At 69.3% G+C, this 219,721-nt stretch carries 222 protein-coding genes, 5 tRNA genes, 3 rRNA genes and 1 pseudogene (2 of these 231 running past the window's edge); 125 read left to right on the forward strand and 106 right to left on the reverse strand.

Features of this window, described 5'->3' with window-relative positions; genetic code table 11:
- A protein-coding gene (locus tag ABSL23_RS04015) for a hypothetical protein (RefSeq protein ID WP_353634801.1) crosses the window boundary here: on the reverse strand, window positions 1-814 show its 5' portion. It extends 641 nt beyond the left edge of the window; only the first 814 of its 1,455 coding nucleotides appear in the window; the start codon lies at window positions 812-814; its stop codon lies off the left edge, out of view.
- A gap of 248 nt (window positions 815-1,062) precedes the next feature.
- On the opposite strand from ABSL23_RS04015, the gene rnz reads away from it, so the two are divergent.
- The 3 genes from rnz (at window position 1,063) to ABSL23_RS04030 (ending at window position 4,547) form a co-directional block, all read left to right on the forward strand.
- Window positions 1,063-1,995: a ribonuclease Z gene (rnz, locus tag ABSL23_RS04020; RefSeq protein WP_353634802.1), complete on the forward strand. Its 933-nt coding sequence runs from the start codon at window positions 1,063-1,065 to the stop codon at window positions 1,993-1,995.
- Window positions 1,996-2,161: 166 nt separating this feature from the next.
- Window positions 2,162-2,494 (forward strand): hypothetical protein, encoded by a 333-nt coding sequence (locus tag ABSL23_RS04025; RefSeq protein WP_353634803.1) that lies wholly within the window; start codon window positions 2,162-2,164, stop codon window positions 2,492-2,494.
- A gap of 85 nt (window positions 2,495-2,579) precedes the next feature.
- On the forward strand, window positions 2,580-4,547 hold the full coding sequence (locus ABSL23_RS04030; protein WP_353634804.1) for a DUF460 domain-containing protein: 1,968 nt from the start codon (window positions 2,580-2,582) through the stop codon (window positions 4,545-4,547).
- A gap of 21 nt (window positions 4,548-4,568) precedes the next feature.
- Here ABSL23_RS04030 and ABSL23_RS04035 read toward each other — a convergent pair whose 3' ends face one another.
- Together ABSL23_RS04035 and ABSL23_RS04040 are read right to left on the reverse strand one after the other, a co-directional pair.
- On the reverse strand, window positions 4,569-5,459 hold the full coding sequence (locus ABSL23_RS04035) for a DUF3267 domain-containing protein (RefSeq protein ID WP_353634805.1): 891 nt from the start codon (window positions 5,457-5,459) through the stop codon (window positions 4,569-4,571).
- 89 nt (window positions 5,460-5,548) lie between these two features.
- A complete protein-coding gene (locus ABSL23_RS04040; protein WP_353634806.1) occupies window positions 5,549-7,996 on the reverse strand; it encodes a DEAD/DEAH box helicase in 2,448 nt (815 codons plus the stop codon).
- A 214-nt stretch (window positions 7,997-8,210) separates the two neighbouring features.
- Here ABSL23_RS04040 and ABSL23_RS04045 point away from each other — a divergent pair, with 214 nt between their 5' ends.
- Window positions 8,211-9,500 (forward strand): amidohydrolase, encoded by a 1,290-nt coding sequence (locus ABSL23_RS04045; RefSeq protein ID WP_353634807.1) that lies wholly within the window; start codon window positions 8,211-8,213, stop codon window positions 9,498-9,500.
- Window positions 9,501-9,844: 344 nt separating this feature from the next.
- Window positions 9,845-11,128, forward strand: a complete 1,284-nt coding sequence (locus tag ABSL23_RS04050) for an adenosylhomocysteinase (RefSeq protein WP_353634808.1) — start codon at window positions 9,845-9,847, stop codon at window positions 11,126-11,128.
- A 423-nt stretch (window positions 11,129-11,551) separates the two neighbouring features.
- Here ABSL23_RS04050 and sufU read toward each other — a convergent pair whose 3' ends face one another.
- The 4 genes from sufU to ABSL23_RS04070 all read right to left on the reverse strand — a co-directional run bounded on the left by sufU (window position 11,552) and on the right by ABSL23_RS04070 (window position 14,691).
- On the reverse strand, window positions 11,552-11,971 hold the full coding sequence (gene sufU, locus ABSL23_RS04055) for a Fe-S cluster assembly sulfur transfer protein SufU (protein WP_353634809.1): 420 nt from the start codon (window positions 11,969-11,971) through the stop codon (window positions 11,552-11,554).
- Window positions 11,972-12,309: 338 nt separating this feature from the next.
- Window positions 12,310-13,554 (reverse strand): cysteine desulfurase, encoded by a 1,245-nt coding sequence (locus ABSL23_RS04060; RefSeq protein ID WP_353634810.1) that lies wholly within the window; start codon window positions 13,552-13,554, stop codon window positions 12,310-12,312.
- Window positions 13,555-13,636: 82 nt separating this feature from the next.
- Window positions 13,637-13,927 carry a DUF424 family protein gene (locus ABSL23_RS04065; protein ID WP_353634811.1) on the reverse strand — a complete coding sequence of 97 codons (291 nt, stop codon included), beginning with the start codon at window positions 13,925-13,927 and terminating at the stop codon, window positions 13,637-13,639.
- Window positions 13,927-14,691, reverse strand: coding sequence for a tetratricopeptide repeat protein (locus ABSL23_RS04070; RefSeq protein ID WP_059057929.1), 765 nt, complete (start codon window positions 14,689-14,691; stop codon window positions 13,927-13,929). The genes ABSL23_RS04065 and ABSL23_RS04070 overlap by 1 nt, the downstream gene beginning before the upstream one ends.
- Window positions 14,692-14,745: 54 nt before the next feature.
- Here ABSL23_RS04070 and thpR point away from each other — a divergent pair, with 54 nt between their 5' ends.
- The 6 genes from thpR (at window position 14,746) to ftsY (ending at window position 18,162) form a co-directional block, all read left to right on the forward strand.
- The gene (gene thpR, locus ABSL23_RS04075) at window positions 14,746-15,303 is read left to right on the forward strand and encodes an RNA 2',3'-cyclic phosphodiesterase (RefSeq protein WP_353634812.1); all 558 of its coding nucleotides are present in this window, start codon (window positions 14,746-14,748) and stop codon (window positions 15,301-15,303) included.
- A 64-nt stretch (window positions 15,304-15,367) separates the two neighbouring features.
- Window positions 15,368-15,520, forward strand: a complete 153-nt coding sequence (locus ABSL23_RS04080) for a 50S ribosomal protein L39e (protein WP_059057931.1) — start codon at window positions 15,368-15,370, stop codon at window positions 15,518-15,520.
- Entirely contained in the window at window positions 15,520-15,798 is a 279-nt protein-coding gene (locus ABSL23_RS04085; RefSeq protein WP_059057932.1) for a 50S ribosomal protein L31e, read from the forward strand. Before ABSL23_RS04080 ends, ABSL23_RS04085 begins: the two co-directional genes overlap by 1 nt.
- Window positions 15,799-15,802: 4 nt before the next feature.
- Window positions 15,803-16,468 (forward strand): translation initiation factor IF-6, encoded by a 666-nt coding sequence (locus ABSL23_RS04090; protein ID WP_353634813.1) that lies wholly within the window; start codon window positions 15,803-15,805, stop codon window positions 16,466-16,468.
- Window positions 16,469-16,604: 136 nt separating this feature from the next.
- Window positions 16,605-17,066 carry a prefoldin subunit alpha gene (pfdA, locus tag ABSL23_RS04095; protein WP_353634814.1) on the forward strand — a complete coding sequence of 154 codons (462 nt, stop codon included), beginning with the start codon at window positions 16,605-16,607 and terminating at the stop codon, window positions 17,064-17,066.
- A 4-nt stretch (window positions 17,067-17,070) separates the two neighbouring features.
- Window positions 17,071-18,162, forward strand: coding sequence for a signal recognition particle-docking protein FtsY (gene ftsY / locus ABSL23_RS04100; protein ID WP_353634815.1), 1,092 nt, complete (start codon window positions 17,071-17,073; stop codon window positions 18,160-18,162).
- Between the two features lie 45 nt (window positions 18,163-18,207).
- On the opposite strand, the gene ABSL23_RS04105 is transcribed toward ftsY, so the two are convergent.
- On the reverse strand, window positions 18,208-18,636 hold the full coding sequence (locus ABSL23_RS04105) for a hypothetical protein (protein WP_353634816.1): 429 nt from the start codon (window positions 18,634-18,636) through the stop codon (window positions 18,208-18,210).
- A gap of 181 nt (window positions 18,637-18,817) precedes the next feature.
- On the opposite strand from ABSL23_RS04105, the gene ABSL23_RS04110 reads away from it, so the two are divergent.
- Window positions 18,818-20,206 carry a signal recognition particle protein Srp54 gene (locus ABSL23_RS04110; protein ID WP_059057938.1) on the forward strand — a complete coding sequence of 463 codons (1,389 nt, stop codon included), beginning with the start codon at window positions 18,818-18,820 and terminating at the stop codon, window positions 20,204-20,206.
- 48 nt (window positions 20,207-20,254) lie between these two features.
- Complete coding sequence (locus tag ABSL23_RS04115; RefSeq protein WP_353634817.1) at window positions 20,255-21,178, forward strand: hypothetical protein; 924 nt, start codon at window positions 20,255-20,257, stop codon at window positions 21,176-21,178.
- Here the strand turns inward: ABSL23_RS04115 and ABSL23_RS04120 are convergent.
- Window positions 21,170-21,745 carry an NUDIX domain-containing protein gene (locus ABSL23_RS04120; RefSeq protein ID WP_353634818.1) on the reverse strand — a complete coding sequence of 192 codons (576 nt, stop codon included), beginning with the start codon at window positions 21,743-21,745 and terminating at the stop codon, window positions 21,170-21,172. The two genes, ABSL23_RS04115 and ABSL23_RS04120, sit on opposite strands and share 9 nt — an antisense overlap.
- A 79-nt stretch (window positions 21,746-21,824) precedes the next feature.
- Here ABSL23_RS04120 and ABSL23_RS04125 point away from each other — a divergent pair, with 79 nt between their 5' ends.
- Genes ABSL23_RS04125 through ABSL23_RS04135 form a run of 3 tightly spaced genes read left to right on the forward strand, consistent with a single transcriptional unit; the run spans window position 21,825 to window position 23,960 of the window.
- Window positions 21,825-22,403 (forward strand): magnesium transporter, encoded by a 579-nt coding sequence (locus ABSL23_RS04125; protein WP_353634819.1) that lies wholly within the window; start codon window positions 21,825-21,827, stop codon window positions 22,401-22,403.
- On the forward strand, window positions 22,404-22,961 hold the full coding sequence (locus tag ABSL23_RS04130) for a magnesium transporter (RefSeq protein WP_059057942.1): 558 nt from the start codon (window positions 22,404-22,406) through the stop codon (window positions 22,959-22,961).
- A gap of 45 nt (window positions 22,962-23,006) precedes the next feature.
- The gene (locus ABSL23_RS04135) at window positions 23,007-23,960 is read left to right on the forward strand and encodes a hypothetical protein (protein WP_353634820.1); all 954 of its coding nucleotides are present in this window, start codon (window positions 23,007-23,009) and stop codon (window positions 23,958-23,960) included.
- A gap of 1 nt (window position 23,961) precedes the next feature.
- Here ABSL23_RS04135 and ABSL23_RS04140 read toward each other — a convergent pair whose 3' ends face one another.
- Window positions 23,962-24,393, reverse strand: a complete 432-nt coding sequence (locus ABSL23_RS04140; protein WP_059057944.1) for an RNA-binding domain-containing protein — start codon at window positions 24,391-24,393, stop codon at window positions 23,962-23,964.
- Entirely contained in the window at window positions 24,390-24,974 is a 585-nt protein-coding gene (locus ABSL23_RS04145; protein ID WP_353634821.1) for an AAA family ATPase, read from the reverse strand. The genes ABSL23_RS04140 and ABSL23_RS04145 overlap by 4 nt, the downstream gene beginning before the upstream one ends.
- 92 nt (window positions 24,975-25,066) lie before the next feature.
- On the opposite strand from ABSL23_RS04145, the gene ABSL23_RS04150 reads away from it, so the two are divergent.
- Window positions 25,067-25,141 (forward strand) — tRNA-Arg (locus ABSL23_RS04150).
- A 317-nt stretch (window positions 25,142-25,458) separates the two neighbouring features.
- On the opposite strand, the gene ABSL23_RS04155 is transcribed toward ABSL23_RS04150, so the two are convergent.
- Together ABSL23_RS04155 and ABSL23_RS04160 are read right to left on the reverse strand one after the other, a co-directional pair.
- Window positions 25,459-25,608, reverse strand: coding sequence for a hypothetical protein (locus ABSL23_RS04155; protein WP_157534004.1), 150 nt, complete (start codon window positions 25,606-25,608; stop codon window positions 25,459-25,461).
- A gap of 458 nt (window positions 25,609-26,066) precedes the next feature.
- Window positions 26,067-27,176 (reverse strand): aminopeptidase, encoded by a 1,110-nt coding sequence (locus ABSL23_RS04160; protein WP_353634822.1) that lies wholly within the window; start codon window positions 27,174-27,176, stop codon window positions 26,067-26,069.
- Between the two features lie 94 nt (window positions 27,177-27,270).
- Here ABSL23_RS04160 and ABSL23_RS04165 point away from each other — a divergent pair, with 94 nt between their 5' ends.
- Window positions 27,271-28,287 carry a low specificity L-threonine aldolase gene (locus ABSL23_RS04165; RefSeq protein ID WP_353634823.1) on the forward strand — a complete coding sequence of 339 codons (1,017 nt, stop codon included), beginning with the start codon at window positions 27,271-27,273 and terminating at the stop codon, window positions 28,285-28,287.
- Here the strand turns inward: ABSL23_RS04165 and ABSL23_RS04170 are convergent.
- Entirely contained in the window at window positions 28,284-28,421 is a 138-nt protein-coding gene (locus ABSL23_RS04170) for a hypothetical protein (RefSeq protein WP_169793415.1), read from the reverse strand. The two genes, ABSL23_RS04165 and ABSL23_RS04170, sit on opposite strands and share 4 nt — an antisense overlap.
- Window positions 28,422-28,567: 146 nt before the next feature.
- Here ABSL23_RS04170 and ABSL23_RS04175 point away from each other — a divergent pair, with 146 nt between their 5' ends.
- A complete protein-coding gene (locus ABSL23_RS04175; RefSeq protein WP_353634824.1) occupies window positions 28,568-29,197 on the forward strand; it encodes a helix-turn-helix domain-containing protein in 630 nt (209 codons plus the stop codon).
- A 95-nt stretch (window positions 29,198-29,292) separates the two neighbouring features.
- Here the strand turns inward: ABSL23_RS04175 and ABSL23_RS04180 are convergent, their stop codons facing one another.
- Window positions 29,293-29,805 carry a metallophosphoesterase gene (locus tag ABSL23_RS04180; protein ID WP_353634825.1) on the reverse strand — a complete coding sequence of 171 codons (513 nt, stop codon included), beginning with the start codon at window positions 29,803-29,805 and terminating at the stop codon, window positions 29,293-29,295.
- A gap of 37 nt (window positions 29,806-29,842) precedes the next feature.
- Window positions 29,843-30,229, reverse strand: coding sequence for a hypothetical protein (locus tag ABSL23_RS04185; RefSeq protein WP_353634826.1), 387 nt, complete (start codon window positions 30,227-30,229; stop codon window positions 29,843-29,845).
- Between the two features lie 57 nt (window positions 30,230-30,286).
- Between ABSL23_RS04185 and ABSL23_RS04190 the strand changes: the two genes are divergently transcribed.
- Both ABSL23_RS04190 and dpsA read left to right on the forward strand, forming a co-directional pair.
- The gene (locus ABSL23_RS04190; RefSeq protein ID WP_353634827.1) at window positions 30,287-31,234 is read left to right on the forward strand and encodes a cation diffusion facilitator family transporter; all 948 of its coding nucleotides are present in this window, start codon (window positions 30,287-30,289) and stop codon (window positions 31,232-31,234) included.
- Between the two features lie 96 nt (window positions 31,235-31,330).
- A complete protein-coding gene (gene dpsA, locus ABSL23_RS04195) occupies window positions 31,331-31,870 on the forward strand; it encodes a DNA starvation/stationary phase protection protein DpsA (protein ID WP_353634828.1) in 540 nt (179 codons plus the stop codon).
- Window positions 31,871-31,952: 82 nt separating this feature from the next.
- Here dpsA and ABSL23_RS04200 read toward each other — a convergent pair whose 3' ends face one another.
- Window positions 31,953-32,105: a hypothetical protein gene (locus ABSL23_RS04200; RefSeq protein ID WP_169793416.1), complete on the reverse strand. Its 153-nt coding sequence runs from the start codon at window positions 32,103-32,105 to the stop codon at window positions 31,953-31,955.
- Between the two features lie 173 nt (window positions 32,106-32,278).
- On the opposite strand from ABSL23_RS04200, the gene ABSL23_RS04205 reads away from it, so the two are divergent.
- Window positions 32,279-34,519: an ATP-dependent DNA helicase gene (locus ABSL23_RS04205; protein WP_353635401.1), complete on the forward strand. Its 2,241-nt coding sequence runs from the start codon at window positions 32,279-32,281 to the stop codon at window positions 34,517-34,519.
- Window positions 34,520-34,860: 341 nt separating this feature from the next.
- Here ABSL23_RS04205 and ABSL23_RS04210 read toward each other — a convergent pair whose 3' ends face one another.
- Together ABSL23_RS04210 and ABSL23_RS04215 are read right to left on the reverse strand one after the other, a co-directional pair.
- On the reverse strand, window positions 34,861-35,388 hold the full coding sequence (locus tag ABSL23_RS04210; RefSeq protein ID WP_353634829.1) for a 2'-5' RNA ligase family protein: 528 nt from the start codon (window positions 35,386-35,388) through the stop codon (window positions 34,861-34,863).
- 37 nt (window positions 35,389-35,425) lie between these two features.
- The gene (locus ABSL23_RS04215; RefSeq protein ID WP_353634830.1) at window positions 35,426-35,620 is read right to left on the reverse strand and encodes a hypothetical protein; all 195 of its coding nucleotides are present in this window, start codon (window positions 35,618-35,620) and stop codon (window positions 35,426-35,428) included.
- 310 nt (window positions 35,621-35,930) lie between these two features.
- Between ABSL23_RS04215 and ABSL23_RS04220 the strand changes: the two genes are divergently transcribed.
- The 10 genes from ABSL23_RS04220 (at window position 35,931) to thrC (ending at window position 46,205) form a co-directional block, all read left to right on the forward strand.
- Window positions 35,931-37,163 carry an argininosuccinate synthase gene (locus ABSL23_RS04220; protein ID WP_353634831.1) on the forward strand — a complete coding sequence of 411 codons (1,233 nt, stop codon included), beginning with the start codon at window positions 35,931-35,933 and terminating at the stop codon, window positions 37,161-37,163.
- Window positions 37,160-38,689: an argininosuccinate lyase gene (gene argH / locus ABSL23_RS04225; protein WP_353634832.1), complete on the forward strand. Its 1,530-nt coding sequence runs from the start codon at window positions 37,160-37,162 to the stop codon at window positions 38,687-38,689. Before ABSL23_RS04220 ends, argH begins: the two co-directional genes overlap by 4 nt.
- A gap of 230 nt (window positions 38,690-38,919) precedes the next feature.
- On the forward strand, window positions 38,920-39,084 hold the full coding sequence (gene lysW / locus ABSL23_RS04230; RefSeq protein ID WP_059057957.1) for a lysine biosynthesis protein LysW: 165 nt from the start codon (window positions 38,920-38,922) through the stop codon (window positions 39,082-39,084).
- A gap of 1 nt (window position 39,085) precedes the next feature.
- On the forward strand, window positions 39,086-39,952 hold the full coding sequence (gene lysX, locus ABSL23_RS04235) for a lysine biosynthesis protein LysX (protein ID WP_353634833.1): 867 nt from the start codon (window positions 39,086-39,088) through the stop codon (window positions 39,950-39,952).
- Entirely contained in the window at window positions 39,952-40,992 is a 1,041-nt protein-coding gene (argC, locus tag ABSL23_RS04240) for an N-acetyl-gamma-glutamyl-phosphate reductase (protein WP_353634834.1), read from the forward strand. The genes lysX and argC overlap by 1 nt, the downstream gene beginning before the upstream one ends.
- A 28-nt stretch (window positions 40,993-41,020) precedes the next feature.
- The gene (locus tag ABSL23_RS04245) at window positions 41,021-41,857 is read left to right on the forward strand and encodes an acetylglutamate/acetylaminoadipate kinase (RefSeq protein WP_353634835.1); all 837 of its coding nucleotides are present in this window, start codon (window positions 41,021-41,023) and stop codon (window positions 41,855-41,857) included.
- Window positions 41,854-42,966, forward strand: a complete 1,113-nt coding sequence (locus ABSL23_RS04250) for an aminotransferase class III-fold pyridoxal phosphate-dependent enzyme (protein WP_353634836.1) — start codon at window positions 41,854-41,856, stop codon at window positions 42,964-42,966. The genes ABSL23_RS04245 and ABSL23_RS04250 overlap by 4 nt, the downstream gene beginning before the upstream one ends.
- Window positions 42,963-43,973: a [LysW]-lysine hydrolase gene (locus ABSL23_RS04255; RefSeq protein WP_353634837.1), complete on the forward strand. Its 1,011-nt coding sequence runs from the start codon at window positions 42,963-42,965 to the stop codon at window positions 43,971-43,973. Before ABSL23_RS04250 ends, ABSL23_RS04255 begins: the two co-directional genes overlap by 4 nt.
- Entirely contained in the window at window positions 43,961-44,842 is an 882-nt protein-coding gene (gene argF, locus ABSL23_RS04260) for an ornithine carbamoyltransferase (RefSeq protein WP_353634838.1), read from the forward strand. Before ABSL23_RS04255 ends, argF begins: the two co-directional genes overlap by 13 nt.
- A 115-nt stretch (window positions 44,843-44,957) precedes the next feature.
- A complete protein-coding gene (thrC, locus tag ABSL23_RS04265; protein WP_353634839.1) occupies window positions 44,958-46,205 on the forward strand; it encodes a threonine synthase in 1,248 nt (415 codons plus the stop codon).
- Window positions 46,206-46,211: 6 nt separating this feature from the next.
- On the opposite strand, the gene ABSL23_RS04270 is transcribed toward thrC, so the two are convergent.
- Both ABSL23_RS04270 and serA read right to left on the reverse strand, forming a co-directional pair.
- Entirely contained in the window at window positions 46,212-46,655 is a 444-nt protein-coding gene (locus tag ABSL23_RS04270; protein ID WP_353634840.1) for an acyl-CoA thioesterase, read from the reverse strand.
- Between the two features lie 32 nt (window positions 46,656-46,687).
- The gene (gene serA / locus ABSL23_RS04275) at window positions 46,688-48,271 is read right to left on the reverse strand and encodes a phosphoglycerate dehydrogenase (protein ID WP_353634841.1); all 1,584 of its coding nucleotides are present in this window, start codon (window positions 48,269-48,271) and stop codon (window positions 46,688-46,690) included.
- 209 nt (window positions 48,272-48,480) lie between these two features.
- On the opposite strand from serA, the gene ABSL23_RS04280 reads away from it, so the two are divergent.
- From ABSL23_RS04280 to ABSL23_RS04290, 3 genes are all read left to right on the forward strand, one after another.
- Window positions 48,481-49,272: an aldolase/citrate lyase family protein gene (locus ABSL23_RS04280; RefSeq protein WP_353634842.1), complete on the forward strand. Its 792-nt coding sequence runs from the start codon at window positions 48,481-48,483 to the stop codon at window positions 49,270-49,272.
- Window positions 49,273-49,323: 51 nt separating this feature from the next.
- A complete protein-coding gene (serB, locus tag ABSL23_RS04285) occupies window positions 49,324-49,959 on the forward strand; it encodes a phosphoserine phosphatase SerB (protein WP_353634843.1) in 636 nt (211 codons plus the stop codon).
- A gap of 251 nt (window positions 49,960-50,210) precedes the next feature.
- The gene (locus ABSL23_RS04290; protein WP_353634844.1) at window positions 50,211-50,741 is read left to right on the forward strand and encodes a hypothetical protein; all 531 of its coding nucleotides are present in this window, start codon (window positions 50,211-50,213) and stop codon (window positions 50,739-50,741) included.
- On the opposite strand, the gene ABSL23_RS04295 is transcribed toward ABSL23_RS04290, so the two are convergent.
- The 3 genes from ABSL23_RS04295 to ABSL23_RS04305 all read right to left on the reverse strand — a co-directional run bounded on the left by ABSL23_RS04295 (window position 50,742) and on the right by ABSL23_RS04305 (window position 54,605).
- Window positions 50,742-52,037, reverse strand: coding sequence for an O-acetylhomoserine aminocarboxypropyltransferase/cysteine synthase family protein (locus ABSL23_RS04295; RefSeq protein ID WP_353634845.1), 1,296 nt, complete (start codon window positions 52,035-52,037; stop codon window positions 50,742-50,744).
- A gap of 103 nt (window positions 52,038-52,140) precedes the next feature.
- Window positions 52,141-53,322, reverse strand: coding sequence for a homoserine O-acetyltransferase (gene metX / locus ABSL23_RS04300; RefSeq protein WP_353634846.1), 1,182 nt, complete (start codon window positions 53,320-53,322; stop codon window positions 52,141-52,143).
- The gene (locus ABSL23_RS04305) at window positions 53,322-54,605 is read right to left on the reverse strand and encodes an O-acetylhomoserine aminocarboxypropyltransferase/cysteine synthase family protein (RefSeq protein ID WP_353634847.1); all 1,284 of its coding nucleotides are present in this window, start codon (window positions 54,603-54,605) and stop codon (window positions 53,322-53,324) included. Before ABSL23_RS04305 ends, metX begins: the two co-directional genes overlap by 1 nt.
- A 128-nt stretch (window positions 54,606-54,733) precedes the next feature.
- On the opposite strand from ABSL23_RS04305, the gene ABSL23_RS04310 reads away from it, so the two are divergent.
- Together ABSL23_RS04310 and ligA are read left to right on the forward strand one after the other, a co-directional pair.
- Window positions 54,734-55,888, forward strand: a complete 1,155-nt coding sequence (locus ABSL23_RS04310) for an MFS transporter (protein ID WP_353634848.1) — start codon at window positions 54,734-54,736, stop codon at window positions 55,886-55,888.
- A gap of 40 nt (window positions 55,889-55,928) precedes the next feature.
- Entirely contained in the window at window positions 55,929-58,064 is a 2,136-nt protein-coding gene (gene ligA / locus ABSL23_RS04315) for an NAD-dependent DNA ligase LigA (protein ID WP_353634849.1), read from the forward strand.
- Window positions 58,065-58,142: 78 nt separating this feature from the next.
- Here the strand turns inward: ligA and ABSL23_RS04320 are convergent, their stop codons facing one another.
- Window positions 58,143-58,886, reverse strand: a complete 744-nt coding sequence (locus ABSL23_RS04320) for a DNA polymerase sliding clamp (RefSeq protein ID WP_059057976.1) — start codon at window positions 58,884-58,886, stop codon at window positions 58,143-58,145.
- Between the two features lie 240 nt (window positions 58,887-59,126).
- On the opposite strand from ABSL23_RS04320, the gene ABSL23_RS04325 reads away from it, so the two are divergent.
- Window positions 59,127-60,548, forward strand: coding sequence for a DUF4382 domain-containing protein (locus tag ABSL23_RS04325; RefSeq protein WP_353634850.1), 1,422 nt, complete (start codon window positions 59,127-59,129; stop codon window positions 60,546-60,548).
- Between the two features lie 117 nt (window positions 60,549-60,665).
- Complete coding sequence (locus ABSL23_RS04330; protein ID WP_353634851.1) at window positions 60,666-61,442, forward strand: 23S rRNA (uridine(2552)-2'-O)-methyltransferase; 777 nt, start codon at window positions 60,666-60,668, stop codon at window positions 61,440-61,442.
- Here the strand turns inward: ABSL23_RS04330 and ABSL23_RS04335 are convergent.
- From ABSL23_RS04335 to ABSL23_RS04345, 3 genes are read right to left on the reverse strand one after another with little or no spacing between them, the layout of a single operon-like run.
- Window positions 61,439-62,125, reverse strand: coding sequence for a queuosine precursor transporter (locus ABSL23_RS04335; protein WP_059057979.1), 687 nt, complete (start codon window positions 62,123-62,125; stop codon window positions 61,439-61,441). The two genes, ABSL23_RS04330 and ABSL23_RS04335, sit on opposite strands and share 4 nt — an antisense overlap.
- Window positions 62,115-62,294, reverse strand: a complete 180-nt coding sequence (locus tag ABSL23_RS04340; protein WP_353634852.1) for a type II toxin-antitoxin system ParD family antitoxin — start codon at window positions 62,292-62,294, stop codon at window positions 62,115-62,117. The genes ABSL23_RS04335 and ABSL23_RS04340 overlap by 11 nt, the downstream gene beginning before the upstream one ends.
- Before the next feature lie 25 nt (window positions 62,295-62,319).
- Entirely contained in the window at window positions 62,320-64,506 is a 2,187-nt protein-coding gene (locus ABSL23_RS04345; RefSeq protein WP_353634853.1) for a twin-arginine translocase subunit TatC, read from the reverse strand.
- A 92-nt stretch (window positions 64,507-64,598) separates the two neighbouring features.
- Between ABSL23_RS04345 and ABSL23_RS04350 the strand changes: the two genes are divergently transcribed.
- The 3 genes from ABSL23_RS04350 to ABSL23_RS04360 all read left to right on the forward strand — a co-directional run bounded on the left by ABSL23_RS04350 (window position 64,599) and on the right by ABSL23_RS04360 (window position 69,285).
- Complete coding sequence (locus ABSL23_RS04350) at window positions 64,599-65,753, forward strand: twin-arginine translocase subunit TatC (RefSeq protein WP_353634854.1); 1,155 nt, start codon at window positions 64,599-64,601, stop codon at window positions 65,751-65,753.
- A 322-nt stretch (window positions 65,754-66,075) separates the two neighbouring features.
- Complete coding sequence (locus ABSL23_RS04355) at window positions 66,076-68,073, forward strand: endonuclease MutS2 (protein WP_353634855.1); 1,998 nt, start codon at window positions 66,076-66,078, stop codon at window positions 68,071-68,073.
- 87 nt (window positions 68,074-68,160) lie between these two features.
- Window positions 68,161-69,285 carry an ORC1-type DNA replication protein gene (locus tag ABSL23_RS04360; RefSeq protein ID WP_353634856.1) on the forward strand — a complete coding sequence of 375 codons (1,125 nt, stop codon included), beginning with the start codon at window positions 68,161-68,163 and terminating at the stop codon, window positions 69,283-69,285.
- Between the two features lies 1 nt (window position 69,286).
- On the opposite strand, the gene ABSL23_RS04365 is transcribed toward ABSL23_RS04360, so the two are convergent.
- On the reverse strand, window positions 69,287-69,799 hold the full coding sequence (locus ABSL23_RS04365) for a hypothetical protein (protein WP_353634857.1): 513 nt from the start codon (window positions 69,797-69,799) through the stop codon (window positions 69,287-69,289).
- A 110-nt stretch (window positions 69,800-69,909) separates the two neighbouring features.
- Between ABSL23_RS04365 and rpiA the strand changes: the two genes are divergently transcribed.
- The gene (gene rpiA / locus ABSL23_RS04370) at window positions 69,910-70,584 is read left to right on the forward strand and encodes a ribose-5-phosphate isomerase RpiA (RefSeq protein ID WP_353634858.1); all 675 of its coding nucleotides are present in this window, start codon (window positions 69,910-69,912) and stop codon (window positions 70,582-70,584) included.
- 45 nt (window positions 70,585-70,629) lie between these two features.
- Here the strand turns inward: rpiA and ABSL23_RS04375 are convergent, their stop codons facing one another.
- Window positions 70,630-70,797 (reverse strand): DUF1931 family protein, encoded by a 168-nt coding sequence (locus ABSL23_RS04375; RefSeq protein ID WP_058984427.1) that lies wholly within the window; start codon window positions 70,795-70,797, stop codon window positions 70,630-70,632.
- A gap of 246 nt (window positions 70,798-71,043) precedes the next feature.
- Here ABSL23_RS04375 and ABSL23_RS04380 point away from each other — a divergent pair, with 246 nt between their 5' ends.
- Window positions 71,044-71,193, forward strand: a complete 150-nt coding sequence (locus ABSL23_RS04380; protein WP_169793417.1) for a hypothetical protein — start codon at window positions 71,044-71,046, stop codon at window positions 71,191-71,193.
- A gap of 38 nt (window positions 71,194-71,231) precedes the next feature.
- Entirely contained in the window at window positions 71,232-71,489 is a 258-nt protein-coding gene (locus ABSL23_RS04385) for a GIY-YIG nuclease family protein (protein WP_353634859.1), read from the forward strand.
- On the opposite strand, the gene ABSL23_RS04390 is transcribed toward ABSL23_RS04385, so the two are convergent.
- Complete coding sequence (locus tag ABSL23_RS04390) at window positions 71,490-72,056, reverse strand: NAD(P)H-dependent oxidoreductase (RefSeq protein WP_353634860.1); 567 nt, start codon at window positions 72,054-72,056, stop codon at window positions 71,490-71,492. It abuts the gene before it with no gap.
- Between the two features lie 104 nt (window positions 72,057-72,160).
- On the opposite strand from ABSL23_RS04390, the gene ABSL23_RS04395 reads away from it, so the two are divergent.
- A complete protein-coding gene (locus ABSL23_RS04395) occupies window positions 72,161-73,531 on the forward strand; it encodes a phosphoglucomutase/phosphomannomutase family protein (RefSeq protein ID WP_353634861.1) in 1,371 nt (456 codons plus the stop codon).
- Here the strand turns inward: ABSL23_RS04395 and ABSL23_RS04400 are convergent.
- The 3 genes from ABSL23_RS04400 to ABSL23_RS04410 are packed head-to-tail and all read right to left on the reverse strand — an operon-like array spanning window position 73,523 to window position 75,223.
- Window positions 73,523-73,918, reverse strand: coding sequence for a GNAT family N-acetyltransferase (locus ABSL23_RS04400; protein WP_353634862.1), 396 nt, complete (start codon window positions 73,916-73,918; stop codon window positions 73,523-73,525). The two genes, ABSL23_RS04395 and ABSL23_RS04400, sit on opposite strands and share 9 nt — an antisense overlap.
- Window position 73,919: 1 nt before the next feature.
- Window positions 73,920-74,117 carry a ubiquitin-like small modifier protein 2 gene (locus ABSL23_RS04405; RefSeq protein WP_058984431.1) on the reverse strand — a complete coding sequence of 66 codons (198 nt, stop codon included), beginning with the start codon at window positions 74,115-74,117 and terminating at the stop codon, window positions 73,920-73,922.
- A gap of 47 nt (window positions 74,118-74,164) precedes the next feature.
- Entirely contained in the window at window positions 74,165-75,223 is a 1,059-nt protein-coding gene (locus ABSL23_RS04410; RefSeq protein ID WP_353634863.1) for a polymer-forming cytoskeletal protein, read from the reverse strand.
- Window positions 75,224-75,369: 146 nt separating this feature from the next.
- Between ABSL23_RS04410 and ABSL23_RS04415 the strand changes: the two genes are divergently transcribed.
- The gene (locus ABSL23_RS04415; RefSeq protein WP_353634864.1) at window positions 75,370-76,341 is read left to right on the forward strand and encodes a replication factor C small subunit; all 972 of its coding nucleotides are present in this window, start codon (window positions 75,370-75,372) and stop codon (window positions 76,339-76,341) included.
- A 61-nt stretch (window positions 76,342-76,402) separates the two neighbouring features.
- On the forward strand, window positions 76,403-76,717 hold the full coding sequence (locus tag ABSL23_RS04420; RefSeq protein WP_353634865.1) for a hypothetical protein: 315 nt from the start codon (window positions 76,403-76,405) through the stop codon (window positions 76,715-76,717).
- On the opposite strand, the gene ABSL23_RS04425 is transcribed toward ABSL23_RS04420, so the two are convergent.
- The 3 genes from ABSL23_RS04425 to ABSL23_RS04435 are packed head-to-tail and all read right to left on the reverse strand — an operon-like array spanning window position 76,714 to window position 79,523.
- Complete coding sequence (locus ABSL23_RS04425; RefSeq protein WP_353634866.1) at window positions 76,714-77,193, reverse strand: TspO/MBR family protein; 480 nt, start codon at window positions 77,191-77,193, stop codon at window positions 76,714-76,716. The genes ABSL23_RS04420 and ABSL23_RS04425 overlap by 4 nt on opposite strands.
- A 28-nt stretch (window positions 77,194-77,221) precedes the next feature.
- A complete protein-coding gene (locus tag ABSL23_RS04430) occupies window positions 77,222-78,205 on the reverse strand; it encodes a glutathione S-transferase family protein (protein ID WP_353634867.1) in 984 nt (327 codons plus the stop codon).
- A gap of 58 nt (window positions 78,206-78,263) precedes the next feature.
- Window positions 78,264-79,523, reverse strand: a complete 1,260-nt coding sequence (locus ABSL23_RS04435; RefSeq protein WP_353634868.1) for a PQQ-binding-like beta-propeller repeat protein — start codon at window positions 79,521-79,523, stop codon at window positions 78,264-78,266.
- A 118-nt stretch (window positions 79,524-79,641) separates the two neighbouring features.
- Between ABSL23_RS04435 and alaS the strand changes: the two genes are divergently transcribed.
- Together alaS and cysK are read left to right on the forward strand one after the other, a co-directional pair.
- Complete coding sequence (gene alaS / locus ABSL23_RS04440; RefSeq protein WP_353634869.1) at window positions 79,642-82,425, forward strand: alanine--tRNA ligase; 2,784 nt, start codon at window positions 79,642-79,644, stop codon at window positions 82,423-82,425.
- A 51-nt stretch (window positions 82,426-82,476) separates the two neighbouring features.
- Window positions 82,477-83,409 carry a cysteine synthase A gene (gene cysK, locus ABSL23_RS04445; RefSeq protein ID WP_353634870.1) on the forward strand — a complete coding sequence of 311 codons (933 nt, stop codon included), beginning with the start codon at window positions 82,477-82,479 and terminating at the stop codon, window positions 83,407-83,409.
- Here the strand turns inward: cysK and ABSL23_RS04450 are convergent, their stop codons facing one another.
- A complete protein-coding gene (locus ABSL23_RS04450; RefSeq protein ID WP_353634871.1) occupies window positions 83,410-84,594 on the reverse strand; it encodes an HD domain-containing protein in 1,185 nt (394 codons plus the stop codon).
- A gap of 231 nt (window positions 84,595-84,825) precedes the next feature.
- Here ABSL23_RS04450 and ABSL23_RS04455 point away from each other — a divergent pair, with 231 nt between their 5' ends.
- Window positions 84,826-85,515: a type 1 glutamine amidotransferase gene (locus ABSL23_RS04455; protein WP_353634872.1), complete on the forward strand. Its 690-nt coding sequence runs from the start codon at window positions 84,826-84,828 to the stop codon at window positions 85,513-85,515.
- Here the strand turns inward: ABSL23_RS04455 and ABSL23_RS04460 are convergent, their stop codons facing one another.
- Window positions 85,516-85,887 (reverse strand): DCC1-like thiol-disulfide oxidoreductase family protein, encoded by a 372-nt coding sequence (locus ABSL23_RS04460; protein WP_353634873.1) that lies wholly within the window; start codon window positions 85,885-85,887, stop codon window positions 85,516-85,518.
- A 43-nt stretch (window positions 85,888-85,930) separates the two neighbouring features.
- Window positions 85,931-86,440: a cupin domain-containing protein gene (locus ABSL23_RS04465; protein WP_353634874.1), complete on the reverse strand. Its 510-nt coding sequence runs from the start codon at window positions 86,438-86,440 to the stop codon at window positions 85,931-85,933.
- Between the two features lie 95 nt (window positions 86,441-86,535).
- Between ABSL23_RS04465 and ABSL23_RS04470 the strand changes: the two genes are divergently transcribed.
- A complete protein-coding gene (locus ABSL23_RS04470) occupies window positions 86,536-86,853 on the forward strand; it encodes a ferredoxin family protein (RefSeq protein WP_059058003.1) in 318 nt (105 codons plus the stop codon).
- A 37-nt stretch (window positions 86,854-86,890) separates the two neighbouring features.
- Here the strand turns inward: ABSL23_RS04470 and ABSL23_RS04475 are convergent, their stop codons facing one another.
- Entirely contained in the window at window positions 86,891-87,052 is a 162-nt protein-coding gene (locus ABSL23_RS04475; protein ID WP_169793418.1) for a DUF6757 family protein, read from the reverse strand.
- 61 nt (window positions 87,053-87,113) lie between these two features.
- Complete coding sequence (locus ABSL23_RS04480; protein ID WP_353634875.1) at window positions 87,114-87,914, reverse strand: PHP domain-containing protein; 801 nt, start codon at window positions 87,912-87,914, stop codon at window positions 87,114-87,116.
- A 136-nt stretch (window positions 87,915-88,050) separates the two neighbouring features.
- Here ABSL23_RS04480 and ABSL23_RS04485 point away from each other — a divergent pair, with 136 nt between their 5' ends.
- Window positions 88,051-88,335, forward strand: a complete 285-nt coding sequence (locus ABSL23_RS04485; protein ID WP_059058007.1) for a DUF5789 family protein — start codon at window positions 88,051-88,053, stop codon at window positions 88,333-88,335.
- 65 nt (window positions 88,336-88,400) lie between these two features.
- Complete coding sequence (locus tag ABSL23_RS04490) at window positions 88,401-88,574, forward strand: DUF5786 family protein (RefSeq protein WP_169793419.1); 174 nt, start codon at window positions 88,401-88,403, stop codon at window positions 88,572-88,574.
- Here the strand turns inward: ABSL23_RS04490 and ABSL23_RS04495 are convergent.
- The 3 genes from ABSL23_RS04495 to ABSL23_RS04505 are packed head-to-tail and all read right to left on the reverse strand — an operon-like array spanning window position 88,571 to window position 91,070.
- Entirely contained in the window at window positions 88,571-89,281 is a 711-nt protein-coding gene (locus ABSL23_RS04495) for a hypothetical protein (RefSeq protein WP_353634876.1), read from the reverse strand. The two genes, ABSL23_RS04490 and ABSL23_RS04495, sit on opposite strands and share 4 nt — an antisense overlap.
- The gene (locus ABSL23_RS04500) at window positions 89,274-90,176 is read right to left on the reverse strand and encodes an NAD(P)H-binding protein (RefSeq protein WP_353634877.1); all 903 of its coding nucleotides are present in this window, start codon (window positions 90,174-90,176) and stop codon (window positions 89,274-89,276) included. Before ABSL23_RS04500 ends, ABSL23_RS04495 begins: the two co-directional genes overlap by 8 nt.
- Window positions 90,177-90,200: 24 nt before the next feature.
- A complete protein-coding gene (locus ABSL23_RS04505; RefSeq protein ID WP_353634878.1) occupies window positions 90,201-91,070 on the reverse strand; it encodes a YkgJ family cysteine cluster protein in 870 nt (289 codons plus the stop codon).
- Between the two features lie 58 nt (window positions 91,071-91,128).
- On the opposite strand from ABSL23_RS04505, the gene ABSL23_RS04510 reads away from it, so the two are divergent.
- Window positions 91,129-91,326, forward strand: a complete 198-nt coding sequence (locus ABSL23_RS04510) for a hypothetical protein (RefSeq protein ID WP_353634879.1) — start codon at window positions 91,129-91,131, stop codon at window positions 91,324-91,326.
- On the opposite strand, the gene ABSL23_RS04515 is transcribed toward ABSL23_RS04510, so the two are convergent.
- Both ABSL23_RS04515 and ABSL23_RS04520 read right to left on the reverse strand, forming a co-directional pair.
- Window positions 91,323-91,547 (reverse strand): helix-turn-helix transcriptional regulator, encoded by a 225-nt coding sequence (locus ABSL23_RS04515; protein ID WP_353634880.1) that lies wholly within the window; start codon window positions 91,545-91,547, stop codon window positions 91,323-91,325. The two genes, ABSL23_RS04510 and ABSL23_RS04515, sit on opposite strands and share 4 nt — an antisense overlap.
- Before the next feature lie 5 nt (window positions 91,548-91,552).
- The gene (locus ABSL23_RS04520; protein ID WP_353634881.1) at window positions 91,553-91,945 is read right to left on the reverse strand and encodes a DUF2178 domain-containing protein; all 393 of its coding nucleotides are present in this window, start codon (window positions 91,943-91,945) and stop codon (window positions 91,553-91,555) included.
- Window positions 91,946-92,162: 217 nt separating this feature from the next.
- On the opposite strand from ABSL23_RS04520, the gene ABSL23_RS04525 reads away from it, so the two are divergent.
- Complete coding sequence (locus ABSL23_RS04525; RefSeq protein WP_353634882.1) at window positions 92,163-93,971, forward strand: ATP-dependent DNA helicase; 1,809 nt, start codon at window positions 92,163-92,165, stop codon at window positions 93,969-93,971.
- A 122-nt stretch (window positions 93,972-94,093) separates the two neighbouring features.
- On the opposite strand, the gene ABSL23_RS04530 is transcribed toward ABSL23_RS04525, so the two are convergent.
- Both ABSL23_RS04530 and ABSL23_RS04535 read right to left on the reverse strand, forming a co-directional pair.
- A complete protein-coding gene (locus ABSL23_RS04530) occupies window positions 94,094-95,134 on the reverse strand; it encodes a class I SAM-dependent methyltransferase family protein (RefSeq protein ID WP_353634883.1) in 1,041 nt (346 codons plus the stop codon).
- A complete protein-coding gene (locus ABSL23_RS04535; RefSeq protein ID WP_353634884.1) occupies window positions 95,134-96,234 on the reverse strand; it encodes a 60S ribosomal export protein NMD3 in 1,101 nt (366 codons plus the stop codon). The genes ABSL23_RS04530 and ABSL23_RS04535 overlap by 1 nt, the downstream gene beginning before the upstream one ends.
- Window positions 96,235-96,375: 141 nt before the next feature.
- On the opposite strand from ABSL23_RS04535, the gene radA reads away from it, so the two are divergent.
- Window positions 96,376-97,407, forward strand: coding sequence for a DNA repair and recombination protein RadA (gene radA / locus ABSL23_RS04540; protein ID WP_353634885.1), 1,032 nt, complete (start codon window positions 96,376-96,378; stop codon window positions 97,405-97,407).
- A 390-nt stretch (window positions 97,408-97,797) separates the two neighbouring features.
- Here radA and ABSL23_RS04545 read toward each other — a convergent pair whose 3' ends face one another.
- The gene (locus ABSL23_RS04545) at window positions 97,798-98,073 is read right to left on the reverse strand and encodes a hypothetical protein (RefSeq protein WP_059058100.1); all 276 of its coding nucleotides are present in this window, start codon (window positions 98,071-98,073) and stop codon (window positions 97,798-97,800) included.
- A 70-nt stretch (window positions 98,074-98,143) separates the two neighbouring features.
- Window positions 98,144-99,340, reverse strand: a complete 1,197-nt coding sequence (locus tag ABSL23_RS04550; protein WP_353634886.1) for a PQQ-binding-like beta-propeller repeat protein — start codon at window positions 99,338-99,340, stop codon at window positions 98,144-98,146.
- A 230-nt stretch (window positions 99,341-99,570) separates the two neighbouring features.
- Here ABSL23_RS04550 and uvrB point away from each other — a divergent pair, with 230 nt between their 5' ends.
- Complete coding sequence (gene uvrB, locus ABSL23_RS04555; RefSeq protein WP_353634887.1) at window positions 99,571-101,637, forward strand: excinuclease ABC subunit UvrB; 2,067 nt, start codon at window positions 99,571-99,573, stop codon at window positions 101,635-101,637.
- Between the two features lie 16 nt (window positions 101,638-101,653).
- On the opposite strand, the gene ABSL23_RS04560 is transcribed toward uvrB, so the two are convergent.
- The gene (locus tag ABSL23_RS04560) at window positions 101,654-103,396 is read right to left on the reverse strand and encodes an excinuclease ABC subunit C (RefSeq protein WP_353634888.1); all 1,743 of its coding nucleotides are present in this window, start codon (window positions 103,394-103,396) and stop codon (window positions 101,654-101,656) included.
- A gap of 107 nt (window positions 103,397-103,503) precedes the next feature.
- Here ABSL23_RS04560 and ABSL23_RS04565 point away from each other — a divergent pair, with 107 nt between their 5' ends.
- The 5 genes from ABSL23_RS04565 to ABSL23_RS04585 all read left to right on the forward strand — a co-directional run bounded on the left by ABSL23_RS04565 (window position 103,504) and on the right by ABSL23_RS04585 (window position 107,210).
- A complete protein-coding gene (locus ABSL23_RS04565) occupies window positions 103,504-104,190 on the forward strand; it encodes a DUF5518 domain-containing protein (RefSeq protein WP_353634889.1) in 687 nt (228 codons plus the stop codon).
- A gap of 63 nt (window positions 104,191-104,253) precedes the next feature.
- Window positions 104,254-104,508: a hypothetical protein gene (locus tag ABSL23_RS04570; RefSeq protein WP_059058090.1), complete on the forward strand. Its 255-nt coding sequence runs from the start codon at window positions 104,254-104,256 to the stop codon at window positions 104,506-104,508.
- A gap of 87 nt (window positions 104,509-104,595) precedes the next feature.
- Window positions 104,596-105,372, forward strand: coding sequence for an ABC transporter permease subunit (locus ABSL23_RS04575; RefSeq protein WP_353634890.1), 777 nt, complete (start codon window positions 104,596-104,598; stop codon window positions 105,370-105,372).
- A 72-nt stretch (window positions 105,373-105,444) separates the two neighbouring features.
- Window positions 105,445-106,368, forward strand: coding sequence for an ABC transporter ATP-binding protein (locus ABSL23_RS04580; RefSeq protein WP_353634891.1), 924 nt, complete (start codon window positions 105,445-105,447; stop codon window positions 106,366-106,368).
- The gene (locus tag ABSL23_RS04585) at window positions 106,365-107,210 is read left to right on the forward strand and encodes an ABC transporter permease (RefSeq protein ID WP_059058084.1); all 846 of its coding nucleotides are present in this window, start codon (window positions 106,365-106,367) and stop codon (window positions 107,208-107,210) included. Before ABSL23_RS04580 ends, ABSL23_RS04585 begins: the two co-directional genes overlap by 4 nt.
- On the opposite strand, the gene ABSL23_RS04590 is transcribed toward ABSL23_RS04585, so the two are convergent.
- Window positions 107,211-107,588 carry a hypothetical protein gene (locus tag ABSL23_RS04590; RefSeq protein ID WP_353634892.1) on the reverse strand — a complete coding sequence of 126 codons (378 nt, stop codon included), beginning with the start codon at window positions 107,586-107,588 and terminating at the stop codon, window positions 107,211-107,213.
- A gap of 133 nt (window positions 107,589-107,721) precedes the next feature.
- On the opposite strand from ABSL23_RS04590, the gene ABSL23_RS04595 reads away from it, so the two are divergent.
- A complete protein-coding gene (locus ABSL23_RS04595; RefSeq protein WP_353634893.1) occupies window positions 107,722-108,906 on the forward strand; it encodes an aspartate kinase in 1,185 nt (394 codons plus the stop codon).
- Here the strand turns inward: ABSL23_RS04595 and ABSL23_RS04600 are convergent, their stop codons facing one another.
- Both ABSL23_RS04600 and ABSL23_RS04605 read right to left on the reverse strand, forming a co-directional pair.
- Window positions 108,907-109,566, reverse strand: a complete 660-nt coding sequence (locus ABSL23_RS04600; RefSeq protein ID WP_353634894.1) for a metallophosphoesterase family protein — start codon at window positions 109,564-109,566, stop codon at window positions 108,907-108,909. It abuts the gene before it with no gap.
- 25 nt (window positions 109,567-109,591) lie between these two features.
- The gene (locus ABSL23_RS04605; RefSeq protein ID WP_353634895.1) at window positions 109,592-110,176 is read right to left on the reverse strand and encodes an IMP cyclohydrolase; all 585 of its coding nucleotides are present in this window, start codon (window positions 110,174-110,176) and stop codon (window positions 109,592-109,594) included.
- 137 nt (window positions 110,177-110,313) lie between these two features.
- On the opposite strand from ABSL23_RS04605, the gene ABSL23_RS04610 reads away from it, so the two are divergent.
- The 4 genes from ABSL23_RS04610 (at window position 110,314) to ABSL23_RS04625 (ending at window position 112,726) form a co-directional block, all read left to right on the forward strand.
- A tRNA-Gln gene (locus ABSL23_RS04610) sits at window positions 110,314-110,386 on the forward strand.
- 120 nt (window positions 110,387-110,506) lie between these two features.
- Complete coding sequence (locus ABSL23_RS04615) at window positions 110,507-111,727, forward strand: permease (RefSeq protein ID WP_353634896.1); 1,221 nt, start codon at window positions 110,507-110,509, stop codon at window positions 111,725-111,727.
- A 49-nt stretch (window positions 111,728-111,776) separates the two neighbouring features.
- Window positions 111,777-112,523 carry a Yip1 family protein gene (locus ABSL23_RS04620; protein ID WP_353634897.1) on the forward strand — a complete coding sequence of 249 codons (747 nt, stop codon included), beginning with the start codon at window positions 111,777-111,779 and terminating at the stop codon, window positions 112,521-112,523.
- 65 nt (window positions 112,524-112,588) lie between these two features.
- Window positions 112,589-112,726, forward strand: coding sequence for a hypothetical protein (locus tag ABSL23_RS04625; RefSeq protein ID WP_353634898.1), 138 nt, complete (start codon window positions 112,589-112,591; stop codon window positions 112,724-112,726).
- Between the two features lie 174 nt (window positions 112,727-112,900).
- On the opposite strand, the gene ABSL23_RS04630 is transcribed toward ABSL23_RS04625, so the two are convergent.
- Genes ABSL23_RS04630 through ABSL23_RS04640 form a run of 3 tightly spaced genes read right to left on the reverse strand, consistent with a single transcriptional unit; the run spans window position 112,901 to window position 116,199 of the window.
- Window positions 112,901-113,278 (reverse strand): hypothetical protein, encoded by a 378-nt coding sequence (locus tag ABSL23_RS04630; RefSeq protein WP_353634899.1) that lies wholly within the window; start codon window positions 113,276-113,278, stop codon window positions 112,901-112,903.
- Between the two features lie 42 nt (window positions 113,279-113,320).
- Window positions 113,321-113,830 carry a KEOPS complex subunit Cgi121 gene (gene cgi121 / locus ABSL23_RS04635; protein ID WP_353634900.1) on the reverse strand — a complete coding sequence of 170 codons (510 nt, stop codon included), beginning with the start codon at window positions 113,828-113,830 and terminating at the stop codon, window positions 113,321-113,323.
- Window positions 113,827-116,199, reverse strand: a complete 2,373-nt coding sequence (locus tag ABSL23_RS04640; protein WP_353634901.1) for an ATP-dependent DNA helicase — start codon at window positions 116,197-116,199, stop codon at window positions 113,827-113,829. Before ABSL23_RS04640 ends, cgi121 begins: the two co-directional genes overlap by 4 nt.
- 455 nt (window positions 116,200-116,654) lie before the next feature.
- Between ABSL23_RS04640 and ABSL23_RS04645 the strand changes: the two genes are divergently transcribed.
- Window positions 116,655-116,897 carry a ferredoxin gene (locus ABSL23_RS04645; RefSeq protein ID WP_059058050.1) on the forward strand — a complete coding sequence of 81 codons (243 nt, stop codon included), beginning with the start codon at window positions 116,655-116,657 and terminating at the stop codon, window positions 116,895-116,897.
- A gap of 179 nt (window positions 116,898-117,076) precedes the next feature.
- Here the strand turns inward: ABSL23_RS04645 and mdh are convergent, their stop codons facing one another.
- Window positions 117,077-117,991, reverse strand: coding sequence for a malate dehydrogenase (gene mdh / locus ABSL23_RS04650; RefSeq protein ID WP_059058048.1), 915 nt, complete (start codon window positions 117,989-117,991; stop codon window positions 117,077-117,079).
- A 175-nt stretch (window positions 117,992-118,166) separates the two neighbouring features.
- On the opposite strand from mdh, the gene ABSL23_RS04655 reads away from it, so the two are divergent.
- The 3 genes from ABSL23_RS04655 to ABSL23_RS04665 are packed head-to-tail and all read left to right on the forward strand — an operon-like array spanning window position 118,167 to window position 120,289.
- A complete protein-coding gene (locus tag ABSL23_RS04655; RefSeq protein WP_353634902.1) occupies window positions 118,167-118,829 on the forward strand; it encodes an Sjogren's syndrome/scleroderma autoantigen 1 family protein in 663 nt (220 codons plus the stop codon).
- Window positions 118,830-118,853: 24 nt separating this feature from the next.
- Complete coding sequence (locus ABSL23_RS04660; RefSeq protein WP_059058045.1) at window positions 118,854-119,246, forward strand: universal stress protein; 393 nt, start codon at window positions 118,854-118,856, stop codon at window positions 119,244-119,246.
- A gap of 59 nt (window positions 119,247-119,305) precedes the next feature.
- Complete coding sequence (locus tag ABSL23_RS04665) at window positions 119,306-120,289, forward strand: tyrosine--tRNA ligase (RefSeq protein WP_353634903.1); 984 nt, start codon at window positions 119,306-119,308, stop codon at window positions 120,287-120,289.
- 160 nt (window positions 120,290-120,449) lie between these two features.
- Here the strand turns inward: ABSL23_RS04665 and ABSL23_RS04670 are convergent, their stop codons facing one another.
- The 7 genes from ABSL23_RS04670 to eif1A form a co-directional block, all read right to left on the reverse strand.
- Window positions 120,450-121,436, reverse strand: a complete 987-nt coding sequence (locus tag ABSL23_RS04670) for an ornithine cyclodeaminase family protein (RefSeq protein ID WP_353634904.1) — start codon at window positions 121,434-121,436, stop codon at window positions 120,450-120,452.
- Window positions 121,437-121,708: 272 nt separating this feature from the next.
- Window positions 121,709-123,388: a thermosome subunit alpha gene (thsA, locus tag ABSL23_RS04675; protein WP_353634905.1), complete on the reverse strand. Its 1,680-nt coding sequence runs from the start codon at window positions 123,386-123,388 to the stop codon at window positions 121,709-121,711.
- Window positions 123,389-123,542: 154 nt separating this feature from the next.
- A complete protein-coding gene (locus ABSL23_RS04680; RefSeq protein ID WP_059058039.1) occupies window positions 123,543-123,725 on the reverse strand; it encodes a hypothetical protein in 183 nt (60 codons plus the stop codon).
- Between the two features lie 66 nt (window positions 123,726-123,791).
- The gene (locus ABSL23_RS04685) at window positions 123,792-124,343 is read right to left on the reverse strand and encodes a KH domain-containing protein (protein WP_059058037.1); all 552 of its coding nucleotides are present in this window, start codon (window positions 124,341-124,343) and stop codon (window positions 123,792-123,794) included.
- Window positions 124,344-124,445: 102 nt separating this feature from the next.
- Window positions 124,446-125,606, reverse strand: coding sequence for a tryptophan--tRNA ligase (locus ABSL23_RS04690; protein ID WP_353634906.1), 1,161 nt, complete (start codon window positions 125,604-125,606; stop codon window positions 124,446-124,448).
- Window positions 125,607-125,804: 198 nt separating this feature from the next.
- Window positions 125,805-126,692: a serine/threonine-protein kinase Rio1 gene (rio1, locus tag ABSL23_RS04695; RefSeq protein WP_353635402.1), complete on the reverse strand. Its 888-nt coding sequence runs from the start codon at window positions 126,690-126,692 to the stop codon at window positions 125,805-125,807.
- Between the two features lie 10 nt (window positions 126,693-126,702).
- A complete protein-coding gene (gene eif1A, locus ABSL23_RS04700; protein WP_059058031.1) occupies window positions 126,703-126,990 on the reverse strand; it encodes a translation initiation factor eIF-1A in 288 nt (95 codons plus the stop codon).
- A 105-nt stretch (window positions 126,991-127,095) separates the two neighbouring features.
- Between eif1A and ABSL23_RS04705 the strand changes: the two genes are divergently transcribed.
- The 3 genes from ABSL23_RS04705 (at window position 127,096) to ABSL23_RS04715 (ending at window position 128,313) form a co-directional block, all read left to right on the forward strand.
- Window positions 127,096-127,272, forward strand: a complete 177-nt coding sequence (locus ABSL23_RS04705; protein WP_353634907.1) for a hypothetical protein — start codon at window positions 127,096-127,098, stop codon at window positions 127,270-127,272.
- A gap of 264 nt (window positions 127,273-127,536) precedes the next feature.
- A complete protein-coding gene (gene hjc, locus ABSL23_RS04710) occupies window positions 127,537-128,031 on the forward strand; it encodes a Holliday junction resolvase Hjc (protein WP_353634908.1) in 495 nt (164 codons plus the stop codon).
- Between the two features lie 81 nt (window positions 128,032-128,112).
- A complete protein-coding gene (locus ABSL23_RS04715; RefSeq protein WP_353634909.1) occupies window positions 128,113-128,313 on the forward strand; it encodes a hypothetical protein in 201 nt (66 codons plus the stop codon).
- Here ABSL23_RS04715 and priL read toward each other — a convergent pair whose 3' ends face one another.
- Complete coding sequence (gene priL, locus ABSL23_RS04720) at window positions 128,314-129,399, reverse strand: DNA primase regulatory subunit PriL (RefSeq protein ID WP_353634910.1); 1,086 nt, start codon at window positions 129,397-129,399, stop codon at window positions 128,314-128,316.
- A gap of 97 nt (window positions 129,400-129,496) precedes the next feature.
- Here priL and ABSL23_RS04725 point away from each other — a divergent pair, with 97 nt between their 5' ends.
- On the forward strand, window positions 129,497-130,105 hold the full coding sequence (locus ABSL23_RS04725) for a protein sorting system archaetidylserine decarboxylase (protein ID WP_353634911.1): 609 nt from the start codon (window positions 129,497-129,499) through the stop codon (window positions 130,103-130,105).
- A 351-nt stretch (window positions 130,106-130,456) separates the two neighbouring features.
- Here ABSL23_RS04725 and ABSL23_RS04730 read toward each other — a convergent pair whose 3' ends face one another.
- On the reverse strand, window positions 130,457-131,086 hold the full coding sequence (locus tag ABSL23_RS04730) for a rubrerythrin family protein (RefSeq protein WP_353634912.1): 630 nt from the start codon (window positions 131,084-131,086) through the stop codon (window positions 130,457-130,459).
- Window positions 131,087-131,202: 116 nt separating this feature from the next.
- Window positions 131,203-132,057, reverse strand: coding sequence for a sulfurtransferase (locus ABSL23_RS04735; protein WP_353634913.1), 855 nt, complete (start codon window positions 132,055-132,057; stop codon window positions 131,203-131,205).
- 209 nt (window positions 132,058-132,266) lie between these two features.
- Here ABSL23_RS04735 and ABSL23_RS04740 point away from each other — a divergent pair, with 209 nt between their 5' ends.
- The gene (locus ABSL23_RS04740) at window positions 132,267-133,037 is read left to right on the forward strand and encodes a sulfurtransferase (RefSeq protein WP_353634914.1); all 771 of its coding nucleotides are present in this window, start codon (window positions 132,267-132,269) and stop codon (window positions 133,035-133,037) included.
- A 15-nt stretch (window positions 133,038-133,052) separates the two neighbouring features.
- Here ABSL23_RS04740 and ABSL23_RS04745 read toward each other — a convergent pair whose 3' ends face one another.
- Window positions 133,053-134,069 (reverse strand): AI-2E family transporter, encoded by a 1,017-nt coding sequence (locus tag ABSL23_RS04745; protein WP_353634915.1) that lies wholly within the window; start codon window positions 134,067-134,069, stop codon window positions 133,053-133,055.
- A 150-nt stretch (window positions 134,070-134,219) separates the two neighbouring features.
- On the opposite strand from ABSL23_RS04745, the gene ABSL23_RS04750 reads away from it, so the two are divergent.
- Genes ABSL23_RS04750 through ABSL23_RS04765 form a run of 4 tightly spaced genes read left to right on the forward strand, consistent with a single transcriptional unit; the run spans window position 134,220 to window position 141,645 of the window.
- Window positions 134,220-137,594, forward strand: a complete 3,375-nt coding sequence (locus ABSL23_RS04750; RefSeq protein ID WP_353634916.1) for a PKD domain-containing protein — start codon at window positions 134,220-134,222, stop codon at window positions 137,592-137,594.
- Between the two features lie 57 nt (window positions 137,595-137,651).
- Window positions 137,652-138,776: a thiamine ABC transporter substrate-binding protein gene (locus tag ABSL23_RS04755; protein ID WP_353634917.1), complete on the forward strand. Its 1,125-nt coding sequence runs from the start codon at window positions 137,652-137,654 to the stop codon at window positions 138,774-138,776.
- A complete protein-coding gene (locus tag ABSL23_RS04760) occupies window positions 138,737-140,629 on the forward strand; it encodes an iron ABC transporter permease (RefSeq protein WP_353634918.1) in 1,893 nt (630 codons plus the stop codon). Before ABSL23_RS04755 ends, ABSL23_RS04760 begins: the two co-directional genes overlap by 40 nt.
- Window positions 140,626-141,645 (forward strand): ABC transporter ATP-binding protein, encoded by a 1,020-nt coding sequence (locus ABSL23_RS04765; protein WP_353634919.1) that lies wholly within the window; start codon window positions 140,626-140,628, stop codon window positions 141,643-141,645. Before ABSL23_RS04760 ends, ABSL23_RS04765 begins: the two co-directional genes overlap by 4 nt.
- Window positions 141,646-141,669: 24 nt before the next feature.
- Here ABSL23_RS04765 and ABSL23_RS04770 read toward each other — a convergent pair whose 3' ends face one another.
- Complete coding sequence (locus tag ABSL23_RS04770) at window positions 141,670-142,347, reverse strand: class I SAM-dependent methyltransferase (protein WP_059058114.1); 678 nt, start codon at window positions 142,345-142,347, stop codon at window positions 141,670-141,672.
- 98 nt (window positions 142,348-142,445) lie between these two features.
- On the opposite strand from ABSL23_RS04770, the gene ABSL23_RS04775 reads away from it, so the two are divergent.
- Window positions 142,446-142,883 (forward strand): DUF2391 family protein, encoded by a 438-nt coding sequence (locus ABSL23_RS04775; RefSeq protein ID WP_353634920.1) that lies wholly within the window; start codon window positions 142,446-142,448, stop codon window positions 142,881-142,883.
- 71 nt (window positions 142,884-142,954) lie between these two features.
- A complete protein-coding gene (locus ABSL23_RS04780) occupies window positions 142,955-143,533 on the forward strand; it encodes a hypothetical protein (RefSeq protein WP_353634921.1) in 579 nt (192 codons plus the stop codon).
- Window positions 143,534-143,567: 34 nt separating this feature from the next.
- On the opposite strand, the pseudogene ABSL23_RS04785 reads toward ABSL23_RS04780, so the two are convergent.
- From ABSL23_RS04785 to ABSL23_RS04805, 5 genes and pseudogenes are all read right to left on the reverse strand, one after another.
- Window positions 143,568-144,360 (reverse strand): annotated as a pseudogene (locus ABSL23_RS04785) (hypothetical protein).
- Window positions 144,361-144,503: 143 nt separating this feature from the next.
- The gene (locus ABSL23_RS04790; RefSeq protein ID WP_059058122.1) at window positions 144,504-145,985 is read right to left on the reverse strand and encodes an MATE family efflux transporter; all 1,482 of its coding nucleotides are present in this window, start codon (window positions 145,983-145,985) and stop codon (window positions 144,504-144,506) included.
- A gap of 127 nt (window positions 145,986-146,112) precedes the next feature.
- Window positions 146,113-146,952, reverse strand: coding sequence for a Zn-ribbon containing protein (locus ABSL23_RS04795; protein WP_353634922.1), 840 nt, complete (start codon window positions 146,950-146,952; stop codon window positions 146,113-146,115).
- Entirely contained in the window at window positions 146,952-147,344 is a 393-nt protein-coding gene (locus ABSL23_RS04800) for a DUF2073 domain-containing protein (RefSeq protein WP_059055071.1), read from the reverse strand. The genes ABSL23_RS04795 and ABSL23_RS04800 overlap by 1 nt, the downstream gene beginning before the upstream one ends.
- A gap of 6 nt (window positions 147,345-147,350) precedes the next feature.
- On the reverse strand, window positions 147,351-147,995 hold the full coding sequence (locus ABSL23_RS04805; RefSeq protein WP_059055072.1) for an Era-like GTP-binding protein: 645 nt from the start codon (window positions 147,993-147,995) through the stop codon (window positions 147,351-147,353).
- Between the two features lie 1,158 nt (window positions 147,996-149,153).
- Here ABSL23_RS04805 and ABSL23_RS04810 point away from each other — a divergent pair.
- A complete protein-coding gene (locus ABSL23_RS04810; RefSeq protein ID WP_059055073.1) occupies window positions 149,154-150,650 on the forward strand; it encodes an ORC1-type DNA replication protein in 1,497 nt (498 codons plus the stop codon).
- 156 nt (window positions 150,651-150,806) lie between these two features.
- Here ABSL23_RS04810 and ABSL23_RS04815 read toward each other — a convergent pair whose 3' ends face one another.
- Entirely contained in the window at window positions 150,807-151,112 is a 306-nt protein-coding gene (locus ABSL23_RS04815; RefSeq protein WP_059055074.1) for a hypothetical protein, read from the reverse strand.
- Between the two features lie 13 nt (window positions 151,113-151,125).
- A complete protein-coding gene (locus ABSL23_RS04820; protein ID WP_059058124.1) occupies window positions 151,126-151,647 on the reverse strand; it encodes a DoxX family protein in 522 nt (173 codons plus the stop codon).
- Window positions 151,648-151,801: 154 nt separating this feature from the next.
- On the opposite strand from ABSL23_RS04820, the gene ABSL23_RS04825 reads away from it, so the two are divergent.
- Together ABSL23_RS04825 and ABSL23_RS04830 are read left to right on the forward strand one after the other, a co-directional pair.
- Complete coding sequence (locus ABSL23_RS04825; RefSeq protein ID WP_059055075.1) at window positions 151,802-152,179, forward strand: helix-turn-helix domain-containing protein; 378 nt, start codon at window positions 151,802-151,804, stop codon at window positions 152,177-152,179.
- Window positions 152,176-152,451: a hypothetical protein gene (locus tag ABSL23_RS04830; protein WP_059055076.1), complete on the forward strand. Its 276-nt coding sequence runs from the start codon at window positions 152,176-152,178 to the stop codon at window positions 152,449-152,451. Before ABSL23_RS04825 ends, ABSL23_RS04830 begins: the two co-directional genes overlap by 4 nt.
- Window positions 152,452-152,509: 58 nt before the next feature.
- On the opposite strand, the gene ABSL23_RS04835 is transcribed toward ABSL23_RS04830, so the two are convergent.
- Window positions 152,510-153,295 carry a S26 family signal peptidase gene (locus ABSL23_RS04835; protein ID WP_237582724.1) on the reverse strand — a complete coding sequence of 262 codons (786 nt, stop codon included), beginning with the start codon at window positions 153,293-153,295 and terminating at the stop codon, window positions 152,510-152,512.
- 85 nt (window positions 153,296-153,380) lie between these two features.
- On the opposite strand from ABSL23_RS04835, the gene ABSL23_RS04840 reads away from it, so the two are divergent.
- Complete coding sequence (locus ABSL23_RS04840; protein WP_353634923.1) at window positions 153,381-155,051, forward strand: DNA-directed DNA polymerase II small subunit; 1,671 nt, start codon at window positions 153,381-153,383, stop codon at window positions 155,049-155,051.
- Between the two features lie 230 nt (window positions 155,052-155,281).
- Here the strand turns inward: ABSL23_RS04840 and ABSL23_RS04845 are convergent, their stop codons facing one another.
- Window positions 155,282-155,455, reverse strand: a complete 174-nt coding sequence (locus ABSL23_RS04845; RefSeq protein ID WP_157533960.1) for a hypothetical protein — start codon at window positions 155,453-155,455, stop codon at window positions 155,282-155,284.
- Between the two features lie 50 nt (window positions 155,456-155,505).
- Complete coding sequence (leuS, locus tag ABSL23_RS04850) at window positions 155,506-158,355, reverse strand: leucine--tRNA ligase (RefSeq protein ID WP_353634924.1); 2,850 nt, start codon at window positions 158,353-158,355, stop codon at window positions 155,506-155,508.
- A gap of 130 nt (window positions 158,356-158,485) precedes the next feature.
- On the opposite strand from leuS, the gene ABSL23_RS04855 reads away from it, so the two are divergent.
- Window positions 158,486-158,965, forward strand: a complete 480-nt coding sequence (locus tag ABSL23_RS04855) for a hypothetical protein (RefSeq protein WP_353634925.1) — start codon at window positions 158,486-158,488, stop codon at window positions 158,963-158,965.
- Window positions 158,966-158,978: 13 nt separating this feature from the next.
- Here ABSL23_RS04855 and ABSL23_RS04860 read toward each other — a convergent pair whose 3' ends face one another.
- From ABSL23_RS04860 to lipA, 7 genes are all read right to left on the reverse strand, one after another.
- Complete coding sequence (locus tag ABSL23_RS04860; protein ID WP_059055082.1) at window positions 158,979-159,377, reverse strand: Hsp20/alpha crystallin family protein; 399 nt, start codon at window positions 159,375-159,377, stop codon at window positions 158,979-158,981.
- Between the two features lie 212 nt (window positions 159,378-159,589).
- On the reverse strand, window positions 159,590-160,396 hold the full coding sequence (pheA, locus tag ABSL23_RS04865) for a prephenate dehydratase (RefSeq protein WP_059055084.1): 807 nt from the start codon (window positions 160,394-160,396) through the stop codon (window positions 159,590-159,592).
- 57 nt (window positions 160,397-160,453) lie between these two features.
- Complete coding sequence (gene lpdA, locus ABSL23_RS04870; RefSeq protein WP_059055086.1) at window positions 160,454-161,878, reverse strand: dihydrolipoyl dehydrogenase; 1,425 nt, start codon at window positions 161,876-161,878, stop codon at window positions 160,454-160,456.
- Window positions 161,878-163,344 (reverse strand): 2-oxo acid dehydrogenase subunit E2, encoded by a 1,467-nt coding sequence (locus tag ABSL23_RS04875; protein ID WP_353634926.1) that lies wholly within the window; start codon window positions 163,342-163,344, stop codon window positions 161,878-161,880. The genes lpdA and ABSL23_RS04875 overlap by 1 nt, the downstream gene beginning before the upstream one ends.
- 1 nt (window position 163,345) lies before the next feature.
- A complete protein-coding gene (locus ABSL23_RS04880) occupies window positions 163,346-164,323 on the reverse strand; it encodes an alpha-ketoacid dehydrogenase subunit beta (protein ID WP_353634927.1) in 978 nt (325 codons plus the stop codon).
- A gap of 1 nt (window position 164,324) precedes the next feature.
- Window positions 164,325-165,407 (reverse strand): pyruvate dehydrogenase (acetyl-transferring) E1 component subunit alpha, encoded by a 1,083-nt coding sequence (gene pdhA, locus ABSL23_RS04885; protein ID WP_059058126.1) that lies wholly within the window; start codon window positions 165,405-165,407, stop codon window positions 164,325-164,327.
- Window positions 165,408-165,678: 271 nt separating this feature from the next.
- Window positions 165,679-166,614, reverse strand: coding sequence for a lipoyl synthase (lipA, locus tag ABSL23_RS04890; protein ID WP_059055091.1), 936 nt, complete (start codon window positions 166,612-166,614; stop codon window positions 165,679-165,681).
- Between the two features lie 126 nt (window positions 166,615-166,740).
- Between lipA and ABSL23_RS04895 the strand changes: the two genes are divergently transcribed.
- The 7 genes from ABSL23_RS04895 (at window position 166,741) to pheT (ending at window position 177,632) form a co-directional block, all read left to right on the forward strand.
- Window positions 166,741-168,153, forward strand: coding sequence for an MATE family efflux transporter (locus tag ABSL23_RS04895; protein WP_353634928.1), 1,413 nt, complete (start codon window positions 166,741-166,743; stop codon window positions 168,151-168,153).
- 271 nt (window positions 168,154-168,424) lie between these two features.
- On the forward strand, window positions 168,425-170,761 hold the full coding sequence (locus ABSL23_RS04900) for a DEAD/DEAH box helicase (protein ID WP_059055095.1): 2,337 nt from the start codon (window positions 168,425-168,427) through the stop codon (window positions 170,759-170,761).
- 39 nt (window positions 170,762-170,800) lie between these two features.
- Window positions 170,801-171,553, forward strand: a complete 753-nt coding sequence (locus ABSL23_RS04905; protein ID WP_353634929.1) for a DUF91 domain-containing protein — start codon at window positions 170,801-170,803, stop codon at window positions 171,551-171,553.
- Window positions 171,554-171,578: 25 nt separating this feature from the next.
- Entirely contained in the window at window positions 171,579-172,610 is a 1,032-nt protein-coding gene (endA, locus tag ABSL23_RS04910; protein ID WP_353634930.1) for a tRNA-intron lyase, read from the forward strand.
- 2 nt (window positions 172,611-172,612) lie between these two features.
- Entirely contained in the window at window positions 172,613-174,166 is a 1,554-nt protein-coding gene (locus ABSL23_RS04915) for a tryptophan--tRNA ligase (RefSeq protein ID WP_059055100.1), read from the forward strand.
- Window positions 174,167-174,408: 242 nt separating this feature from the next.
- Window positions 174,409-175,917 (forward strand): phenylalanine--tRNA ligase subunit alpha, encoded by a 1,509-nt coding sequence (locus tag ABSL23_RS04920; protein ID WP_059055102.1) that lies wholly within the window; start codon window positions 174,409-174,411, stop codon window positions 175,915-175,917.
- On the forward strand, window positions 175,917-177,632 hold the full coding sequence (gene pheT / locus ABSL23_RS04925) for a phenylalanine--tRNA ligase subunit beta (RefSeq protein WP_353634931.1): 1,716 nt from the start codon (window positions 175,917-175,919) through the stop codon (window positions 177,630-177,632). The genes ABSL23_RS04920 and pheT overlap by 1 nt, the downstream gene beginning before the upstream one ends.
- 5 nt (window positions 177,633-177,637) lie before the next feature.
- Here the strand turns inward: pheT and ABSL23_RS04930 are convergent, their stop codons facing one another.
- Together ABSL23_RS04930 and ABSL23_RS04935 are read right to left on the reverse strand one after the other, a co-directional pair.
- Entirely contained in the window at window positions 177,638-178,687 is a 1,050-nt protein-coding gene (locus ABSL23_RS04930; protein WP_353634932.1) for a quinone-dependent dihydroorotate dehydrogenase, read from the reverse strand.
- Between the two features lie 4 nt (window positions 178,688-178,691).
- The gene (locus tag ABSL23_RS04935; RefSeq protein WP_058984575.1) at window positions 178,692-178,889 is read right to left on the reverse strand and encodes an AbrB/MazE/SpoVT family DNA-binding domain-containing protein; all 198 of its coding nucleotides are present in this window, start codon (window positions 178,887-178,889) and stop codon (window positions 178,692-178,694) included.
- Window positions 178,890-179,114: 225 nt separating this feature from the next.
- On the opposite strand from ABSL23_RS04935, the gene ABSL23_RS04940 reads away from it, so the two are divergent.
- The 8 genes from ABSL23_RS04940 (at window position 179,115) to ABSL23_RS04975 (ending at window position 186,876) form a co-directional block, all read left to right on the forward strand.
- A complete protein-coding gene (locus ABSL23_RS04940; protein WP_059055106.1) occupies window positions 179,115-179,423 on the forward strand; it encodes a non-histone chromosomal MC1 family protein in 309 nt (102 codons plus the stop codon).
- Between the two features lie 897 nt (window positions 179,424-180,320).
- Window positions 180,321-181,793 (forward strand): 16S ribosomal RNA (locus ABSL23_RS04945).
- Window positions 181,794-181,902: 109 nt separating this feature from the next.
- Window positions 181,903-181,974, forward strand: a tRNA-Ala gene (locus tag ABSL23_RS04950).
- A 368-nt stretch (window positions 181,975-182,342) separates the two neighbouring features.
- Window positions 182,343-185,265, forward strand: a 23S ribosomal RNA gene (locus tag ABSL23_RS04955).
- A gap of 128 nt (window positions 185,266-185,393) precedes the next feature.
- A 5S ribosomal RNA gene (rrf, locus tag ABSL23_RS04960) occupies window positions 185,394-185,515 on the forward strand.
- The 16S, 23S and 5S rRNA genes sit together here with 2 tRNA genes alongside, the layout of an rRNA operon.
- A 124-nt stretch (window positions 185,516-185,639) precedes the next feature.
- Window positions 185,640-185,715: transfer RNA gene (locus ABSL23_RS04965), tRNA-Cys, on the forward strand.
- Between the two features lie 102 nt (window positions 185,716-185,817).
- A complete protein-coding gene (locus ABSL23_RS04970) occupies window positions 185,818-186,618 on the forward strand; it encodes a hypothetical protein (RefSeq protein WP_353634933.1) in 801 nt (266 codons plus the stop codon).
- A 54-nt stretch (window positions 186,619-186,672) separates the two neighbouring features.
- Window positions 186,673-186,876 (forward strand): hypothetical protein, encoded by a 204-nt coding sequence (locus ABSL23_RS04975; protein WP_353634934.1) that lies wholly within the window; start codon window positions 186,673-186,675, stop codon window positions 186,874-186,876.
- Window positions 186,877-187,046: 170 nt separating this feature from the next.
- Here ABSL23_RS04975 and ABSL23_RS04980 read toward each other — a convergent pair.
- Window positions 187,047-187,120, reverse strand: a tRNA-Lys gene (locus ABSL23_RS04980).
- Window positions 187,121-187,201: 81 nt separating this feature from the next.
- Here ABSL23_RS04980 and ABSL23_RS04985 point away from each other — a divergent pair.
- Entirely contained in the window at window positions 187,202-188,431 is a 1,230-nt protein-coding gene (locus ABSL23_RS04985; protein WP_353634935.1) for a M20/M25/M40 family metallo-hydrolase, read from the forward strand.
- Here the strand turns inward: ABSL23_RS04985 and ABSL23_RS04990 are convergent.
- Window positions 188,428-189,084 (reverse strand): hypothetical protein, encoded by a 657-nt coding sequence (locus tag ABSL23_RS04990; protein ID WP_353634936.1) that lies wholly within the window; start codon window positions 189,082-189,084, stop codon window positions 188,428-188,430. The two genes, ABSL23_RS04985 and ABSL23_RS04990, sit on opposite strands and share 4 nt — an antisense overlap.
- Before the next feature lie 32 nt (window positions 189,085-189,116).
- Window positions 189,117-189,266 (reverse strand): hypothetical protein, encoded by a 150-nt coding sequence (locus ABSL23_RS04995; RefSeq protein ID WP_169793375.1) that lies wholly within the window; start codon window positions 189,264-189,266, stop codon window positions 189,117-189,119.
- Window positions 189,267-189,503: 237 nt separating this feature from the next.
- On the opposite strand from ABSL23_RS04995, the gene ABSL23_RS05000 reads away from it, so the two are divergent.
- The 3 genes from ABSL23_RS05000 (at window position 189,504) to ABSL23_RS05010 (ending at window position 191,974) form a co-directional block, all read left to right on the forward strand.
- Window positions 189,504-189,791, forward strand: coding sequence for a hypothetical protein (locus ABSL23_RS05000; protein WP_059055116.1), 288 nt, complete (start codon window positions 189,504-189,506; stop codon window positions 189,789-189,791).
- An 87-nt stretch (window positions 189,792-189,878) separates the two neighbouring features.
- A complete protein-coding gene (locus tag ABSL23_RS05005) occupies window positions 189,879-191,639 on the forward strand; it encodes a ferredoxin--nitrite reductase (protein ID WP_353634937.1) in 1,761 nt (586 codons plus the stop codon).
- A 65-nt stretch (window positions 191,640-191,704) separates the two neighbouring features.
- Window positions 191,705-191,974 carry a DUF6360 family protein gene (locus ABSL23_RS05010; protein WP_059055120.1) on the forward strand — a complete coding sequence of 90 codons (270 nt, stop codon included), beginning with the start codon at window positions 191,705-191,707 and terminating at the stop codon, window positions 191,972-191,974.
- Here ABSL23_RS05010 and ABSL23_RS05015 read toward each other — a convergent pair whose 3' ends face one another.
- The gene (locus tag ABSL23_RS05015) at window positions 191,975-193,225 is read right to left on the reverse strand and encodes an MBL fold metallo-hydrolase (protein ID WP_353634938.1); all 1,251 of its coding nucleotides are present in this window, start codon (window positions 193,223-193,225) and stop codon (window positions 191,975-191,977) included.
- A gap of 203 nt (window positions 193,226-193,428) precedes the next feature.
- On the opposite strand from ABSL23_RS05015, the gene ABSL23_RS05020 reads away from it, so the two are divergent.
- The 6 genes from ABSL23_RS05020 to ABSL23_RS05045 all read left to right on the forward strand — a co-directional run bounded on the left by ABSL23_RS05020 (window position 193,429) and on the right by ABSL23_RS05045 (window position 200,239).
- Window positions 193,429-193,914 carry a plastocyanin/azurin family copper-binding protein gene (locus ABSL23_RS05020; protein ID WP_059055122.1) on the forward strand — a complete coding sequence of 162 codons (486 nt, stop codon included), beginning with the start codon at window positions 193,429-193,431 and terminating at the stop codon, window positions 193,912-193,914.
- A gap of 199 nt (window positions 193,915-194,113) precedes the next feature.
- Window positions 194,114-196,111, forward strand: coding sequence for a TAT-dependent nitrous-oxide reductase (nosZ, locus tag ABSL23_RS05025; protein ID WP_059055123.1), 1,998 nt, complete (start codon window positions 194,114-194,116; stop codon window positions 196,109-196,111).
- Between the two features lie 132 nt (window positions 196,112-196,243).
- Window positions 196,244-196,951, forward strand: a complete 708-nt coding sequence (locus ABSL23_RS05030; protein ID WP_082687128.1) for a hypothetical protein — start codon at window positions 196,244-196,246, stop codon at window positions 196,949-196,951.
- 6 nt (window positions 196,952-196,957) lie between these two features.
- Window positions 196,958-198,349: a nitrous oxide reductase family maturation protein NosD gene (nosD, locus tag ABSL23_RS05035; RefSeq protein WP_059055126.1), complete on the forward strand. Its 1,392-nt coding sequence runs from the start codon at window positions 196,958-196,960 to the stop codon at window positions 198,347-198,349.
- The gene (locus ABSL23_RS05040; protein WP_059055127.1) at window positions 198,342-199,301 is read left to right on the forward strand and encodes an ABC transporter ATP-binding protein; all 960 of its coding nucleotides are present in this window, start codon (window positions 198,342-198,344) and stop codon (window positions 199,299-199,301) included. The genes nosD and ABSL23_RS05040 overlap by 8 nt, the downstream gene beginning before the upstream one ends.
- Window positions 199,298-200,239, forward strand: a complete 942-nt coding sequence (locus ABSL23_RS05045; RefSeq protein ID WP_353634939.1) for an ABC transporter permease — start codon at window positions 199,298-199,300, stop codon at window positions 200,237-200,239. Before ABSL23_RS05040 ends, ABSL23_RS05045 begins: the two co-directional genes overlap by 4 nt.
- Here the strand turns inward: ABSL23_RS05045 and ABSL23_RS05050 are convergent.
- Window positions 200,236-200,517: a hypothetical protein gene (locus ABSL23_RS05050; RefSeq protein WP_353634940.1), complete on the reverse strand. Its 282-nt coding sequence runs from the start codon at window positions 200,515-200,517 to the stop codon at window positions 200,236-200,238. The two genes, ABSL23_RS05045 and ABSL23_RS05050, sit on opposite strands and share 4 nt — an antisense overlap.
- A gap of 145 nt (window positions 200,518-200,662) precedes the next feature.
- Here ABSL23_RS05050 and ABSL23_RS05055 point away from each other — a divergent pair, with 145 nt between their 5' ends.
- Both ABSL23_RS05055 and ABSL23_RS05060 read left to right on the forward strand, forming a co-directional pair.
- On the forward strand, window positions 200,663-201,079 hold the full coding sequence (locus tag ABSL23_RS05055) for a 30S ribosomal protein S6e (RefSeq protein WP_353634941.1): 417 nt from the start codon (window positions 200,663-200,665) through the stop codon (window positions 201,077-201,079).
- A 42-nt stretch (window positions 201,080-201,121) separates the two neighbouring features.
- The gene (locus ABSL23_RS05060; protein ID WP_059055131.1) at window positions 201,122-201,559 is read left to right on the forward strand and encodes a DUF5807 family protein; all 438 of its coding nucleotides are present in this window, start codon (window positions 201,122-201,124) and stop codon (window positions 201,557-201,559) included.
- Here the strand turns inward: ABSL23_RS05060 and ABSL23_RS05065 are convergent, their stop codons facing one another.
- Window positions 201,560-202,645: a recombinase RecJ gene (locus ABSL23_RS05065; RefSeq protein WP_353634942.1), complete on the reverse strand. Its 1,086-nt coding sequence runs from the start codon at window positions 202,643-202,645 to the stop codon at window positions 201,560-201,562.
- A gap of 46 nt (window positions 202,646-202,691) precedes the next feature.
- Window positions 202,692-203,123 (reverse strand): universal stress protein, encoded by a 432-nt coding sequence (locus tag ABSL23_RS05070; protein ID WP_059055134.1) that lies wholly within the window; start codon window positions 203,121-203,123, stop codon window positions 202,692-202,694.
- A 94-nt stretch (window positions 203,124-203,217) separates the two neighbouring features.
- Here ABSL23_RS05070 and ABSL23_RS05075 point away from each other — a divergent pair, with 94 nt between their 5' ends.
- Complete coding sequence (locus ABSL23_RS05075; RefSeq protein WP_059055136.1) at window positions 203,218-203,661, forward strand: universal stress protein; 444 nt, start codon at window positions 203,218-203,220, stop codon at window positions 203,659-203,661.
- On the opposite strand, the gene ABSL23_RS05080 is transcribed toward ABSL23_RS05075, so the two are convergent.
- The 4 genes from ABSL23_RS05080 to ABSL23_RS05095 all read right to left on the reverse strand — a co-directional run bounded on the left by ABSL23_RS05080 (window position 203,653) and on the right by ABSL23_RS05095 (window position 205,306).
- Window positions 203,653-203,907 (reverse strand): hypothetical protein, encoded by a 255-nt coding sequence (locus tag ABSL23_RS05080; protein WP_059055138.1) that lies wholly within the window; start codon window positions 203,905-203,907, stop codon window positions 203,653-203,655. The genes ABSL23_RS05075 and ABSL23_RS05080 overlap by 9 nt on opposite strands.
- Before the next feature lie 45 nt (window positions 203,908-203,952).
- Entirely contained in the window at window positions 203,953-204,501 is a 549-nt protein-coding gene (locus ABSL23_RS05085) for a GNAT family N-acetyltransferase (protein ID WP_059055140.1), read from the reverse strand.
- A gap of 1 nt (window position 204,502) precedes the next feature.
- Window positions 204,503-204,871: a universal stress protein gene (locus ABSL23_RS05090; protein WP_059055142.1), complete on the reverse strand. Its 369-nt coding sequence runs from the start codon at window positions 204,869-204,871 to the stop codon at window positions 204,503-204,505.
- Window positions 204,872-205,090: 219 nt separating this feature from the next.
- Window positions 205,091-205,306: a hypothetical protein gene (locus ABSL23_RS05095; RefSeq protein WP_089649668.1), complete on the reverse strand. Its 216-nt coding sequence runs from the start codon at window positions 205,304-205,306 to the stop codon at window positions 205,091-205,093.
- 241 nt (window positions 205,307-205,547) lie between these two features.
- On the opposite strand from ABSL23_RS05095, the gene ABSL23_RS05100 reads away from it, so the two are divergent.
- Window positions 205,548-206,171, forward strand: a complete 624-nt coding sequence (locus ABSL23_RS05100) for a DUF5806 family protein (protein WP_059055146.1) — start codon at window positions 205,548-205,550, stop codon at window positions 206,169-206,171.
- On the opposite strand, the gene ABSL23_RS05105 is transcribed toward ABSL23_RS05100, so the two are convergent.
- Window positions 206,168-206,581, reverse strand: coding sequence for a hypothetical protein (locus ABSL23_RS05105; protein ID WP_353635354.1), 414 nt, complete (start codon window positions 206,579-206,581; stop codon window positions 206,168-206,170). The two genes, ABSL23_RS05100 and ABSL23_RS05105, sit on opposite strands and share 4 nt — an antisense overlap.
- 157 nt (window positions 206,582-206,738) lie before the next feature.
- On the opposite strand from ABSL23_RS05105, the gene ABSL23_RS05110 reads away from it, so the two are divergent.
- The 5 genes from ABSL23_RS05110 (at window position 206,739) to ABSL23_RS05130 (ending at window position 213,586) form a co-directional block, all read left to right on the forward strand.
- A complete protein-coding gene (locus ABSL23_RS05110; RefSeq protein ID WP_353634943.1) occupies window positions 206,739-209,468 on the forward strand; it encodes an ABC transporter ATP-binding protein in 2,730 nt (909 codons plus the stop codon).
- 148 nt (window positions 209,469-209,616) lie between these two features.
- Window positions 209,617-211,254, forward strand: coding sequence for an ABC transporter substrate-binding protein (locus ABSL23_RS05115; RefSeq protein WP_059055152.1), 1,638 nt, complete (start codon window positions 209,617-209,619; stop codon window positions 211,252-211,254).
- Window positions 211,255-211,303: 49 nt separating this feature from the next.
- The gene (locus tag ABSL23_RS05120; protein ID WP_089649666.1) at window positions 211,304-212,317 is read left to right on the forward strand and encodes an ABC transporter permease; all 1,014 of its coding nucleotides are present in this window, start codon (window positions 211,304-211,306) and stop codon (window positions 212,315-212,317) included.
- A complete protein-coding gene (locus tag ABSL23_RS05125) occupies window positions 212,314-213,231 on the forward strand; it encodes an ABC transporter permease (RefSeq protein WP_059055156.1) in 918 nt (305 codons plus the stop codon). Before ABSL23_RS05120 ends, ABSL23_RS05125 begins: the two co-directional genes overlap by 4 nt.
- Window positions 213,224-213,586 carry a hypothetical protein gene (locus tag ABSL23_RS05130; protein WP_059055157.1) on the forward strand — a complete coding sequence of 121 codons (363 nt, stop codon included), beginning with the start codon at window positions 213,224-213,226 and terminating at the stop codon, window positions 213,584-213,586. Before ABSL23_RS05125 ends, ABSL23_RS05130 begins: the two co-directional genes overlap by 8 nt.
- On the opposite strand, the gene ABSL23_RS05135 is transcribed toward ABSL23_RS05130, so the two are convergent.
- The 3 genes from ABSL23_RS05135 to ABSL23_RS05145 form a co-directional block, all read right to left on the reverse strand.
- On the reverse strand, window positions 213,583-214,494 hold the full coding sequence (locus ABSL23_RS05135; protein WP_059055158.1) for a carbamate kinase: 912 nt from the start codon (window positions 214,492-214,494) through the stop codon (window positions 213,583-213,585). The genes ABSL23_RS05130 and ABSL23_RS05135 overlap by 4 nt on opposite strands.
- Window positions 214,495-214,535: 41 nt before the next feature.
- Complete coding sequence (locus ABSL23_RS05140; protein WP_059055159.1) at window positions 214,536-215,798, reverse strand: dihydroorotase; 1,263 nt, start codon at window positions 215,796-215,798, stop codon at window positions 214,536-214,538.
- Between the two features lie 243 nt (window positions 215,799-216,041).
- Window positions 216,042-216,710 carry a lipoate--protein ligase family protein gene (locus ABSL23_RS05145; protein WP_059055160.1) on the reverse strand — a complete coding sequence of 223 codons (669 nt, stop codon included), beginning with the start codon at window positions 216,708-216,710 and terminating at the stop codon, window positions 216,042-216,044.
- 51 nt (window positions 216,711-216,761) lie between these two features.
- On the opposite strand from ABSL23_RS05145, the gene ABSL23_RS05150 reads away from it, so the two are divergent.
- Window positions 216,762-217,586 carry a hypothetical protein gene (locus ABSL23_RS05150; RefSeq protein WP_059055162.1) on the forward strand — a complete coding sequence of 275 codons (825 nt, stop codon included), beginning with the start codon at window positions 216,762-216,764 and terminating at the stop codon, window positions 217,584-217,586.
- A gap of 59 nt (window positions 217,587-217,645) precedes the next feature.
- Window positions 217,646-218,083, forward strand: coding sequence for a phosphate-starvation-inducible PsiE family protein (locus tag ABSL23_RS05155; protein ID WP_059055164.1), 438 nt, complete (start codon window positions 217,646-217,648; stop codon window positions 218,081-218,083).
- A 3-nt stretch (window positions 218,084-218,086) separates the two neighbouring features.
- Here the strand turns inward: ABSL23_RS05155 and ABSL23_RS05160 are convergent, their stop codons facing one another.
- Complete coding sequence (locus ABSL23_RS05160) at window positions 218,087-218,659, reverse strand: isochorismatase family cysteine hydrolase (RefSeq protein WP_089649665.1); 573 nt, start codon at window positions 218,657-218,659, stop codon at window positions 218,087-218,089.
- A 99-nt stretch (window positions 218,660-218,758) separates the two neighbouring features.
- Here ABSL23_RS05160 and ABSL23_RS05165 point away from each other — a divergent pair, with 99 nt between their 5' ends.
- Window positions 218,759-219,721 carry the 5' portion of an Hvo_1808 family surface protein gene (locus ABSL23_RS05165; protein WP_089649663.1) on the forward strand. The gene runs 468 nt beyond the window's last position, so only the first 963 of its 1,431 coding nucleotides appear in the window; it begins with the start codon at window positions 218,759-218,761; the stop codon falls past the right edge of the window.

Consider the following 219,721-nt stretch of genomic DNA (forward strand, 5'->3'; position numbering starts at 1 on the left):
ACGCGCTGGAGTTGTACGTCGTCACGGCGTGGGCGTACTCGCCCTCGGAGACGCCCGTGGTGTTCACGTCGAAGAAGACGTTCGCCGTCTCGCCCGCGCCGACGGTGACGTTCTGGTGGGCGACGACGTCGAGTCCGCCACCGCCGAGGCGGAACGCGACGTCCTCAGTCCGGTTCTCGTCGGCGGTGTTCTCGACGGTGGCGTTCACCGTCACGGTGGTGTTGGTCGCCGCGTACGCCGGCGCGTCGAGGCTGTCGACGACGACGCCGCGGTCGAGGTCGAAGCTCACGTTACCAGCGTCCACGACGGCGTCGCCGTCAGTCACGTACGCGCCGTCCTGGCTGCCGTTCGACGCGACGAAGTCGTAGGTGGTGTTGTTCGACGTTTCGAGGTGCGGCATCGCGACGAGCGTCTCGGAGGCGTTCGGCGCGCTGGCGTTCGAGAAGTCGGCGCCCGCGACGCCCTCGTACAGCGTCACGGTGACGTTCTCGTGGGTGCCGGCGTCGAGGTACTCGGAGACCCCGACGACGCTCCCGACTGCGTCACCGTCCAAGAGCGTGCTGTCGTGGACGGCGACGTAGCCGCCGTCGGGAACGGTGACGTTCTGCACCGTCACCGTGGCGTCGCTGGTGTTCTGGTCGCCGAACGCGACGCTGGCGTTCTGCGTCTGGTTCTCCTGTACCGCGTCGGCGACCACGCCGTCGACGCGCTCGCCGGGCGTCTGCGTGGCCGGTGCTTGCACGGCTGCCGCTGCGCCGCCCCAGAGGAGGAGCGCGCCAACGACGGCCAGTACCGCGACTGTGTGTCTATGCATTTGTGGTGTTACCCATCCCACCACGACGGGCGAACTGTGCATAAACCGGAGCGATAGTTAGCGCCGATTTACGTACTTAGCGGCCTGCTACCCTCAGAAAAGGGGAGAGTACTACGCGAACGGTGCTGTTACTCTCGTGCAAGCCGACCGTACCCGCGGCAACGTCCGCTTACCCGCCACGGAGAGGGGAGTCGCCGCCCGCTCGGGGTATCGGTGGGGTTTTGCGCGCGGCCCGCCCACGTTCGGGCATGACTCTGCAGGCCACCTTCCTCGGGACGAGTGGCGCCGTCCCCACGACCGAACGCAACCCCAGTTCGGTGTTCGTGCGCCGCGGCGGCGACGCGTTCCTCTTCGACGCGGGCGAAGCCACCCAGCGACAGATGATGCGGTACGGCACCGGCTTCGACGTCTCGGACGTGTTCGTCACGCACGCCCACGGCGACCACGTCTTCGGGCTGCCCGGCCTCGTCCAGACGTGGGACTTCAACGACCGCGAGGACCCCCTGACGATTCACGTCCCCCGGGGCGTCCGCGACCAGATAGAAGCCCTCGTGTTCGCCGTCGGCGGCGACGTCGGCTTCCCCGTCCGCGTCAGCGAAGTGAGCGCGGGCGAGACCGTCCTCGACCGCCCCGAGTACGAGGTCCGCGCGTTCGACACCGCCCACCGAACGACCTCCGTGGGGTACGCGCTCGTCGAGGACGACCGGAAGGGGCGCTTCGACCGCGAGAAGGCCGAGGAACTGGGCGTGCCGGTCGGCCCGAAGTTCTCGCAGCTCCACGACGGCACTGCCGTCGAACTGGAGGACGGCACGGTCGTCCGCCCCGAGCAGGTCGTCGGCGACCCCCGTCCCGGCCGCAAGCTCGTCTACACGGGCGACACGCGCCCCCACGACCCCGTCGTCGCCGCCGCGGACGGCGCCGACCTCCTGATTCACGACGCGACGTTCACCGACGACGCCGCCGACCGCGCCGAAGACACCGGGCACTCCACCGCGGGCGAAGCCGCCGAAATCGCCGCCCGCGCCGACGCCCGCGCGCTGGCGCTCACGCACGTCTCCTCGCGGTACGCCGGCGACGCCCGCGAACTCCGCGAGGACGCCGAGGCCGCCGACTTCGACGGCGAGGTGTTCGTCGCCCACGACGGCATGACCTACGACGTCCCGTTCCCGGACGCCGACTGACGCGCCGACACTCCGCGGCGTCCAGCGCTATCGCTACAGCCCGGGGTCCAGACGCCGGGAAACGCGTTTCTCGTACTGCCACGGCGACGGGAGGACGGCACTGTGACGGTGGCTGCTTGCGAGTGCCGGCCGCACTGCTTTCCGGGTCAGTACCGTATCCGGTGGCATGGCAGACGACAAACAGGGCCGAAACGATCAGGCCGACAACGAGGAGGACCGACAGCAGCAGCGCATGCAGGCGGAGGCCAGGACCCGCGCGGACGAGAAGGAACCGGTGCCCGACGAACCAGACGACCAGCTCGGCGACCTCGGCGACGCCATCGATAGCCACGACTACCCGGCGAAGACGGGGGAACTGGTCGAGGCCTACGGCGACTACGACGTCGAGACTCAGGACGGCGTCGCGCCCTTCGACGCGGTCCTCGACGAGGCCGACGACCGCACGTACGACTCCTCGGACGACCTGCGCGCCCGGATTTTGGGGCTGATACACCGCTGACCGCTCACTCGGTGAGGTGCTCGCGGCGGGTCCATCCTGCTCCCGCCGTGCACTTATTAGCCGTCACGCCCTACATTTCGGCAACGTGAGTACCCGCACGAGCGCCCTCGACGCCCGCGTGTTCGGCGTCGACGTGCAGAGCGGTGACGTGCGCGGGGACGCCCCCTCCTACGCGCTGGTCGTCTTCGACGGCGAAGTCGTCGAGCGCGACGTCGTCACCCGCCGGAAGCTGCTCCGGCGACTGGACGGCGAGGAGCCCGCGATTCTCGCGACCGACAACATGTACGAGCTGGCCGCCGACAAGGACCAGCTCGTGCACTTCCTGCGCGGGCTCCCCGACGAGACGAAGCTCGTGCAGGTCACCGGCGACGAGCGCCCGGAACCGCTCTCCCGCGTCGCGAAACGCCACGGCGTCCCGTACGGCAAGCCCGCGATGGAGGAGGCCGAGGCCGCCGCCCGGCTGGCCGCGCGCAACGTCGGCTACGAGGTGTCGGCGTTCACCGACGAGACCACCGTGAAGGTCGCTCGCGGCCGTTCGACCGGCGGCGGTGGCGGGTGGAGCGAGGACCGCTTCACGCGGCGCATCCACGGCTCCGTGAAGCGCGTCGCCCGCGAGGTCGAGTCCGACCTCGACGACGCCGGCCTCGACTACGAGCGCGAGGTCACCGAGAAGTACGGCGGGTTCGCCAACGCCGTGTTCACCGTGCAGGCGCGCCCCGAGGACATCCCCGTGAGCAGCCGGCGCTCCGGCGACACGCGCGTCGAGGTCGAGCCCGTGCGCCGGGACGGCATCGAGTTCGAGCCGCTCGCGCGGCGCCGCGACCGCGTGTTCGTCGGCATCGACCCCGGAACGACCACGGCGGTCGCGCTGGTCGCGCTCGACGGCCGCGTGCTCGACGTCACGAGCACGCGCACCGCCGACACCGCCGAGGTCATCGAGTGGATCATCGAGCGCGGCCGCCCGGTCGTGGTCGCTGCCGACGTGAATCCGATGCCGGCGACCGTCGAGAAGATTCGCGCGAGCTTCGACGCCGCCGGCTGGGCGCCCGACACCGACCTCCCCGTGGACGAGAAACAGCACCGCACCCGCGAGGAGGGCTACGAGGACGACCACCAGCGCGACGCGATGGCGGCGGCGCTGTTCGCCCGCGACGCCCACGCCGACCAGATTCGGCGCGCCACCGAGGAGACGCCGCCCGAACTCGACCGCGGCGAGGTCGTCGCGCGCGTCGTCGGCGACGACCAACCGCTCACCGCGGTCCTCGAAGACCTCACCGAGACAGACGAGCCCGAGGAGGAGGCCGTCGAGCACGAGCCCCGCGAGCTCACCGACGAGGAGCGCCGGATTCGGGACCTCGAAGCGCAGGTCGCCCGCCTCAAGGACCACGTCGCGGACCTCGAAGCCGAACTCGACGAGAAAGACGAGACCATCGCGGAGTACGAGGAAGAACTCTCCGAGGCGCGCCGCGAGGAGCGACAGGAGGCCCGCGAGCGCCGCGAGGTCACCAAGCTGGAGTGGGAGAACGACCGCCTCGAAACCGAACTCGAGGAGGAGCGCGAGCGCGCCGAGGAACTCGCCGCGAAGCTCGAACGGCTCAAGGACCTCTGGAAGCTCGACCACTCGAATCTGGGGGACGTGGACCACAGCGGCGACCTCGTCGCGGTCAAGCCCGTCGAGCAGTTCACCGTCGACGACATCGAGGCCGCCGACGACGAGTACGGCATCGCCGCCGGCGACGTCGTCTACCTCCGGGACGCCTCCGGCGCGGGCCGCTCGACCGCGGAACTGCTCGCGGAGTTCGACCCCCGGGTCGTGCTCCGGTCGGGCGGCCTCTCGGACGCCGCCGACGAGGTGCTGTTCGACCACGAGATTCCCGTCGGTCCCGCCAGTGAGGTGACCATCCGCGAGGTGGACGAACTCGCCATCGCCAGCGAGCCCGAGGTGGAGGCCGTCATCGCGGACTGGCGCGAGCGGAAGGCCGAACGCGAGCGCGAACAGAAGGAGAGCATGGTCGACTCCATCATCAGCGAGCACCGCGCCGACCGGGACTGACGCCCCGCCGCTCGCTCCGGCTCATTCTTCGCCCGACCGAGCGCGCCGGTAACTCCGCACGAGCGCGTACACCAGTCCGACGACCGCGCCGACGGCGAGCACGCCCGGCCCGACGCTCATCGAAATCTCGGTTGGCGACGACGAGAACGCGAACAGGAACGTGAACGTCTCGGGCGTACCGACCGTCAGGGAGGTGACGCCGAGGACGTCGAGAACGAGCGGGCCGACGACAGCCAGCGCGACGAACACGCCGACGGCAGCGACGGCCGCGCCGGCGAGCGCGTCCCAGACGACCGCCGTCACCGACAGCGAGCGCGGCCGGTCGCGCTCGTCGCCGAGGATGCGGACGCCGTCCGCGTGGTCTTCGAGGCGGACGTCCTCTGGGAACCCCAGCAGCGTCATCGTCATCCAGACGTCCGCGACCGCGCCGGCGGCGTTCGCGGCCAGCGGGACGACCAGCCACCCCCACTCGAAGGCCAACATCAGCGGCACGCCGACGCCGGTCATCACGACCAGCGGCGTCATCAGGACGACGACGAACTGGTTGCGGGTGAACTCGTGGTCGGTCGTGGCGTACGCGTACGGGAGGATGAAGTGCGCGAGGCCGACGCCGTACGTCGCTTCGCCGCCGTAGTACCGGATAGCGAGCCCGTGTAACAGTTCGTGGGGGACGACGAAGACGGTCGCCAGCACCAGAATGACCAGCACGTCCAGCGCGTTCGTCCACCAGCCGACGCCCGCGGGCGCGAACTGGAACGACGCCGGGTGGCCGGTGACGGCCTGGAACAGCGCGCTGAAGCCGGCGGCCGCGACGACGACCCCGAGCGTGCCCAGCGCGGTCATCTGGACGGTGAGCGCGCGGGTCAGTTCGAGGTCGGCGAGCGCCGTCTCGCCGCCGGTGTCGGGAGCCATACCGCCACGTCGCCGCCGCGAACCTTAACTGATTGGACAGGTACGAGGCGCTGCCGTCCCCGTTCAGAACGAAGTCAGGAAACGGGGCGTTACGCGTCGGGCTGGTAGTCGCTACCGACGACCTCGCGGATGCGCTCGGCGGTGACCTGGCCGACGCCGTCCGCCTCCGTGAGGTCGTCCTCGCGGGCGGTCATCACGGCTTCCACGGTCCCGAACTCTTCGAGCAGCGAGCGCGCGGTCACCGGGCCGATGTCCGCGATGGAGGAGACGACGTACTCCTGCTGTTCGCCGAGCGTCTTCGCGGCCTTCTCGCCGTGCGCGCTCACCTCGCGGTCGTTGTCCGTCTGCTCGCGCTCCGCGATGGTCTGAATCAGCTCCGCGGTGTCGTCCTCGCCGCGCGTGTGCACGACGCTGATACCCCAGTCGACGGCCAGCGACGCCAGCGTCGCGCGAATCGCGTTCGGGTGGACGTTGCGCTCCGCGTAGAGGTCGCCGTCCCCCTCCAAGAGGAGGACGGGCCGCGTGTAGTGCCGGGTGAGGTCTTTGGCCTGCTCGAAGATGGAGCGGTCGCCGCCCAGCAACGTGTCGAGAAAGTCCGCGTGGGACTTCCGCTCGACGGCGACGCGGTCCGAGAGCACGTAGTCGCCGACGGACAGCGTCTCCAACCTCGTCTCGACCGCGTCGCGCTTCGAGAGGTCCCGCGCGATGTTCGAGTCGAGTTCGCGCTGGTCGACGACCACCTCGACGGCCTCCTCGTCGCCGCTGTCCGCGCGCGCCGCTACGCCTTCCTCGTCCTCACTCTCCTCGACGTCGTCGGGGTCTGGCGCGTCGAAGTCCGTGAGCCCGGCCTGCCCGTCGCCGTCCGCAGCCGCGCTGCCGCCGTCGGCTTCCGCGGGCTGGGCGCTCTCTGACGTGGCTGCCGCCGTCTCGCTGGCGTCCTCTGTCTCCTCATCGCCGTAGTCGTCGAGCGCGCGCTGGCTCTCGCCGAGGTCGCCCTCGATGTCGTCCGCGAGGTCCTTCAGGTCGCGGAGTTCGTCCTCCATCTCCTGCTCGCGGCGCCGCGAAATCCAGAAGTACGCCTCGTCGCGGGTGTCCTCGGCCATCAACACGACGACTTTCCCCTCGGTCTGCCGGCCCGTCCGGCCCTTCCGCTGGACGGACCGAATCGCCGTCGGCACCGGCTCGAAGAACAGCACGAGGTCGACTTCGGGTACGTCCAGTCCCTCCTCGGCGACGCTCGTGGAGACTAGCACCTCGAACTCGCCGCTCCGGAACTCCTCCAGCGTCTCCCGCTGCTCTTTCTGCGTCATCCCGTCGCTGCCGTCCGCGTCGCCCTGCCCGACGAACCGCCGCGCGTCGAAGTGCTCGCCGAGGAAGTCCGTGAGGGCTTCGGCGGTGTCCCGGGATTCGGTGAACACGATGACGCGCTCCCCTTCCTCGATGCCCAGCGTCTCCGCGAGCAGCATCCGGGCGCGCCGGAACTTCGGGTGGAGCCCGTCGAACTCGTCGGCCTTCCGCATCGCCTCCTTGACCTTGGGCTCGGAGACGAGCCGCTGGCTCGCCTTCGACGCGCCCGAGGAGCGCGCGGCGTTGCGCTGGCGCTCGAAGTACCGCCGGACTGATTCGACGCTCTGGGTCTCGACGAGTTCGACGGCGCGGCGGAGCTTCATCACCTCCGCGTGCACGCTCATCCCCTGATAGCCCTCGCTCTGGTCGTTGTCGATGAGCTCTTGCAGTTTCGCGCGAATCTTGTTCAGGTCCTTCTGGGAGACGTCCGGGCTGGAGACGCGCGTGACGCCAAGCTCGCGGAGCTTCTCCAGGCGGTCCTCGATGACCTCGTTGATGGCGTCCCGGACCTCGACGACCTGCTCGGGGAGTTCGATGCGCTCCCACTGGACGTCCGTGTCGTACGTGTGCTCGCCGACGTCCGCGTCGTCCTCGGTCATCACCTCGACGTTCCGCACGCCGAGGTTCTCGCAGACCGTCCGGATGTCCTCCTCGTTCCCGCCCGGAGAGGCGGACATCGCCGTCACGAGCGGATTCAGCGCGTCCGCGTGGTAGCGCTCCGCGATGTACGTGTACGCGTAGTCGCCGGTCGCGCGGTGGCACTCGTCGAACGTGCAGTGGACGACCTCTTCGAGGCCGACGCGCCCGCCCACGAGGTCGTTCTCCACGACCTGCGGCGTCGCCACGACCACGCGCGCGTCGTTCCACGTCTCCGCGCGGTCGTCGGGACGGGTCTCCCCCGTGAACACGACGACTTCGTCGTCCGGGATCTGGAGCGCTTCCCGGTAGAACGCCGCGTGCTGTTCGACCAGCGGCTTCGTCGGCGCGAGCAGGAGGGACTTCCCGCCCGCGTCGTCGGCCAGCCGGTAGGCCGTCACCAGCAGGCTCACCGTCGTCTTCCCCAGTCCCGTGGGGAGGCAGACGAGCGTGTGGTCTTCGCGGGCGGCCGCCGCGAGCTGCAGCTGGTACTGGCGCGCCTCGATGACGCCCTCGGCCAGCATCGGGTGGTCGACGTACGCGGACTCCGACATTCGGGGAGTCGTACGTCGCTCACGGGGTTAAGGGTTCGCGTAGCGCGGTGAAAGTGGCGAGGGGCGGAAGACTCACTGCGTTCGTCTTCCGGGGCTCGAAGGGGGTCCGAGGCTTGCGGGGAAGTGTCGTCGTGAGAGCGCGCACGCAGTGGCCCCGGCGAATCACGAACGCGAAACCCACAGACACACAAGCCAGTCGGGCGAAACACAGCCCATGACCACGCTACGAATCGCGGGCGGGCGGGTGCTCCACCCGGACCTGTCCGTGTCGGAGGCGGACGTGCTCGTGGACCAGGACAGCGGCGAGATTCTGGACGTTGGGGACGTCGCAGAAGGCGACGAGCGGTTGGACGCCGAAGGGAGCCTCGTGATGCCGGGGCTGGTGAACGCGCACTGCCACGCGGCGATGACGCTGCTGCGGGGGTACGCCGACGACAAACCCCTCGATGCGTGGCTGCAGGAGGACATCTGGCCGGCCGAGGGAGAACTCACGGAGGGCGACGTGCGGGCGGGCGCCGAGCTCGCGCTCGTGGAGATGATTCGGTCGGGGACGACGGCGTTCGCGGACATGTACTTCCACGTGCCCGAAATCGCCGAGGCCGTCGAGGAAGCGGGCGTGCGGGCGCGGCTCGGGCACGGCGTCGTCACGGTCGGGAAGGACGAGGGCGAGGCGTACCGGGACAACGACGAGAGCATCGAAATCGCGCGGGAGCTCGATGGCGCCGCCGGCGGGCGAATCAAGACGGCGTACATGCCCCACAGCCTGACGACCGTCGGCGAGGAGTACCTCCGAGAGTTCGTCGGGAAGGCCCGCGAGCACGACGTGCCCGTGCACTTCCACGCGAACGAGACGACCGACGAGGTGGAGCCAATCGTCGAGGAGGAGGGCGAGCGCCCGCTGGAGTACGCCGACGACCTCGGGATGGTCACGGAGGCGGACTTCCTCGCGCACGGCGTGCACACCGACGAGACCGAGCACGAACTGCTCGCGGAACGCGGCGCGAGCGTCGTCCACTGCCCGGCGTCGAACATGAAGCTCGCGTCCGGGATGGCGCCCGTGCAGGCGATGCGCGAGGCGGGCGTGAACGTCGCGCTCGGGACGGACGGCGCGGCGTCGAACAACGACCTCGACCTCTTCGACGAGCTGCGGGACGCCGCGATGCTCGGCAAACTCGCGGCCGACGACGCCGCCGCAGTCCCCGCGGAGGCCGCCGTCGAGATGGCGACCGCTGGCGGCGCGCGGGCGCTCGGGTTCGACAGCGGGCGCATCGAGGCGGGCGCGAACGCCGACCTCGCGGTCGTGGACTTCTCCGCGCCCCACCTGACGCCCGTCCACGACTACGTCTCCCACCTCGCGTACGCCGCGACCGGCGGCGACGTCCGGCACACGGTCTGCGACGGTACGGTGTTGATGCGGGACCGCGACCTCCAGACGCTCGACGAGGCCGCGATTCGCGAGCACGCCGAGTCGCGGGCGGCCGCCGTCGCCGAGCGCGCCGAGTAGCCGGCGCGAATCGCAGGCGGGCGAGCGAATACCGGCGAAACGGCTGCGAGAGCGGCTCAAAAACCGAATAAGTCAGCTCCCGGCCAACGAGCTTTTTCCTCATCCGGCCGAGGAATCCAGTGCAGGCCAGACGGCCTGCGGCACCCACTGTCGACGGCGTCAGCACCCGCGTCGAGCGGCCGCGAGGTGTGAGTCGAACACGTGGCGCTCCCGGCCGCTCGGCGCGGACTCCCGTCGGGCGTCGGACGGCGACCCCCTCCGCCATCGGGCTACGCGCACGCCGTCCCGCCCGCTTTCTCCGCGGCTTCGGTAGGGTTTTGAATCCAGTCGCCGTGCCTCTCGGTATGACCACAGCGTCGCCGATTAGCGAGCGACTCGACGAGGTCGGGTCCGCTCGCGACGCCGGCCGGAAGAAAATCGACTGGGCGTTCGAACACATGCCGATTCTCTCCTCGCTGCGCGCGGACTTCCAGGAGAACGAACCACTCGAAGGAGAGACCGTCGGGATGGCGCTGCACGTCGAGGCGAAGACCGCGGCGCTCGTCGAGACGATGGCCGACGCCGGCGCGGAAGTCGCGATTACGGGCTGCAACCCGCTGTCCACGCACGACGACGTGAGCGCGGCGCTGGACGCCCACCCCTCGATTACGAGCTACGCCAAACACGGCGTCGGTGACGAGGAGTACTACGAGGCCATCGACGCCGTCCTCGGCCACGAGCCCACGGTCACGGTCGACGACGGCGGCGACCTCGTGTTCCGCGTGCACGAGCACCACCCCGAACTCATCGACACCATCGTCGGCGGCACCGAGGAGACCACCACGGGCGTCCACCGCCTCCGCGCGATGGACGACGACGACGCGCTCGAGTACCCCGTCATCGCGGTCAACGACACGCCGATGAAGCGCCTGTTCGACAACGTCCACGGCACCGGCGAGTCCTCGCTGGCGTCGATCGCGATGACCACGAACCTCTCGTGGGCCGGCAAGGACGTCGTCGTCGCGGGCTACGGGCAGTGCGGCCGCGGCGTCGCGAAGAAGGCCAGCGGGCAGAACGCGAACGTCATCGTCACCGAAATCGACCCGCGGCGCGCGCTCGAAGCCCACATGGAGGGCTACGACGTGATGTCGATGAGCGAGGCCGCCGAGGTCGGCGACGTCTTCATCACCACCACCGGGAACCGCGACGTCATCGTCGAGGACCACTTCGAAAAGATGCAGGACGGCGTCGTCCTCGCGAACGCCGGCCACTTCGACATCGAAATCGACCTCGAAGCGCTCCGCGAGATGGCTGACAGCGAGCAAGAAGTCCGTGACGGCGTCCGCGAGTACGAACTCCCCTCCGGCAAGCGCATCAACGTGCTCGCCGAAGGCCGCCTCGTCAACCTCGCGACCCCAGTCAGCCTCGGCCACCCCGTCGAAGTCATGGACCAGAGCTTCGGCGTGCAGGCCGTCTCCATCCGCGAACTCGTCGAGAACGCCGACGACTACGACGCAGGCGTCCACGAGGTCCCCGACCACCTCGACCGCAAGCTCGCGGAAATCAAGCTCAACGCCGAAGGCGTCGAACTCGACACCCTCAGCGAGGAGCAAGAGGAGTACATGACCTCCTGGCAGCACGGCACATAGGTACCTTTTGCGCTGTCACGGAAAGAGCGCGAAGCGCTCTTTCCAGATGACGAGAGACGCCTCCGCCGTCTCTCGAACCACGCTCGGCGGCTTCGCCGCCTCGTCTGCTCACGGGCGCTACGCGCCCGTTCGCACGGCCAGCGGGACCTTCGGTCCCGCTCGGTTCGGCAAAAACTTGCGGAAAAAGCACTCCTCGTCGTTCGAAAGACGGCGGAGCCGTCTTTCGTGATGACGAAAGGCGCGAAGCGCCTTTCGAACCACTCCAGCGCGCCTTCGGCGCTTAGTCGCTCGTCGGCCTCGCGGCGAAGCCGCGAGTGAACCGCCGCGCTCGGCTCGCGGATGCTCACAGCGATAGCCGAGTCGCAGAACGGGAGCGGGCGCCGTTTTCGCGGGAGAACTGAGCGTGTCGGCGAGTCGCGGGCGTTACTCCTCGGTGGTCGTCTCGTCGACGTCCGCGTCGCCCTCGTAGATTTTCGCGCCGTCCTGCACGACCTTCTCGGAGAGCACCGCGCACTTCACGCGCATCGGCGTCACTTCCACGCCGAGCATGTCGAGGACGTCGTCGGTGTCCAGTTCCTCGACTTCGTCGAGGGTCATCCCCGGGAGCTTCTCCGTGAGCATGCTCGCGGAGGCCTGACTGATGGCGCAGCCGTCGCCGCGGAACGCGACGCGCTCGATTGTCTCCCCGTCGTCCTCGAGCTTCACGTCGAACTCAAGCTCGTCCCCGCACGAGGGGTTGTAGCCGTCGTGGGAGAACGTCGCGTCGCCGAGCTCGCCGTGGTTGCGGGGGTTGCGGTAGTGGTCGAGAATCTGCTGCCGGTACATGTCCGAGCCCATGCTCATATTGGGCGTTCGTAGGGTAGAACGCCGTAAAAACGTTCCGCGGAACGACACACCAGTGAAGGCCGGCATCCGCGAGCGCCGCAGGCGCGAGCGGTTCACTCCACGAGTGAGCGCAGCGAACGAGTGGAGGCCGACGACCGAACGGAGCGAAGCTCTCTCGTGATGACGAGAGACGCCAGCGGCGTCTCTCGGACCATGAGGGAGGAGTGCTTTTTCCGCAAGTTTTTGCCGAGTGGGGCGCGCGGAGCGCGCCCCACGTGGTTCGAGAGACGCCTGCGGCGTCTCTCGTCATCTGGAAAGAGCGCAAAGCGCTCTTTCCGTGACAGCGCAAAAAGTGGCTACGCGAAGATGTCGCGGGCGGCGTCCAGCGACTCCACGAGCTTGTCGACTTCCTCCTTGGTGTTGTAGAGGTAGAAGGAGGCGCGCACGGACGCGGCGATGTCGAGTTTCTGGTGGAGCGGCTGCGTGCAGTGGTCGCCGGCGCGGATGGCGATACCGTAGTCGTTGAGGATGGACGCGAGGTCGTGGGCGTGGATGCCGTCGACGTTGAACGCGACGACGGCGCCGCGGTCGTCGGCGGGCGGGCCGTAGATTTCGACGTCGTCGAACTCGTCGAGGCGCTCGTAGGCGTACTCGGTGACGGCTTCCTCGTGGGCCTGAATCGCCTCCATGCCGACGTCGTCGAGGTAGTCGGCGGCTTCCGCGAGCGCGATGCCCTGCGCGATGAGCGGCGTGCCGGCCTCGTACTTCCACGGGAGGTCGTTCCACGTGGTGTCCTCGAAGGTGACGCGCCGAATCATGTCGCCGCCGTAGAGGAACGGTTCCATGTCCTCCAGAATCTCTTTTTTGCCGTAGAGGCCGCCGATGCCCGTCGGGCCGGCCATCTTGTGCCCGGAGAAGACGTAGAAGTCCACGTCCAGCTCCTTGACGTCCACGGGGCGGTTGGGGACGGACTGGGCGCCGTCGCCGAGAATCAGGGCATCCTGCTCGTGGGCGAGGTCCGCGAGTTCGCGCATCGGGTTGACGGTGCCGAGGACGTTCGAGGCGTGGACCACCGAGACCATCTCGACGTCCTCGTCGATGAGCTCCGCGGCGTGGTCCATGTCGAGGTAGCCGTCCTCGTCCACGCGGATGTAGCGGACTTCGGCGCCGACCTTCTTCGCGATTTCGCGCCACGTCACGAACGACGAGTGATGCTCCATCTCCGAGAGCACGACCGCGTCGCCCTCCGAGAGCTCGTTGAGCCCCCACGCGTACGCCACGAGGTTGATGGACTCGGTGGTGTTCTTCGTGAAGATCATCTCCTCGCGGCCGTCCGCGCCGACGAACTCTGCGAGGCGGTCGTGGGCCTCCTCGTAGGCGATGGAGGCTTCCTGGCTGAGCTGGTGGATGCCGCGGTGGACGTTCGCGTTGTAGCCGCGGTAGTAGTCCGAGAAGACGTCCACGACCCGGTCCGGGGTCTGCGTGGTCGCCGCGTTGTCGAGGTAGACGAGCCGCTGGCCGTCGCTTACCTCCCGGTCGAGAATGGGGAAGTCCGCCCGGATGGCGTCGACGTCGAGGGGGTCCTGCTCGGTGGCTTCCATTACACGCGAGTAGGGGGCGGGGACACTACTGTTCTTCGGTGCCGGGAGCGCTGCCGGTATCGCTGACGCCCGAAAACGGGAATTAGAGGCGTATGAACTGCGCGTGGACGGTGCCGTCGAGGTCGAGGACGTTCGCCTCCTCGACGTGGCCCTCCTCGATGGCGAGGTCGACGACCTCGACGCCGACGAGGTTCGCGACGTTCGCGCGCGCCAGCGACTCGCGGACGGCCTCCGGTTCGACCGTCTCGCCCCCGTAGAACTCCTCGGTGACGGTGAACTCCGTGTCGCCGTTCGCGAACGTCTCCCCGAGGACGTCCGGGTCGCAGGCCGTGACGAGGAGGCCGCGGTCGGTCTGTCGCTCGCTGAGTATCATCACTCGCGCTCGACGAGGTCCCGCTCCTGGGCCTCCCGGATGTCCTCGGCCTGCTCGGCGACCTTCTGTGCTTCCTCGTCGCGGCCGAGCGCTTCGAGGGCGCGCTGTTTCTCCTCGTAGACGTCGGCCTGCTGGAAGCCAAGCCGGATGGCGTTGTTCAGCGCGTCGAGGGCCTGCTCGTGGCGGTCGCGCTCGTTCTCGATGAAGCCGAGGTTGTACCACGCCTGCGGCAGCCGGTCGTTCTCCCGGACGGCCTTCTCCGCGTGGTAGTAGGCCTCCTCGTCCTCGTCGAACTGCCAGAGCGCGTACGCGAGGTTCGTCTGCGCTTCCGCCTCGAAGTCGCCGTCCTCGGCGACGAAGATGGCTTCCCGGTGCGCGCCGACAGCCTCGTCCCACTCCTCCATCTGTCCGTGCGCGATGCCCTTGTTCACCCACGCCTCCTGTTCGAGGTCCTCGTCGTCGGTGAACCGGGCGGCGCGCTCGAAGGCGTCGGCGGCCTGCTCGTGGCGGTTGATGCCGAGGTAGCTGAGGCCGACGTCGATGAGTTCGTCGGCGTCCACGTCGTCGTTCTGGACGACGCGCTCGTCCAGCGAGTCGCTGACGACGCGGCTGTCCACGGGGTCCACGCTGGACGGGTCGTCCACGGAGAGCTCCGGCGGGTCGAAGTCGAACCCCTCGTAGGGCTCGTCGAAGCCCTCCCCCTCGGAGAAGTCGTGGTCCGCGACCGGGTCCTCGGGCGGCTCGGGCTCCTCTCGGTCAGTCATACCCGCGTCTAGCGCGGCCGGGAGGTTAAGGGCAACGCACCGAGAACCGCCGGTATGCGGCTGTTCGTCAGTGTCGACCTCCCCGACCGGCTGGCCGACGACGTGGCGAGCCTGCAAGCGAAGTTCGCCGACGCCGAGGGACTGGACTTCGTGGACCCCGGGCAGGCCCACGTCACGCTGAAGTTCCTCGGCGACGTCGCCGACGACCGCGAAGACGAACTAATCGACGCCCTCGAAAGCGCCGTCGCCGACAGCGGCGTCGAGCAGTTCGACGCGGAACTGGGCGGCCTCGGTGTGTTCCCGAGCCTCGACTACATCTCGGTGGTGTGGCTCGGCGTCGGCGACGGCAGCGCGGAACTCGCCCGGTTGCACGAGGCCATCGAGGCGGAGTTCGTCGAGGAACACGGCTTCGACGCCGAGGACCACGACTTCACGCCCCACGTCACGCTCGCGCGGATGAACCACGCCGGCGGGAAGGAACTCGTGCAAGACCTCGTGCGCGAGCGCCACCCAGAGGTCGGGACGATGCGCGTCTCCGAGGTCCGGCTCACGGAGAGCACGCTCACCCGCGAGGGCCCCGAGTACGAGACTGTCCACGCCGTGGACCTCTAGGGCGGCGTTGCGGCGGCTTCAGAAGAACAAGGTTTTAACGACGGCGGTGGTAGCGACGACCACTATGGGCAAGAAATCGAAGGCGCAGAAGAAGCGACTGGCGAAACTCGAACGCCAGAACAGCCGCGTGCCCGCGTGGGTCATGATGAAGACGAACCGGGACGTCCAGCGCAACCCGAAGCGCCGCAACTGGCGGCGTAACGACACCGACGAATAATGTCCGCCAGCGACTTCGAGGAGCGCATCGTCACCGTCCCGCTTCGGGACGTGACGAAAGTTCCCAACCACGAGCAGGCCGGACAGGCGATGACCATCATCCGCGAACACCTCGCGAAGCACTTCGCGGTCGACGAGGAGGAGGTCCGCCTGGACCCCTCCATCAACGAGGCCATCTGGTCGGAAGGTCAGAAGAACCCGCCGCGGAAGGTCCGCGTGCACGCCGCGCGCTTCGTCGAGGACGGCGAGACCGTCGTCGAAGCCGAATACGAAGAGTAAGAACTTGTTACGCGCTGCCTTCCTCGGGTCCCCGTACGTCGGCGTCTTCGCTCGCGCGACCAACGACTGCGTCGTCGTCCGGCCGGACATCTCCGAGGAACTGACCGACGAACTCGCCGAGGAGCTCGGCGTCCCCGCCGTCCCGACGAACGTCGGCGGCTCGTCGACGGTCGGCTCGCTCGTCGCGGGCAACTCCAACGGCCTGCTCGCGAGCAGCCGCATCCGGCAGCGCGAACGCGACCGCATCGAGGACGCTGCCGACGTCACCGTCGGCGAACTCCCCGGCCGCGTGAACGCCGCCGGCAACGTCGTCGTCGCGAACGACGAGGGCGCGTACGTCCACTCGGAGCTCTCCCGGGAGGCCGTCAAAGCCGTCGAGGACGCCCTCGACGTGCCCGTGACCCGCGGCCGACTCGCAGGCGTGAACACGGTCGGCACGGCCGCCGTCGCGACGAACGACGGCGTGCTCTGCCACCCGAAGTCCACGGACGAGGAACTGGACGCCATCGAGGACGTCCTCGGCGTCCCCGCGGACATCGGGACCGTCAACTACGGCGCGCCGCTGGTCGGCTCCGGGCTCGTCGCCAACGACGAGGGCTACGTCGCCGGCGAGGACACCACCGGCCCCGAACTCGGGCGCATCGACGACGCGCTCGGGTTCATCGACTGACGCCGCTATCGGCTCCGTTCTCGCCACATCTCTATCTCCGCTACGAGCGCTGTCGCCCGCGAGGGCGGGCGTTTCGCCGCCGCGACCGAGTTCCCGAGTAGGAAGATACTTCCCGCTTGCTCCCCGAATTTCGGGTATGAGTCTTGGAGGCGGCGGCGGTCAACAGCAGCTTCAGCAGCTTTCACAGGAAATTCAGGCCCTCGAAGAGGAGAAAGAGGAACTCGAGGAGGAAGTCGAGGAACTCGAGGCCGAGAAGGTCGAGGTCGACGAGGCCCAGGAAGCCCTCGACGTCCTCGAGACCGGCTCGACCGTGCAGGTCCCGCTGGGCGGCGACGCGTACGTCCGCGCGGAAGTGCAGGACATGGACGAGGTCGTCGTCAGCCTCGGCGGCGGCTACGCGGCCGAGCAGGACGCCGACGACGCGGCCGACGTGCTCGACGAGAAGCGCGAGACGCTCGACGAGCGCATCGAGGACGTCCGCTCGGAAATCGCGGAAGTCGAAGAGGAGCAGGAGGCCCTCGAACAGCAGGCACAGCAGGCCCAGCAGCAGATGATGCAACAGCAGATGCAGGCCCAGCAGCAGCAGGACGGCGAGTAAGGGCATGTTCGACGGGCTGAAGGACAAACTCTCGAACTTCCGCGAGGACGCCGAGGAGGTCGCGGAGGAGAACGCCGAAGAACTCGACAGCGACGAGGCCGCCGAAGCCGACGCCGAGGCAGACGCCGCGGAGGCCGACGCGGAATCGGCCGACGTCGAGGACGAGTCGGCGGAATCCGACGCGGAAACCGAGGCGTCCGACAGTTCCAGCGGCGGGTTCGTGAGCAAGGCGTCGTCGCTGGCGCGCGGGCGCGTCGTCATCGACGAGGAGGACCTCGACGGCCCGCTGCGCGAGCTCGAGCTCGCGTTGCTGGAGAGCGACGTGGAGATGAGCGTCGCCGAGGAGATTCTCGACCAGATTCGGGACGACCTCGTCGGCGAGGAGCGCAAGTTCACGGAGAGCACCGGCGCGCTCGTGGAGGACGCGCTCCGCGACGCGCTGTTGTCGGTCATCGACGTGAACGGCTTCGACTTCGAGGAGGCCATCGCCGAGTCGGAGAAGCCGGTGACGGTCGTGTTCACGGGCGTCAACGGCGTCGGGAAGACGACGACCATCGCGAAGCTCGCGAAGCGCCTGGAAGACCAGGGGTACTCGGTCGTGCTGGCGAACGGCGACACCTATCGCGCCGGCGCGAACGAGCAGTTGCAGGAGCACGCCGACAACCTCGGCGTGAAGCTCATCAGCCACGAGCAGGGCGGCGACCCGACCGCGGTCGTCTACGACGCCGTGGAGTACGCCGAAGCCAACGACATCGACGTCGTGCTCGGCGACACGGCCGGCCGGCTGCACACGTCCAGCGACCTGATGACGCAACTGGAGAAGCTCGACCGCGTCGTCGACCCCGACTACACGGTGTTCGTCGACGAAGCGGTCGCGGGTCAGGACGCCGTCAACCGCGCTCGCGAGTTCGACGACGCCGCGAGCATCGACGGCACGATTCTGACGATGGCCGACGCGGACAGTCAGGGCGGCGCCGCCATCTCGGTGTCGCACGTCACCGGGAAGCCGATTCTGTTCCTCGGCACCGGGCAGGGGTACGACGACATCCAGAAGTTCGACCCGGAGGCGCTCGTCGACGACCTGCTCGAAGACTGATGCCCCGGTTCTTCGTTCTTCCACGCCGCCCAGCCGCGGCGCTCGTCAGAGCGGCGTCTCGGGGTCCGGCGTCTCCGCGTCCACGAGCACGAGGTCGAGTCGTTCGTCGTCGCGGTCGTACGCGCGCACGTCGCCAGCATCCCACGGCGGCACCGCCACCAGCACGGTCGCGTGGAGGTCGTCGGTCACCGAGACCGTCGGGTCGCCGTCCGGGTGCGAGACGAACCGGCCCGCCGTCTGCCCGGTCGGCGCCGCGAGGTCCATCCCGAAGACGCCGGACAGCGAACTGCCCGCGTCCGGGAAGTAGAACTCCGAGAGCACCGGCGTCGCCGGGTCCAGTTCCAGCGCGCCGTCCGTCGCGCGGAGGTCGCCCGCGGGCGTCGCGGCGAGCCGCACCGAGATGCTGTCTGGGTCGGCGTCCGCCGCGAGCTCGCAGAGCACGGAGACGAGCGCTCTCGTAGCGTACGTAGGCACGAACAGACGTACGGCGTCGCCGCGGTTGAACGTACCGACTGCTCCGGCGGGCTCCCTGTGGTCAGCCACACTACTCGCGGGTCGCTATCGCTCCCCGCTCGCATTAACGTGCCCTCCCTACGGTCGGGCACGCTTCGCAGAAAAAGGCTCTTACGCCCCCGTCGCCTATCAGTGGGTAATAATGGTACTCGACGACCTCGGGAGTTCCCTGCGGGGGACACTCGACAAGCTCCGTGGGAAGTCCCGCATCTCCGAGGAGGACGTCGACGAAATCGTCAAGGAGATTCAGCGGTCGCTGCTCCAAGCCGACGTCGACGTGAGCCTCGTGATGGAGCTATCGGACTCCATCGAAGAACGCGCGCTGGAGGAGGAGCCGCCGGGCGGAACGTCCGCCCGCGACCACGTCCTCCGCATCGTCTACGAGGAGCTCGTGGACCTCGTCGGCGAGTCCACGGAGATCCCGCTGGAGAACCAGACAATCCTGCTGGCGGGCCTGCAGGGCTCGGGGAAGACGACGACCGCGGCGAAGATGGCGTGGTGGTTCTCGAAGAAGGGGCTGCGCCCCGCGGTCATCCAGACGGACACGTTCCGCCCGGGCGCCTACGACCAGGCCAAGCAGATGACCGAACGCGCGGAGGTCGCGTTCTACGGCGACCCCGACGAGGACGACCCCGTGAAAATCGCCCGCGACGGCCTCGAAGCCACCGAGGACGCGGACGTCCACATCGTGGACACGGCGGGCCGTCACGCGCTCGAAGACGACCTCATCAACGAAATCGAGGACATCGAGTCGGCGGTCGAGCCCGACCGCAGCCTGCTCGTGCTGGACGCCGCAATCGGGCAGGGCGCGAAAGACCAGGCCCGCGAGTTCGACGACTCCATCGGCATCGACGGCGTCGCCATCACGAAGCTCGACGGGACGGCGAAGGGTGGCGGTGCGCTGACGGCCGTCGACGAGACGGGCTCGACCATCGCGTTCCTCGGGAGCGGGGAGACCGTTCAGGACATCGAGCGCTTCGAGCCCGACTCGTTCATCTCGCGGCTGCTCGGGATGGGCGACCTCAAGCAGCTCACCGAGCGCGTCGAGCGCGCGATGGAGGAGACGGGCTTAGAGGAAGACGAGGACTGGGACCCCGAGGACCTGATGAAGGGGGAGTTCACCCTCAAGGACATGCGCAAGCAGATGGAGGCCATGGACAACATGGGCCCCCTCGACCAGGTGATGGACATGATTCCGGGGATGGGCGGCGGCCTGATGGACCAGCTCCCGGACGACGCGATGGACGTCACCCAGGAGCGCATGCGGAACTTCGAGGTCATCATGGACTCGATGACCGAGGAGGAACTGGAGAACCCCCGCTCTATCGGCGCCTCGCAGGTGCGGCGCATCGCGAAAGGCTCCGGGAAGAGTGAGGACACCATCCGGGAGCTGCTCGACCAGCACAAGATGATGTCCCAGACGATGAAGCAGTTCCAGGGGATGGGCGACGGCGACATGCAGCGCATGATGAAGCAGATGCAGCAGGGCGGCGGTGGCGGCGGAGGCGGCGGCTTCGGCGGGATGTTCTGAGGCCGGCGACCAGTACTGTTTTGCCGTGGGGCGCGTACCTCGGTGTGAATGGCGTCACGCCAGTCGTCCCCACGGCACGCGCGCGTCCAGCGAGTGACCCGCGTGCCGGCCGAGGAGGTGCCCGACGCCTACCCCTTCGACGTGGACGCCAGTCACGCGCTCGAACTCGTCGCCGAGCGCGAGGCCGAGTCACCCGAGGACGCGCCCGAGACGGTTCGCGTCTTCGAGGCGTGGCCGAGCGGCGGCCACGCCGGGAGCCGGCTGGCGCGCGTGCTGGACGCGGTCGGCGAGCCGTCCGGCAATCCGGGCGCGCTCGACGGGGCGCGCGTCGCCCTCGAATCGCGGGACGGCGCGTACCGCGTGGACGTGGACGGGACGCAGCGACTCCACCGGCGGGCGACGCCGGCGAGCGTGGACACGCACTCGCTGGCGGCGGTCGCAATCGGCGCGGGCGCGCTCGCCGGCCTGCTCGCGTTCTTCCTCGTCGGGGCAGCCTACGCGTGGGCGGCGACGCCGCTGTTCGTCGCGGCGGCCGTCGCGCTCGCGTGCGCGCTGGGCTACGACGCGTGGCAGACCCACGACGCGACGTGGTCGCCGCGCCCGCTCCCGTGGGCGGCCGGCGGCGCCGTCCCCGTCGTGAACGTCGCCGTCGCCGTGGCGTACCTCGCGCGGAAGGCGGCGGTCGTCGACGCGCCGGCGGACGCCGAGACCGTCTGGCAGGACCTCCTCGCGGGGACGGTCGTCGCGTTCGCGGTGGGGCTGGCGCTCGCGGCGTTCGACCTCACGTTCCCCGTCGGCGCGACCGTGTTCGCGCACGCGTGGGCGCTCGCTCCGGTCGGCGTCTACCTCGACGCGCGCGCTGACCGCCACGGCACCGACCAGCCCAAGCGGGCGCTGTGGCTCGCGGGCGCGGTCGTGTTCGGCGGCGCGGGCGCGCTCGTCTACCTCCTGCGGACAGACGGCTTACAGTAGCTCCAAAATTAGCTCGCGGTCCCGGAAGTCCGCGGGGAGGCTCTCGGCGTCGAACCAGCGGACGTCCTCGATTTCGGGTTCGCCCGAGGAGACGCGCACGAGCGGCGCCGCCCGGCTACCGCCGACGCGTCGCCCCGTGAACACGACCAGTGGCACGTGGACGCGCTCGGGGCCGCCGTAGTCGATGGCGAAGTCCCGCGCGTACAGCACCCCCGTCACCTCCGCTTCGATGTTCGTCTCCTCGCGGGTCTCCCGGACCGCCGTCTCGGCGAGCGACTCGCCGGGGTCCTGAGCGCCGCCCGGGTTCGTCCAGCCGTCCCGGTAGCCCTGCTTGACGCCCAGCACGCGCCCCTCGTCGATAACGACGAGGCCGCCGACGCCGGGCAGCCGGTCGAGTTGTTCCTCGACGGACGACGGGAACGGGTCGTCGGTGGCGTGCGGCGGGGGGTCGATGGGCTGCGGGTCCAGCATCAGGGGGGCGTCGGCGTGTTCGGCGACCGCCCGCTCGCGGAGGCGGCGCGCGCGCTCGCGGAGCCGCTCGGCGACCGTCTCGGGGTCCTCGCTCACGACCACCGGTACGGGCGCGCGCCGCAAAAAGCCACGCCCGCCGGCGGGTTTTTTCCCGGGCGGACGCGTGCACTCGGCCATGCCCATTCGCGCGGTCGCCGAGGACGCCTACCGCGAGGCGTTCGGCATCCTCGTGCTGTCCGCGGTCGCGAGCGTCTTCTCCGGGGTCGTGCTCGGCGGGATGGAGCGCGAACTCACGGTCGTCCCCGGCCTGCTCACCATCGTCCCCGCGCTGCTGGCGACCCGCGGGAGCGTCTACGGGTCGCTGGGCGCGCGACTTGCGACCGGCCTCCATCAGGGGCTGGTCGAACCCGAACTCTCGATTCCGGACGAACGCGTGCGCTCGGCGGTCGCCGCCGCGATGCTCAACGGCGTCGTCATCTCCGCGGTCGCCGCCGTCGTCGGGTACGGCATCCGCCACGCACTCGACTTGCCCGTCGCCCCGCTGGCCGCGCTGCTCGTCGTCGCGCTCGTCGCCGGCGTGCTCTCGGGCGCGGGGCTCACGCTCGTCGTCATCGTTACCGTGTTCGTGGGCTTCCGCCGCGGTCTCAATCCGGACGCGCTGGCGGGTCCGGTCGTCACCACGACCGGCGACGTCATCGGCATCGCGACGATGCTCGCGGGCGCGCGCCTCGCCATCGCCGCCGGGGTGGTGTGAGTGCCCGAGGAGTGGAGCGTCAAGGGAATCGTCGCCGCGACGTTCCCGCTGTTGGCCGTGCTCACCGTGGTCGAACTCTGGGGCGGGCTCGTGCTGGACGGGAGCCGCGCCGTCCTCACGCGGTACCCGTCGCTGCTGACGCTCGTCCCCGGCATCATCGCCGTCGCGGGCAACCTCGGGAGCGTGCTCGCCAGCCGGCTCTCGACGGCGTTCCACCTCGGCACGCTCGCGTTCGCCCCGACCGACGACGAACTCGCCGGGAACGCCGCCGCGACGTTCGCGCTCGCCGCCACGCTGTTCCCCGCGGTCGGCGCGGGCGCGTGGCTCGCCCGCTACGCGCTCGGCGACGCCGCGCTCGCGCTCGGGACGGTCGTCTTCATCGCGGCGGCCTCGGGCCTCCTGCTCGCGGTCGTCGCCGTCGCCATCGCGACCACCGCGACCTACGCCGCCTTCCAGCTCCAACTGGACCCCGACGACGTCGTCGTTCCGGTCGTCACCACGACCTGCGACGTGCTCGGCGTCGTCGTCTTCCTGCTGGTCGTCGGCGCCGTCGTGTAGCCCGAGACCGACACCGGTAATTCGCCCGCGTGCGAACCATCGGACGTGCAACTCGCGGCACTCCTCGGGGACGTCCTCCCGCGCGTCGCGGCGGTCTCGCTGGCCATCGCAGTGGGGCTGACGCTGGCGAACCTCGCGGTCGCGTTCGGCGCCGTGGAGTACGTCGCCCGGTTCGCGAAACCCCTGACCGGTCCCGCGAACCTCCCGGACGAGGTCGGCACGGCAATCCTCGCGACAACAGCGTCGCCGACCGCCGGCTACGGGATGCTCAAGGAGTACCGGGACGCCGGCGTGCTCGACGACCGCGCCACCCTGATTGCGGTGACCATCAACACGTTCTTCGGGTTCGTCCAGCACATCTTCACGTTCTACGCGCCCGTCCTGATTCCGATTCTCGGGCTGGAGGTCGGGCTGACGTACGTCGGCGCGCGGGCGGGCGTCAGCCTCGCCATCACGCTCGTCGGCGTGCTCGCCGGCGCGCTGTTCCTCACGGAGCGCAACGTCGCGCCCGCCACCGACGCGGACGTAGACCTCCCCGGCGACGGCGACCAGACCCGCGGCGAGGCCGTCCGGGACGCGCTCGCGAAGACGAGGGGAAAACTGTTCAGCATCGTGCCGCGGCTCGCAATCGTCTACACCGCGGTCGTCTACCTCACGACCGCCTACGACGTCACCGAGTACACGTCCGCCGCCGCGCCGCTCACCGAGCTAATCGGGTTGCCGTCCGCGAGCGTGCCCGCCATCGCGACGTTCGCCGTGGACACGACGACCGGCGCAATCTTCATCGCGCCACAGGTACCGGGCACGTTCACCGCCCGCGAGGCCGTCGCGACGATGCTCGTCGGCGGCGTCGTCTCGTTCGCCGTCTCGACGTTCAAGCGCTCGATTCCGTTCCAGTACGGCATCTGGGGGGCGCGCTTCGGGTCGAAGGTCATCGCCGTCAACGTCGCCGCAAAAGTCGTCTTCATCGCGGTCGCAATCGCCGTCCTGCTCGCGTAGGCTACTCGTCGATTTCGACGGGTTCGCCGTCCTCGGTCTGGGGGGCGAGGTACGCGATGAAGGATTCCACGTCGGGCTCGTTCACCGTGACCTCGACGTGGAGGTCGCCGAGTTCGTCCGGGCTCCCAACCGAGAAGTTCACCTTCCCGACGTACGCCGCCTGCTTCTTCAGGTCGAAACTGAACCCCGCCTCGGTGCTGTTGCGGAGGAACTCCTTCCGAGCCGTGTCGAGGATGCGCTGCTCGAACAGCTGCTCGCGGAACTGCTCGACGTCGTGGCACTCCGCGGTGACGCTGTCTCCGTGCGTCTCGACCTCCGCGGCCGGGAACAGCCCGGTAATCGTCTCGACGACGCGGTCCGTGACCTCCGTCGGCTTGACGGGCGCGGACAGCTCCACGTCCACGCTGTAGAGGACGCCCTCGTCGTCACTCACGACTCCCCCACCTCCGCTTCCGCGTCCGCCGGCGGGTCTCCGACTTCCTCGGTGAGGAGTTCGGTGACGCGCTCGTGGAACTCCTCGAGGCTCCCCGTGTTCTCCACGCGAACGTCCGCGGCCTCGATGGCCTCGTCCATCCCGAAGCCCTTCTCGCGCTCCTCGCGCGCCGCGAGCGGCTCGCCGTCGACGTCGCCGGGACGGTCCCGGCTCTCGATGCGCTCGCGGCGCAGGTCGTAGGGCGCGTACACTTCCACGAGCGTGAACGCGCCGTCGAACGCCTCGCGGAACTGCTCGACCTCCACGCCCGACCGGATGCCGTCAACGAGCACCACGTCGCTGTCTTCGAGGTGGTCGCGGATAATCGGAAGCGAGCGCTCGGCGATGGCGCCCGGGCCGTTCTCCTCGCGGAGCGCCTGTGCGATGCGCCCGTGGTGCTCCGCCGGGTCGAGGCCGCGGTCCCGGCACTCCTGCCGAATGACGTCGCCCATGATGACGACGGGCACGCCGAGCTCCTCGGCGACGGCGGCGGCCTCGCTCTTGCCGCTGCCCGGCATCCCCACGGTACCGATGACTCTCATTACACCGACGTAGCGGCCGCCCGTACCTGTGTGCTTCGACTCCACGCCGGGAACCCGTCGGTTTTTACTCGCGTCGCCTGTACCTCCCGGCAGGGCACGTAGCTCAGTTCGGACAGAGCGTTCGGCTTCTAACCGAAATGCCGGGGGTTCGAATCCCTCCGTGCCCGCGTACCTTTTTACTTCGTCGGGTCGCCTTCGGCGACCACTCCTCGCAAAAAGCTACGCCGGGAGAGCTTTGCTCTCCCGAGCCCGTCCTCGCTCCGCTCGGAAGCACGCTAAAAACGTCCTGCGCTCACTCGCTTCGCTCGTTCGCGCAGTGAAACGCGCGGCTTCGCCGCGCGTATGCTCTGTACCGAGAGCAACGGAACGAGCGACTAGCGGCCGCTATCGCGAGAATCGGAGTGGTCGTGCCCGCGGCTCGGCAGCGGCACGCGCGGCGGCCCGCCAGCCGGCCGCACGGTTCGCCGAACGCACCGTCGAGGACTCACATCAACTGAGCGACTTCCTCGAAGTCGGCGCGGCAGAACGGGCAGCGGTAGCTCGTCTCGAATCCCGTGGTCTGGGCGACAGTTCGCGTTTCGAGTTCGTGCATCGCGATGCCGCGACCACAGTCAGGGCAGTCGAGCTTTGGCACGTGCCACGTATACACACGCCACTGTCTTAAAACGAGGGTTGGTAAATGATAACACGTCAGCCGCGGAAACTGCTATTAGACGGCGGTAGCGGGCGTTCCGTCGAGCCGGCGACGACACGAACGCGCCATACGCTTTGTGGCATCTCGTTTTCCTCGCGCCGCAAGAATCTATGCCGAGAGAGCGAGCCCTGCCTCACTGCGTTCGGCAGGACGCGAAAAACAGCAGAGTAACCGAGAAGACAACCGCACGACGTGCCTCGCCCTGCAACAGGACCGCGTCCTCGCGGCTCACTCCGTTCGCCGCTCGTCTTTCCCGCGGGCCCTCACGACGTTCGGCCCCGCGCTACTCTTCGAACCCGTCTTCGAATTTGAACGTCCCGTTGCGCTGGACGACTTACACGTACCTTTTTCCGGCGCTCGCTCCGCTCGCGCCGCAAAAATCTACGCTAAAAAGACCGCTATTCCTCGAACCCGTCTTCGAATTTGAACGTCCCGTTGCGCTGGACGATTTCCCCGTCGACCTCGATGTAGGAGTCCTCGCTCATGTCCACGATCATATCGACGTGCTTCGCGGAGTCGTTCTGTTCGACGCCGTCGCCGACCGTCGCGGGGTACGCGCGGCCGAGCGCCATGTGGACGGTGTCGCCCATCTTCTCGTCGAACAGCATGTTGTACGTGAACCGGTCGATGTCTCGGTTCATCCCGATGCCCAGCTCCCCGAGCCGGCGCGCGCCGTCGTCCGTTTCGAGGATGCCTTCGAGGACGTCCTCGTTCTGGTCGGCGCTGAAGTCCACGACCTCGCCGTCCTCGAATTGCAGCCACGCACCCTGAATCTCGCGGGCCTGGTGGTAGACCGGCTTGTCGAAGAGGACTTCGCCCTCGACGGAGTCGGGGACGGGCGCGGTGAACACCTCGCCCGCGGGGAGGTTGTTCGTCCCGCAGTCGTTCAGCGTCACCATATCCTTCACGCTCATCGTGACGTCCGTCGTGTCGCCGGAGACGATGCGGACCTCCTCGGCGGGGTCGAGAATCTCGACCATCTGCTCCTGGTGGGCCTCGACCTCGTCCCAGTCTTTGAGCATCGCGTCGTAGACGAAGTCCTCGTAGGCTTCCGTGGACATCTCCGCGAGCTGGGCGTCGGCGGGCGCGGGGTAGTGCGTGAGACACCACTTCGTGTCGAGGCGGGCGTTCAGCACGTCGCGGTAGGCGGCGGCAAACGCGGAGCCGACCTCCGTGCTGACGTCGCTCTGCTCGCTGACGTTCTCGTGGGGGCGGCCGACGACGGCGGCGTCGGCGTGCTCGAACAGCGACAGGAGGTGTTCGGGCTCGGTGAGGTCGTCGGGGTCGACCTCGCGGAGGTACGCGCGGGCGGCGCGGTCCGTGCCGATGCCGCGGTCGCCGCGCGCGAGCATCACGGGGTTGGCGCCGACCTTCCCGATCTCCTCGTAGAGGGCGACGGCGAGGTCCTCGGCGACCGGCGGCAGGCTCACCACGACGTTCTCCTCGGGCTGGAGGTCGATGGCGCGGTCGACGATGATTTCGGCGTGACGGTGGATGCGGTCGTCCATACGCCACGTTTCGCGCGAACGACCGGAAGGACTTTTCGAATCGAAGCGGTGCCGTGACGCCTGACTTTTGCCGTTGCAGTGCGGACGGACGCACGTGATAGACCTGCGCAGCGACACGGTGACGACGCCGAGCGAGGAGATGCGGGCGGCCGCGGCCGACGCCGAGGTCGGGGACGACGTCTACGGCGAGGACCCGACGGTCAACGAACTGGAGCGGCGCGCGGCCGAGGCGGTCGGCAAGGAGGCCGCGATGTACGTGCCGACGGGGACGATGGGCAACCAGATTGCCGCCCGCGTCCACACCGACCGCGGGCAGGAGGCGCTCGTCGAGGCCGAGAGCCACGTCTACAAGTACGAGCTGGGCGGGTTCGCCCAGCACTCGAACCTGCAGGTGCGGACGTACGACGGCGGCGCGAACGGCGCGCCGACCCCCGAGCAGGTCCGGGACGGCTTCGTCGCGGAGGACCTCCACCGCGCGGGCACGGGACTGCTCTGTCTGGAGAACACGCACAACGTGAAGGGCGGCGTCCCGGTGCCGGCCGACGATGTCGCGGCGGCGGCCGAGGCCGCCCACGACCTCGGCGTGCCGGTCCACGTGGACGGCGCGCGCCTGTTCAACGCCGTGACCGCGCTCGACGCCGACGCCGCCGAGCTACTGGCGCCCGTGGACTCCGTGATGTTCTGCCTCTCGAAGGGGCTGGGCGCGCCCGTGGGGTCGATGCTCGCGGGCAGCGAGGAGTTCGTCGAGGAGGCGCGCCGCGTCCGCAAGCTCATGGGCGGCGGGATGCGGCAGGCCGGCGTCATCGCCGCGCCCGGGCTGGAGGCACTGGCGAACCGCGACCGGCTCCACGTCGACCACGAGCGCGCGAAGGAACTCGCAGCCGGGCTCGACGACCTCGACGGGCTCTCCGTCGCGGAGCCGGACACGAACATCGTGCTCGTGGACACGACCGGGACGGGCGAGACCGCGGCGGCGCTGTTGGAGCGTTGCGAGCAGGAGGGCGTCCGCGGCTCGGAGTTCGGCGAGCACACGATTCGGTTCTGCACGCACCTCGACGTGGACGACGAGGACGTCGCGGCCGCCATCGACGCCGTCGAGCGCGCGCTCTAGCCGTCGCCGCGCTTCCCGCTCTCGAAGCCCTCCTTGAAGCCGGTGAGCGTGCGCCGGAGGAACATGAACAGGAAGAACACGAACAACAGGAACGCGGCGGCGAGGACGTAGAACGCGGGACCGAGTTCCACCATACCTCCGCGTTCGACCCGCGGGCATTAGTCGTTTCCCCCGCGAGCGTGGGTCAGAGGGGAACGGAGCGAACGACTGAGACCCACGGACGCGGCGAGCGGCCGTCGTGTCAGGAAAAACTGATTGGCCTGCGACTCGAAGCGGGGGTATGTCCGGCCTGCTGCCCTCCCGCTCGGAGGCCGACGACCCCGAGGGCGAGCCCCGCGTGGTCGGCGTCGACTCCGAGGACGCCGACCGCCTCCTGTCGGCGCTCTCCTCGGGGACCGCCCGCGACCTCTACGGCGCGCTCCACGACGCGCCGGCGACCCCCTCGGAGCTCGCCGAGGAGTGCGAGACCTCGCTCCAGAACGCCCAGTACCACCTCGGGAAGCTGGAGGACGCCGACCTCGTCGAGGAGTGCGACACCCGCTACTCCGCGAAGGGCCGCGAGATGAGCGTGTACGCGCCCGCCGACGCGCCAGTGGTGTTGTTCGCGGGCGACGAGGAGGAGAGCAAGTCCGTGCGGTCGGCGCTCGCGAACCTGCTCGGCGCGGTCGGCGTGCTGGGCGTCGCGAGCCTGCTCGTCCAGCAGTTCGTCGGCTCCGGACTGCAGGCGCCCGGAACCGCGGGGAGCGGCGGGTCCGGGACGACCGGCGAGATGTCGGCGCTCGTCGCGGAGACCGACCAGCCCGCGGCGGCGGCCGCCGGCGCCGCCGCGTCGCTCCCGCCGGGGGCGGTATTCTTCCTCGGCGGCCTCCTCGTGCTCGCGCTCGTCGGCGTCGCGTACTACGCGCGATAGCCCGATGGTAAAATCGCGTTTTGAGTCTGCGTCGGCTATTTGATACCACCGAGCGTACGACGTGGTACAGGCTCCCCCGGCCTGCCCCGCTGACGCTACTGCCCCTCCACGCGGAACTCCCGGAGGACGCTCCCGTCGCGGTCCCGAATCTCGCCGCGCACGCCCCCGTTGTCGGGGTGCAACTCGGCGTGCGCCGCGGGGTTGCCGCGCGGGTCGGCGTGACTCCCGGGATTCAGCAACGTCACGTCTTCTGTCTCGGTCACCGTCGGCTGGTGGGTGTGTCCCGACACCACGAGGTCCGCGCCGCGCTCCCGCCCGAACATCGCCAAGCCGGTGGTGCCGCCGCGCTGGCGGTGCGTGACCGCGACGCGGAGGCCGCCCGCTTCCAGCGTCCGCGCTTCGGGGAGGCGGTCGCGGACCGCGGGCTCGTCGGCGTTGCCGTGGACCGCGAACAGCTGGTCGGCGGCGTCGTAGAACGCGTCGAGCGCCGTCTCCGTGGTGAAGTCGCCGGCGTGTATCACGAGCTCCGCGTCCCGCACGGCGTCGAGTGCTCGCCCCTGTAAGTCGTGCCCGTCCGTGCTGTGCGTGTCGGACAGAACGGCTATCATGCTCGGTCGTAGCGGCCGCGCGGCCGTGACTGTTTGGTTACGCGAGCGCGCCGGCAGCGAGGTAGAGCGCGAGCGCGCCGACGGTCGCCGCGGCGAGCGCCTTCACGGAGAGGACGATAGCGCGCTTGCGGTCGGCGCGCTGGCCGGCTTCCGGCGCCGGCTGGCGCCGTTCGCCGGAAGCGCTGACGTCGAAGACGCCCGCCATCGCGAAGCCGACGCAGAACCGCGCCCGCGCCTGCAGGACGCCGAGGAAGCCGACGAACAGCGGCGCGACGGCGGCGAGCAGCCACGCGCGGTCGGCGTGGACGGTTGCGACGGCGGCGACGAGCAGCGCGGCGGCGGCGAACCCCGCGACGCCGGTCAGGTAGCGTCTGCGTCGCTCCGCGTGACCGATGTTGCACGCGCCCGGTTGGTACTCTGTCACGCCCGGGCCTTGGGGCCGGGCGAATACCTATGTGTCGGCGGGCTGAATCACGAGGAAATGGCCGGTAGCAAGTCCGTCGTGCTCGCGGCGCTGTTCGCGAACGGCGCGATTGCGGTGTTGAAGTTCCTCGCGTTCCTCGTGACCGGGAGCCCGGCGATGCTCTCGGAGGTGTACCACTCCGTCTCCGACACCGGAAATCAGGTGTTTCTGCTCATCGGCATCCGGTACGGCGCGCGGGAGGCGACGCGCTCGCACCCGTTCGGGTACGGGAAGGCGCAGTTCTTCTACTCGTTCCTCGTGAGCGTGATGCTGTTCGGCATCGCCGGCTGGGAGTCCGCCTCCCACGGCTACGAGGCGCTCACGGGGCACGGGCGCGTGCTCGGCCGGCAGGCCGAACTGCTCGGCTACGAGTTCCCGGGCGTGTGGGCGAGCTACGCGGTGCTGCTCGGCGCCATCGGCTTCGAGATGTACGCGTTCGCGAAGGCGTACAAGGAGATGCAGCGGCAGATCGAGCGCCACGGCTGGAGCGGGTTCCGGGAGGCGTTCCGCCGCACCAGCGACACGACGACGCTGACCGCGCTCACGGAGGACACCGTCGCGTTGCTCGGCCTCGGGCTGGCGCTGGTGGGCATCTTCCTCACCGAGCAGACCGGCAACCACGTCTACGACGCGGCGGCGGCGCTGCTCATCGGCGTCCTGCTGATGGCGTTCGCGGCGGCGCTGGCGTGGGAGAACAAGCGCCTGCTGCTCGGTGAGAGCCTCCCGGCGGCCGACGAGAACGACCTGCGTCGCGTCGTCGAGGAGCGCCCGGAAGTGGAGTCCATCGCGGGCTTCCGGACGGTGTACTTCGGGCCGAACGAGGTGCTGGTGACGGCGGACGTGGCGTTCGACCCCGCGCTGGACACCGAGGAGATAGACGACGCGATAACGAGCCTCGAAGACGCGCTCCGGGAGGCCAATCCGGCAATCTCGAAGGTGTACGTCGAACCCGAGACCGAACGATAGTCGCACGGGATTCGGGAACTCTGTTTTCTCGTCTGCAAAATATATTTCCTCGGTTGGTAAACCTTTAAGTGCGATGGGGGCGAATAGTGGAGTGTAATGAGCACCCAGAAGCACGTGCTGAAGCACGCCGGCGACGTCGAAGGCTCGGAAGGTCTTCGCATCGACGAGGAGAAGGCCGAACAGGTAATCGACGCGCTGAACGCCGACCTCGCGGCGACGTACGTCCTCTACCACCAGCTCCGCAAGCACCACTGGAACGTCGAGGGCGCGGAGTTCCGCGACCTCCACCTGTTCCTCGGCGACGCCGCCGCGAACGCCGAGGAGTTCGCCGACGAGCTCGCCGAGCGCGTGCAGGCGCTTGGCGGCGTCCCGCACGCCAGCCCCGCGACCCTCCAGGAGGAGTCGCCGGTCGAGCCCGAGGACGAGGACGTCTACGACATCCGGACGTCCCTGCAGAACGACCTCGAGATGTACGGCGACATCATCGAGACGCTGCGCGAGCACGTCGATCTCGCGCAGAACCTCGGCGACCACGCCAGCGCGGAAATCGTCCGCGAGAACCTCGTGCAGGTCGAGGAGGACGCCCACCACGTCGAACACTACCTCGAGGACGACACGCTCGTCGTCAACGAGTAACCCCGCCGACGAGAGCTTCGTTTTTCTGCGCGCTACCCGTCGCTAGCAGCGCGTAGCGGCAGCGAGCGGGGAGAAGGGGCGGCTATCGTTCGACGGGGACGGTCTCGTCGGTGGAGATCCAGCCGTCCGGGTTGTCCGACTCGGTGAACACCGTTCGGGTCGGCGAGGACTGGAACGCCGCGACGCCCTCGCCGGCGGCCGGCGTCTCGTCCTCGCGGTCCTGCGTGACTGCCATCACTACCCCGTAGGGACCCACCCACGAATATACGTTTTGGTGTGCCTAAACCCGTCCGGGGTGGCCGCCCCACGGCCGCTACCCCCGCGACTACTTCCGCTGGGAGCCGGACGTTTATACGGCATCGAGCCGAATCGGACCCCAACGTGGCCGCGAGCAACTCCCCGGACTACATGGAGTTCTTCCCGAAGGCGTCGCCGTACGACAACCAGCGGGAGGCGATGGACGGCATCCGCGACGCCCTCGACAGCGGCCGCGACGTCCTCTTCGAGGGCGCCTGCGGCACCGGGAAGACGCTCGCCGCGCTCGCGCCGGCGCTCTCGCACGCCCGCGAGACGAACAAGACGGTGGTCATCACGACGAACGTCCACCAGCAGATGCGCCAGTTCGTCCGCGAGGCGCGCGAGATTCACGACGCCGAGCCGCTGCGCGCGGTCGTCTTCAAGGGGAAGGGGTCGATGTGCCACATCGACGTCGACTACGAGGAGTGTCAGGTCCTCCGCGACAACACCCACGAGCTGGTGGACGCCGAGCGCGACAAACAGCAGTTGGAGGAGCGCCAGCAGGCCCTGTTGGAGGAGAGCCAGGACGGCGACAGCGAGGCCGCCGAGGCGCGCGAGGCGGTATTAGACGAACTGGAGTCCGTGGAGGACGAACTCGAAGACCTCCAGGAGGGGAACGTCTGCGAGCGCTACTACGAGAACCTCGTCGGGGACAACGACGAGTTCTACGAGTGGCTCTACGACGGCGTCCGCACGCCCGAGGACATCTACGAGTACGCCGAGGAGGCGGGCCTCTGCGGGTACGAACTCCTGAAAGACGGCATCGAGGGCGTGGACCTCGCGGTCTGCAACTACCACCACCTGCTGGACCCGGGGATTCGCGCGCAGTTCTTCCGCTGGCTGGGCCGCGACCCCGAGGACGTGGTCGTGGTGTTCGACGAGGCACACAACGTCGAGGACGCCGCGCGCGACCACGCCACGCGGACGCTCACCGAGAACACCCTCGACAGCGCGCTCTCCGAACTGGAGGAAGTCACCGACGACCGCAGCGCGGCCGACCGAAGGGAGGCCGCGGAACGAGCGAGCGGCAGCGCCGCGAGCCAAGGCGCGGCCGCAGAGCGCGTGCTGTCAGCGTTCCGGGACGCGCTCGTGGAGACCTACGAGGGCGCGTTCGGGCCGGGCGGCGACGGACCCGCGCTCGCGCGCTCGGAAGTCGACGGGAACTGGACGGACGTCCCCGTCGCGAACGAGGACAAGCGCGACGACCTCACGCTGGCGTTCCTCCAGCAGTACACCGGCCCCGGCATCCGGGAGGACGTCGACGACGCGCTCGCGCTCGGCGAGTACCTCGACGAGGAGTACGACGAGGCCTACCGGAACGGCGAGACGACCACGCGCCGCGAGTGCTTCGTCCTCGACGCCGCGGAGTTTGTGGAGTCCTACGTCGAGGACAGCGGCGAACTCGGTCAGTATCCGACCGCGGCGGTGCGCCGCGACGAGGGGACGAACGACGTGTACGGCCGCGCGGAACTGTACACCTGCATCCCGCGGGACGTGACGACGGACCTCTTCGACGCCGTGCACGCCAGCGTCCTGATGAGCGCGACGCTGCGGCCGTTCGACGTCACCGCGGACGTGCTCGGCCTGGAGGACCCGGAGACGATGGCGTTCGGCCTCCAGTTCCCCGAGGAGCGCCGGCGCACGTTCGCGGTGGACACGGAGCCGCTGTTCTCCTCGAACCGCGACGACCCCGACACTCAGGAGGAAGTCGCGGGCGCGCTCCGGGACGCCGTGAACTTCACGCCCGGGAACTGCCTGTTTTTCTTCCCGAGCTACGCGGAAGCCGAGCGCTACCACGACTTACTGGGGGACGTGGACGCCGCGCGCTACCTCGACCAGCCGGGCACGAGCGCCGAGGAGCTCCGGCAGACGTTCACGGACGACCGCAACGGCGTCCTGTTCACGTCGCTGTGGGGGACGCTCGCGGAGGGCGTGAGCTTCGACGGCGACGACGCCCGCACCGTCGCGGTCGTCGGCGTCCCCTACCCGCATCTGGACGCGCGCGCCGAAGCCGTCCAGGACGCCTACGGGCGCGTGTTCGGCGACCGCGACGACCGCCGCAACGAGGACGCCGGCTGGCGCTACGCCGTCGAGATTCCCACCGTCCGCAAGACGAGGCAGGCGATGGGCCGCGTCATCCGCTCCCCCGACGACTTCGGCGTGCGGATGCTCGTGGACCGCCGCTACACCAAGGAGAGCCGCACCGCGATGCGCAAGTACAGCGTCAACCCCGCGTTCCCCGCCGAGGAGCGCCGCGAACTCGTCGACATCGACCCCGAGAAACTCCGCGTGTCCATGCTGAACTTCTACACGGACCTCGACGCCTACGACGGTCAGCCTCCGAGTCCGTGAATGTCGTATCGGGAACTAGCTTCTTCGTCAACGCTTCCGACACCTCGAAAGCCCCGAGGCTGTAGACTCGGGAGGCTCGCTGCGCGCCTCGGTCGCTTCGCTCCCTGCGGTGCTTACGTCGCCTGCCTTCGCCTACAGCCTCGCCCCTTTCAATCCCACCGCGCCGGCTGACCAACCGGCTATGGGCGGACTGAAAGGGGCGGCGGGCTACGGGAAGCCCGGCGAAGCAAGCACGCGAGCACTGCGAGCGCGCGCAGCGAGCCGCGCGACCATAGCCCGCTGGGGCTTTCGAGGCGTCGAAGTCGAGGACGGGACCGATACCGATAGCAGAATCTACTAGCTCAAGCAGGAAGCGAGAGCGTGTCGACGCGTTCGCCGCGTTCGGCGTCGTAGAGGTACAGTTCCTCGATGTTCCACGTGACGGGGCCGACCTGTCGGCCGTCGACGTTCTCGACGGCGCGGCGGCCGCGGAAGCCGTCGGCGTCGCGGGCGAGCGTGACGTGGGGGTCGTAGTCGTCGCCGCCTTCCATCACGGGCACGGGGTCGAAGACTTCGCAGAGGCGCTGGTGGATGCCGTGGAGGCCGGGGCTCTCGACGGCGAGGTAGACGACGGGGCTGGAGCCGTTCGGCGGGTTCTCGAACGTGTCGACTTCGGCGACGCGGGCTTCGACGACGGGCGCGCCGGCGAGGGCGTCCTGGGCGGTCTGCCACGCGGTGCGGAGCTGTTTGCGGTCGTCGGCGGGGACGCGCTTGACGAGCAGCGTCTGCTCGCGGCGCTCGCGGATGCGGGCGAACTCCGAGAGCGCCGGGCGGAGGTCCGCGGCGACCTCCTTGACTTCGGCCGGAACCGGAGCGTTCACGCTGTACACGTGCGCTAGTGGGGCGTCGAGCGGGAAAGCGCTGACGTTAGATGCGGTCGAGCAGCCACAGCACGAGCAAGATTAGCACGACGACCGCGATGAGCGGCTGGGCGAGCCCGAGCAGGCCGGCGAGCGCGCCGACAATCTCGCCCAGTATTTCGAGCGCGAGCCAGACGACCACCAGCACGAGCACGATTTTCAGCAGGTCCTCGACGTCGATGCCGCCGCGAGCTGATGTCATGTGGGGTCGCTAGCGGAGCACGCGGATAAGGGTTCAGGCAATCGTGTGGCGTGTTACCGTAGATGGCAAGACCACGGGACGGGAGCAACGTTTAAGCACTCGGGACCGTTCGAGACTGGTAATGACGCAGTCGTCGGCTCACGCCCGCCGCTCGCCCTCGGTGAGCAGCGGGACCGTCGGCTGTCCGGTGTCCTCCCGTCGCGTGCCGCGACGACCGGGGTCCTTCTGACCCCACTACAGCTACATCCCTCGTTTTCGGTCTCGCATCACTTCCCGACTACCGCGGCACACACCACACACGGAACACACAATGACAGGAGGAACGGTCGCGCTCGCCTTCTCCGGCGGGCTCGACACGACGGTCTGCGTACCGCTGCTGAAAGAAGAGTACGGCTACGACGAGGTCATCGGCGTCACAGTCGACGTCGGCCAGCCCGAGTCTGAGTTCGCCGAGGCCCACGAGACGGCCGACGCGCTCGGCGTCGACCACTACGTCGTGGACGCGAAAGCCGAGTTCGCCGACCTCTGCTTCGAGGCGGTGCAGGCGAACGCTAGCTATCAGGGCTACCCGCTGGGCACGGCGCTCGCGCGCCCGGTCATCGCCGAGGCGATTCTCGGCGTCGCCGAGGAACAGGGCTGTGCGGCGCTGGCGCACGGCTGCACGGGGAAGGGCAACGACCAACTGCGCTTCGAGGCCGTCTGGCGCGCCAGCGACCTCGACGTCATCGCGCCCGTGCGTGAACTCGGCCTCACGCGCGAGTGGGAGATCGACTACGCCGACGAGAAGGGCCTGCCGGTCGAGGCGGGCAACGAGGGCGAGTGGAGCATCGACACGAACCTCTGGAGCCGCTCCGTCGAGGGCGGCCAGCTGGAGGACCCCGGCTACGAGCCGCCGGAGGACATCTACGACTGGACGGACGCCCCCAGCGACGAGACCGAGACCATCGACATCGAGTTCGAGGCGGGCGTGCCGGTCGCCGTGGACGGCGACGAGATGGAGCCGGTGCCGCTCATCGAGTACCTCAACGACCTCGCGGGGAGCTACGGCGTCGGCCGCACGGACATGATGGAGGACCGCATGCTCGGCCTGAAGGTGCGCGAGAACTACGAGCACCCGGCCGCGACGACGCTGCTAACGGCGCACGAGGCGCTCGAACAGCTCGTGTTGACGAAAGACGAGCGCGAGTTCAGCCAGCAGGTCAGCCAGCAGTGGTCGGAGAAGGCCTACGAGGGCCTCGTCGACCACCCGCTGATGGACGCGCTGAACGGCTTCTTCGAGGGGACCCAGCAGAAGGTCACGGGCACGGTCACGATCAAGTTCGAGGGCGGGCAGGCCCGCCCGGTCGCCCGCGAGAGCGAGTACGCGGTGTACTCCGCGGACGCCGCGAGCTTCGACACGGAGACGGTCAACGGCATCGAGCAGGGCGACGCCACCGGCGTCGCGAAGTACCACGGCTTCCAGTCCCGCCTCGCGAACGCGAGCAAGCCGGAGCTCAAGCCCGACGGCGGCGCCGCAGGGTCGGCTGACGAGGACGAAGAATGAGCGGAGAGGGCGACGGCACGGTGGTGCGCCGCGACCGCTTCAGCGGCGGCCCCGCGCGGTCGTTCCTCTCCTCGATGGACGCCGACCACCGCATCTTCGCGGCGGACCTCGCTGTCGACCGCGCACACGTGGTGATGCTCGCCGAGCAGGGTATTATTGACGGCGACGAGGCGGCGACGATTCTGTCCGCGCTCGACAGCGTCGAGGACGCCGGCTTCGACGCGCTCCCCGACGGCGAGGACGTCCACGAGGCAATCGAGACGGCGGTGGTGGAGCGCGTCGGCCCGGTCGGCGGGAAGATGCACACGGCGCGCTCGCGCAACGACGAGGTCGCGACCTGCATCCGCGCGCGCCTCCGCGAGGACGTGCTGGCCGCGCTCGACGCGGTGATAGCGCTCCGCGCGGCGCTGGCGGACGTCGCCGAGGCCGAAGCGGACACCGTGATGCCGGGGTACACGCACCTCCAGCCCGCACAGCCGACGACGGTCGCGCACTGGGCGCTCTCCTACGAGGGCACGCTCGCGCGCGACACGAGCCGGCTGCTGGACGCGTTCGGCCGCACGAACCAGTCGCCGCTGGGCGCGGCGGCGTTCGCGGGCACCACGTTCGACGTGGACCGCGAGCGCACCGCCGACCTCCTCGGGTTCGACGGCGTCGTGACGAACTCGATGGACGCGTCGGCGAGCCGCGACTTCCTGCTGGAAACCGTGGCGGCGCTGTCCTCGGTCGCGGTGACCTGTTCGGGACTGGCGGAGGACGTCGTGCTGTTCGCGAACCGCGGGTTCGTGGAGCTCAGCGACGACTACTCCTCGACGTCCTCGATCATGCCCCAGAAGAAGAACCCGGACACGCTGGAGCTGGTGCGCGCGACCGCGGGCGACGCGGTGGGCGCGTACACGAGCCTCGCGACGACGCTGAAGGGGCTGCCGCGGGCGTACAACCGCGACCTCCAGCGCGCGACGCCGCACGCGTGGGACGCCGCCGACGACGTGACCGACGCCGTCGAGGTGGCGGCGGGCGCGGTCGCGACGGCGGAGTGGCCCGCCGAGGAACTGGAGCGCGCGGCCGGTGAGGGGTTCTCGACGGCGACCGGCGTGGCGGACGCGCTGGCGGCGGCGGGGATGCCGTTCCGCACCGCGCACGAAGTCGTCGCGCTCGCGGCCGAACAGAGCGACGCCGCCGACGGGTCGAACGCGCTCCCGGAGAGCCACGCCAGCGACGGCGTCAGCGGCGTCAGCGGTGAGCACAGCGCGGACCTCGTCGCGGTGGACGCGGCGGCCCGCGAGGTGACCGGGAAGCCGCTGTCCGAGCTCGCGGACCCGGAGCTCGTGGCTGCGGCGCTGGACCCCGTGACGAACGTCGCCCAGCGCGACTCGGCGGGCGGCCCCGCGCCCGACGCGGTGCGCGACGCGCTGGACGACGTGGAGGAGTCGCTCGCGGCCGACGAGGCGGAAGTCGCCGACCGCGAGGAGGCGCTGGCGGCGGCGGCCGACGACCTCGCCGCGGAGGTGGCGGCGTATGAGTGAGGCGGACGCCGGCGCGATGCGCCTCGGACACTCCGCTGGGACGCCTGCGGGCCTGCGACGAGAGCGACCGCCCCTCCGTGGGCAAACAGACAACATACTTACTACGTATCTGGTTTCGGTTGGTCGGTCGTTTCGGGCGTTTTCGCGCCGTTAGCTGCTTCTCTCGTTCGTAAAAGAAGTTTGACAAGTCCGATTAGCTTAAGTGCTATCAGTGAGAACGTGGGAGTGCTATGAGCACATGTCCCGAATGCGGGTCCGACGTGGCCCTGCACGACGACCTCGAAGTCGGCGAAATCGTCGACTGCGACACCTGTGGCACCGAACTGGAAGTCGTGGACACCGACCCCGCAGCCCTCGATCGAGCGCCCGAGCTCTCCGAGGACTGGGGGGAGTAAGTTGCGCGTCGGCATCCTCTACTCCCGGATTCGGAAGGACGAGAAACTGCTGCTCGGCGAGCTCCGCGAGCGCGGCCACGACGTCGAGAAGATCGACGTCCGCAAGCACGGCTTCGGCCTCGACGACACCGACGCCGCAATCGCGGACTGCGACCTCGTGGTCGACCGCTGTCTGGCGACCAGCCGCAGCAAGTACGCCACGGAGTTCTGCCGGCACTACGACGTCCCGGTCGTGAACAGCCCCGACACCGCGGCCGTCTGCGCGGACAAAGTGCGGACGAGCCTCGCGCTCGACGACGCGGGACTCCCCACGCCCGACACCACGGTCGCGTTCACCACCGAGAGCGCGCTGGAGGCCGTCGAGTCGTACGGCTACCCCTGCGTGCTGAAGCCCGTCGTGGGCTCGTGGGGGCGCCTGATGGCGAAACTCGACTCGCGGAACGCCGCCGAGGCGGTCCTCGAACACAAGGCGACGCTCGGCCACTACGAACACAAGGTGTTCTACATCCAGGACTTCGTGGAGAAGCCGGGGCGGGACATCCGCGTGCTGGCGACCGACGGCGAGCCCGTCGCCGCGATGACGCGCTCGGGCGACCACTGGCTGACCAACGCCGCGAAGGGCGCGGAGACGAACTCCTTCGAGGTCGACGAGGAGGTCGCCGACCTCGTCGAGACCGCCAGCGACGCGGTCGGCGGCGGCCTGCTCGGCGTAGACCTGATGGAGACCGGCGACGGCTACACCGTCCACGAGGTCAACCACACCGTCGAGTTCAAGGCGCTGAACGACGCCAGCGACGTGGACGTCCCGGCCGCGGTCGTCGACTGGCTGGAGGACCGCGCCGCCGCGGAAGTGGAGGTGACGCCCTGATGGCCGAGAGCACGACCGCCACGGTCGTCGGCGGGAGCGGGTTCGCGGGCGGCGAACTCCTCCGCCTGCTCGCCGGCCACCCCGAGTTCGAGGTGGCGCAGGCGACCAGCCGCGAGTACGCGAACAAGACCGTCGGGAGCGTCCACCCGAACCTCCGCGAGATGGACCTCCGGTTCACACCGCCGACGGACCTCGACTCCGTGGACGTGCTGTTCGCGGCGGCGCCCCACGGCGTCGCGATGGACCACCTCGACGAGTGGCAAGACGCCGCCGACACCGTGGTCGACCTGAGCGCGGACTTCCGTCTCGAAACGGAGGCGCAGTACGAGGAGTGGTACGACGGCCACAGCGCGCCGGAGTACCTCGACGACGCTGTGTACGCGCTCCCGGAACTCTCCCGCGAGGAGCTCTACGGCGCGGACCTGATTGCGGGCGGGGGCTGCAACGCGACCGCGACGATTCTCGGCCTGCTCCCGCTCCAAGAGGCCGGCCTCCTCGACGACGCGCACGTCGTCGTGGACGTGAAAGTCGGCTCCTCGGAGGGCGGCGCGGGCGGCGGCGCCGCCTCCTCGCACCCCGAGCGCTCGGGCGTCGTGCGCCCGTACGCGCCCACGGGCCACCGCCACGAGGCCGAAATCGAGCAGTTCCTCGGGCTCTCGGTCTCCTTCACCGCGCACGCCGTGGACATGGTCCGCGGCGCGAGCGCGACCTGCCACGTGTTCCCCGAGGAGGCGCCCTCGACGGGCGACCTCTGGAGCGCGTACCGCGGGACGTACGAGGACGAGCCGTTCGTGGACATCGTCGCGGGCGGCAGCGGCGTCTACCGCTACCCGGAGCCGAAGGCTGTCGCCGGGACGAACGGCGCGGAGGTCGGCTTCGAGCTGGACGAGGACAACGGCCGCGTCGTGGCGTTCTCGGCCATCGACAACATGATGAAAGGCTCGGCGGGGCAGGCCGTCCACGCGGCGAACGTCGCGCTCAGCTTCGACGAGACCGCGGGCCTCGACCAACTCGGGTTGCACCCGGTGGGAAGCCCATGAGTCACGCTCACCACGCGGGGTGGTTCGCGTGACTGTAGTGGTCAAGATCGGCGGCGCGCGCGCCGTCGACCCGGCGGGCGCGGTGACCGACGTCGCGCACCTCACGGTGAACGACGAGGACGTCGTGGTCGTCCACGGCGGGTCGACGGCGGTCGACGACGCGCTCGACCAGATGGGCAAAGAGCCCGAGTACGTCGAGTCGCCGTCGGGGGTCACCGGCCGGTTCACGGACGCGGAGACGATGGACGTCTTCGAGATGGCGATGGGGAAGGTCAACACCGACCTCGTCGCGGCGTTCGAGAACGCGGGCGTGCCCGCAGTCGGCCTCAACGGCGTCGACGGGAAGCTCCTCACTGGGCCGTGGAAGTCCGCAATCCGGGTCGTCGAGGACGGCAAGAAGAAGATTCGCCGCGGCGAGCACTCCGGCACCATCGAGGCGGTCAACACGGACCTGCTGGAGGCCCAACTCGACGCGGGCTACGTGCCCGTGGTGTCGGTGCCGATGTTCGCCAAGGAGAGCGACGACGAGGAGGAGTGGACGCCCGTGAACGCGGACGCGGACCGCGCGGCCGCCGCGGTGGCGGGCGCGCTCGACGCGACGCTGGTCGTGCTGACCGACGTGGAGGGCGTCTACGAGGACCCCGACGACCCGAGTTCGCTCATCGAGGAAGTGCTGACGCCCGCGGACCTCGACGGCGCGAAGGAGGCCGCGGAGGGGTTCATGACGAAGAAGGTGCTGGCGGCGACCGAAGCACTCGAAGGCGGCGCGGAGTCGGTCGTGGTGTCGGACGCGAACCGCCGCGACCCAATCGTCGCCGCGCTGGAAGGGGCTGGCACGCGCTTCAGCCCGGAGGCCCTCTCATGAGCGGGTTCGTCTTCGGGGAGAAGCCCATCCAAATCGAGTCCGGCGAGGGGCCGTACGTCTACGACGACGGCGGCACCGAGTACCTCGACATGGGCGCGTCCTACGCCTGCGCGCCGGTCGGCCACTGTCACCCCGACGTGGTGGAGGCCGTGGAGTCCCAAGCCAGCGACCTGCTGTTCGTGCAGGGGTCGTACCCCACGGAGACGCGGACCGCGCTGTACGACCGCCTCGGCGACCTCGCGCCCGGCGAGCTGGACAACGTCTGGCTCTGCAACTCCGGGACGGAGGCCAACGAGGCGGCGCTGAAGTTCGCGCGCCACGCGACCGGCCGCGAGAAGGTCGTCGCGGCCAAGCGCGCGTTCCACGGCCGCACGCTCGGCGCGCTGGCGGCGACGTGGAAGCAGAAGTACCGCGAGGGGTTCGCGGTCCCCGACAACGTCGAGTTCGTCGACTACGGGGACAGCGAGGCACTCGCGGACGCCGTGGACGACGAGACGGCGGCAGTCATCCTCGAACCCGTGCAGGGCGAGGGCGGCGTCCACCCCGCGCCGGAGGGCTACCTGCAGGCCGCCCGCGACGCCTGCGACGAGACCGGCGCGGCGCTGGTCTTCGACGAGATTCAGACCGGGCTCGGGCGCACGGGCTCGCTGTGGGCGTGCGAGCAGGCCGGCGTCGCGCCGGACGCGCTCACCGTCGCGAAGGGGCTGGGCAGCGGCCTCCCCATCGGCGCGACGCTGGTCGCGGACTGGCTCGCCGAGGACAGCGGCGACCACGGCTCGACGTTCTCCGGCGGTCCCGTGCCGTGTGCCGCGGCGCTCGCGACGCTCGACGTGCTGGAGGACGACGACCTCGCGGCGAACGCGGCGAGCGTCGGCGACTACCTCCGAGACCAGCTCGCGGAGCTTCCCGTACGGGACGTGCGCGGCGACGGCCTGATGGTCGGCGTCGAGGTGAAACGGGGGGCGAACCGGGCGCTGCGCGCGCTCGCGATGAACCACGGAATCCTCGCGCTCCCCGCGGGGCGCACGGTGGTGCGCCTCTTACCGCCGCTAACTGTCACCGAGTCCCACGCCGACCGCGTGGTCGACGCGCTCGCCGAGGAGCTATGACGCCCCGCGAGCTCCTCCGCGACCTCGTCTCGACCCCCTCCGTTTCGGGTGCGGAGTCCGAGGCGGCCGGCGTGCTCGTGGACTACTTCGAGCGCCACGGCCGCGAGGCGTGGACCGACGACGCCGGCAACGTCCGCGCGCCCGGCGACGACAGCGTGCTCCTCACGAGCCACGTCGACACCGTCCCCGGCTACATCGACGTGCGCGAGGAGAACGGCGAACTCTGGGGTCGGGGCAGCGTGGACGCGACCGGGCCGCTGGCCGCGATGGCCGCGGCGAGCGTCGAAACCGGCGCGTCGTTCGCGGGCGTCGTCCAGGAGGAGACGACCTCCGCGGGCGCGCGCCACCTCGTCGAGGACCGTGCGGAGCCCGACGCCGTCGTGAACGGCGAGCCCTCGGGTTGGGACGCGCTGACGCTGGGCTACCGCGGGCTCGTCGCGGGCACCTACGAGGTCGCCACCGAGAGCGGCCACTCCTCGCGCCCCGAGCCCAACGCGGTCCAGATTGCCACCGCGTGGACCGAGCGCGTGCGCGCGGCGTTCCCGGACGACGACACCGTCTTCGAGTCGGTGACCGTCAAGCCCGTCTCCTTCGACGGCGGGCTCGCCGACGACGGCACCGCCGTCGAGGCGACCGTCGAGATGCAGTTCCGCCTGCCGCCCGGCACCACCGCCGACGACGTCTACGAGACCGTCGCGGACTGCACCGAGCGCGGGTCGGTGACGTGGACGGAGTCGATTCCGCCCGTGATGGCGAGCCCGCGGACGCCCGTCGCGGGCGCGCTCCGAGCGGGCATCCGCGAGGCGGGCGGCGACCCCACGCACCTCCGGAAGACCGGCACGAGCGACGCGAACATCTACGCCGGCGCGTGGGACTGCCCCGTCGCCACCTACGGCCCCGGGGACTCGAATCTGGACCACGCGCCCGACGAACGCATCGACCTCGCCGCGTTCGACCGCGGCGTCGACGTACTCACCACCGCAGCAGACCGCCTATGCACTTCCTGACAATCGACGACCTCACGACCGACGAACTGGCCGGCGTCGTGGACGACGCGGCCGCGCTGAAGCGCGCGCAAGCCGACGGCATGCCCCACGAGGCCCTCCCCGGGCGCTCGCTGGCGATGCTGTTCGAGAAGCCCTCGACGCGAACCCGCGTGAGCTTCGAGGTCGGGATGACCCAGCTCGGCGGCCACGGCGTCTTCCTCGGCGACGACGACATCCAACTGGGACGGGGCGAGCCCGTCGCGGACACCGCTCGCGCGCTCGGCCGGTACGTCGACGCGGTGATGGCGCGCGTCTTCGACCACGGCGACCTCGAAGAGATTGCCGCGCACGCCGACGTCCCGGTCGTGAACGGCCTCACCGACGACGCGCACCCGTGTCAGGCGCTGGCGGACCTCCTGACGCTCCGCGAAGAGGTCGGGGACTCCGGGACGGTGGCGTGGGTCGGCGACGGCAACAACGTCGCCGCGTCGTTCACGATTGGCGCCGCGATGATGGGCTACGACGTCAACGTCGCCACGCCCGAGGGGTACGCGCTGGACGACTCCGTCATCGCGCGTGCCGAGGAGCACGGCGACGTGACCGCGACGACGGACCCCGAGGCCGCCGTCGCGGACGCCGAGGTCGTCTACACGGACGTCTGGGTGAGCATGGGGCAGGAGGACGAGCGCGAGCAGCGCCTCGACGCCTTCGAGGGGTTCCAGGTGGACGACGAGCTGCTCGGGGACGCGGCGTTCATGCACTGCCTGCCCGCGAACCGCGGCGAGGAGGTCACGGCGGACGTCATCGACGGCGAGCAGTCCGTCGTCTGGCAGCAGGCCGAGAACCGCCTGCACGCCCAGAAGGCGCTGCTCGTCGAACTCGTGGACTGAGCGGACGGCTCTCCGTTCTGGCGGCACCGGCGGGACGGCGCGCCACGCCGACCGGCCGCTGGCAAAACACGCGACACCCGCCCCGTATTTGTGTCTCCGCCACCGATACGTGACCATGACTGACCTCTCGCTGGGCGGCCCGACGCCGGACGTCGCCGACGACGGCGTCTGGCTGGCGTGCGTGGAGTGCGGCGACGCCATCGCGCCGTTCGACGACGTGGTGTACGAGTGCCCGGACTGCGGCGGCCTGCTGGAAGCCCGCTACGCCGACTACCCGACGTTCGAGGAGTTCTCGGGGGACGGCGTCTGGCGGTACGCGGCGGCGCTGCCGTTCGACGAGGGCGTCACCATCCGCGAGGGGAACACGCCGCTGTACACCGTCCCCGAAATCGAGGCCGAGGCGGACGTCGCGGACCTCCGCGTGAAACACGAGGGCGCCAACCCCACGGGGAGCTTCAAGGACCGCGGGATGACTGTCGGCGTGAAGGTCGCCGACCGGCTCGGCGTGGACCGGCTCGCCTGCGCCTCCACGGGGAACACGTCCGCGGCGCTGGCGGCGTACGGCGCCCGCGCGAACACGCCCGTGCTCGTGCTCCTCCCCGCCGGCAAGGTCGCCGCGGGGAAGGTCGCGCAGGCGGCGCTGCACGGCGCGCGTATCTGCGAGGTGGACGGCAACTTCGACGACTGCCTCGACGTCGTCGCAGAACTCGCGGACCGCGGGGAGGCGTACCTCCTGAACTCCCTGAACCCGTTCCGCTTGGAGGGGCAGAAGACCATCGGCCTCGAAATCTTAGAGCAGTCCCGCGACGCCCACGGCCACCTCCCGGACCGCATCGTGCTCCCCGTCGGGAACGCGGGGAACACGGCGGCCCTCTACAAGTGCTTCCGCGAACTCGTCGAGGCCGGCGAACTCGACGAGGACGAGGTGCCGAAGCTCACGGGCGTGCAGGCCGAGGGCGCGGCCCCGATGGTCGAGGCCGTCGAGAAGGGGCGCGACTACGTCGAGCGCTGGGACGACGTGGAGACGCGGGCGACCGCCATCCGCATCGGTAACCCCGTGAACGCGCCGAAGGCGCTGCCCGGCATCTACGACACGGGCGGCACCGCGGTCGCCGTCTCGGACGAGAAGATCACCGAGGCTCAGCGCATGCTCGCGGAGGACGGCGTCGGCGTGGAGCCGGCGTCCGCGGCGAGCGTCGCCGGCCTCCTGAAGCTCCGCGAGCGCGGCGACATCGACGCCGACGAGCGCGTCGTCTGCCTCACCACCGGCCACCTCCTGAAGGACCCCGAGGCGGCCGCGGAAGCCGGCGGCGACACGACGCCCGTCCCCGCGGACGCCGACGGCGTGCTGGACGCGCTGTAACTGTTCTCAGTCGGTTCCTTCGCTGGCGAGCGCTTCCTGTTCGAGCCGGCGGTCGCGGTCCGTCTCGACGCTCAGCCCCGGTACTGTCGTCGGCTTCATGTCCTCGTCGACGGCGACGAACACGAAGTGCGAGCTCGTCGTCTGCTCGGTCTCCCCGGTTCGGGGGTCCTCGCGGAACGCCCGCAGGCGGACGCGCACGCTGCTCGTCCCGGCGTCGTAGGCGTACGACTCGATGACGCAGATGTCGCCCTGCGGAATCGGGCGCTCGAAATCCAGGCCGTTGATGCGCGCGGTGACGCAGGTCGCGCCCGCGAGCCGCATCGCGGACATCGCGCCCACCTCGTCCATCCACTTCACGACGTTCCCGCCGTGCGCGGAGGCGTAGTTGTTCGTGTCGTCGGGCTGGACGCGCACGCGGTTCTCGATGTACGTCTCCGAAACTGTCGGCACGACCGAACGCGCGGGCCGACGGGAGAAAAGGGTTACTCGCCGTTGAGCTCGATGTTGTGGACGTCGATGATGCGCTCGTCGGCGAGCAGTTCGTCGAGCGCCGCCTCGGGGACCGTGGAGTCGAGGTTGTAGACCGTGAGCGCCTCGCCGCCGATGGTCTCGCGGGCGTTGAACATCCCCGCGATGTTGACGTCGGCGTCGCCGAGTACGGTGCCGATGAAGCCGATGACGCCGGGCTCGTCCTCGTTGCGCGCGGCGAGCATGTGGCCGTGCGGGACGGCGTCGACGCGGTAGCCGTCGATTTTCACGAGGCGCGGGTCGTCGCCCGCGAACAGCGTCCCGGAGACGGTGAGCTCCTCGTCGCTGTTCCCGACGGTCACGGAGACGAGGCTCTGGAAGTCCTCGCTCTGTCGGGTCTTGGACTCCTTGACGTCGATGCCGCGCTCCTCCGCGACGCGGGGGGCGTTGACGGCGTTGACCTGCCACTCCAGCGGGTCGAAGACGCCCTTCTGCGCGCTCGCGGTGACGAGTTCGAGGTCCTCGGCGGCGATGTCGCCCTCGTAGCTGACCTCGACGCGCTCGATGCGGCCGTCGAACAGTTGGGCGGCGACTTTCCCCGCGGTCTCGGCGAGCCCGATGTACGGCTCGATGCGGCCGAAGGAGCTCTCGTCGACGCTCGGCGCGTTCAGCGCGTTCAACACGGGCTCGTCGTTCAGCGCGGCGACGACCTGGTCGGCCGTCGAGGTGGCGACGTGCTCCTGGGCGGCCTGCGTGGACGCGCCGAGGTGCGGCGTCACGACGATGTCGTCGGCGTCGAGCAGCGGCGAGTCCGCGGGCAGCGGCTCCTCCGCGAACACGTCGAGCGCGGCGCCAGCGAGCACGCCGTCCTCGACGGCGTCCACGAGCGCGTCCTCGTCGACGACGCCGCCGCGCGCGACGTTGACGACGTAGCCGTCCTCGAGTTGGGCGAACTCGTCCTCGCCGAGCAGGCCCTCCGTCTCGTCGGTGAGCGGGACGTGGACGGTGACGAAGTCCGCGCGCTCGATGCACTCGTCGAACTCAACGAGGTCGGCGCCGAGCTGTTCGGCGCGCTCCTCGCCGATGTAGGGGTCGTAGGCGACGAGGTCCATGCCGAGGCCGCCGAGGCGCTTGGCGACCTCCTGGCCGACGCGGCCGAGGCCGACGACGCCCAGCGTCTTCCCGTTGAGTTCCGTGCCGAGGTAGTCGCCTTTCGCCCACTCGCCGTCCTTCAGGCGGCCGTGGGCCTGCGGGATGGAGCGGGCCGCGGCGAACGTCATCGCGACGCTGTGCTCGGCGGCGGCGCGGACGTTCCCCTCGGGGGCGTTGGCGACGATGACGCCGTGGTCGGTGGCGGCGTCGATGTCGATGTTGTCCACGCCGATGCCGGCGCGCCCGACGATGACGAGGTCGTCGGCGGCGTCGAACACTGCTTCAGTGACTTCGGTGCCGGAGCGGACGATGAGGCCGTGGGCGTCGCTGACGGCGTCGAGGAGCGCGTCGCCCTCCACGTCGTAGGCGGTTTCGACGTCGTGACCCGCCTCGCGGAGTCGGTCGAGACCGGCGTCCGCGATGGGGTCCGTGACGAGTACCTTCATGCGAAGTCGGTCGGTTCACTCGCGGATAAGCGTTTCCGCACGCACACGAATTGTCGGTGGTTCACGAACCACCATAATGACCACGTTTGTGTGGTATATAGTCGCGGAGCGTCACGGTTTGCCCACGCCCACGCCCGAATCCGGCGGGGCTTGCCGGACCACGGCGGGCCGCCCCCCGAGACTATACGTCGAGCGCGCGACGGGACCGTGTGCCCAACGCAGAACCGACGAACCAGTTGCGAGAGCGCGTCGAGGACGGCGGCGTCGCCGTCGGCGTGCTCGACTCGACGTACAGCCCGACGCTCGTGGAGTTCTACGGCGACCTCGGCGTGGACTTCGTGTGGCTGGACTTCGAGCACGGCGGCCCCGACCCGTGGGACGGCCCCACCGTCGAGAACCTCCTGCGGGCGGCCGACCGCTCCGACGTCGAACTGCTCGTTCGGCTGCCGGACACCGACCCCACGCTCGTGCGGAAGGCGCTGGACCTCGGCGTCCGCAACGTCTTCCTGCCGCGCGTGGAGACCGCGGCGGAGGTCGAGGCCGCCGTGAAGTCCGCGCGATTCGAGTACGACGGCGACCCCGGGAACCGCGGGCTGGGGTCGCCGCGGGCGCGCCGCTGGGGGCTCCGCGAGAACTACGTCGCCGTCGAGGACCGCGAGACGATGGTCGGCACCACCATCGAGACCCGGGAGGCCGTCGAGAACATCGACGAGATTCTGTCCGTCCCCGAGCTCGGGTTCGTCTTCCTCGGGCCGCTGGACCTCTCGGTGGCGTACGGCCACCCCGGGGAGTTCGACCACCCCGAGGTGCAGGAGGCCGTCGAGACGGTGCGCGCGGCGGCCGTCGACGCCGGCGTCCCGGTCGGCGGGCTCGCGTTCGGGATGGACGACGCCGCCGCGAAGGCCGCCGACGGCTACCAGATACTGAACCTCGGCAGCACCACGGGCGCCCTGAAAGAGGTCGTCACGGGGTGGCTCGACGAGTTCGGCGCCCGCGAGTAACGTCTGCCAGAGCAGCGACGCTTTTCCCTACCCGTCGCCTAGGCGGCGGCAATGACGCTGGTCGCGTTCGACTTCGACGGCACGCTCGCGGACTCGGAGATGATGGACCGCCTCGCCGCCCGCCACGGCGTCGGCGAGGAAGTCGCGGACATCACCGACCGCGCGATGCGCGGAGAGCTCTCCTACGCCGAGAGCCTGCGCGAGCGCGCCGGCCTCGTCGCCGGCCTCCCCGCGGAGGACGCCGCCGACGTGTACAGCGGCGTCCGCCTGCGGGACGGCGCGGGCGAACTGCTCGGGAAGCTCTCCGATGACGGCGTCCGCGTCGTCGTGCTCACCGGCGGGTTCGGGCCCGGCGTGGAGGCCGCCCTCGACGCCGCGGGCGTGACCGTGGACCGCGTCGTCGCCAACAGCCTCCCCGAGGCGGACGGCGAACTCACGGGCGACGTGGAGGGCCCGCTCATCGAGGGGACGAAAGACGACGCGCTCGCGGACGTCTGCGAGGCGTACGGCGTCGACGTCGCGGACTCCGTGGCCGTCGGAGACGGGGCCAACGACGCGCCGATGCTCGACGAGGCCGGCTGCGGCGTCGGCTTCCAGCCGAAGCCGGGGGTCGACGAGCACTGCGACACCGTCGTCGAGTCGATGGCGGAGCTGGAGGCGCTGCTGCGCGAGCGCAACGTGCTCTGAAGGATGGGACTGCCCGCGCCGGCCGCGGGCGAGTTCGGGTACTGAAGCGTGTGACGAGAAACCCGCGACGGGTGGAGCCGCGGGGTTTCCCAGGTCGGGCGGCCAGGGCACACTGAGCGGTACCGACCCGGGCGACTCCTGCTACACCCCTCTAACCCTTGCTTAATTGGTCGTTAAGGTCGCTTTCTTCACGTGATTCGCGGTCGCCGGCAACCGAAAGTTGATTGGTCGAACCGACGAACGTGGGGGTAGTGGCGGACGACTCAGACGGGACGCTGCCCGAGGCGGACATCCACGACGTGCTTCGGAACGACCGGCGCCGCATGGTCATCGAACTGCTCGGCGACGCCGACGAACCGGTGACCGCGCGCGAACTCTCGGAGGCCGTCGCCGCCCGGGAGACCGGCGAGGACCCGCCGCCGCGGGACGTCCGGCAGAGCGTCTACATCTCCCTCCAGCAGACCCACCTGCCGAAGCTCTCGGACCTCGGCATCGTGGAGTACGACGAGCAGACCAAGGAGGTGCGGCCCGCGGAGCACGCGCCCGCGGTCGGCGTCTACATGGAGGTCGTCCCGAAGTACGGGCTCTCGTACGCGGAGTTCTGCGGGTCGCTGGGCGTGCTCGGCGCGCTCCTCGTCGCCGCCGCGGAAGTCGGCGTCCCGGTCGTGAGTGAGGTCTCCGCGAGCGCGTGGGCGGTCGCCGTCTTCGGCGTGCTCGTGGCGTCCGCGGTCTACCGGACGTACAGCCGGCGCAGCACGCTCGTCCACCGGCTGCGGAACTGACTACCGCGAGGCCGCCTCGATGGCGGCTTCGAGGTCCGCGACCACGTCCGCGGGGTCCTCGATGCCGACGCTCAAGCGCACGAGGTCGTCGCGGACGCCCGCGGCTTCCTTCTCCTCGTCGGTGAGCTGCTGGTGGGTGGTGGAGGCGGGGTGGATGATGAGCGTCTTCGCGTCCCCGACGTTCGCCAGCAGGCTCGCGAGGTCGGTGTTCTCGGTGGTCTCCTTGGCGGCCTCGTAGCCGCCCTCCAGCCCGAACGTGATCATGCCGCCGTAGCCGCCGTCCAGATACTTCGTGGCGTTGTCGTGCGTGGGGTGGTCCTCTAATCCGGGGTACGTGACCCACGCGACGTCCTCGTGGTCGACGAGGTACTCGGCGACCTTCTGGGCGTTCTCGCAGTGCTTCTCCATGCGCAGCGGCAGCGACTCCAGCTTCTCTAAGGTCTGCCACGCGTCGAACGGCGACTGCTGGTTGCCGAGGTCGCGCAGGCCGCGCGCGATGGCGGCGTACGTGAACGCCGCGTCCCCGAACGCCTCCGAGAAGTTCACGCCGTGGTACGCGGGGTTCTCCTGCCCGATTTCGGGGTACTTCTCGGCGTGCTCGGCCCAGTCGAAGTCCCCGCCGTCCACGAGCGCGCCGCCGACCGTGGTGCCGGCGCCGTGAATCCACTTCGTGGTGGAGTGCCAGACGATGTCCGCGCCGTGGTCGAGGGGGTTGCAAAGGTACGGCGTCGCGAACGTGTTGTCCACGACGAGCGGGACGCCCGCCTCGTCGGTGATTTCGCCGAGGCGCTCGAAGTCCGGCGTCGTGAGGCTGGGGTTGCCGATGGTCTCGACGAGCACGTACGCGGTGTCCTCGTCGATGGCCTCCTCGTAGGCGTCGTAGTCGAGGGCCTCGACGAACTCCGTCTCGATGCCGCGGCGTTCGACGCTGTGCGTGAGGTACGTGTACGTCCCGCCGTAGAGGTCGCTGGACGCGACGATGTTGTCGCCGGCGCTCGCGAGCACGAACGTCGCGAGGTCCAGACTCGCCATCCCGGAGGCCGTCGCGACCGCGCCGACGCCGCCCTCCAGTGCCGCGAGCCGCTCCTGGAGCGTCTCGACGGTGGGGTTCATCAGCCGCGAGTAGATGTACCCGGGCTTCTCCAGCGCGAACTGCGCGGCGGCGTCGTCGCTGTCCTCGAAGACGTACGACGTCGTCTGGTAGATTGGCGGCGCGCGCGACCCCGTGGCCGGGTCGACTTCCTGGCCCGCGTGGACGCTGTTCGTGTCGAATTCGTAGTCGTCTCCGTCTCCCATACACGGTACTGGTGCGCCGGGGTCGTTAAGCCGGGGGGTCGCCTGCAGTTCCTGCCGCCGGCGGTGACGCTCGCTCAGGCGTAAATTCGGTTCGAGAGGAGGTCTACCCCGAGAAGAGGCTGTTGTGGACGGGGGCGTACAGCGTCCGGCGGTCGTCGTCGTGGTCGACGGTGTCGGTGACGGCGCGGCCGGCGACGCCGTTCGCGAGGAAGTCCCGGACGGGCGGGCCGACGGACTCGGGTTCGACGAGGAACGCGTCGTGGCCGTGGTCGGACTCGACGACGTGGTGCGAGACCGGGACCTCCTGCTCGCGGAACGCCTGCGCGACGCCCTCGCTCTGGTCGACCGTGAAGTGCCAGTCGCCCGTGAACGACACGAGCAGGGCTTCGCCGGCGAACGCGCCGACGGCGCTGGCGTCCGAATCGTAGCCCTCCGCGAGGTCGTAGTCGTCCATCGCCCGCGTGAGGTAGAGGTAGCTGTTGGCGTCGAAGCGGTCGGTGAACTTCTCGGCCTGGTAGTCGAGGTACGACTCGACGTCCCGGTAGGGGAAGAACGCGCCCGCGTCGTCCACCGGAAACGCGTCGCTGCCGGCTTCCCGGCCGGCGGTGCGGCGGCCGAACTTCCGCTCCATGGAGTCCTTCGAGAGATACATCAGGTGGCCGAGCTGGCGCGCGAGCGCGAGTCCCTGCGTCGGGAACTCGCCGTCGTAGTAGTCGCCGCCGTTCCAGTTCGCGTCGCCGCGGATGGCCCGGCGCGCGACCGCGTTCAGCCCAAGACACTGCGCGTCTAGCCGGGGCGCGGCGGCGATGGCGGCGACGCGGCGGGCGTCGTCGGGGAAGCGCCGCGCCCAGTCGAGGGCGTTCATGCCGCCGACGCTACCGCCGAGAACGGCGTGCAGGCGGCCGACGCCGAGGTCGTCGAGCAGGCGGCGCTGGCTGCGCGTCCAGTCGCCGACCGTGACGGGTGGGAAGTCCGTGCCGTAGGGTTCGCCGTCCGGTCCCTCGCTGGCGGGGCCGTCGGTGCCGTAACACGACCCGGGGACGTTCGCGCAGACGACGTAGTACTCGTTCGTGTCGATGGCCTTCCCGGGACCGACGACGTCGTGCCACCAGCCCCGGCCCTGCCCGTCGCCGCGGCCGCGGACGTGCTGGCTACCCGTGAGCGCGTGACAGACGAGGACCGCGTTGTCGCCGGTGAACTCGCCGTACGTCTCGTAGGCGACGGTGAAGTCCTCGATGGTCTGCCCGCTCTCGAACTCGAACTCGTCGAAGGTGGTCGTGGGCATCAGTGCGCCTCCTCCAGCGCGCGGTCGAAGTCCGCGAGCACGTCCGCGGTGTCCTCGATGCCCACGGAGACGCGAATCATGTCGGGGCGGACGCCGGCGGCGCGCTGTTCGTCCTCGGAGAGCTGTGCGTGCGTGGTGCTGGCGGGGTGGATGACGAGCGTCTTCGCGTCCCCGACGTTCGCCGCGAACGACGCCAACTCGACGCCCTCGCAGACGGCCTTCGCGGCGTCGAAGCCGCCCTCGGGGCCGAACGTGAGCATCCCGCCGTACCCACTATCGAGGTACTCGCTGGCCTCGTCGTGCGTGGGGTGGTCGTCGTGGCCGGGGTAGGAGACCCACGCCACGTCGTCGTGGTCCGCGAGGAACTCCGCGAGCGCGGCGGCGTTCTCGCAGTGGCGGTCCATCCGCAGCGGAAGCGTCTCGACGCCCTGCATCGTCTGCCACGCGTCGAACGGCCCCTGTCCGGTGCCGGTAGCTCGCACCGCCCGCTGGCGGACGGCCGCGGCGAGCGCGCGGTCGCCGAAGCGCTCGGTGAAGTCGAAGCCGTACGCGGGGTTCTCGCCGGAGAGCTCGGGGAAGTCGGCGTCGGGGTGGTCCCACGGGAACGTGCCGCCGTCCACGACGACACCCCCCAGCGTCGTGCCCGCGCCGTGGAGCCACTTCGTCGTGGACTCCCAGACGATATCGGCGCCGTGCTCGATGGGGCGGCAGAGGTGCGGCGTGGCGAACGTGTTGTCCACGACGAGCGGGACGGCGTGGTCGTGGGCGATGTCCGCGATGGCCTCGAAGTCGGGCGTGACGAGCGACGGGTTCGCGATGGTCTCGACGTGGACGAACGCGGTGTCCTCGTCGATGGCGTCCTCGACGGCAGCGGGGTCGAGAGCGTCCACGGTCCGGGTGTCGATGCCGCGCTTGCCGGCGATGTGCGAGAAGTACGTGCCGGTGCCGCCGTACATGTCCTCGCTGGCGACGATGTTCCGGCCGGCCTCGGCGAGGACGGTGGTGATGCCGTCGATGGCGCCCATGCCGGCGTTCGTGGCGACGGCGCCGACGCCGCCTTCGAGGCTGGCGAGGCGGGCTTCGAGCGTCGAGACGGTGGGGTTGGAGATGCGCGAGTAGACGTCCGCCTCCGACTCTAAGGCGTACCTGTCGGCGGCGTCGTCGGCGTCGGGGAAGACGTACGACGTGGTCTGGTAGATGGGCGGGGCGCGCGCCCCTGTCTCGTCGGGGTCTTGGCCCGCGTGGACGCTGCGGGTGTGGCGCCCGCCGCTCGCGTCAGTCATGTATCGAAGTAATATAGCTCGAATAGAATATGCGTGGTAGTTACGGCAACGCTTGCCCGTGGTGGGGGAGTTCCAGTCGTCGCAGCCGATTCCGGCGCGTTCTTGGCGACGCAGCCGAAACGCCCGGTATGGTCCGACGCGAACGCGCAGCGCTCGCGGGCGTCGTGTTCGCGGTGCTGTTCGCGCAAGTCCTCCTCTACCCGGGTGCCGCCGACCTCGTCGCCGCGTTCGGCGCCGAGGACCCGGACACCGGGAGCCGGTGGTTCCTCGCCGCGGAGTTCGCCGCGTTCGTCGCGTTCGCCGGCGTCTGGGGCGTCGCCAGCGACCGCGCCGGCCGCCGCGTCCCGTTCATCGCCGCGGGCGCGCTCGGCGGGAGTCTCGGCTACGCCGCGCTCGCCGTCCTCGACGTCGACTTCGGCACCGTACTCGTCCTGCGTGCGGCGCAGGGCGCCGCCACCATCGGCGCGTTCTCGCTGGCGATGACGATGCTGATGGACCTCTCTGACGACCACGGCAAGGACATGGGCGCCGCCGGCATCGCCATCGGCTCCGGCACCGCGCTCGACGCGCCCGTCGGCGGCCGCCTCACCGAACTCGACCCGAAGCTCCCGCTGGTCGTCGGCAGCGTCGCGCTCGCGGTCGCCGGCGTCGCCGCGCTCCGCGTCCCCGACCGCGCGCCCGGCGGCCACGGCGAGTCGCTGCGCGCCGGCCTGCAGGTGCTGCGGAACCGCCCGACGCTGAGCGTCCCGTTCGCGTTCGGGTTCATCGACCGGTTCACCGCCGGCTTCTTCGCGCTCGTCGGGTCGCTGTACTTCCGGCAGGCGTTCGGCCTCGACGCCGGCGCGGTCGGCCTCACGCTCGCGCTGTTCTTCGCGCCGTTCGCGCTCCTCCAGTACCCGTTCGGCCGGCTCTCCGACCGCATCGGCCGCACCGTCCCCATCGCCGCCGGCTCCGCGACCTACGGCCTCGTCGTCGTCGGCATCGGGCTCGCGCCCCACGTCCGGCTCGCGCAGGGCGGGATGGTCGTCGTCGGCGTGCTCGGCGCGCTCATGTCCCCCGCGACGATGGCACTCGTCACCGACCTCGCGGGCGAGGACGAACGCGGCGTCAGCATGGGCGGGTTCAACGTCGCGGGCTCGCTGGGCTTCCTGACGGGGATCGTCGGCGGCGGCTGGGTCGCCGAGCAGTACGACTTCACCACCGCGTTCGTGCTCGCGGGCGGCGCCGAACTCCTGCTGGCGGCGCTCGCGCTCCCCGCGCTGCTGCGACTGGACGAAGCCTGACGCCCCAACTGCTTACACGCGGGGCCGCGTACGCCGCCACATGGCAGACGCGGACGCCCTCGAAGACGCGCCCGAGGACAACCCCTACGTCCGAGACCCCGACACCGACTTCGCGCCCGTCGAGGACCTCGCCGAGGACGACGCCGAAGAGCAAGTACAACTGCTCCGGGAGGCCGTCCGCTACCACGACTACCGCTACTACGTCCAGAACGACCCCGTCATCTCCGATTACGCCTACGACGAGCTGTTCGAGCGGCTCCAGCAGTTAGAGGACGCCTTCGACCTCCAGACCGAGGACAGCCCCACGCAGCGCGTCGGCGGCGAACCCGTCGAGGAACTGGGGACCGTCGAGCACGTCGCGCCGATGCTCTCCATCGACTCCAGCGGCGACGCGGCCGACGTCCGGGAGTTCGCCGCCCGCGTCGAGCGCGAGGTCGGTGAGACGGACTTCGTCTGCGAGCCGAAGTTCGACGGGCTCTCCGTGGAAGTCGTCTACGAGGAGGGACAGTACGTGCGCGCCGCCACGCGCGGCGACGGCAAGACCGGCGAGGACGTCACGGAGAACGTCCGCACCATCGAGAGCGTCCCCCAGCGCCTGCGCGGAGACCCGCCGGACTTCCTCGCAGTGCGCGGCGAGGTGTACATCCCGCGGGAGGCGTTCCAAGAGTACAACGCCGAGCGCGTCGAGCGCGGCGAGGAGCCGTTCGCGAATCCCCGGAACGCCGCCGCCGGGACGCTGCGCCAACTCGACCCGAGCGTCACCGCCGAACGCCCCCTCGACTGCTTCTTCTACGACGTATTGGCTGCGGGAAAGAGCGAGGCAGACGTGGATGCGGACGCCTCGCGCGGCGGCCTCGACGCCGGCTTCGACACGCACTGGGCGGAACACGAGGCGCTCCCCGACTGGGGATTGAAGGTCAACGAGCGCACCGAACTCGCCGACGACGTCGAGGAAGCCATCGCGTTCCGCGACGACCTCGCGGCCGTGCGCGAGGACCTGAACTACGAAATCGACGGCGTCGTGCTCAAAGTCGACGACCGCCGGGCGTGCGTGGACCTCGGGGTCACGTCCCGCCACTACCGATGGGCGTACGCGTACAAGTTCCCACCACGCGCGGAAGTCACGACAATCCGGGACGTCGTCGTGCAGGTCGGCCGGACAGGCCGGCTAACGCCGGTCGCGCTACTCGAACCCGTCGAAGTCGGGGGCGTCACGGTCTCGCGCGCGAGCCTCCACAACCAAGCCGAAATCGCGGAGAAGGGCGTGGGCATCGGCGACGACGTGCGCGTCGAGCGCGCCGGCGACGTGATTCCGTACGTCGACGAAGTGGTCGAATCCCACAGCGAGGGGCACTTCCAGATGCCGGAGGAGTGCCCGCGCTGCGGGAGCGACGTGGAGTACGACGGCCCCATCGCGTACTGCACGGGCGGGCTGGCGTGTCCCGCGCAGTTGGTGCGCGCGGTCGGCTACTTCGCGGACGTCCTCGACGTCGAGGGCATCGGCGAGGCGGCCGCCCAGCAGTTCGTCGAGGAAGGGCTCGTCGAGGACGACGTCGCGGACCTCTACGAGCTCGCGGAGGCGGACCTCGCGGAACTGGAGGGGTGGGGCGAGCGGAGCGCGCAGAACTTGCTCGTGGAGCTGGACGCCGCGCGCCACCCGCCGCTGGGCGAGTTTCTCGCGGCCATCGGCATCCCCGAGGTCGGGCCGACGGTCGCCCGCGCCCTCGCGGAGCACTTCGGGACGCTGGACGCGCTACTTTCCGCCGACGAACGCGACATCCGTGAGGTCGAGGGCGTCGGCGAGGTGGTCGCCGGACACGTCCGGGAGTTCCTCGACAACGAGCGCAACCGCCGCGTCATCGAGCGCCTCCGCGACGAGGACCGCCTCGGCGAACCCGAATCCCCCGAAGAGACCGGCGGCGACGAACTGGAGGGGCTCACCGTCGTCTTCACGGGGAGCGTCGAGGGGTGGACGCGCGACGACCTCCAGGACCTCGTGGTGCGCCACGGCGGCGACGCGCCCTCCTCGGTGTCCGGGAACACCGACTACCTCGTCGTCGGCGAGAACCCCGGCACGAGCAAGCGCGAGAGCGCCGACGAGCACGACGTCCCCGAACTCTCGCCCGGGGAGTTCTTCGAGCTACTGGACGAGCGCGGCGTGGACGCGGACCGATAGGCGTCGCCGTCGAGCGGAGCGTGACCCGCCGCGTCGCGTCGCGGTCGGAGCGCAGAAACGAGTCGTGGGGAACAGACGCTAGTCGCTCTGAATCCGGGGCGCGAGCATGTAGGTGACGTGGCCCTGCGCCTCCGCGATGTCGAAGTGAATCTTGACGGGGTACTCGTCGCCGAGTTCGAGTTCGACCTCCGCGTCCTTCGGGATGGCCTTGTTCATGTCCTTGAGGTAGTCGAGGCTGAACAGGCTGTGGGCGTCGCCCGCTTCGAGGTCGATGAGGTCGTCGCGGGTGAGTTCGAGGTGGACGTCGTCGGTGTCGCCCTCCGCGTCGACGTAGAACAGTTCGTCGGCGGCGTCGACGCCGAGCGCGATGTGGTCCGAGACCATGTCCGCGGCGCGCACCGAGCGGTCGATGTCCGCGCCCTCGATGACGACGTTCGCGGAGAGGTCCAGGTCCGGGATGTCCGGCTCCTGTCGGATGGAGTCGGGGTCGATGAGCGCGAGCGTGTACTCCAGCCCGTCGATCTGGATGTGGAGCTTGCGGGTCTCCTCGTCGAGTTCCAGCTGGACGAGCTGGTCGGTGTCGGCCATCCCGGCGATGTCTTCGAGCCGGGAGAGGTTGACGCCGATGATGCCGCCGTCGGCTTCGTAGGACTCGAACGCGGCCGCCCCGAGGTCGAGGTCGACCATGCCGACGTTCGCGGGGTCGACAGCGCGGATGGAGAGGCCGTCTTCGTCGAGGTGGATCTTGCATTCGTCCACCAGCACGCTCACGGAGTCAAGCGTTTCCCGGAGCGTGTCGGCGCTCACAATCGCCTTGAACATATGCGAACTGCTACGCAATCAGGGACTAAAAAGCCCCACGTTCCGCGTGCGCGCGTGAATCGCGGGACGGCAACGGGGTCGCCGCGAGCCGGCGGCGCTCGGCGGCCGGGTCGCGAGCGCGGCCGGCGCGCCGCGGCGAGCGGCCGTCGTTAACCCGGGTTAATCCGGGTTAATCCGGCGGTTGACCGGGTTCACGGCTTGGTCCCTTTAGGTGCGTGTGGCCCGTGGGGTCGAACGCACATGAGACGCACCGCAGCCAGCCTCCTCGTCGCAGTGCTCGTGGTGCTCGCCGGATGCGCCGGCGGCATCGCGGGCCCGAACGGGGAACAGACGGCCGACAGCGAGAACGGGACCGTCCAGTTCTACGTGAGCGACGAACAGAACGCCATCAGCCAGTTCGAGCACCTGAACGTGACCGTGACGAGCGTCGGGTTCGCGCAGACCGCGGCGGCGAACGCGTCCGGTGACGCCGACGTCGAGTCCGAGAGCGAGAACGGGCTCGCGGTCAGCGTCGTCGGGAACGTGACCGCCGGCGAGAACGCCACCGTGCTCGTGACCTACGACGGCGAGCCCGTCGAGAACGCCACCGTCGAAGTCGGCGACAGCGAGGCGACGGTGACGACCGACGCCAACGGCACCGCGACCGTGCAGGTGCCCGCCGACGCCGAGGAGTTCGGCCCCTCGGTCAGCACCGACGAGGACAGCGAGTACGGCGAAGCCGAAGCCGAACTGGAGATCGAGTTCGACGAGGACGGCGAGGGCGACACCGAGTGGGTCGAGCGGGACGTCGACTCGCGGGTCGTCGACCTGACCGAGTTGCAGGGCGCGAACGCGACCCTACTCGGGAACATAAGCGTCCCCGCGGGCGAGTACGAGAAGGTGTTCGTGCACGTCGGCGAGGTCGAAGGGACGCTGAAGACCGGCGAGCAGGTGAACGTGAAGCTCCCGAGTCAGAAGCTCCATCTCAACGAGGACTTCACCGTGAACGCCAGCGGTGACGTGGAGTTCGTCTTCGACATCACGGTGTTCGAGGCGGGCAACAGCGGGAAGTTCATCTTGAAGCCGGTCGCCAGCGAGTCCGGCACCGACGTCCCCATCGAGCGCGTGGACGACGAGGCCGAACTCGAAGCGAACTTCGTCGGGAACGTGACCGCCGGCGAGAACGCCACCGTGCAGGTCACACAGGACGGCGAGCCCGTCGAGAACGCCACCGTCGAAGCCGGCGACGTGACGGTGACGACCGACGCCAACGGCACCGCCTCGGTGAGCGTGCCCGCGGACGCCGAGGAGTTCGAACTCGAAGCCTCGACGAGCGAGGACAGCGCGTACGGCGAAACCGAGGCTGAACTGGAGTTCGAACTCGGAGAGTCCGAAGGTGACGACGACAGCGACGACGCCGACAGCGAGGTCGAACTCGGCGCGGTCCTCGACGGCAGTCTCGCGCCCGGCGAGAACGCCAGCGTCCTCGTGACCGACGGCGACGGCGACCCCGTCGAGGACGCCGAGGTCGCCGTGGACGGCGAGGTCGTCGGCGAGACGAACGCGGACGGCGAACTGACGTTCGCGGTGCCCGAGGACGCGAGCCTCGACACCGAGGTGACGGTGACCGCGGACGGCGAGACGATTACGCTGGACTCGACGACGGCCGCGTCGGCGAGCTAACGGTCGGCTGCCGCGAGCGACTGCGGGCGGCTCTCCTGCGGTTTTTCGCGCCGACGTCGCGTAGCGTCCACAGCGACGTGGTTTTCAGTCCGGCCGCCCTACTTCTGGTAACTAACCATGGGGAACGGGAAAGACCACTACTACAACAAGTCCAAGCAGGAGGGCTACCGGACGCGGGCGGCGTACAAGCTCCAGCAGATAGACGACGAGTTCGACGTCCTGTTCGGCGGCGCGACGGTCGTGGACCTCGGCGCGGCGCCGGGCGGCTGGCTGCAGGTCGCCGCCGAGGAGACCGGCGCGCGCGGGAAGGTCGTCGGCGTGGACTTCCAGCGCATCGACGAGATAGAGGACGTAGATGCGGGCGTCCAGACCATCAAGGGCGACATGACCGAGGAAGACACCCGCGAGGACATCGAGCGCGCCGCGCCGGGCGGCGTCAACGTCGTCATCTCGGACATGGCGCCGAACATGACCGGCGAGTACAACCTCGACCACGCGCGCTCCGTCCACCTCGCGCGGATGGCCCTCGAGACGGCGAAAGAGCTGCTCAACGACGGCGGGCACTTCGTCGCGAAGGTCTTCGACGGGCAGGACTTCCAGGACTACCTCGCGGACGTCGAGGAGGAGTTCGCGTTCACGCGGACGTACACCCCGGACGCCTCCCGGGACTCCTCCTCGGAGCTGTACGTGGTCGCGAAGAACCGCGTGAACGCGCCAATCGAGAAAGGCGACACCATCGAGGTCGAAATCGTCAACGAGGGCGACGAGGGCGACGGCGTCGCGAAGGTCGAGGGGTACACGCTGTTCGTGTCGGACGCCGGCGAGGGCGAGACTATCGAGGTCGAGGTGACGGACGTGAAGCCGAACTTCGGGTTCGCCGAGCGCCGCGACTAGCGGTCCGCGAGCAACCGCCGGACGCCGTAGACGAACGGCGTGTCCGCGACGGCGATGGCGAGCTTGAGGGCGTACTGGCCGACGATGAGCGAGAGAATCTGTTCCTGCCCGTAGACCGGCCCGACGCCGAGCACCTGCGGCGCCGCCCAGAACGCGACGGTGACGAAGATGACGGTGTCGATGATTTGGCTGGTGGCCGTGGAGCCGACGTTGCGCAGCCAGAGGTAGGCGCCGTCGGTGCGCTCGCGGATGGCGTGGAACGCGAGCACGTCCCAGTTCTGACTGATTACGTACGCCAGCAGGCTGCCCGCGACGACGTTCGCGCTCGACCAGAGGACGCCCGCGAACTCCGACTGGCCGACGCCGGAGAACGGCGCGATGGGCGCCTCGATAGTGGTGTAGACGAGCGCGAGCATCACGAGCGTCATCGCGAACCCGACGTTCACCAGCACCTGCGCCGCGCGGCGGCCGTACAGCTCGGAGTAGCAGTCCGACGCGAAGAAGGTCAGCGCGTACGCCAGCGCCGCCCCCGGCATCACCAGCGACGACCCCGTGACCGGCAGCGAGAACGGAATCTGGAACAACAGCAGCTTCGACGCGGTGAGCTGGGCGGTCACCAGCGCGGTGACGAACAGGCCGACGAGCGCGACCTGCCCGGCGACGAGGCGGTCCTCACTCCGCATCGTCGTCGAGCCTCCCGTGGCGTTCGTCGATTTCGTCGAGGATGTCGAGGTTCTTCCGGACGGACGCGCGGACGGCGTCGCTGCGGTTCACGTACTTGCCGTCGTCGCCGACGTGGTCGTCGAGGTCCGCCAACAGCTCCTCGGGAATCTCGACGCTTATCTTGGGCATACCGCGAGAATACCGCGGGAATATCTTAAGCCGTTCGTGTCGAGGCGCTCCCGCCGCGGCGCCCGCCCAGCGTCACGACGGCGAGGATGGCGAGCCCGACGAGGTACATGACGGCGATGGGCAACGCGACGAGCAGCATCGTGTAGAGGCTGTCGGGCGTGACGAGCGCGCTGAACGCGAACGCGCTGATGACCGGGACGCGCCAGCGCCGCCGCATCGTCTCGTAGGAGACGATGCCGCCGGCGTGGAACAGCACCATCGTCACCGGGATGTCCACGAGGATGCCGATGCCCACGGTCAGCAGGAACACCATCCACGCGAACGTGCTGACGGTGAAGCTGATTATCATCTCGGCTTCGAGCGCGTCGTAGACGAGGAACGAGATGACCTCGGGCGCGACGAACGAGTACCCGAGGTAGCTCCCGACCGCGAGGCCACCGACGATTCCGCCGGCCCAGACGGCGATGACGCGGCGGTCGCCGGTCACCCAGCCGCGGTCCGAGAGCGCGGGCCACACGTAGTAGACGATGACGGGGAGCGTACCGATGGCGGCCAGCACGACGGAAATCTTCACCTGGAAGACGAGCGCCTCGACGGGGTGGAGCGTGATGGGCCACTCGCCGCCGGTCGCCAGCGGCCGGACGTCCGCCGGGATGCGCGCGATGAAGTTGTCCCGGAGCTCCCGGAAGCCGCCGTAGTAGAGCCACCCGAAGATGCCGACCATCAGCGCCATGAACGTCCCGACGATGCGGAACGCCCGCGAGCGCAGGGTGTCGAAGACGAACCGGATGTCGTAGTAGTAGCCGCCGATGTCGTCCTCCGTGGTCTCCTCCTCGGTGAACGCGTCCATCATCCCCGCGGCCGTGCTCTGGACGGTGTTCGATTCCTCCTCCTCGGCGGCCTGCTCCTCGACTGCCTCCTCGTCGAGGTCGGCGTGGACTTCGTCGAAGCGGTCGAGGACCGCCTGGGCCTTCTCGTCGTCGCCGGCTTCGAGCGCGCGGTCGGCCGTCGAGAGCGCCTCGTCCTCGGTCAGCGACGCGAACGCCTCCGGCGGCGCCGCCAGCACGCCATCGGCGTCGAGTTCGTCGAGGTCGATGTCGCCGGGGTTCTCGGGCTGGCCGAGCCGGGACCGGGCGACCTGCTGGGCGGCGCGGTCGATGGCGACGTACGTGTAGTACAGCCCCGCCGCGACGAGCGCGAGAACCGCGAACGCCGCGCCCAACAGCAGGTAGCCGGTCGCGGGGTCGACGCCGAGCGCGTCGCTGACGGTCGGCACGCGCACCTGCGACCCGATGAACTCCAGGAAGCCGTTGAAGGCTGCGACGCCGCCGTACTGGCCAGCCGCGTAGCCCGCGGCGAACCCGAGGACGCCGACGCCGAGCACGCGGTTCCAGCGCTCGCGGAACACGCCCCGGACGTCGACGTGCTCGCGGCCGCGCTTCATCGTCACGACGATCTTCGCGCAGTACAGCGACAGCCCGTACAGCATGATGAGCGGGGACGCCCACAGAATCTGGGTGAACGGGTCCGGCGGCGAGAAGAACGCGCCGAACGCGAAGATGCCGACGACCGCGTACTTCCACTTGTCGCGGAACGTCTCGTAGGGGATGATGCCGGAGTACGAGAACGCCGACACCGCCAGCGGGAGCTGGGCCGCCAGCGCGAACGAGAGCGCGAGGAAGAGGATGAACTCCGTCCACTTCACGATGGAGTACTTCGGCGCCAGGCCCGCGCCGACGGCGTTGCCCGCGAGGAAGTCGAACATCAGCGGGAAGAACAGGAAGTAGGCGTACGCGACGCCCGCGGACGCCAGCCCGATGCAGATGAGGACGACGGCCGCGACGTTGACCCGGGAGACGGAGACGTCGGGGATGATTTCGCGCTCCACGAGCGGGTCGCGGGCGTGGTAGAGGAGAACGGGAATCGCGCACGCGGCCCCGGCGAACAGCCCGATTTTCACCTGCATCAGGATGACGTCGAACGGCGTCTGCGCGATGACGTTCGCGGTGTCCACGAGGAGGTCGTTCTCGAACTTCGGCCAGACGTACAGCCGCATCGCCATGATGCCGCCGACGAGCCCGACAACGAACGCGATGAAGACGTGCTGGAGCTTCGACTGGGCCGTGCGAAGCATCACGCCGAGGGTCTGCCGGCCGGACTCGATGGTGCGGGCCGTACTGGGGTCTATCGGGCCCGAGCCGGAGCTACTCATTGGGTCGGGCTAACCCACTCGTAATTATCAATCTTCCCGTCCGCGCCCAAAAGAAAGCCTATAACGCCCCCGTCGCCAAAGCACGGACACGAATGGCCGAGGAACCGGACGGCGGGCGCGACCGCAACCACGACTGGGAGGGGCTCGCGCCAGCCGTCCGTCCCGCCGACGGCGCGGACCGCGGGCGCGAGTGGGACGACCTCACGCCCGCAGTCCGCCGGGTCGACGACGCCGCCGGCACCGCGGGCCCGCGGGTCACCCGGGACGACGAGTGGCGCGACCTCACGCCCGCCGTCGAGCGCGTCGAGCCCGACGACGGCGACGAGTGGGACTGGGACGAGGACGCCATCGCCGCCGCCGGCGGGAGCGCCGACCCCGCCTCCGGCGGCGAACCCGAACTGCTCGCCGACGAGGAGCACCAGGCCGACGAACCCGACGAGGACGCCGCCCTCGACCCCCGCGAGAACTCCGTCGTCGACGCCGAAGAGAACCCGGCGCCGCCGGACGACGGCATCGGCCTCGACGCGCCCGAGTCCGACGTCGAGGAGCCGCTGGCCGTCCACGTCGAGGAGATGGTCAAGCGGCTCGCCATCGTCATCGCCATCGCCGCGCTCGTCAGCGTCGCCGTCTTCCCGCTCACCGAGGGGCTCATCACCACCATCTGGAACTACGTCCTCCCCGGCGGCGAGGCCGTAGACCCCCGCGTCTACCAGCCCCTCGAACTCGTCATCACGCAAGTGAAAGTCGCGAGCCTCGCGGGCCTGGTCATCGCGTTGCCCGTGTTCGTCTACGAGTCGTACGCGTTCATGCGCCCCGGCCTCTACAAGCACGAGCGCCGCTACTACCTCGCCGCCGTCCCCACCAGCCTCGTCCTCGCCGTGCTCGGCGTCCTGTTCGCGTACCTGCTCGTGCTCCCGTACACGATGGACTACTTCCAGGGCTACACCGAGGGGACGGCGGACGTCGCGTTCGCGCTCGGCTCCACGTTCAACCTCATCCTCATGGTGATGGGCTACCTCGCGGTGGTGTTCCAGATTCCACTCTTTATGATGCTCGCCATCATGCTCGGCGTCACCACCCGCCAGTGGCTCGAAGACCGCCGCCTCCTCTTCTGGGCGGCGTTCGCCGGCATCTCGTTCACGTTCGGCGCCATCGACCCGACTGGTGTCGTCCCCATCATCGTCGCGCTCACCATGATTGCGCTCTTCGAAGGGACGCTCGCGCTGCTGCGGTGGACCGGAAATTAGCACACACTCGCACTTTTTCCAGCGCTCGGCGCGCTTCGCGCGCCGTCGCTTGCAAAAACTTGCGGAAAAAGCACTCCTCCTTCGGTCCGCTTCGCGTCCCTCAGTCGTCGGCCTCCACTCGTTCGCTTCGCTCACTCGTGGAGTGAACCGCTCGCGCCTCGCGGCTCACGGGTCGCTGCGCTCCCCGTTCGCGCTCGGTGAACCGCTCGCCTCGGGTCTTTCAGACCGCTCGGCTCGCGGATGCTGGTCGGCTGTGGTTCCGTTAGGAACATCCGCGATTCGCGTAAGACCTTATTACGTGTGAGCCACGTACCCCACGGCGATGGAGTTAGAGGCGATTCCGGGCGTGGGCGCGAAGACCGCGGAGTCGCTGCGGTCGCTCGACGACCCCGAAGACGCACTACAGCGTGGGGACGTGGCGGCGGTCGCGCGGGCACCGGGGGTCACTGACGGGCGGGCCGCGCGCATCGTCCGCGGCGCGATTCGCGCGCGCCACGACGACCCCGGCGGGTTCCTGGCGACGGACCGCGCCGGCGAGGTGTACGAGCGCGTGCTCGCGCTGCTGCAGGAGCGCGCGGTGACCGACTACGCGAGCCAGCGCCTGCGGACGTTCTACCCGAGCGCCGCCGAGTCCCGCATCGCGGAGGTCAACGAGTTCGCGGAGGCGGCGATGGAACGCGACCCCGACCCCGAAGTGTTGGACGCGCTGGACGGCGTCGCGCCGCTGTCGCGCGCGGAGGGGCTGGCGGTCCGGGACCGGTGTCTCGCGACGACCGACGCGGAGACGTACAGCGCCGCGCAGGACGCGTTCCCCGAGCTGTCCGTGGAGGTCGTCGAGGACGCACGCGGACTCGCGGACCTCGCGCGCGGCTACTCGACGGTCGTGGCGCTCGACGAGGCGTTCACGGGCGTCGAAGTGGACGGCGACGTGCGCGTGGAGCCCGACGCCTTGGAGCGTCCAGAGGAGGTCGTTCCCGAGCGCGTGCTTTCCTTCTTCGCGACGAACCGCGACCGCATCCGCGCCGCGGTCGCCGTCCACGAGGCCGCAGGACTGGAAACGGACGTGGACCTCGACGAGTTGGACGCGGCGCTCGCACAACTGGACTCGGAGGGGTCGGTCGCGGGCGACGACGAACTCGACCGGCTCTCGACGGCGGTGGACGACCTCGACACGGCCGTCTCGACCGCCGAGTCCGTCGCGAACGACCACCTCCGAGAGGTCATCCAGGAGCAGGACGTCACCATCGAGGGGTCGGACCTCCTGAGCCTCGTGGAGCGCGGCGCGGGCGTGGACAGCCTGCTCTCGCGGGAGCTCGCCGACGAGTACGCCGAGGCGGTGGACGCCGCGCGCGACCACCTCGTGGACGCGCTGGCGTTGCGCGACGGGGAAGCCAGCATCGCCGAGCAGGCGTTCGGGGACTCGCCGACGTTCCCCGTCGACCACGACCCGGAGGCGGTCTCGCGACTGCGCGAGGAACTCACCGCGGCGCGGGACCGGCGGAGCGCCGAGCGCAAGCGCGAGCTGGCGGCGACGCTGGCGGACCTCCGGGAGCCGACGCGCGGGCTCGTGGAGCGCGCGCTCGAACTGGACGTGGAGCTGGCGGTCGCGCGGTTCGCCGACGACTTCGACTGCGTGCTCGCCGAGCGCGGCGGCCGCGGGTTCGCCATCGAGGGCGGGCGCTCGCCGATTCTGGACGTCGCCTTCGAGGACGTCGAGCCCGTGGATTACGGCGTGGACGGCGTGGCGCTCCTGTCGGGCGTGAACTCCGGCGGGAAGACGAGCACGCTCGACCTCGTGGCGGTCGTGGTCGTGCTCGCGCACATGGGCCTCCCGGTGCCCGCCGAGTCCGCAAGAGTACCCGAGGTGGAGGAACTGCACTACTACGCGAAGTCACAGGGGACGCTTGACGCGGGCGCGTTCGAGGCGACGCTCCGGGACTTCGCAGGGCTCACCGAGGGCGCGGCGCGCAAGCTCGTGCTCGTGGACGAACTGGAGTCCATCACGGAGCCGGGGGCCTCGGCGAAAATCGTCGCGGGCATCCTCGAAGAACTCCACGAAGCCGGCGCCTCCGGCGTGTTCGTCTCCCACCTTGCGGGCGAGATTCGCGACCAGTGCGGGTTCGACGTGACCGTGGACGGCATCCGCGCGCGGGGGCTGGAGGACGGCGAACTGGTCGTCGAGCGCTCCCCCGTGAAAGACCACCTCGCGCGCTCAACCCCGGAACTCATCGTGGAGAAGTTAGCGACCGAGGGCGACGGGACGGGCGGCGACGGCGCGTCCGCGGGGTCGTTCTACGACCGACTGCTCGGGAAGTTCTGAGCGGAATCCGCTGGTTCGCGGGTTCTCGGCGGCGAACGCCGGTTCTGTGGCGAAGGGTTAAGTGGTTGCCCGAGCGTGGTGAAAGTGATGGACGACGACCCCGAGGAGGGGATGCTGGGGTGGGACGAGTCCGTGTTCCGGGACGAACACGTCCTCGAAATCGACTACGTCCCGGAGGTCTTCCAGCACCGCGAGTCCCAGCTCCAGACGCTGCAGTACGCGCTCCGCCCCGCGGTACGGGGCAACCGCCCGCTGAACGTGATGGTGCGGGGGCCGCCGGGCACCGGGAAGACGACCGCGGTCCAGAAGCTGTTCGGGGAGCTGGGCGGCCAGCACGGCGTCCGCACGGTGCGCGTGAACTGCCAGGTGGACTCCACGCGGTACGCGGTGTTCTCCCGCATCTTCGAGGAGATTTTCGACTACGAGCCGCCCTCCTCGGGGATTTCATTCAAGAAGCTGTTCGGGCAGGTCGCCGAGCGCATCGCCGACGACGAGGAGGTGCTGGTGGTGGCCCTCGACGACGTGAACTACCTCTTCTACGAGGACGAGGCCTCTGACACGCTGTACTCGCTGCTGCGCGCCCACGAGACCCACTCGGGCGCGAAGGTCGGCGTCATCGTGGTGTCCTCGGACCTCGACTTGGACGTCATCGAGAACCTCGACGGCCGCGTGCAGTCGGTGTTCCGGCCGGAGGAGGCGTACTTCGCGTCCTACGACCGCGGCGAAATCACGGACATCCTCCGGGACCGCGTCGAGGTCGGCTTCCGGGAGGACGCGGTGCCGACGACGGTGCTGGACCGCGTCGCCGAACTCACGGACGAGGCCGGCGACCTGCGCGTGGGCATCGACTTGCTGCGGCGCGCGGGCCTGCACGCCGAGTCGCGCGCCAGCACCACCGTCGAACTGGAGGACGTGGAGGCCGTCTCCGAGAAAGCCAAGAACATCCACCTCTCGCGGAGCCTGCGCGCGCTCTCGGAGACGGAGCGGACGCTCGTGGAGACGGTCGCGGACTGCGACGGCGAGCAGGCCGGCGACGTCTACGACGCGTTCAACGACCGCACCGACCTCGGGTACACGCGGTACACGGAGATCGTGAACAAGCTCGACAAGCTCGGGCTCATCGACGCCGAGTACGAGCAGCTCGACGGCCGCGGGCGCTCGCGGACGCTGCGGCTCACCCACGACCCCGAGGCCGTCAAGGAGCGGCTGTAGCTCAGTTCTCGACCGACCGCACGCCGTCGAACAGCCCGGCGAGCCGGTCCAGTTCGCGCTCGTCGTGCGCCGCGGGGTCGGCGTGCACGTGGACGGTGCCGCCGGCGGCGCGCACGCGACCGCACAGCACCTGCAGGAAGCGGTAGGCGCGCTCCGTGTCGGCGTACTGGAGCAGCGTCGTCAGTGAGTCCACGCAGACGGCGGGCTCGGCGTCGTCCGGTAGGTCGCCGAGGCGCTCGGAGACCGCGATGCCGAGGCCAGTGAGGTCACCGGGGTCGGCGACGGCGTTCGCGGCGTCGCCGTTGGGTTCGGCGGTGACGAAGCACGTCGGCGGGAGGGCACCGTCGCGGGCGGCCCGCCAGTCGTCGGGCGGCCGGCGGAGCGAGACGACGAGCGCGGCGTCCGCGGCGGCGACCCGCTGGGTGCAGACGCGCGCGTCGTCCCCGGAGAGCCCCGGTGCGAGCACGAGCATCGCGGGCGCGTCGCGTGAGTCGGCGAGGGTGGCGTCGCTCATGTGCGGTCGTCTCCCCTCGACTCCCGTAGTTATCCGCCGCTTACCGGAGTTCAGGCACCGGTTGCGGTCGGTGCGTGGGTTTTTCCTCGGGGGTGGTCCACGGTACGGGTATGAAGAACTCGGGCGGCGGCGACGCGGCGAAGCGGCGCGCGGGCGAGGCGGCGGCCGACGAGGTCGAGGACGGGATGGTCGTCGGGCTCGGCACCGGGAGCACGGCGGCGCACGCGATTCGCGCTATCGGCGAGCGCGGCCTCGACGTGGCGGGCGTGGCGACGTCCTATCAGTCGCGACAGCTCGCCATCGACGCGGGGATTCCGCTGACGACGCTGGAGGAGGCGTCGGTGGACCTCGCCATCGACGGCGCCGACCAGGTCGCGGGCGCGGACCTCGTGAAGGGCGGCGGCGCGGCGCACGCCCGCGAGAAGTACGTGGACGCCAGCGCGGACCGCTTCGTCGTGGTCGCGGACCCCTCGAAGGAAGTGGACGCGTTGGACTACCCAGTTCCAGTCGAAGTGCTGCCGGACGCGCGACCGGTCGTCGCCGAGCGCGTGCGCGCCCTCGGCGGGGAGCCGGAACTGCGGGCCGCCGAACGCAAGGACGGCCCCGTGGTGACGGACAACGGCAACCTCGTGCTGGACTGCGAGTTCGGCCGACTCGACGACCCCGAGGAGGTGGCGGCGGGGCTGTCGGAACTCCCGGGCGTCGTCGAACACGGGCTGTTCGTCGGGCTGGCCGACGCTGTCTACGTGGGGACCGAGGACGGCGTACGGGTGACGGACGCGTAGCTACGGGGCGTGGCGTCGCAAAAAAACGGAACGGGTCGAACCTCGTTACAGGTCGCGCGGCTGGACGGTCTTGCGACCGTTGGACTCGGCGCGAGCCGCGGCGTCTTCGAGGAGCTCGGAGACTTCTTCGTCGAGCGCCTCGTAGAAGTCGGAGGCAACGTTCTTGTCGTCGAGTTCTTCCTTCACAGCGGCCTTGACGATGAGGTCTGCCATACGACCTGGTTTTTTCTTCGCCTCCTTATAAGGCTTCCCATAATATGCGGCCAGAGCGGCCACTCACGCCTTCCTACAGGGGGCGAGCCCACTGAACGCTGGCCGAACGAGCCTGCGACGGGGCACCCAGCGCGAAGCGCGAACTCTCCTTCGAGTTTGGCGAAATTTTGTTCGAAATTGGGAAAACCCACTTATCGGTGTGCGGCGTACTGACACACACTGGCCGTCGCGCCAGAGACCACGACAATGCCCCGCTGTGACCACTGCGACGCCCACGTCTCCGAGAACTTCGCGCGCGTGTTCGCCGACGAGGACGGCCGCCTCCACGCGTGCCCGAACTGTGCGGCGAACGTCGGCATCGCCGAAGTGTCGAAAGACCGCGCCCGCCGCGCCTGACCGAAACGCAGTCGTTCCCGTGCGCCCTCACTGGGGGCGTGCACTACGTCTACGTGGTGGAGTGCAGCGACGGCACCTACTACACGGGCTACACGACCGACGTCGAGCGCCGCGTCGCCGAGCACGACGCCGGCGACGGCGCGAAGTACACGCGCGGCCGCACCCCCGTCACGCTCCAGTACGTCGAGTCCTTCGAGACGAAGTCCGCGGCGATGAGCCGCGAGTACGAGCTCAAACAGCGCTCGCGCTCGCAGAAAGAGCGACTCGTCGCCCAGCAGGACGACCCGTGGCCGTAGTCAGTTCCGCGGCTCCCGGTCGGCGAGTTCCCAGCGGTACGCGGCGTCCACGACGGCGCTCGCGAGGTCGTCGAGCCGCTGTGCGAGGTCGTCGTCGGTGAGGGCGCCGTCCTCGAAGTACCGCGAGGCGTTCCGTACGCCGACCTGCTCGGCGACCACGTCGGCGTGGACGCCCCGCATCGTGACGCGCAGGTGGTCCAGCGGCGACGCGATGGTGCCGCCGCCCGCCACGACGACGAGGCCGACGGGTGTGTCCTCGTACTCGTCGGAGCCGCAGTAGTCGTGGAAGTTTCGGAACGTCGAGGAGTAGCTGCTGTGGTAGTTCGGCGACCCGACGACGACGGCGTCGGCTTCCCGGACGCGTTCGAGCAGCGCTTCGGCGTCCCCGGCGTCGGCGAGGTCGCGGTCGGGGTCGTACAGCGGCAGGTCGGCGTTCGCGAGGTCGACATGGTCGGTGTCGGCGCCCGCGCGCTCGGCGGCGTCGAGCGCGTGCTCGATTGCCTGCCGCGTGTAGCTGGTGGCGCGTTGGCTGCCGGTGACGCCGACGACCAGCGGTGTGAACTCCATGCGTCCGGGTTCGGCGACCGCCGGTAAAACTCGACGTGGTCGCGCTCGCCGCGCCGACCGCGGGGACCGCAGGGGTTTTGACGCGACGCGGCGACGCTCCGCGCATGGACGCCATCTCCTTCGGGACGGACGGCTGGCGGGCGACGCTGGACGTGTTCACGAGCGGGCGCGTCCGCTCGGTCGCACAGGCTACCGCGGACTACCTCGCCAGCGAGGGCCACACGGGCGAGACGGTCGCGGTCGGCTACGACGCGCGCGAGACGTCGGCGGGGTTCGCGGAGGACGCCGCGGACGTGCTCGCGGCGAACGGCTTCGACGTGCTGCTGCCCGAGCGCGACTGCCCGACGCCGCTGGTCGCGCACGCCATCGTGGAGCGCGACCTCGCGGGCGCGCTGGTCATCACGGCCTCCCACAACCCACCGGAGTACAACGGCGTGAAGTTCATCCCCGAGGACGGCGCGCCCGCGCTCCCGGCGGTCACGGAGGCCATCGAGGCGAACCTCCGCGAGGCAGTCGAGGGCGCGCGGCAGGGCGAGGTCCGCGAGGCCGACCTCGTGACGCCGCACGCCGAGCACTGCCGCGACCTGATAGACGCGGACCTCTCCGGGCTGACCGTGGTGTACGACGCGATGCACGGGAGCGGCCGCGGCGTCACCGACGCCCTGCTGGAGGCCGCCGGCGCGGAGGTGATTCGGGAGCGCTGCGAGCGCGACCCCGAGTTCGGCGGCACGCCCCCGGAGCCCGACGAGGCGAACCTGCAGGGACTCGCGCTCGCCGTCGACGAGCACGACGCGGACTTCGGCGTCGCCAACGACGGGGACGCCGACCGCGTCGCCGTCGTCACGCCCGAGCGCGGCGTCCTCGACGGGAACCGGTTCTACGCGTTCGCGTACGACTACCTCCTCGAAGCCGACACCGGGCCGGCGGTCCGCACGGTCTCGACGACGTTCCTCGTGGACCGCCTCGCCGACGCCCACGACTGCGAGGTCGTGGAGACGCCGGTCGGCTTCAAGTGGGTCGCCGACGCGATGGGCGAGCACGACGCGCTGTTCGGCGGCGAGGAGTCCGGCGGGTACACGATGCGCGGGCACGTCCGCGAGAAGGACGGCGTGCTGATGGCGCTGCTGGCGGCCGCCGCGGCCAGCGAGCGCGACCTCGACGACCGCCTCGACGCCATCGCCGACGAGTTCGGCGACATCCACCAGGACAAGGTGAGCGTGGACTGCCCGGACGACCGCAAGAGCGCGGTGCTGGACGAACTCGAAGACCGCCTGCCCGACGAGGTGGCGGGCGTCCCCGTCGAGCGCGTCAACGACGCGGACGGCTTCAAAATCCTCCTCGAAGACGGCTCGTGGCTGCTCGTCCGGCCCTCCGGCACCGAGCCGAAGATGCGGGTGTACGCGGAAGGCGACAGCCCCGAGCGCGTCGAAGCACTGCTGTCGGCGGGCCGCGACCTCGTCGAACCGCTAGTCTAGAACTCCTCGGTAGCGGTCGCCTCGCTTCTCGCAGTCGAAGCCCAGCGACTCGTAGAACGGCTTCACGCCCGGGTCGAAGTCCGCCGTCAGCGGCGTCCACTCGTCGGCGGCGTGCTCGACGAGCGCGGTGCCGACGCCGTCCGCGCGCCGGCGGCGCCGCACCGCGATTGCTTCGACGTGGGCGCCTGTTTTGCGCTGGTTAGCGACGAGCGCGCCGACGATGCGGTTGTCGTCGTCCGCCACGACGACCGTGCCGGCGTCGATGCGGCGCTGCGCGGTGTCACCGGAGAGTTCGAGGTTCGCGCCGTCGAGCACGCGCATCACGCCGAGGTGGTCGCGGGCCGACGCCCGCCGAACCACGACCCCGCGCGGTCCCGTCGTCGGCACGCTACCCACCCCGGATGAGCCGCAGGACGCGCACGTGCTCGGCGTCGACGGGCTGGTCCTCGGGGACGGGCGTCCCGTCGACCATCACCGAGACCTCGTGGGGGCTCAGCTCGACTGCTTCGAGGAGGTCGGCGTACGTCTCGTCGGTCACGTCGAACTCGTGGGTGTCCTCGCCGACCACCTCGACGGTCACGCGCATGAGCGACAGTAGCCGACGGGCGGCCTTAGGAGCCGCGGTCGCGACGGTCAGGCGGCCGAGTCGTCGTCGCGGCGGCGACGGCGGACGTGCCGGTAGCCGGCGACGGTGAGCCCACCGAGCCCGAACAGGAGGACGACGAACTCGATGAGGGCGCCGAGGAACGGCGCGTAGCTGACGACGTGGACCGCGAGCACGCCGGCGACGAGCGCGAGCCAGCGGCTCTCGCGGTCGGCGAGCCCGAGTAGCCGCGACCCGACGGCGTACGCGCCCCAGACGTACGAGAGCACGAGCACGAGCGCGTAGAGGAACACGCCGACGACGGCGACCGGGATGCCGACGATGGTGAACAACAGCAGGACCAAGGCCAGCGGCGCGCCGACGAGCGCGAGGAAGCCCGCGCCGAGCGTGCGCAGCGGCGCGGTCGCGGTGGCGTCGGCGACGGTCGCGGAGACGCCGGGGAGCGCGACCAGCAAGAGCGCGCCGACGAACAGCGTGACCGCGAGGAAGTACAGCGTCACGAGCCAGCCCGCGACGTCGGGGACGACGGAGTCCTGCATCGAGCCGAGGTCGGGGTCGTGGCGGACCTCGCCGCCGACGGTGGCGCCGTCAGCCCGCGTGAACTCGCCGTCGTAGATGAAGTCGCCGCCGACCGACGCAGTGGAGGCCAGCGTGACGCTGCCCGCGCCGACCCGCACGGACCCGTTGACCGTGCCGGCGTGCGTGAACGAGCCCGCGCCAGCGGTCACGTTCCCGCCGACCACGCCGGTCTCGGTGATGTGGATGCTGCCGGCGGCGGCGTCGACGCCGCCCTCGACGGTGCCGGCGACGCGAATCGACCCGGCGGCGCCGCCGAGGGCGCCGGTGACGGTGCCGGTCTCGGTGACGTCGACGCTGCCGGCGAACGCTTCGAGGTCCCCCTGCACGGTGCCGCGGACGACGACCGTGCCGCCGGTCGCTTGCAGGCCGTCGGTGACGGTCTCGCCTTCCTCGACGACGATGGTGCCGCCGGCCCGGTCGTCGGCGGCGGCGACCCCGGCGAACGTCGAGACGGCGAGGGCCACGACGAGGGCGAACGCGAGCGCGCGGCGGGGGGTGGTGCAGGGCATACGCCTCCTGTCACCCGACACGAACTTAACTCTACTGCGGGTGAGCCGCCGATTCCGGGGGCGTAGCGCGGCTCCGGTGGGGCGCGACGCTCCCAGCCGGTCGCCGTCTCGCGGCCTTTAAGGCCGGGTGGGACCTGCGTGTTCGTATGGCAGACGCCGCCGGCGGTCGGCAGGAAATCTGGGTGGAGAAGTACCGACCACAGCGCCTCGAAGACGTCGTCGGGCACCCCTCGATCACCGAGCGCCTCCAGAGCTACGTCGACCGCGACGACCTCCCGCACCTCCTGTTCGCGGGGCCCGCGGGCACCGGGAAGACCACCGCCAGCATCGCCATCGCCAAGGAGATCTACGGCGACGACTGGCAGGACAACTTCCTCGAACTGAACGCCAGCGACGAGCGCGGCATCGACGTGGTCCGGGACCGCATCAAGGACTTCGCGCGCACGTCGTTCGGCGGCTACGACCACCGCATCATCTTCCTCGACGAGGCGGACGCGCTCACCGACGACGCCCAGTCGGCGCTGCGCCGCACGATGGAGCAGTTCTCCGAGAACACCCGCTTCATCCTCTCCTGTAACTACTCCTCGAAGATCATCGACCCGATTCAGTCCCGGTGTGCGGTGTTCCGGTTCTCGCCCATCGACGACGACGCGGTCGCCGCGCACCTCCGCGACCTCGCGGCCCGCGAGGACCTCGAATACACGGAGGACGGCATCGACGCGCTCGTGTACGCCGCGGACGGCGACATGCGCCGCGCCATCAACGCCCTGCAGGCGGCCTCGGCGACGGGCGACGTGGTGGACGAGGAGACGGTGTTCGCCATCACGGCGACCGCCCGCCCCGAGGAAATCGAGGACATGGTGACGGAGGCCATCGACGGCGACTTCACGGCCGCGCGCTCGACGCTCGACGACCTCATCTCGAACCGCGGGCTCGCCGGCGGCGACATCATCGACCAAGTGCATCGCTCCGTCTGGGAGTTCGACGTCGAGGAGGCGGCCGCGGTCCGGCTGCTGGACCGCCTCGGCGAGGCCGACTACCGCATCGCGGAGGGCGCCAACGAGCGCGTCCAACTGGAGGCGCTGCTCGCTTCAGTCGCGCTGAACGCCGACGAGTAGGACCGCGAGCGCCGGCTCCGGGAACGACAGGGTTCTTCCCGCTGTGCCCGCACGGGCGAGTATGGCGGACCTCACCGAGTACCAAGAGCGGGTCATCAAGACGATTTCGACGCTGGACGACGTGCCGATGGCGCTGTTGTACTACGCGCCCAACGGCCCCGAGATGTTCCTCCAGAACGACCACCGGGACCGCGACGACGTCTCCCCGCACGTCGGCCTGCTGGCGGCGTACGCGATTCAGGTGGCCCAGGACAGCGGCCACGACACCAGCGAGATTCTGCGCGCGGCCGACGACAAGATTCACGAGTGGGCCGAGAAGGGCGTCGCCATCACCGCCGAGGAGCGCGGCGGCCCCGACTTCGACGGCGAGGACTAGTTCAGCGCCCAGAAGCCGTAGTTCAGGTACGCCGCGAACGACACCCACGCGAGGTACGGGACGAGCAGCGCGCCCGCGGCGGGCCGCACCCGGGAGAACGCCGCGAGCGTCGCGACGATACCCACCCAGAGTGCGGCGATGACGGCGAGCCCGCCCGTAATGTTCTGCCCGCCGAAGAAGACCAGCGTCCACGCGACGTTGAGCACGTACTGCGCGACGAACAGCCCGAACGCCAGCGTGCGCCGGCGGCCGCGGCCGTCCCGGAGCACGAGGTAGGCGGCGACGCCGAGCAGCGTGAACAGCGCCGTCCATACCGGCCCGAACACCCAGCCCGGCGGCGCGAGCGCGGGCTGTGCGAGCGTGTCGTACCACGTGCCGCTGCCGGTCGCGGTGACGAGCGCGGGCGAGGCGCCGACGAGGTTGCAGACGACGACGGCGAGCGCGACGCCCGGCAAGTCGTCACGGGAGAGGTCCATACGACGACTTCAGCGGGCAGCCCCTAAACTACTCTTGCAGGTCAGCGGGCGGGCCGCCCGGGAGTTCGTCGCGGTCGTGGGGCGCGAAGAAGTCCGGGTTCGGGCCCGTGGGGACGAGGCGCTTCGGATTGAGGTGGCCGTGGCTGCGGTAGTAGTGCTGTTTGACGTGGTCCATGTGCAGGGTGTCCGCGACACCCGGAAGCTGACAGAGCTCGCGGAGGTACGGCCAGAGGTTGTCGTAGTCGACGATGCGCTTGCGGTTGCACTTGAAGTGCGTGTGGTAGACCTCGTCGAAGCGGTAGAGCGTGGTGAACATCGCGACGTCGGCCTCGGTGAGCACGTCGCCCGCGAGGTAGCGCTGGTCGGCGAGGAGGTCGTCGTAGTGCGCGAGCGCCTCGAAGAGGTCGTCGACGGCGTTGTCGTAGGCGCGCTGGCTGTCCGCGAACCCCGCGCGGTAGACGCCGTTGTTGATGGGGTCGTAGATGTCCTCGATGAGGCGGTCGACCTCGTCCTGGTAGCCCTCGGGGTAGAGGTCCACGTCCCGCGTGGCGTACTCGTCGAAGGCGACGTCGAGCATCCGCATTATCTCCTCGCTCTCGTTGTTCACGATGGTGTCCTCCTCGGTGTCGTAGAGGACGGGCACCGTGACGCGGCCCGTGTACTCGGCGTCGGCGTGCGCGTACACCTCCCGGAGGTAGTCCGAGCCGAACAGGTGGTCGGGGGTGGTTCCGGGCTTGTCGGGGTCGAACTCCCAGCCCTGATCGAACCGGACGGGGTCGACGACGCTCACCGAGACGGCGTCTTCGAGGCCCTTGAGCGCGCGCGTGAGCAGCGTGCGGTGCGCCCACGGGCACGCGTAGGAGACGTAGAGGTGGTATCGCCCGGACTCGGCGGGGACGTCCTCGCCCACCCAGTCGCGGAACGTCGTCTCCTCGCGCTCGAACTCGCCGCTCTCGCCGTGTTCTATCATCTCCTCTTCGGTGCGCCACTCGCCGTCCACCATGCGTCCCATAGGCGGGTAGTGGGGCGCCGGCGGTTTAGCCGTTGAGGGAGTCGGCCCGCCTCGCCGGCTACACGAACGCGCGCACGGAGTTGTCGTACATCGCGCCGGCCTCGTCCTTGATGCAGATGCCGGCGTACAGCACGTCGCCGACGACGATTGGCGCGCCGTACGTGAGGTGGAAGACGTCCTCCGTGAGTTCGAACTGCATCTCTCCAGTCGCGGCGTCGAGCGCGAACAGCGGTTCGCCACCGACGTACAGCGTGCCGCCGCCGACCGCCATCCCCGTCAACTGGGTGCGGTCGCTGGCCGCGCGCCAGTCCTCGTCGCCGGCGTCGTCGTAGGCCACGATGTCGTCGGCAGTGAGGACGAACAGCCGGCCGTTCGCGTACGCCGGACGGGTGTACACCTTCGCGCCCGCGTCCGCCGACCAGCCGCGCTCGCCGTCCGTGGAGACGGTCTGGACGGTGCCGTCGCGGCCGACGACGTGGATGCGGTCGTCGGCGACGATGGGCGCGAACGGGAGCGCGGCCTCGGTGGACAGCGACCACGACAGGTCGCCCGCCTCCGGGTCGAGCGCGTACAGCGCGCCCGACGTCCGGCCGTCGTCGGCGAGATGCGTGGCGGTGACGTAGAGCGTGCCGTCGGCGTACGCGGGCGCCCCGAGAACGTAGCTCCGGGGCGCGTCCGGCACGTCGAAGCGCCAGCCGCGCTCGCCGGTGGCGGGGTCAAGCGCCTGCACGTAGCCGCGTTCGGCTTCTTTGGCCGCGACGTAGAGCCGGTCGCCGTCGTGAGTGACGGTGGACGTGACCGGGAGGTTCGTGCGCCACTGCTGGCTGCCGTCCGCGGGGTCGAGCGCGCGCACGGAGCCGGGGAGGTCGGTGTTGACGCCGCCGGACTCCTTGGCGACGACGAACAGCCGGCCGTCGCGGTGCGTAGGCGGGTACTGGTGGGGAAGCGCGCCGAGGTCAGTGTCCCACTCGGGGTCGCCCGTCTCGGCGTCGAACGCCCACGTGGACTCGCCGCTGCCGACGAACAGCCGGCCGCCCGCGACCGCGGGCTCGCGGAGCGTGTAGATGCCGTCCACGGCCCCCTCCCAGACTTTCGTCGGGTCGCCGCCGACGCCGCCGGCGGCCGGATTGTGACCGGTGTGGGTCGGCGTGTAGCCGTACGTCGACCAGCCGGCGTCGCCGGTCAGCGAGATGCGGGACTGGGACTCCGTGGTCGGCTGGGAGGGCTGGGGGGCGTCGGCGGGCGCGGTGCAGCCGGCGGCCGCCGCCGCGCCGAGCGCGCCGAGGAAGGCGCGCCGCGAGAACCGGCCGTGTGTCATGCCAACACTGTTGTCAGGGGGTTGCCGTAAGGCTATCGCTCGCCCCGAACCCACCGAATTCGGGGCCGCGAGCCAGCCCCGGAACTGTTTTACTCGTCGGTCGGCCACCATACTGGTAATGAGCGACCTCGAGTCGGAGTACCGCCTCGACTACTTCGAGGAGGAGGACTTCCAGCGACGGGAGTGCACGGAGTGCGGGGCGCACTTCTGGACGCGCGACCCCGAGCGCGAAACGTGCGGCGAACCCCCCTGCGAGGACTACCAGTTCATCGACGACCCCGGGTTCGACGACGAGTACACCTTAGAGGAGATGCGCGAGCGGTTCCTCTCCTTTTTCGAGGCCCACGACCACGAGCGCATCGACCCGTACCCGGTCGCGGCGAACCGGTGGCGCGACGACGTGCTACTGACGCAGGCCTCCATCTACGACTTCCAGCCGCTGGTGACCTCCGGGCAGACGCCGCCGCCCGCCAACCCCCTCACCGTCAGCCAGCCCTGCATCCGGATGCAGGACATCGACAACGTCGGGAAGACGGGCCGGCACACGATGGCGTTCGAGATGATGGCCCACCACGCGTTCAACACGCGCGAGGACGCCGACGAGGAGTACGCCTACGAGGGCGAGGTGTACTGGAAGGACGAGACGGTCCAGTACTGCGACGAGTTCTTCGTGGACATGGGCGTGGACCCGCAGGACGTCACGTACATCGAGGACCCGTGGGTCGGCGGCGGCAACGCTGGCCCGGCTTTCGAGGTCATCTACAAGGGCGCGGAGCTGGCGACGCTGGTCTTCATGTCGATGGAGCAGGACCCCGACGGCGACTACGAGATGAAGGACGGCAACCGCTACAGCCCGATGGACACGTACGTCGTGGACACCGGCTACGGGCTGGAGCGGTGGACGTGGGTGAGTCAGGGCACTCCGACTGTCTACGAGGCTATCTACCCGGAGACCATCGAGTTCCTGAAAGCGCAGGCGGGCATCGAGCACACCGAGGAGGAGGAGCAGCTCGTCCACCGCGCGGCGAAGCTCGCGGGCCACCTCGACATCGACGAGGCCGAGGACATCGAGGCGGCGCGGGACAACATCGCCGACCAGCTCGGCGTCGAGACCGAGCGGCTACTGGACCTGCTGCGCCCGCTCGAAGATATCTACGCCATCGCGGACCACTCCCGGACGCTGGCGTACATGTTCGGTGACGGCATCGTGCCGTCGAACGTCGGCACCGGCTACCTCGCGCGCATGGTCCTCCGGCGCACGAAGCGCCTCGTGGACAACGTCGGCGCGGACGTGCCGCTGGACGAGCTCGTGGACATGCAGGCCGAGCGCCTCGACTACGAGAACCGCGACACCATCCGCTCCATCGTCCGCTCGGAGGTCGAGAAGTACGCCGAAACGCTGGAGCGCGGCGGCCGGAAGGTCCGCCAGCTCGCCGAGGAGTACGCCGAGCGCGGCGAGCCCATCCCGGCCAGCGAGCTCATCGAGCTGTACGACTCCCACGGCATCCAGCCGGACATGGTCGAGGACATCGCAAGCGAAGTCGGCGCGACCGTGGACGCGCCCGACGACTTCTACTCGCTGGTCGCCGAGCGCCACGACTCCGCGGAGACCCTCGAAACCGACGACAGCGAGGACGAGCGCCTCGACGACCTCCCGGAGACGGAGGCGCTGTACTACGACGACCCCTACCGGTCGGAGTTCGAGGCGGTCGTGCTGGACGTCTTCGAGCGCGAGGAAGACGGCGAGGAGGTGTACGACGTGGTGCTCGACCAGACGATGTTCTACGCCGAGGGCGGCGGCCAGCCCGCCGACCACGGCACGCTCTCGACGGACGACCAGTCCGTCGAAGTGGTGGACGTCCAGAAGCGCGACGACGTGGTCCTCCACCGCACGACCGACGACCCCGGGAAGGGCGAGTTCGTGCGCGGGCAGATAGACATGGAGCGCCGCGAGCGCCTGATGGCCCACCACACGGCGACCCACGTGGTCGTCCACGCCGCCCGCCGGGTGCTCGGCGAGCACGTCCGGCAGGCCGGCGCGCAGAAGGGCACCGACAGCTCCCGCATCGACATCCGGCACTACGAGCGCATCGACCGCGAGACGGCCAAGCGCATCGAGCGCGTCGCCAACGAGGTCGTCCGCGAGAACACGAGCGTGCAGCGCGAGTGGCCCCACCGCCACGAGGCCGAGGAGAAGTACGGCTTCGACCTCTATCAGGGCGGGATTCCCGCCGGGGAGAACATCCGCCTGATTCACGTCGGCGAGGACGTGCAGGCCTGCGGCGGGACGCACGTCAACCGCACGGGCGAAATCGGCGCCATCAAGCTGCTGAACACCGAGCGCGTGCAGGACGGCGTCGAGCGGCTGACGTTCGCCGCGGGCGAGGCCGCCGTCGAGCACGTCCAGGACCTCGAAGACGACCTGCTGGCGACCGCGGAGACGTTCGACGTGGCGCCCTCGGAGGTGCCGGAGACCGCCGAGCGCTTCTTCACGGAGTGGAAGGAGCGCGGGAAGACCATCGAGGACCTCAAGGAGCAGGTCGCCGAGGCCCGCGCGTCGGGCGGCGGCGACGGCGAGGAAGTGGAAGTCGGTGACGTCACGGCGGTTGTCCAGCGACTCGACGGCGACATGGACGAGCTACAGGCGACCGCGAACGCGCTCGTCGAGGAGGGCAAGATTGCGGTCGTCGGCTCCGGGGCCGACGGCGCGCAGTTCGTCGTCGCGGTGCCGGACGGCGCGCCCGTGAACGCCGGCGAGGTCGTCGGCGAGCTCGCGAGCATGGTCGGCGGCGGCGGCGGCGGTCCGCCGGACTTCGCGCAGGGCGGCGGCCCCGACGCCGACAAGCTCGACGAGGCGTTAGAGGCCGCGCCCGAGATTCTGCGGGAAGTCGCGAGCGCGTAGCGAACGTCTTCGGCGGACGGCTCTTTCTGGCGGCGGTGGTAGGTCCAGAGGATGCAGGCACAGACGACACTCGAAGACGGCGACGTGGCATCGTCGGTCGGCGAACTAATCGGCGAGACGCCGCTGTTGCGGCTGGACGCGTTCGCACAGAACCTCCTCGGGAAGGTCGAGTCCGCGAACCCGTACTCGGTGAAAGACCGCATCGCCCGCGAGATGCTGGACGACGCCGAGGACGCCGGCGACCTCGAACCCGGCGGGACCGTGGTGGCCTCGACCAGCGGGAACACGGGCATCGGGCTGGCGTCGGTCGCGGCCGCGCGGGACTACGACTGCGTGCTGACGATGCCGGCGTCGATGTCCGAGGAGCGGCGCGCGCTCCTGTCCGCGCTCGGCGCGGACCTCGAACTCACGCCCGCCGACGAGGGGATGGGCGGCGCGAACGAGCGCGCCGCGGAGCTCGCTGACGAGCACGAGAACGCGATACTCGCGCGGCAGTTCGAGAACCCCGCGAACGCCCGCGCGCACCGCCGGACGACCGGCGCGGAGATCTACGAGAAGACCGGCGGCGCGGTCGATGCAGTGGTCGCGGGCGTCGGCACGGGCGGCACCATCACGGGCGTCGGCCGCTACCTCACCGAAGACAAAGATGCGGACGTGACGATGGTCGGCGTCGAACCCGAGGCGTCGCCGACGCTCTCCGAGCGCAGCAGCGCCAGCCACGACATCCAGGGCATCGGGCCGGGGTTCCTCCCGGACGTGCTGGACACGGACGTCGTGGACGAAGTGCGGGGCGTCGGGAACGAGGAAGCGAAGGAAGCCGCCAGACGCGTCGCCCGCGAGGAGGGCCTGCTCGTGGGCATCTCCGCGGGCGCGGCGGTCGCGGCGGCCGCCGAGTACGCCCGCGAGCACCCCGAGGAGGTGACCGTCGCGGTGCTCCCGGACGGCGGCGAGCGCTACCTCTCGACGGACCTCTACGAGGCCTGACTACTGCTCGGTGGTGTCGCCGACGTCGTCGAGGCCGAGCACGCGCTCGGCGGCCGCGGCGACCTCGGGGACGTGTTCGTCGGGCGCGTAGACGCCGAAGCGCCACTGGACGCGCTGGGACTCCTGCAGGCCCTGCACGAGCGGGGACTGCTGGTCGAGCGGGCGGAGTTCGTCGCCGACGACGACGCGCGCGGAGGACTCGGGCATCGACGGGTGGCCGGGGTTGTCCACGACGACCTCGCCGTCGGGGACGCCGGCGGTATCGGCAATCTCGCGCTCGAACTCGCGGACGGTCTCGTAGTCGGCGTCCACGACGTCGCCGGGGACGGCACCCCGTTCGGCCCAGACGGCGCGCTTGTAGAGGTCTCGTTCGGTGATGCGGCGGGCGGCGTCGGCGGTGGCGTCGTGCTCGCGGAGCGCGCCCAGCAGTTCGGCGTCGGTCATGCGCGCGAACGCCTCGGCGTCGATGGCGGCAGCGTCGAGGAGGCGCTCGCCCGCGCGGTCCAGCATCGTCCCGGCGATGCGGGAGACGTGGTGGCGGTAGACGGTGGCGTTCATCAGCGCGCGCCCCACCAGCAGCGATTCCGCGGTGGCGACGTTGCCCTCGGCGAGCACGAGGTCGTCGCCGCGGAACGTGAGCGCGCGCAGCAGCCGGCCGTAGTCGATGGTGCCGTAGGGGACGCCGGTGTGGTGGGCGTCCCGCACGAGGTAGTCCATCCGGTCCACGTCTAGCTCCCCGGCGACCAACTGGCCGAGTTTGCCGTCGCCGCGGACGGTGGCGGCGACCCGCTCGGGGTCGAGGCCGTGGTCGCGGAGTACAGCCCCGATATCGCCGTCCACGAGGAGGTGGGCGACGTCGTCGTGGTGGCGGCCGAGGTGGCGCTGGATGATGCCCTCGGTCTGGTGGCCGTAGGGGCCGTGGCCGACGTCGTGGAGGAGCGCGGCGGCGCGCACGGTGTCGGCGCGCGCGCCGGTGACGTCAAGGTGGGCGAGCGCGCGGTCCGCGAGGTGGTAGACGCCAAGGGAGTGCTCGAAGCGCGTGTGGTTCGCGGAGGGGTAGACGAGCCGAATCGTCGAGAGCTGCTTGATGTGGCGCAGGCGCTGGACGGCGGGCGTGTCCAGCAGGGCTTCGGCGACGCCCTCAACCTCCACCCAGTCGTGAACGCTGTCCTTGATGGCGCGCATCCTACCTTCGAGGAGGGAGCGAGCCCACCAAAGGTGGTTCGGAGACGCCCCGAACGTTTGCGCCGTTCCGTAGAGTTATGTTCTATCGCGTTAGTTGTTACCACGCAGCGAATAGCACAGTCCAACCACCGGCGGGAGAGGCGGAGACGGCCTGTCATCCCCGTCTCCGACGTCGCGACAGGACGTGTGAGCGCCGAAACGCCTTTTGACCGCGGACGACTTCCAACGACCATGAGTCGGCCACGCGTCGCGTTACTGAACGCGGCCCACGACCCCACGAACACGACGCGGAACTTCCGCCGCGAACTCGACGCGGAGCTCGTGGAGTTCCACGCCGCCGACGGCGACCTCCCCGACAGCCACGACTACGACGGTGTGGTCGTGACGGGGTCGCGGTCGTCGGTGTACTGGGACGAGGACTGGATCGACCCGCTCGTGGCGCACGTCGCGGACTGCCACGACGCGGGCGTCCCCGTCCTCGGGGTCTGTTTCGGCCACCAGGTCGTCGCGGCGGCGCTGGGCGGGCGCGTCGACGACATGGGCGAGTACGAAATCGGCTACCGGAGCGTCGAGCGCGTCGCCGACGACCCGCTGTTCGACGGCATCGGCGAGACGTTCACCGCGTTCACGACGCACTCGGACGCGGTCGTGGAGCTGCCGCCGGGCGCGCAGCTGCTCGCGGAGAACGACTACGGCGTCCACGCGTTCCGGCTCGGCGAGTCGGTGGGCGTGCAGTTCCACCCCGAGTACGACACCGAGACCGCCGCGGACGTCACCACGCGGAAGGACGACCTCGCCGACGAGCGCAAACAGGACGTGTTAGACGGCATCACGCCGGAGAACTACGCCGCGGCCTGCGAGGCGAAGCGGCTGTTCGAGAACTTCACGCAGTCGCTGGTCCAGCCGAAGGCCGCGGACTGACTACTGGCGGGCGGGCGGCTCGTCGCGGACGATTTTCCCGAGGAGGTCGCGGTTGTCCGCGCCCCAGCGGTAGAGGTGCTCGCGGAGGTCCACGTAGCCCGGCACCTCGTGGAGCGCGCCGAAGACCGGCGCGAGCACCGGGAAGTCGTGGACGAGCGTGCGCTCGATGGCAGCGCCCGCGGAGTAGACGGCGTCGTCGGTGAGCAGGTGCGCGGAGCGCTCGTAGTCGGCGGGGAGGCGCGCGAGCTGGTCGGGGGAGAGCTCGGAGAACCCCACGATTTCGACGTCGCCGTGACGCTCGGCGAAGTGCGCACACCACGTGCAGAACCCGCAGTCGTCGTCGAAGACGAGACGGGGCGGATGCTCGGTCATGCCCGCGACTACGAACCGGGGGACAAGAAAGCCGTCGGCCGCGTCAGTCGAAGCGCCCAGTGACCGCGCCGCAGGCCTCGCAGACGGCGCGAATCTCGCTGTGGTCGTCCGCGAGCTCGATTTCCTGGGTGGTCGTCTCGCCGCAGTCCTCGCACTCGCGGAGAATCTCGGTGTCGCCGGCGTCCTGGGGCGCGCCGACGGCGAGCGCGCGCACGCGCTCGTCGCCGCGGTTGACGCCGCGCTGGAACTCGCCCGGCCCGAAGCGCACGAGCTCGCCCGCGCTCACTTCGACTTCCTCGGTGCTGGCGGGCTCCTCGTCGGGGTCGGCGGCCTGCTGGACGTCCAGCGTCTCGAAGGTGACTGTCCCGTCGAGCACGTGGAATATCTCCTCCTGGTTCTGGTGGCTGTGGAGGCCGTAGGAGAAGCTGTCGCCGGCGTCCAGTTCGTAGTAGTTGAGCGCGGCGTCGGCGACGCCGAGCGCGTCCGTCAGCGGGACGTTGTGGTCGGCGGGCCCCATCCGGGAGTCGAGGTCGTCGAGGCGGACGTGTCGCATGGACGGTGGGACGCCGCGAGTTCGGATAAGCCTGACTCGACGCCGCGAACGTGATACCCGCGGGGTTGATACTGCCGGGCGCCCGACTCGTGGGTATGGCAATCGACCCGCAGTTCACGGAGAACCGCGAGCAGGTGGACACGCACAAGGGCCACGACGTCTGGGGCCCCGTCGAGGAACCCGAGAAGCTCGGGATTCACGGCACGCACGTCGCCGTCGACTTCGACATCTGTCTGGCGGACGGCGCCTGCCTCGAAGACTGCCCCGTGGACGTCTTCGAGTGGGTGGAGACGCCCGGCCACCCGGAGTCCGAGAAGAAGGCCGACCCGGCCAACGAGACCCAGTGCATCGACTGCATGCTCTGCGTGGACGTCTGTCCGGTGGACGCGATAGACGTGGACGCGAGCCGATAAGGAGGACTCGTTGGGCGGGCGGGACCGCTGGGGGACGCTACGACCGTTCGATTTCGAGCTGCTCTCGGAGCTGCTGGAGGGCCTCGTTGTCGGAAAGCTCGTCGAGCCGCTCCTGGAAGTGCTCCTCGCAGACGCCGACCTTCAGGCCGCCCTTCTCGACGGTGAGGTCCGCGTCCCGGTCGCAGTAGTGACACTGCATACGCCTCCTTTGGGCCCACAGCTACCTGAACCTCACGGCACCGGCACGCGCCCGTCAGCGCTCAGAGTTGCACGCGGACGTCGGCGTAGGCGGCCTCGTCGAGGCCCTCGACGCCGAGTTCGCGGCCGTGGGCGTCGGTCCCGCCGGTCGCAAGGAGGTCGTGCTCGTCGATGGCGGCCGCGACGAGCGCGCGGCCGTCGTCGGCGGGGTCGTCGCCGACCGGCCGGTCGTAGGGGTAGTGGAGTTCGACGGCGTCGAGCGCGTCACAGCGCGCGAGCGCGGCCTCCGGGTCGGGGTAGCGGAGTGGGTGTGCGAGGCCGACGACGCCGCAGGCGTCGGTGAGCAGTTCGACGCCGGTCTCGAAGTCGGGGACGTCGCGGGCGACGAAGCAGGGACCGTCGTTGCCGATGAGGTCCGCGAACACCGCGTCGGGCGTCTCGTAGTCGGTGTCGGGGTGGGCGACGACGCTGCGGGCGACGTGCGGGCGGCCCAGTCCCTCGCGGGGTTCGACGTCGAGCGTGACGCCGAGTTCGCTTTCGACGTTCTCGATGATGGCGCGGCCGCGGGCGACGCGGTCGCGCTGGATGCGCTCGGTCTCGGCGACGAGGTCGTCGGTGGGGGTGACGCCGTAGCCGAGGAGGTCGAGGCGCTGGTCGCCGGCCTCGACGCGGAGTTCGATGCCGGCGACGACCTCGACGCCGCCGCGCTCCTCGACGGGCGCGCGGAAGCCGGGGTGGACTCGGTCGTGGTCGGTGACCGCGACGGCGCTGACGCCGGCTTCGCGGGCGGCCGCGGGCACCTCGTCGAGCGTGAGCGTGCCGTCGGAGTGCTGCGTGTGGACGTGGAGGTCCGCGTAGACCATACGTAGAGGGCGGGTCGCCGCCACCTAAACGAACTGGTGTGACTCGTCGTGGGATACAATGCCCCTTAGACAAATTAAATTCTTCACTATCGTTCATGGGTAACGTACTTGTGTGTCGTGAAAGTTCGTGATGTTGATGACACTCCGAGAGACCGCCGACGTCCTCGCGTCGCAGAGCTACCCGCTGACCGCCGACGAGCTGGCCGACCGAATCGGGGACCACGAGCTCTCCCACCCCGACGGCTCCGAGAGCCTCGAATCCGTCATCGAGCGCACCGGCGAGTCGCGCTTCGAGGACGCACAGGACGCGACGTTCGCGGTGTACAGCGCGCTCGACGCCGGGGCGGTCGGCCGAGTCGGGTACAGCGACCGCGACCCCACGCCGATGGGGACGGACGGTCCCGGGCAAGTGTCGTTCTGACCGCGCGATACCTGAACGTCCGTTACATTCTTAATCACAAACTCCCAAGGGTGGGTTTAGTTACCATGTCAATGGGTGCCTATGACGAGGCCGAGCACGAGCGCCGCGAAGCGAAGACCAACAACGTCGAGGTCGCCGACGACGACACCCGCACGACCTACGAGGGCTCCGTGGAGTTCGAGGACGGGGACTCCGCGGAGGACCTCATCGACCAGTTCCAGCAGCTGCAGTCGAACTAGCCGTCCTGTTTTATCGCGAGCAGCGACCCCGTAGCGACGAGCACGACCGCGGCGACGTGGCCGGCGACGGCGACCGCCAGCGGCGGGTGCGTCCACACGAACGGCAACAGCACCGACTGGAGCGCGCCGAACGCCAGCGTCCGCCGGTCGACCGCGCGCACGACGGCGACGGTGTCGGCGTCGAACTCGTAGGAGAGCGAGCGCCACAGCGCGACGACCGCCGCCCACCAGCCCGTGCCGATGCGGTAGCAGACGTCCCACAGCACGAGCAGCGCGAACGCCGCGGGGAGTACGGGCGGCCGCTCGCCGAGTAAGGCCGCGAACAGCGTCGCGCCGTCCCGCGGGTCGTAGACGAACAGGTACGTGAGCAGGGCGACGTACGCGACGACGCCCAGCACCACCTCGATGCTGGACGCGAACAGCAGCCGCCGGTAGCGCACCGGCACCCCCTCCTTGCGCGCCTCGCGGCCGATAGAGAGCATGAACGCGCTCCCCGCGGCGGCGACGGCGACGGCCGCAGTACCGGGGACGACGGTGCCGGGGAGGTCGTACGCGAACGCGAGCGCGAGCAACACCCCCTCGAAGCCCGCGAACTGGACGAGGACGGCGGTGCGGTCGGAGACCTCGACGCCGGGAATCGCGCCGACGATGCTCTCGTACACCCACGCCTCGCCGTAGACCGCCCGCGTCCGGTCGCCGTCACCCATCGACGGCCTCCCCGTACTCGCGGAGCGCGCGCTTGGCGGCGTCCTCGAACGGCGTCAGTTCGACGGGGAGCACGTCCCTGATGCCGTGGTCGGTGACGACGACGGGGTTCTTCAGGCCGTGAATCAGGGGGTGGGCGACGGACTTCGGCACGTCGGTCACGAGGTCCACCCAGTACGTCGAGAGCCGCGGCGAGAGCACGGGAATCGGGAGGACGAGCAGGCGCTTGCCCGCGAGTTCGGCGGTGCGTTCGAGCATCGTCTCGTAGGACAGCACCTGCGGCCCGCCGACCTCGTAGGTCTCGCCGGCGGTCTCGGGGTGGTCGAGGACGCCGACGAGGTAGGCGACGACGTCCCGGACGGCGATGGGCTGACAGGGCGTGCGCACCCACTGCGGAGTCACCATCACGGGGAGCTTGTCCACGAGCTGGTAGACCATCTCGAAGCCCGCGCTCCCCGCGCCGACGATGACCGCGGCGCGCAGCGTCGTGAGGTCGAAGGCGGCGTCCGCGAGCACGGCCTCGACCTCGCGGCGGGAGGCGAGGTGCGGGGAGAGGTCGTCGCCGGTCTCCCCGAGGCCGCCGAGGTAGACCACGCGGGCGACGCCGGCGGCGTCCGCGCCCGCCGCGAAGTTCCGGGCGGCGCGGCGGTCGCGCTCGGCGAAGTCGCCGCCCGACCCCATCGAGTGGACGAGGTAGTAGGCGGCGTCGACGCCGTCGAAGACGTCCGCCAGCGAGTCGGCGTCGAGCAGGTCGCCCGTGACCACCTCGACGCCCTCGGGCGCGTCGTAGCGCTTGGGGTCGCGGACGAGCGCCCGGACGTCGTGGCCGGCGGCGACGAGTTCGGGAACGAGGTGGCCGCCGACGAAGCCGGTGGCACCCGTGACGAGCACGCGCATACCGGGCCGTGGGCCCGCGGCCGCTTAACTGTCGAGGGCGTCCCAGCCGGGGGTCGAAGGTGCGCCCCGCGCTTCCTCGACGGGGTCGCCGAGTTCCGGGACGGGGTCGTCGCGGGCCGCGCGCTCGCGCCACTCGCCGGCGGCGGCGCCGACCCACGAGTCGGCGTTCACGGCGGTCTCGTAGGCCCGCTCGCGCTTGTTCGGCTCGACGGCGGTGGTGCCGGGCGCACTCGCGGCGGCGACGGCGACGAAGCGCGCGCGGTCCGCTTTCGTGAGGTCGCCGGCGACCAGCCTATCCAGAAATCCGTCTTCGAGGTCGGCGGGGTCAGGGTACGCGAACACCTTCTCGCCGACCGCCTGCGGGCCGAACAGGAGCGAGGACTGCTCCTCCGGGGGTTCGTCGTCGAGCAGGCGGTCGCCGCCGACGTGGCGCTCGACGCGCTCGCACTCCGCGTCCACGTCGAGCGCGAGGTTGTGGCCGGGGTACTCCGCGCACTCCTCGGGGTAGGCGTCGGTGTCGTGGATGCGGCACTGCAGGGTCTCGGGGTCGAGGAACGCGCACGCGGGGAGCCACGACGCGTCGGTGTCGAAGGGCGCGACGGGCTTCGGGAGCTTCCGGACGCCGACGAAGAAGGCGGGCTTCCCGGCGACGGCGGCGACCTCGCGGCCGTCGATTTCGACGCTCGGGCCGTCCCGGGCCGCCCAGAGCCGGGGCGTGAGCGCGTCCGCGAGGCCCGCGTCGAGGAACGCGCGCACGTCCTCGCGGGTCAGCGGCACGAGGTTGTACGTGTCGTCCAGCGGGCGCTGGGGGCCGCGGCGCTCGTGGTCGGGGACGTCCGCGAGCGGGCGCCAGTCCACGCAGCAGCCGGCGCAGTTCTCGCAGTCGACCTCCATACACGAAGGTCGAGTGCGCGAGCCGAAAGGGTTTGCCCGCGGAGCGCGAACTGAAGGTATGAGCGAGCGCTGCGAGGGCTGCGGGGACAGCGTCCGGGTCGCCGGCGGCATCGGCGACATCTGGACGATGGACCCCACGGGGACCGGCGGGATGACCCTCGAATTCGCCGACGACTCGGAGTTCTTCCTCTGTTTCGACTGCATCGACGCGCTCCCCGACGAGCCGAGCGCGGGCGACGTGGCGGCGCTGGATTAGTCGAGGTCGGAGACGGTCGCATCGAGGTCGATTTCGGGGTCGAACAGCGCCTCGACCGAGACCTCGAAGAACGCCGCGAGCTTGAACACGAGTTCGACGGAGGGGTCGTAGCGGTCGCCCTCGACGGCGTTGATGGTCTGACGGGTCACGCCGACGCGCTCGGCGAGCTCGCGCTGGCTGATGTCGTGGCGCTCGCGGTGCTCGCGCAACGAATTCTTCACGACGCTCACCTCCGTCGCCGGACGGCGAACAGCAGTCCCGCGTACGTGAGGTACAGCGCCGCGACGCCGAACGCGATGGCGCGGGCGCCCGGCCCCCACTCGAAGTGGCCGAGCCCCCACGCGAGGGTGAGCGCGGGGAACACGACGGCGGACGCCCAGCCGAAGACGGTCAGCGTGAGCTGGGCGGTCTCCTGCGCGATGGCCTCGTCGCGCTCGTCGAAGACGGTCGTCTCCGCGCGGAACTGGACGGCGACGACGCCGACCATGGCGACGGCGTAGACGCCGACGCCGACGAGCGGCTGATTCAGCACGGTGAACGCGGCGAGCGCGAGGCCGGCGACGGCGGCCAGCACGCCGACGGCCCGCCGGACGTTCCGCGGGTCGGCGAAGGCGTTCACGGGCGGCTCACCCCGACGAGCGCGTCGATTCCTGCGAGCGGTGCGGGCGTGGCGTGGGTTCCGAGCATCTGGGTCACCTCGAACGCCCCGTAAAGAGCGTTTTACAGTAAAACGTATTTGACACTGTAAAATAAGTTTTACGGCGATGCGGGGGTGGGCGCTCGCGGGCCGGCGTCGAGCGGTGGCGTTAACCCCCCGGCGCGCCTGCCATCGAGCAGTGAATCCCGAGCGCATCGTCGGGGAGTTCCCCGCCCCCGAGTTCCGCGGCGCCCAACAGCAGGCGCTGCGGGACATCCGGGAGGCGTTCGAGGCGGGCAACGACGTGGTGCTGGTGCGCGCGCCCACCGGCAGCGGGAAGAGCCTCATCGCGCGCGCCATCATGGGCTGCGCGCGCCGCGTCGAGGACGCCGACCCAGTGGACGCGACGGGCGCGTACTACACGACGCCGCAGGTCTCCCAACTGGACGACGTCGCCGAGGACGACCTGCTCGACGACCTGAAGCTCATCCGCGGGAAGTCCAACTACACCTGCATCCTCCCCGGGGAGGAGGACACGCCCGTGGACCGCGCGCCCTGCGCCCGCGAGCGCGGCTACGACTGCGCGGTCAAGCACCGCTGTCCGTACTTCTCGGACCGCGCCATCGCCTCCTCCCGGGAGTTCGCCGCGATGACGCTGGCGTACTTCATGCGCACCGCCGGCTCGGAGGTGTTCCGCAAGCGCGACGTCTGCGTCGTCGACGAGGCCCACGGGCTCGCGGAGTGGGCGGAGATGTACGCCACCATCGACCTGAACGAGCACACGGTCCCCGTCTGGGAAGACGTGCGCGTGCCGGACGTGGACGGCGACCCGGACGGCGCCGTGAACTTCGCGGAGCACCTCGTGCGGACCTGCGAGAGCGCGAAAGACGAACTGCTCGGGCAGGACGAACTCACGCCCGAGGAAGCCGGGAAGCGCGACCGCTTGCAGGAACTCATCTCGGAGCTGAACTGGTTCGTGGAGGACTACAACGACCCCGAGTCGGCGACCACGTGGGTGGTAGATGCGGACGACCAGTCGGTGACGGTGAAGCCGATGGACCCCGAGCGCTACCTCAAGCACACCGTCTGGGACCGCGCGAACAAGCACGCGCTGCTGTCGGCGACCATCCTCAACAAGGAGGCGTTCTGCCGGAGCGTCGGCCTCGACCCCTCGAACGTCGCGCTCGTGGACGTCGAACACACGTTCCCCCTCGAAAACCGCCCGCTGTACGACGTGACGCATGGGAAGATGACCTACGAGGAGCGCGAGACGACGCTCCCGAAGATGGCCGAGACACTCGTGCGCGTGATGGCCCACCACCCCGACGAGAAAGGAATAGTTCACGCCCACAGCTACGACATCGCGGAGAAGCTCGCGGGCCGCCTAGAGGAGTTCGGCGTCGGCGACCGCGTGCGCACGCACGACTCAGATACTCGGGACGCGGAACTGGAGCGCTGGAAGGACAGCGACGACCCCGAGGTGTTCGTCGCGGTGAAGATGGAGGAAGCCCTCGACCTGAAGTACGACCTCGGGCGCTGGCAGGTGCTGTGCAAGGCGCCGTTCCTGAACACGAACGACTCGCGGGTGGCCGCGCGCCTCGCGGACGGCCAGTGGCCGTGGTACTACCGGACCGCGCTCCGCACCGTGATTCAGGGCTGCGGGCGCGTCGTCCGCGCGCCCGACGACCACGGCGCCACCTACGTCGCGGACGCCAGTATTCTGGACCTCTTCGACCGCGCGCGCACCGACATGCCGCCGTGGTTCCGCGACCAGGTGGACGCGATGACGACTCCCGACCTCCCCGAACCCGACCCCGCGGCCGCGCTCGCCGGAATCACGGGCGAAATCGACCAAGTGGAGCCGACGTACGCCAGCGAGTCGAGTGGCGCGTCCGGCAGTACGTCGAGCGCGAGGACGAGCGGACAGAGCAGTACGAGCGACGACCGAGACGGCGGCCGCAGTTCCGGCTCCGGGAGCCCGCTCGCGGACGTCTGGGACGCCGAGTAGCTAGAAGAACGAGAGGCCGTAGACGAGCGACGACCCGAGCATCAGCGCGACGAGAAAGACGGCGAGTATTTGGTCCCGCGTCATACCCGAGCCGTGGGGTTCGCCGGCCAAAGCCGTACTGGTTAGTCGACGCGCGCGTCCAAAACGACGTGTTCGACGCCCGCGCTGTGTGACTTCACGCGGCGCCGCGCCTCGATTTCGACCGCTCTCCCGGCGCGCTCACAGCCCGCGCGCAGCCGCGACTCGGGGCGCTCCCAGAGTTCGGCCTCGGGGACGGCGCTGTGGACGTGCAGGATTCCGCCGGAGACGAGGTTGTCGAGCGCGGCGTCCAGATAGCCCGGGCCGCCCTCGCTCGTCCCCGCCTCCGCTACGGGGCCGCCGCCGAGCGCGTCGTAGTAGCCCATCACGACGCGGTCGGCCTCGCTCTCCACGTCGCGGCAGTCCCCGAGCACGCAGTCCAGATTCCGGCTGACGCCGTTGAGCTGGGCGTTCTCCGCGAGGAAGCGGAACGACTCGGGGTTCTTCTCGACGGCCGTCACGTCGGCGCCCGCGCGGGCCATCGGGAGCGCGAAGTAGCCGACGCCCGCGAACATGTCGAGGACGCGCTCGGCCTCGCTGGTGACTTCGCCCATGCGGGCGCGCTCGGCCTTGTTCCCCGGCGCGAACATCACGCGCGAGAGGTCCAGCGCGTACTGCGTGCCGTGCTCGGTGTGGACGGTCTCGGTGTCGCCCTCGCCGGCGACGACGGAGACGTCGGGTTCGCGGTGCTCGCCGTCGATGCCGCCGCGCGCGAGCACGGTGTCGGCCTCGTTGTGGAGGTCCAGCAGCGCGTCGCCGACCTCCGCGGGGCGCGGGCAGTCGGCGAAGTCGGCGAGAATCACGGTGCCGACGACCGCCCACGACGACGGCGCGCGGTCGCGCTCGGCCTCGGTCCAGCCGCGCTCGCGGAGCAGGTCGTCGAGGCCGGGCGCGCGCAGTTCGGGATCGTCCTGCTCAACGAGCCGGTCGAAGTCAGTCTCGCGGGGACGGTCAGAGACCGGGAGTTCGACGCGGTCGGCGTCGTGCTCCCGAATCTTGCGGGCGTCGTCGTAAACGCCCTCGGCCTCCAGGTCGGCGATGCGGGCTTCCGAGTCGGGTTTCGGGACGACGACAGCGAAGTCCATCAGGCCTCGGGGAGGACGTGGAGGCCGGCGCGGGACTTCAACGCGGGGACGGTGCTGGCGTCGGCGTCCACGTAGTCCGGGCGCGGGACGGTCTTGGACTCGTAGGTCTCGGGGTCGAGAATCTGGACGGCGTTGTCGTCCTCGACGGTGACGACGGTGGCGTCCGTGGCGTCCTCGACCGTCCCGAGTTTTCGCGCGTCGGGCGCGTCGCCCTCCTCGTAGCTGGCCTCGTAGGGCTCGCCCGTGGTGACGCGGACGCCCTTGAGATTCCCGTGGACCGAACGCACGAGCACCGGGCCGCCGTCGTCGTCGGCGAGGTCGATGACGTCTCCGGGCTTGAACTCGGGGAAGCGGACGGCGTAGGTCACGCGGTACACCTCGTTGCCGTCCTCGTCCTCGGTGACGAGCTTCTCGTGGTCCTCGAAGCTCCCGCCGAACTCCTCGATGAGCTTGCGCGCGAGCTTCAGCCCGATCTTGTTCGTCGAGAGTTTGAGGTCGATGCCGGACTCGGCCTCCGAGACGTCCGTGACGAAGGCGTTGCGGTCGCCCGTCTCCTCCATGTCGGCGACGATTTGGTGGGCGAGTTCGGTGGCGCGCTCGGTCTCCTCGCTGGTGGGGTCCCGGCCCACCGCCCGCACCTGCACGATGGACGCGAAGGAGTCGCCCGCGATGCGGCCGCAGCGCTTGCACGTCTGCCGGCTGACCTTCACGGGGACGACGACCTCCTCCGTCTGGACCTCGCCGCGTACGACGCCCGAGAACAGGCAGTGCATCCGGATGGTGTTCTGATCGACCTGCTCGGGGCGGACCTCCCAGTCGACGTCCTCGGCCTCGACGTGGACCGCCAGCGCCTCGCTGACCTCCTCGATGGCGACGTCGGTGTAGTCGTCGGCGTCGACGTCCACCCAGCGGTTCCCGCGGTGGACGGCGCCGCAGCGCGCACACACCATCACTTCGATGCGCTCGGGCGCGTCCACGAACTCGAAGTCCTCGAAGTAGCAGGCGTCACACAGCGACCGCTCGCGGCGAGTGACACCCTCCCCGTCGTCGGCGTCGATGGCGTCGCCGCAGCGGGGGCAGAAGGTGCCTGCGTCAGTCATGCGCCGAGGTAGGCCGCGCTGACTGTTAAGTTGCCCGTCGCAGGCTCACCGCGCGGCCGGCCGGCGCTCGCGCGCACCAGTTTCACTTTCATTCCGGTGTATACGAGGCTTTATGATGCGGTGGGGCCAACCTCCGTGTACATGCCCGAAGCAGACCTCGAGGAACTCCCCGGTGTCGGCCCCGCGACCGCGGAGAAACTCCGAGAGAACGGATTCGAGTCGTTCCAGAGCATCGCCGTCGCGTCAGCCGGCGAGCTCTCCAACACCGCAGACATCGGCGACAGCACCGCCGCAGACGTCATCCAGGGCGCCCGCGAGGCGGCCGACGTCGGCGGCTTCGAGACCGGCGCGACCGTCCTCGAACGCCGCGAACAGATTGGCAAGCTCACGTGGAACGTCCCCGAGATCGACGAGATGCTCGGCGGCGGCATCGAGACCCAGTCCATCTCGGAAGTGTACGGCGAGTTCGGCGCCGGCAAGTCCCAGGTCACCCACCAGCTCTCGGTGAACGTCCAGCTCCCCCAGGAGCAGGGCGGGCTGCGCGGCCGCGCCATCTTCATCGACTCCGAGGACACGTTCCGCCCCGAGCGCATCGACGACATGGTGCGCGGGCTCAGCGACGAGCAGCTCCAGGCCGCGATGGACGACCGCGACATCGACGGCACCCCCGACGACGAAGAAGCGATGGAGGCGCTCGTCGAGGAATTCCTCGACAAGATTCACGTCGCGAAGGGGTTCAACTCCAACCACCAGATGCTGCTCGCGGAGAAGGCCCAGGACATCGCCTCCGAGTACGAGGACGACGAGTACCCCGTCCGCCTGCTCTGCGTGGACTCCCTGACCGCGCACTTCCGCGCGGAGTACGTCGGCCGCGGCGAACTCGCCGACCGCCAGCAGAAGCTCAACAAGCACCTCCACGACCTCGACAAGGTCGGCAACCTCTACAACGCCGCCGTCGTCGTCACCAACCAGGTGCAGTCCAACCCCGACTCGTTCTTCGGCGACCCCACCAAGCCCATCGGTGGCAACATCCTCGGCCACAAGTCCACGTTCCGGATGTACCTCCGCAAGTCCAAGAACGACAAGCGCATCGTCAAGCTCGTCGACGCGCCGAACCTCGCCGACGGCGAGGCCGTGATGCGCGTGCAGGACGGCGGCATCAAGCCGGAGTAAGCCGCACTTTTTGCTGTGGGAGGGCGGCTTCGCCGCCCTCCCGGGCAAAAACTTGGGGAAAAAGCACTCCTCCCTCCCGCCGCGCCCTTCGGGCGCGTTAGTCGGTCGTCGGCCTGCGCTCACTCGCTTCGCTCGTTCGCGCAGTGAACCGGCGACCTATCGGGGCCTCCGGCCCGCTCGGTCGCCGGATGCTCGGCGACTGACTGACCCAATAGCTGACGAGCATCGGCGAGCGAGCGCCTTGAAAAGGCCGAGCAAAGCCGTTCGCCGCGCGACTGGAGGGAACGCGGGCGCGAGGACGAGCGGAGGGAGGACGAAGCGCTTTTTCTGCAAGTTTTTGCGCTGCGGGGGTGCGCCTTCGGCGCACCCCCGCAGCGCAAAAAGTGCTCGCTAGACGCCGTCGACCGTCTCGCGGTAGGCTTCGACGCTGGCCTTGGCGTCGGCGATGCTCTCGCGGGCGTCCTCGTCGTCGACCGCGTCAGCGAGGTCGTCGAGCGCGTGCGTGATGCGCGCGAGGCGGCCGTGGTCGGGGCCGCTGTCGGCCGTCGCGAGCTCCGCGAGCGCGTCGGACTGTTCGTAGAGGCGTTGCTCGTCGTCGGGGTCGTCGGCGGCGACGGAGGCGGCTCGGAGGTGGTCGCTTGCCGCGCGCAGGTCTTCGCGTACCATGCGCGGCGGTTCGGCGCCCGCGAGGATATAGGTGGGGTGTACCGGGTCCTTTCGCGACCCCAGCGCGGGGCTACCGGAGTTCGAGGACGCGGCCGTCGGCCGTGCCGACGACCAGCGCGTCCTCGACAGCGACGACCGCGTTCGCGCCGTTCGCATCGTGCGTCCACAGCCGGTCGCCGGTCTCAGCGTCGAGGGCGTGGAGGTTCCCGTTCGGGCTGCCCTCCCCCGCGACGTAGACGGTGCTGTCGGCGACGATTGGCGACGCGAACCGCTCGCCGCGCTGGAACGCCCACAGTTCGTCGCCGGTCTCGGCGTCGAGGGCGTGCAGCGTGGCGTCGTGGCGGTAGCTCACGCCATCCTCGTCGCCGAATCGCGCCGAAGCGACGTACACGCGCTCGCCGTCGAACGCCGGGTGCTGGAGGTTGGGGCCGGGTTCGGCAGTCCAGTCGGCGGTCCCGTCGCCTCGCAGGGCGACCACGCCACAGGGATAGGTGTCCGGACAGCCGAGTTTCCCGACGAACAGCCCGCCGTTCTCCGAGACCACGGGGTAGGTCGCACCGCTGGCTTCCGTCGCCGTCCACGTCCGCGTCGGAGCGTTCGCGAGCACGCCCTCGGCGTCGCTGCGCGGGTCGTAGGCGTGGACGGCGTCGGCGCCGTCGCCCGCGACGAGTAGCCGGCCGTCGCCGTCGAACCCGGGACGCGTGTCTCGCTTCGTGGACAGCCGCCACCGTCGCCTGCCGGTGGTCGCGTCGAACGCCGCGAGCTCGTCGTAGCCACCGACGTACGCGGTTCGCTCACCGGCTAGAACGCTCCGAACGTACGTCTCGGTGTCGTGCTGCCACAGCACTTCCCCGCTGTCGGGGGCGAGTCCGGCGACCTGTCCGCGACCCCCAGCAATCACGGCGTCGGGGCCGACGGCGAGCTGCCGGGCGTCGGCGGACTGGCTCCACGCCGACCCCCGTTCGCCGTCCCGGTCGAACGCCCACACCGCGTGCTCGGTGCCGGCGTACGTGCGTTCGGCGCCGACTCGAACGCTCTCGACGGCGTCACCGACCTCGTGCCGGGCGACGACTTCGGGGGTGTCGGTCGGCGGCGACGCGTCGGGGCTGTGCGCCGTGTTCCGAGGGCCGTACCGCGGCTGCGGCCACGTCCCGTCGGCGGGCTGGTGGACGTCCGTGGACCACGCGCCGTACCGTGCGGCGCCGCCGGCGAGCACGCCCGCGCTACCGAGTGCGAGGGCTTTCAGCGCGTCGCGTCTGGAGGGCATCGTCGGCGGTTCGTCGGGGTCCGGCAAGTGCTTGGCGATGGTTCGCACCGTACGCGGCCGCCGCCGTCGGCGAGCCCGTTGCTCGCGGCTCCGGGGGTCGCTGCTCGCCCTAACGTGCCTTCCCGTTGGTCAGGCACGCTGCTCGCGGGTCGTCCCTCCCCGCTCGCCATTCCGTGCTCTCCCTTCGGTCGAGCACGCTGCTCAAGTGTCCTCGCGCCTACTACCAGACAATGAGCGACGCCAGCGGTCCACTCCAGCCGGACCGACCCGAGGCCGAGAAGCCGTTCCGCGTGGACGCGCCGTTCGACCCCGCGGGCGACCAGCCGCAGGCCATCCAGCAGTTGGTCGAGGGGTTCGAGAGCGGCGCGGACGCGCAGACGCTGCTCGGAGTGACGGGCTCCGGGAAGACCAACACCGTCTCGTGGGTCGTCGAGGAACTCCAGCAGCCGACGCTGGTCATCGCGCACAACAAGACGCTCGCGGCCCAGCTCTACGAGGAGCTGCGGAACCTCTTCCCGGACAACGCCGTCGAGTACTTCGTCTCGTACTACAACTACTACCAGCCGGAGGCGTACGTCGAGCAGACGGACAAGTACATCGAGAAGGACGCCTCCATCAACGACGAAATCGACCGGCTGCGTCACTCCGCGACGCGCTCGCTGTTGACGCGGGACGACGTCATCGTGGTGGCTTCCGTCTCCGCCATCTACGGGCTGGGTGACCCGCGCAACTACGAGGAGATGAGCCTCCGCCTCGAAGTCGGGCAGGAGATAGAGCGCGACGAACTCCTGGGGCGGCTCGTGGACCTGAACTACGAGCGCAACGACGTGGACTTCACGCAGGGGACGTTCCGCGTCCGCGGGGACACCGTGGAGGTGTTCCCGATGTACGGGCGCTACCCCGTGCGCGTGGAGTTCTGGGGCGACGAAGTGGACCGGATGGCGAAACTCGACCCGCTGGAGGGCACCGTCGAGAGCGAGGAGCCCGCGGTCCTGTTCCACCCGGCGGAGCACTACTCGGTGCCCGAGAGCGAGATGGAGGAAGCCATCGAGAAGATTCGGGACGACATGCACGAGCGCGTCCGGCACTTCGAGCGCAACGGCGACATGGTCGCCGCCCAGCGCATCGAGGAGCGCACCACGTTCGACCTCGAGATGATGGCGGAGGCCGGCTACTGTTCGGGCATCGAGAACTACTCGGTGTACCTCTCGGACCGCGAACCCGGGGACGCCCCCTACACCCTCCTGGACTACTTCCCAGACGACTTCCTCACGGTCATCGACGAGTCCCACCGCACCGTCCCCCAAATCAAGGGCCAGTACGCGGGCGACAAGTCACGGAAAGACAGTCTGGTGGAGAACGGCTTCCGGCTCCCGACGGCGTACGACAACCGCCCGCTGACGTTCGAGGAGTTCGAGGAGAAGACCGACCAGACGCTGTACGTCTCCGCGACGCCCGGCGACTACGAGCGCGAGCAGTCCGCGCAGGTCGTCGAGCAGATTGTCCGACCGACGCACCTCGTGGACCCCGAAATCAACGTCGCCGACGCCACCGGACAGGTCGAGGACCTGATGGACCGCATCGACGAGCGCGTCGCGAACGACGAGCGCGTGCTCGTGACGACGCTCACCAAGCGCATGGCCGAGGACCTCACGGAGTACCTCGAAGAAGCCGGGGTCGCCGTCGAGTACATGCACGACGAGACGGACACGCTCGAACGCCACGAACTCGTGCGCGGGCTCCGGCTCGGCGAGTACGACGTGCTCGTCGGCATCAACCTCCTGCGCGAGGGCCTGGACATCCCGGAGGTGAGCCTCGTGGCGATTCTGGACGCCGACCAGGAGGGATTCCTGCGCTCGGAGACCAGCCTCGTGCAGACGATGGGCCGCGCCGCGCGGAACGTCAACGGCGAGGTCGTGCTGTACGCCGACGAGCGCACGGACGCGATGCGGGACGCCATCGAGGAGACCCAGCGCCGCCGCCGCATCCAGCGGGAGTTCAACGAGGAACACGGCACGACGCCGACGACCATCGACAAGGAGGTCGGGGACATGAACCTCCCCGGCGCGGAGACCGACACCTCCGATGTCGCCGGCGACGGCCCCAGCGACGAGCAGGAGGCCGCCGTCCTCGTGGAGGACCTCGAAGAGCGCATGGAGGAGGCCGCGGGCAACCTCGAGTTCGAGCTCGCGGCGGACATCCGCGACCGCATCCGCGAACTCCGCGAGGAGTACGATCTCGACGGCGGCGACGAGGGCGAGGACGCGGGCGTCGCCCCCGAACCCGGCGAGTGGTAGCGCCCGCTTCCGACTTCTAGAGCCGGCTCGCGAGAGTCTCGGCGGTCGCTTCGCCCACGCCCTCGACGTCTCGCAGGTCTTCGACTGACGCCTCGCGGACGCCCTCGACGCTGCCGAACCGCCGGAGCAGGCGCTTGCGGAGTTCCGGGCCGACGCCGTCCACGTTGTCCAGCGTCGTCTCCACGTCGTCCCGGAGCGTCTGGTGGTACGCGACCGCGAACCGGTGGGCCTCGTCGCGCACGCGCTGGAGGACGTGCAACTGGGGCGCGTCGTCGTCCCAGTCGTACGTCCGCTGGTCGGTTATCACGACCTCCTCGTCTTTCGCCAGCGCGACCGCCGGCACGTCCCAGCCGGCGTCCGCCAGCGCCTCCCGGGCGGCGTCTAGCTGCCCCTCGCCGCCGTCGATGAGCAGGAGGTCGGGGTCCGGGCGGTCGTCTCTCCCTTCGACCGCGCGGTCAGCGCGCCACCGCAGCAGCCGGTACATGTTCGCGTAGTCGTCGTTCTCCTCGTCGAGCTTCTTCCGGCGGTAGTCGGCCTTCTCGGCGCTCCCGTCCACGAAGCAGACGTCGCTGCCGACGACGGCCTTCCCCTGCGCGTGGCTCACGTCGAACCCCTCGATGCGCGTCGGGCGGTCGATGCCGAGCGCGTCCGCGAGCGCGCCGAGTTCGTCGCGCTCCCCGGAGCGCCGGTGGGCGTTCTTCAGCGCGAGGTCCACGAGCGTCGCCTCGCGGCCCGCGCCCGGCACCGCCACCTCCACGCCCGCCTCGTCCAGCCACGCCGCCACGTCCTCATCGCCGTGGCGCTCGGGCAACAGCAGGCGGTCCGGGAGGTCCCGTTCCGCGTAGAACTGCACGAGGAACGCCGCCAGCACGTCCGCCGGATTCTCCCCATCGGGAGCATCGAGGTGGTGCTGGTCGCGCTCGACGAGCTGGCCGCGCTCGGCGTGCAGGCGCGCGACCGTCGCGTCCTCGCCCTCCACGGCGACGCCGAGCACGTCCGTCGTCGCCGCGTCGTCGCCGCCCGCGACCGCCGCGCCCGCGCCGCCGTGGAACGACTCCACGACGTCCAGCCGGTCCCGGAGGTTCGCCGCGCGCTCGAAGTTCTGCTCCTGGGCGGCCCGCTCCATCTCGCGCTCGATGGGGTCCGCGAGCGCGCCCGTCTCCCCCTCGAAGAAGCGCTCGGCGGCCTCCGCGTCCGCCGCGTAGTCGGCCTCGCTGATTTCGTCGGTGCAGGGCGCCGAACACAGCCCCATCTCGTAGTCCAGGCAGGGGCGCTCGCGGTTCCGGTACTTGTGGTCCGAGCAGCCCCGCAGCCCGTACACCTCCCGAATCGCCTTCACCACGACCTCCACGTCGCCCTTGTCCGTGTACGGGCCGTACGCCGCCGCGCCCTCCTCGGGGTCCCGCGTCACCTCGATGCGGGGGACGGCGTGGTCCGTGAACTGCACGAGCGGGTAGGACTTGTCGTCTTTGAGGCGGACGTTGTACCGCGGCTGGTGGCGCTTCACGAGGTTCGCCTCCAGCAACAGCGCCTGCGTCTCCGTGTCGGTCACCGCGAAGTCGATGGCGTCCGCGCGCTCGACCATCCGCGCGATGCGCTCGCTTCTGGGGTCGGCGTACGACCGCACGCGGTCCCGCACGTCGACGGCTTTCCCGACGTAGAGGACGGTGTCGGCGTCGCCGCTCTCGTCGAGGAACTGGTAGACGCCGGGCTCCGTCGGCAGGTCGCCCGCGCGCTCCCTGACCTCGTCGGCGTCCATCGCTTCGGGGTACGGCCGCGGCGACTTTCAACTGCGCGGTCCCGGCGGCTCGCTGCGCCTGCGAACGGGCGGTATCCTTACCCGCCAGTCCGACAATCACTCCTCGTATGACCGCCACCGCAGACGCGCCCGCCGACAGCGCGGGTCCGGACAGCTCGTCGCTGTTCTACGACACGTGGCTGGACTGGCTGATAATCGGCCTGCTCGGCGTCGGGAGCGTCGTCGCCGCGTGGCTCGGCGTGACCGTCTCGACCGCCGTCGACCGCGCGTTCGCCGAGGACGTCGCCGCCGAGTTCCTCGCGGGGCCGGACGCCGCCGAGTTCCCGCTGACGGAGCCCGAACTCGCGGACGCCATCTACGCGGTCGCCACGTGGGCCGGCGGCGGCCTCGTCGTCGCCGGCGTCCTCACGCTTGCCCTCTGCGTCTGGTTCCGCCGGTACCGCAACCGCGTCCGCGACCGCCTCGCCGAGGGCCGCCGGCCGCCGCGCTGGCACGCGCCGCTGCTCGGCGGCCTGCTCGCGACCGCGTTGGCGTTGGTGCCGTTCCCGCAGGCCGTCGGTGGCGGCGCCGCCGGCTACCTCTCCGACGGCAGTTCCACCCTCGACGGCGCCGTCGCCGGCGTGGTGTTCGGCGCGCCCGGCTACGTCGTCTGGCTGGCGGCGGTCGCCGGGACGCTCGCCGCCGGCTTCGGCTTCGTCGCCGCGTTCCTCTTGTTCGTGATGCTTCTCGAACTCGTCGTCAACGTGCTGTTCGCCGCCGTCGGCGGCCTCGTCGCCGCCCTCATCTGGAACTGACCGCCGGCGGCGAGCGCGCGTCGAACCACCAAGCTTGAACCACCGGCCCCCGAAGCCCTGACTATGCCCGAAACCGAGCGCGTCTGGCTGGTCTTCCGGGAGTACACCGACAAGGGCCTGCTCAACCTCGTGTACGCGACGCCCGACGGCGAGCACGTGCTCCGCAAGCAGCGCTCGCTGAACGCCGGCGACCCGACCGCCGCCGTCGACGCCGACGCCGACGACCTCGAACCCGTCGAGGACGCCGAGGACCGCCAGCGGTACGGCCAGGAGGCCAGTCGGATGCGGGACTCCCACGACCCCGACGACCGCGTGTAGTTCGCAGCGGCTGCATCCGGGAGCAAGACACTTCACCCCGCACCGTGACCGCCCGACCATGCAGACGCCCCGCCCGGCGGTGGTAGCGTGACGTGGCCTGTCGTCGCGCGCCGCGACCTCCGCGCCCTCCGCGCCGACAACTCCCTGCTCGTGTACGGCGGCTTCTTCGCGCTGGCCGCGGCCGCGCTCGCGTACGGCTCGACGAACGGCGGGCTGACGCCGCTGCCGTCCACGCTCGCGTTGCTGTTCCTGTTCGCGGTGCCGCTGACCGCCGGCACGCTCACCCACGAGGCCGTGCCCAGCGGCGTCGCCACCGGCCGCATCCGGCTCACGCTCTCGCTGCCGCACCCGCGGTCGTCGCTGCTCGCGGGCGCGGGCGCCGCCCGCCTCACGGTGACGCTCGCCGGCGTCGTCGCCGCAATCGCCGTCGCCGCCGTCGTCTACGCGCTCCGCGGCGCGCCGGTGCCCGTGGTCCGCGTGCTCGCGGTGCTCGCGCTCGCCGCGCTGCTGGCCGCCGCGTTCGTCGCCGCGACGCTCGCGCTCACCGCGGGCTCGACGTCCACCACGCTCGCGGCCGCGACCACGTACGGGTTCTTCGTGGTGGCGTTCTTCTGGCCGGTCGCGCTGAGCCTCGGCCGAACCGTTCTCGCCAGCTACGGCGTCAGCGTCGGCGGCGGCGCCGTGGACGCCGTCGTCGTCGCCAGCCCCGTCTTCGCGTACGCGAACGCGCTCACCGTCGTCGGCGTCGACTCCGTCACCACGGCCGGCTCCGTCCCGGACGGCGTCGGCGCCGTCGTCCTGTTCGCGTGGACGGTCGCCGGGTTCGCGCTCGCGGTGCGGCGTTTCGACCGCGTCGAACTCTGAGCCGCCGTCCTGCGGTCGCTCGCGCTGCGAACGCCCCCAACGGATTTAGGAGGGCGGCGCGACCCTTCCCGCATGGCAGCAATCGAACTCGACGGCGTCACCAAGCGGTACGGTGACGTCACCGCCCTCCACGACCTCGACCTCCAGGTCCAGTCCGGGGAGATATACGGCTTCCTCGGGCCGAACGGCGCCGGGAAGTCCACCACCATCGACATCCTCCTGGACTTCGTGCGGCCGACCGCCGGCACCGCGACCGTGCTCGGGTACGACGCCCACGACGACTCGCTGGCCATCCGCCAGCGCATCGGCGTGCTCCCCGAGGGGTTCCACGTCTACGAGCGCCTCACCGCGCGCCAGCACCTCCAGTTCGCCATCGAGTCGAAGGCCGCCGACGACGACCCCGACGCGCTCTTGGAGCGCGTCGGCATCCCGGACGCCGCCGACCGGAAGGCCGGCGGCTTCTCGAAGGGGATGCAGCAGCGCCTCGCGCTCGCCATCGCGCTCGTCGGCGACCCCGACCTCCTGATTCTGGACGAGCCCTCGACGGGGCTGGACCCCAACGGCGCCCGCGAGATGCGCGAAATCATCAAGGAGGAAGCGTCTCGCGGCGCGACCGTCTTCTTCTCCAGTCACATCCTCGAACAGGTCGAAGCCGTCTGCGACCGCGTCGGCATCCTCCAGTCCGGCGAACTCGTCGCGCAGGACACCATCCGCGGGCTCCGCGAGGCCGCCGGCACGGGCTCGACGCTGACGGTCACCGTCGAGGAACTCACGCCCGACGTCGTCGAAGCCGTCGAGGGCGTCCCCGGCGTCACGAGCGTCGACACCGACCGCGACGTGCTCACCGTGACCACCGATGACGCCTCCAAGACCGACGTCCTCGACGCCGTCGAGGGCGCGGGCGGCGAGGTCGTCGACTTCGCCACCCGGGAGGCGTCGCTGGACGACGTGTTCGCCGCGTACACGAACGGCCGCGACGAGGAGGTGTCGGCATGAGCTGGGCCGCCGTCGCGAAGAAGGACTTCCAGGACGCCGCGCGCTCGAAGGCGCTGTGGGCGCTGGCCGCGCTGTTCGTGCTGTTCATGGCGGGCGCGGCGTGGCTCTACACGGAGATACAGTCCGGCGGGCAGGGCGGGGAGCTGGCGGCCATCGACCTCCTCTTTTTCCTGCTTAGCCCCGCCGCGTTCGTCGTCCCAATCACCGGACTCGTCATCGGCCACAAGGCCATCGCGGGCGAGCTCGAATCCGGGAGCGCGAAGTTCCTGCTGTCGCTGCCCCACACCCGACGGGACGCCGTTCTCGGGAAGGTCGCGGGACGGGGCGGGGTCATCGCCGCCGCCATCGTCGTCGGCCTCGTCGCCGCCGCAATCGTCACGCTCGTTCGCTACGACACCTTCGACGCGACCGCGTACCTCGGGTTCTCGCTTCTGACGATTCTGCTCGGCGTGACGTACACCGCCATCGGCGTCGGGCTCTCCGCGGCGACCAAGCGCTCCGGTCGCGCCACCATCCTCGCGCTCGTGTTCTTCGTCGTCTTCGAGGTCGGCTGGGGGCTGGTCACCTCGGGCATCTACTACCTCTCGACGGGGTCGCTGGTCCCCGGCATCGACACGGCGCCCCCGGAGTGGTACCTCCTGATGAACCGCGTGCCGCCGTCGGCGGCGTTCACGAACGCCGTCTACCAGTTCCTCCCCGGGAACGGCACCATCGTCGCCCAGCTGTTCCCGCAGAACCCCCCTATTTACCTCTCGAAGTGGGCCGCGCTCGCGACGCTGCTCGTCTGGCTGGTCGTCGTTCCCGCGCTGGGCTACTACCGCTTCCGGGGCATGGACCTGTAGCTACGGCTCGCAGCGGTACCGCCGCGTCCGCGCGCCGTTGAAGCGCGGCCCTGCGCCCGCGTCCTCGAAGCCCTCGTCCAACAGCACGTCTGCCAGCGCGTCGCCCTCGTCCAGTACGACCTCCACGGGGAGTTCCTCGTGGGCCGCGAACTCCCGGGGGCCGTCCAGCAGCACGTCCACCGTCTCCGGGTCGCCGGCCAGTCGCGTGACGTGGACGGCGCCCCGGCCCGCGTCGAACGCCACGAACCCCACGACGTCGCCGTCGTCGTCGGCGACGCGCACCGTGCGGTCCCTGACGAGGCGCGCGGCGTCGAGGTCGTCGTCGGCGAGCGCGTCCAGCGCGGCCGCGTCCTCCGCCGTCGCGTCACGAACGTTCATGGCCCCACGTACGCCGGCGACCGACTTAACGGCGCGGGCGCGGGGGAGGCAACCGTTTCGTGCATGCAAGCAGTTATCACCACCCGCGTCCCTACGACCCGGCAATGAGCACGGCTCGGACCGGTGGGAAGCGATGCGCGTAGTCGCGAAGTTCGGCGGCACTAGTCTCGGGAGCGGCGACCGCATCGAGCGGGCCGCCGACTCCGTCGCCGACGCGGTCGCCGCCGGCCACGAGATAGCGGTCGTCGCGTCCGCGATGGGGAACACGACGGACGAACTGCTCGACGACATCACCTTCGAGGCCGACGACGCCGACCGCGCGGAAATCGTCTCCATGGGCGAGCGCACCTCCGTGCGGATGCTGAAGGCGGCGCTGGCCGCCCGCGGCGTGAACGCTGTCTTCCTCGAACCCGGCCACCCCGACTGGCCGGTCGTCGCCAACGACCGCGGCGAGGTCGACGTCGAGGAGACCCGCAAGCGCGTGGAAGCGCTCGCTGAGGACCTCGGCGACGTCGTCCCCGTCATCACTGGCTTCCTCGCCGAGGACCTCGACGGGAACGTGACGACGCTCGGCCGCGGCGGCAGCGACACGACGGCCGTGATGCTCGGCCGGTACGCCGACGCCGACGAGGTCGTCATCGTCACCGACGTCGAGGGCGTCATGACCGGCGACCCCCACGTCGTCGAGGGCGCGCGCAACGTCGGCGAAATCACCGTCGACGAACTCCGGAACCTCTCCTTCCGCGGCGCCGAAGTCGTCGCGCCCTCCGCGCTCTCGTTCAAGGACGACGAACTCGACGTCCGCGTCATCCACTACCAGCACGGCGACCTGCTCTCCGGCGGCACGAAAATCGAGGGGCAGTTCGAGAATATGATCGACATGCGGGACACGCCGCTGGCGTGTCTCACCGTCGCCGGGCGCGCCATCCGCAACCGCCCCGGCATCATGTCCACGCTGTCGACCGCACTCTACGACTCGGACATCAACGTTGACGCGGTCGCATCCGGCATGGACTCGATGACGTTCTACGTCGACGAGGACGTCGCCGAGCGCGCCGAGAACGTCCTCCACAGCGAGGTCATCGAGGTCGGCGAGCTCTCCTCGGTCACCGTCCGCGACGAGGTCGCGGTCATCCGCGTGCTCGGCGGCGAACTCCCGAACCAGCCGGGCGTCCTCCGGCGCATCGTCGACCCCATCGCGGAGGCCGGCATCAACGTCATCGACATCATCTCCAGCGCGACCTCCGTGGCGGTGTTCGTGGACTGGGACGACCGCGAGCAGACGCTGGACATCGTCCAGGACCACTTCGGCTCCTGACTACCGACCGTCCGCGAGTCGCTCCGCGGTCCCGTCCGGCAACCCCGCTTCTCTGACCGCCTCGGCGACCCGCTCGACGTCGTACTCGACGCGGTGCTCCTCGACCGACGGCGCTTCGACGTCCAGCACCGCGTACGCCGCGCGGGGGTCGCGGTCGCGGGGCTGGCCGACGCTCCCCGGATTCAACACGACGCCGTCGTCGTACACCTCGTGGTGCTGGACGTGCGTGTGCCCGAGAATCAGGGCGTCCTCGTCGCCGAGCAGGTGCGGGCCGAACGCCTCCGGGTACGTGTAGCGGTCCTGCACCTCGGGGTGGTCGTGGACGACCTTCACGCGCCCGTCGAACAGCGTCCGCTCGCGGGGGAGCCGCTGTACCCACTCGCGCTGGACGTCGTTGAGCTCGGCTTTGGCGTGCCGGACGCCGGCCTGCGCCATCCCGTTCCCGCCGAAGTTCCGGTCGGTCGCCACCATCCGGTCGTGGTTGCCCATCACCGTCGGGACGTCGCGCTCGCGGAGCGCGTCCACGCACGCCGCGGGCCACGGATTGTAGCCGACGACGTCGCCGGCGCAGACGAGCGCGTCCACGTCCGGCAGGTCGTCGAGCACGGCCTCCAGCGCGACCAGATTCGAGTGGATGTCGGAGACGACGCCGACCTTCATACCCGCAGGTCGGTCCCGCGCGCCCTTAGTTCTCCGGCCCGTTCTCGATTGCCGTCGCGTAGCCGTCGCCGTCCCGGACGACGCCGACCGCGCAGACCGCGTGCTCGAACGCCGCGCTGTACGCCTCCTCGGCGGCCTCGCCCGCGCTGTCGGCCTCGAAGCCGATTGGTTCGGGGCTGTCCTTCTCGTAGGTCGCGACCAGCGTCGGCTCCTCGACGGCCTCCACGAGTAGCGCGTCCTTCCGCACTGTTCCGACGTACGCCCCGCCGTCGGGCGTCAGTACGCCCGCGATGCGGGGCGTGTCGTAGTCGTCTTTCTCGTAGTCGAGCGCGAGCAGGCTCTCCGCGAGCGCGTCCCGCGCCGGGTAGCCGAGCCCGAGTTTCTCCGTAATCGGGTCGACGTGGCTGCCGTTCCCGACGACCGCGTGGCCCGCCGCCGTCCGATAGCAGTTGTACGACACGTAGGGGTTGTCCGTCTCCGGCGCGTCCGGCGTCGGCGCGACCGTCAGCGCGTCCTCGCGCTCGACCACCCGGCGGTTCGGGAACGACCGCGAGGACACTCGGTACGCTGCCACGTCCGGACCGACGACGACGAACCGTCCGACGTACATACGCGAACGTGCATCCTCGGACGGCAAATAGGCGTCGAACTGGGCACGTTCGCGCGGTCGCCGGAGCGCTCGCGGTGTCTCCGTCGTCGGGGTTCGCAACACTCATAAGCCACAATCGCCTTCTACCGTGTGCGAGCAGTCCATTGGGGTAGTGGCCAATCCTGAAGCCTTCTGGGGGCTTCGACCCTGGTTCGAATCCAGGATGGACTATTCTTCTTCACTCCTCGACTTCGTAGCGCCGCGTCTGCTTTACGTTCCAAGATTCCACCACCGAGTAGCCGAACGAATCCAACCACAACGCCACTAAACGAAGCGCCCCTTCGTTGACACATGAGCGTCGTCGACACGCTCGCGGCGGGCGTCAGGTTCGGCGCCGAGATGTTCTGGGAGACGTGGTGGGCGCTCGTGCTCGGGTTCACTATCGCGGGCGCCGTCGAGACGTTCGTCAGCGAACAGCGGATGTCCCGGGTGCTCGGCGGGTCCGGGCTGCGCGAACTCGGGCTCGGGACGCTGTTCGGCGCCGCGTCGTCGTCGTGTTCGTTCGGCGCCGTCGCGACGACCAAGAGCCTCTTCAAGAAGGGCGCGTCCCCGATAGCGAGCCTGGCGGCGTTCCAGTTCGCGTCCACGAACCTCGTCATCGAACTCGGGCTGGTGATGTGGATTCTGCTCGGCTGGGAGTTCGTGCTCGCCGACTACGTCGCCGGGCTGTTGCTCATCGTGTTGCTCGCCGGCGTCTTCAAGTTCGTCGTGCCCGAGTCGTGGTTCGCGGCCGCCCGCGAGCACGTTCAGGCCGCGGAGGGCGTCCGCGACCCGGTCTGCGGGATGGACGTGGACCCGACCAGCGACGACGTCGTGACGCTGGAGACCGACTCGGGGACCGAGTACTTCTGCTCGGAGTCCTGCAAGCGCACGTACCGCGAGGAACGCGAGGCCGGCGAGCGCCAGCCCAGTCTCGCGACCCGGCAGGGCTGGCGGCTCGCCGCGAAGAACGCGGTCGGCGAGTGGAAGATGCTGTGGACGGACATCGTCGCCGGCTTCCTCGTCGCGGGCCTCATCGGGGTGTTCGTGCCGCGCGCGTGGTGGACGACGCTGTTCGACGTCGGCGCGCAGGGGTCGTTCACGTGGGTCGCCGCGAGCGCCATCATCGGCGTCACGGTCGGCGTCGTGACGTTCGTCTGCTCGGTGGGGAACGTCCCGTTCGCAGTCATCCTCTGGAGCAACGGCATCGCGTTCGGCGGCGTCATGTCGTTCATCTTCGCGGACCTCATCGTCCCGACCATCACCGACGCCTACCGCCGGTACTACGGCCTGCGGATGGCAGCGGTGCTGTTCGTCGGCATCTTCGTGACCGCCGTCGTCTCCGGCGTCGCCATCCACTACGCGTGGCACGGCCTCGGGCTCGTGCCCGCGCAGGGCGAAGCCGGCGGCACCGCGCCCTCGGGGTACACGACGTACCTGAACGCGGCGTTCACGCTCGTCTTCCTCGCGGAACTCTACCTGATGTACGGCGCGAGCGCCGACGAAGACGCGGAGCGAGCGCACGCACACTGAGAGAACAGCCGATACGTTGAACCGCGCCGTGGGCGAACCACTCGTCCCCATGCTCCGGGACGCCCTCCACGGCCTGCGGTCGCTGCTGTTTGACCCGGACTCGTTCTTCGAGACGCACCCGCCCGAGCGCTCGCTCGCCGGCGCCGCGCTCGTCGTCGTCGCGGTCGCCGTCGTCACGTCCGTCGTGGTCGCCGGCATCGGCGAGTACATGGCCGCCCAAATCGACGCCACCGTCACGCGCACGACGATGGAGCCGTGGTCGGAGTCGATGTGCCAGTCGTTCGCCGACATGGACGGCCCGCTGCCCGAACCGTGCACCATCGACGAGCCGCGGACCGAGCAGGTCTCGGTCGGCGCGGAACTCCGCGACGAGGTGTACGGCCGCATCCCCGTGATTTTCTTCGCCACCCTCCTCGGCTGGGTGCTGGTCGCCGTCGCGCTGCACGCGGTCGGCGCGTTCACCGGCAGCCGCGGGTCGTTCACCGCGACGCTGTCGGTCACCGGCTGGGCGATGCCCGCGCAGCTCGTCCAGACCGCCTTCGGCGTCGTCGGCCTCGTCGTCCTGTTCTCGGGCGTCGACTTCGCCAGCGACCCGGAACTGCTGGCCGACCAGCTCCGGCAGCTCACGAACACGACCGGCACCGCAATCGGCACGCTCGGCGCGCTCGTCGGCGCCGCGTGGCAGGCGTATATCTGGACGCACGGCCTCCACGAGAGCCACGACGCCACGTTCGGGAGCGCCGCCGCGGCCTCGGGCGTCGTCGCGGTCCTGCTGTTCGTGGCTTCGCTGGCGTGACCCACTTTCAGTTTCACCGCGCGGCAGGATTCCGTTCTTGTGTGCGACGCGCGTCAGACGCAGCTATGCCCGACCACCCGTCCGACGCCGGCTGGCGCGTCAAGTGCCCGCGCGGCCACACGCGACTGCGCCGCCAGCGCGACGGCCGGTACTACTGCCGTAGCTGCCAGCGCCACTACGACCGCCGCGACCTCCGGCAGTGACGCCGGGCGTCTGACAACCGTCCGCTCCTCGCGGGCGGCGTTTCGACTGGAAAACCCGCTGACACCTCCCGAACGACGCGACCCCGCCACTACCTTCCCGGCGACAGAATCGCACGACGACGAGCACCCCACACCCCTCCGTTTCGACTGGAACGAGGTGTGCTAGCGCTTCGCTCACTCGTCCTCGACGAGGTCCATCGCGTCGAGCTCGCGCCCGGGGTTGTACTCCGCGTGGTTCCCGTGCTCGATGCCCGCGCGCCCGGTCAACTCGCCGAGAATCGCCTCCCGGGCGTCCTCGGGGGTGTCGTACTCCTCGGGCACCAGCCGGTCGAAGACGTCCGCTAGCGCCTCCGTCTCGTTGACGGCTTCGTCGCGGGCGGTCGCGTACTTGGCCTTCAGCGAACTCGCGTTCGTCGGGTAGCTCGACCTCTGTACGGCCGCCTCCATCGCTTCGAGGGTCTCCTCGACGTGCTCCGCTTGCGTGCGCTCGTGCTCGCTGGGGAACTCCTCGGTCGACTCCTCGGGCACGTACTCCTCGCTGTCGTCGCTCATACCTAGGTGGTCCGACGCGCCCGGCAAATGCGTGCTGGCCGCCTACTTCTCGACGTCCAGCAGCGCCACGCGCTCCCGGACGACGCCCGCGAGGTCGCCCGCGGCAGCGTCCAACTCGGCGTCGCCCACGTCGAAGAATTCCCGAATCGTCTCGCGGTCCCCGTAGACGCCCGCCCCGCCGGGCTCGTCGGCCGCCAGCACTCGCGCGTCGTCGAGGAACGCCGCGACTGCCGCCGCCGCGCGCTCCTCGTCGCCGCCCGCGACGACGACCACGACCGCCTGCTCGCCCGCCGCGACGCCCATCGCCAGCGCCTCCCGAATCTGCCGGCGGCCCGCCGCGTACAGCAGGACTTCGACCGCGCGGTCGCTGGCGACGTTCTCCCCGCGGTCGAACGCGCGGTCGGCGTGCTTGACCGCCGCCGCGAGGTGCTCGCGGCCCGCCACGTACTCCGCGTCGAACGCCTGCACCGCCGTCTCCGGGCTGCCGTCCGGGAGGCCCGCGACGAACGTCTCCACGTCCTCGACGACCGCGGTCCCGGCGACCAGTTTCACGAGAAGTCCCCCAGGTTCGCCTGTCCGCTCCGGTCGGCCTCCTCGGCGGCCGCCACCGCGTCGGCGTCCGCGCTCACGGCGTCCATCTCCGGGTCCGGGTGGCCGACGTTCTCGAGGATGCGCTCGGCGGTCTTCTCGCGCCCGCGGACCGCGCCCAGCACGAGGCTCTTCTCGGCATTCCGGAGGTCCGCCCGCGACTCGATGCCCGCGTTGTAGAGGCGTCGCGCGCGCTTCCGGCCGACGTCGCGCACGCCGGCGAGGTCCAGCAGTTCCTCCCGGACGCCGTACTCCACGCGCTTGCGCGCCTCCCGCACGGCGGCCGCACACTCCACGTCGTCGAGGTCGCCCGCGAGCCGCTCGGCCGCGTGCAGCAGCCACTCCGCGGTCTCGACCTTCCCGCGGATGTCGCCCGGGCCGACGCCGTAGCGCTCCGCGATGCGTTCCTCGTCCAGCTCGGAGGCCCAGTCTTCGAGCAGTTTCGCCGTCTTCAGCGCGGATAGCCAGTCCTCGAAGGCCGCCTCCTCCTCGCGGGGCGCCGACCCCAGCAGTTCCTCCTCGCGCTCGTAGGCCAACTCGGTGTACTTCTCGCGGTCGCCCGACCGCAGGTAGAGTTCGTACATGTCCGGCGTCCGACTCACGAGGTGGAACAGGCCGAACGGCGTCGGGCTCGCGCCTCCGTTGTCGTCCGTCTCGTCGTGCTCGTCGCTTGCTCCGTCCTCGCTCTGCATCTCGCTGGCAGTCTGGAACGTCGCTTCCCCCGCGCGGCTCGCGGCTTCGCCGCTCGCTCGTCCCGCGGCCTCCCGCTGGTCGGCCGCGCGCAGTCCGTCCACGAGCGTCGCCGCGCTCATCGGGTCGACGTACAGCTGGCTCACGAGGTGGCCCGTGCTGGTCGCGCGCAGCGTGCCGTCCTCGCGCTCCACGAACCCGTTCCGTTCGAGGTACGCCAGCACGTCCTTCGTGACGCGCTTCAGGCGGCCGGGGTCGTCGGTCTGCGTGGCGTACAGCGTCTCCCCGAGGAACTCGTGGAGCGCGTCCTCGGTCGTCGTGAAGCCCGTCGCGACCGCCGCGAGCACGTGCGTCCGGAGCGCGGGCTCCGCCGCGAGCTTCGAGCGCACGGGCTCGGGCTCGGCGTAGATGTAGCGGTCGAACAGCTCCTCCAGTTCGTCGTGGTTGTTCGCGAGCAGTACCGCCTCGCCGTACGGGTCTCGGCCGGGGCGGCCCGCGCGCCCGAACATCTGGTGGACCTCCAGCACGGACAGCGGCTGCATCCCGCCCGCGGTGCCGTCGTAGCGCTGCCAGTCCCGCACCACGACCCGGCGGCTCGGCGTGTTCACGCCCGCCGCGAGCGTCGGCGTCGCGGAGACGACCTTGATGGCGCGGTCGCGGAACGCCTCCTCCACGAGTTCGCGGTGTTCGCGCGCCAGTCCCGCGTGGTGGAACGCCGCGCCCTTCTCCACGGCGTCCGCGAGGTCGTCGCTTGTTTCGGTGTCGCTGACGCCCCGGATTTCGTCGGCGACCTCCCGGAGGCGCTGTCGGTCGTCGTCGCTGATGCCCTGCTTGGTCACGTCCGCGAGCCGGCGCGCCGCCGCCTCCGCGTTCCGACGGGAGTTCACGAACACGAGCGTCGAGCCGCCGTCCTGGAGGGTGTCCTCGACGATGGCGGCGGTCTGACTGTCGCTGCCGCCCGTCGCCAGCTCCTCTTGGGTGCCGTCGTCGTAGTGGACCGCCTGCCCGTAGTGGACGCCCGTCCGCAGGTCGATGGGCCGCCACGTCGAGTCCACGAGCTCGGCGTCCAGCCACTCGGCTATCTCGTCGGCGTTCCCGACCGTCGCCGACAGCGCCACCACTTGGAGGTCCTGCACGCGCTGGCGGAGCTTCGCCAGCGTCACCTCCAGCGTCGGCCCGCGGTGGTCGTCGTCCACGAGGTGGACCTCGTCCGCGACCACGCAGGAGAGGTCGTCGATCCAGCCCGCGCCGTTGCGCACCAGCGAGTCCACCTTCTCGGAGGTCGCGACGATGATGTCGTTGTCCGACAGCCGCGAGCCGTCGTCCTCGTAGTTCCCCGTGGAGACGCCCACTGAGAACCCGAACTGCTCGAACTCCTCGAACTCGGTGGCCTTCTCACCGGCGAGCGCGCGCAGCGGCACGATGTACAGCGCCTTCCCGCCGCGCTCGACCGCCGACAGCATCGCCAGCTCCGCGACGAGCGTCTTCCCGCTGGCGGTCGGCACGCTCGCCACGAGGCTCTCGCCCTCCGCGACGCCGGCCTCCACGGCCTCGGCCTGCGGCGGGTACAGCTCCTCGATGCCCCCCGATTCGAGGTGGTCGGCGACCCCCTCGGGGAGCCCCGGTACGTCCGCGACTTTCATTGTCCCGAAGTAGGCGCGTCCCGCGGTTTAAACTGTCGCACCGGCCGAACAGCGCTCGCGCTCTCGTCGCTGGATATCGCTAGCACTCCGTCTCCTACGTGTAGAAAGCCCCGGCGGGCTCGCGGTCGCTCGCCGGCATATCCGCTCGGTCGCTTCGCTCCCTCGCGGATAGCGGCCGGCAAGACGACCACGCGAGCGCGAGCCCGCCGCCCCTTTCAGTCCCACCCGTTGCCGGTTGGTCGGCCGGTAGCCGGGTGGACTGAAAGGGGCGAGGCTGTGGACGAAGGCAGGCGAAGCAAGCACCGCAGGGAGCGAAGCGACCGAGGCGCGCAACGAGCCTCCCGAGTCCACAGCCTCGGGGCTTTCGAGGTGTTCGAGACTGTACTCGCGACTCCAGCCGAGCGGATCTGACCTAGCCCGGCAACGATATACGCGGGGCGGTACCACGGTTGCGTATGCGAGTCGAGTTCGACCGGGACGTCTGCATCGGGATGTTCCAGTGCGTGGCGGAGTGGGACGCCTTCGAGGAGGACACGGACGCGGGCAAGGCAGTCCTGCGGGACAGCGAGGAGGTCGAGGACGGCGTGTTCGCGCGGGAGGTGCCCGAGGACGCCGAGTTGGACGCGAAGTTCGCGGCGCGCTCGTGTCCCGTGGACGCCATCGCCGTCTACGACGAGGACGGCGAGCAGGTCGTCTGAGCGGCGCTCGCGCCCACCTAGATTTATGGTAACCCATCACACACTAGCGACTGCGATGTGCCACCACTGGGAGGAGGTGCCGATACGGGAACTCGAACCGGAGCACGAATCCGCGGACGACGAGGAACCGGACGACGTGACGAAAGAGGTCGCGCCAGCCTGACGAGCCGGCGCCGGAATTACGCGATTTTCTCGTACTGCTCGGAGAGCTTCTCGGCAGCCTCGCCGAGCTGGTCGCGCTCGTACTCCGTGAGGTCCCACTCCACGACCTCCTCGACGCCGTTCGAGCCGAGCTTCACGGGGACGCCGAGGCCCACGTCGTCGAGGCCGTACTCGCCGTCGAGGACGACGGAGCCGGGGAGGACTTCGCCGGTGTCGCGGAGGATGGCCTCGACCATGTGGGCGACGCCCGTCGCCGGCCCCCACTGGGTCGCGCCCTTGCGCTCGATGACGTCCATCGCGGACTGCTGGAGCTCTTCGAGGATTTCCTCGCGCTCGTCGTCCGAGAACTCGGGGTCGGCGCCGTTCACGCGCACCTTCGAGAACACGGGCACCTGGGCGTCGCCGTGCTCGCCGAGGATGGTTGCTTCGACGTTCTGGACGGGCGCGTCGAAGCGCTGGCTGAGCACGTAGCGGAAGCGCGCGGAGTCGAGGCGGCCGCCGAACCCGACGACCTTGTGGCGGTCGCGGTCGCCCGCCTCGTAGAGGTGGCGGTTCAGCAGGTCGACGGGGTTCGACGTCGTCACCGTCACGAAGTCGTCGTTGTGCTCGGCGATGGAGGAGCCGATGTCCTCCATGATGGGTGCGTTGTCGCCCGCGAGGTCGATGCGGGTCTGCCCGGGCTGGCGCGGAATCCCCGCGGTGATGACGACCACGTCGGAGCCGGCGGTGTCCTCGTAGGACCCCTGATAGACCTCCGTGTTGGAGTCGTAGGCGACGCCGTGGTTCGCGTCCGCGGCCTGCCCGATGGTCTCGTCTTCCTTGTCCGGGATGTCCACGAACACGAGCTCGTCGGCGACGTCGCGGAGCGCGAGGTTGTAGCCTGCGGCGGCGCCGACCGTGCCGGCGGCCCCCACGATGCTGACTTTCGTCATATCACGTATACCCACCGCCGGCGAATCCGTTAAGCGCTTCGGTGGCTCCGCGAACGCGGGAAAACCACCCGCACGCACGGCGACGACCGACTAACGACGATTCGACGACCGTCGAATCGACTGCCGGCGGGCGGCTGCCGCAGGCTTTTCGAGGCGTCGCGTCCTGTATCCTCCCATGAGCGACACGGACGACGGCTTCGACGAGGAAGCCGTGCGCGAGGAACTCCGCGAGAAGTACGCCGACGACGACCGCGGCGAGACCGAGCGCATGAGCGAACTCCTCCTGCAGGGCGCGACGATGACCAACCAGCACTGCGACCGCTGCGGGAACCCCATCTTCCGCTACGAGGGCGAGTCGTTCTGCCCGAACTGCCAGCAGGCCGCCGAACAACAGCAGGCCGCACAGCAGCAGGCCGCACAGCAGCAGGCCGCACAGCAGGACGCCGGCCAGCAGCGAGCCGACGCGCAGGAACGACCGGCTCGCCAGTCCCAGCAGTCCGCGAGTGGCGAGACGGAGGCGGCCGAGTCCGCCCGCGCCGGCCGGCAGCCCGGGAACGCCGCGGAGCGCCAGCCGCCCGCCGAGGGCCGCCAGCCCGCCGACCGCCAAGCTTCCCAGCCCACCCGCCAACAGCGTTCCGCGCCGACCGAACAGCCGGCGGCCCGCGGCGAGCCAGCGGCCAGCGCGGCGACCGGCGAGGCCGCCGACGCCCTCGAATCCTCGATTGCCGCGCTCGCGCGTCGCGGCGCCAGCGCCGACGACCCGCGGCGCGCCCGCGAGTTCCTCGAAGCCGCCCGCGAGGCCGCCGAAGCGCTGGACGCGCTCCACCGCAACGCGTAACTCCGCGGCAGCGCACTACCGCACATGGACATCCTCGTCCCCGTCGACGGCTCCGACTGCAGTTTCCGCGCGCTCGGGTTCGCCGCGGAGATGGCGCGCCGCTACGAGGGACGCCTCGACGCCGTCCACTTCGCGGAGGCCGAGTCCGAGAGCACGGACGCCGTCCTCGACCGCGCCGCGCGCGTCCTCGACGCACAGGACGTCGACACCGAACCCGAGGTCAACACGGACGTCGACGTGGAGTTCCGGCCCAGCGACAGCGTCGGCGACGACATCCTCGAACTCGTCGAGGACCGCGGCTACGACCACGTCGTGATGGGCCACCACGGCGCCGGCGCAATCGAGCGCGCGCTCCTCGGGAGCGCCGCCGAGACCGTGCTGCACGCCGACCGCGTGCCCGTGACGGTCATCCCCTGATTCTGACGCGTTGGCACGCATCCAAACCGCTTAACCCCCAGCGCTGACTCCGCAGTCGTATGGACACCTACGAACTCCTCACGCGGAACGCGGCGGAAGTCGTGACCGAGGAGGAAGTCGAAGCGCTCGCCGACGACCCCGACGGGAAGCGAGCGTACGTCGGCTACGAGCCCTCGGGCGTGCTCCACCTCGGCCACCTGCTCACCGCGAACAAGCTCATCGACCTGCAGGACGCCGGCCTCGACGTCGTCGTCCTCCTCGCGGACGTCCACGCGTACCTCAACGGGAAGGGGTCCTTCGAGGAGATTCGCGATACGGCAGAGCAGATGCGCGAGCAGTTCCTCGCGTACGGGCTCGACGACGACCAGACGGAGTTCGTGCTCGGTAGCGACTACCAGCTCGACGACGACTACGAACTCGACCTCCACGAGCTGGAGCTGGCGACGTCGCTGAACCGCGCGCAGCGCGCGATGGCCGAGATTCAGGGCGGCGAGACGGCGAAGGTCAGCCACGTCGTCTACCCGCTGATGCAGGCGCTGGACATCGAGTACCTCGACGTCGACGTCGCCGTCGGCGGGATGGACCAGCGGAAGGTCCACATGCTCGCCCGCGAGGAACTCCCGAGTCTGGGCTACGAGAAGCGCCCCGCCATCCACACGCCCATCGTCGGCGACCTCGGCACGGGCGAGGGGAAGATGTCCTCCAGCGAGGGCATCACCATCTCCATGGAGGACTCCACGGAAGACCTCGAAGAGAAGGTGAACTCGGCGTTCTGCCCGCCGACCCGCGACCCCGAGGGCGACCTCGTCAACCCCGTGTTGGAGTTGTTCCAGTACCACGTCTTCCCGCGTTTCGAGGAGGTCGTCGTCGAGCGCCCCGACGAGTACGGCGGGAACCTCGAATACGACGACTACGAGGCGCTCGCTGCGGACCTCGAAGCCGGCGAACTCCACCCCGCGGATGCGAAGGGCGCGCTCGCGGACTACCTCGACGAACTCATCGCGCCCGGCCGCGAGCGCCTCCGCGAGCTTCGCGGCGAGTAACGAAAAGCATCCGCGAGCGCCGCTGGCGCTCGCGGTTCACAGCGCGCGAAGCGCGCTGGCGTCGAGGGCCCCGTAGTGGGGTCCGACGGCGCTTTTTCCGCAAGTTTTTGCCGAGCGGGGTGCGCCTTCGGCGCACCCCCGCAGCGCAAAAAGTGCGTTCCTAGACCCCGAGCAGGTCGAAGCCGTAGCCGTTGTCGTGTTCGTCGGCGTGTTCGTAGGCGACGTGGGCGGCGGCGACGTCCTGGATGGCGAGGCCGGTGGAGTCGAAGACGGTGATGCCGTCGTCGGCGGTGCGGCCGTCCTTGAGGCCGGTGACGAGTTCGCCGACTTCGCCGTAGATGTCGTCGTCGCCGAGCACGCCCGCGTTGTAGGGGACGTTGATTTCGCCGGAGTGGGTGGTCTGGGCGTGGTCGTCGATGACGAGCTTGGCGTCGAGGAGGAGCTGGTCGGCGAGTTCGTGTTTGCCTTCGGCGTCGGCACCCATCGCGTTGATGTGGGTGTGGTCGGCGACGTCCTCGCGGGAGACGATGGGGTCCTCGACGGGCGTGACCGTCGAGAGCACGTCGCAGTGGCCGGCGTCGCTAATCGAGCCCTCGCGGACGTCGAAGCGGTCCTCGAAGTGCTCGACGAACGCGCGCACGGCGTCCTCGTTGACGTCGCTGACGACGACTTCCTCGATGTCGCGGACCGTCGAGATGGCTTCCAGCTGCGTGTACGACTGGACGCCGGCGCCGACGACGCCGAACGAGGTGGCGTCCTCGATTGCGAGGTAGTCGGTGGCGACGGCCGCGGCGGCGCCCGTGCGCTGCATCGTGAGTTCGGTGCCGTCCATGATGGCCAGCGGGTAGGCGTTCTCGGGGTCGGAGTACACCATCGTCCCCATCACGGTCGGGAGGTCGTAGTGCGTGGGGTTGTCCGGGTGGACGTTCACCCACTTGATGCCGGCGGCGTCCCAGTCGCCGGCGTCCAGGTACGCGGGCATCGACCGGAAGTCGCCGTTGTACTCGGGGAGGTCGATGTAGGACTTCGAGGGCATCTGGGCGTCGCCCGTCTGGTAGGCCGCGAACGCGTCCTCGACGGCCGGAATCAGGTCCGCCATCTGGACGTTCTCGCTGACGTCGTCTTTGTTGAGCAGCAGCGTCTCCATGCCGCAAAAATTGCGGGCGCCGCACTTAGAACCTCCCTTGTGTCGACAGCCGCCGCTGTCCGGAAGTTCCGAAAGAAAGACGCGAGTCGATGAGCGGGCGGTGCGAGGCGGGTCAACAGAGGGCTAGCATTCGGCGGCCGCAGGCCGCCGATTCACCGAGCGCGAAGCGCTCGGGCGCCGAGGACCCCCGAAGGGGGTCCGACGGCGCTTTTCCCCAAGTTTTTGCCGAGCGAGCGGCGCGAAGCGCCGCGAGCGCAGGGCAAAAAGTGGGTTTACATCATGCCGCCCATGCCGCCGCCCATACCGCCGCCCATGCCGCCGGGGCCGCCGGCGGGCGGGCCTTCGTCGCCGCCTTCGTCGCCGCCGACCTGCCCGCCGGCGAGGTCGCCCGCGGCGATGACGTCGTCGATGCGGAGAATCATCGTCGCCGCCTCGGTGGCGGATTCGATGGCCTGGGTCTTCACGCGGAGCGGCTCGACGACGCCCTCGGCGTCCATGTCGATGACTTCGCCGGTGTAGGCGTCGAGGCCGGCCGCGGAGTTGCCGGCGTCGTGCTGGCTGCGGAGGTCCACGAGGGAGTCGATGGGGTCGTGGCCCGCGTTCTCCGCGAGCGTGCGCGGGATGACTTCCAGCGCGTCCGCGAACGCTTCGACGGCGAGCTGCTCGCGGCCGCCGACGGAGTCGGCGAACTGGCGCAGCTCCATCGCGAGCTCGGTCTCGGGGGCGCCGCCGCCGGGCAGCACCTTGCCGTCTTCGAGCGTGACGCGGACGACGCCGAGCGAGTCGTCGATGGCGCGCTCGACCTCGTCGACGACGTGCTCGGTGCCGCCGCGGAGGATGAGCGTGACGGACTTCGCTTCCTCGACGTCCTCGACGAAGATGCGCTCGTCGCCGCCGATGTCCTTCTGGGCGACGCTGCCGGCTTCACCGAGGTCGTCGGCTTCGATGTCGTTGACGTTCGAGACCGGCGTGGCGCCGGTGGCGCGGGACAGACGGGTGAAGTCGTCGGATTTCACGCGGCGGACGGCGAGGATGCCCTCCTGCGCGAGGTAGTGCTGGGCCATGTCGTCGATGCCGCCGTCCACGAAGACGACGTTCGCGCCGGCGTCGGCGAGCGAATCGACCATCTCCTTGAGCTGCTCCTCTTCCTGGTCGAGGAACTGCTGGAGCTGGTCGGGGTCGGTGACGTTGACCTCGGTGTCGATTTCGGTCTCCTTGATTTCGAGGCCGTCGTCGACGAGCGCGATTTTGGCGTCCTCGACGCCGAAGGGCATGTTCTCGTTGACGCGCTCCTTGTCCACGATGACGCCCTCGATGAGCTCGGAGTTCTCGATGGCGCCGCCGGTGACCTTCTCGACTTTGATGTTGTCCGTGTCGACGCTGTCCTCGTCGGCGACCGACTGGACGGCGCGGACCACGAGGCTGGAGAGGACGTCCTTGGCGTTCTCGGCGCCCTTCCCGGTCATCGAGGTGGCGGCGAGCTTCTCCAGCTCCTCGGTGTCGTCCGGGGAGATGTCCACGGCCTTCTCCTCGAGGAACTCGCGGGCCTGCTCGGCGGCCTGTCGGTAGCCCTGCGCGAGCGTGGTCGCGTGGATGTCCTGTTCGAGGAGGTCCTCGGCCTCCGAGAGGAGTTCACCGGAGACGACGACGGCGGACGTGGTGCCGTCGCCGACCTCGGTCTCCTGTGTCTCGGCGACCTCGACGATCATGTTGGCCGCCGGGTGCTCGATGTCCATCTCCTTGAGGATGGTGACGCCGTCGTTCGTGACGACGACTTCGCCCGTGGAGTCCACGAGCATCTTGTCCATCCCCTTCGGGCCGAGCGTCGTCCGAACGGCCTCGGAGACGGCTTTCCCGGCGGTGATGTTCATCGACTGTGCGTCCTCTCCGGAGGTGCGCTGGCTGTCCTCGGAGAGTACAATAAGTGGCTGATTGCCCATCTGCTGCGCCATAGTCACTCATTGATTGAATGCGATTCTATTTAAAGATTGTGCGTAAGGGAGTACCACACCTTGGGAGACGGTCTCAGACGCCGGTACGCGCCAACTCCCGCGAACCCGCCGCTCCTATTTATGTAGTATCCGCCGAGCGCACGCGTCCGCGCCGCTACGCGTTCCGCACGCGCATCGCGCCCGCCAGACAGAACAGGACGCCGGCCAGCACGAGCGTGTTCCCCGCCGGCTCGGCGGCGAACGGCACCAGCGCGTGCGTGGCGACGACGTGACCCAGCACGGTCAACTCCACGCCCACCAGCATCGTGCCGAGCCCGACGACCGAATCACTAGCCATCGGTGACGACGACGAGACGGTGAGAGGTAAAACCGCAGAAGCGTGTGCAGGGACTGCGAACCCGGTTCAGCCGGGGAACTCGTGGTACTCCATGCCCTGCTGTTTGAGCTCCTCGGCGCGCTTGCGCTCGAGGAACGAGTAGACGGAGCCGTGAGGGGCGCCGTCGAGCAGCATCTCCGCGGCCGACCGGGCGACGTCGACCTCGTTCGGCTGGCCGATGACGCCGAACGTCGACCCGTAGATGACGACGTTCGCTCCCGTGAGCTCCTCCATCAACTCGCGCGTGCGGCCGTTCTCGCCGATGAGCCGCCCCTTCTTGCGGCGGAGGTCGTTGTCGTTGCGGGCAGCGCGCTCGATGTCCACCGTCTCGAACATCCGCATCTCGTCGTCCAGCAGGCTCAGTGCCGCGTCCGGGTCGAACCCGCGGCCGATTGCGCGGACGATTTCCGGCGCCTGCATTCCGCGAACGGGGTCGCCGGTGCGCTCGATGGCGACCGACCCGTCCTCGGAGTCGACGTCGAGACGGACCTCCGCGGCCTGCTCGATGCGCCGCAGCGTCTCACCCCCCTCGCCGATGAGCGCGCCGATGCGGTCCTGCGGAATCTTCACGTGCTTCATGATACACCAGAATACTGGACGGGCGCGTAAAAGCCTTCTCTCCCGTCGTGTGACCGCTTCACGCCCGTTCCGTCGGGTTGACGGCCACTCCGAGTTCCGCGGTCACGCGCGCTGGAAGCCGACCGCGTCCCGCGCCCGCTCGCGTTCCGCGTCGGTGAGCCGGTAGGCCGCGAGCTCCGCGCGCACGTCACCCAGCGCGTTCCGGCGACGCTGGTGCTCGCCGAGGAACTCCGCGATGCGGTCGGCGGCCAGCTCCTTCAGTTCGCCCGAGAGCAGGTCGCCGTTCCGGTAGTCGCGCTCGACGCGCGCGAGTTCGCGGTCGTCCGGCTCGAAGAACGCCGCGAGGTACTGGAACGGCACGTCCACGTCGGGGTCGCCGCCGTGCTCGCGGTGTTCCTCGACGCTCGCGCGACCGCCCGTGTAGGCGTGTTCGCGGACTTTCCGTCGGACCGTCTCGGCGTCGTCCGTGAGCCGAATCGCGACGCCCTCGGAGCTACTCATCTTCCCCGGCCCGCCCAGCGACGGCAGGAACCGCATCAGCAGCGCGCCCGGCTTGGTCGCGGGGTAGCGGGCCTTCGCGGCCACGTCCCGGCTCACCCGCACGTGCGGGTCTTGGTCGACGGCGATGGGGACCAGCGTCTCGTGCTCGCCGTGGACGAGCTGCGGGAGCAACAGGTGCGCGGTCTGTACGGCCGGGTAGAACCCCTGCCCGAGGTTCTCCGGGGTGCCGTAGACCGCTTCCAGCGTCGCGTTCGTGATGTCTCGCCCGAACGCCGTCGCCAGCGGATAGATTACGTCGGCGTCCTCCGTGTCGACGACGATTCTGGTCAGCTCCGGGTCGAAGCCGACCGCGAGCAGGTCCCGGAGGTTCGATTCGAGGTACTCGCTCGTCTCCGCGGCGGTCTGGTCCTTGAACCAGTACTTCTCGTCGTCCGAGACGGGGACGTAGACGCGCGCGCCGAACGCGTCCTGGAGGCGCTTCGCGAAGTAGAACACCATCGCGTGCCCGAGGTGCATCGGCCCGGACGGCCCGATGCCCGTGACGACGGACTGCTCCTCACTGTCGAGGAAGGCGTCCACGTCGCGGCCCGCGTAGAACGAGCCGCGGCGCACGAGCGGGTGGTCGGGGAAGCGCCGTCGCTGGTCGTCGGTCAGTTCGTCCGCGCCGAACTGCGCGAGCAGTCTCTCGTAATCGAGGTCGCCCGAGACGCTGTACGGCGTGACGGAGTCTGTACTGTCCTGCTGGGTGTCGTCGGCTGGCATTGTGTGTGTGGATGTGGCTGGTGCTCGGCGAGCGGTGCGCGAGAGAAGCGAGGGAGCCACGCGCCCGGCCCGGCCGGGTGACGCCCGTCAGGCCGCGGCGGCGAGACTGTCCGCTCCCGGAGCACGCCAGCGCCAGCCGGTGGGAGCGGACTGCATACTCGGCGGTAGTCGGAGTCCGGTGAAAACGATTCCGGTCGGTTACTCGCCGTCGGGGCGCTCGGTCTCCTCGTCCGAGCGCGGGGACGCGTTCTCCACCACGTAGTCGTACAGCGACTCGGGGTCGGCGTCCGCGCCCTGCCGCGCGAAGAAGTTCGCGACGTTCCGGCAGTCCCGGCGCAGGTACTCGTCGTGCTTGTTGTGGTGGACGGTGACCGCCTGCCCGACGTCGATGACGACGAGTTCGCCGTCGTACACCACGAGGTTGTACTCCGAGAGGTCGCCGTGCACGAGGCCCGCGTCGTACAGCCGGCGGATGTACTCGCGGACGACCTCGTAGGCGGTCTCGGGGTTGTCCACGTCCACGTCGTTCAGCGTCGGCGCGGCGTCGCCCTCCTGGCCGATGAGCTCCATCACGAGCACGTTCCGCTGAACCGCGATTGGCTCGGGCACGCGAACGCCGGCCTCGCGGGCGCGCTGGAGGTTCGAGAACTCCTTGCGCGTCCACGACAACACGACCGCCTTCTTGTCGCCGCGAATTCCCTCGAAGCGCGGGTCGCCCTCGAGGTAGCCCCGCATCTGCTTGAAGTTCGACGCGTTGATGCGGTAGACTTTCACCGCGACGTCGCCGCCGTCGTGGTCCAGGGCCTCGTAGACGTTGGCCTCCTTCCCGGTCGAAATCGGGCCGCCGAACGCGCCCACGTAGCCGTCCTCGACGAGCTTGTAGATGGCGGCGTACGTCGCGTCGTCGAACGCGCCGTCGTCGAGCTTGAACCGCTCGTTGTCCTTCAGGCGCTTGCGGAACTCCGCGAACTCGCGGTCCTGCCGGCGCGCGATGCGGTCGGCTTCAGTGTCCGAGACGTCGATCTCCTCGAACTCGTCGCCGGCCGCGCCCTCCGTGTCCTCGGCGAGCCCGAAGTCGTCGGTCACCGCCGACCCGTCATTGGATGTGTCCTTCGTCACGTAGCTGGTCCGCCTCCGATTTCTCGTATCGCCACACGACGTCGGCCTTCTCGTCCTGCCAGTCCCACGGCTCGACGAGCACGACGTCGCCCTCCCGAATCCAGATGCGCTTCTGCATCCGGCCGGGGATGCGGGCGGTCCGCTCCTCCCCGTCCGCGCAACGAACCCGGACGCGGTTCGCGCCGAGCATGTCTGTGACTTCCGCGAACACCTCGTCGTCCTCGGGCATCCGAAGGTTCGTGCGTCCACCTTCGTCGTCGCTCATGGGGCCGAATAGGACAGCGAGCGGTTTAAACCCTGCACAATTGGGGTGTGGGGCCGCGCTCGCTGGACCAGTACGCTTACCCTCGTGGTGGCGCTCGTCCCGCACATGCTCGACAAGCTCGGTCTCTCCGGACTGTTCGGTATTCTGCTGATTCTCGCCGGTATCGGCGTCGTCGCGTGGAACGCCCCAATCGTCGCCGCCGGCCTCGTCCTCGTGTTGCTCGGGCTCACGCTCGTCGTCCGCCGCGCGGCCAAGTCGGTCATGGGGATGTTCGGCTTCTAGGCGCGCTGTCGTCGCTCGTGGTGAGACGCGGGAAACGGCTCGGCGTTAAGGTCGGTGGCGGGCGCGTGGCGCAAGCCTCCTATCCCCCGACTGCGTAGCCGCGTGCATGACAGCGGCCACGGGTGCGGAGCATGTCTAACTCGAACGCGAAGGGCAACCACCGGAAGACTCGCTCCGCTCGTCTTCCGAGCCCGCACTCGCGCCTGCGGCGCTCGCGCGGACGCCGAGAGCGCGAGCTCGCGAACGCATTCGATGGAGGTGACCATGTCTAACTCGAACGCGAAAGGGAATCGACGAGAACGAGAGCTCGTGAACGCCTTCGACGAGCGCGGGTTCGCGGTGATGCGCGCGCCCGCCAGCGGCGCGGCGACCGACCGCGAGCTCCCGGACGTGCTCGCGGGCGACGGCACCGTCTTCTACGCCGTCGAGGCGAAGTCCAGCGCGGGCGACCCTATCTACCTCACCGGCGAGGAGGTCGAGGCGCTGGTGTACTTCAGTCAGAACTTCGGCGCGAAACCCAAAATCGGCGTGCGCTTCGACCGCGAGGACTGGTACTTCTTCCACCCGGCGGACGTCTACCAGACCGACGGCGGGAACTACCGCGTGAAGAAGGAGACCGCCATCGAGGACGGCGAGACGTTCGACGACCTCCAGCACCACGGCGACGGCGACGCCGAGGGCAACGACGTCGAGGACGTGTTGCACGCCGTCGAGCAGGGCGTGCTGTCGCCCGAGGAAGCGGCGTCGATGCTCGACTGACCGGGGCGTTGCGGGGCCGCGACTCGCGGCGGACGCGACGGCTTCGAAGCGCTTTTGCCGGGGCCGACGAAAGCCCGCAGTATGTCTGAAGGGCCCGACGCCCGCCTCGAAGCGGGCATCGCCATCCTGTCTACTCTCGTCTTCATCGCCATCCTCGTGGCCGCCGGCACGATGAGCGAGGGGTTCGGTGAGACGGGCGCCTATGGCGTCATCGGCGCCGTCGTCGTCTTCATCCTCGTGATGGCCGGGGTCGGCTACTGGCTCTCCGGCAAGCAGGAGTAGTCAGGCTTCGGCGTCCTCGCCGTCCTCGCTCTCGCGCTCGCGCCAGTCCTCTAGGTCCTCGTCTTCTTCGTCGTCGAGTTTCGCCTCGTAGTACGACAGCGGGTGGTTGATGGCGTCGCAGAGGTCGTCGGGGTTCACGCAGTCACCGTAGGCCTTCATCGTCGCGCACGACGGCGCCGTGTACTCCGTGGGACTGGACTCCCCGCGGATGTGGTCGGTCTGGTAGCGCGTCATCTCCTCGCCGAACCCCGGGTTCACCTTGTAGATGTCCACGATTTCGTCGGTCGTCAGCCCGATGTTCGCGAGGAAGGTAGTGATGGCGAAGCGGCTGTGGTGCGGGAGGTGCTCGCCGCGCTGCACCTGGTCGAGGAGGTGTTGCATGCACGGCGGGAACAGCTCCGGGACGACGGTGTCGATTTCGCGCGTGAGGTCCATCTCCGAGAGCACGTCCCGCACCGCGGCCTCCGGGCCTTCGAGGGCGTCGGCGACCTCGTCGGGGACGTTCAGCGGGAGGCCCTCGGCGACGCGCTCGCGGACGGCTTCCCGGAGGAGCGTATCCAGTTCGGGCTCGCTGACCGGGACGCGACCGTCGTCCAGCGCGCGATTGACGAGCCGCCACTTGTCCGGGCGCAGCGACGACGACAACAGGAGGTACGTCGGCACGTCCACGTCGTAGCCGTCCTGCGTGGCGTGGACGTGGCTCGTCAGGTCGAACTCCCGGAGGAGGTCGCTCCGCGAGAGGCTGGCGTCGTCGCCGACGCTCTTCAACTCGGAGTCGTCGGTCTCGTCGGCGGTGAACCGCTCGTAGGCGGCGTTGGCTTCGGCGTCAGCGTACTTCCGCACGAGGACGTGTTCGTCCACGACGGAGACGAGCACGCGCGCCACGGGGTAGGAGAGCAGCTCCACGCGGTTCGAGCGCGCGGGCTCGCCGACCTCGCCGCTGGTGAGCGCGCCGACGACGCGCTCGCGGGCGCGCTCGACGACCGCGTCGTCCTCGGCGACGACCGCCGCGAGGTCCACCCCGGCCTCCTGGACCGCCTGCCGGGATTCGCCGAGGAACGGGTAGCGAGCGTGGCGCGCGTTCATCGACTCCATGCTTGCGAGCGGACGCCGATAAACACCCCGGCTCGCGACGGTCGGGCGCGACCGAAGGGCTATCGGTGGCGGCCGGCCAACGACGAGTATGCTCGCGCGTGGCTCCTGGAAGTGGACGTACGCCCTGCCGGCGGCGGTCGCCGGCGCGGCGCTGTTGCTCGTGTCGTCGCTGTGGGGCGTCGCGGCGCTCGCGCTCGCGGCGTTCGTCGTCTGGTTCCACCGCGACCCCGAACGCACGCCCGAGGGACGGGGCGTCCTCACGCCCGCTGACGGCAAGGTGTCGGTGATTCGCGAGACCGACGACGGCCGCCTCCGCGTGGGCGTGTTCATGAACGTCCACGACGTGCACGTGAACCGCGCGCCGCTCGCCGGCACGGTCGAGGCCGTCGAGCACCGCGACGGCGGCCACCGCCCCGCCTTCGACAAGGAATCGGAGCGCAACGAGCGCGTCCGCGTGACGTGCGACGACTACGAAGTCGTCCTCATCGCCGGCGCGTTCGCCCGGCGCATCCACCCCTACGTCGAGCCCGGGGACGACCTCGCGCGCGGCGACCGCATCAGCCACATCTCCTTCGGCAGCCGCGCGGACGTGATTCTCCCCCGAGAGTACGACCGCGACGACCTCCTCGTCGAGAACGGCGAGAAAGTCAGCGCGGGCGAGACGGTCGTGGCGCGCCGGTCGCCGAAACGCGAGTAGGAAGTCGGAGCCGACGCCACCAGTATTTTGACGGTCGCGTGACAACTATCGCGCATGTCCATGAGCAAGTCGTCCATGGGCGGCGGAACGGGCTTCACGACGCTCGTCGGCTACCTGCTGTTCCTCGCGGCGCTCGGCGTCGCGCTCGTCGCGACCTACCTGACGCTGACGCCGTGACTCACTGCCACACGCGTAGCGAACGTTGCTAACCGAGGGCGAGCGGTTCCCTCCACGAGTGAGCGGAGCGAACGAGTGGAGGCCGACGAGCGACCGTAGGGAGCGAGGAGTGCTTTTTCCGCAAGTTTTTGCCCGGGAGGGCGGCTTCGCCGCCCTCCCACAGCAAAAAGTGCGTTAACAGACCGGCTTGGGATTCACGCCCATGGCTTCGAGCTGTTCGGTGTACTCGTCGTAGGCGGCCTGAATGGCTTCGTCGGCGGCGTCCTTGGCGGTCTCCCAGTCTTCGTCGTCCTCGCAGAGCGTTTCGAGGAGGTCGAGCGCGCGCTCGCGCTGGTCGTCGAGGTCGCCCTTGAGGTCGCGGAAGACGCTCGCGGTCTGGGGGTCGGCTTGGCCGACGAAGAAGCCGGTGAGCTGTTCTTTGGACTTCTCGGTGGCAAGGACGCGGCCGACGAGCGCGCCGGCGCGTTCGACGGTGTCGTCGAGGCCGCGGAGGTACGCTTGCATCCCGGTGGCGTCGTCGTCGGGCTGGTAGTCGTCGAGTTCGGCGAGGACGGCGTCCGCGTGGTCGTCCTCCTCGGCGGCGGTGGTCTCGAAGGCCTCGCGGGCGGCGTCGTCGGACTCGCTGTCGGCCCACGCGTGGAACGTCTGCGCGGCGACGTACTCGGCGTCCGCGCCGGCTTCCAGCACGGGGCCGGCGTCCATCTCGCCGCCGGTGGCGGCGTACAGCGACTTCGAGGAGCCGAGCCGGGAGAGCGCGGTCTCGTTGTCGTCGCGGACCGCGTCGAGGAATTCGCTGGGTGTCACGTCCACCGGTAGTGGCTGCTGGGGCTTGTAAGCTGTCGTCGCGGCGAACCCACGGGGGCACGACAGCCGACGCTACCGGGTCGCGGCGCGCGAAAGAACGAGTGTGTGGTGTCGGGTTACTCGCCCGTCTCGATGGGGGCGTCCACGAGGTTGCCCCACTCGGTCCACGAGCCGTCGTAGTTGACGGTGTCGTCGTAGCCGAGCAGTTCGTGGAGCGCGAACCACGCGACCGACGAGCGCTCGCCGATGCGGCAGTACGCGACCGTCGTGCTGTCGCCCTCGATGCCCTCGTCGGCGTAGAGCTCTTCGAGCTCCGCTTGGGTCTTGAACGTGCCGTCGTCGTTCGTGACCGCGGCCCACGAGATGTTCTTCGCGCCGGGGATGTGGCCGCCGCGCTGGGCGGTCTCCTGGAGTCCCGGCGGCGCGAGGACTTCGCCGCTGTACTCCTCGGGGCTACGGACGTCGACGAGCGGGACGCCGCGGTCGATGGCCTTCTCGACGTCGTCGCGGTACGCGCGAATGGACTCGCGGGGGCCGCTGGCGTCGTAGGACTGCTCGGAGAACTCCGGCACCTCGTCGGTGGTCGGGTAGTCGTTCTCCACCCAGTACTCGCGGCCGCCGTCGAGGAGCTTCACGTCGTCGTGGCCGTAGTACTTGAACTGCCAGTAGGCGTAGGCGGCGAACCAATTGGAGTTGTCGCCGTAGAGGACGACCGTGGAGTCCTCGGTGATGCCGTGGCTGCCGAGGAGGTCCTCGAAGTCGTCCTTCTCGAGGATGTCCCGCTGGGTCTGGTCCTGCAGTTGGGTCTCCCAGTTGAAGCCGATGGCACCGGGCGCGTGTTCGTCGTCGTACGCTTCGGTGTCGACGTCGACTTCGACGAGTCGATGCTCGGGGTCGTCACTCTCGAACTCGTCGAGGCGCTCCTCGACCCAGTCCGCGGTGACGAGTACGTCTTTGGCGTATTCTGCCATACGCCTTCGTACAACACCCATCCCCATAACTACCGGCCACGCCGGCAGGTTCCCCCGGCCGTCGAGTTTACCAGCAAATGTTTCCGGCGGCGGGTCGGGTACCCGAGGCCCTCGCCGGGTCCGCGAGCGTTCACCGGCAACAACCTCCGCTATCTCGGAGTGACGGCGACAGCAGGGAGGCTAAGGCGGGCCGAGTCCACGGTTCACGCATGAGCGAGGAATGGGTCGCGTCCGCGGACTGGCTCGCCGAACACCTCGACGACGTCGCCGTCGTGGACGTCCGCGACGCGTGGGAGTACGACGGCATCGGGCACGTTCCGGGCGCGGTCAGCGTGCCGTTCGACGACTTCCGAGCCGAGGGCGGCCCGGAGGGAATGATGCCCGCCCGCGACCACTGGGCGGAGTTGCTCGGCGACGCGGGCATCGAGCGCGGGGACACAATCGTCGCGTACGACGACACGCACGGCGTGTTCGCCGCGCGCTTCCTCGTCACCGCGCTCTACTACGGCCACAACGACCTCCGACTGCTGGACGGCGACTACAGCGCGTGGCTGCGCGACCACGAGACCACCGACGACGCGCCCGACGTGACGCCGACCGACTACGAGCCCGGCGACGCCCGCGAGGACGTGTTCGTGGACGCCGACGACGTGCTCGCGGCGACCGACGACCCCGACGCGGTGGTCGTGGACACCCGCGAGCCCGAGGAGTACGCCGAGGGCCACATTCCGGGCGCGGTGAACCTCGACTGGAAGGAGGTCGTCGACGACGAGACGCGCGGCCTCAAGCCCCGCGCGGACATCGAGGACTTGCTCGCCGAACGCGGCGTCACGCCCGACGAGCGGGTCGTCCTCTACTGCAACACCGCGCGCCGCATCAGCCACACGTTCGTCGTGCTGCGGTGGCTGGGCTTCCCGGACGTGGCGTTCTACGAGGGGAGCCTCACCGACTGGACCGACCGCGGCCACCCGCTGGAGTAGCCGCTACGCCGCCGGTCACGGCCACTCCTCGGGCAGCAGCGACGCCTGCGCGCCGCGGTGCTCGTCCGCCAGCAGGCTCGCGGCCTCCACGACGAGCGCAACGACGAGCGGCCCCGCGATAATGCCGATGGGGCCGACTGTGAGCAGGCCGCCCGTGAAGCCGACGAAGTAGAGGCTTCCCGGGAGGTCGGCGGTGCGCCGGGAGAGCCGCGGCCGCACCACGACGTCGGGCAGCCACGCCACCAGCACGCCCGCGACCACGACGACGAGCATGGCGCCGGTGACGTTGCCGATGCTCGCCCAGTAGAGCGCAATTCCACCGACGACCAGCGACGGGCCGACGATGGGGATGAACTGGAGGACGCCCGCGACTACGGCGAGCATGATGGGGTAGGGGACGCCGAGCGCGAGGAACACGGGGAGCGCGATGGCGGTCGTCGCGAGCGCGGTCACCGCCTGCAGGACGTAAATGGCGTACAGGGTCGCGCCCGCGCGCCGCGCCAGCGACCGCGCGACATCGTGGTAGCTGGCGGGAATCGTCGCGAGGAGCGCGCGCTCGGCGTCCTTGTGCGCGAGCAGCAGGCCGAACACGACCATCCCGAACAGCGTGAACTTCAGCGCGAGCTCCGGGAGCGTGACCGCGAAGTCGACGGCGAACGCCGCGACGAACGACAGCACGGCGTCGGTGACGGCGCCGACCTCCACGGGGTACTCGTAGCCGTAGACCGCCAGTGTCACGACCTCCGGCAGGCCTTCGAGCACGTCCACGAGGCCGCTGGCGCGGTCGGTGAGCACGTAGATGCCGACGGAGACGGGGACCAGCACCGCCAGCGACGCCAGCACGGCTGTCGTCGCGCTCGACCACCACGGCGGCAGGCCGAGGCGCTGGACGCGCCTGTGAATCGGCACGAGGAGGTACGCGACCGTGACGGCGAAAAACACCGTGCCGAAGACCGCGCCGAGCAGCAGCGCGGCGGCGACGAGGAGCACAGCGAGGACGGCTGCCAGCGTGGTGGTTCGTGACGGGGGCACACCACGACGTACCGCGGGCGGTGTCAAAAGCGTTCGGCGCGACGACCGCCCCGCTCCGACACCGCGTACTTAGTCTTAGTGGCCGCCTCAGCCCCCATTCCTAGAAATCTGGCAATAACCCCTTTCCGCGAGACCCGCCGTGTATGCAACATGGCTGACAGTGGGGGCAGCAGCGCGAGCGCGCGGCGGTCGGCGGTGGCCGTCCTCGCCGCGGCGTTGGTGGTCGCGGCCGCGGGCGTCGGCGGGGCGGTCGGAGCGGTATCGGGAAGCACGACGACGCAGGCGGCCGGCTCGAACCCGGTGGAGTTCGTGTACGTGGACGACAGTACGTCTGAAATCACGTTCATGCGTGCGGACGGGACGACGGTCGGGACCGGCGTGAGCGACGCCGCAATCGTCGGGCCGATGGCTGACCTCGACGACGACGGCCTGCTGGAGGCGTCGTACGTGACGACCGGGGCCGGCGTGAAGGCCGTCGACGCGAACGGCGAGACGCAGATGCTCGTCGAGGACGGCGACGCGAGCACCGGGAAGGTCGGCGTCGGCGATTGGACCGGGGACGGCGTCCCCGAGGTGGTGTACGCGGACGCGAACAACCAACTGCGGTACGTGAACGTCTCCGGGAGCCCGACGGCAGTCGGCGGGGGGGAGGCGAATACGGTCCTCGGCGTGACTGACTTCGACGGCTCCGGGACGACGGACGTGGTGTTCGTGGGGACGTCCAAGGAACTCAATTACTACGACGGGTCGGAAACCGTCGAGACCCAGTACGGGGGCTTCGCGAACAGCGACGCCGCGGGGGCGCCGGCGGACATCTACGGGGACGGGGAACTTTGGGTACCCGTGATAGACGGCAGCCAATACCCCGAAATCGTGAACAGCACCGGGACCGACCGCGAGTTCCGCGAGACCAGCAACAACACCGACAAGCAGCCCGTGGCGGCCGTCGACTGGGTGGGCAACGACACTCACGAGATTATCCACTCGCAGAACGCCGAGTTGGCGTACACGCGGGCGGACGGGACGACGCGGAAGGTGACAGACGCCGACGGCGCGACGGTCTCCATCGACGAGAGCGCGGGCGTCGCGCGCGTCGCGAGCAGGCCCGCGGGCCTCTCGGTCAGCGAGTTCGCGGCAACCGCGACCGGCGACCAGAACGTCACCGTGAACGTCGCGACGAACCACGACCTCTCGGAGCTGAACGTCACGCTAGGCGGCCCCGAGACGGCGGCGTTGACGCTCGCGGCCGGCGACTTCGAGGAGACCGGCACGGACCCGTACTCGTACACCGCGACCTACGACGGGGAGACCGACGGCGAATACACCGCGACCCTCGAATCGGCGGCCTCTGCGGGCGACGCGACCTCGGGGAACACCGACACCGCGACCGTCGACGACCGCGTGCCGGCGGTCGAGTCGGTGAACCTCACCGACGCGACGAACGGCGACGGCGACGTGGAGGCGGGCGACGAGGTGACCGTGAACGCCACCGTCTCTGGGGACGTCGATTCGGTGACCGCCGACCTCTCCGCGTTCGACGCGGGTACCGTCACGCTCACCGGCGACACCGGTAGCTACGAGGCGAACGCCACCGTCGGCACGGACGCCGACGACGGCGACCAGAACGCCACCGTCACGGCCAGCGACGGCGAGGGGAACACCGACAGCGCGACGACGGGCGCACTCACGGTCGACACCGAGAACTTGTCGGTGGCGCTCAACGACACCAAGACCGTCGAAGTGGGGCAGTCCGCGGAGTTCTCGCCGGCGAACGTCTCCGGGTCGACGGGCGACGTGACCTACGACTGGAGGTTCGGCGACGGCAACAGTTCGTCCGGGGAGACGGTGACACACACGTACAGCGAGTCCGGCACGTACACGGTCGAAGTGACCGCGACCGACGGGACGGAGGACACCACCAGCGACACGATGAACGTGACCGTGGAGAACCCGCCGGTCGTGGAGTCGGTGAACCTCACTGACGCGACCGACGGGAACGGCACGGTCTCGCCGGGCGACGAAGTCACCGTGAACGCCACCGTCTCCGGGAGCGTCGATTCCGTGACTGCCGACCTCTCCGCGTTCGACGCCGGCACCGTCGAACTCGTGGCCGAGGGCGGGACGTACACGAACACCACCACTGTCGGCGCGAACGTCACCGAGGGCGCTCACTCGGCGACGGTGACCGCGACGGGCGCGAGCGGCACCGAGGACAGCGCGACGACGGAGACGCTGGACGTGGTCGTCGACGAGCTGACCGTCACCGTCGGGGACGACCGGACGGTCGGCGTGAACGAGACCATCGAGTACGACGCGTCGGTCGCGGGCGCGACCGGCGACGTGACCTACGAGTGGACATTCGGCGACGGTGAGAGTGCGACCGGCGAGACGGTCACCCACGCGTACGCCGACGCCGGCACGTACACGGTCGAGGTGACCGCGACCGACGACGCCGGGACCGCCAGCGACGAGACGAACGTGACTGTCGAGGACGCGCCCGTCGTGGAATCAGCGACCCTCACCGACGCGACCAACGGGAACGGCATCGTCGCACCCGAGGACAACGTCACCGTATCGGCGACCGTGAGCGGCGACATCGCCAGCGTCGAAGCCGACCTCTCGGCATTCGACGCCGGCACCGTCACTCTCACCGGCGACGGCACCGGTAGCTACGAGGCGAACGCCACCGTCGGCCCGAACGCCACCGACGGCGACCAGAACGTGACGGTCGTCGCGACCGGGAATCAGGGCAACGAGGACGCCGGCGAGACGGGCGCGCTCACGGTCGACACCGAGAACTTGTCGGTGGCGCTCAACGACACCAAGACCGTCGAGGAGGGTCAGTCCGTCGAGTTCTCGCCGGCGAGCGTCTCGGACGCGACCGGGAGCGTGGACTACGACTGGTCGTTCGACGACGGCGACACCGCGTCGGGGAAGACGGTCACCCACACCTTCGACGCCGACGGGACCTACAAGGTGATACTGACCGCCGACGACGGGTCGGGAGACGCGGACAAGGCGTCGATGTCCGTGACGGTGACCGCTGACGAGACGACCATCGAGGGGACCACGACGACCGACTCGTCCACCACGACCGACTCGTCCACCACGACCGACTCGTCCACCACGACCGACTCGTCCACCACGACTGCGCCGCCCGCGACCACCACGAGCGAGCCGACGGGTGGTGACGGCGGCGACGGCGGGACGAACGACCCGGCGGGGTCGAGCGACGACGAGACCGACCCGGTAGCCACGGCGACCGCGACCGCGACGCCGACGACCGGCGACTCGGCGGACGCGACGACCGCGCGGCCGACGGAATCGACCACGGCCACGGCGACGACGGCGCCAACGACCGAGCGGCCGCCGACGGCAACAGCGACGGCGACGGTCACGGAGACCACGGCGGAGCCGGGCGCGGAAAACGTCCCGCCGCAGAGCCCCGGCGAAGCACCGGGCTTCGGGACGGTGGCCGCGCTGGTCGCGCTCCTCGCGGCAGCGGCGCTGGCGCTCCGGGAGTGAGCGCCTGCACCGCCCGAAGCGACGGTCTTTTCTACCACACTTCGAAACAACCGGGTAATGAGACGGCGCGACTACCTCAAGACGGCCGGCGTGGGCGCCGCAGGACTGCTGACCGCCGGCTGTCTGCAGGTCGAGGAGAGCGAGCAGACGAGCACGAGCACCACCACGGACGCCTCGACCACCGAGGGGACGACGACCGGCACCACCAGCGAGTCCACGGAGCCGCTGACGGTCGCGACCTACGACTCCTTCTTCGGCGACGAGGGGACCGCGGGCCGCTGGCTGAAAGACCAGTGGGAGGCCGACCACGACACCGAAATCGAGTACACCGCGCCGAGCAACGGCATCAACGAGTTCATCCAGCGGAAAGACCAGAACGCGGGCATCGACGCCGACCTCTTCGTCGGCCTGAACACGCCCGACCTCGTGCGCGTCGACCAGTCGCTGCCCGACAGCGACCTCTTCGACGACCTGCGCGCCGACCTCGACAACGACGGCGACGTCAAGGAGAGCCTCGAAATCGACCCGGAGAACCGCGTCGTCGCCTACGACACGGGGTACATCACGCCCGTCTACGACAGCACCGAAATCGACGACCCCGAGACCTTCGACGCGCTCCTCGAACCCGAGTACGAGGGGACGCTGCTCGCGCAGAACGCCCAGTCCAGCGACCCCGGGCTCGCGTTCCTCCTGTGGACGATTCACGAGAAGGGACCGGACGTCTACCTCGACTACTGGGAGGACCTGCTCGCCAACGACGTGCGCGTGCTCGACGACTGGACGCCCGCGTACAACGCGTTCACGGCGGGCGAGCGCCCGATGGTCGTCTCCTACTCCACCGACCAAGTCTACTACAACAGCGAGGAGGAGCTGCCCCACCACCAGATTAGCTTCCTGAACGACCAGGGGTACGCCAACCCCGAGACCGTCGGGCGGTTCGCGGACAGCGACCAGCCCGAGACCGCCGCCGACTTCGTGGACTTCGTGCTCACTGACGAGGCGCAGGCGAGCGTCGCCCAGAAGAACGTCCAGATTCCCGCGACGACCACCGCGTCGCTGCCCGAGGGGTACGCCGAGTACGCGAAGGAGCCGCCCGAGCCGGTCACGTTTACCTACGAGGAGCTCACAGGCAACCTCGACGGATGGACCGAGGAGTGGGCGCAGCTGGTCGCGAGCAACTGACGCGCGTGACCGACTGGCTGTCCCGAGCGGGCGGCCGGCTCGCCGACGACGCGGACCGGCTGGTCCTCCCGGTCGTCGGCGCGGCGACGGTGCTGGTGCTCGGCGTCGTCTTCTACTACCCCGTGTGGACGGTGTTCGCGGAGGCGTTCGGGGACGCCGCCGAACCGATTCGGGACGTCCTCGTCAGCGAGTTCTACGTGGGCGCGGCTCACGGCCTGTTCGCGCACCCCGCGCGAGTCCCGGGTGACGTGCTCGCGTGGCTGGCGAGCGTGCGCGTCCACGCCGCGTGGACGGGGCTCGCGCCCGACGTGTGGGTGAGCTACCCCAGCGTTCGGAAGGGGCTGTTCGGGTTCACTGCGTGGCAGGCGGCGCTCTCGACGGTCGCGAGCGTCGCGCTCGGGCTACCGGGCGCGTACGTGCTCGCGCGCTTCGAGTTCCCGGGCCGGCGCACGCTGAAATCGCTGACCATCCTGCCGTTCGTGCTCCCGTCCATCATGGTCGTCGCGGGGTTCGTCGCGACGTTCGGGACGAACGGCACGCTCAACGGCGTGCTGACGACCCTCGGACTGGGGAAGGTCGAACTGCTGTACACGCTGGAAATCGTGGTGCTGGCGCACGCCTTCTACAACGCGCCGCTCGTGACGCGGATGGTGACGTCGGCGTGGGAGAACGTGGACGCCAGCGCGGTCGAGACCGCGCGCTCGCTGGGCGCGAGCCCGCTGCGGGCGTTCACGGACGTGGTCGCGCCCCAGTTGCTGCCGGCGCTGGCGGCAAGCGCGGTGCTGACGTTCGTGTTCACGTTCATGACCTTCCCCATCGTGTTGGGATTGGGCGGCCTCCAGTTGGCGACCGTGGAGGTGTGGCTGTACGCGCGCGTCCAGCAGTTCGACGTGGAGACGGCGGCCGCGCTCGCCACGCTGGAGACTGTCGTCTCGCTGGGGCTGACGTACGTCTACCTTCGCTACGAGGCGCGGCGCACGGGCGGCGGCGCGGGGAACCCGCTCCCCCGCCAGCGGCTGTTCGCCCTCGATGCGAATGACCTCCGGAGCGCGCTCGTGCGCGCCGGCATCGGCATCTACGGCGTCGTCGCCGCGGTCGTCTTCCTCGCGCCGCTGGCGTCGATGGTGCTGGCGAGCGTCGGCGGCCTCGGCGACCCGACGCTGGAGTGGTGGCGCTTCCTCCTCGAAAAACAGGCCGATAGTCGCACCCAGCCCGCCGTCGCGGTGTGGAACTCGCTTCGGTTCGGCGTCGGCGCGCTCGCGCTCGCGCTCCCGATGGGCGTCGTCGTCGCGGCGTTCTCCGCGCGCGGCGGCCGCGGCCGGAAGGTCGCGGACGCAGTCCTGATGGCGCCCATCGCGGTGTCGGGCATCGTCGTCGGGTTCGGGATGTTGCAGTCGCTGGTGTTCGGCGTGGAGCTGTTCGGCTACCGCGTCAGCGTCGTCGGCGCGGCCGTCGTCGTCGCCGCGCACGCCATCGCGGGCTACCCGTTCGTCGTGCGGAACGTCGCGCCGATGCTGACCGCCGTCGACGACCGGCTCGTGGAGTCCGCGCGGGCGCTCGGCGCGAGCCGCGCGCGAGCGCTGTGGGACGTGGAACTGCCGCTCGTGTGGCCGGGCGTGCTCGCGGGCGCGGCGTTCGCGTTCGCGCTCAGCATCGGCGAGTTCGACTCGACAGTGGTGCTCGCGAGCAGCAGCGACGTGTACACGATGCCGGTCGCCTTAGAGCGCTACCTCGTGGACCGCGCGGCCGGCCCGAGCGTCGGCCCGGCGGCCGCGATGGGGACGATTCTGCTCGCGGTGACAGCCGCCAGCTTCGTGGTCATCGACCGCGTCGGTGGGAGGTACCGACCGTGACGAGCCTCCAGTTGGACGACGTGACGCGGGCGTTCGGCGCGACGACCGCCGTCAAGGGCGTCTCGCTCGACGTGCGCGACGGCGAGTTCTTCACGCTCGTCGGCCCCTCGGGCTGCGGAAAGACGACGACGCTCCGGCTGATTGCGGGGTTCGAACAGCCCGACAGCGGCGACGTGCGCTTCGGCGGCGACTCCGTCGCTGGCGTGCCGCCGGAGGACCGCGACGTGGGCATCGTCTTCCAGAGCTACGCGCTGTTCCCGCACATGAGCGTCGCAGAGAACGTCGCGTACGGGCTGCGGTTCCGCGACCCGCCCGCGGGACAGACGACCGACGAGCGCGTCGCAGAGCTACTGGAGCTGGTCGATTTAGCGGGGTTCGGGGACCGCGACCCCGGCGAGCTGTCGGGCGGCCAGCAGCAGCGCGTGGCGCTGGCCCGCGCGCTCGCGCCCGAGCCCGACGTCCTCCTGCTCGACGAGCCGATGAGCGCGCTGGACGCGCGGCTCCGGGAACAGCTGCGCGTGCAGGTCAAGGAGATTCAGTCCGAACTGGACATCACGACCGTCTACGTCACGCACGACCAGAGCGAGGCGCTCGCGATTTCGGACCGCGTGGCCGTGCTGAACGCCGGCCGCGTCGAGCAGGTCGGCGAGCCCGAGGAGGTCTACCGGGAGCCGGCGTCGCGGTTCGTCGCGGAGTTCGTCGGCGACAACAACGTCTTCGACGGCGAATCTCCAGTCGAAACAGAGGGGTGTTCGGTCCGCATCGGCGAGACTGATTTCGACGTCGGCGAGCGCACCGACGGCCGCACGACGGTCTGCGTGCGCCCCGAGTCCCTACGCTTCGACTGCGAGCAGAACCGGTTCGCGGTGCGCGTGGAGAGCGTGGAGTTCCTCGGCGACGCCTACCGCGCGCACTGCGAGTGGGACGGCCGGGAAGTGCTCGTGAAGACCCGCGACGAGCCGCCAGCGGGAGAAGCCGTGCTCGGATTCGAGCCCGAGGACGCGACGCTGCTCTGATTGGGTCGGGGTCGCGTTTCCTGTTTAAGGCGCGACGCCGACGGTCAGCAGCGTGCCGTACGTGCGGTAGCGCTCGACCATGTCCTCGCGCGTCTCGAAGCCCTCGTGGGGGAACTCGGCGGCGGGCGGAATCTCGACGTCGCGGTCCGCGACGTTGTCCTGCTCGGCGACGTGCAGGCCCGCCTCGCGGAACGCCTCGCGGTACTGGGCCTTGTCCCAGCGGGTCATCTCCACGGTGATGTTGTCCTGCCAGTCGTGGCTGTGGACGTTCTCCTCGTAGTAGTTCACCGCGCAGTAGAACGTCCCGCCGGGCTTCAGCACGCGCCGGACCTCTTCGAGGGTCTCGTGGGGGTCGCTGGCGTAGTAGAACGCCTCCATCGAGAACACGTGGTCGAGGCTGTCGTCGGCGAACGGCAGGCTCCCGAAGTCCCCGACGACGTAGCCGATTTCGTCGTCCTCGGTGTACGACTGGGCGTTGCGCGCCATCTCCGGCGCGCCGTCCAGTCCGTAGCCGCGCGCGATGCCGCGCTCGCGGAGCGCCCGCAGCGCGTACCCGCTCCCGGTGCCGAGGTCGAGGACGTAGTCGTCGGCCTCCACGGGCATCCGCGCGAGCACGTGCTTGGCGGTGTGCCAGTGACGCTCCTCCATCCCCTTGTCGCGACCCGACGCCGCCCACTCGTCGAACTCCTTGCGTACGCTCATACCGAAAGCGACGGCCGCCGCGGGCAAAAACCCGCAGGAATCTGGTCGGCCGCACCCGCACCCGTAGACGTTTTCCCGGCCGTCCCCGACTGTCGGGTATGGTCGGCCGAAACAGACGGTATCGCGTCGCGGACACCGCCCAGCAGGTCGTCGGCAGCTTCCTGCTGGCGGGACCGTTCGTCGTCACCGAGGAGGTGTGGCTACTCGCCAGCCGCATGCAGTGGTTCCACGTGCTCGCGACCGTCGTCGTCGTGTTCGCCATCGGGTACGGCGCGCTCTACGAGGCCGACGACGACCGCGACCCCGACCGCGAAGCCGAGGTCGCGGGCGTCCCCGTGCGGTTCGTCTCCCTGATGGGGGTCGCGTACGGCTCCGTGCTCGTGCTCGCGCTGGCGGTCACCGCGCCCACGACGTTCGCCGGCCAACTGGAACTCGGCACGTCGCTGTCGGCGGTCGCGGCGCTCACCGCGAAGGCCGTCTGCGTCGGCGCCATCTTCAGCGTCGTCGGCGCCGCGACCGCCGACAGCGTGTTCTGAGCGCGGTCGCGCACGCGGCGCGGGACTCCCCGACCCCGAAGGTTAAGACCGCGTGGGCGCTTTCCTGCGGTATGGACTACGACCTCGCCATCGACGGAGCGCCCGACTCCGTCCCGGGCGGCACCGTCGTACTGCTGCTCCACCCCAGCACCGGCGAGACCGACCGCATGGACACCGACTTCCTGAAGACAGACACCGACAACTTCCTCGTCGTCTCCACGCGCACGACCGCCCGCGAGGTCACGCAGAAACTGGAGTACTACGACGTCGACGAGGACAGCGCCGAGATTCTGGACACGCTCTCCGTCGACCGCGGCTACTCGCGGCGCGGCGCCAGCCACATCCACTACGTCTCCGCGCCCGACGACGTCGACGGCATCCTCGCGGCCGTCGATCAGTTCCTCACGGACAACCCCGACAAGCGCCGCGTCAGCTTCGACTCGCTGACCGAGCTGGCGTACTACGCCGACGAGGATCGCGCGCTGGATGCGCTCGTCCGGCTCGGCGACCTGCTGGACGAACACGACGCGGTCGCGCTCGTCCACGTCTCCCGGGAGGTCCACGACGACGACGTGCTGGACTCGTTCCGCGGGGAGAGCGACGTGGTCGTCGAACTTGACGAAGACGGGAACGTCGCCGCCGACTACTGACGGATTACGCCGCGGTCCGCAGAATCAGCGTCGGTTACTCGGAGTCCGCGGCGTCGGCATCGAACACTTTCTGCGCCCACGTCACCGCGTAGCTGGCGCCGTGGCGGCGGTACGCGAGCGTGTCCAGCGCGGCGAACGGCGCGGGCAACTCGACGTCGTGCTTGACGGCGCTGCACGCGAGTTCGGCGGCGTCCGAGAACGACGTCTCGCCGCGCGCGATTTCCTGCGGCAGGCCGTCGATGCGGCCGGTGACGCGCTCGCCGGCGTCCACCCACGCCTCGTGGAGGTCGGGGTAGTCGTCGGCCCACGACGCGAACTCCTCGCGTGCGTGGAGCCCGCGGTAGGCGTCGCAGCACGCCGAGGCGAGCTGGTAGACCGACGCCGGGTCGGCGTCGACGGCGGCGTCGAACGCGCGGTACTCGTCCTCGAAGAAGCCGAGGAACTGCTCGGGGAGGTCCAGTCCCGCCTCGACGAGCGCCTCCGCGACGAGGAACCGCTCGAACGCCTCGGGCGTCCCCTCGGTGCGCGCCTTCACGAAGACGACCGGCGGGTCCGTCTGGGTCGTCCACGCGACCGCGCCGTCCCCCGGCGTCCCGACGACGAAGTCGCTGGACGCCAGCCGGTAGAGAATCTGGGGGGCGTCCTCGGGGAGCCACGCCGTGTCGTACTCGCTGGGCGTCAGCGACTCGACGAGCAGCGCGAGGTCGTCGCGGTGCTCGGGGGGCAGCGTCTGGAAGTCCCCGCTCGCAGTCGAGGACGATGGCCCCCGGCGCGTACGCCTCCCGGACGGCCGCGAGTTCGCCCGCGAGGTCGCGCTCCGAGAACATCTACGCGACGTTGACGACGATTATCAGCGCGAGGGCGGCGGCGAGGCCGACCGTCGCGGCGACGTACTTCGTTGCCGTGCTCATACGAGGTGATTCGCCCGCGAGGACTTAAATTGCGGTCGTTCGCCCGCGCGACGCGCCGGTCAGTCCGCGCCGTCGGCCGCCGGCGTCTTCGCGCCGTACGCGCGCCACGCCCCCGAGCGGAAGCGAACGAAGTTGACCGCGGCGCGCACGTACATGTCCCCGAGGATGGCCGCGAAGATGGCGGTCAGGCCGAGGCCGAGCCCCGGCGAGACGGCGGGAATCGAGAGCGGGCCGAGCGCGAACGGCCCGAAGACGAACGTCGCCGGGAGCGCGAGGAACGCCAGCGGCAGGCGGACGAGGTACGTGCCCGCGATGGCGCCGTAGAACGGCCAGCGGGTGTCGCCGGCGCCGCGGAGGCCGCCGCGGAGCGTCCGCGACACCGAGAAGCCGGCGACGCTCAACCCGAACACGCGGATGAACGTCACCGTGAGGTCGACGTTCGCCGCGCCGAACGCCTGCGCGATTGGCGTCGCCGCGAGGAAGATGCCGGCCCCGATGAGCAACTGGGTGACCAGCGCGATGCGAAGCGTCTGCCAGCCGTAGTCGGCGGCCTCGTCGGGGTCGCCCGCGCCCAACCGCTGGCCGACGAGGGTGCTGGACGCCGTGGAGTACCCCCACGCGGGCATCAGCGCCAGCAGCATCACGCGGCGGCCAATGGCGTACGACGCGACCACGGGCGTCCCGAGCACGCCGAGCACGAACAGGAACGGGAACCGGCCGAACGTCCGCGAGAGCCGCGTGCCCGCCAGCGGGAGCGCGACGCGCACGATTTCCCGGGCGACGCCCCAGTCCCACTGCTTGCCGCGCAGTCGGAGCGTGACGCTCCACCGCCCCGACAGCAGGACGGCGAGGAAGACGACGCCCGCGAGCGCGTTCGCGGCGGCGGTCCCCCACGCCGCGCCGACGACGCTGAGCTCCGGGAAGCCGAACAGCCCGAAGATGAGCACGGCGTTCAACGCGATGTTCGTCGGGAGCGTCACGAGGCGGACGTACATCGGCGTGCGGGTGTCGCCGGCGCCCGCCAGCGCCCGCGCCGCGATCATGCTCCAGAACCGGAACGCCACCGACAGCATCACCACGCGGAGGTAGTCCGCGCCCAGCGCCGCCGTCTCCGCGTCGCTGGCGAGCAGTCCGACGAGCGGGTCCGCGTACAGCCACGCGCCGAGCGTGAGCGGCGCCGACAGCAGTAGCGAAATCCACAGCGACTGCTTGATGGCGAAGTCCGCTTCCGCGTCCTCGTCGGCGCCCTTCAGCCGGGAGACGACGCTGATGGTGCCGCTGGTGAGCGCGAGCGCGAGCCCGAACGGGATGAAGTAGTACTGGAACCCGAACTCGAGGGCGGCGACCGCGACGTCCCCGGCGGCGATGCTCACCATCAGGAAGTCCGTCGTCCGGAGGACGGTGCGCAGCCCGCCCGTGACCATCGCGGGCAGCGCGAGGTCGAACGCCTCCTCGCCCTTCTGCCGGTCGACGAGCCCGAGACGAGCCAGCAGCGCGGGGAACGCGGCGACGAGCGCCTCCGCGCGGCGACGCAGAGTCATCTATCGGAAGCGTCTCGTCGGCGCGGAAAACAACTTCGCCAGCCGGCAACCTACCGCGGGTTCGAGCGGCGCCGCGGCGGCGAGCCGCGACGAAGGATGGAACGCGTGAACTGGGACTGCTCGCGCGCTACTCGTCGGTCTCCCACGCGTCCGGCACCTCGATGACGTACTGGCCGTCCTCCTGGAGCGCGATGATGTACTCCTGGCGGTCGTACAGCTCCATGAGGTTGAGCTCGTACTGGCCGGGCGCGACGATGCGGATGGACTCGAACTGGTCGTTGAGCTCCTGCCGGAGCTCGTCGAGGTCCGGGCGGTCCTCGGAGTCGTCGGGCTCCTTGACGACGCGGCCCTCGGCGGGCGCGTCCGGCAGCGAGTCCGTGTCCACGACGGAGCTCCGGGCGTCCGCCTGCGCGGCGTCTTCGACGTCGGTCTCGGTGCTGGCGTCGATGGCCTCGGCGGGCTCGTCGCCCGACTCCTCGACCGCCTCGCCCCCCGTTTCGGGTGCGCTCGGATCGGCTTCGGCGTCGGGAGTGCCGTCAGCAGTGGTCGCGTCGGCAGTGGCCGCGTCGGCGGCGTCCGCTGTGTCGGCAGCGTCCGAGGCGTCCGCAGCGTTGGCAGTGCTGGCGGTGTCAGCGCCGTCGGTGGTGGTAGCGTCATCGGCAGTGGCGGCGTCAGTCGCGTCCGTGTCCTCGGCAGACGTACGCGCTGCGGGGTCGGGGTCGCTGGTCACGGCGTCCCGGACCTTGTTCGCGGCGCGGCCGACCGCGCCCGCGACCGAGCCGCCCTCCGGCTCCGGTGGCTCGGGCGCGTCGGCGTCCGCGTCGGCTGGCGGGTCAGCGGGCTCGGACTCGGCGACGTCGCCGGGGTGGTACTGGAACTTGTTCCCGCCGCAGTCCGGGCACCCCGACAGCATCTCCTTGGAGCCGTCCGCGAAGACGTGCCCGCAGTTCGTACACTGGTGAGGCATTACTTGCGGGACACGAGCGCGCTGATGAGCGTCTCGTCCTTGTGGAGGGACTGAATCTGGTTCGCCGGTCCGACGACCGTGAGCTTCGACGTCGACTGCTTGCCCATCAGCCGGCCGAGCAGGCCGGTGTCGCTGGCCTCGGACTGCGGGAAGCTCTCGATCTCGATGCCGGAGAAGCCGTCCGGGTTGATTTCGCTCATCGTCACCTCGATGAGCTTCGACTCCTCGTCGGGAGTCAGGCCCGCTTCGAGGACGACGATTTTGCCGTCGCGGACGCCGTCCAGAATCATCCGGATCTTCTCCATGGACGTCTTCCCGGACATCCGCTCGGCGCTGATGAGATCGATTTGGACGCCGTCACCGGGTCCGTCGTCGCTCGTTGTTTCAGGCATCGTGGGTCACCCGAAGTACTCCGCGATCTTCTCGTAGACCTCGTCCATGTTCTCGCCCTCCAGCGCGGAGAGCGGAATCGTCTCGTGCTGGGGGAACGCGTTCGACACGCGCTGGATGTTCGAGCCCTCGAGGTCGGTCTTGTTCGCGAGGATGAGCACGGGCAGGTCGCGGCTCTCGATGATGCCGATGAGCATCGTGTTCACCTGCGTGAACGGGTCCTCGGTGGAGTCCAGCACGTAGATGACGCCGTCGACGTCCTCGCGCAGCCAGTGCATCGCCTCCGCGACGCCCTCGGTGGCCTCGCGGGAGCGACGCACGGCCTCGTCTTTCTCCATGTCGTGCTCAAGGAACTCCGAGTAGTCGACTTTCGTCGTCACGCCGGGCGTGTCGACGATGTCGATGTTGACGGTCTTCCCGTTGCGCTTGATTTCGACGTTCTCCTTCCTACGCGCGCGACGCGTCTCGTGCGGGATGTGGCTCTCCGGGCCGACCGCGTCGCCGGTCCAGTCGCGAGCGATGCGGTTCGCGAGCGTGGTCTTGCCGGCGTTCGGCGGGCCGTAAATCCCGATTCGTTTCGGTTCCGAGTCGTCGGCGAACAGGCTCGCCGACACCCGTGAGATGCTGTCTCTGAGTTCTGCGAACAGTCCCATCCTTGGCCTCCATACGCACCCCGCGCCTTGTATGCTTGACGCAGGATACGGACGGTTGCTACGGTAGAGCGGCCGAGCGGACTTAAACCTACGTCAGACGTATCGGCACGGAGATAGGTATTCGGACGGTCAGGTATGGAGTGATTCGGATGGGGTGGGACTGACAGAACAGAGCAGAGCGGAAGGAAACGAGGTGGGACGGAAGGGGTGGAACGGAATAGAGCGGAAGGAAACGGGACGAAACGGAACGGTTCGACGCGAAGCGGGCGGGTGCGTGAATGTGGGTTGACGAGAGCGCGTCAGCGGAGCCGGATGGAGACCGGTCGGGACTAGGCCGGACGGACCGGAACTGCGTGGGGAGTGCTAGCAGGAGCAGGCTGGAAGGCCCCCACCCCTTCGTTTCGAGTGGAAACGAGAGACGGAACGGGACCGTCGCCACAGAACAGGAGTTTTGACCGAGAACACGACTAGTCCTAGACCAGACCACACCCACAAAATCCGGTTTAGGCTGTATTGCGGTTACTGTTTCTGAGTGTATTACTTAGTCTTTTCTCTCTCCTAGAACCAATCGTGTACTGGACCCCCTCCCCCGGTCTGTTTCGCCGTTCCACTCGAAACGAAGGGGTGGGGGGCGGACCCCTGTCCCCCACTCCGACCCCCCTGTTTCCGATGGAACCCGCAATACGCCGGGTCGAGACCACCCACTCCTCGGAACGTCTACCCCGAGCTGACTCTCACCACCGTTTCACCGCGCAGTCGAAACGCTCCCGCGGGACCCCTTCTCGCCGCTCACCTCGCTCGACAGAGATATTCTCTAGCACGCTCCGGTCGCGGTTCCGGAGCGAACGCCGGCTGCTCCTCCAGTAGTGCTACACTCCTCTCTTCGCCCACTCTCGCTCGTCTCTCCCCGTCTCGGGCGCACTTGCGCCGTCTCGCTCGCTGCCGCTCGTCTCCGACATCCCCCTGGCTTCGAGTCCGATTGTCAGTCACCGACCTGACCCCATCGAAACTTATTAGTCCCTCTCGTTTCCATTAGTTCATCTGCATCAACTGGAGCGCCCGGTCACTGAACCGCCTCGAACGCCCCGTTCGCGTCGGTCTGTGGCTTCCTCTCCGTGCGCGGCGCTCTCCACACGAAACGAAGGGGCTCCGCAAACTATGTCAGACGAACCGACGACGGACGGCCGACGCACTGCCGACCGGGACTTCGAGGTGGACCTCGACGACGTCCTCGAGGACGACGAGGACGGCGACGAGGGGCTGTTCGACGACCTGCTCAGCGGCGAGCCCATCTTCGAGAACAAGGAGGTGCTGCGCCCGTCGTACACGCCACACGAACTCCCGCACCGGAAAGACCAGATCAACAACATGGCGACGATTCTCGTCGCGGCGCTGCGCGGCGAGACGCCGTCGAACATCCTCATCTACGGGAAGACCGGGACGGGGAAGACCGCCAGCGCGAAGTTCGTCAGCCAGGAACTGGAACGGACCTCCCAGAAGTACGACGTCCCCTGCGAGGTCGAGTACATCAACTGCGAGGTCACGGACACCCAGTACCGCGTGCTCGCGCAGCTCGCGAACACGTTCATCGCGCAGAACCGGGCGTTCGTCGACGAGCGCGTCGAGGAACTGCGGGACCTCCGCGAGGCCGCCGAAGACGACCCGAGCGTCCTCGAATCCGACGACGACAACGACGACCACCTCGACTTCGACTCCCCGGAGGCCGTCGACGAGCACGTCGAGGCGCTGCTCGAGGAGAAGGCCGAGATGGACGACGTCCCGATGACGGGGTGGCCGACCGACCGCGTGTACGCCCGCTTCTTCGAGGCCGTCGACTACGTCGAGCGCGTCGCGGTCATCATGCTCGACGAGATCGACAAGCTCGTCGAGAAGTCCGGCGACGACACCCTCTACAACCTCTCGCGGATGAACTCCGAGCTGGAGAACTCCCGGGTCTCCATCATCGGCATCAGCAACGACCTGAAGTTCACCGACTTCCTCGACCCGCGCGTCAAATCCTCGCTCGGCGAGGAGGAGATCGTCTTCCCGCCGTACGACGCCAACCAGCTCCGGGACATCCTCCAGCACCGCTCGGAGGTGGCGTTCAAGGAGGACGCGCTCTCCGAGGACGTCATCCCGCTGTGCGCGGCGTTCGCCGCCCAGGAGCACGGCGACGCGCGGCGCGCGCTGGACCTCCTCCGGACTGCCGGCGAACTCGCGGAGCGCGACCAGTCGGACTCCGTCACCGAGGAGAACGTGCGGCGCGCGCAGGACAAGATCGAACTCGACCGCGTGGTCGAGGTCGTGCGCACGCTCCCCACCCAGAGCAAGCTCGTCCTGTACGCCATCCTCCTGCTGGAGGACAACGGCGTCCACAACGTGAACACGGGCGAGGTCTACAACATCTACAAGACCCTGTGCGACGAGCTGGACGCGGACGTGCTCACGCAGCGCCGCGTCACCGACCTCATCAGCGAACTCGACATGCTCGGCATCGTGAACGCGGTCGTCGTCTCGAAGGGCCGGTACGGCCGCACGAAGGAAATCTCGCTGTCGGTGCCCGTCGAGGAGACCGAGGCCGTCCTCGAAGCCGACTCCCGCCTCAGCGACATCGAGAACGTCACGCCGTTCGTGCAGGCGCGCTTCGACAACTGAGGCCCGTTCGACGTTCCACGGTTCCCGACCCCCTTCGTTTCCCGTCCACACACCACGACGACGTAGCGACGGCCGTCCACTCGAAACAGTCCCGTCCGGGACGAACTCGCGCTCACTTCCCGCAAAAGGGGGTCGAAAAGTCAGTTCTCGCCGCCGTCAGTCGCTGGGCTGCGTCTCGGGCGTCGTGCTACCGGTGCCGGAGCCGACGTGTGGCACGGCGAGCCGGTAGATCGCGTACACGAGCAGCACGAGCAGCGCCGCGACGACCAGCGCCGTCCGGATGTTCGGATCGATGGTCGGCTGGGCGATGACTTCGCCCGCGTCGTTGGTCGTGGCCGCCGGGCTGCGCGGCGCGCCGTCCAGCGTTTCTATCAGGCCGGTGACGACGATGCCCAGCAGCAGCAGGCCGCCGCTGAGGTACATCGCGAGTCTGTCCACGAGGTCGACGTCGTTGGATTGCATGTTCTGTCACCTCCTATCCGAGTAGGTACTTCAAGCGCGGTCTGTTCTGGACGAACTCGGTGCGCTCGACGACGGCGTCGAGACCGTAGTACCGGCCAGCGGCGAACACGATCATCGTCACGAACAACAGCAGACCCATGAGGTCGCCGTTGATGATGCCGGTGCCGAACTCGGCGTTCCCGACCCAGAACAGCGACATGAAGACCACGCCGCCGAACGAGGCCAGCCGAGTGAGCAGGCCGGCGACGAGCGCGAGCCCGATGAGCGTCTCGAATATCGGGACCATCGCCCCCATCAGGTCGGGGAACCCGCCGAGGAACGTGGCCACCGGGCCGAGCGTCGTGCCGTCCATCCCGTTCAAGTACGTCGCCGCGTACCCGTAGCTCAGTCCGCTGTCGAGGAGCTTCCCGATCCCGGAGTGGAGGAACCACCACCCCGTAATCACGCGAAGCATCGCGATCCAGTACGTCGCCCACGGCCCCGAGAGTTCGAAGTCGACCCCGTTCCTCAAGGGGGTAGCCGCGTCGTATGACATTCCCATCACCTCACGTGTGGAGGTAGTCGCTGCACCCCTATAACCCGGGCTGCGATTCCAACGCGGTAAGACGCGTTCCCAGATTCTGAGAAGGACGTTCCCGGACTCTGAAAATCGGACGACCAGTTAACTCCCAGTACCCCAGAGAGTCGTGGTGATGCGTGCTCCGCTCGGGACGGACGAGACGCCCGAACTCCAGGCCGTCCTCGACGCCCTGGACGACGAGGGATGCAGACGCATCATCGAGGCGCTCGACGAGCCGATGGCCGCCAAGGAGCTCTCCGAGGAGTGCGACATCCCGCTGTCGACGACCTACCGGAAGCTCGAACTCCTCACGGACGCCGCGCTGCTGGAGGAGCGGGCGGTGCTCCAGCCGGACGGCCACCACACGACGGAGTACGATCTCGTCTTCGAGGAGGTCGTCATCCAGCTGGACGAGGACCGCACGCTCGACGTCGGCGTCACGCGGCCGTCGCAGTCCACGGACGAGCGCCTCGAAACGCTCTGGGCGGAGGTGAGCAAGGAAACATGATAGACATCACGGTAGTCGTCGTCGCGTTGAAGACAGTCACGCTGCTGCTCGGCGGCGCGGTCACGTACTTCGCCACGAAGGCCTGGCAGCGAACCGGCTCGCCGGCGCTGCGGTCGCTGGCCATCGGCTTCGGGTTCGTGACCTTCGGGGCGCTGCTCGCGGGCATCGCCGACCAGGTGCTGGCCGTCGAGCGCACGCTCGCGGTGTTGACCGAGAGCGCGCTCACGGCCGTCGGGTTCGCGGTCATCGTCTACTCGCTGTACGTCGACTGACCACGCCCGAACGCCGAGTCCGCGCGGCCGGAGTGAAATGCGCGCGCGAGAAACTATACTACGTCACCGGCGCGAGCGCGACGCCGGACCCGTTCTCCGCGGTCGAATCAGCGCCGATAGCAGCCGGTCCGCCGCCACTCGCGCCGGCTGACGCAACGTCGGCGCTCGTCGTGCCCGGCGTAAGCGTGCCGGCGAACGTCAGCCGCACCCAGCCGAGGTACGGGATGCGGTACTCCGCGGTCCCCTTCACCCACGCGGGCTTGACGGGGCTGGAGATGCCCCGCGTCTGGTCGTAGTAGTCGTTCGTGACCGAGTTGTCGCCCTTCGTGATGAACCCGGCGTGGGGCGCGGGGCAGTTCCGGAGCTCCTCGCAGTTGTCGGCGTCCACGTACTCGGGGTCGGCCTTCGAGTACCAGTTCTCGCCGTCGTCGACCCAGAAGCGCGCGCGGTGTATCACCGGCGTCTCTCGGGCGTTGCCGTACGGCTGGTAGACGACGACGTCGCCGAGGCCGCCGAACTGCCGGTAGCCGTGGTCGGTGGCGTCTTGGTGGGTGACGACGCCGGTGTCGCCAGTGGCGTACTCGGGGGCGAACCGCTGTTCTTCCATCACGAACACGAGGTCGCCGCGCTCCATGTTCGGCTGCATGCTGCCGCTCTCGACGGCGACCAGCGGCGGCCAGACGCCGCTGACCGAGAACAACAGTAGGCCGACCATGGCGACGGTGAGGGCGCTGCTGGCGGCCTCGCGGACGAACATCACGGCACCGTGGTCGGTGCGGAGGAACCAGACGAGCGCGGCCCGCGGGCCGCCGCGGGGGTCGGGCACGTCGTCGCCGTTGGTCATCTACTGGGAGTTCGCCGCTCCCGCGTTTCAACTTTCCCCTCGCGGACCGCCACCCTTTTGCTCGCGCTCGCCGTGCTGACGTGGTGTGCCACGAGAACCCCCGGTCCGGGTCGTCCGCGAACTCACCAGCCGGGGGTACAACGCGGAACGCGAGGCCGTGACGCTGCTCGCGGGCGCCAGCGACCCCGCGGCCGCCGTCGAGCGCGCGGTCGACGCCGCGCCCGACGACGCGCTGACGCTGACCACCGACCACGTCCGCGAGGTGGTCGATGACGCGACGCCGAACGCCTCGGACAGCGAGGCCGACGCGTCGGGCGGCGACGCGCCGACCGCTCCGACCGAAACTGCCGCGGCCGCTACCGCCACGCAGTCCGCCGACCCCGGGCCGGAAGCGCCCACCGACGAGACGGCTTCCGCCACCGCTTCGACTGGAGCCACAGACGACGATATCCAGCCGACAGAGAGCACTACTCCAGTTGAAACGAAGGGGGTAAGCGAGGGGCAGAACGCGGCGGGGCGGCGGGACGGCCGCGACGCCCGCGACGACAGCCAGCGCAGCGTCGAAATCGACGGCGACATCACCGGCGAATCGACGGGGACCGGCGAGTACGCGGACTTCGTCGCGACGTTCCGCGACCGCTACGACCGCCTCTCGAAGAAACTCCGCGGCCGCGTCAACCACCGGCCGACGGACGCGCTCGACTCGATGCCCGGCGGCAGCGAGGCCGCGGTCGTCGGTATGGTCAACGACGTCCGCTCGACCGCCAGCGGCCATTGGCTCGTCGAGGTCGAGGACACGAACGGCGTCTTCCCGACGCTCGTGATGAAAGACCGCGACATCGCCGACCACGTCGACGAACTCCTCACGGACGAGGTCATCGCCGTCGAAGGGACGATTTCGGACGACGGCGGCATCCTGTTCGCGGACGAACTCCACTTCCCGGACATTCCCCGCACCCACAGCGCATCGACCGCGGACCGACACGTGCAGGCCGCGCTCGTCTCCGACGTCCACGTCGGCAGCCAGGAGTTCGCCGCGGACGCGTGGCAGGCGTTCGCCGACTGGCTCCACACCGAGGAGGCCGACCCCGTCGAGTACCTCCTCATCGCGGGCGACATGGTCGAGGGCGTCGGCGTCTACCCCGACCAGGACGAGGAACTGGACATCGTCGACATCTACGAGCAGTACGAGACGTTCGCGGAGCACCTCAAAGACGTCCCCGGGGACATGGAGATCGTGATGATTCCTGGCAACCACGACGCCGTCCGCCTCGCGGAACCCCAGCCCGCCTTCGACGAGGAGCTGCGCTCGATTATGAGCGCCCACGACGCCCGCTTCACCGGGAACCCCTCCACGGTCACCGTCGAGGGCGTCGACGTTCTGATGTACCACGGCGTCTCCATCGACGAAATCATCGCCGAGTACCCCGGCGACGACATCTCCTACGACAACCCCCACCGCGCGATGGAGCAACTGCTGAAGAAGCGCCACGTCGCCCCGCAGTTCGGCGGCCGTACCCGCGTCGCCCCCGAGAAGGAGGACTACTTGGTCATCGACGACCCGCCCGACGTCTTCCACACCGGCCACGTCCACAAGCTCGGCGTCGGCGGCTACCACAACGTCCGCCTCGTGAACTCGGGGTGCTGGCAACACCAGACGGAGTTCCAGAAGTCCGTCAACATCGACCCCGACGTCGCCACCGCACCCATCCTCGACTTGAACACGCTGGACGTGACCGTCCGCAAGTTCGCTTAGCCACTTTTTGCTGCGCTCGGTCGCTACCGCTCCCTCGCTTGCAAAAACTTGGGGAAAAAGCGCTCCTCCCTTCAGCCGCGCCCTCCGGGCGCGTTAGTCGGTCGTCGGCCCGCGCTCCCTACGGTCGCGCGGTGAGCCGCTCGTGCTGGCGGCTTACGAATCGCTGCGCTCCCCGTTCGCACGAACCGAGGCGCGTAGCGTCGTGAATGTCTGACTGTTCGGCGTCCCGCTTAGCTGGTGAGCCGCGTGACGAGCCAGATGACCGCGAGGAACGGCAACACCGGCAGCAGCAACACGAGCAGGCCCACCGCTATCGCGTAGCCGACCGCGCTCATCTCGGCGTTCGCCATCGAACGCGCGTGTCGTCGGACGCTCCGCGGCGCTTCGTCGTTCTCGTCGCTCATGTGTGGGCCTTCGCCGTCCGGCGGAAAAAGTCGTCCGGTAGACAGGACCGCTACGCGAGGTCGATGGCGGGGCGGAACGGCACCGCGCGGGACGCGCGCTCGGCGTCAGTCTCGGTCTCGGGGACGACGTCGATGTCGGCGTCGAACTGCCGGGCGAGGAAGCCCGCCGCGTTCTCGTAGACGTCCTGCTCGTCGACCTCGTCGAGCGCCGCCAGCTCGTCGTCGGAGCGCTCGCGGACGTCCGACACGAGGTCCTGCACGAGGTCGTTGACCGCGTCGCCCTTCTCGCGCAGGCTCTCGTGTTGCATCACCTTCCCCATCACCGCACCGACGTCCGTGCCGGTCTCGCGGACCGTCTCGTAGACGGTCTGCTTCCACGGCGCGGGCGTGAACACCGTAATCTGGTCGGGGTCGGTGTCGGTCACGTCGATGACCTCCCGCACGTCCTCGGTCAGCGACTCCACGAGCTGCTCCTCGACTTCCACACGCTCGGACTCCAGTTCGGGGTCGGCCTCCGGCCAGTCGTCCTGCCCGACGGGCTCGCCCGTGAGCTGTTCGTGGAGTTCGTTCGCGAGGAACGGCACGATGGGCGCCAGCAGGCGCAGTCGCGTCCGCAGCACCTCACGGAGCGTCCACCGCGCGCCGTCGCGGTCGAGGTCCGTGCGCTTGCGGTACCACGTCAGATGCTCCTCGAAGTGGTAGAACGCCTCCTGGCTGGCGGCGCGCGTCTGGAACTCGTCCATCGCGTCGGTGGCGTCCCGAATCGTCGACTGGAGCTTCGACAGCAGCCAGCGGTCGATGCGCTGCAACTGGACGTCCTCGCGGTCGCCGACGCCCTCGGCGTTCTCGATGACGTCCTGCGCGCGCTCGTAGAAGCTCGCGAGCTGGTCCTGCGTGGTGCCGACCTCGTCGTCGCGCCAGTCGACGTCCTGCCACGGCTCCGCGGAGTTCAACAGCACGAACCGCACGGTGTCGGCGCCGTACTCCTCGATGGCCTCCGTGGGGAGAACGACGTGGCCCTTCGAGGAGGACATCGCGTCGCCCTCCAGCAGCACCATCCCCATCACGGTGATGCCCTCCGGCCACTTCGCCTCCTCGAAGAGGTCGGTGTGGTGGAAGAGGTAGAACGTGAGGTGATTCGAGATGAGGTCGTTGCCGGAGACGCGCTGGTCGACGGGGTACCAGTAGTCCCACTCCTCGCGGAGGTCCAGCGCTGTCTCGTCGGGGTCCTCGACGGCCTCGGCGCCGTAGAACAGCGTGTCGAAGAACTCGCGGTCCATCTCCTCCGGCGGCACGTCCTGCAGCCGGTGGGCGATGGTGTAGTAGGACATGTACACCGTCGAGTCCGACAGCGGCTCGATGACGAAGTCGTCGTCCCACGGCAGGTTCGTGCCCAGCCCGAAGTTCCGGATGCAGGGCCACTCGTTGAGCCAGTCGACGGTGTGGTCCAGCTGGTCGCCCGCGCTGTCCGGGCGCGCGTCCAGCTGGCTAATCGCGTCGTGGGCGAGCTGCTTCCAGTCGTCGTCGCTGTACGTCAGGAACCACGTGTCCTGCTTGGCGACCTCGACGTCGCCGCCGCAGCGGCAGACGACCTCCTCGGAGAACTCGTACATCGAGTCGAACTCGCCGCTCGACTGGAAGTGCTCGGCCAGCTCGTCGCGGACGTCTTCCACGGTCGCGCCCGCGTACTCGTCGTACATGTCCTTCAGTTCGCCCGCGTGGAACTCGCGGTTGTACACCTCTTGGGTGGCCTCTTCGAGCGCGGGGTCGTCGCTCGATTCGATGCCGTGCTCCTCGACGGCCGCGCGCGCCGGGAACGGGTCGTCGTAGCCGTCCACGTCGATGATGGCCTTCGGCTGAATCTCCTCGACCTCGGCGGGGTCGATGCCGTACTCGCGCATCCGCTCGTCGTCTTTCTTGGCCTCCTGGAGGGCCATCCAGTCGTCCGGCGAGTGCGCCGGCACCGACATCACGACGCCGGTGGCGTTGTCCGCGTCCACGAAGTCCGCGGGCAGCACGAGCACGTCCTCGCCCGTGACGGGGTTGGTGACGCGCTCGCCGACCAGCGCCTCCCCGGTGAACCGGTCGAGAATCTCGACGTCGCGCTGCTGGAGGACGAGCTTCTGTGCGCCCTCGTCGCTGAGCAGCCACGTCTCGCCGTCCACGTTCGCCTCCACGTAGCTGGCGTCCGGGTCGATGTACGCGTTCGTCACGCCCCGCACCGTCTCCGGGCGCAGCGTCGCCATCGGCACTACGGTGTCGCCCTTCCGGAACTTCACGAGGGTGTACTGCTGGAACTCCGCCTCCTCGCCCTCCAGCAGGTCGTGGGTGGTGACGGGGTTCTCCTCGTTCGTGCAGTACTTCACCGGGTGGAGCCCCTTCTCCAGTCGGCCGTGGTCGCGCAGCGTCTCGTACTGCCACGTGACGAACTTCGAGTAGCGCTCGTCGTTGGTCGTGAACTCCCTCCGCCAGTCGATGCTGAGGCCGAGGGACTTCATGTTCTGCTTGTAGTGGTTCTCGATGAAGTAGCGCGCGAACCCCATCGGCGTCTCCAGCTGTTCGAGCTCGGACTCCGGGACGTTGTACGTGTCCCGCAGCACCGACATCTGCTCTTCCTCGCGCTCCTGGAGGCGGTTCACGGCGCCGACGATGGGCGTGCCCGTGACGTGCCACGCGATGGGGAACAGGACGTTGTCGCCCTGCAGGCGTCGGTAGCGGGCGTAGACGTCCGGCACCGTGTACGTGCGGGCGTGCCCGATGTGCATCCCACCGGAGGGATAGGGGTACGGGACCGTCACGAACGTCGCGTCCTCGTCGGGGTCGGGGTCGGCGTGGTAGCGGCCGCCGTCCTCCCAGCGGTCCTGCCACTTCCGCTCGACTTCCCGTGGCTCGTAGGTCATATCCGGTGTGACACTCTGCCGGGCCAAAAGCCCTCCCATAGTGACTGTCGCGCCCGTCGGGTTCCCGGCCGACCTCGCCGCGACCACCCCACGGAAACGCCTTTGCCGCCCCGGCGCCTCCGCCGAGCTCGTGGGCGAGTTCACCGACGCCGTGCACGCACGCCTCCGGGACGCGCTCGCCGCCCGCGACCCCGGCCGCGAGTGGACGACCGAGTGGTACGTCCAGCGCACGCCCGTCGACGTCGCCGGCGTCCCCGACGCCGACGCGCCGCTCGTGCTCGTGGAGGTGGAGATGCGGCGCGCCGACCCCGCGAACAACCCCGTGAAACTCGCCCGGCACGCCGCCGACGGCGCGTTCGACCGGCCGGTCGCCCTCGTGCACCTGTTCAGCGACTACTACGCGCTCGCGGACGGCGGCCACTCCTCGAAGCGCGAGAACGCCGAGTTCGTCGGCGGACTCGCCAGCGACGCGCTCGACGGCTTCGACTACCACGCCGTTGACCTCGCGCTCGCGCCGCCCGTGCGCGGCGACGACCCGCCGGCGGACTGGGAGGATGCGGTCGAGAACGCCGCCGACCGCGTCACCGACCGCGTCACCGACCGCGTCTGAGAAGAACGGGTCGCTACTCGATGTCGACGCTCGTGGACTCCTCGCTGGTGTGTACCTTCGGGAGTTCCACCGTCAGCACGCCGTTCTGGAAGGCGGCCGATGCCCCCGCTTCGTCGACTTCCTCGGGGAGCGTGACGCTCCGGGAGAGCGAGCGCTTGCTGCGCTCCCGGCGGACGTAGTTGTCCTCGCCCTCCTCGGTCTCCTCCTCGTGGCGCGCCTCGATGCGGAGCGTCCGGTCGCGGACCTCCACGTCGATGTCGTCCTTCTCGAAGCCCGGGAGGTCCGCGGTCACGACGAACTGGTCGTCCTCGTCCTCGACGTCGACCGCGAGCCCCCCGCCGGCGCGCTCCCGGGCGTCGTTCATCTTGTCCAGCAGTCGCTCCAGCTCGTCGAACGGGCTGCCTCGTGCCATATTCGACCGTTCACCGCGAATCCCAGAAAAGGTATTGGCCAGCCAAACTCGACAGCCGACGAGCATCCGCGAGCGCCAGCGGCGCTCGCGGTTCACCGCGCCGGAGGCGCGGGCGCCGAGGACCCCCGAAGGGGGTCCGACGGCGCTTTTTCCCCAAGTTTTTGCCGAGCGGGGTGCGCCTCCGGCGCACCCCCGCAGCGCAAAAAGTGGTTTCAGACGACGTGCTCGACGTCGTAGGAGCCGAGGCGGCGCACCCAGCCGTTCTCGGCGAGCGCTTCGATTTCTTCGAGGGCGGCCTGCGTGCGTTCCTCGTAGAGGCCGGCGTCGACGTCGATATGGAAGAGGTAGTCGCCGAGGCGCTCGCCGCTGGGGCGGGATTCGACGCGGGAGAGGTTGATGTCGCGGTCGGCGAACGGCTCCAGCAGTTCGAGCAGGAGGCCGGGGTAGTTCGCGTTGGGGTAGACGACGAACGAGGACTTGCCGCCGGCCTCAGAGCGCTCGCTGGGCGGCGCGACGACGAAGAAGCGCGTGGAGTTGCTGGACTTGTCCTGGATGTCGGAGGCGACCAACTGGAGGTCGCCGTCGGCGTTGTCCGGGTGCGCGATGCCGGCGACCGTGGGGTCCTCGCGCGCGATTTCGACGCTGCGAGCGGTGGAGGCGACGGGTTCGCGGTCCACGTCGGGGTAGTTCTCGTCGAGGTAGGTGCGACACTGCGCGAGCGCCTGCGAGTGGCTGGCGACGGTGTCGAAGTTCTCGCTCTGCGCGATGAGGGCGTGGCGAATCGGCGTGACGACTTCGCGGACGACTGCGAGGTCGACTTCCGCGAGCGCGTCCAGCGTCTCCGTCACCGAGCCCTCGATGCTGTTCTCGATGGGGACGACGCCGCGGTCGGCGTCGCCGTTCGCGACCGCGTCGGCGATGGCGCGGACGGACTCCACGAAGGAGATGCCGTCGTCGGTGACGGCGCTGGCGGCGCGGTGGGAGTACGTGCCGGTCGGACCGAGCGTGACCGTTTCCATGCGCTCGTGTACGCGGCGGAGGCGGGAAAAGACCGTCGGGGCGACAGAATTTGCGGGCTATCGGTTCAGCGTGTGGATGGCGTGGCCGAGCGCGTGCTCCGCGGCCTCCATCGTCGCCTCCGAGAGCGTCGGGTGGGTGTGGATGGTGGAGGCGACGTCTTCGAGCGTCGCGCCCATCTCGATGGCGAGCCCGAGTTCAGCAATCAGCTCGCTGGCCTCCGGGCCGACGATTTGCGCGCCGAGCAGGAAGCCCGACTCCTCGTCGGCGACGACGCGGACGAACCCGTCGCTGTCGCCCGTGGTGAGCGCGCGGCCGCTCGCGCGGAACGGGAACGTGCCGACCGCGGGCTCGAAGCCCTCCTCGCGCGCGTCGTCCTCGGTGAGACCGACGGTCGCGATTTCGGGGTCCGTGAACACCGCCGCCGGCACCGCCTGATAGTCCAGTGCCGCGGGCTCGCCGGCCGCGACCTCGGCGGCGACCTGCCCCTCCTTGCTGGCCTTGTGCGCGAGCATCGGGCCGGGCGCGACGTCGCCGATGGCGAAGACGTTCTCCACGTCGGTGCGCGCCTGCTCGTCGGTTTCGAGGCGGCCGTCGTCGTTCGGTTCGAGGTCGATGGCGTCCAGATTCAACGTGTCCGTCACGGGCTGGCGGCCGACCGCCACGAGCACCTTGTCGGTCTCGAACTCCGTGAGTTCGCCATCCTCGTCCTCGGCGGCGACGACGATGCCGTCGCCGGACTCCTCCCAGTGGTCGGCGGCGAGCCCGAACTCGAAGTCGATGCCGAGTTCCTCGGCGCGCTGTTTGACGGGCTGAGTGAGGTCGTCGGGGTAGCCCGCCAGCGCCTCGTCGAGCATCTCCACGACGGTGACGTCGACGCCGAGCTTCGCGAGCACGGTCGAAATCTCCATCCCGATGTAGCCCGCGCCCACCACGACGATGGAGTCGGGCAGGTCGTCCATCGCGAGCGCCTGCCGCGAGTCGAGGACGGGGTCGGCGTCGAACTCGAAGCCCGGCACCTCGATGGGCCGCGACCCCGTCGCGACGACGCAGTTCTCGTACTCGATGGTCTCCGAGCCCTGCCCCTCGCCGCCGTGGACGACGCGGAGCTTGTCGTTGCCTGCGAACTCCGCGCGCCCCTCCATGAGGTTGACGCCGCTGGCCTTGCAGAGCTTCTCGACGCCGCCAGTGAGCTGGTCGACGACGCCGTCCTTCCATTCGACCATCTCCCCGAAGTCCACGTCGGGGTCGGCGTAGACGCCCATCTCCTCGGCGTTGCCCGCGTCGTGGGCGACGTCGGTCGCCGTAATCAGGGCCTTCGAGGGGATGCAGCCGTAGTTCAGGCAGGTGCCGCCGTAGGCGTCCATCTCCACGAGCGTCGTGTCGAGGCCGAGCTGTGCGGCGCGAATCGCCGCGACGTAGCCGCCCGGCCCGCCGCCGACGACCGCCACGTCCGTTCCAGTGGATACGTCTCCAACAACCATTATTCGAGTAGTAGTAGTTCGGGGTCAGTCAGTCGCTCCATCACGTAGTTCGTGAACCGCGCGGCCTCTGCGCCGTCGATGACGCGGTGGTCGATGGACAGCGACAGCGGTAGCGTCTGCGCCGCCCGCACTTCGCCGTCCTCCGCGACCGGCCGCTCGTCGATGCCGCCCAGACCGAGAATCGCGGTCTCGGGGTAGTTGATGATGGGCGTCGCGTACTCGCCGCCGACCGCGCCGAAGTTCGTGATGGTGAACGTCCCGCCCTGCATCTCCTCGCGGCTAATCGAGCGGTCGCGGGCCTTCGCCGCGAGTTCGTTCACCTCCTCGGCGATGTCGAGGATGGATTTCTGGTCGACGTGCTTCACGACGGGCACCATCAGCCCGTGGTCGGTCGCCACCGCGACGCCGATGTTGTAGTCCTGCTTGAGTGCGATTTCCTCTTCTTCCTCGCGGAGTTCGGAGTTCAGAATCGGGTACTCCTTCAGCCCCGCGACGACCGCCTTCATCACGAACGGCAGGTACGTGAGCTTCACGTCCTGCTCGGCCGCGCGCTCCTTGAGCTTCGCGCGCGTCTCAACGAGGTCGTCGATGACCGCGGTGTCGTGGTGGGTGACGTGGGGCGCGGTGTACTTCGACTCGGCCATCTGCTCGCCGATGCTGCGCCGGACGCCGCGGTACGGTTGGGTCGTCTCGCCGCCCTCGACGAACGCCTGCTCGGGCGCGCCGGTCGTCGGTTCGCCCTGCGCGGCGGTGCCGCCCTCGGCGTACTCCTGGACCGCCTCGGCGGTGACGAACGCCTCGCCGTCGCGCTCCTCGGTCGCGGGCACGTCGTCGATGTCGACGCCGAGTTCCTTCGCCAGCCCGCGGGTCGCGGGCGCGGCGAGCGTCTTCTCGCGGCCCGCCGACTCCTGCCCGCCGGCGCCGCCCTCGGTGTGGTCGGCGGCCTGCTCGCCCACCGGCTCCACTGCGGAGCGAACCTCGTCCGGCGGCTCCTCCTGCGGCTCGGTCGCGTGGCCTTCCGCCGCCGCGCGCACGTCGCTCTCGGTCACGCGGCCGGACGGCCCCGTGCCCTCGACGGAATCGAGGTCGACGTCGAGTTCGCGCGCGAGCCGACGCACGCTCGGCGGCGCGAACGTCCGCGTCGACGCCTTCTCCGTCGCGGACTTCGACGCGGACTCGGGCTCCTCGGTGGCTTCTTCTTCCGGCTCTGTCGCTTCGGCGGCTTCGCCCTCCACGTCGAAGGTGACGATGACCTCGCCGACCGGGACGACGTCGCCCGCGTCGTAGTGCAGTTTCCGGACTGTGCCGTTCACCGGGGCGGGGACCTCGACGACCGCCTTGTCGGTCTCCACCTCCGCGACCGGCTGGTCCTCGGAGACGGTGTCGCCCTCCGAGACCAGCCAACTGACGATTTCGCCCTCCGCTACGCCCTCGCCGACGTCGGGTAGCTTGAACTCTCGTGCCATCTCAGAACTCCACGGTCTCCCGGATGCCCGACTCGATGCGCTCGGGCTCGGGCAGGTAGTAGTCTTCCAGCGCGGCCAGCGGGAACGGCACGTCGAACCCCGTGACCCGCTTCACCGGTGCCTCCTGGTGGAGCAGCGTCTCCTCCTGGAGCGTCGCCGTGATTTCGGCGCCGACGCCCGCCGTCTTCGGCGCCTCGTGGACGATGGCCGCTCGGCCCGTCTTCTCGAAGGACTCCACGATTGTCTCCTCGTCGAGCGGGCTCAGCGTCCGGAGGTCCACGACCTCCACGTCCACGTCGTCGGCCATGTTCTCTGCGGCTTCCAGCGTCGGCCGGGTCATCGCTCCCCACGTGAACACGGAGACGTCGCTGCCCTCGCGGCGCACCGCGGCCTCCCCGAGTTCGACCTCGTAGGGGCCGTCGGGCACCTCCTCGCGGAACGCGCGGTAGATTTTCTTCGGTTCGAGGAAGATGACCGGGTCGGGGTCCCGAATCGCCGCGACGAGCATCCCCTTCGCGTCGTGGGGCGTGCTCGGAATCGCGACCTTCAGCCCGGCCTCGTGGACGTAGAACGCCTCCTTCGACTCGGAGTGGTGCTCGGGCGCGCGGATGCCGCCGCCGAACGGCGCGCGCAGCACCATCGGACACGTGAACCGCCCGCGGGAGCGCGTGCGGAGCCGCGCCATGTGGCTCACGATCTGGTCGAAGCCCGGGTACATGAACCCCGAGAACTGGATTTCGGGCACCGGCTTCAGGCCGTAGGCGGCCATCCCGATGGCGGTGCCGACGATGCCCGACTCCGCCAGCGGCGTGTCGATGACGCGGTCCTCGCCGAACTCGTCGTACAGTCCCTCGGTCGCGCGGAACACGCCGCCGTTCTTCCCGACGTCCTCGCCCATCACGAGCACGTCGTCGTCCTCGGCCATCTCGTCGCGGAGGCCGTCCCGTACCGCCTGCACTAGCGTCAAGTTCTCTCCCATGTTAGTCCTCCAGTAGCGCTTCGTCGCCGTGTTCGGCGCGGATGGACTGGAACCACTCCAGTTGTTTCTCGAGCCGGCCGGGCATCTCCGCGTAGACGTTCTGGAACATCTCCACGGGGTCGGGCCGCGGCGTCTCCTCGGCGGCCGCGATGGCGTCCGCCACGCGGTCCTCGACGTCCTCTTCGATGTCCGTAATCGCCTCGTCGTCCAGCCGGTCGGTCCGCTTCAGGAACTTCTCGAGGCGCGGAATCGGGTCCTTCGCCTTCCACTTCTGGACTTCCTCCTCCTCGCGGTAGACGGAGGGGTCGTCGGCGGTCGTGTGCGCGCCGAAGCGGTACTGGACCGCCTCGATCATCGTCGGGCGCAGTTCGCCCTCCGCGGGGTCTTTGGCCTTCTCGACGGCCGCCTTCGTCACCGCGTACACCGCAAGCGGGTCCATCCCGTCTACCTGCACGCCCTCGAAGCCGTACGCCTCGGCCTTCTGCGCGAGCGTCTTCGACGCCGTCTGCTTCTCGCGGGGCACGCTGATGGCCCACTGGTTGTTGTTGCAGAAGAACACGTTCGGCGTGTCGAAGACGCCCGCGAAGTTCAGCCCCTCGTGGAAGTCGCCCTCGCTGGTCGCGCCGTCCCCGAAGTAACAGAGGAACGCCTTGTCCTCCTCGTCCTTGAGCTTCGACGCCCACGCCAGTCCCGTGGCGTGGGGAATCTGGGACGCGATGGGCACCGCGACGGTGAACAGGTTCACGTCCTCCGGGACGCGCGCGCCGTTCTCGTCGCCCATCCAGAGCCGCAGCGTCTGCTTCAGCGGGAGGCCCTGCACGAGCGAGGCGGCGTGCTCGCGGTAACTGGGCACCATCCAGTCGTCGCCGCCGAGCGCCATCGCGGAGCCGACCTGCGCGCCCTCTTGGCCCGACAGCGGCGGGTACGTGCCGATGCGACCCTGCCGCTGGAGGCTCACCGCCCGCTCGTCGAAGCGCCGAGCGAGCTTCATCGTCCGGTACATCTCCACGAGCTCGTCGTCGTCGAGGTCCGGGACCTCGGCGCCGTCGACGACCTCGCCGTCCTCGTCGAGCACCCGTACCATGTCGTCGGGTTCTCGGTGCACGGTCGCAGTCACGGGTACCCCCGTCCTGACATGTGCGGAGAATCGCCCCGTGCGACCATATGATTTTCGTAACGGTCTTTCTAGCGGGTTACCGTCGCGGCATTTTTCACAACTCACGTTCACAACTTCCCGAGGTAAATCGCTGAACGTTCGACACTGAACTCGAAAACTGGGCGGACAGCCACCCTACGCGAAGTATTGCCGGATTCTGTCTCCGTCCAGCGGCCCGGTGACCCGGTCCCTCGTTCAGTCAGTCGGAGGCCGCCCTGCGGGCGTCCTCCCGCGCCTCTTCGATGCTCTTGCCCTCCCGCAGCACCGCGTCGACGAACAGCTCGCCCGCCTTGTACGACGACCGCACCATCGGACCCGAGGCGCAGTAGAGGAAGTCGAACTCCTCCTCGGCGACGCGGCGCCACGTCTCGAACTTCTGGGGGTGGACGTACTCGGCGACGTCCAGATGGGAGCGCGACGGCTGGAGGTACTGGCCGAGTGTCACGACGTCCACGCCCACCTCGCGGAGGTCGCCCAGCGTCTGGTAGACCTCGTGGTCGTACTCGCCGACCCCGAGCATCACGCTCGTCTTCGTGTAGATGTCGGACTCGCGGTTCACCTGGTCGAGCACTTTCAGGGACTGCTCGTAGCCCGCGCGGCGGTCTCGCACCGGGAACTGGCGGCGCTCGACCGTCTCGACGTTGTGCGCGATGACGTCCGGGTTCGCGTCGATAATCTTCCGGACGAGGTCCTCTTCCCCTTGGAAGTCCGGAATCAGCACTTCCACCAGAATCGAGGGGTCGCGGGCCTTGATTTCCCGGATGGTTTGGGCGAAGTGGCCGGCGCCCTGGTCGTCGAGGTCGTCGCGGTCGACGGAGGTGAGGACGACGTAGTCTAGGCCGATTTCCGCGACCGACTCCGCGACGTTCGCCGGCTCGTCGGGGTCCAGCGGCTCCATCCCGCCGGTCTGGACGTCGCAGAAGTTACAGCCCCGCGAGCACCGGTCGCCCATCAGCATGAACGTCGCGGTGCCCGGGCCGTCGCGGCCGCTCCAGCACTCCCCCATGTTCGGGCACGAGGCCTCCTCGCAGACCGTGTGGAGGTCGTGGCCCCGGAGCGTCTCCTTGATGTCCGTGAATCGCTCTCCGGACGGCGGCCGCATCTTCAGCCAGTCCGGCTTCCGCCGACTGCTCATGCACCTTCCTTCGCGGGGGACTGCAAAAACTGTGGGGTTCGGGTGCCCGGAGCCGTGTTGTGCGAGCGCATCCCATACGTTAAAGAGGGGTGAGAACCGACTTTCAAACCACCTCGAAACAGCAAAATGTTTGACGTATCTCGCGAGGAGATAACCGACGGGCCGCTCACGCGCGCCCTCCTCTACGTCGCCGCACCGCTGGTCGTCCAGCAGTACGTCGTCGTCCTCCAGCAGGTCGTCGACGCGTTCTGGCTCGGCCGCGTCAGCGAGCAAGCGGTCGCCGCGGTCGGCCTCGTCGCGCCGGTGCTCGCGCTCCTCACGCTCGGTAACCACGTCGCGCTCACCGGCGGGCAGGTGCTCGTCGCCCAGCACGCCGGCGCGGAGAACGACGGCGACGCCCGCCGCGCCGCCTTCCACGCCATCCTCGTCGCGCTCGCGCTCAACCTCGTCGCGCTCGCGCTGGCGTACCTGTTCGCCGCCGACGTGCTCGCGCTGTTCGACCCCGGCGAAGTCGTCGTCGAACTCGGCGCGCTCTACCTCGTCGTCGTCCTCGGCGGGATGGTGTTCGGCGGGATGAGCGACGCCATCGAGGGCGCGTTCGTCGGCTGGGGAGACTCCCGCGCGGCGCTCGTCGTCAACGCCGTCGCCGTCGCCGTCAACGTCGTCCTCGACCCGTTCCTCGTCGTCGGCTGGGGCATCCCCGGCTTCACCGGCTACGGCATCCTCGGCGCCGCGCTCGGCACCGCCGGTGGCTACGTCGCCGGGTTCGCCGTCGCCGTCGCCGTCGCCACCACGGACTTCACCGATTTCGCGTACACGCGCGAGGCGATGCAGTTCCGGCTCGACTCGCTGCGGGAAGTCCTCGAAGTCGGCGTGCCGAAAGCCGGCCAGGAGGGCGGCCGACAGACCGCCCGCCTCCTCATGGTCGCCATCGTCTCCGGCGTCGGCGGGAGCGCCGGCCTCGCCGCGTACACCGTCGGCATGCGCATCTCCACGCTCGCGTTCGTCCCCGCCATCGCCGTCGGCAGCGCGGTCGCCAGCGTCGTCGGTCAGAACCTCGGCGCCGAGCGCCCCGCCCGCGCGACCCGCGCGACGTGGCTCGCCGCCGGCGTCGCGACCGTCGGCCTCGCGGTCGTCGGCGTCGCCCAGTTCCTGATTCCCGGCCTCATCACGGACGTGTTCGCGCCCAGCCTCGACGGCGACGCGCTCACGTACACCGTCGCGTACCTCCAGATTCTCGCGGTCGGCTACTGGGCGTTCGGCCTCATCTACCCTCTGCAGGGCGGCTTCAACGGCGCCGGGAAGACGCAGGTGTCGATGGTCGCGACGATGCTCCAGTACTGGGTCGTCCGGCTCCCCATCGCGGTCGTCGGCGCCTACGTCGTCGTGCTCTCCGTGCCCGTGTACGCCGCGTTCTGGGCCATCACCGTCTCGAACGTCGTCGCCGCAATCGGCGTCACCGTCTACTTCTACTACTCGACGGACCGCGGCCTCCTCGAACGCGTCGCCTCCACGATGAGCGCCGACGCCGCCGACTGAGTGCGCGCCTCGCCGCTCGCGGGTCGCTTCGCTCGCGGCTCCTGTTGGTCGCCGCTCGTCGTCCTGTGCCCTCCCTGCGGTCGGGCACACGCTCCCCGCTCGCCATATCCGTGAGTCTCGGTCGTTCGCTTCGCTCACTCCCTCCGACTCACGCCGCTCACGGCTCCCGCTGGTCGCCGTTCGCATTTCCGCGGTTCTCGCTCACTTCGTTCGCTCCGAACCGCGCCACTAAGGAAACGCCTATCCGCAACCCTCCCCTCCCCAACTGGTGATGGAAGTCGCCGAGGTCGTTCCCGAGTTCGCCGACGCCTTCCCCTTCGACGAGTTCAACGAGATGCAGCGCGAGGCGGTGCCGGCGCTCGTGAACTCCGAGGCCAACGTCGTCGCGTCCGCGCCGACGGGCAGCGGGAAGACCGCGCTCGCGGAGCTGGCCATCTGCCAGACCCTCGACGCCGGCGGCACCGCGGTGTTCGTCGCGCCCCTGCGCGCGCTCACCAACGAGAAGGAATCGGAGTGGGAGCGCTTCGAGGAACTGGGCTACTCGGTGTACGTCGTCACTGGGGAACGAGACCTCAACCCCCGGCGCGCGGAGCGCGCGGACGTGCTCGTGATGACCCCCGAGAAGGCCGACTCCGCAACGCGGAAGCACGACTCGCCGCGGTACTCGTTCGTCACGGACGTCGACTGCGTGGTCATCGACGAGGTCCACCTGCTCGACTCCGAGAAGCGCGGGAGCGTCCTCGAAGTCGTGGTGTCGCGCTGGCGGCGGCTCTGCGACCCGCGCGTGGTCGCGCTGTCGGCGACGATGCCGAACATCGACGACGTGGCGGCGTGGCTCGACGCGGAGCCGGAGACCACCTTCGAGTTCGGTGACGACTACCGGCCCGTGGACCTCCACGCGGGCGTGCGGACGTACACGCACGGCGACAACCCGTTCGCGGACAAGTACCGCCGGCTGTTCACGACGCTGGACCTCGCCGAACCCCACCTGCGCGAGGACGGGCAGGCGCTTGTGTTCGTCTCCAGCCGGCAGGACACCGTGCAGGCCGCGAAGAAGACCCGAGACGAAATCGGCGAGCGCGATATCCCGGTGGGCTCGCGGGGCGACTACGAGTTCCACACCGAGACCGAGGAGCTGGACAACGCGACGCTCCGCAAGTCCGTGCTGGACGGCGTCGCGTTCCACCACGCCGGGCTCTCCACGAACGACAAGAACCTCGTCGAGGAGTGGTTCCGCGAGGGCAAAATTCGAATCTTGTTCTCGACGTCGACGCTGGCGTGGGGCGTCAACCTCCCCGCGCGCTGCGTCGTCATCCGGGACACGAAGCTCCACGACCCCCTCGAGGGCGAGGTGGACATGAGCCCGCTGGACGTCCTCCAGATGCTCGGGCGCGCTGGCCGGCCGGGCTACGACGACGTCGGCTACGGCTGGGTGGTCTGCGACGAGTCGGACGCCGACATGTACCGCAACCTCCTCCGCGAGGGCAAGGAAATCGAGTCGCGGCTCGCCGGGAACCTCGCCGAGCACCTGAACGCGGAAATCGCGATGGGGACGATTCGCGGGCTCGGCGACGTGATGGACTGGCTGGAGACGACGTTCTACTACCAGCGCGCCCGGTCCGAGCCCGACGACTACGACTTCCCGGGGCTCCGGGACCGCGTCCGGGACACCTTAGACGACCTCGTCGAGGAGGGGTTCGTGGAGACCGACGACGACCTCGGGCTCTCCGCGACCCGGCTGGGCGTGCTCGCGTCCACCTACTACCTCCGCTTGGACACCGCCCGCGAGTTCCGCGACGTGGCGGACGGTGACGGCGACGCCGACAGCGTGCTCCGCGCGGTCGCCAGCGCCGGCGAGTTCGACAGCGTGAGCGCGCGCAAGTCCGAGCGCGACGCCGTCGATAGAATCGTCGGCAGCGAGGCCGACGACCTCGACTCCGGCCCGCGGAAGGTGCTCGCGATTCTGCGCGCGAGCATGGACGGCTCCATGCCGCCGGAACTGCGCTCGGACGCGTGGGTCATCAAGCAGAACGCGCTCCGCCTGCTCGCGGCGCTGGGCGCGTTCTTCGAGCGCTACGACGATCCCGCGGGCGCGAACGTCGCCGCGCGCCTCGAAGCCCGCATCGACACCGGCGTCCCCGAGGACGCGGTCGGCCTCACCGCGCTTGACGGGGTCGCCGCGGGCCGCGCGCACAAGCTCGCCGACGAGGGCATCGAGACGCCCGCGGACGTCCGCGAGGCTGGCACGGACGGCCTCGAAGCCGCCGGCCTCGGCCCCGGAGTCGCCGAGAGCGTCCACGAGCAGGCCGCCGGGATGCCCGACGTCCTCGTCGACTGGAGCGACCTCCCGGACAGCATCGCGGCCGGCGACAACCAGATGTGCGAGGTCGTCGTCCGCAACGCGGGCGGCGGCGCGGCCGCAGGCGTCGCGGTCACGGTCAACGACGTCGAGATGACTGAGACAACGGGCTACCTCGACGACGAACTTTCGGTTCCCGTGGGCGTGTTCGGCGCCGATGCGGACGAACTCGAATTCGAAGTCACCGTCTCTTTCTCCGATCTCCCGCTGCTCCCCGTCACCGAGACGCGGACCGTCCGCGTGGAGTAGCGCGTAGGTTCAAGTACCAAACCGGGACCAATCCGGGCCATGCAGGACGCGATTCGCGTGCTCGCTGGCGAGTGTGCCGTCCGCTACGAGAGCGACGGTCGAACCGAACGCGACCTCCGCGGTGACGTCGTCGTCATCGTGAAACCCGACGACACCGTGCTCGTCCACGACGCGGACGGCTACCAGCCCGCGGCGTGGCTCACGCGCCCGGGCGTCGTCCGGTACACGCGGGACGCCCGCGGGTTCCGCATCGACGCGGCGGACGGCGACGAGCGGCTCGTCGTGGAGAGCGCGACCGAGCACGGCGACGCCCACTATCCCGCGTCGCCCGCCGGGCCGCCGGTCGGCACGTGCGAGTGCGACGGCACGCTCGTCAGGGACGGCGGGCGCGTCGTCTGCATCGACTGCCGGACGAGCTACGCGATTCCGCGGGACGCCGCCGTCGTGGACGAGCCCTGTCCGGACTGCGGGCTCCCCCAGTTGCGGGTGGAGCGCGGCGGCGAGGTGACGGCGTGTCTGGACCGCGACTGCACGCCCATCGCCGACCTCGTCGCCGAGCGCTTCGACGGCGCGTGGGCGTGTCGGTGTGGCGCGCCACTCGAAATCGAGGCCGACCGGGGCCTCCACGCGGCCTGTCCGGACTGCGACGCCAGCTACCGGCTGCCCCGCGGGACCGTGGACGGCACCTGCGAGTGCGGACTACCGGCCTTCGAGACGCCGAGCGGGCCGCGCTGTCTCGACGGCGACTGCGGGCAGGCACTGACCGCGGGCGGGCGCGACCGCAACAGTTGAACGTCGGGCGCGCGACGCTCCCGGTATGGACGGCGAGCTACACGGCGACGAGGTCCGGGTCGGCGGCGACGCCCGCCAGCGGTTCCACGACGCCCGCGGCTACGGCCACCCGCTCGACGGCAACGCCATCGCGCTGTCGGTCGTGGAGGCCGCCCACCTGCTGTTCCGCGGCGACCTCGACGCCGTCGACGGCGCGGGGTTCCGGGACTTTTTCGCCGACCGCGGCGCCGGCTTCGCCGCGCGCTTCCTCGTCTACGCGGACCTCCGCGACCGCGGCTTCTACCTCGCGCCCGACCGCCAGCCGTGGTGGGACGACCCGGGCGACGGCGACTTCGTCGTGTTCCCGCGCGGGAAGGGGCCCGGCGACGGCGTCGTGAAACACCGGATTCGCGTCGTCGACGAGCGCGCGACCATCCCCGCCGACGACCTCGGCGACGTCGTGCTCGCGGTCGTCGACGAGGAGAGCGAAATCACGTACCTCGACGTGACCGCCACCGAGCCCGACGGCGACACCGACTTCACCCCGCCGACGGACGTCCGCGGCACGCTGCTCGAAGACCGCGTGCTCGTCTGGGACGCGCCCGGCGAACTCCACGAACAGGGGTTCTACGGGCAGCCGCTCGGCGGCCGCGCGGCCGAGTACGACGCGCTCCAGCTCTCGCTGCTGGAGGCCGCGTACCTCGCCGCGCAGGGCGTCCTCGACCTCGGGGACGACGACGTCGAGGCGGTCGTCGAGCGCGGCCGCGCGGGCGAGGCCGATCGCTTCGACCGCCGGCTGCGCGTCTACCGGGCGCTGCGCGACCGCGGGATGGTCCCCAAGACCGGGTTCAAGTTCGGCGCGGACTTCCGCGTGTACAGCGAGGTCGAGTCCGTCGATGACCTCGGGCACTCGGAGTTGCTCGTGCGCGTGCTCCCCGACGATGTCGTGTTCGCGCCGCGGGACCTCTCGCTGGACGTGCGCCTCGCCCACGGGGTCCGGAAGCGAATGGTTTTTGCGCTCGACAATCCCAGTGCGGACACGATTCGCTGGCTCTCCGTGAGCAGGCTCACTCCCTAACTATGACCGACACAGACAACGAGACGGACGGCGAGGACGCGCCGGGCGCCGACAGCGTCGCGCTCGACCCGTGGGGCTCCTCGACGGTCTCGGACTACCGCAAGCTCTTCGAGGAGTTCGGCATCGAGTCCTTCGACGACGTCATCGACGAGGTGCCCGACCCGCACTACCTGATGCGGCGGGCTATCATCTTCGGGCACCGCGACTACCGCCGCGTCGCCGACGCGATGCGCAACGACGAGCCGTTCGCCGCGCTGTCGGGGTTCATGCCGACCGGCGACCCCCACATCGGCCACAAGATGGTCTTCGACGAGATCATCTGGCACCAACAGCAGGGCGCCGACGCGTACGCGCTCATCGCCGACCTCGAAGCCCACGCCGCCCGCGGGCTGACGTGGGACGAAATCGACGAGCACGCCCGCGACTACCTGCTCTCCCTGCTCGCGCTCGGCTTCGACCCCGAGGACGGCACGCTCTACCGGCAGTCCGCGAACCGCGAACTCCAGGACCTCGCGTTCGAACTCGGCGCGGAGGCGAACTTCTCGGAGTTCGAAGCCATCTACGGGTTCGACGGCGAGACCGACGTCTCCCACATGCAGAGCGTCGTCACGCAGATGGCGGACATCCTCTACCCGCAGCTCGAGGAGTCCAAGCCCACCGTCATCCCGGTCGGCCCCGACCAAGACCCCCACATGCGGCTCGCCCGGGACCTCGCGGAGCGCACGCGCTACTTCAAAGTTACCGAGGCGTACGCCAGCGTCGCGTTCGACGACGACGAGCGCCCGCTCGTCGCCGCCGCCTACGACGCCCGCGGGGAGTACGCCGAGGACGAAGACCAGCCGCGCTGCACGGAAGCCGCCGACTGGCTGCGCGAGGACGCCGACCTCGCGGCCGCATACGACGCCGAAGTGGTCGAGTCGGTCGTCCAGAAGCTCGAAAACGCCGGGATGGAGCCGCTCCGCCCCCGGATTCGGTTCTTCGACCGGCAGGCGACCGACGAGGCCTTCGAGGCGCTCATCGACGAGGTCGCCGGCGAGAAGCGCGTCTTCGAGGGCCACGTCGACGCGTTCGACATCGACCGCGAGACCGCCGAGGACCTCGCGCTCGCCGTCGAAGTCGACCACGGCGGCTACGGCTTCGTGCCGCCCTCGTCGATCTACCACCGCTTCATGACCGGGCTCACCGGCGGGAAGATGTCCTCCTCGATTCCCGCCAGCCACATCAGCCTCCTCGACGACCCCGAGGACGGCTACGACAAGGTCAAGGCCGCGACCACGGGCGGCCGCGAGACCGCCGAGAAACAGCGCGAGCTCGGCGGTGAACCCGACCAGTGTCCCGTCTACGAGCTGTACGCCTACCTCCTCGCGGCGGACGACGACGAGTTCGCCGAGCGCGTCTACGAGGAGTGCGCGGGCGGCGAACGGCTCTGCGGCGGCTGCAAGGAGGAGGCCGCGGAACTCATGGCGGAGTTCCTCGAAGACCACCAGGAGAAACGCGAGGAGGCGAAGGAAGTGCTGGCGGACCTCGACGTCGAACTCGACTCGGCGCGAGCCTGACGGTCCCGGCGAGCCGCTGACGGAATTCTTTTCACCGGCCGTGCCATCCTCCCGCACATGGCGTCCGAACCCCACGCCGGTCGCAGCGCACGTCGAGTAGTCGCGGCTCCGGGGTTCGGTTTCTTCTTCGCCTGAGTGAGCCGGTGGACGCCGCGCGGCGGCGGGAGCCGTCGCGGGGCCGAACCCGCTCGTTCGGGCCGGGAGCGGAACGGATAACTGACTGCCACACGCCCCTACGCACAATGAAACTGCCACCACAGCAGGTCGCGGTGCTCGAAGCGGCGAGCGCCGACGAACCGAGACGCATCGCCGACCTCGCGGCCGAAATCGAGCGGCCGCCGGAGACGGTCACGGGCGCGGCGTTCGAACTGGAGGACGCCGGCCTCGTGGACGTCGTCGAGGAGACCGAGGAGGAGGTCGAACTGACCGAGGAAGGCCGCGAGTACGCCGAAGATGGACTGCCGGAGGTCCGACTCTACGAGGCCGCCCTCGACGCCGGCGCGGACGACGAACCGGTCTCGATGGGCGAAGTCATCGGCACGTCCGGGCTGGAAGGTCCGCAGGTCGATATCGCGCTGTCGAACTACGCCCGGAAGGGCTACGGGAGCATCGACTCGGGGGACCTCGCCGCGGACCCCGACGCCGACCCCAGCGAGGACGCGGAGGCCGCCGCACTCGAAACGCTGGCCGCGGGCGGGGCCGTCGAGGCCGACGACGCGCTCGACCAGCTGGCGCGCCGCGACCTCGTCGCCGTCACCGAGCGCACCGTCCGGTCGGTGCTCCTGACGGAGGCCGGCGTCACCGAACTCATGGCGGGCGTCGAGTCCGCCGAGGAAGTCGGCCAGCTCACCCCAGACATGCTCGCGTCCGGCGAGTGGCGCGACGCCGAGTTCGCCGACTACAACGTCGAAGCCGACGCCGGCGAGCACACGCCCGGGAAGACGCACGTGCTCCGGCAGGCGTCCGAGCGCGTCAAGGAAGTGCTCGTGGGGATGGGCTTCCAGGAGATGGAGGGGCCACACGTCGACGCGGACTTCTACATCAACGACTGCCTGTTCATGCCCCAGGACCACCCCGCGCGCAACCACTGGGACCGGTTCGCGCTGGAGCAGCCCGAGAAAATCGACGAGTTACCCGAAGACCTCGTCGAGCGCGTCGAACGCGCCCACCGCGAGGGCGTCGGGCCGGACGGCGACGGCTACCACTCGCCGTGGGACGAGGACTTCGCGCGTGCGCTCGCGCTCCGCGGGCACACGACGAGTCTCACCGCCCGCTACCTCTCCGGCGTCGCCGGTGAGGACGTGGAACCGCCCGCGCGGTACTTCAGCGTCGAGAAGGCGTACCGCAACGACACCCTCGACGCCACCCACCTCCTGGAGTTCTTCCAGATCGAGGGCTGGGTGATGGCCGAGGACCTCTCCGTCCGCGACCTCATGGGGACGTTCCGGGAGTTCTACAGCCAGTTCGGCATCACGGACATCGAGTTCAAGCCCACGTACAACCCCTACACGGAGCCGAGCTTCGAGCTGTTCGGACGCCACCCCGAGACCGGCGAACTCATCGAAATCGGGAACTCCGGCATCTTCCGCCCGGAGATGCTCGAACCGCTCGGCGTCGAAGCCGACGTGATGGCGTGGGGGCTCGCCCTCGAACGCCTGCTGATGCTCGTGACTGGCTTCGAGGACATCCGCGACGTCCACGGGACGCTGTGTGACCTTGAGTTCCTGCGGGACGCGGAGGTGGTGTACTGATGCCCGTCGTCGACATCGACCCCGACGAACTCCGGACCCTGACGGGGCACACCGACAAGAGCGACGACGAACTCAGGGACGACCTCTTCGGGCTCGGTATCGAGTACGAGGGCGAGACCGAGGACGGCGAGTTCAAACTCGAGTTCGAGGCCGACCGCCTCGACCGCCTCTCCGTGGAGGGCATCGCGCGCTCGCTGCGCTACCACTACGGCGACACCCGGGGCGTCTACGTGCCGGACACGAACAGCGCCGAGTGGACCATCAACGTCGAGGACGTCCCCGACGACCGGCCCTGCGTCACGGGCGCCGTGATTCGCGGCGTCGACCTCGACGAGGACGCGCTGGACTCGCTCATCCAACTGCAGGAGAAACTCCACGCCACGATGGGCCGCAAGCGCGCGAAGGGCGCCATCGGCATCCACGACCTCGCGATGCTGAAAGGCGAGTCCGTCAGCGGCGAGGACGGCGACGCGGGGCGCTCCATCACGTACACCGGCATCGAACCCGACGGCGACACGTTCGTGCCGCTGGACGACGACGCCGAGCGCACGCCCGCCGACGTGCTCACCGAGCACCCGACCGGCGAGCAGTACGCGGACCTGCTGGAGAACTACGACCGCTACCCCGCCATCTACGACGACATCGGGCTGTTCAGCTTCCCGCCGGTCATCAACGGCCGCCGCACCGAGGTCTCCACGGACTCCCGGGAGCTGTTCGTCGAACTCACCGGCACCGACCAGTGGACCATCGACCGGATGTGCGCCATCATCTGCTACGCGCTCGACGCGCGCGGCGCCACCGTCGAGGACGTCACCGTCGAATACGGGGACACTGAACTCGTCCGCCCGGACTTCGAAGTCCAGACCAAGCAGGTCCCCCACGAGCGCGTCGAGACGCTGCTCGGCATCGACCTCGAACCCGACGAAGTCGTCGACCTCGCCGAACGAGCGGGTCTCGATGCCGAGCCCGAGGGCGGGGACGAACTCACCTACGAGGTGGAGATTCCGCCGTACCGCGTCGACGTCCTCCACCCCGTGGACGTCGTGGACGACATCGGGCGCGCGTACGGGTTCAACAACCTCGTGCCGCGCTACCCCGACGTCGGCACCATCGGCGGCCGCACGGAGACGTCGCGCCTGGAGGCCGCCGCCCGCGAGACGCTCGTCGGCCTCGGCTTCGAGGACCTCCTGAACTTCAACATGACCAGCGAGGCCGACAACTTCGAGCGGATGCGCATCTCGCCGGACGACGACGTGGTGGGCGCCGCCGAACCCGCGACCATCGACGAGCCCTACAGCGAGGACTTCACCATCCTCCGCACGTGGGCGCTGCCGTCGCTGGTCTCGGTGCTGGAGAACAACACGCACCGCGCGTACCCGCAGGACCTCGCGGAAATCGGGTTCGCCGCGCACGTGGACGACGCCACGGAGACGGGTGTCGCCGAGCGGCGCACCGTCGCCGCCGTGCTCGCGCGCCACGACGCCTCCTACGAGGACGCGAAGGCGCGGCTCGCGGCGCTCTGCGAGGGGTTCCACGTCGACCTCGAAACGCCCGCCACCGAGCATCCGTCGTTCATCGACGGCCGCGCCGCCAGTGTGGTCATCGACGGCGAAGAAGTGGGCGTCATCGGCGAACTCCACCCCGCGGTCATCGTCGACCACGACGTCGAAGTGCCGGTCGCCGGCTTCGAGTTCGAACTCGACGCGCTCCGGTAGAACAGTTACAGGTCCGCGCCGACCGCGTCTTCTACGGACGCGAAACCGTCGCGGTCCAGCAGTTCGAGCAGCCCCTCGTTGATTTCTCGGGCGATGCTGGGGCCGCGGTAGACGAGGCCCGTGTACAGTTGCACGACGGACGCGCCCGCGCGAATCTTCTCGTAGGCGTCCGCTGCGGTGAACACGCCACCGACGCCGACCACCGGGAGGTCCGTGCGCTCGGCGACGAACCGCACCTGGTCGGTCGCGCGCTCGCGAATCGGCCGCCCGGAGAGCCCGCCCGTCTCCGCGGCGTTCGGGCTCCGGAGTTCGTCCGGCCGGTCGGTCGTCGTGTTCGTCGCGACGACGCCGTCCAGCCCAAGTTCGTTCGCGAGTTCGACGGCGTCCACCACGGCGTCACGGTGGAGGTCCGGGGAGAGCTTCACGAGCAGAGGCGCCGCGCCCGCGTCCTGGAGCGCCTCCAGAATCGCCGCTAACTGCTCGCGGTTCTGGAGCTCGCGCAGCCCCGGCGTGTTCGGGCTGGAGACGTTCACCACGAAGTAGTCGCCGTCCTCGGCCACCTGCTCGTACGTGTAGCGGTAGTCGTCCGGGGCGTCCTCCAGTGGCGTGGACTTCGACTTCCCGACGTTCACGCCCACGGGCACGTCCGGGAGGCGCTGCTCGGCGAGGCGCTCACCGACCACGTCCGCGCCCGCGTTGTTGAACCCCATCCGGTTGACGAGAGCCTCGTCCTTCCGCAGCCGGAACATCCGAGGTCGCGGGTTCCCGGGCTGGCCCTCCGCGGTGACCGCGCCGACCTCGACGTGGCCGAACCCCAGCGCCGCCAGCGCCCGCGGTATCTCGGCGTTCTTGTCGAAGCCCGCCGCCACCCCGACGGGATTCGGGAACGACTGGTCGAACGCCTCGACGGACAACCGCTCGTCGTCGACAGTGTAGTGGCCCGCGTACGCGCGCTCGAGACGTGTGCGCTGTGCGACTCGCAGTAGCCCCGTAATCGCCTCGTGGGCGGTCTCCGGAGGCAGCCGGAACAACAGCGGTTTGGCCAGCCGGTACATCCCGTTAGAAGTCGTGTTCGACGTCGTCCTGGTCGGCCCGCTGGATGATGATCTTGTCCTCGCGCACCCGCACGAAGACTTCGTCGCCGATGTCGAGGCCGGCGACCGACAGTTCGTCCTCGTGGAGATTGACGTGGGCGTTGTGGTACTCGCCGTCGTCGCCTTTCGCGCCACTCGGGCTGAGCGTCTTCTTGCGAACCATCGCGAAGTGTCTACGTTGCCTTTCGCCGCACTCCGTACTTAAGTTCTTCCGACCGTTCGGGCTGACGCGCGCTCGCGGCGACTGAGGGCTGTCGTCGGCGGTCACGAGCCGGGCTTCCGGGTCGGCGCTTTCCCCGAACCGGCCGACGAGATAGATAAAACTATCGGCAAAATCGGCGGTATATTTATCACCCGGCCTTGTGTTCGCATAGCATGGAGCAAAACCATGGTACGTGAGGACGGCAAGCGCAACTTCGCGCTCCGAGAATCCGGTGACGAGAGCAGCGTCTTCAGCGGGAACACCCCACGGCAGGCCGCACTCAAGGCGGCTCGCCGCATCGAGGACGTCGCCGACAGCGAACAGGACGCCGACCGCAAGGAGCTCCGGCTCCGCGAGAAAGGCACCGACAAAGTCCACATCTACGAAGCGTGGGCGTGGGAAGAGGAAGCCCCTGGCGACAAACCCGACTGGATGCCCGGCGAGATTACGAAAGCGAACGTCTCCAAGGAAGGCATCAAGCACATCGAGGACTGACGCCGCTGGCGGTCTCTTTTGTCCCGCGTGTGCGACGCGTAACGGCTTAGTCACCCCCGCGACTACCCAGAGCTGCGTGGGCACCACTCGGCCCGACCGCACGCACTCGCGCGGGACGACCGGCCGACCTCCACCCACGCGGTACTTTCACGCGTAGCCCCCGGTACGTCGTCTCGCGGTTTTCTGGTATGCGGTGGCGTGTCGATGCGCCTCCGGTTCGATGGGGTTTTACGTAACCCGGCACTCGGATGAGATGCGAACGACGTGAGGTGGCTCGGTGCACCCGACGCCACTGATTGACGCCTCGACGCCCCCGCGTCGAACCCCTCGCCTTCGGCGAGTCTGGTTCGACGACCTTAAGTGATACCGGGCGCTTCGGAAGAATGCGAACGACGATGAGGTCACTCGGGTTTCCCGGGTGACTGACGCACGCTTCCGACGCCCGATTCCGGGCTTCGACCTTCGCTCTTTCGAGCGTGGTTCGATGCCCTTAAGTAATAACGGGCAATACGAGGTAATGCGCACGACAATGAGGTCGTCCGGGTCTCTCCGGGCGACTGATGCATTACCTCGGTCCCGTTCTGGGGCTCGACCTTCGCTCTTTCGAGCGTGGTTCGATGCCCTTAAGTAATAACGGGGCGTTGGAGGAAATGCGAACGTCGTCTCGGGCCGAGCGAAGTCCGATGGGTTTATGACTCATCGCGGACTATGTTCAGGTCCGAAGGAATGAGGATTCCACCCCTGCGGTCCGCCGTACAGATGGGATCTGATGTTAGCCTTGATGGTTTGGTGACATCCAACTGGCCACGGCGCTTTGTCGTGGCTATGAGGAACACTTTGTGTTCCCGCCAAACCAGGACTTTTAGTTCTGGTCGCTGGGGTTTAACCCCAGCAAACATTCCGGTTGATCCTGCCGGAGGCCATTGCTATCGGAGTCCGATTTAGCCATGCTAGTTGTGCGGGTTTAGACCCGCAGCGGAAAGCTCAGTAACACGTGGCCAAACTACCCTGTGGATGGGAACAATCTCGGGAAACTGAGGCTAATTCCCAATAACGCTCCACCCCTGGAACGGGCGGAGCTGGAAACGCTACGGCGCCACAGGATGTGGCTGCGGTCGATTAGGTAGACGGTGGGGTAACGGCCCACCGTGCCAATAATCGGTACGGGTTGTGAGAGCAAGAGCCCGGAGACGGAATCTGAGACAAGATTCCGGGCCCTACGGGGCGCAGCAGGCGCGAAACCTTTACACTGTACGCAAGTGCGATAAGGGGACTCCGAGTGTGAAGGCATAGAGCCTTCACTTTTGTACACCGTAAGGTGGTGTACGAATAAGGGCTGGGCAAGACCGGTGCCAGCCGCCGCGGTAATACCGGCAGCCCGAGTGATGGCCGATATTATTGGGCCTAAAGCGTCCGTAGCTGGCCGGACAAGTCCGTTGGGAAATCTGTTCGCTTAACGAGCAGGCGTCCAGCGGAAACTGTTCGGCTTGGGACCGGAAGACCTGAGGGGTACGTCCGGGGTAGGAGTGAAATCCTGTAATCCTGGACGGACCACCGGTGGCGAAAGCGCCTCAGGAGGACGGATCCGACAGTGAGGGACGAAAGCTAGGGTCTCGAACCGGATTAGATACCCGGGTAGTCCTAGCTGTAAACGATGCCCGCTAGGTGTGGCGCAGGCTACGAGCCTGCGCTGTGCCGTAGGGAAGCCGAGAAGCGGGCCGCCTGGGAAGTACGTCTGCAAGGATGAAACTTAAAGGAATTGGCGGGGGAGCACTACAACCGGAGGAGCCTGCGGTTTAATTGGACTCAACGCCGGACATCTCACCAGCTCCGACAGTAGTAATGACGGTCAGGTTGATGACCTTACCCGATGCTACTGAGAGGAGGTGCATGGCCGCCGTCAGCTCGTACCGTGAGGCGTCCTGTTAAGTCAGGCAACGAGCGAGACCCGCACTCCTAATTGCCAGCAGTACCCTTTGGGTAGCTGGGTACATTAGGTGGACTGCCGCTGCCAAAGCGGAGGAAGGAACGGGCAACGGTAGGTCAGTATGCCCCGAATGAGCTGGGCAACACGCGGGCTACAATGGTCGAGACAATGGGATGCAACTCCGAGAGGAGGCGCTAATCTCCTAAACTCGATCGTAGTTCGGATTGAGGGCTGAAACTCGCCCTCATGAAGCTGGATTCGGTAGTAATCGCGTGTCAGAAGCGCGCGGTGAATACGTCCCTGCTCCTTGCACACACCGCCCGTCAAAGCACCCGAGTGGGGTTCGGATGAGGCCGGCATGCGCCGGTCGAATCTGGGCTCCGCAAGGGGGCTTAAGTCGTAACAAGGTAGCCGTAGGGGAATCTGCGGCTGGATCACCTCCTAACGATCGGGACCAGGGCGTTGCCCTGGCCCACCTTTCGACGACGCCGTGACCAGTTGGACACCTACAAACCATCAAGGCTAACGTTACCTCCTCCCGATTCGGGAGGTGGGCCCATAGCTCAGTGGTAGAGTGCCTCCTTTGCAAGGAGGATGCCCTGGGTTCGAATCCCAGTGGGTCCATCCCGTCCGGGATTCACCTCAAACCGTGCCCCTTAAGTGGGAGACGGCGCAACGGTGAATCGCGACGAAGACTGATGCACCACCCCGCGAAAGTGCGGGTGGGAAGGGTCTATGTACGCTCCTCGTTCACCACGAGGACGTACGATGACGACCGTGTGTAAGTGCAATCCAGGCGCTCACTGGACTCGACCACCGTGGTCGAGTACCGACTGTTGGTCACATCCGTGACTCAACAGCGCTCAACCATTGCGTGTTGAGCATCGTTGACTGCTTCGCAGTCAACATTCATCGTCGTTGGCTTCACCGCCAACAACCCTCGACCACTTCGTGTGGTTGAGTACCATCGTCAGCTGCTCTGCAGCTGACATCCAACGTGGCTACTGTGCCACCTGGTGGATAGCTCGGCTCGGATGCCGATGAAGGACGTGCCAAGCTGCGATAAGCCTGAGGGAGCCGCACGGAGGCGAAGAACTCAGGATCTCCTAATGGGAATCCCCACTGCAATTGCTTTGCGCAATAGGGAACGGCCGGAATTGAAACATCTCAGTACGGCCAGGAAGAGAAACCGAATGGGACGCCGTCAGTAATGGCGAATGAACGCGGCACAGTCCAAACCGAAGCCCTCACGGGCAATGTGGTGTTCGGACTGGCGTGCATCGACTGAACGTTCTCGCGAAGTCTCCTGAAACGGAGCGCGATACAGGGTGACAGCCCCGTATCGAGGACAAGTAAGTCGTGAGCCAGCTCCAGAGTAGCGGGGGTCGGAAATCCCTCGTGAAGATGGCAGGCATCGACTGCCAAGACTAAGTACTCTCCGAGACCGATAGTGAACAAGTAGTGTGAACGAACGCTGAAAAGCACCCCACAAAGGGGGGTGAAATAGGGCTTGAAATCAGGTGGCGATGGAGCGACGGGGCATAAAAGGCCTCACTGGGAACGAGTCAGGCGCGAGCCTGTAGTAGGACCTGTGAGGAGCCGATGTTCCGTCGTACGTTTTGAAAAACGAGCCAGGGAGTGTGTCTGTCTGACGAGTCTAACCGGAGTATCCGGGGAGGCGCAGGGAAACCGACATGGCCGCAGCGCTTTGCGCGAGGGCCGCCGTCTTCAAGGGCGGGGAGTCAAACGGACACGACCCGAAACCAGATGATCTACGCGTGGGCAAGATGAAGCATGGCGAAAGCCATGTGGAGGTCTGTTAGGGTTGGTGTCTTTCAATACCCTCCCGTGACCTACGTGTAGGGGTGAAAGGCCCATCGAATCTGGCAACAGCTGGTTCCAACCGAAACATGTCGAAGCATGACCTCTGCTGAGGTAGTTCGTGGGGTAGAGCTACCGATTGGAGGGTCCAACTCCGAGAGGAGTTGGCCCTCCTGTCGAACTCCGAACCTACGAACGCCGTTGACGCAGGGAATCCGGTATGCGGGGTAAGCCTGTGTACCGTGAGGGAGACAACCCAGAGTTAGGTTAAGGTCCCAAAGTGTGAGCTAAGTGCGATTGAAGGTGGTCCCGAGCCCTAGACAGCCGGGAGGTGAGCTTAGAAGCAGCTACCCTCCAAGAAAAGCGTAACAGCTTACCGGCCGAGGTTCGGGGCGCCCAAAATGATCGGGGCTCAAGTTCACCACCGAGACCTAACGGCACGCGTGACAGCGTGATCCAGTAGGTTGGCACTCTGTTCGGGCGGAAGCTCGGGTGAGAACTCGAGTGGACCGAATGGGGAAGAAAATCCTGGCCATAGTAGCAGCGTTAGTCGGGTTAGAACCCCGACGACCGAGAAGAGCAAGGGTTCCTCGGCAATGCTTATCAGCCGAGGGTTAGCCGGTCCTAAGTCCCGTCGTAATTCGAGCGGGTCAAAAGGGAAACGGGTTAATATTCCCGTGCCATCGTGCAGTGAAAGTCGACGCCTCGGAGTAGCTCGAGCCGGGCCATCGCCCGGTCGAACTGTCCAAGTCCGTGGAAGCCGTAATGGCAGGAAGCGGACGAACGGCAGGATAGGGAAACTCGAGTCAATCTGGGGCCCGTGAAAAGACGAGCACGATGTCCGTACCAAGATCCGACACAGGTGCTCTGGCAGCGAAAGCCTAGGTCTGTCGGGAACAACCGACGTTAGGGAATTCGGCAAGTTAGTCCCGTAAGTTCGCGATAAGGGATGCCTGCCCAGTGATTGGGCAGGTCGCAGTGTCTTGGAGGCTCCGACTGTCTAATAACAACATAGGTGACCGCAAATCCGCAAGGACGCGTACGGTCACTGAATCCTGCCCAGTGCGGGTATCTGAACACCCAGTACAATGGGGCGAAGGACCCGTTAACGGCGGGGGTAACTATGACCCTCTTAAGGTAGCGTAGTACCTTGCCGCTTCAGTAGCGGCTTGCATGAATGGATCAACGAGAGCCTCACTGTCCCAACGTTGGGCCCGGTGAACTGTACGTTCCAGTGCGGAGTCTGGAGACCCCCAAGGGGAAGCGAAGACCCTATAGAGCTTTACTGCAGGCTGTCGCTGGGACACGGTCGCTGATGTGCAGGGTAGGTAGGAGACGTTACACAGGTACGTGCGCTAGCACGCCACCGAGTCAGCCATGAAACACTACCCGTCAGTGACTGTGACCCTAACTCCGGGAGGAGGACACCGGTAGCCGGGCAGTTTGACTGGGGCGGTACGCGCTCGAAAAGATATCGAGCGCGCCCTAAGGCTACCTCATCCGGGTCGGAGACCCGGAGAAGAGCGCAAGAGCATAAGGTAGTCTGACAGTGTCCTACACAACGAGGGACGCTGAGGCGAAAGCCTGGTCTAGCGAACCAATGAGCCTGCTTGATGCGGGCCATTGCTGACAGAAAAGCTACCTTAGGGATAACAGAGTCGTCACTCGCAAGAGCACATATCGACCGAGTGGCTTGCTACCTCGATGTCGGTTCCCTCCATCCTGCCCGTGCAGAAGCGGGCAAGGGTGAGGTTGTTCGCCTATTAAAGGAGGTCGTGAGCTGGGTTTAGACCGTCGTGAGACAGGTCGGCTGCTATCTATTGGGGGTGTTATTGGTGATTGACAGGAACGTTCATATAGTACGAGAGGAACTATGAACGGGTGCCACTGGTGTATCGGTTGTCCGAGAGGGCAAGTGCCGAGCAGCTACGCACCACGGGGTAAGAGCTGAATGCATCTAAGCTCGAAACCCACCTGGAAAAGAATCACCGTCGAGGTCTCTCGTAGAAGACGAGTTCGATAGACTCGGGGTGTACGCGTCAAGGCAACGAGACGTTCAGCCCGCGAGCACTAAACGACCGAATGCCACACACTCATGCACTCACCACATTACGTGGTCGAGTCCAGGCGTTAACTGGATTGCACTTACACACGGACGTTCGCCGATACTGGCGTCCCGGACTTCTGTCCGGGGACAACGGTTCGATTCCGTTGGTCGGTATTAAGGCGGCCATAGCGGCGGGGCAACTCCCGTACCCATCCCGAACACGGAAGATAAGCCCGCCTGCGTTCCGGTCAGTACTGGAGTGCGCGAGCCTCTGGGAAATCCGGTTCGCCGCCTGCCATTCATACTTCATCAAGCCTCGAACAGCATTGCTGCTGTTCGGGGCTTTTTGTATTTGTAGCGCGGAGTGGCGACGCTCCGGACCGCTACGTTTAAGCGAGCGAGCGCAGTACCACGAGACAGTGCCAAGGTGGCAGAGTCCGGCCTAACGCAGCGGCCTGCAGAGCCGCCCACCGCCGGTTCAAATCCGGCCCTTGGCTTTCTCGCGTGCTCGTTCGTTCCGTAGCAGTCGGTTCGGCGATGTCGCGGATTCGCGGGGCGGGAAAGTAACGATTATACGACGCCCTCTCTACGCTTCGAGTATGCAACGACGTGCTGCGGCGGTGTCCGTCGTGGTCTTCATTCTGCTGGCGGCCGGCGCGTACACGTTCATTGGCGCCGCTCAGCAGCCCGACGTGACCCTCGAGAACCCGGATTACACTGTTTCCGCCGACGAGACGTTGACGCTGGCGGGGACGTCGTACAGTTTCACGGAGGTCTCGGGTGATTCCGCGACTGCGGAGTGGACCAACGAGTCCGCGCGGTACACGGAGTCGTGGTCGGCCAACGATACGGTGGTCTACCAGGGCAGTAACTACTCGGTCGTAATCCCGAGTCAGACGGACCCGACGGAGTTCGAGCTCCGTGAGGTCCAGACGGTCGACCGGCCGACCGTCGAGCAGGACGGGACGACGTACGTCATCGTGGAGGAGGACGGCGAGCGCCGGCTCGTCGAGCGCGACGAGTACCTCGACGATCCGGTCGTCCACGAGTTCGCGGAGGGCGACGCAATCGAGCGCCCGGACAACGACAACGAGACGCGCGTGGCGTCGGTCACGAACTCGTCGGTGACAGTCGAGTGGTTCGCGCCCCAGACCAACGAGGTTAGCTTCGACGAGGGCGAGAACACCACTGTCGGTGACACGGCGTACCTCGCGCACTTCGAGCAGCAGGACGGGTCGTCGGTCCTCCAGTTGACGACCGACTACGAGGACTACCACTCGGACGTGGAGGCCCAACAGGAGTTCCACGAGCGCACGAACGGGCTCTGGGGCATCGCCATCTTGAGCGCGCTCGCGGCGGCGCTGCTCTCGATGCTGGCGTTCATGCCGTCGCGGTACTGACCGTCACCGGCCCGTTCCGTCACCGTTAACGTGTTCCGCGGCGAGGCGTCGTGCATGCAACAGCTATTCGCCGACACGCTCGACGTCTACGGTGTCCTCGTTGGCGTGTTCGTCGCGCTCGTCGGCGTCGGGACGCTCGTCGGGATGCCGTGGCAGTACACGAACAGCGGCGTCGTCACCGTCTTTCAGGCGCTCGGCGCGCTCGGCGCGGTCGGTATCGGCGTCGGTCTCGCCTGGCTTGCACACGCACAGGCGTAGTCGCTCGTTCTCGTTCAGTTTTCCACACCGATAGTGGCGACGCCAGCCACGTCCAGTCGAGGCCGGTTTCACCCGGTCTGGTGCCGCGAGTCCCGGGTTCGAATCCCTTCACCGGACTCGTAGCTACAGCGTGGAAGTTTCCGAAGCCCGTCGCTACGCGACTCGTTGCACGGGCCGAGAGGGATTTGAACCCTCGACCGTCTGGTTAAAAGCCAGACGCTCTGCCGGACTGAGCTATCGGCCCTCGATTCCACGTCGGGCGGGCCGACGTTAAACGTTTACCATCCAGCGAAACCCTTACGCGGCCGTCGGCGAACCGTTCGGTATGACTAGCGCACGCGAGTTCGTGACCGAACTCGTCTCGTTCGCGTCGACGGACGGCGGGGAGGCGCCGGTGTCTTCGTGGTTCTCGTCGCGGCTGGCGGAACTCGGGTTCGAGACCTACGAGTGGGACGTGGACGCGGACTTGCTCGCCGGACATCGGTCGTTCCCGGACGACCCGGGCGCGATTCGGGCGGCCGACCGGCGCAGCGTGGGCGGCGTCCTCGAACTCGGGGACCCGGACGCGGGCCCGACGCTCGTGTTGAACGGCCACCTCGACGTGGTGCCGGCCGACGAGGCGGTGTGGTCGTCGCAGCCGTTCGAGGCGCGGTGGCGCGGCGACGAGCTGACCGCGCGCGGCGCGGCGGACATGAAGTCCGGGCTCGCATCGTGCGTGTTCGCGGCGCTCGCGCTCGCGGAGCGCGACGTGGATGGTCGGGTCGTCGTGGAGGGCGTGGTCGGCGAGGAGGCCGGCGGCGTCGGCGCGGCGACCGCGGCGCTGGACAACCCCTACCCCTTCGATCGGGACGCCGCGATCATCGCGGAGCCGACCGCGCTCACTCCCGTGGTCGCCTCGGAGGGGAGCCTGATGAAGCGCCTGCGATTGACGGGGCGGTCCTCGCACGCGGCGACGCCGTGGCGCGGGGAGTCCGTGCTCCCGCACTTCGACCGCGTCCGGGAGGCGTTCGCGGACCTCGCGGACGAGCGCGAACAGACTGTCACCCACCCGCTGTACGAGGAGTTCCCGACGAAGTGGCCGGTCGTCTGCGGCACGGTCGAAGCGGGGGAGTGGGCGTCGACGGTGCCGGCGTCGCTGGTCGCGGAGTGGCGCATCGGCGTCGCCCCGGGGGAGACCGTCGCCGAGGTCGAGGAGGCGTTCGACCAGCGGCTCGCGGACGTGGTCGCCGAGAGCGAGTGGCTCGCCGAGCATCCGCCCGAGTTCGAGCGGTTCTCCGTCCAGTTCGAGGCGTCCGAGATTCCGCCCGACGAGCCCGTGGTGCGAGCCGTCCAGTCCGGGATGCGCGACAACGACCTCGCGGAGACGGAGCCGCGGGGCGTGACCTACGGCGCGGACGCGCGCCACTACATCGAGGCCGGGATTCCGACGGTGATGTTCGGTCCGGGGAGCATCGAGCAGGCGCACTTCCCCGACGAGACCATCGACTTCCGCGAGGTCGAGACGGCGGTGGACGTGCTCGCGGACGCCGGCGAGGCGTTCCTCGCGGAGAACTAGAGGTAGTCGCGGAGCGCGTCGGCCACGACGTCGTCGGCATCGCGGTCCGAGACGGTCGCGTGCCGGCGGAGGTCCCGGTAGACCGGCGACGGGAGCGTGACCGTGAGTTCGCCGGGCGTGACGCCGAGTTCTTCGAGCACGTCGTCGAGGGACTGGCCGTCGTTGACCGCGCTGGCGGCCTGCCGGACGTCTCGGACCGTGAGGTCGTTGTCGACGACCGCCCACGCGAGGAGGTAGCGGTCGTCGCCGCCGACCCGGGCGATGTGTTTCGCGGCGGTCGGCGGGATGTGGCCGGCGGCGACGTGTTCGCGGACGGCCCGCGGGAGGTCGTGGACGCGCGCCCACTTCCGGATGAACGAGACGCCGACGTCGCCGTCCGCGCGCTCGGCGGCGGCCTTGTAGGAGTTCTGTGCGCGGACGAGCGCCGCGCAGGCGGCGGCGCCGCGGAGCATGTAGATGTGGCTGTCGCCGAGCTCGTTGCGCGCGAACGCGCCGACGGTGTCGGCGGCCTCGGTGACGCTGTCGGGGTCGTCGGGGTCGAACGAGACGGCCTCGCGGGCGTGCTCCCCGGTGAGGCGCTCGTCGCCGCGGACGACCGGCTCGCCGACGGGGGATTCGCGGTCCGTCGGCGGGAGCCGCTCCTCGTCAGTCATGGCGTCCAGTAACGGCGTTGCGCGTAAAACACCTACTCCTCGTCGTCGTGGTTCTCCCGGCGCTCCGAGAGGTGCTCCCAGATCTCCGTGCAGCCGGCGCCGGGTTCGACGTCGGCGAGGTGGTCGTCGTCGCGGTCCTGCGTCTCCTCGCGGTCGGCGTCGCGTTCGGCGTGTTGGTTCACTCGCCGTCCACCTCCGCTGTGAACAGTTCGGGTGCGGCGTCGGCGGACGCGTGTTGGCGGTGGCCGCGCGTTCGGGTGTGCATACTCGTCGGTACGCCACGCAGACGGATAACTGTCGCTTCGCGCGCAACGCCCGCCAGCGCTGACTGGTACCAGAGAGTCTTGACGGTAGTGGGGACGACTGGCAGGCGTTGCCAGCGCCGACGAGGGGACCCGATTGGACCCGATAGGGAGTGTATGGCGACGCGACTGCGGCTGCTCGACGACGCCGCGTGGGTGAGCGTGAACGACGAGCGCGAGGTGGGGACCAGCGAGGTGTGGCCGGTCGCGGAGACCTTCTGTTCGTGCGAGCTCGCGTGGCTCGTCGTTGAGGCGTTCGTCGACGTCGGCGTTGACGGGCGGCGCGTGGAGGCGCGCCCGCACGGCCACTGCCTGAACTGCGGGGAGTCGGGAACGACCCCGTGGCTGCCGGTCGGGAAGGTGACCGACGACGGCTTCGAGCTGGTCGAAGGTGTTCGGCGATAGCGGTAAGTGTATCCGCTACCGGACGGCCGCGGGGAACCTTGACACCAAGCGCGCTTTGGTAAGGGCGGACGCCGAGTATGCTTCTATATGCCCACGGACGTCGAGCGATGGAAGGACGAGGTCTACGGTAACGAGATCCGGGAGCATCTCTTCCGGTTCGCCGAGGAGGGGTGGGACGCCATCCCCGACGACGAGGAGGACGCGTGGTTCGAGCGCTTCAAGTGGTGGGGGCTGTACCACCAGCGGAAGGGCCAGGAGAGCTACTTCATGATGCGCATCGGGACGCCGAACGGCGTCCTCGAACCCGGCCAGCTCCGAACGGTCGCCGAAATCGCCGACGAGTACGCCCGCGGCCCGGTCGACAATCCGGAGTTCGGCGCGGCGTACTGCGACTGGACGACCCGCCAGTCGATTCAGCTCCACTGGATCAAACTGGAGGACGTGCCGGATATCTTCGAGAAGCTCGAGGCCAACGACCTCACGACCCAGCAGGCGTGTGGTGACTCGTGGCGGAACATCGTCGGCTGCCCGGTCGCCGGGAAGGACACCCACGAGCACATCGACGCGTGGCCGGTCGCCGAGGAGCTCCACGAGACGTTCAAGGGCAACGACGACTACGCGAACCTCCCGCGGAAGTGGAAGGTCTCCGTGACGGGCTGCGACCAGGGCTGCGGCCAGGGCGACATCAACGACCTCGCCTTCGAGCCCGCCGAGAAGCACGGCGAACTCGGCTTCAACGTCCGCATCGGCGGCGGGCTCTCCCGGAAGGAGCCGCGCCTCGCTCGCGACGTCGACATCTGGGTGCCCGAGGAGAAGGCCACAGACATCGCGGCGGCCGTGACGGAGCTGTTCAACGACCACGGCGACCGCGAGGACCGCTACAACGCCCGCATCAAGTTCCTCGTCGACGAGTGGGGCGTCGACAAGGTCCGCCGCGTCCTCCAGGAGGACTACACCGACTGGGACCTCGAAACGGCGGGCGACGACCTCCGCGACCAGTACACGTACAACGCGGGCGGCCACGAGCACGGCGACCACGTCGGCGTCCACGAGCAGCCCGACGGCAACTACTACGTCGGCCTGAACGTGCTGGTCGGCCGGCAGGGCGTCGAGGACGTCTACGAGCTCGCCGACCTCGCTGAGGAGTACGGCAGCGGCGAGGTCCGGCTCACGCAGCGACAGAACGTCATCGTGACGGACATCCCCGAGGAGAAACTGGACGACTTCCTCGCGGAGGACCTCTTAGAGGATTACTCGCCGGACCCCCACCCGTTCATGCGGGGCTCCATCGCGTGTACGGGCACCGAGTTCTGCTCGCTGTCCATCGTGGAGACGAAGAACCGCCAGGTGCGGTACGCGCGCTGGCTCAAGGAGAACGTCGACGTCCCGGAGGGCGTGACGGACTTCCACATCCACCTCTCGGGCTGCACGGCGTCGTGTGCGCAGCCCCAGATTGCGGACATCAGCCTCCGCGGGATGAAGACCCGCAAGGACGGCGAACCCGTCGAAGCCCTCGACATCGGGCTGGGCGGCGGGCTCGGCGAGAACCCCCACTTCGCGGAGTGGGTGGAGATGCGCGTGCCCGCCGACGAGGTTCCGGGGTACATCCAGAACTTACTCGGGACCTACGAGGACCAGCGCCAGGACGGCGAGACGTTCCGTGACTTCATCCAGCGCCAAGAGGAGGACGCGCTCCAGGAGCTCGCGGACCCCGAGGAGACGGACTACGACGACCCCTACATGCACAACACGAAGATGACGTGGTACCCGTACGCGGACGACGACGACATGGGTGACAGCCCCGCGCCGACGAACGGCGAGGGCGAACCCATCTCCGCGGACGACTGACCGCGCTCGCGTTCTGCTGGTGCCGCTGTCGAAACACCCACGGGGCTGTCCCGCGTTCGCCCTCCATGGCCGACCGCATCATCAAGGTCAACGCGTACACGACGTTCAACCTCCTCGACGGCGAGGCGGAGGGCCACGGCTGGACCGAGGAGGCGCTGGCCGTGCTCAACGTCACGACCGACGACGGCGACGTCCTCCTGGAACTCGAACTGGACAACACCGACACGGAGCGCGTGCCGGCCCACGCAGAGCGCGCGACCCTCTCCCCCGAGCAGGCCCGCGAACTCGCCGGGGAACTGGAGTCGTACGCCGACCGCGCGGAGAGCGACGAGTAGCTACACCGTAATCGTGGGGCCGCGGTCGGGCGCGCTCGCGTCGAAGCCGTCCGCGCGCAGCTGCTCGGCGAACCACTCGCAGCGGTCGCCGTGGTTGACCAGCACCTCGCTGCCGCGGTAGTCGTCGAGGAACGTCCGGAGGCCCTCGCGGTCGGCGTGCGCGGAGAAGTCGTAGCTGTTGACGCGCGCGGCGACGCGGAGGTGGCGGCCGTCGATTTCCGCGCTCCCGGTGTCCAGCAGTTCCCGGCCGGGCGTCCCCTCGACCTGATACCCCGTGAGCGCGAGTTCGTGCTGGGGGTTGCCCGCGATCTCGGGGACGTACGTCATCGCGGGGCCGCCCGAGAGCATCCCCGCGGTGGTGACGATGGCCGTGGGCTTGTCGGCGATGCGCTTGCGCTGGCCGTTTCTCGTGGACTTGTTGAGGAAGCGCGCGTGGCCGCGAGCCGCTTGGAACGCGTCGGCGTCCCGGAGGAACTCGCTGGTCTGCGTGAACCGCTCGGTGACGGCGACGCCCATGCCGTCCACGTAGCAGGGGATGTCGTGGGCGGCACACACCATGAACAGCTCCTGCGTGCGCCCGACCGCGAACGCGGGGACGACGGCGGTACCGCCGCCGCGAATCGTCTCCGCGACGGAGGTGGCGAACGCGTCCTCGATGCTCGCGCGGTCGTCCCGGGTCACGTCCGCGTACGTGGCTTCGGTAATCACCACGTCGGCGTCGGGGCGGGCGGTCGTGCCGGCGAGCAGGCGCTGGTCCTCCGTGTTGAAGTCCGCCGTGTAGAGCAGCCGCGTGTCGCCGTCGTCCACGAGGACGTTCGCGCTCCCGGGGATGTGGCCGGCGTCGTACAGCGTGACTTCGTAGCCGGCGGCTTCGAACGTCTCCTGGTAGCCGTGGGTCTCCGAGACTTCGCCGAGCGCCGCGACTTCCGCGCGCGTGAACGGGCAGTCGTAGCGGCCGCCGCGCTCGCCGCCGCCCTGTAGCTTGAGCGTGTCCTGCGCGAGCAGGCGCGTGAGGTCCCGCGTCGGCGGCGTCCAGTGAATCGGCGGGCGACGCGTGCCGGCGACGAGCGCGGGGACGGCGCCGGCGTGGTCGAGGTGGCCGTGGCTGACGACGACGGCGTCGGGGGCGACGTCTTCGGGGTAGCCCGGAGGCGTCCCGGGCTTCATCCCGTAGTCGAGCAGCAGCGAGTCGTCGACGAGAATCGCGCTGCGCCCGACCTCGCGCGCGCCGCCGAGAAACCGCAAGTCCATGCCCCGCGGTAGGGGCGCGCGGCGTTTGGCTCCGTCGGTCCACGCGGGTTCGCGGCCGGCGGACCGTTGGAACTCCTCGTGTTACGGTTCGCGGAGCCACCCCCTAACCGCTTTCACGAATATGTTCGGTTGCTTTCCCGTACTCTGGTACCGTGCTCGGCGGTTTACGTGTCCGCACCCCTGACCGGCGAAGTGAGGCAAACATGGACGAGTACTACTCGCGGAGACGGTTCCTCGCAAGCACTGCTGTCGTCGGTGCCGCGGCGCTCGCCGGCTGTTCCGGCGGCGGTGGCGGTGACGGCGGTGGCGACGGCGGCGGCGAGGAGACGACCGAGGCACAGACCACGGAGTCCGGCGGCAGCAGCGGCGGCGAGAACGTCGTGCAGGTGGGGCCGGGCGGCCAGCTCGTGTTCGAGCCCGAGGAGATCACGGTCTCGACGGGCGACACCGTCACGTGGGAGTTCGCCAGTCCGAGCCACAACGTCTGCGCGTACCCCGAGATGAACGACGAGGTCTCCATCCCCGACGGCGCCTCCGGGTTCGGGACGATGGAGCAGGGCGGCGACTCGTTCGCGCTCGTCTCGCAGGGCGAGACCTACGAGCACACGTTCGAGACGCCCGGCGAGTACACGTACGTCTGCGTCCCCCACGTGGGGTCGGACATGATCGGCACGGTCATCGTCGAGTAGGTGTCTCGGGCCGTCGCGCGCGACCGAACCACGTCTCGTTTTCGCCCGGAGCGGCGGTGTCTGCGAACGAGCAGTCGGTGGTCCGTCGCCGACGCAGTTCTGGGGTCGTGGGCCCGCAGAACATGTTCGCTCGTATTCCCGGCTTCCGGTAGCCTGCTCGGCGGTTTACGTGGGTGAGTCGCCGAGCAGCGACGTGAGGATGACCGACGACACGACCGACGCCGACGGCGACGCGCTCGACCCCGACGAGGTGGTCGAGCGACACGAGAACCAACTCGACGACCTCCTCGCGGAGGTCGACGAACCGACCCCCGCCGAGGACGACTCGACGACGCTGGAACTGGCGGGCTTGGAGCTTTCGCGGCGCGACTTCGTGAAGGCCGGCGCCGCGACCGGCGCGATGGCGGGACTGGCCGGCTGTTCGGGCAACATCGGCGGCGGCTCGAACAACACCACGTCGTCGCCGTCGGGCTCGTCGACGCCCGACCACAAGGTAGCGCCGGGCGAACACGACGAGTACTACGGCTTCTGGTCGGGCGGGCAGTCCGGCGAGATTCGCGTCATCGGCATCCCGTCGATGCGCGAACTGATGCGCGTCCCCGTGTTCAACACGGAGGCCGGCCGCGGCTACGGCTACGACGACCAGACCACGGAGATGCTGGAGGAGGCCGGCGACCTCACGTGGGGTGACAACCACCACCCGGTGCTGTCGGAGACCGACGGCGACTACGACGGCGAGTACCTCTGGGTGAACGACAAGGCCAACGGCCGCATCGCCCGCGTGAACCTGAAGTACTTCGAGACGGACGCCATCACGAACGTCCCGAACACGCAGGCCATCCACGGCTGTTCGGTGCAGAGCCCGGACACGGGGTACGTCTTCGGGAACGGCGAGTTCCGCACGCCGCTGCCCAACGACGGCCGCGACCTCGACAACCCCGACGAGTACGTGTCGCTGTTCTCCGCCATCGACCCCGAGACGATGGAGACCGAGTGGCAGGTCAAGGTCGACGGCAACCTCGACATCGTGGACACCGACAAGGACGGCCGCTGGGCGATCTCGTCGGCGTACAACGACGAGGGCGGGGTCACCGTCTCGGAGATGACTCGCGACGACCGTGACTTCGTGAAGGCCTTCGACGTGCCCGCCATCGAGGAGGCCGTCGAGGCCGGCGAGTACGAGGAGGTCAACGGCGTGCCCGTCGTGGACGGTACGCAGGACAGCTCGCTGAATCAGGGCGACAGCCCCATCGTGCGGTACATCCCGACGCCGAAGAGCCCGCACTGCGTGGAGGTCGGGCCGAACGGCGACTACGCGTTCGTCGCCGGGAAGCTCTCCCCGACGGTCACCATCATCGACATCGACGCGCTCGACTCGTCCAGCGACCCCGAGGACGTCGTCGCCGGCCGGCCGAAGGTCGGCCTCGGCCCGCTGCACACGACCTTCGACGGGAACGGCCACGCGTACACGTCGCTGTTCATCGACTCGCAGGCCGTCAAGTGGGACATCGAGGCGGCCGTGGAAGCCGAACAGGGCTCGACCGACCCCGTCATCGAGAAGCAGGACGTCCACTACAACCCCGGCCACATCCAGGCCGTCGAGGCGATGACGACCGACCCCGACGGCGAGTGGCTGGTGAGCCTGAACAAGCTCTCGAAGGACCGCTTCCTGCCGGTCGGCCCCATCCACCCGGACAACGACCAGCTCATCCACATCGGGCAGGGCGAGAAGGAGATGGAGCTGGTCGCCGACCACCCCGCGTATCCGGAGCCCCACGACTGCGTGTTCGCGCACCGTGACAAGCTCGACCCCGCGACGACGTGGGACAAGAGCGACTACGAGGGCGAGAAGGAGTTCGTCACGCAGGAGAACTCTCGCGTCGAGCGCACGGGCGAGCGCTCCGTGGACGTGAAGACCTCGTCGATGCGCTCGGAGTACGGCCTCAAGGACTTCACCGTCAAGGAGGGCGACGAGGTGACGCTCACGGTGACGAACATCGAGGGCGTCCGCGACGTCATCCACGGGGTCGCCATCCCCGACCACGACGTCCACCTCTCCATCGCGCCCCAGGACACCCGCGAGGCGACGTTCACCGCGGACGAGCCGGGCGTCTACTGGATCTACTGTACGTACTTCTGCAGCGCGCTCCACCTGGAGATGCGCTCGCGGATGCTCGTGGAACCGCGCGACGACTGACCGACCGCTGTCTGTCATCCACTCGACGGCCATCGGCGGCCGCCCGGGGTCGCCGGCACGCTCGCCGTGTCGGCGCGGCCCGCGGCGGTCGCAACCGGTGGTTCGTCGCGCGAACCCCGGGCAGGTGACACCATGGACTACGAGATTCCCGACCCGTCGGCGTTCCGCGAGCTGCGGCGGGCGCTCCCGCTGGCAGCGGCGGCGCTGTTCGTCGCGGCGCTGTTCTTCCCGATGTGGCGAATCGCCGTGGACGCGGTGCAGTACCCCTCCACGACGCTGCACCTCGAACTGTACGCCTACCCCCGCATCGCGGGCGACTACGCGGAGATGGCGAACCTCAACAAGTACATCGGGTTCTACTACCCCGACCCGGTGTACTGGCAGCCGAACTACGAGCCCCACCCGTACGCCGTGGACGTGCCGGAGTGGTCGCTGGGGCCGCTGGCGTTCGTCGCGGTGTCGGCGGCGACGCTGTTCGTCTCGCTGGCGCCCGACGCCCGCCGGCTGAAGCGCGGGCTGACCGCCCAGCTGGTCGGCACGGCCGTCGTGTTCGGCGTGATGCTCGCGGACATCCAGTACCGGCTGTATCAGGCCGGCCACACGCTCGACCCGGACGCGCCCGTGATGGGCGTCTCGGGGTTCACGCCGCCACTGTGGGGTCAGTACAAGGTCGCGAACATCACCAGCCACAGCCGCTTCGGGCTGGGCGCGTACATGGCCGTCGTCGCCGTCGCGCTGCTGGTCGTTGCGTTCTACTTCCGGGACAGCGACGCGACGTTCGGCGACCTCGCCGCGCGCGTCACGGGCGGGCGCGCCGGGGACGCGGAGGCCGGGAGGTGACAGCTCGTGACTGACCGTCGCACCGAGCGCTGGTTCGCCGCCGTCGCCGTCGTGCTCCTCGTCGCGAGCGTCGGCGCCGTCGTCGCCGACCCCGGCGGCGAGGCGTCCGGGAGCCCCGAGGTGGCGTTCGACGCGCCGGTGCCCGCTGAGTACGACTTCGGGCTCTCGGCGGTCGGCGAGCGCGGCGACGGCTACGCGGCCATCGACGGCGAGCGCTACGACACCCTCGCCGCCGCCGTCGGCGCCGCCGAACCCGGTGACACTGTCGCGGTCCACGGCCACGTCGCCGGCCCCGTCAGCGTCGAGACGCCGAACGTCACCATCGCCGGCGAGTCCCCCTCGCAGTCGGTCGTCTCGGGCGAGGCCGAGGGCGACATCGTCACCGTCAACGCCAGCGGCGTGACGGTCCGGGACGTCTGGGTGCGCAACGCCGGCTACAGCACCGCGGACAACGACGCCGCCGTCTGGGTCGCCGCCCCCGACGCCACGCTCGCGGACGCGCGCGTGACGAACACCACGTTCGGCGTCTGGGTGGACGGCGTGCCCGACGCGACCGTCCGGAACACCACCATCGTCGGCCGCGAGTCCATCGACCGGCTCTCGAACCGCGGGAACGGCGTCCAGCTGTGGCGCGCCAACGACGCCGAGCTCGCGGACAACCGCATCACGGACGTCCGCGACGGCGTCTACTTCTCGTGGAGCTCCGGCGTCGTCGCGTCGAACAACACGATGTGGAATCTGAGGTACGGCGTCCACTACATGTACTCGGACCGCAACCGGCTCGCGAACAACACCGCGTTCGGCAACGACGTCGGCTACGCGCTGATGGTCTCCGACGACCTCGAAATCGTGGACAACGTCGCCGTCAACAACTCCGGCACGAGCGGCCACGGCGTCCTCGTGAAGGAGGTCGATCACTCCACCATCGCGGGCAACGATTTCGTCGGCAACGACAACGGCATCTTCGTCTACAACTCCCTGGACGACGCGTTCCGGGACAACCTCGTGCTCGCCAACGACGTCGGCGTCCACCTCACCGCGGGGAGCGTGGACATGGACGCGTCGGGGAACTCGTTCGTCGACAACGCGGACGCGATGTACGCCGTCGTCGGCGAGCAGGTCGCGTGGAACGCCAGCGACCGCGGCAACTACTGGAGCGACGCCAGCCCCGTCGACGTCGACCACGACGGCGTCAGCGAGGTGCGCTTCCAGCCCGACGGCACCGTCGAGAACCTCGCGCGCGAGCACCCCGAGACGCGCGTGTTCGCGTCCAGCCCGGCGTTCGACGCGGTCCGGCTGGCGGGCCGCTCGGTGCCGCTCGTGGACGCGCCCGGCGTCGTCGACCACCACCCCCTCGCGACCCCCGCACACGACAACTGGAGGCGATACTATGAGTGACCCCGCAATCGACATCCGCGACGCACAGAAGTCCTACGGCACAGTCACCGCGCTCGACGGCGCGAGTCTCTCCGTCGAGCGCGGGGAGACGCTCGGGCTCGTCGGCCGCAACGGCGCCGGCAAGACGACGCTGTTCAAGCTGCTCGTCGGCCACGACACGCCCGACGCGGGCAGCGTCACGGTCGCCGGCCTGCCGCCGTCGGCGGGCACCGCGCTCCGCGAGCGCGTCGGCTATCTCCCCGAGCACGCCGGCTTCCCGCCGTCGCTGACGGGCCGCGAGGTGCTGTCGTTCCACGCTCGCGTGCGCGGCGTCCCCGCCGACGCGCGGGACCGCCGCGTCGAGCGCGTGCTTCGAACGGTCGGCCTCGCGGACGCCGCGGACCGCCGCGTCGGCGGCTACTCGAACGGCATGAACCGCCGGCTCGGGCTCGCGACCGCGCTCGTCGGCGACCCCGAGGTGCTGTTGCTGGACGAGCCGACCGCCGGCCTCGACCCCGCGGGCGTCGCGGACTTCCACGCCATCGTGGACGCGCTCGCCACCGAGACGGACGTGACAGTGCTGGTCACCTCCCACGTCCTCCCGGAGATCGAGCGCCTCTGCGACCGCGTCGCGGTCCTCGAAGACGGCGACATCTCCGTCTCGGGGAGCGTCGACGACCTCCGGCGCGCCGCCGCCGACACCGTCTCCGTGGACGCGACCGTCGCCGGGGACGCGGACGCGGCCGCTGGCGCGCTGGCGACCGAGGACGGCGTGGTTCGCGCGTCCGCGGACGGCGCCCGCGTCCACCTCGACTGCGAGCGCGACGCCGTCTTCGACGCGCTGGACGCGCTCCGGGAGGTCGCCGACGTCGAATCCGTGGAGGTCACGGAACCCGGCCTCGACGCCGTGTTCCGCGAGGAGGTCGCGGCCGGCGGCGACGTCGCAGTCGAAACGGGGGGTGAGCGGGCGTGACCGCAGACAGCACCGACGCCGGGGACGAGCAGCCCGCGACCGACGGCGGCGCGGCCGCGGTCGTCGACGAGTCCCCGGAGTTCGCGACCGACGGCGCGACGGCGACCGACCTCGTGGAGCGCGGTGGACTCCGTGACACCGTCCGCGGCACCGTCGAGGTCGCCGCCCGCGAGTACCGCCTCGCGGTCCGCCGGCGCTGGGCGGTCGGCGCCGCGGTCGTGTTCGCGCTGTTCTCGGTGGCGCTGGTCGTCTTGGGTGGTTCGGAGGTCGGGCCGACGCGCGTCGGCGCCGTGCTCGCGAGCTTCGCGCAGGTCGGCGTCTACGTCGTCCCGCTGGTCGCGCTCGCGGCGGGCTACGACGCCATCGTCGGCGCCGACGAGTCCGGCAGCCTCGAGATGCTGCTCGCGCTCCCGCTGTCGAATCTCTCGGTGGTCGTCGGGAAGTACGCGGGCCGCGCGGCCGCGGTCGGCGGCGGGATGCTCGTCGGGTTCGCGGTCGGCGGCGCCCTGCTCGTCCGGTACGCCGGCGTGGGCGTCGTCGGCGCGTACGCGTGGGTGGCGCTGGTCGCTGTCGCCGCGGCACTGGCGTTCCTCGGCGTCGGCGTGCTCGCGTCCGCGCTCGCCAGCGAGAAGACCCGCGCGCTCGGCGCCGCGCTCGCGGCGTGGGTGTGGTTCGTGCTCGTCCACGACCTCGTCGCGCTCGGCGCCGTCGCCTCCTTCGACCTCCCGCAGTGGGTGGTGTCGGTGGCCGTGCTCGCCAACCCCGCGGACCTCTTCCGCGTGCTCGTGCTCCGCACCGTCTCCACGACGGCGGGCGGCATCGCCGGCGTTCTCACCGGCGCCGGGCTGAGTCAGGGCGTGTTACTGGCGGCGCTCGCGGCGTGGATACTCGTGCCGGTGACCGGCGCAGTCGTCGCGCTCGGCCGGCGCTCCGTCTAGGAGTCCTCGCGCTGCCACGCGGTCACGCGGAACCGCCGGTAGCCGCCGTGGGACGCCTCCAGCGCGCCCATCCACCAGTTCCAGCGCTCCGCGGGCGACCCGCCCGGCGCGTCCGTCAGCTGGTCGACGACGCCCTCCGCGGTCACCTCGAAGTCGAGGTCGTCGGCGAGCACGCCGGCGTCGGCGAGGTCGCCGGCCGTCCGCGCGACCACGCGGCGCTCCGCGGGCGTCCCGCCGAACTCGGCGTCGAGGCGGTCCATCAGGTGTCGGCGGTCCATGCCAGTCACCGCGTGGTTGTGTGGGCCGCGCCTTCAACGCTCGGGTCGCCGTCACCCCCAACGTCCGCAATTCCCCGTCGTGGGGCGTCCTGCCGCCGGGAGCGGCTTCGACGGGTTTTTGAACTGCGCCCGACTGGTTTCACGCATGGCTACGTTCCAAGTTGTCGTCGCCGACCCCGAGTCGGGGCGAAGCTACCAGCAGGAGGTAGACGGACAGGACGCGAACCGGTTCCTCGGCCTCGAACTCGGCGACGAAGTCGACGGCGAAGCCGTCGGCCTCGACGGCTACACCGTCGAAATCACTGGCGGCAGCGACGCCGCCGGCCGACCGATGCGCAACGACGTCAACGGCTCCGCGCTCAAGGACGTGCTGCTCACGGGCGGTCCCGGCTTCAACCCCGAGGACGACGGCGAGCGCAAGCGCGTCACCGTCCGCGGGAAGGAGGTCTCCGAGGAAGTCGCGCAGCTCAACGTCTCCATCAGCGAGCGCGGCGAGGAGTCCGTCGAGTCCCTCTACGGCGAGGGCGACGCCGAAGAAGACGCCGAGGAAGCCGAAGCCTAACGGAACGCCACGCTTTTTCGCGGTCGCCGCGTATTCGTCGCCGTGAGCGACTACGACGCGTATCTCGCCGGCGACAGGACCGACGACGTCGCACTCTACCTCTCCGAGTCGTACGTCTCCGACGTCGAGAAGCTAGCCGACCGCGACGACGCCGAACGGGTCGAGGACGGCGTCGTGCTCGTCGTCGAGGGCGAGCGCGGCCGCAGCGTCTTCAAGTCGATTACGGGGATGGGCGCGATGGACTTCGGGTCCGCCGCGATGGACAACCCCGGGCACGTGGACGGCGACCTCGCGGGCGGCGACTGCCCGCACGCAAGCGACGGCCCCCAAGAACATAGCGCGCAGTTCGCGTTCTCGTTCGCCGAGCCGCAGAACGAGGAGGTCGGCGGGCTCTACGCCGAGGGCGACGTCATCCACGCCTACGTCTACTGTTCCTGCGGCGAGTCGTACTCCGACAAGTGGCTCGCGGGCGAGCGCTAGCTACGACTCCTCGGGCTCTTCCTCGGGGTCGAGGTTGCGGAAGCCGTCGAGGATGACCTGTTTCGCGGTCGCGCCCTGCGACGTCCAGTGGTTCGCGTAGTCCATCATGTCCTCGTAGATGTCGGGCTTGCAGCCCGCCGCCTTCGGGTGGCCGCCGCCGTTGACCTGCCGGGCGACCTCGTGGGCGCGCTGGAAGTCCTCGGTGCCGCGGATGCTCGCGCTCCCGGAGGGCTTGACGATGACGGCGGCGTCGGCGCCCTGCTCGCGCAGCGCTTCGGCGACCTCGTTCTGCGAGCAGCGGCCGTAGGTCACGCCGACCGTCCACCCGTTGACCTCGCGCAGCGACGCTCGCGCGACCGCGCGGTCGATGAGGTCGTTCTTCTCGACGCGGCGCTCCTCGAGGAACTCCATGACGTCCTCGGGGAGGTCGGCGCCGTGCTCCTGAATCGTCTCCATGTACTCGTCGGTGTCCACCCAGTAGGAGTAGTCCGCGAGGTCGTCGCTGCGCGGGTCCTCCTTCAGCCAGAGGTCGTGGTCGCGGGTGACCGCCGCCAATTCTTTGAGGTATCGCGGCAGGTCCGCGTTGACCGAGCGCACCGCGACGTCGGCGGTGCACTCCTCCTCGGAGTCGCCGATGACGAGGTCCACGCCCGCCTCCCGGACGGCGGCCTCGACGTCCTCGGTCCACTGGTGGTGGTCGTACCAGTGGACGTCGCCGGCGTGCTCGACGAGGTACGCCAGTTCGTCCTCGACGTAGCGGAACTCGTCGGGGCAGAGGTCGCAGACGAACACCGTCGCGCCGTCCGCGCCGAACTCCGCGGCGCGCCGCAGGCCGTCTTCGAGTTCGTGGGGGCCGGCGGGCACGAGCGCCGCGTCGCCGTACACCTCGCGGACGATGGCCGCACACGCCATCCCGTCGGCGTCCGGGTCCGCGACGACGAGGACGTCCGCGCCCTCGGCCTCCTCGCGAATCTCTCGGTCCTTGCGCTCCTCGTGGATGCTGTCCGGGATGAAGAAGCCCTTGCCGGGGAGCAGTGACTTCCGCTCCAGCGGCATGTCTTCGTCCTCGATGACCCAATCTTCCATACCGGAGGGAGGCGCGGCCGCGCAAAGAACCCCGTGGTTGGTCGCCCTACTCGCTGTCGTCGAGCTGGCGCACTGTCAGCACGGGCACCGGGCACGTCCGCACGACGCGCTCGGCGACGCTCCCGATGAGAAAGCGGTTCTCGCCGTGGCGGCCCCGCGTCCCCGTCGCCACCACGTCGGCGTCCACGTCGCGGGCGTACTGGCTGATTTCCGCGGCCGGCCGGCCCTCGCGGACCGCCGTCGTCACGCGCCGGTCGGCCTCGTCGGCGATGTCCGCGACGGCCTCCTCGCCGCGCTCTTCGAGGGCGTCGTGCATCTCCTCGCGGACCTCCGCGGGCGCGCTCTCGACCTCGCTCTCCTCTAAGACGTACAGCGCGTGCACGTCCGCATCGAAACGCTCCGCGAAGTCGAGCGCGACCGCGACGGCGCGCCCCACGCTCTCGGAGCCGTCGGTCGCGATGACCACCGTCTCTATCATACCCGACGCTGGGCGCCCGCGCCCCTTAAACCCACGCGGCAGTGGCGCCCGCACACGCGGAGCGCTTTAGTAGCCCGCCCGCGCAGACCCAGCCATGACCCTCGAAGTGGACACCGTGCTCGTGCCCGTGGACGGGACCGACGCCTCGGTCACGGCCGCCGAGTACGCGTTCGCGGTCGCGGACCGCTACGACGCCGACGCCCACGCGCTGTACGTCCTCGGCGAGACGGTCAGCCGCGGCATCCACGCCGGCGAAGTCGACGAACCCGAACTCGCCGACGAGACCCGGACGTTCCTCAACGACGTCGAGGAGCTCGCGCCCGAGGACGTCCGCGTCGACTCCACCATCGCGTACGGGTTCTCCACGACGCGCAAACTCCAGCACCCCGGCAGCGTCATCCTCGACTGCGCCGCCGACGTCGACGCCGACTTCCTCACCATCCCCCGCGAGGGGATGCTCGACGAGACCGGCGACGTCCTCGAGAAGGCCGCCGAGTACGTGCTGCTGTACGCCAGCCAGCCCGTCCTCTCAGTCTGACTCTCCGGCCGGCTCGCCGTCTGCCTCCGCGATTCGCGTCTTCACGAGCCTGTCCACCTGCGTGAACAGCGAGTGGACGAGCACCCACGTCGCGGCCAGCGCGAACGCGCCCGCCAGCAGCGCGCCGGCGGTGCCGGTCGGCACCAGAATCGCCTGCAGCGTGACCAGCGCCACCCACGCCAGCACCGCGTGGAGCGTGAACCGGTTCGCCCGCGAGACGTGTTCGTCGGACCAATCAGGGGACATAGTCGGGCGTTCTGGCGCGCTCGACAAAACAGTATCCGAACCGCGTCAGTTCAGCCGAATCGCCATCTCCATCTCGAAGCTCTCGGCCGCGGCCGTCTCGAAGCCGACCTTCTCGTAGAGCGCGACCGCCGGCCGATTCCACCGCTCGACGGTGAGCCAGACGTACTCCGCGCCCTGCTGTTGCCCGTGGCCGAGCAGGGCCTCGATGAGCTTCGTGCCGATGCCCGCGCCCTGGAAGTCCTGATGCACGAAGATGGCGAGCTCGTACGTCGTCTCGTTGTCCGGCACGAGCGTCGCGTGGCCCGCCACCTCGTCGCCGTGCCACGCCAGCACGTCGTAGCCGTCCTGCTCGAAGAGGTTCGCCAGCCACTCCCGGATGCGGTCCTCGCCGACCGGCGGCACGCCCTGCGCGCGGTCCGCCGGGTCGAACTCCACGTACATCTCCACGACCGCCTCGAAGGCGTCGTCGCCCGGGCCGTGCTCGCCCTCCCACGCCCGCACGTCGATGGTCCGCCCGTCGCCGTCCTCGAACTCCCGCGGCGGCCGCGGGAACTCCTCGACCACCTCGTCGGGGTACGCGCGTTCGTCGGTCATGCTAACGCACCAACTTCACGGACACGCGCGCGTTCAACAGCACGAACTCCGCGATGTTCCCGAGGCGAATCTTCCCCATCGGGCTGCGCTGGCCGCCCCCGAGCACGATCTGGTCGAACTCCTCGCTCTCCGCCAACTGCACGATGCTACTCCCCGGGTCGCCCGAGAGCCGCCGCACGTCCGCCTCCAGTCCCGCCTCCGTCAGCGTCTCTCGGGCCACGTCCACGAGGTCATCCGGCTCCCGGTCGCTGTCGGGGTTCTCCACGACCGCCACCGTCACCTCGTCGCCCGTCTCGACCGCTCGCTCGACCGTCTCGTGGAGCGCGTCGAGGGAGTCGTCTGCACCGCCGATGCCCAGCAGCACTTTCATAGTCGGACTGTCAGCGCCGCCGAGTAAAAGGATTCGGCTGGGAGACGGTGAGCGGAGCGAACCGTCTCCGAATACGTGAGCGGGGAGCGAAGCGACCCGCGAATTGGGGGATTCCGAGCGAAGCGAAGAATCCCTGGCTACGTGAACGGCGACCGCAGGGAGCCGTGAACCGGGCGGCGACGAGCGACGCGAGTCGCCTCCGAACAAGTGAGCGAGCGGTCACTCAGTCCCCGTCTGCCACACCTCGTGGGCCAGCGCCGCGACCATGACGCCGAACACCACGACGTGTACGGCCTCGTACGGCGTGCCGACGATGCTCGCTCCGTCCGTGACGAGCCCGCGAAATACGTCCGGACGGAAGGATACCCACGTGAGACACGCGAGGACGAGCACGCCCGCCTGCCCCCACTTCCGTAGCACACGTTCGACCGCCATACACTCGCGTACGCGTGCGCAGCGCACTTATATCGTTATCTGGCTTCGACCGCCGCTCGCGGGTCGCTTCGCTCACGGTTCACTCTGTTCAACGTTCGCCGTAACGAGGAGTCTCACTCCGCTCGGCTCCTTGCCGGGACTCGCGGCTCCCGTCGGTCGCCGCTCGCTTCAACGTGCTCTCCCTGCGGTCGAGCACGCTCCCGGCGACACGCTTTTGCGCTCAACACGGCAACCCTACTCCATGCCCGAACGCGCTTCTCCCGCAGACTGGGACCTCACGCCGGCCGTCGAGCCGGCGGAGGGCTCGACCGACGACGCCGACGACGTGCCCGAGGACGTCCGCGAGTACGCGCGGTTCTCGAAGATGGACGGCGCGCAGTACGACCGCGTCAACGAGTTTCTCCGGGACCGCACGTACATCACGGCCCGCGAATGGGCGATTGCGCGGCTCTGCGCGGACTTCCGCACGGAGACCGGCGTGGAGATGACGAAAATCGGGGAGAACCTCCCGGAGCTGGTGCCGTTCATGACCGACACGTACAGCCCGCAGGCGGTCAATCAGGCGCGGTCGGCGTTCGAGGACAAGGTGCGGATGGCGGGCGCGACGTTCCTCTACGGCGCGATGTCCGGGTTCTTCACGGCCGATGAGCTCGACGACCTGATGTACGAGGTGACGGAGGTTGCGAAGTTCCTGTTGGAGGTCGAGGGCGTGGACCTCGCCGTCGAGGAGGAGTTAGAGGCCGAGGAGCGCATCTCGTCGGTGATGCGTGACGTGCGCTCCGCGAGCGACGAGCTGCGCCACGACGGCACCGAGTGCCCGAACTGCGGGCACACCATCGACGCGGACGCCAGCGCCGACGATTAGGCGTTGGGCTGTTCGGGGAGGAACGGGGCGACGTTCTCGTGGACGAACTCCACGTAGTCGTCGTTCAGCCGGCGGCAGAATAGCCGGAGTTCGCCGCTCTCGCGAATCGTATCGAGCTTCTCCGCGGAGGACGCGGTGTCGTAGTACGCGGGCACGAACACCGCGGTCTCGCTGTCGGGGTTTTTCTCCACGACGAGCAGGTACGTCGTGGTGTCCGCGGCGGCTTGGAACACGTCCACGTCCGTGAACGACGCGTCCGCCGCGAGGGCTTCGAGGTCCTCGTACTCGTCGCCCGGCAACACCACGTCGAGGCCGGTGCGGAACTCCGAGTCCACGAGCACCGAGTCGCCGGGGTGCAGTTCCAGCGTCGTCCAGCCGCGGTCGCGGTACGCCTCCGCGGTCGCCGCCATGTCCTCGACGACGGCCTGCCAGCCCTGCTCGGTGGGCTGGCTGGTCGGGCCGCCCTCGGCGGGGGTCTCGGTCATGTCTGTGTCGCGGGCGGCGCCGGGGATAAGCGTTGCCCAAGTCCCGCAAGGTATTTCTTGAGTGGACTGCGAATTCTGCCCAGTGACTGACCTCCTGTCGCTCTCCGGCCTGCGGACGCAGTTCGAGACCGAACGCGGCGCGGTGAAGGCCGTGGACGGCATCGACCTCACCATCGAGGAGGGCGAGACCGTCGGCCTCGTCGGCGAGTCCGGCTCCGGGAAGAGCGTCACGGCACTGTCGGCGATGGACCTCGTCGACGACCCCGGTGACGTCGTGGACGGGCGCGTGACGTTCCGCGCGGCGGACCTCGCCGCGGACCTCGCGGGCGACTTCGAGGGGAGCGTCGTCCCCTATCCGTTCGAACTCGTGGACGCGGTCTGGGAAGTCGTCGGCGACCTCCGCGTCGGCGAGGGCGTCGAGTCGATGCCCGCGGAACTGCGCGGGATGGCCGACGACCTCGCGGGCGAGGACGACCCCGCGGCCCTCGCGGACTCCCTGCGGGAGGCCGCCGACCGGCTGGCCGACGGCGCGACAGAGTCCGTCGTCGCTGACACCCTCGAAACCGCCATCGAGGACGCCGACGACGGCTTCGTCTACGTGGACGACGACGCGCGCGCTGACCTACTGAGCGGAGCGGACGCGGCCGACGTCGAGGTGACCGACGGCATCCTCGACCTCACCGACGCGCCCGAGGAGGCGATGCGGAAGGTGCGGGGCGGCGAGATGGGGATGATCTTCCAGGACCCGATGACGTCGCTGAACCCCGCGGTGACCGTCGGCGAGCAGGTCGCCGAGTCGCTGCGCCTCCACCGCTACGGTGACCGCAAGCGGGACACGTGGCTGAACGCGATTCGCGAGATTCTCCCGAAGGTCGGCGGCCGCGAGCACGACGAGGAGGTCTTCGAGGACGTCGTCGACATCCTCACGGAGGTCGGGATTCCGGAGGCGACGACCCGCCTCGACGAGTACCCCCACGAGTTCTCCGGGGGGATGCGCCAGCGCGTGCTCATCGCCATCGCGCTGGCGTGCCAGCCGCGGCTGCTGGTCGCCGACGAGCCGACGACGGCGCTGGACGTGACCATCCAAGCGCAGATTCTGGACCTCATCGACGACCTCCAGGAGGAGTTCGGGATGTCCGTGCTGATGATTACCCACGACCTCGGCGTGGTCGCGGAGACCTGCGACCGCGTGGCGGTGATGTACGCGGGCGAAATCGTCGAGGAGGGCCCCGTCGAGGAGATATTCCACAACCCCAGCCACCCGTACACGTACACGCTGCTGGAGTCGATTCCCACCGAGGACAAGGAGCGCCTGACGCCCATCGAGGGCAACGTCCCGGACCTCATCGACATGCCCGAGGGCTGCCACTTCGCGGACCGCTGCCCGTGGGCCCAGCCAGAGTGCCGGGAGGGCGAGATTCCGTTCCTCCAGCACGGCCCCGAGGACGTCGACCACCGCTCGAAGTGCATCGTCCCGGAGTTCGACGAGAGCGAGTACGGCGTCGAGGGCGTCTCCTCGCGGACCGACCACGAGGTCGGCGAGCCGCTCGTGGAACTCCAGGAGATGCGCAAGTACTACGAGCAGGAGGACAGCTGGTTCGACCGGTTCTTCCCGGGCGAGGAACCCAGCGTGAAGGCCGTGGACGGCGTCAGCCTCGACGTCCACGAGGGCGAGACGCTCGGCCTCGTCGGGGAGTCCGGCTGCGGGAAGTCCACGGCGGGCCGGGCGCTGCTCCACCTCGACCCGCCGACCGACGGCACGGTCGTGTTCGCGGGCGACGACCTCGGGAGCCTCTCGAAGACCGAACTCCGCGAGAAGCGCAAGGACATGCAGATGGTGTTCCAGGATCCGATGTCGAGCCTGGACCCGCGGATGACGGTCGGGCAGACGGTGATGGAGCCGCTGAAGATTCACGAGCTCGCGGAGGGCCACCGCCGCCAGCGCGTCGTCGAACTCCTCGAAGAGGTGGGGCTGGACCCCAGCCAGTACGACCGCTATCCCCACGAGCTGTCGGGCGGGCAGCGCCAGCGCGTCGGCATCGCGCGGGCGCTGGCGGTCGACCCGGACTTCATCGTCGCCGACGAGCCCGTCTCGGCGCTGGACGTCTCCGTGCAGGCCCAGATTATCAACCTCATGGAGGACCTCCAGGAGGAGTACGGGCTGACGTACCTGTTCATCGCCCACGACCTCTCCGTGGTGCGTCACATCTCCGACCGCGTGGCGGTGATGTACCTCGGGGAAATCGTGGAGGTCGCCGGGACGGACGAGCTGTTCGGCGACCCCAAGCACCCCTACACGAACGCGTTGCTGTCCGCGATTCCCGAGCCCGACCCGCTCGCGGAGACCGGCGACCGCACCATCCTGAAGGGGGACGTTCCCTCTCCCATCGACCCGCCGTCGGGCTGTCACTTCCGCACGCGGTGCCCGTCGGTGATTCCGCCCGAGGACCTCGACATCGAGCAGGAGCGCTACCGCGAGGTGATGTTCTACCGGCAGCGCGTGGAGGCCCGGGACATCGACCTCGACGCCGCGCGCGAGCGGGCGGCCGACGCGGCGGCCGGCGACCGAGCAGTCGCGGACGGCGGTAGCGGCCTCCACGCGGTCCTCCACGACCAGTTCTTCGACGAGCCGCTCGCCGGCCGGGCGCGCGACGCGGTCGAGGAGTCGTTCGACCACCTCGCGGAGGGCGACTGGGAGGCCGCCGAAGACGTCCTCCGCGAGACCTTCGAGAGCGTCTGCGAGCGCGAGGACCCCCACCTCGGCGACGACGACCACCCCGCGGCGTGCCACCTGTTCGCGGACGCGGAGTGAGCCCAGCGGCCGTCTGACCCCCTGCTCCCCGCGTCTGCGGTAATTTTCGCAGCTACCGAAGAGTGCCGAACGGGCATCCCCGCGGCGTGTGCCGGTTCCACCACTACTATCCGATACTATTATTTAGGTCGCCGCCGGGCGTGGTGTTATGGCAGGCAATGACAGTCAGGTCTCACGGCGCAGCTTCCTGAAGGCTGCCGGCACCGCAACCGTCGCCGCGACCGCGACGGGCTCGGTCGCCGGCTGTCTCGGCGGCGGCGGTGGCGGCGGCACGCTCCGGTACGGCCGGGGTTCGCACTCCCAGACGCTTGACCCGCACGCCACCACCAGCGGGGAAGTCGCGAAGGTCACCAACCAGGCCTACGAGACGCTCATCGGCTTCCAGCCCGGCGAAGCCACGCTCACCGAGTCGCTGGCGACCGACTGGACGATGGACGGCTCGAACGTCACCCTCCAGCTCCGCGAGGGCGTGACTTTCCACGACGGCACCGAGTTCACCGCCGACGACTTCATCGCCAGCTACCGGCGCTTCGTCGACGAGGACTACGAGTACTACTTCGACGACGCCTCCGCGTACGGGCCGTTCACGCTCGGCAACTGGATCGACAGCGTCTCCAAGGACGGCGATTACACCCTGAACATCACGCTCTCGCAGACGTACGCGCCGTTCCTCCGGAACCTCGCGATGTTCGTCTCCGTGGTCATCTCCCAGGACGCCATCGAGGGCGACACGAACCTCGCCCAGGAGATGGTCGGCACCGGCCCCTTCGAGCTCTCCGAGCTCGACAACTCGAACAACCGCATCCAGCTCACCGCGTTCGGCGACTACTGGGGCGACAGCCCGAACGTCGACGAGGTGCTGTTCCTCACGCGCGGTCAGAACTCCACGCGCGCGCAGGCGCTCGTCGAGGAGGAGATGGAGATTATCGACGGCCTGGACCCGGACACCATCCAGACCATCGAGGACTCGGACACCGCGTCCGCGGAGACGACGCAGGGCATCAACATCGGGTACATGAGCTTCAACATGTCCCGCGTCGAGGCGTTCCGCGACCGCCGCGTCCGGCAGGCAGTCAGCTACGCCATCGACACGCAGTCCATCGTCGAGAACATCTACTCGGGCATCGCGACGCAGGCCGACCAGCCGATTCCGCCCGCGCTGTTCGGGCACAACGACGACCTCAGCCCGTACCCCCACGACCCCGAGCAGGCGCAGTCGCTGCTCGAAGAAGCCGGCTACGGCGACGGCTTCTCCTTCGAGCTGACTACCTTCCAGAACCCCCGCGGCTACAACCCCGCGCCGCTCCCGACCGCCGAGACCATCCGGTCGAACCTCGACGAGGTCGGCATCGACGTCACCATCGACGACCGGCAGTTCGGCGACTACCTCACGTACACCTCCGAGGGGCGCCACGACGCCAGCCTCGCGGGCTGGTACACTGACAACGCCGACCCCGACAACTTCTGTTACGTCCTCCTGCACCCGCAGTGCGAGGTGCCCGAGGGCCAGGACTGGGTGTCGTGGGACACCGAGGGCTTCAACACGTCGAACCGCTCGGCGTGGGCGAACTCCGAGTACATGAGCCTCATCGAGGAGGCGCAGACGACGACCACGCAGAGCGAGCGCGCGAGCCTCTACAGCGACGCCGCCGAAATCGCTCACGACGAGGCGCCGTGGGTGTACATCGACTACGCCGAGGAGGTGCGCGGTGTCAGCAACCGCGTGAGCAACTACACCATCTCGGCCATCGGCGGCCCGCACCTCGACCTCGTCGAGCTCGAGTAACGCCCCCACGACGGGAGCTTTTTACCACTCGCACTCCCCCCTTCGCGTAATGGTCTCAAAGCGGTTCGTCGCGAAACGGTTGCTGCTCCTCGTCCCCGTGCTGTTCGGGGTGGCGACCGTGGTGTTCGCGATTCTCCACCTCTCGCCGGGCGACCCCGCGGTCGCGATTGCCGGGAACCGAGCCAGCCAGGCGTTCGTCGAGCAAGTCCGCACGGACCTCGGGCTGAACGACCCGCTCTGGCAGCAGTACGTCCGGTTCCTCGGCGAGGCCGCCACGTTCAACTTCGGCGAGTCCTACCAGATTCAGCGCGGCACGCCCGTCAGCCAGATTCTCGCCAACCGCCTCCCCATCACCATCGAACTCGCGGTGCTGGGCCAGCTCGCGGGCCTGCTGTTCGGCCTGCCGCTGGGCATCCTGAGCGCGGTCAAGCAGGACACGTGGACCGACCACCTCACGCGCATCGGCGCGCTCAGCGGCATCAGCATCCCCATCTACTGGAGCGGACCGCTGCTCATCCTGCTGTTCGCGCAGTTCCTCGGCGTCCTCCCCACCAGCGGCCGCATCGGCTCCGCGCACTTCATCGACTCCGCCACCGGCTTCATCCTCGTCGATACGCTGCTTGAGGGCGACCTCCTCGCGTTCCGGTCCGCGGCCCGCCACCTCCTGTTGCCCGTCGTCGTGCTGGGCATCTACCAGATGGCGCTCATCTCGCGGATGATGCGCTCGTCGATGATCGAGGTCATCAGGCAGGACTACATGCGGACCGCCCGCGCGAAGGGCCAGGGCGAGAAGATTACGACGATGAAACACGGCCTGCGGAACGCGTTCATCCCCGTCATCACCATCATCGGCATCCAGTTCGGCGCGCTGCTGGGCGGCGCCGTCCTCACCGAGACGGTCTTCGAGATCAACGGCATCGGCACGCTGCTGGTGGACGCCATCAACCAGAACGACTACCCGGTCGTGCAGGCCACCGTGCTCGTGTTCGCGGTGATGTACACGCTGGTGAACCTCCTCGTGGACGTGACCTACTCCGTGCTTGACCCCCGCATCGAACAATGAGCACCGAAACCCAGACCCCCGACGTCGACCGTGGCATCGTCGAACGGCTCCGCGCGAGCCCGTTCCTCTCCGAACTGCTGTCGAACCGGCTGGCGGTCATCGGCATCACGCTCATCCTGGGCGTGTTCGCGGTCGCCATCTACGCGCGGTTCGCCTACGACCTGAACGCGATTACGTCCACGAACTTCGGCACGAACCCCACCGAGGCCGCGCCGAGCGCGCAGTACTGGTTCGGGACGGACGGCCAGGCCCGCGACATCTTCCCGCGCGTGCTGTACGGCGCGTGGTACGCGATGCTGTACGGCACCGTCACGGTCATCGCCTCGACCGTGCTCGGCGTCGGTCTCGGCATCGTCGCGGCGTACTACGGTGACCTCACGGACAACGTCATCATGCGCACGATGGACGTGCTGCTGTCGTTCCCGTCGCTGCTGCTGGCGCTCGCGCTGGTCACCATCTTCCCGGATAACCTTGGCCTGTGGCGCGCGGTCGCGGCGCTGACGCTCGTGTACACGCCGCGGTTCGCGCGCGTCGTCCGCGGCGCCGCGCTGAAAGTGCTGGAAGACGAGTACATCGAGGCGACGCGCGCGCTCGGCGCGACCGACCCCCGGCTGCTCGTGCGCCACGTCCTCCCGAACTGCCTGGCGCCCATCACCGTCCAGTCGACGCTGAACTTCGGGCTCGCCATCATCGACATCGCGGCGCTGTCGTTCCTCGGGTTCGGCGCTAGCCCCGGCGAGCCGACGTGGGGGATGATGCTGTCGAACGGCGTCGAGTACGGCCTCTTCTCGGGCGCGTGGTGGTGGTCGTTCTTCCCCGGCCTGTTCCTCGCACTGACGGTTCTGGGGTTCAACCTCCTCGGGGACGGGATGCGGGACGCCCTCGACCCGCGGATGCGGGAAGCCGTTGACTGATTCCCCCCGCGAGGACTCGGCGAGTCCACGCGAACTCGTGGTTCGCGCGGGCCGCTGGACGCTCCGCGGCGCCGCCGTCGGCATCGCCGTCTCGCTGGCGCTACTCGTCGTCACGTCCCCGAAGGGCGCCACGGACACGGCGTTCGCGCTCGGCGCGCTCGTGCTCGGGTTCGGCGTGTTCGCGTGGGCGACCGCCGTCGGCCTCGGCGAGACGCTCCGCGGCGTCAAGCAGTACGTCGACGTCGGCTCCGCGTGGACCGAGGCCGGCGCCCGCGAGGCCTTCTTCGTGCTGTCGTGGACGGGCGCCGGCTGGGCGTTCGCCGCCGCCGTCACGTCGATAGCGCTCGGCGTCTAGCCCGGGTGAATCTGCGTGCCGGCGTCGCCTCTGACCGCCGCAGCGACGTCTTCGGTGCCCGCGACGACCGCGCGCTCGCCGCCCGCGTCCAGAAAGTCCAGACACGCCTGAATTTTCGGTTCCATGCTCCCCTCGCCGAACTCGCCGCCAGCGAGGTGCTCGCGCATCTCTGCGGCGGTCGCGTCCGCGATGCGTGACTGCTCGGGCGTCCCGAAGTCCGCGTACACGCAGGGCACGTCCGTCGCCATCACCAGCACGTCCGCACCGACGCGCTCGGCGACGAGGCGCGTCGTGTGGTCTTTGTCCACGACCGCCGCCACCCCCTCGATTCCGTCGTCCCCGACAGTCACTGGGACGCCGCCCCCGCCGCCGCAGACGACGGGTTCGCTGTCCCCGACGAGAGTCTCGATGCGCTCGCCCTCTAAAATCCGCCTCGGCTCCGGTGACGGGACGACCCGCCGGTGCGCCGTCTCGCCCTCCGGCGTCGTCACGTCCGTCGTCTCGAAGTCGCGCTCGCCGGCCTGCTCGGCGCTCAGGTACGGGCCGACCGGCTTCGACGGCTCCCCGAACGCCGGGTCCTCGGGGTCGACTTCCACCTGCGTGACGACCGACGCGACGCTGGCGTGAATGCGCTCGTCGAGGGCCTGCTGGAGGAGGTAGCCGAGCTGGGCCTGCGTCTCCGCGACGAGCACGTCCAGCGGCCGCTCGGGCGCGTCCGACTCCTCCTGCTGGCGGAGCAGCGCGCCGACCTGCGGGCCGTTCCCGTGGGTCAACACGAGGTCGTGGCCCGCCTCGTGGAGTTCCCGTAGCTGGTCGGCGGTCGCCTCGATTCGCTCGCGCTGGGCGGCTATCGTGGCTTCCCCGCTCGGCGCGAGCGCGTTCCCGCCGAGCGCGACGACCGTTCGCATACCCCTGTGGTCGCCGCCCCGCCACTAAGCCCTGCTGGCGACTACGCGCGGACGTTCTCGCCGCCGTGGTCGGCGAACGCCTCGCCGTCCCAGACGACCGTCCCGCGCACCAGCGTCAACTCCGGGAACACGCCCGCCATCCCCTCGAACGGCGTCCACCCGCAGTTCGAGTGGAGGTCGTCGCCGCGGATTTCCCGGGATTCCTCGGGGTCAACGAGCACGAGGTCGGCGTCCCGTCCCGCCTCGATGCGGCCCTTCCGCGGCAGGTCGAAAATCTCGGCGGGATTGGCGGCCGTCACGTCCCGCACGCGCTCGAAGCTCAGGCGTCCCTCGCTGGCGGCCTGCAGCAGCAGCGGCAGCGCCGTCTCGACGCCCGGTACGCCCGAGGGCGCGTCCCAGATGCTCGCGTCCTTCTCCTCGCGCGTGTGGGGCGCGTGGTCGGTCGCCACCACGTCCACCTCGCCGTCCGCGAGCCGCTCGAACAGCGCCTCGCGGCGCGCCTCGCTGCGCAGCGGCGGGTTCATCCGCCCGAACGTCCCGAGGTCGTCGAGCTCCTCGCGCGAGAGGAAGAGGTGGTGGGGCGTCACCTCGCAGGTCGCGCCGCCCGCGCGCGCCGCGTCCACGCCCTCCGGCGTGGACGTGTGCGCGACGTGAACCGTCGCGCCGACGTTCCCGCCGACGCCGACCGCGCGTTCGACGGCCGCCTCCTCGGCCTCGGCCGTGCGGTACGCGCTCCACGCGTCCGCGTCGTCGCGCTCCCGGGCCGACTCGTCGAACAGCTCCGCGTCCTCGGCGTGGACCGTCACGACCACGTCCTCCTCTGCGGCCCGGCGACAGGCGTCCGCGAACAACTCGGCGTCGATGCCCATGTCGCCCGTCGAGTCCGCCAGGAACACCTCCCCGAGCGCGAACAGCGGCCGGTCGAACAGCGTCTCGCGCTCCCACTCGGCGGTGACGCCGCCGTTGATACCCCAGTCCACGAGCGAGTCGGCCGCGTACTCGGCCTTCTCGTCGAACGCCGCCCCCGTCACCGTCGGCGGCTCCGTGTTCGGCTGGTCCACGACGGTCGTGACCCCGCCCGCCGCCGCGCTCCGCGACCCCGTCGCCCACGTCTCCTTGTGCCCGTACCCCGGCTGGCGGAAGTGCACGTGTGCGTCAATCATCCCCGGGAGCAAGCGCTTCCCCGTGGCGTCCACCAGCGTCTCCCCGTCGAGGTCCTCGCCCACCGCGTCGATGCGGCCGTCCGTGATGCGGACGTCCCGCTCCAGTCCGTCGGGGAGCGTCGCGTTCCGGATTACTCGCATACTGTGAGTGTGAACGGCCGGCGCGTAAGTCCTCCGGACGCGACTAGATCTTCTGTACGTTCCCGCCGATGTCTATTAGAAAGCCCTCGGCACGGTCGCCTCCCGCGGCTCGCTGCGCGCTTCGCTCGTTCGCGTCGCTCACTCGCTGCAGTGCTTACGTCGCCGGGGTTCGGCGACCGCGCCTCGCCCTTTCAATCCGCCAGGGGGCCGGCTGTGTAATCGCTGGTACTGTGGCCGAAGTCCCTAAAGCCGTTCTACGTCGATGTCTGCATCGCCGACGAGCGCGGCCTCCAGTTCGTCTCTGACGCGTTCCGCCTCGCCGCCTGCGGCCGCGACGCTCCCCACCGATTTCGGGTCGAACGGCACCCCCAGTTTCGGGTAGACGGCCGCGAGCGCGTCGGCGATTTCGTCGCGGTCGTCCACGACGAGCACGCCCGACGTGAGCGCGGCGTCCTTCTTCACGCGCTGGGCGATGCCCGCGAGCTTCCCGTCCGCGGAGACGGAGTGGTCGCCCGGGCAGAACGACTCCGGTGGTTCGCCCTCCTCGGCGTCCACGCCGACCGCCGCGAGCGCGTCGAGTACGTCCGCGACCATCGCGTCGTAGCGCTCTTGGAGGCCCGTGCGGACGCCCTCGACCGGCGTGATTCGCGCGAACGCCAGCGTCGAGTCGGTGTACGCGACCGCGCGACCGCCGACGCCGCGCTCGACCGGCCGAAAGCCGTGCTCGCGGGCGGCGGCCCGAGCCGCCTCGTAGCCGTCGCTGTTGGCGTCCCGGCGGCCGAACGCGAGCTGACGGCCCGGCGCCCACACGCGAACCGCCGACTCGCGATTCTCGGCGACGGAGTCGAGGAGGTCGCGGGTCGCCGCGCGGTCGGCGTCCCGGTCCTCGGCTCGCCCGCGGAGCACGCGCATACCCGCCACTTCGACCGACGGCGGTAAATCCTCACGGTCCGACTGGCGGGTATGGTCACGCTGGACGGCGACGTGCTCGCGCGCTACCCGCGGGCGTCCCTCTACAACTCGCCGTACCCCGCCCACGACGCCGGCTGTGCGGTGGACTTGTACCCCGACGACGCCGCGGGCCGCGCCCCGAGCCCCATCGCAGGCGACGTCGTGGAGACGCGGACCGTCCGCTGTCCGTCGAAGCCGTACGCCGCCGACCACGACCACCTCATCGTTGTCGACACGGGCGACTACCTCGCACGCGTCCTCCACGTCGCACCCGCCGTCGAATCTGGGGATACTGTCGCAGTCGGGGACGACCTCGGGCGGCTGGTGCGTTCGGGCTTCTTCGCGCCGTGGGTCGACAACCACGTCCACCTCGGGTTCCGCGAGCGCGACGCCGACCCGGTGCGCGCCTCGGGGTCGCTCTCGCTGACCCTCGGCGCTCCAGTCGAAGCCGTCCCGTGGGACGGCACGGGCGAGGTCGTCGAAACCGGGGAGACGTACGCGCTGCTTGACGCGCCCAAGCACCCCGCGCCGGGCGACGCGCTCGCGGGCATCGCTACCGACGACGGCCGCGTACTCGACGGCGGATTCCCGCACTACGATGGCGGCGGCGTCTTCGGACCGAGCGGCATCGACGATTCGGTTTCGTTCCTCGGGACGCACGCTGGTGGCGTCGCGGACGACCGCACCGTCGCGTGGCGAGACGTCACCGTGACTGCGAACGACAAGCCGATTCGCGGGCTCTCGCTGTGGTTCGGCACCGACCGCCTCGGCGTCAAACTGGTCGCGCCCGGCCACGACTTCGTGGTCGGTGACAGCGTCGCTGTTTCGGTCGAGTAGCGCGCTCGCCGCCGAGTCCCGCCCACGCGCTTAATAGCGCCCCGGCTGTACCCCGTCGCATGGACGTCGACGACCACGTACGAATCACCGAGCGGCTCATCCAGTCGGTCGAAATCGTCGCCGCGTACGTGCTCGTCCTCCTGTTCGCCGTCGGCGTCTTCGACCTCGGGCTGACCATCTTCGACCTCGTGCGCACGGGCGCCATCACGCAGACCAGCGAGGTCATCGCGCTCATCGACACCGTCCTCCTGCTGTTCATCATCGTGGAAATCTACCAGACGGTCGTCGCGTACACCCGCGAGGAGAGCGTCGTCCGCATCGTCATCATCACCGGCATCATCGCGGTCACCCGACGGGTCATCAGCTTCCACCCCGACGACCACGCCGCACAGGAAGCGCTGCTGACGTCCGCCGGGTTCGCAATCCTGCTCGCCGTGCTCGTCGGCGCGCTCTACATCGTCCGGAAGACCCCAACCGAATCCGGCAGCCTCCACTGACCGCTACGCGAACGCCACGCCGTCGCGGTCGACGACCTCCCCGAACAGCCAGTCGGCGTGGTCGAGGGCGTACTCGCGGTGCTCCTCCTCGATGTAGCCGATGGCGTCCTCGACGAGCACCGGCCGGTAGTCCCGCAGGCCCGCGCTCCCCGCGGTGTGGAGCACGCAGACGTTCGCCAGCGTCCCGCAGACCAGCAGGTCGTCGATGCCGTGCGCGTCGAGGTGGCCGTCGAGGCCGGTCTGGTAGAACGCGTCGTAGGTGTGTTTCTCCACGACGTAGTCGTCGTCGCGGACGTCGAGGCGGTCGTGCAGTTGGGCGTCCCACGTCCCCTCGACGACGTGCTCGCCCCAGCGCTCGAACTCGTCGTAGTAGTGGGTGTCCTCGAACTGCTCGGGCGGGTGGACGTCCCGCGTGTAGACGACGCTCGCGCCCGCCTCCCGCGCCCGGGCGACGAGCGAGGTGACGGGGTCGATAACGTCCTCGCTGGCGGGCGCGTACAGGCTCCCCTCGGGGTGGCAGAAGCCGTTCTGCACGTCCACGACGACGACAGCGGTGCGTTCGGCGTCGAACTCCATGCGCGAGGGCTCGACGCCGAGCCACTAAGCCGTTCGGTCCGACTACGGGCGGTGTGACTGTGCGTAGCGTTTTACCCCGTCCGGTCCGAACGGCGTGTAATGACACGCCGCATTCTCGCCGTGGCGTTCGTCGCGCTGGTCGTGCTCGCGGGCTGTCAGTCCCCCGCGGTGACTGGCGGCGACCCCGCGGAGACCACGACTGCGCCCGCGACGAGCGACTTCGACTACGCCGACCCCGCCGGCGACGCGCTCGGCTGGGAGGGCGGCTACTGGCACAACGAGTCCCTCCCGGTCACTGTCGGTGACGGCCTCAACGAGACCGAACGCGAGATGGTCGTCAACCGCTCGATGGCGCGTGTCGAGCAGCTCCGCGGCATCGAGTTCCAGAAGCCGGTGTCCGTGGACGTCATCTCGCGGTCGACGTACCGCGAGGAGTACGCCGGCTCCGGGAACGCCAGCGACGCCATGGAGACGTTCGACAACGTGAAATTCGAGGCGCTGTTCCTCGTCGGCGAGCAAAACGACTCGCTTGCCGTCCAGGACTCCAACCGCGGGTCGAACGTCCTCGGGTTCTACACGCCCCGCGACGACCGCATCGTCGTCATCTCCGAGTCCGAGACGCCGACCATCGACGAGAACACGCTCGGCCACGAGCTGATGCACGCCCTGCAGTTCCGGAACTTCAACGCGAACTTCTCGTCGGCGACCCGCGACCAGTCGAACGCCCACAACGGCCTCATCGAGGGCGAAGCGAGCTTCCTCGACAGCCAGTACAGCGAGCGTTGCGGCGTCGAGTGGGAGTGCGCGACGCCCGAGGCGTCCGGCGGCGGTGGCGGTAGTAGTGACATTCACCGCGGCATTTACACTATGTCGTACTTCCCGTACAGCGCGGGGTCGGCGTTCGTCGAGCACGTTCACGACGCCGGCGGCTGGGACGCGGTCGTGGACGTCTACGACGACCCGCCGGCGTCCTCCGAGCAGGTCGCCCAGCCCGAGAAGTACGGGAGCGACCAGCCCACGGACGTCTCGCTTCCCGACCGCTCCAGCGACGACTGGGAGCGC

Source organism: Halobacterium sp. NMX12-1 (assembly GCF_040435975.1).
Lineage (GTDB): Archaea > Halobacteriota > Halobacteria > Halobacteriales > Halobacteriaceae > Halobacterium > Halobacterium hubeiense.

What these genes read in the sequence shown, in the direction of transcription:
- rnz (WP_353634802.1), top strand. Translation starts at nt 1,063, where the DNA reads ATGACTCTGCAGGCCACCTTCCTCGGGACGAGTGGCGCCGTCCCCACG.
- ABSL23_RS04025 (WP_353634803.1), top strand. Translation starts at nt 2,162, where the DNA reads ATGGCAGACGACAAACAGGGCCGAAACGATCAGGCCGACAACGAGGAG.
- ABSL23_RS04035 (WP_353634805.1), bottom strand. Translation starts at nt 5,459, where the DNA reads ATGGCTCCCGACACCGGCGGCGAGACGGCGCTCGCCGACCTCGAACTG.
- ABSL23_RS04040 (WP_353634806.1), bottom strand. Translation starts at nt 7,996, where the DNA reads ATGTCGGAGTCCGCGTACGTCGACCACCCGATGCTGGCCGAGGGCGTC.
- ABSL23_RS04045 (WP_353634807.1), top strand. Translation starts at nt 8,211, where the DNA reads ATGACCACGCTACGAATCGCGGGCGGGCGGGTGCTCCACCCGGACCTG.
- ABSL23_RS04050 (WP_353634808.1), top strand. Translation starts at nt 9,845, where the DNA reads ATGACCACAGCGTCGCCGATTAGCGAGCGACTCGACGAGGTCGGGTCC.
- sufU (WP_353634809.1), bottom strand. Translation starts at nt 11,971, where the DNA reads ATGAGCATGGGCTCGGACATGTACCGGCAGCAGATTCTCGACCACTAC.
- ABSL23_RS04060 (WP_353634810.1), bottom strand. Translation starts at nt 13,554, where the DNA reads ATGGAAGCCACCGAGCAGGACCCCCTCGACGTCGACGCCATCCGGGCG.
- ABSL23_RS04065 (WP_353634811.1), bottom strand. Translation starts at nt 13,927, where the DNA reads ATGATACTCAGCGAGCGACAGACCGACCGCGGCCTCCTCGTCACGGCC.
- ABSL23_RS04070 (WP_059057929.1), bottom strand. Translation starts at nt 14,691, where the DNA reads ATGACTGACCGAGAGGAGCCCGAGCCGCCCGAGGACCCGGTCGCGGAC.
- thpR (WP_353634812.1), top strand. Translation starts at nt 14,746, where the DNA reads ATGCGGCTGTTCGTCAGTGTCGACCTCCCCGACCGGCTGGCCGACGAC.
- ABSL23_RS04080 (WP_059057931.1), top strand. Translation starts at nt 15,368, where the DNA reads ATGGGCAAGAAATCGAAGGCGCAGAAGAAGCGACTGGCGAAACTCGAA.
- ABSL23_RS04085 (WP_059057932.1), top strand. Translation starts at nt 15,520, where the DNA reads ATGTCCGCCAGCGACTTCGAGGAGCGCATCGTCACCGTCCCGCTTCGG.
- pfdA (WP_353634814.1), top strand. Translation starts at nt 16,605, where the DNA reads ATGAGTCTTGGAGGCGGCGGCGGTCAACAGCAGCTTCAGCAGCTTTCA.
- ftsY (WP_353634815.1), top strand. Translation starts at nt 17,071, where the DNA reads ATGTTCGACGGGCTGAAGGACAAACTCTCGAACTTCCGCGAGGACGCC.
- ABSL23_RS04110 (WP_059057938.1), top strand. Translation starts at nt 18,818, where the DNA reads ATGGTACTCGACGACCTCGGGAGTTCCCTGCGGGGGACACTCGACAAG.
- ABSL23_RS04115 (WP_353634817.1), top strand. Translation starts at nt 20,255, where the DNA reads ATGGCGTCACGCCAGTCGTCCCCACGGCACGCGCGCGTCCAGCGAGTG.
- ABSL23_RS04125 (WP_353634819.1), top strand. Translation starts at nt 21,825, where the DNA reads ATGCCCATTCGCGCGGTCGCCGAGGACGCCTACCGCGAGGCGTTCGGC.
- ABSL23_RS04145 (WP_353634821.1), bottom strand. Translation starts at nt 24,974, where the DNA reads ATGAGAGTCATCGGTACCGTGGGGATGCCGGGCAGCGGCAAGAGCGAG.
- ABSL23_RS04160 (WP_353634822.1), bottom strand. Translation starts at nt 27,176, where the DNA reads ATGGACGACCGCATCCACCGTCACGCCGAAATCATCGTCGACCGCGCC.
- ABSL23_RS04170 (WP_169793415.1), bottom strand. Translation starts at nt 28,421, where the DNA reads ATGGTGGAACTCGGTCCCGCGTTCTACGTCCTCGCCGCCGCGTTCCTG.
- ABSL23_RS04175 (WP_353634824.1), top strand. Translation starts at nt 28,568, where the DNA reads ATGTCCGGCCTGCTGCCCTCCCGCTCGGAGGCCGACGACCCCGAGGGC.
- ABSL23_RS04180 (WP_353634825.1), bottom strand. Translation starts at nt 29,805, where the DNA reads ATGATAGCCGTTCTGTCCGACACGCACAGCACGGACGGGCACGACTTA.
- ABSL23_RS04190 (WP_353634827.1), top strand. Translation starts at nt 30,287, where the DNA reads ATGGCCGGTAGCAAGTCCGTCGTGCTCGCGGCGCTGTTCGCGAACGGC.
- dpsA (WP_353634828.1), top strand. Translation starts at nt 31,331, where the DNA reads ATGAGCACCCAGAAGCACGTGCTGAAGCACGCCGGCGACGTCGAAGGC.
- ABSL23_RS04200 (WP_169793416.1), bottom strand. Translation starts at nt 32,105, where the DNA reads ATGGCAGTCACGCAGGACCGCGAGGACGAGACGCCGGCCGCCGGCGAG.
- ABSL23_RS04205 (WP_353635401.1), top strand. Translation starts at nt 32,279, where the DNA reads ATGGAGTTCTTCCCGAAGGCGTCGCCGTACGACAACCAGCGGGAGGCG.
- ABSL23_RS04215 (WP_353634830.1), bottom strand. Translation starts at nt 35,620, where the DNA reads ATGACATCAGCTCGCGGCGGCATCGACGTCGAGGACCTGCTGAAAATC.
- ABSL23_RS04220 (WP_353634831.1), top strand. Translation starts at nt 35,931, where the DNA reads ATGACAGGAGGAACGGTCGCGCTCGCCTTCTCCGGCGGGCTCGACACG.
- argH (WP_353634832.1), top strand. Translation starts at nt 37,160, where the DNA reads ATGAGCGGAGAGGGCGACGGCACGGTGGTGCGCCGCGACCGCTTCAGC.
- lysW (WP_059057957.1), top strand. Translation starts at nt 38,920, where the DNA reads ATGAGCACATGTCCCGAATGCGGGTCCGACGTGGCCCTGCACGACGAC.
- argC (WP_353634834.1), top strand. Translation starts at nt 39,952, where the DNA reads ATGGCCGAGAGCACGACCGCCACGGTCGTCGGCGGGAGCGGGTTCGCG.
- ABSL23_RS04250 (WP_353634836.1), top strand. Translation starts at nt 41,854, where the DNA reads ATGAGCGGGTTCGTCTTCGGGGAGAAGCCCATCCAAATCGAGTCCGGC.
- ABSL23_RS04255 (WP_353634837.1), top strand. Translation starts at nt 42,963, where the DNA reads ATGACGCCCCGCGAGCTCCTCCGCGACCTCGTCTCGACCCCCTCCGTT.
- argF (WP_353634838.1), top strand. Translation starts at nt 43,961, where the DNA reads ATGCACTTCCTGACAATCGACGACCTCACGACCGACGAACTGGCCGGC.
- thrC (WP_353634839.1), top strand. Translation starts at nt 44,958, where the DNA reads ATGACTGACCTCTCGCTGGGCGGCCCGACGCCGGACGTCGCCGACGAC.
- serA (WP_353634841.1), bottom strand. Translation starts at nt 48,271, where the DNA reads ATGAAGGTACTCGTCACGGACCCCATCGCGGACGCCGGTCTCGACCGA.
- serB (WP_353634843.1), top strand. Translation starts at nt 49,324, where the DNA reads ATGACGCTGGTCGCGTTCGACTTCGACGGCACGCTCGCGGACTCGGAG.
- ABSL23_RS04295 (WP_353634845.1), bottom strand. Translation starts at nt 52,037, where the DNA reads ATGGGAGACGGAGACGACTACGAATTCGACACGAACAGCGTCCACGCG.
- metX (WP_353634846.1), bottom strand. Translation starts at nt 53,322, where the DNA reads ATGCCCACGACCACCTTCGACGAGTTCGAGTTCGAGAGCGGGCAGACC.
- ABSL23_RS04305 (WP_353634847.1), bottom strand. Translation starts at nt 54,605, where the DNA reads ATGACTGACGCGAGCGGCGGGCGCCACACCCGCAGCGTCCACGCGGGC.
- ABSL23_RS04310 (WP_353634848.1), top strand. Translation starts at nt 54,734, where the DNA reads ATGGTCCGACGCGAACGCGCAGCGCTCGCGGGCGTCGTGTTCGCGGTG.
- ligA (WP_353634849.1), top strand. Translation starts at nt 55,929, where the DNA reads ATGGCAGACGCGGACGCCCTCGAAGACGCGCCCGAGGACAACCCCTAC.
- ABSL23_RS04320 (WP_059057976.1), bottom strand. Translation starts at nt 58,886, where the DNA reads ATGTTCAAGGCGATTGTGAGCGCCGACACGCTCCGGGAAACGCTTGAC.
- ABSL23_RS04325 (WP_353634850.1), top strand. Translation starts at nt 59,127, where the DNA reads ATGAGACGCACCGCAGCCAGCCTCCTCGTCGCAGTGCTCGTGGTGCTC.
- ABSL23_RS04330 (WP_353634851.1), top strand. Translation starts at nt 60,666, where the DNA reads ATGGGGAACGGGAAAGACCACTACTACAACAAGTCCAAGCAGGAGGGC.
- ABSL23_RS04335 (WP_059057979.1), bottom strand. Translation starts at nt 62,125, where the DNA reads ATGCGGAGTGAGGACCGCCTCGTCGCCGGGCAGGTCGCGCTCGTCGGC.
- ABSL23_RS04340 (WP_353634852.1), bottom strand. Translation starts at nt 62,294, where the DNA reads ATGCCCAAGATAAGCGTCGAGATTCCCGAGGAGCTGTTGGCGGACCTC.
- ABSL23_RS04345 (WP_353634853.1), bottom strand. Translation starts at nt 64,506, where the DNA reads ATGAGTAGCTCCGGCTCGGGCCCGATAGACCCCAGTACGGCCCGCACC.
- ABSL23_RS04350 (WP_353634854.1), top strand. Translation starts at nt 64,599, where the DNA reads ATGGCCGAGGAACCGGACGGCGGGCGCGACCGCAACCACGACTGGGAG.
- ABSL23_RS04355 (WP_353634855.1), top strand. Translation starts at nt 66,076, where the DNA reads ATGGAGTTAGAGGCGATTCCGGGCGTGGGCGCGAAGACCGCGGAGTCG.
- ABSL23_RS04360 (WP_353634856.1), top strand. Translation starts at nt 68,161, where the DNA reads ATGGACGACGACCCCGAGGAGGGGATGCTGGGGTGGGACGAGTCCGTG.
- ABSL23_RS04365 (WP_353634857.1), bottom strand. Translation starts at nt 69,799, where the DNA reads ATGAGCGACGCCACCCTCGCCGACTCACGCGACGCGCCCGCGATGCTC.
- rpiA (WP_353634858.1), top strand. Translation starts at nt 69,910, where the DNA reads ATGAAGAACTCGGGCGGCGGCGACGCGGCGAAGCGGCGCGCGGGCGAG.
- ABSL23_RS04375 (WP_058984427.1), bottom strand. Translation starts at nt 70,797, where the DNA reads ATGGCAGACCTCATCGTCAAGGCCGCTGTGAAGGAAGAACTCGACGAC.
- ABSL23_RS04380 (WP_169793417.1), top strand. Translation starts at nt 71,044, where the DNA reads ATGCCCCGCTGTGACCACTGCGACGCCCACGTCTCCGAGAACTTCGCG.
- ABSL23_RS04390 (WP_353634860.1), bottom strand. Translation starts at nt 72,056, where the DNA reads ATGGAGTTCACACCGCTGGTCGTCGGCGTCACCGGCAGCCAACGCGCC.
- ABSL23_RS04395 (WP_353634861.1), top strand. Translation starts at nt 72,161, where the DNA reads ATGGACGCCATCTCCTTCGGGACGGACGGCTGGCGGGCGACGCTGGAC.
- ABSL23_RS04405 (WP_058984431.1), bottom strand. Translation starts at nt 74,117, where the DNA reads ATGCGCGTGACCGTCGAGGTGGTCGGCGAGGACACCCACGAGTTCGAC.
- ABSL23_RS04410 (WP_353634863.1), bottom strand. Translation starts at nt 75,223, where the DNA reads ATGCCCTGCACCACCCCCCGCCGCGCGCTCGCGTTCGCCCTCGTCGTG.
- ABSL23_RS04415 (WP_353634864.1), top strand. Translation starts at nt 75,370, where the DNA reads ATGGCAGACGCCGCCGGCGGTCGGCAGGAAATCTGGGTGGAGAAGTAC.
- ABSL23_RS04420 (WP_353634865.1), top strand. Translation starts at nt 76,403, where the DNA reads ATGGCGGACCTCACCGAGTACCAAGAGCGGGTCATCAAGACGATTTCG.
- ABSL23_RS04425 (WP_353634866.1), bottom strand. Translation starts at nt 77,193, where the DNA reads ATGGACCTCTCCCGTGACGACTTGCCGGGCGTCGCGCTCGCCGTCGTC.
- ABSL23_RS04430 (WP_353634867.1), bottom strand. Translation starts at nt 78,205, where the DNA reads ATGGGACGCATGGTGGACGGCGAGTGGCGCACCGAAGAGGAGATGATA.
- ABSL23_RS04435 (WP_353634868.1), bottom strand. Translation starts at nt 79,523, where the DNA reads ATGACACACGGCCGGTTCTCGCGGCGCGCCTTCCTCGGCGCGCTCGGC.
- alaS (WP_353634869.1), top strand. Translation starts at nt 79,642, where the DNA reads ATGAGCGACCTCGAGTCGGAGTACCGCCTCGACTACTTCGAGGAGGAG.
- cysK (WP_353634870.1), top strand. Translation starts at nt 82,477, where the DNA reads ATGCAGGCACAGACGACACTCGAAGACGGCGACGTGGCATCGTCGGTC.
- ABSL23_RS04450 (WP_353634871.1), bottom strand. Translation starts at nt 84,594, where the DNA reads ATGCGCGCCATCAAGGACAGCGTTCACGACTGGGTGGAGGTTGAGGGC.
- ABSL23_RS04455 (WP_353634872.1), top strand. Translation starts at nt 84,826, where the DNA reads ATGAGTCGGCCACGCGTCGCGTTACTGAACGCGGCCCACGACCCCACG.
- ABSL23_RS04460 (WP_353634873.1), bottom strand. Translation starts at nt 85,887, where the DNA reads ATGACCGAGCATCCGCCCCGTCTCGTCTTCGACGACGACTGCGGGTTC.
- ABSL23_RS04465 (WP_353634874.1), bottom strand. Translation starts at nt 86,440, where the DNA reads ATGCGACACGTCCGCCTCGACGACCTCGACTCCCGGATGGGGCCCGCC.
- ABSL23_RS04470 (WP_059058003.1), top strand. Translation starts at nt 86,536, where the DNA reads ATGGCAATCGACCCGCAGTTCACGGAGAACCGCGAGCAGGTGGACACG.
- ABSL23_RS04475 (WP_169793418.1), bottom strand. Translation starts at nt 87,052, where the DNA reads ATGCAGTGTCACTACTGCGACCGGGACGCGGACCTCACCGTCGAGAAG.
- ABSL23_RS04480 (WP_353634875.1), bottom strand. Translation starts at nt 87,914, where the DNA reads ATGGTCTACGCGGACCTCCACGTCCACACGCAGCACTCCGACGGCACG.
- ABSL23_RS04485 (WP_059058007.1), top strand. Translation starts at nt 88,051, where the DNA reads ATGACACTCCGAGAGACCGCCGACGTCCTCGCGTCGCAGAGCTACCCG.
- ABSL23_RS04490 (WP_169793419.1), top strand. Translation starts at nt 88,401, where the DNA reads ATGTCAATGGGTGCCTATGACGAGGCCGAGCACGAGCGCCGCGAAGCG.
- ABSL23_RS04495 (WP_353634876.1), bottom strand. Translation starts at nt 89,281, where the DNA reads ATGGGTGACGGCGACCGGACGCGGGCGGTCTACGGCGAGGCGTGGGTG.
- ABSL23_RS04500 (WP_353634877.1), bottom strand. Translation starts at nt 90,176, where the DNA reads ATGCGCGTGCTCGTCACGGGTGCCACCGGCTTCGTCGGCGGCCACCTC.
- ABSL23_RS04505 (WP_353634878.1), bottom strand. Translation starts at nt 91,070, where the DNA reads ATGGAGGTCGACTGCGAGAACTGCGCCGGCTGCTGCGTGGACTGGCGC.
- ABSL23_RS04510 (WP_353634879.1), top strand. Translation starts at nt 91,129, where the DNA reads ATGAGCGAGCGCTGCGAGGGCTGCGGGGACAGCGTCCGGGTCGCCGGC.
- ABSL23_RS04530 (WP_353634883.1), bottom strand. Translation starts at nt 95,134, where the DNA reads ATGGACTTCGCTGTCGTCGTCCCGAAACCCGACTCGGAAGCCCGCATC.
- ABSL23_RS04535 (WP_353634884.1), bottom strand. Translation starts at nt 96,234, where the DNA reads ATGACTGACGCAGGCACCTTCTGCCCCCGCTGCGGCGACGCCATCGAC.
- radA (WP_353634885.1), top strand. Translation starts at nt 96,376, where the DNA reads ATGCCCGAAGCAGACCTCGAGGAACTCCCCGGTGTCGGCCCCGCGACC.
- ABSL23_RS04545 (WP_059058100.1), bottom strand. Translation starts at nt 98,073, where the DNA reads ATGGTACGCGAAGACCTGCGCGCGGCAAGCGACCACCTCCGAGCCGCC.
- ABSL23_RS04550 (WP_353634886.1), bottom strand. Translation starts at nt 99,340, where the DNA reads ATGCCCTCCAGACGCGACGCGCTGAAAGCCCTCGCACTCGGTAGCGCG.
- uvrB (WP_353634887.1), top strand. Translation starts at nt 99,571, where the DNA reads ATGAGCGACGCCAGCGGTCCACTCCAGCCGGACCGACCCGAGGCCGAG.
- ABSL23_RS04560 (WP_353634888.1), bottom strand. Translation starts at nt 103,396, where the DNA reads ATGGACGCCGACGAGGTCAGGGAGCGCGCGGGCGACCTGCCGACGGAG.
- ABSL23_RS04565 (WP_353634889.1), top strand. Translation starts at nt 103,504, where the DNA reads ATGACCGCCACCGCAGACGCGCCCGCCGACAGCGCGGGTCCGGACAGC.
- ABSL23_RS04570 (WP_059058090.1), top strand. Translation starts at nt 104,254, where the DNA reads ATGCCCGAAACCGAGCGCGTCTGGCTGGTCTTCCGGGAGTACACCGAC.
- ABSL23_RS04580 (WP_353634891.1), top strand. Translation starts at nt 105,445, where the DNA reads ATGGCAGCAATCGAACTCGACGGCGTCACCAAGCGGTACGGTGACGTC.
- ABSL23_RS04585 (WP_059058084.1), top strand. Translation starts at nt 106,365, where the DNA reads ATGAGCTGGGCCGCCGTCGCGAAGAAGGACTTCCAGGACGCCGCGCGC.
- ABSL23_RS04590 (WP_353634892.1), bottom strand. Translation starts at nt 107,588, where the DNA reads ATGAACGTTCGTGACGCGACGGCGGAGGACGCGGCCGCGCTGGACGCG.
- ABSL23_RS04595 (WP_353634893.1), top strand. Translation starts at nt 107,722, where the DNA reads ATGCGCGTAGTCGCGAAGTTCGGCGGCACTAGTCTCGGGAGCGGCGAC.
- ABSL23_RS04600 (WP_353634894.1), bottom strand. Translation starts at nt 109,566, where the DNA reads ATGAAGGTCGGCGTCGTCTCCGACATCCACTCGAATCTGGTCGCGCTG.
- ABSL23_RS04605 (WP_353634895.1), bottom strand. Translation starts at nt 110,176, where the DNA reads ATGTACGTCGGACGGTTCGTCGTCGTCGGTCCGGACGTGGCAGCGTAC.
- ABSL23_RS04615 (WP_353634896.1), top strand. Translation starts at nt 110,507, where the DNA reads ATGAGCGTCGTCGACACGCTCGCGGCGGGCGTCAGGTTCGGCGCCGAG.
- ABSL23_RS04620 (WP_353634897.1), top strand. Translation starts at nt 111,777, where the DNA reads ATGCTCCGGGACGCCCTCCACGGCCTGCGGTCGCTGCTGTTTGACCCG.
- ABSL23_RS04625 (WP_353634898.1), top strand. Translation starts at nt 112,589, where the DNA reads ATGCCCGACCACCCGTCCGACGCCGGCTGGCGCGTCAAGTGCCCGCGC.
- ABSL23_RS04630 (WP_353634899.1), bottom strand. Translation starts at nt 113,278, where the DNA reads ATGAGCGACGACAGCGAGGAGTACGTGCCCGAGGAGTCGACCGAGGAG.
- ABSL23_RS04640 (WP_353634901.1), bottom strand. Translation starts at nt 116,199, where the DNA reads ATGAAAGTCGCGGACGTACCGGGGCTCCCCGAGGGGGTCGCCGACCAC.
- ABSL23_RS04645 (WP_059058050.1), top strand. Translation starts at nt 116,655, where the DNA reads ATGCGAGTCGAGTTCGACCGGGACGTCTGCATCGGGATGTTCCAGTGC.
- mdh (WP_059058048.1), bottom strand. Translation starts at nt 117,991, where the DNA reads ATGACGAAAGTCAGCATCGTGGGGGCCGCCGGCACGGTCGGCGCCGCC.
- ABSL23_RS04655 (WP_353634902.1), top strand. Translation starts at nt 118,167, where the DNA reads ATGAGCGACACGGACGACGGCTTCGACGAGGAAGCCGTGCGCGAGGAA.
- ABSL23_RS04660 (WP_059058045.1), top strand. Translation starts at nt 118,854, where the DNA reads ATGGACATCCTCGTCCCCGTCGACGGCTCCGACTGCAGTTTCCGCGCG.
- ABSL23_RS04665 (WP_353634903.1), top strand. Translation starts at nt 119,306, where the DNA reads ATGGACACCTACGAACTCCTCACGCGGAACGCGGCGGAAGTCGTGACC.
- ABSL23_RS04670 (WP_353634904.1), bottom strand. Translation starts at nt 121,436, where the DNA reads ATGGAGACGCTGCTGCTCAACAAAGACGACGTCAGCGAGAACGTCCAG.
- thsA (WP_353634905.1), bottom strand. Translation starts at nt 123,388, where the DNA reads ATGGCGCAGCAGATGGGCAATCAGCCACTTATTGTACTCTCCGAGGAC.
- ABSL23_RS04680 (WP_059058039.1), bottom strand. Translation starts at nt 123,725, where the DNA reads ATGGCTAGTGATTCGGTCGTCGGGCTCGGCACGATGCTGGTGGGCGTG.
- ABSL23_RS04685 (WP_059058037.1), bottom strand. Translation starts at nt 124,343, where the DNA reads ATGAAGCACGTGAAGATTCCGCAGGACCGCATCGGCGCGCTCATCGGC.
- ABSL23_RS04690 (WP_353634906.1), bottom strand. Translation starts at nt 125,606, where the DNA reads ATGCCAGCCGACGACACCCAGCAGGACAGTACAGACTCCGTCACGCCG.
- eif1A (WP_059058031.1), bottom strand. Translation starts at nt 126,990, where the DNA reads ATGAGCGACGACGAAGGTGGACGCACGAACCTTCGGATGCCCGAGGAC.
- ABSL23_RS04705 (WP_353634907.1), top strand. Translation starts at nt 127,096, where the DNA reads ATGCTCGACAAGCTCGGTCTCTCCGGACTGTTCGGTATTCTGCTGATT.
- hjc (WP_353634908.1), top strand. Translation starts at nt 127,537, where the DNA reads ATGTCTAACTCGAACGCGAAAGGGAATCGACGAGAACGAGAGCTCGTG.
- ABSL23_RS04715 (WP_353634909.1), top strand. Translation starts at nt 128,113, where the DNA reads ATGTCTGAAGGGCCCGACGCCCGCCTCGAAGCGGGCATCGCCATCCTG.
- priL (WP_353634910.1), bottom strand. Translation starts at nt 129,399, where the DNA reads ATGAACGCGCGCCACGCTCGCTACCCGTTCCTCGGCGAATCCCGGCAG.
- ABSL23_RS04725 (WP_353634911.1), top strand. Translation starts at nt 129,497, where the DNA reads ATGCTCGCGCGTGGCTCCTGGAAGTGGACGTACGCCCTGCCGGCGGCG.
- ABSL23_RS04735 (WP_353634913.1), bottom strand. Translation starts at nt 132,057, where the DNA reads ATGGCAGAATACGCCAAAGACGTACTCGTCACCGCGGACTGGGTCGAG.
- ABSL23_RS04740 (WP_353634914.1), top strand. Translation starts at nt 132,267, where the DNA reads ATGAGCGAGGAATGGGTCGCGTCCGCGGACTGGCTCGCCGAACACCTC.
- ABSL23_RS04750 (WP_353634916.1), top strand. Translation starts at nt 134,220, where the DNA reads ATGGCTGACAGTGGGGGCAGCAGCGCGAGCGCGCGGCGGTCGGCGGTG.
- ABSL23_RS04755 (WP_353634917.1), top strand. Translation starts at nt 137,652, where the DNA reads ATGAGACGGCGCGACTACCTCAAGACGGCCGGCGTGGGCGCCGCAGGA.
- ABSL23_RS04760 (WP_353634918.1), top strand. Translation starts at nt 138,737, where the DNA reads ATGGACCGAGGAGTGGGCGCAGCTGGTCGCGAGCAACTGACGCGCGTG.
- ABSL23_RS04770 (WP_059058114.1), bottom strand. Translation starts at nt 142,347, where the DNA reads ATGAGCGTACGCAAGGAGTTCGACGAGTGGGCGGCGTCGGGTCGCGAC.
- ABSL23_RS04775 (WP_353634920.1), top strand. Translation starts at nt 142,446, where the DNA reads ATGGTCGGCCGAAACAGACGGTATCGCGTCGCGGACACCGCCCAGCAG.
- ABSL23_RS04780 (WP_353634921.1), top strand. Translation starts at nt 142,955, where the DNA reads ATGGACTACGACCTCGCCATCGACGGAGCGCCCGACTCCGTCCCGGGC.
- ABSL23_RS04790 (WP_059058122.1), bottom strand. Translation starts at nt 145,985, where the DNA reads ATGACTCTGCGTCGCCGCGCGGAGGCGCTCGTCGCCGCGTTCCCCGCG.
- ABSL23_RS04795 (WP_353634922.1), bottom strand. Translation starts at nt 146,952, where the DNA reads ATGCCTCACCAGTGTACGAACTGCGGGCACGTCTTCGCGGACGGCTCC.
- ABSL23_RS04800 (WP_059055071.1), bottom strand. Translation starts at nt 147,344, where the DNA reads ATGCCTGAAACAACGAGCGACGACGGACCCGGTGACGGCGTCCAAATC.
- ABSL23_RS04805 (WP_059055072.1), bottom strand. Translation starts at nt 147,995, where the DNA reads ATGGGACTGTTCGCAGAACTCAGAGACAGCATCTCACGGGTGTCGGCG.
- ABSL23_RS04810 (WP_059055073.1), top strand. Translation starts at nt 149,154, where the DNA reads ATGTCAGACGAACCGACGACGGACGGCCGACGCACTGCCGACCGGGAC.
- ABSL23_RS04815 (WP_059055074.1), bottom strand. Translation starts at nt 151,112, where the DNA reads ATGCAATCCAACGACGTCGACCTCGTGGACAGACTCGCGATGTACCTC.
- ABSL23_RS04820 (WP_059058124.1), bottom strand. Translation starts at nt 151,647, where the DNA reads ATGTCATACGACGCGGCTACCCCCTTGAGGAACGGGGTCGACTTCGAA.
- ABSL23_RS04830 (WP_059055076.1), top strand. Translation starts at nt 152,176, where the DNA reads ATGATAGACATCACGGTAGTCGTCGTCGCGTTGAAGACAGTCACGCTG.
- ABSL23_RS04835 (WP_237582724.1), bottom strand. Translation starts at nt 153,295, where the DNA reads ATGACCAACGGCGACGACGTGCCCGACCCCCGCGGCGGCCCGCGGGCC.
- ABSL23_RS04845 (WP_157533960.1), bottom strand. Translation starts at nt 155,455, where the DNA reads ATGAGCGACGAGAACGACGAAGCGCCGCGGAGCGTCCGACGACACGCG.
- leuS (WP_353634924.1), bottom strand. Translation starts at nt 158,355, where the DNA reads ATGACCTACGAGCCACGGGAAGTCGAGCGGAAGTGGCAGGACCGCTGG.
- ABSL23_RS04860 (WP_059055082.1), bottom strand. Translation starts at nt 159,377, where the DNA reads ATGGCACGAGGCAGCCCGTTCGACGAGCTGGAGCGACTGCTGGACAAG.
- pheA (WP_059055084.1), bottom strand. Translation starts at nt 160,396, where the DNA reads ATGGAAACGGTCACGCTCGGTCCGACCGGCACGTACTCCCACCGCGCC.
- lpdA (WP_059055086.1), bottom strand. Translation starts at nt 161,878, where the DNA reads ATGGTTGTTGGAGACGTATCCACTGGAACGGACGTGGCGGTCGTCGGC.
- ABSL23_RS04875 (WP_353634926.1), bottom strand. Translation starts at nt 163,344, where the DNA reads ATGGCACGAGAGTTCAAGCTACCCGACGTCGGCGAGGGCGTAGCGGAG.
- ABSL23_RS04880 (WP_353634927.1), bottom strand. Translation starts at nt 164,323, where the DNA reads ATGGGAGAGAACTTGACGCTAGTGCAGGCGGTACGGGACGGCCTCCGC.
- pdhA (WP_059058126.1), bottom strand. Translation starts at nt 165,407, where the DNA reads ATGGTACGGGTGCTCGACGAGGACGGCGAGGTCGTCGACGGCGCCGAG.
- lipA (WP_059055091.1), bottom strand. Translation starts at nt 166,614, where the DNA reads ATGAGCAGTCGGCGGAAGCCGGACTGGCTGAAGATGCGGCCGCCGTCC.
- ABSL23_RS04895 (WP_353634928.1), top strand. Translation starts at nt 166,741, where the DNA reads ATGTTTGACGTATCTCGCGAGGAGATAACCGACGGGCCGCTCACGCGC.
- ABSL23_RS04900 (WP_059055095.1), top strand. Translation starts at nt 168,425, where the DNA reads ATGGAAGTCGCCGAGGTCGTTCCCGAGTTCGCCGACGCCTTCCCCTTC.
- ABSL23_RS04905 (WP_353634929.1), top strand. Translation starts at nt 170,801, where the DNA reads ATGCAGGACGCGATTCGCGTGCTCGCTGGCGAGTGTGCCGTCCGCTAC.
- endA (WP_353634930.1), top strand. Translation starts at nt 171,579, where the DNA reads ATGGACGGCGAGCTACACGGCGACGAGGTCCGGGTCGGCGGCGACGCC.
- ABSL23_RS04915 (WP_059055100.1), top strand. Translation starts at nt 172,613, where the DNA reads ATGACCGACACAGACAACGAGACGGACGGCGAGGACGCGCCGGGCGCC.
- ABSL23_RS04920 (WP_059055102.1), top strand. Translation starts at nt 174,409, where the DNA reads ATGAAACTGCCACCACAGCAGGTCGCGGTGCTCGAAGCGGCGAGCGCC.
- pheT (WP_353634931.1), top strand. Translation starts at nt 175,917, where the DNA reads ATGCCCGTCGTCGACATCGACCCCGACGAACTCCGGACCCTGACGGGG.
- ABSL23_RS04930 (WP_353634932.1), bottom strand. Translation starts at nt 178,687, where the DNA reads ATGTACCGGCTGGCCAAACCGCTGTTGTTCCGGCTGCCTCCGGAGACC.
- ABSL23_RS04935 (WP_058984575.1), bottom strand. Translation starts at nt 178,889, where the DNA reads ATGGTTCGCAAGAAGACGCTCAGCCCGAGTGGCGCGAAAGGCGACGAC.
- ABSL23_RS04940 (WP_059055106.1), top strand. Translation starts at nt 179,115, where the DNA reads ATGGTACGTGAGGACGGCAAGCGCAACTTCGCGCTCCGAGAATCCGGT.
- ABSL23_RS04970 (WP_353634933.1), top strand. Translation starts at nt 185,818, where the DNA reads ATGCAACGACGTGCTGCGGCGGTGTCCGTCGTGGTCTTCATTCTGCTG.
- ABSL23_RS04975 (WP_353634934.1), top strand. Translation starts at nt 186,673, where the DNA reads ATGCAACAGCTATTCGCCGACACGCTCGACGTCTACGGTGTCCTCGTT.
- ABSL23_RS04985 (WP_353634935.1), top strand. Translation starts at nt 187,202, where the DNA reads ATGACTAGCGCACGCGAGTTCGTGACCGAACTCGTCTCGTTCGCGTCG.
- ABSL23_RS04990 (WP_353634936.1), bottom strand. Translation starts at nt 189,084, where the DNA reads ATGACTGACGAGGAGCGGCTCCCGCCGACGGACCGCGAATCCCCCGTC.
- ABSL23_RS05000 (WP_059055116.1), top strand. Translation starts at nt 189,504, where the DNA reads ATGGCGACGCGACTGCGGCTGCTCGACGACGCCGCGTGGGTGAGCGTG.
- ABSL23_RS05005 (WP_353634937.1), top strand. Translation starts at nt 189,879, where the DNA reads ATGCCCACGGACGTCGAGCGATGGAAGGACGAGGTCTACGGTAACGAG.
- ABSL23_RS05010 (WP_059055120.1), top strand. Translation starts at nt 191,705, where the DNA reads ATGGCCGACCGCATCATCAAGGTCAACGCGTACACGACGTTCAACCTC.
- ABSL23_RS05015 (WP_353634938.1), bottom strand. Translation starts at nt 193,225, where the DNA reads ATGGACTTGCGGTTTCTCGGCGGCGCGCGCGAGGTCGGGCGCAGCGCG.
- ABSL23_RS05020 (WP_059055122.1), top strand. Translation starts at nt 193,429, where the DNA reads ATGGACGAGTACTACTCGCGGAGACGGTTCCTCGCAAGCACTGCTGTC.
- nosZ (WP_059055123.1), top strand. Translation starts at nt 194,114, where the DNA reads ATGACCGACGACACGACCGACGCCGACGGCGACGCGCTCGACCCCGAC.
- ABSL23_RS05030 (WP_082687128.1), top strand. Translation starts at nt 196,244, where the DNA reads ATGGACTACGAGATTCCCGACCCGTCGGCGTTCCGCGAGCTGCGGCGG.
- ABSL23_RS05040 (WP_059055127.1), top strand. Translation starts at nt 198,342, where the DNA reads ATGAGTGACCCCGCAATCGACATCCGCGACGCACAGAAGTCCTACGGC.
- ABSL23_RS05050 (WP_353634940.1), bottom strand. Translation starts at nt 200,517, where the DNA reads ATGGACCGCCGACACCTGATGGACCGCCTCGACGCCGAGTTCGGCGGG.
- ABSL23_RS05055 (WP_353634941.1), top strand. Translation starts at nt 200,663, where the DNA reads ATGGCTACGTTCCAAGTTGTCGTCGCCGACCCCGAGTCGGGGCGAAGC.
- ABSL23_RS05065 (WP_353634942.1), bottom strand. Translation starts at nt 202,645, where the DNA reads ATGGAAGATTGGGTCATCGAGGACGAAGACATGCCGCTGGAGCGGAAG.
- ABSL23_RS05070 (WP_059055134.1), bottom strand. Translation starts at nt 203,123, where the DNA reads ATGATAGAGACGGTGGTCATCGCGACCGACGGCTCCGAGAGCGTGGGG.
- ABSL23_RS05075 (WP_059055136.1), top strand. Translation starts at nt 203,218, where the DNA reads ATGACCCTCGAAGTGGACACCGTGCTCGTGCCCGTGGACGGGACCGAC.
- ABSL23_RS05080 (WP_059055138.1), bottom strand. Translation starts at nt 203,907, where the DNA reads ATGTCCCCTGATTGGTCCGACGAACACGTCTCGCGGGCGAACCGGTTC.
- ABSL23_RS05085 (WP_059055140.1), bottom strand. Translation starts at nt 204,501, where the DNA reads ATGACCGACGAACGCGCGTACCCCGACGAGGTGGTCGAGGAGTTCCCG.
- ABSL23_RS05090 (WP_059055142.1), bottom strand. Translation starts at nt 204,871, where the DNA reads ATGAAAGTGCTGCTGGGCATCGGCGGTGCAGACGACTCCCTCGACGCG.
- ABSL23_RS05095 (WP_089649668.1), bottom strand. Translation starts at nt 205,306, where the DNA reads ATGGCGGTCGAACGTGTGCTACGGAAGTGGGGGCAGGCGGGCGTGCTC.
- ABSL23_RS05100 (WP_059055146.1), top strand. Translation starts at nt 205,548, where the DNA reads ATGCCCGAACGCGCTTCTCCCGCAGACTGGGACCTCACGCCGGCCGTC.
- ABSL23_RS05105 (WP_353635354.1), bottom strand. Translation starts at nt 206,581, where the DNA reads ATGGCGGCGACCGCGGAGGCGTACCGCGACCGCGGCTGGACGACGCTG.
- ABSL23_RS05115 (WP_059055152.1), top strand. Translation starts at nt 209,617, where the DNA reads ATGGCAGGCAATGACAGTCAGGTCTCACGGCGCAGCTTCCTGAAGGCT.
- ABSL23_RS05120 (WP_089649666.1), top strand. Translation starts at nt 211,304, where the DNA reads ATGGTCTCAAAGCGGTTCGTCGCGAAACGGTTGCTGCTCCTCGTCCCC.
- ABSL23_RS05125 (WP_059055156.1), top strand. Translation starts at nt 212,314, where the DNA reads ATGAGCACCGAAACCCAGACCCCCGACGTCGACCGTGGCATCGTCGAA.
- ABSL23_RS05135 (WP_059055158.1), bottom strand. Translation starts at nt 214,494, where the DNA reads ATGCGAACGGTCGTCGCGCTCGGCGGGAACGCGCTCGCGCCGAGCGGG.
- ABSL23_RS05140 (WP_059055159.1), bottom strand. Translation starts at nt 215,798, where the DNA reads ATGCGAGTAATCCGGAACGCGACGCTCCCCGACGGACTGGAGCGGGAC.
- ABSL23_RS05145 (WP_059055160.1), bottom strand. Translation starts at nt 216,710, where the DNA reads ATGCGCGTGCTCCGCGGGCGAGCCGAGGACCGGGACGCCGACCGCGCG.
- ABSL23_RS05150 (WP_059055162.1), top strand. Translation starts at nt 216,762, where the DNA reads ATGGTCACGCTGGACGGCGACGTGCTCGCGCGCTACCCGCGGGCGTCC.
- ABSL23_RS05155 (WP_059055164.1), top strand. Translation starts at nt 217,646, where the DNA reads ATGGACGTCGACGACCACGTACGAATCACCGAGCGGCTCATCCAGTCG.
- ABSL23_RS05160 (WP_089649665.1), bottom strand. Translation starts at nt 218,659, where the DNA reads ATGGAGTTCGACGCCGAACGCACCGCTGTCGTCGTCGTGGACGTGCAG.